The sequence below is a fragment of the Burkholderia cepacia complex sp. TUM26381 genome (assembly GCF_057439935.1).
The window spans coordinates 2936874-3163111 of sequence record NZ_CM172006.1; the positions used below are offsets into that span (position 1 = coordinate 2936874).

210 protein-coding genes, 1 tRNA gene, 1 pseudogene and 1 riboswitch (2 of these 213 cut by a window edge) are annotated in these 226238 nt (G+C 67.4%); of the genes and pseudogenes, 95 read left to right on the forward strand and 117 right to left on the reverse strand.

Annotated elements, in window-relative coordinates; translation table 11 throughout:
• On the forward strand, nt 1–763 hold the 3' portion of the coding sequence (locus ACWMMN_RS13810) for an ABC transporter ATP-binding protein (RefSeq protein WP_486422761.1). 128 nt of this gene lie to the left of the window's left edge; 763 of the gene's 891 nt are visible here — the last part of the coding sequence; its start codon lies off the left edge, out of view; it ends in the stop codon at nt 761–763.
• Nucleotides 756–1538, forward strand: coding sequence for a metal ABC transporter permease (locus tag ACWMMN_RS13815; protein WP_027810962.1), 783 nt, complete (start codon nt 756–758; stop codon nt 1536–1538). The genes ACWMMN_RS13810 and ACWMMN_RS13815 overlap by 8 nt, the downstream gene beginning before the upstream one ends.
• Before the next feature lie 144 nt (nt 1539–1682).
• Here ACWMMN_RS13815 and fghA read toward each other — a convergent pair whose 3' ends face one another.
• The 3 genes from fghA to ACWMMN_RS13830 all read right to left on the reverse strand — a co-directional run bounded on the left by fghA (nt 1683) and on the right by ACWMMN_RS13830 (nt 5316).
• On the reverse strand, nt 1683–2531 hold the full coding sequence (gene fghA, locus ACWMMN_RS13820; protein ID WP_340624414.1) for an S-formylglutathione hydrolase: 849 nt from the start codon (nt 2529–2531) through the stop codon (nt 1683–1685).
• Between the two features lie 16 nt (nt 2532–2547).
• On the reverse strand, nt 2548–3654 hold the full coding sequence (locus ACWMMN_RS13825) for an S-(hydroxymethyl)glutathione dehydrogenase/class III alcohol dehydrogenase (RefSeq protein WP_011353045.1): 1107 nt from the start codon (nt 3652–3654) through the stop codon (nt 2548–2550).
• 225 nt (nt 3655–3879) lie between these two features.
• Nucleotides 3880–5316, reverse strand: coding sequence for a xylulokinase (locus ACWMMN_RS13830; protein ID WP_486422762.1), 1437 nt, complete (start codon nt 5314–5316; stop codon nt 3880–3882).
• Between the two features lie 439 nt (nt 5317–5755).
• On the opposite strand from ACWMMN_RS13830, the gene ACWMMN_RS13835 reads away from it, so the two are divergent.
• Nucleotides 5756–7132 carry a nucleobase:cation symporter-2 family protein gene (locus ACWMMN_RS13835; protein ID WP_044844484.1) on the forward strand — a complete coding sequence of 459 codons (1377 nt, stop codon included), beginning with the start codon at nt 5756–5758 and terminating at the stop codon, nt 7130–7132.
• A gap of 387 nt (nt 7133–7519) precedes the next feature.
• Here the strand turns inward: ACWMMN_RS13835 and ACWMMN_RS13840 are convergent, their stop codons facing one another.
• From ACWMMN_RS13840 to ACWMMN_RS13850, 3 genes are read right to left on the reverse strand one after another with little or no spacing between them, the layout of a single operon-like run.
• The gene (locus ACWMMN_RS13840) at nt 7520–9055 is read right to left on the reverse strand and encodes an efflux transporter outer membrane subunit (RefSeq protein ID WP_486422763.1); all 1536 of its coding nucleotides are present in this window, start codon (nt 9053–9055) and stop codon (nt 7520–7522) included.
• Nucleotides 9055–12255 carry an efflux RND transporter permease subunit gene (locus tag ACWMMN_RS13845; protein WP_059233323.1) on the reverse strand — a complete coding sequence of 1067 codons (3201 nt, stop codon included), beginning with the start codon at nt 12253–12255 and terminating at the stop codon, nt 9055–9057. The genes ACWMMN_RS13840 and ACWMMN_RS13845 overlap by 1 nt, the downstream gene beginning before the upstream one ends.
• A gap of 15 nt (nt 12256–12270) precedes the next feature.
• Complete coding sequence (locus ACWMMN_RS13850; protein WP_059233322.1) at nt 12271–13548, reverse strand: efflux RND transporter periplasmic adaptor subunit; 1278 nt, start codon at nt 13546–13548, stop codon at nt 12271–12273.
• Nucleotides 13549–13947: 399 nt separating this feature from the next.
• On the opposite strand from ACWMMN_RS13850, the gene ACWMMN_RS13855 reads away from it, so the two are divergent.
• Nucleotides 13948–14589 carry a TetR family transcriptional regulator gene (locus ACWMMN_RS13855; RefSeq protein ID WP_059233321.1) on the forward strand — a complete coding sequence of 214 codons (642 nt, stop codon included), beginning with the start codon at nt 13948–13950 and terminating at the stop codon, nt 14587–14589.
• Between the two features lie 31 nt (nt 14590–14620).
• On the opposite strand, the gene ACWMMN_RS13860 is transcribed toward ACWMMN_RS13855, so the two are convergent.
• Nucleotides 14621–15286 (reverse strand): cysteine hydrolase family protein, encoded by a 666-nt coding sequence (locus ACWMMN_RS13860; protein ID WP_486422764.1) that lies wholly within the window; start codon nt 15284–15286, stop codon nt 14621–14623.
• A 152-nt stretch (nt 15287–15438) separates the two neighbouring features.
• Here ACWMMN_RS13860 and ACWMMN_RS13865 point away from each other — a divergent pair, with 152 nt between their 5' ends.
• Nucleotides 15439–16464: a helix-turn-helix domain-containing protein gene (locus ACWMMN_RS13865; RefSeq protein ID WP_486422765.1), complete on the forward strand. Its 1026-nt coding sequence runs from the start codon at nt 15439–15441 to the stop codon at nt 16462–16464.
• 60 nt (nt 16465–16524) lie between these two features.
• Here ACWMMN_RS13865 and ACWMMN_RS13870 read toward each other — a convergent pair whose 3' ends face one another.
• The 6 genes from ACWMMN_RS13870 to ACWMMN_RS13895 all read right to left on the reverse strand — a co-directional run bounded on the left by ACWMMN_RS13870 (nt 16525) and on the right by ACWMMN_RS13895 (nt 21902).
• Nucleotides 16525–17232 (reverse strand): SRPBCC family protein, encoded by a 708-nt coding sequence (locus ACWMMN_RS13870; protein WP_059233319.1) that lies wholly within the window; start codon nt 17230–17232, stop codon nt 16525–16527.
• A gap of 28 nt (nt 17233–17260) precedes the next feature.
• Nucleotides 17261–17620, reverse strand: coding sequence for a DUF427 domain-containing protein (locus ACWMMN_RS13875; protein WP_174993144.1), 360 nt, complete (start codon nt 17618–17620; stop codon nt 17261–17263).
• A 131-nt stretch (nt 17621–17751) separates the two neighbouring features.
• Nucleotides 17752–18189 carry a carboxypeptidase-like regulatory domain-containing protein gene (locus tag ACWMMN_RS13880; RefSeq protein ID WP_059233317.1) on the reverse strand — a complete coding sequence of 146 codons (438 nt, stop codon included), beginning with the start codon at nt 18187–18189 and terminating at the stop codon, nt 17752–17754.
• Nucleotides 18190–18292: 103 nt separating this feature from the next.
• On the reverse strand, nt 18293–19777 hold the full coding sequence (locus ACWMMN_RS13885; RefSeq protein ID WP_059233316.1) for a DegQ family serine endoprotease: 1485 nt from the start codon (nt 19775–19777) through the stop codon (nt 18293–18295).
• A gap of 112 nt (nt 19778–19889) precedes the next feature.
• Nucleotides 19890–21236 carry an ATP-binding protein gene (locus ACWMMN_RS13890; protein WP_059233315.1) on the reverse strand — a complete coding sequence of 449 codons (1347 nt, stop codon included), beginning with the start codon at nt 21234–21236 and terminating at the stop codon, nt 19890–19892.
• A gap of 3 nt (nt 21237–21239) precedes the next feature.
• Nucleotides 21240–21902, reverse strand: a complete 663-nt coding sequence (locus tag ACWMMN_RS13895; RefSeq protein ID WP_059233314.1) for a response regulator — start codon at nt 21900–21902, stop codon at nt 21240–21242.
• Between the two features lie 186 nt (nt 21903–22088).
• On the opposite strand from ACWMMN_RS13895, the gene dacB reads away from it, so the two are divergent.
• The 3 genes from dacB to ACWMMN_RS13910 all read left to right on the forward strand — a co-directional run bounded on the left by dacB (nt 22089) and on the right by ACWMMN_RS13910 (nt 26092).
• Nucleotides 22089–23621: a D-alanyl-D-alanine carboxypeptidase/D-alanyl-D-alanine endopeptidase gene (gene dacB, locus ACWMMN_RS13900; RefSeq protein ID WP_059233313.1), complete on the forward strand. Its 1533-nt coding sequence runs from the start codon at nt 22089–22091 to the stop codon at nt 23619–23621.
• Between the two features lie 330 nt (nt 23622–23951).
• Entirely contained in the window at nt 23952–24866 is a 915-nt protein-coding gene (locus ACWMMN_RS13905) for a sterol desaturase family protein (protein ID WP_059233312.1), read from the forward strand.
• Nucleotides 24867–24961: 95 nt separating this feature from the next.
• Complete coding sequence (locus tag ACWMMN_RS13910) at nt 24962–26092, forward strand: SGNH/GDSL hydrolase family protein (protein ID WP_059233311.1); 1131 nt, start codon at nt 24962–24964, stop codon at nt 26090–26092.
• An 80-nt stretch (nt 26093–26172) separates the two neighbouring features.
• On the opposite strand, the gene ACWMMN_RS13915 is transcribed toward ACWMMN_RS13910, so the two are convergent.
• From ACWMMN_RS13915 to pyk, 6 genes are all read right to left on the reverse strand, one after another.
• Nucleotides 26173–27201, reverse strand: a complete 1029-nt coding sequence (locus ACWMMN_RS13915; protein ID WP_486422766.1) for an L-threonylcarbamoyladenylate synthase — start codon at nt 27199–27201, stop codon at nt 26173–26175.
• Between the two features lie 11 nt (nt 27202–27212).
• Nucleotides 27213–28409 (reverse strand): 5-(carboxyamino)imidazole ribonucleotide synthase, encoded by a 1197-nt coding sequence (locus ACWMMN_RS13920; protein WP_059233309.1) that lies wholly within the window; start codon nt 28407–28409, stop codon nt 27213–27215.
• A gap of 80 nt (nt 28410–28489) precedes the next feature.
• On the reverse strand, nt 28490–29011 hold the full coding sequence (gene purE / locus ACWMMN_RS13925; RefSeq protein WP_486422767.1) for a 5-(carboxyamino)imidazole ribonucleotide mutase: 522 nt from the start codon (nt 29009–29011) through the stop codon (nt 28490–28492).
• A gap of 16 nt (nt 29012–29027) precedes the next feature.
• Nucleotides 29028–29918, reverse strand: a complete 891-nt coding sequence (locus ACWMMN_RS13930) for a phosphoribosylaminoimidazolesuccinocarboxamide synthase (RefSeq protein WP_039360621.1) — start codon at nt 29916–29918, stop codon at nt 29028–29030.
• A 222-nt stretch (nt 29919–30140) separates the two neighbouring features.
• Nucleotides 30141–31205 carry a class II fructose-bisphosphate aldolase gene (gene fba / locus ACWMMN_RS13935; RefSeq protein ID WP_047898922.1) on the reverse strand — a complete coding sequence of 355 codons (1065 nt, stop codon included), beginning with the start codon at nt 31203–31205 and terminating at the stop codon, nt 30141–30143.
• 315 nt (nt 31206–31520) lie between these two features.
• Nucleotides 31521–32957 (reverse strand): pyruvate kinase, encoded by a 1437-nt coding sequence (gene pyk / locus ACWMMN_RS13940; protein ID WP_174993146.1) that lies wholly within the window; start codon nt 32955–32957, stop codon nt 31521–31523.
• Here pyk and ACWMMN_RS13945 point away from each other — a divergent pair.
• On the forward strand, nt 32956–33084 hold the full coding sequence (locus ACWMMN_RS13945) for a hypothetical protein (protein ID WP_021164118.1): 129 nt from the start codon (nt 32956–32958) through the stop codon (nt 33082–33084). The two genes, pyk and ACWMMN_RS13945, sit on opposite strands and share 2 nt — an antisense overlap.
• A 157-nt stretch (nt 33085–33241) precedes the next feature.
• Here ACWMMN_RS13945 and ACWMMN_RS13950 read toward each other — a convergent pair whose 3' ends face one another.
• The 3 genes from ACWMMN_RS13950 to ACWMMN_RS13960 all read right to left on the reverse strand — a co-directional run bounded on the left by ACWMMN_RS13950 (nt 33242) and on the right by ACWMMN_RS13960 (nt 35793).
• A complete protein-coding gene (locus tag ACWMMN_RS13950; protein ID WP_174993147.1) occupies nt 33242–34438 on the reverse strand; it encodes a phosphoglycerate kinase in 1197 nt (398 codons plus the stop codon).
• Between the two features lie 279 nt (nt 34439–34717).
• Nucleotides 34718–35041 carry an AzlD domain-containing protein gene (locus tag ACWMMN_RS13955; RefSeq protein ID WP_059233306.1) on the reverse strand — a complete coding sequence of 108 codons (324 nt, stop codon included), beginning with the start codon at nt 35039–35041 and terminating at the stop codon, nt 34718–34720.
• Nucleotides 35038–35793 (reverse strand): AzlC family ABC transporter permease, encoded by a 756-nt coding sequence (locus tag ACWMMN_RS13960; RefSeq protein ID WP_059233305.1) that lies wholly within the window; start codon nt 35791–35793, stop codon nt 35038–35040. Before ACWMMN_RS13960 ends, ACWMMN_RS13955 begins: the two co-directional genes overlap by 4 nt.
• A 194-nt stretch (nt 35794–35987) precedes the next feature.
• On the opposite strand from ACWMMN_RS13960, the gene ACWMMN_RS13965 reads away from it, so the two are divergent.
• The 6 genes from ACWMMN_RS13965 to ACWMMN_RS13990 all read left to right on the forward strand — a co-directional run bounded on the left by ACWMMN_RS13965 (nt 35988) and on the right by ACWMMN_RS13990 (nt 40547).
• A complete protein-coding gene (locus ACWMMN_RS13965) occupies nt 35988–36911 on the forward strand; it encodes a branched-chain amino acid transaminase (protein WP_059233304.1) in 924 nt (307 codons plus the stop codon).
• A 49-nt stretch (nt 36912–36960) separates the two neighbouring features.
• Entirely contained in the window at nt 36961–37155 is a 195-nt protein-coding gene (locus ACWMMN_RS13970; RefSeq protein ID WP_006749970.1) for a zinc-finger domain-containing protein, read from the forward strand.
• 140 nt (nt 37156–37295) lie between these two features.
• Nucleotides 37296–38333 (forward strand): lipopolysaccharide heptosyltransferase II, encoded by a 1038-nt coding sequence (gene waaF / locus ACWMMN_RS13975; protein WP_059233303.1) that lies wholly within the window; start codon nt 37296–37298, stop codon nt 38331–38333.
• 115 nt (nt 38334–38448) lie between these two features.
• Nucleotides 38449–38895, forward strand: a complete 447-nt coding sequence (locus ACWMMN_RS13980; protein WP_034178922.1) for a nuclear transport factor 2 family protein — start codon at nt 38449–38451, stop codon at nt 38893–38895.
• 34 nt (nt 38896–38929) lie between these two features.
• Nucleotides 38930–39967: a hydrolase gene (locus tag ACWMMN_RS13985; RefSeq protein WP_059233302.1), complete on the forward strand. Its 1038-nt coding sequence runs from the start codon at nt 38930–38932 to the stop codon at nt 39965–39967.
• Entirely contained in the window at nt 39960–40547 is a 588-nt protein-coding gene (locus ACWMMN_RS13990) for a DUF2946 family protein (protein ID WP_486422768.1), read from the forward strand. The genes ACWMMN_RS13985 and ACWMMN_RS13990 overlap by 8 nt, the downstream gene beginning before the upstream one ends.
• Before the next feature lie 39 nt (nt 40548–40586).
• Here ACWMMN_RS13990 and ACWMMN_RS13995 read toward each other — a convergent pair whose 3' ends face one another.
• Nucleotides 40587–42281 (reverse strand): M48 family metalloprotease, encoded by a 1695-nt coding sequence (locus tag ACWMMN_RS13995; RefSeq protein WP_486422769.1) that lies wholly within the window; start codon nt 42279–42281, stop codon nt 40587–40589.
• A 270-nt stretch (nt 42282–42551) separates the two neighbouring features.
• Here ACWMMN_RS13995 and moaC point away from each other — a divergent pair, with 270 nt between their 5' ends.
• The 4 genes from moaC to ACWMMN_RS14015 all read left to right on the forward strand — a co-directional run bounded on the left by moaC (nt 42552) and on the right by ACWMMN_RS14015 (nt 46057).
• Entirely contained in the window at nt 42552–43028 is a 477-nt protein-coding gene (gene moaC / locus ACWMMN_RS14000) for a cyclic pyranopterin monophosphate synthase MoaC (RefSeq protein ID WP_486422770.1), read from the forward strand.
• A 145-nt stretch (nt 43029–43173) separates the two neighbouring features.
• A complete protein-coding gene (locus ACWMMN_RS14005) occupies nt 43174–44157 on the forward strand; it encodes a tyrosine-type recombinase/integrase (protein WP_486422771.1) in 984 nt (327 codons plus the stop codon).
• Between the two features lie 138 nt (nt 44158–44295).
• Nucleotides 44296–44994, forward strand: a complete 699-nt coding sequence (locus tag ACWMMN_RS14010; RefSeq protein WP_486422772.1) for an endonuclease NucS domain-containing protein — start codon at nt 44296–44298, stop codon at nt 44992–44994.
• Nucleotides 44995–45088: 94 nt separating this feature from the next.
• Complete coding sequence (locus ACWMMN_RS14015; protein ID WP_486422773.1) at nt 45089–46057, forward strand: hypothetical protein; 969 nt, start codon at nt 45089–45091, stop codon at nt 46055–46057.
• A gap of 46 nt (nt 46058–46103) precedes the next feature.
• On the opposite strand, the gene ACWMMN_RS14020 is transcribed toward ACWMMN_RS14015, so the two are convergent.
• Complete coding sequence (locus ACWMMN_RS14020; protein ID WP_486422774.1) at nt 46104–46421, reverse strand: ADP-ribosylglycohydrolase family protein; 318 nt, start codon at nt 46419–46421, stop codon at nt 46104–46106.
• Between the two features lie 94 nt (nt 46422–46515).
• Between ACWMMN_RS14020 and istA the strand changes: the two genes are divergently transcribed.
• Nucleotides 46516–47994 (forward strand): IS21 family transposase, encoded by a 1479-nt coding sequence (gene istA, locus ACWMMN_RS14025; RefSeq protein ID WP_233621336.1) that lies wholly within the window; start codon nt 46516–46518, stop codon nt 47992–47994.
• Nucleotides 47987–48784 (forward strand): IS21-like element helper ATPase IstB, encoded by a 798-nt coding sequence (gene istB, locus ACWMMN_RS14030; protein WP_175223704.1) that lies wholly within the window; start codon nt 47987–47989, stop codon nt 48782–48784. The genes istA and istB overlap by 8 nt, the downstream gene beginning before the upstream one ends.
• Nucleotides 48785–48850: 66 nt before the next feature.
• Here istB and ACWMMN_RS14035 read toward each other — a convergent pair whose 3' ends face one another.
• Nucleotides 48851–49843, reverse strand: coding sequence for a restriction endonuclease (locus tag ACWMMN_RS14035; protein WP_486422775.1), 993 nt, complete (start codon nt 49841–49843; stop codon nt 48851–48853).
• Between the two features lie 436 nt (nt 49844–50279).
• Here ACWMMN_RS14035 and ACWMMN_RS14040 point away from each other — a divergent pair.
• A pseudogene (locus ACWMMN_RS14040) lies at nt 50280–50384 on the forward strand (cyclic pyranopterin monophosphate synthase MoaC); the annotation flags it as partial.
• Nucleotides 50385–50494: 110 nt separating this feature from the next.
• Here ACWMMN_RS14040 and ACWMMN_RS14045 read toward each other — a convergent pair.
• From ACWMMN_RS14045 to recA, 9 genes are all read right to left on the reverse strand, one after another.
• Nucleotides 50495–50845 (reverse strand): TonB family protein, encoded by a 351-nt coding sequence (locus tag ACWMMN_RS14045; RefSeq protein ID WP_059233298.1) that lies wholly within the window; start codon nt 50843–50845, stop codon nt 50495–50497.
• Between the two features lie 455 nt (nt 50846–51300).
• On the reverse strand, nt 51301–53079 hold the full coding sequence (locus ACWMMN_RS14050; RefSeq protein ID WP_059233297.1) for a PglL family O-oligosaccharyltransferase: 1779 nt from the start codon (nt 53077–53079) through the stop codon (nt 51301–51303).
• A 152-nt stretch (nt 53080–53231) separates the two neighbouring features.
• Nucleotides 53232–53828, reverse strand: a complete 597-nt coding sequence (locus ACWMMN_RS14055) for a pilin (RefSeq protein WP_059233296.1) — start codon at nt 53826–53828, stop codon at nt 53232–53234.
• A 95-nt stretch (nt 53829–53923) separates the two neighbouring features.
• The gene (locus ACWMMN_RS14060) at nt 53924–54628 is read right to left on the reverse strand and encodes a TerC family protein (protein WP_059236632.1); all 705 of its coding nucleotides are present in this window, start codon (nt 54626–54628) and stop codon (nt 53924–53926) included.
• A 156-nt stretch (nt 54629–54784) separates the two neighbouring features.
• Nucleotides 54785–55666: a succinate--CoA ligase subunit alpha gene (gene sucD / locus ACWMMN_RS14065; protein ID WP_006477916.1), complete on the reverse strand. Its 882-nt coding sequence runs from the start codon at nt 55664–55666 to the stop codon at nt 54785–54787.
• A 69-nt stretch (nt 55667–55735) separates the two neighbouring features.
• Nucleotides 55736–56902 carry an ADP-forming succinate--CoA ligase subunit beta gene (gene sucC, locus ACWMMN_RS14070; protein WP_059233295.1) on the reverse strand — a complete coding sequence of 389 codons (1167 nt, stop codon included), beginning with the start codon at nt 56900–56902 and terminating at the stop codon, nt 55736–55738.
• Nucleotides 56903–56970: 68 nt separating this feature from the next.
• Complete coding sequence (locus ACWMMN_RS14075; protein ID WP_059233294.1) at nt 56971–57579, reverse strand: DUF2889 domain-containing protein; 609 nt, start codon at nt 57577–57579, stop codon at nt 56971–56973.
• 145 nt (nt 57580–57724) lie between these two features.
• Nucleotides 57725–58594, reverse strand: a complete 870-nt coding sequence (gene recX, locus ACWMMN_RS14080; RefSeq protein WP_059233293.1) for a recombination regulator RecX — start codon at nt 58592–58594, stop codon at nt 57725–57727.
• Complete coding sequence (recA, locus tag ACWMMN_RS14085; RefSeq protein WP_059233292.1) at nt 58594–59664, reverse strand: recombinase RecA; 1071 nt, start codon at nt 59662–59664, stop codon at nt 58594–58596. Before recA ends, recX begins: the two co-directional genes overlap by 1 nt.
• 185 nt (nt 59665–59849) lie before the next feature.
• Here recA and ACWMMN_RS14090 point away from each other — a divergent pair, with 185 nt between their 5' ends.
• The 4 genes from ACWMMN_RS14090 to ACWMMN_RS14105 all read left to right on the forward strand — a co-directional run bounded on the left by ACWMMN_RS14090 (nt 59850) and on the right by ACWMMN_RS14105 (nt 64268).
• Nucleotides 59850–60578 (forward strand): response regulator transcription factor, encoded by a 729-nt coding sequence (locus ACWMMN_RS14090; protein ID WP_059233291.1) that lies wholly within the window; start codon nt 59850–59852, stop codon nt 60576–60578.
• Between the two features lie 17 nt (nt 60579–60595).
• Nucleotides 60596–62143, forward strand: a complete 1548-nt coding sequence (locus tag ACWMMN_RS14095; protein WP_174993150.1) for a sensor histidine kinase — start codon at nt 60596–60598, stop codon at nt 62141–62143.
• A gap of 226 nt (nt 62144–62369) precedes the next feature.
• Nucleotides 62370–64028: an MFS transporter gene (locus ACWMMN_RS14100; protein WP_059233289.1), complete on the forward strand. Its 1659-nt coding sequence runs from the start codon at nt 62370–62372 to the stop codon at nt 64026–64028.
• A gap of 163 nt (nt 64029–64191) precedes the next feature.
• Nucleotides 64192–64268 (forward strand) — tRNA-Met (locus ACWMMN_RS14105).
• A 126-nt stretch (nt 64269–64394) separates the two neighbouring features.
• Here the strand turns inward: ACWMMN_RS14105 and ACWMMN_RS14110 are convergent.
• Together ACWMMN_RS14110 and ACWMMN_RS14115 are read right to left on the reverse strand one after the other, a co-directional pair.
• On the reverse strand, nt 64395–65351 hold the full coding sequence (locus ACWMMN_RS14110; RefSeq protein ID WP_059233288.1) for a LysR family transcriptional regulator: 957 nt from the start codon (nt 65349–65351) through the stop codon (nt 64395–64397).
• A gap of 185 nt (nt 65352–65536) precedes the next feature.
• Nucleotides 65537–66508: a GlxA family transcriptional regulator gene (locus tag ACWMMN_RS14115; protein ID WP_174993156.1), complete on the reverse strand. Its 972-nt coding sequence runs from the start codon at nt 66506–66508 to the stop codon at nt 65537–65539.
• A gap of 117 nt (nt 66509–66625) precedes the next feature.
• Between ACWMMN_RS14115 and ACWMMN_RS14120 the strand changes: the two genes are divergently transcribed.
• Nucleotides 66626–67309: a DJ-1/PfpI family protein gene (locus tag ACWMMN_RS14120; RefSeq protein WP_256085243.1), complete on the forward strand. Its 684-nt coding sequence runs from the start codon at nt 66626–66628 to the stop codon at nt 67307–67309.
• 24 nt (nt 67310–67333) lie between these two features.
• The gene (locus ACWMMN_RS14125) at nt 67334–67645 is read left to right on the forward strand and encodes a cupin domain-containing protein (RefSeq protein WP_174993158.1); all 312 of its coding nucleotides are present in this window, start codon (nt 67334–67336) and stop codon (nt 67643–67645) included.
• 58 nt (nt 67646–67703) lie between these two features.
• Here the strand turns inward: ACWMMN_RS14125 and ACWMMN_RS14130 are convergent, their stop codons facing one another.
• The 4 genes from ACWMMN_RS14130 to ACWMMN_RS14145 all read right to left on the reverse strand — a co-directional run bounded on the left by ACWMMN_RS14130 (nt 67704) and on the right by ACWMMN_RS14145 (nt 72261).
• Complete coding sequence (locus tag ACWMMN_RS14130; RefSeq protein WP_174993159.1) at nt 67704–67988, reverse strand: PAAR domain-containing protein; 285 nt, start codon at nt 67986–67988, stop codon at nt 67704–67706.
• 125 nt (nt 67989–68113) lie between these two features.
• Entirely contained in the window at nt 68114–69316 is a 1203-nt protein-coding gene (locus ACWMMN_RS14135) for a porin (RefSeq protein WP_486422776.1), read from the reverse strand.
• Nucleotides 69317–69432: 116 nt separating this feature from the next.
• Entirely contained in the window at nt 69433–70905 is a 1473-nt protein-coding gene (locus tag ACWMMN_RS14140; RefSeq protein ID WP_486422777.1) for an amidase, read from the reverse strand.
• A 39-nt stretch (nt 70906–70944) separates the two neighbouring features.
• Nucleotides 70945–72261 carry an MFS transporter gene (locus ACWMMN_RS14145; RefSeq protein ID WP_059233282.1) on the reverse strand — a complete coding sequence of 439 codons (1317 nt, stop codon included), beginning with the start codon at nt 72259–72261 and terminating at the stop codon, nt 70945–70947.
• Nucleotides 72262–72460: 199 nt separating this feature from the next.
• Between ACWMMN_RS14145 and ACWMMN_RS14150 the strand changes: the two genes are divergently transcribed.
• Entirely contained in the window at nt 72461–73378 is a 918-nt protein-coding gene (locus tag ACWMMN_RS14150; protein WP_174993163.1) for a LysR substrate-binding domain-containing protein, read from the forward strand.
• A 9-nt stretch (nt 73379–73387) separates the two neighbouring features.
• Here ACWMMN_RS14150 and ACWMMN_RS14155 read toward each other — a convergent pair whose 3' ends face one another.
• Complete coding sequence (locus ACWMMN_RS14155) at nt 73388–73780, reverse strand: MAPEG family protein (protein WP_486422778.1); 393 nt, start codon at nt 73778–73780, stop codon at nt 73388–73390.
• 423 nt (nt 73781–74203) lie between these two features.
• Here ACWMMN_RS14155 and ACWMMN_RS14160 point away from each other — a divergent pair, with 423 nt between their 5' ends.
• Nucleotides 74204–77311, forward strand: a complete 3108-nt coding sequence (locus ACWMMN_RS14160; protein ID WP_174993165.1) for a transglycosylase domain-containing protein — start codon at nt 74204–74206, stop codon at nt 77309–77311.
• Nucleotides 77312–77345: 34 nt separating this feature from the next.
• Here ACWMMN_RS14160 and ACWMMN_RS14165 read toward each other — a convergent pair whose 3' ends face one another.
• Nucleotides 77346–77693, reverse strand: a complete 348-nt coding sequence (locus ACWMMN_RS14165) for a GFA family protein (protein ID WP_059233278.1) — start codon at nt 77691–77693, stop codon at nt 77346–77348.
• Between the two features lie 154 nt (nt 77694–77847).
• Between ACWMMN_RS14165 and ACWMMN_RS14170 the strand changes: the two genes are divergently transcribed.
• Entirely contained in the window at nt 77848–78093 is a 246-nt protein-coding gene (locus ACWMMN_RS14170) for a DUF1272 domain-containing protein (RefSeq protein WP_059233277.1), read from the forward strand.
• 27 nt (nt 78094–78120) lie between these two features.
• On the opposite strand, the gene ACWMMN_RS14175 is transcribed toward ACWMMN_RS14170, so the two are convergent.
• Nucleotides 78121–78825, reverse strand: coding sequence for a FadR/GntR family transcriptional regulator (locus ACWMMN_RS14175; RefSeq protein ID WP_059233276.1), 705 nt, complete (start codon nt 78823–78825; stop codon nt 78121–78123).
• Between the two features lie 134 nt (nt 78826–78959).
• On the opposite strand from ACWMMN_RS14175, the gene dgoD reads away from it, so the two are divergent.
• Entirely contained in the window at nt 78960–80108 is a 1149-nt protein-coding gene (dgoD, locus tag ACWMMN_RS14180) for a galactonate dehydratase (RefSeq protein WP_059233275.1), read from the forward strand.
• A gap of 147 nt (nt 80109–80255) precedes the next feature.
• Here dgoD and ACWMMN_RS14185 read toward each other — a convergent pair whose 3' ends face one another.
• A complete protein-coding gene (locus ACWMMN_RS14185) occupies nt 80256–81188 on the reverse strand; it encodes a copper resistance D family protein (RefSeq protein ID WP_059233274.1) in 933 nt (310 codons plus the stop codon).
• A 378-nt stretch (nt 81189–81566) separates the two neighbouring features.
• Here ACWMMN_RS14185 and ACWMMN_RS14190 point away from each other — a divergent pair, with 378 nt between their 5' ends.
• From ACWMMN_RS14190 to ACWMMN_RS14200, 3 genes are all read left to right on the forward strand, one after another.
• Nucleotides 81567–82331 carry a c-type cytochrome gene (locus tag ACWMMN_RS14190; RefSeq protein ID WP_034189042.1) on the forward strand — a complete coding sequence of 255 codons (765 nt, stop codon included), beginning with the start codon at nt 81567–81569 and terminating at the stop codon, nt 82329–82331.
• 19 nt (nt 82332–82350) lie between these two features.
• Complete coding sequence (locus tag ACWMMN_RS14195) at nt 82351–83649, forward strand: c-type cytochrome (protein ID WP_059233273.1); 1299 nt, start codon at nt 82351–82353, stop codon at nt 83647–83649.
• A 127-nt stretch (nt 83650–83776) separates the two neighbouring features.
• Nucleotides 83777–85237 carry a DEAD/DEAH box helicase gene (locus ACWMMN_RS14200; protein ID WP_486422779.1) on the forward strand — a complete coding sequence of 487 codons (1461 nt, stop codon included), beginning with the start codon at nt 83777–83779 and terminating at the stop codon, nt 85235–85237.
• Here the strand turns inward: ACWMMN_RS14200 and ACWMMN_RS14205 are convergent.
• From ACWMMN_RS14205 to ACWMMN_RS14215, 3 genes are all read right to left on the reverse strand, one after another.
• Nucleotides 85231–85737 carry a hypothetical protein gene (locus ACWMMN_RS14205; RefSeq protein WP_059233271.1) on the reverse strand — a complete coding sequence of 169 codons (507 nt, stop codon included), beginning with the start codon at nt 85735–85737 and terminating at the stop codon, nt 85231–85233. The genes ACWMMN_RS14200 and ACWMMN_RS14205 overlap by 7 nt on opposite strands.
• Before the next feature lie 70 nt (nt 85738–85807).
• Nucleotides 85808–86635 (reverse strand): ferritin-like domain-containing protein, encoded by an 828-nt coding sequence (locus tag ACWMMN_RS14210; RefSeq protein ID WP_059233270.1) that lies wholly within the window; start codon nt 86633–86635, stop codon nt 85808–85810.
• 312 nt (nt 86636–86947) lie between these two features.
• On the reverse strand, nt 86948–88588 hold the full coding sequence (locus ACWMMN_RS14215) for a gamma-glutamyltransferase family protein (protein WP_174993166.1): 1641 nt from the start codon (nt 88586–88588) through the stop codon (nt 86948–86950).
• Between the two features lie 211 nt (nt 88589–88799).
• Between ACWMMN_RS14215 and ACWMMN_RS14220 the strand changes: the two genes are divergently transcribed.
• Together ACWMMN_RS14220 and ACWMMN_RS14225 are read left to right on the forward strand one after the other, a co-directional pair.
• Nucleotides 88800–89579, forward strand: a complete 780-nt coding sequence (locus ACWMMN_RS14220) for a DeoR/GlpR family DNA-binding transcription regulator (RefSeq protein ID WP_014896128.1) — start codon at nt 88800–88802, stop codon at nt 89577–89579.
• 302 nt (nt 89580–89881) lie between these two features.
• On the forward strand, nt 89882–90079 hold the full coding sequence (locus tag ACWMMN_RS14225; RefSeq protein WP_006477892.1) for a hypothetical protein: 198 nt from the start codon (nt 89882–89884) through the stop codon (nt 90077–90079).
• 88 nt (nt 90080–90167) lie between these two features.
• Here ACWMMN_RS14225 and ACWMMN_RS14230 read toward each other — a convergent pair whose 3' ends face one another.
• On the reverse strand, nt 90168–90536 hold the full coding sequence (locus tag ACWMMN_RS14230; RefSeq protein ID WP_486422780.1) for a hypothetical protein: 369 nt from the start codon (nt 90534–90536) through the stop codon (nt 90168–90170).
• Nucleotides 90537–90698: 162 nt separating this feature from the next.
• On the opposite strand from ACWMMN_RS14230, the gene glpD reads away from it, so the two are divergent.
• The 3 genes from glpD to ACWMMN_RS14245 all read left to right on the forward strand — a co-directional run bounded on the left by glpD (nt 90699) and on the right by ACWMMN_RS14245 (nt 94628).
• Nucleotides 90699–92222 (forward strand): glycerol-3-phosphate dehydrogenase, encoded by a 1524-nt coding sequence (gene glpD / locus ACWMMN_RS14235; RefSeq protein WP_059233268.1) that lies wholly within the window; start codon nt 90699–90701, stop codon nt 92220–92222.
• A 105-nt stretch (nt 92223–92327) separates the two neighbouring features.
• Nucleotides 92328–93830: a glycerol kinase GlpK gene (gene glpK / locus ACWMMN_RS14240; RefSeq protein ID WP_342702856.1), complete on the forward strand. Its 1503-nt coding sequence runs from the start codon at nt 92328–92330 to the stop codon at nt 93828–93830.
• A gap of 81 nt (nt 93831–93911) precedes the next feature.
• A complete protein-coding gene (locus ACWMMN_RS14245; RefSeq protein WP_059233266.1) occupies nt 93912–94628 on the forward strand; it encodes an MIP/aquaporin family protein in 717 nt (238 codons plus the stop codon).
• Nucleotides 94629–94697: 69 nt separating this feature from the next.
• Here the strand turns inward: ACWMMN_RS14245 and ACWMMN_RS14250 are convergent, their stop codons facing one another.
• Genes ACWMMN_RS14250 through ACWMMN_RS14260 form a run of 3 tightly spaced genes read right to left on the reverse strand, consistent with a single transcriptional unit; the run spans nt 94698 to nt 97380 of the window.
• The gene (locus tag ACWMMN_RS14250; protein WP_486422781.1) at nt 94698–95948 is read right to left on the reverse strand and encodes an NAD(P)/FAD-dependent oxidoreductase; all 1251 of its coding nucleotides are present in this window, start codon (nt 95946–95948) and stop codon (nt 94698–94700) included.
• A gap of 4 nt (nt 95949–95952) precedes the next feature.
• Nucleotides 95953–96261: a non-heme iron oxygenase ferredoxin subunit gene (locus ACWMMN_RS14255; RefSeq protein ID WP_059233264.1), complete on the reverse strand. Its 309-nt coding sequence runs from the start codon at nt 96259–96261 to the stop codon at nt 95953–95955.
• Nucleotides 96262–96297: 36 nt separating this feature from the next.
• Entirely contained in the window at nt 96298–97380 is a 1083-nt protein-coding gene (locus ACWMMN_RS14260) for a fatty acid desaturase family protein (RefSeq protein WP_486422782.1), read from the reverse strand.
• A 174-nt stretch (nt 97381–97554) separates the two neighbouring features.
• Here ACWMMN_RS14260 and ACWMMN_RS14265 point away from each other — a divergent pair, with 174 nt between their 5' ends.
• The 5 genes from ACWMMN_RS14265 to ACWMMN_RS14285 all read left to right on the forward strand — a co-directional run bounded on the left by ACWMMN_RS14265 (nt 97555) and on the right by ACWMMN_RS14285 (nt 102564).
• Nucleotides 97555–98619: a LacI family DNA-binding transcriptional regulator gene (locus ACWMMN_RS14265; RefSeq protein ID WP_174993170.1), complete on the forward strand. Its 1065-nt coding sequence runs from the start codon at nt 97555–97557 to the stop codon at nt 98617–98619.
• A gap of 144 nt (nt 98620–98763) precedes the next feature.
• Complete coding sequence (locus ACWMMN_RS14270) at nt 98764–99765, forward strand: xylose isomerase (RefSeq protein WP_486422783.1); 1002 nt, start codon at nt 98764–98766, stop codon at nt 99763–99765.
• A 39-nt stretch (nt 99766–99804) separates the two neighbouring features.
• Entirely contained in the window at nt 99805–100632 is an 828-nt protein-coding gene (locus ACWMMN_RS14275; RefSeq protein ID WP_486422784.1) for a TIM barrel protein, read from the forward strand.
• A 70-nt stretch (nt 100633–100702) separates the two neighbouring features.
• Nucleotides 100703–101689 (forward strand): inositol 2-dehydrogenase, encoded by a 987-nt coding sequence (iolG, locus tag ACWMMN_RS14280; RefSeq protein WP_486422785.1) that lies wholly within the window; start codon nt 100703–100705, stop codon nt 101687–101689.
• Between the two features lie 188 nt (nt 101690–101877).
• The gene (locus ACWMMN_RS14285) at nt 101878–102564 is read left to right on the forward strand and encodes an HAD family hydrolase (RefSeq protein ID WP_059233259.1); all 687 of its coding nucleotides are present in this window, start codon (nt 101878–101880) and stop codon (nt 102562–102564) included.
• 70 nt (nt 102565–102634) lie between these two features.
• On the opposite strand, the gene ribB is transcribed toward ACWMMN_RS14285, so the two are convergent.
• The 3 genes from ribB to ACWMMN_RS14300 form a co-directional block, all read right to left on the reverse strand.
• Nucleotides 102635–103345, reverse strand: a complete 711-nt coding sequence (ribB, locus tag ACWMMN_RS14290; protein ID WP_059233258.1) for a 3,4-dihydroxy-2-butanone-4-phosphate synthase — start codon at nt 103343–103345, stop codon at nt 102635–102637.
• A gap of 118 nt (nt 103346–103463) precedes the next feature.
• Nucleotides 103464–103612, reverse strand: a riboswitch (FMN riboswitch).
• A 192-nt stretch (nt 103613–103804) separates the two neighbouring features.
• Nucleotides 103805–104488, reverse strand: a complete 684-nt coding sequence (locus ACWMMN_RS14295; RefSeq protein ID WP_059233257.1) for a helix-turn-helix domain-containing protein — start codon at nt 104486–104488, stop codon at nt 103805–103807.
• 217 nt (nt 104489–104705) lie between these two features.
• Nucleotides 104706–105881, reverse strand: a complete 1176-nt coding sequence (locus ACWMMN_RS14300) for an MFS transporter (RefSeq protein ID WP_174993174.1) — start codon at nt 105879–105881, stop codon at nt 104706–104708.
• 146 nt (nt 105882–106027) lie between these two features.
• Here ACWMMN_RS14300 and ACWMMN_RS14305 point away from each other — a divergent pair, with 146 nt between their 5' ends.
• From ACWMMN_RS14305 to lnt, 8 genes are all read left to right on the forward strand, one after another.
• Entirely contained in the window at nt 106028–106960 is a 933-nt protein-coding gene (locus ACWMMN_RS14305; RefSeq protein ID WP_059233255.1) for a LysR family transcriptional regulator, read from the forward strand.
• Between the two features lie 213 nt (nt 106961–107173).
• Nucleotides 107174–108547 carry a tRNA (N6-isopentenyl adenosine(37)-C2)-methylthiotransferase MiaB gene (gene miaB / locus ACWMMN_RS14310; RefSeq protein WP_256085256.1) on the forward strand — a complete coding sequence of 458 codons (1374 nt, stop codon included), beginning with the start codon at nt 107174–107176 and terminating at the stop codon, nt 108545–108547.
• Between the two features lie 29 nt (nt 108548–108576).
• Nucleotides 108577–109623 carry a PhoH family protein gene (locus ACWMMN_RS14315; protein WP_059233253.1) on the forward strand — a complete coding sequence of 349 codons (1047 nt, stop codon included), beginning with the start codon at nt 108577–108579 and terminating at the stop codon, nt 109621–109623.
• A gap of 138 nt (nt 109624–109761) precedes the next feature.
• Nucleotides 109762–110538, forward strand: a complete 777-nt coding sequence (ybeY, locus tag ACWMMN_RS14320) for an rRNA maturation RNase YbeY (protein WP_059233252.1) — start codon at nt 109762–109764, stop codon at nt 110536–110538.
• 12 nt (nt 110539–110550) lie between these two features.
• The gene (locus tag ACWMMN_RS14325) at nt 110551–111183 is read left to right on the forward strand and encodes a gamma-glutamylcyclotransferase (protein WP_059233251.1); all 633 of its coding nucleotides are present in this window, start codon (nt 110551–110553) and stop codon (nt 111181–111183) included.
• A gap of 40 nt (nt 111184–111223) precedes the next feature.
• A complete protein-coding gene (locus ACWMMN_RS14330) occupies nt 111224–111373 on the forward strand; it encodes a hypothetical protein (RefSeq protein ID WP_174993177.1) in 150 nt (49 codons plus the stop codon).
• Between the two features lie 295 nt (nt 111374–111668).
• The gene (locus ACWMMN_RS14335; RefSeq protein WP_059233250.1) at nt 111669–112556 is read left to right on the forward strand and encodes a CorC family transporter; all 888 of its coding nucleotides are present in this window, start codon (nt 111669–111671) and stop codon (nt 112554–112556) included.
• Nucleotides 112557–112608: 52 nt separating this feature from the next.
• On the forward strand, nt 112609–114309 hold the full coding sequence (gene lnt, locus ACWMMN_RS14340; RefSeq protein ID WP_486422786.1) for an apolipoprotein N-acyltransferase: 1701 nt from the start codon (nt 112609–112611) through the stop codon (nt 114307–114309).
• Between the two features lie 54 nt (nt 114310–114363).
• Here the strand turns inward: lnt and ACWMMN_RS14345 are convergent, their stop codons facing one another.
• Nucleotides 114364–116010, reverse strand: a complete 1647-nt coding sequence (locus tag ACWMMN_RS14345; protein WP_486422787.1) for a glycosyltransferase family 9 protein — start codon at nt 116008–116010, stop codon at nt 114364–114366.
• 322 nt (nt 116011–116332) lie between these two features.
• Here ACWMMN_RS14345 and glyQ point away from each other — a divergent pair, with 322 nt between their 5' ends.
• The 5 genes from glyQ to ACWMMN_RS14370 are packed head-to-tail and all read left to right on the forward strand — an operon-like array spanning nt 116333 to nt 121774.
• Nucleotides 116333–117337 carry a glycine--tRNA ligase subunit alpha gene (gene glyQ / locus ACWMMN_RS14350; protein ID WP_081051793.1) on the forward strand — a complete coding sequence of 335 codons (1005 nt, stop codon included), beginning with the start codon at nt 116333–116335 and terminating at the stop codon, nt 117335–117337.
• Between the two features lie 22 nt (nt 117338–117359).
• Nucleotides 117360–119459, forward strand: coding sequence for a glycine--tRNA ligase subunit beta (glyS, locus tag ACWMMN_RS14355; protein ID WP_486422788.1), 2100 nt, complete (start codon nt 117360–117362; stop codon nt 119457–119459).
• Nucleotides 119460–119469: 10 nt separating this feature from the next.
• Complete coding sequence (gene gmhB, locus ACWMMN_RS14360; RefSeq protein ID WP_059233246.1) at nt 119470–120033, forward strand: D-glycero-beta-D-manno-heptose 1,7-bisphosphate 7-phosphatase; 564 nt, start codon at nt 119470–119472, stop codon at nt 120031–120033.
• Between the two features lie 43 nt (nt 120034–120076).
• Complete coding sequence (locus tag ACWMMN_RS14365) at nt 120077–120841, forward strand: lysophospholipid acyltransferase family protein (RefSeq protein WP_059233245.1); 765 nt, start codon at nt 120077–120079, stop codon at nt 120839–120841.
• A gap of 45 nt (nt 120842–120886) precedes the next feature.
• Nucleotides 120887–121774, forward strand: coding sequence for a M48 family metallopeptidase (locus ACWMMN_RS14370; protein ID WP_486422789.1), 888 nt, complete (start codon nt 120887–120889; stop codon nt 121772–121774).
• Nucleotides 121775–121887: 113 nt separating this feature from the next.
• Here ACWMMN_RS14370 and gloA read toward each other — a convergent pair whose 3' ends face one another.
• Nucleotides 121888–122271, reverse strand: a complete 384-nt coding sequence (gloA, locus tag ACWMMN_RS14375; protein WP_059233243.1) for a lactoylglutathione lyase — start codon at nt 122269–122271, stop codon at nt 121888–121890.
• Between the two features lie 384 nt (nt 122272–122655).
• On the opposite strand from gloA, the gene ACWMMN_RS14380 reads away from it, so the two are divergent.
• Nucleotides 122656–123591 carry a DMT family transporter gene (locus ACWMMN_RS14380; protein WP_059233242.1) on the forward strand — a complete coding sequence of 312 codons (936 nt, stop codon included), beginning with the start codon at nt 122656–122658 and terminating at the stop codon, nt 123589–123591.
• Between the two features lie 89 nt (nt 123592–123680).
• On the opposite strand, the gene rsmA is transcribed toward ACWMMN_RS14380, so the two are convergent.
• The 4 genes from rsmA to ACWMMN_RS14400 are packed head-to-tail and all read right to left on the reverse strand — an operon-like array spanning nt 123681 to nt 129329.
• Nucleotides 123681–124508 (reverse strand): 16S rRNA (adenine(1518)-N(6)/adenine(1519)-N(6))-dimethyltransferase RsmA, encoded by an 828-nt coding sequence (gene rsmA / locus ACWMMN_RS14385; RefSeq protein WP_174993181.1) that lies wholly within the window; start codon nt 124506–124508, stop codon nt 123681–123683.
• A gap of 49 nt (nt 124509–124557) precedes the next feature.
• Complete coding sequence (gene pdxA / locus ACWMMN_RS14390; protein WP_486422790.1) at nt 124558–125547, reverse strand: 4-hydroxythreonine-4-phosphate dehydrogenase PdxA; 990 nt, start codon at nt 125545–125547, stop codon at nt 124558–124560.
• 11 nt (nt 125548–125558) lie between these two features.
• Nucleotides 125559–126917 carry a peptidylprolyl isomerase gene (locus ACWMMN_RS14395; protein WP_059233239.1) on the reverse strand — a complete coding sequence of 453 codons (1359 nt, stop codon included), beginning with the start codon at nt 126915–126917 and terminating at the stop codon, nt 125559–125561.
• Nucleotides 126918–126968: 51 nt separating this feature from the next.
• Nucleotides 126969–129329, reverse strand: coding sequence for an LPS-assembly protein LptD (locus ACWMMN_RS14400; protein ID WP_059233238.1), 2361 nt, complete (start codon nt 129327–129329; stop codon nt 126969–126971).
• Between the two features lie 223 nt (nt 129330–129552).
• Here ACWMMN_RS14400 and ACWMMN_RS14405 point away from each other — a divergent pair, with 223 nt between their 5' ends.
• Nucleotides 129553–130602, forward strand: a complete 1050-nt coding sequence (locus tag ACWMMN_RS14405) for an aminoglycoside phosphotransferase family protein (protein WP_486422791.1) — start codon at nt 129553–129555, stop codon at nt 130600–130602.
• Nucleotides 130603–130634: 32 nt separating this feature from the next.
• Nucleotides 130635–131354, forward strand: a complete 720-nt coding sequence (murU, locus tag ACWMMN_RS14410) for an N-acetylmuramate alpha-1-phosphate uridylyltransferase MurU (protein WP_059233236.1) — start codon at nt 130635–130637, stop codon at nt 131352–131354.
• Nucleotides 131355–131433: 79 nt separating this feature from the next.
• Here the strand turns inward: murU and ACWMMN_RS14415 are convergent, their stop codons facing one another.
• Nucleotides 131434–133305, reverse strand: a complete 1872-nt coding sequence (locus ACWMMN_RS14415) for an ABCB family ABC transporter ATP-binding protein/permease (protein WP_059233235.1) — start codon at nt 133303–133305, stop codon at nt 131434–131436.
• Between the two features lie 175 nt (nt 133306–133480).
• Between ACWMMN_RS14415 and ACWMMN_RS14420 the strand changes: the two genes are divergently transcribed.
• Nucleotides 133481–133876, forward strand: coding sequence for an acyl-CoA thioesterase (locus tag ACWMMN_RS14420; protein ID WP_034208354.1), 396 nt, complete (start codon nt 133481–133483; stop codon nt 133874–133876).
• A gap of 43 nt (nt 133877–133919) precedes the next feature.
• Here ACWMMN_RS14420 and ACWMMN_RS14425 read toward each other — a convergent pair whose 3' ends face one another.
• A complete protein-coding gene (locus ACWMMN_RS14425; protein WP_059233234.1) occupies nt 133920–134402 on the reverse strand; it encodes a nitrate reductase associated protein in 483 nt (160 codons plus the stop codon).
• A gap of 114 nt (nt 134403–134516) precedes the next feature.
• Between ACWMMN_RS14425 and fdhD the strand changes: the two genes are divergently transcribed.
• Nucleotides 134517–135359: a formate dehydrogenase accessory sulfurtransferase FdhD gene (gene fdhD, locus ACWMMN_RS14430; RefSeq protein WP_420874358.1), complete on the forward strand. Its 843-nt coding sequence runs from the start codon at nt 134517–134519 to the stop codon at nt 135357–135359.
• 37 nt (nt 135360–135396) lie between these two features.
• Here fdhD and ACWMMN_RS14435 read toward each other — a convergent pair whose 3' ends face one another.
• From ACWMMN_RS14435 to ACWMMN_RS14520, 18 genes are all read right to left on the reverse strand, one after another.
• A complete protein-coding gene (locus tag ACWMMN_RS14435) occupies nt 135397–136164 on the reverse strand; it encodes an enoyl-CoA hydratase (protein ID WP_059233233.1) in 768 nt (255 codons plus the stop codon).
• A 91-nt stretch (nt 136165–136255) separates the two neighbouring features.
• Nucleotides 136256–137455 (reverse strand): acetyl-CoA C-acyltransferase, encoded by a 1200-nt coding sequence (locus ACWMMN_RS14440; RefSeq protein ID WP_043190603.1) that lies wholly within the window; start codon nt 137453–137455, stop codon nt 136256–136258.
• 27 nt (nt 137456–137482) lie between these two features.
• Entirely contained in the window at nt 137483–139918 is a 2436-nt protein-coding gene (locus ACWMMN_RS14445) for a 3-hydroxyacyl-CoA dehydrogenase/enoyl-CoA hydratase family protein (protein WP_174993184.1), read from the reverse strand.
• A 112-nt stretch (nt 139919–140030) separates the two neighbouring features.
• Nucleotides 140031–141818, reverse strand: a complete 1788-nt coding sequence (locus ACWMMN_RS14450) for an acyl-CoA dehydrogenase C-terminal domain-containing protein (protein ID WP_059233231.1) — start codon at nt 141816–141818, stop codon at nt 140031–140033.
• A 58-nt stretch (nt 141819–141876) separates the two neighbouring features.
• Nucleotides 141877–142476 carry a TetR/AcrR family transcriptional regulator gene (locus ACWMMN_RS14455; protein ID WP_006751498.1) on the reverse strand — a complete coding sequence of 200 codons (600 nt, stop codon included), beginning with the start codon at nt 142474–142476 and terminating at the stop codon, nt 141877–141879.
• 200 nt (nt 142477–142676) lie between these two features.
• The gene (gene clsB, locus ACWMMN_RS14460; RefSeq protein WP_059233230.1) at nt 142677–143951 is read right to left on the reverse strand and encodes a cardiolipin synthase ClsB; all 1275 of its coding nucleotides are present in this window, start codon (nt 143949–143951) and stop codon (nt 142677–142679) included.
• Nucleotides 143948–144442, reverse strand: a complete 495-nt coding sequence (nudB, locus tag ACWMMN_RS14465) for a dihydroneopterin triphosphate diphosphatase (protein WP_059233229.1) — start codon at nt 144440–144442, stop codon at nt 143948–143950. Before nudB ends, clsB begins: the two co-directional genes overlap by 4 nt.
• A 160-nt stretch (nt 144443–144602) precedes the next feature.
• Complete coding sequence (gene aspS / locus ACWMMN_RS14470) at nt 144603–146405, reverse strand: aspartate--tRNA ligase (RefSeq protein WP_486422792.1); 1803 nt, start codon at nt 146403–146405, stop codon at nt 144603–144605.
• A 67-nt stretch (nt 146406–146472) separates the two neighbouring features.
• Nucleotides 146473–147123 carry a DUF502 domain-containing protein gene (locus tag ACWMMN_RS14475; protein ID WP_014896080.1) on the reverse strand — a complete coding sequence of 217 codons (651 nt, stop codon included), beginning with the start codon at nt 147121–147123 and terminating at the stop codon, nt 146473–146475.
• Between the two features lie 61 nt (nt 147124–147184).
• On the reverse strand, nt 147185–147532 hold the full coding sequence (locus ACWMMN_RS14480) for an FmdB family zinc ribbon protein (protein ID WP_059233227.1): 348 nt from the start codon (nt 147530–147532) through the stop codon (nt 147185–147187).
• 95 nt (nt 147533–147627) lie between these two features.
• Entirely contained in the window at nt 147628–148254 is a 627-nt protein-coding gene (locus ACWMMN_RS14485; protein WP_486422793.1) for a class I SAM-dependent methyltransferase, read from the reverse strand.
• Nucleotides 148255–148271: 17 nt separating this feature from the next.
• A complete protein-coding gene (gene ubiB / locus ACWMMN_RS14490) occupies nt 148272–149849 on the reverse strand; it encodes a ubiquinone biosynthesis regulatory protein kinase UbiB (RefSeq protein WP_059233225.1) in 1578 nt (525 codons plus the stop codon).
• 12 nt (nt 149850–149861) lie between these two features.
• The gene (locus tag ACWMMN_RS14495; RefSeq protein WP_175847519.1) at nt 149862–150488 is read right to left on the reverse strand and encodes a ubiquinone biosynthesis accessory factor UbiJ; all 627 of its coding nucleotides are present in this window, start codon (nt 150486–150488) and stop codon (nt 149862–149864) included.
• A 164-nt stretch (nt 150489–150652) separates the two neighbouring features.
• The gene (locus ACWMMN_RS14500) at nt 150653–151684 is read right to left on the reverse strand and encodes a Tim44 domain-containing protein (RefSeq protein ID WP_059236622.1); all 1032 of its coding nucleotides are present in this window, start codon (nt 151682–151684) and stop codon (nt 150653–150655) included.
• Between the two features lie 41 nt (nt 151685–151725).
• A complete protein-coding gene (gene ubiE / locus ACWMMN_RS14505) occupies nt 151726–152457 on the reverse strand; it encodes a bifunctional demethylmenaquinone methyltransferase/2-methoxy-6-polyprenyl-1,4-benzoquinol methylase UbiE (protein ID WP_059233223.1) in 732 nt (243 codons plus the stop codon).
• Between the two features lie 52 nt (nt 152458–152509).
• Nucleotides 152510–152923: a gamma-butyrobetaine hydroxylase family protein gene (locus tag ACWMMN_RS14510; protein WP_069747065.1), complete on the reverse strand. Its 414-nt coding sequence runs from the start codon at nt 152921–152923 to the stop codon at nt 152510–152512.
• Nucleotides 152920–153363, reverse strand: coding sequence for an HIT family protein (locus ACWMMN_RS14515; RefSeq protein WP_486422794.1), 444 nt, complete (start codon nt 153361–153363; stop codon nt 152920–152922). The genes ACWMMN_RS14510 and ACWMMN_RS14515 overlap by 4 nt, the downstream gene beginning before the upstream one ends.
• An 85-nt stretch (nt 153364–153448) precedes the next feature.
• Nucleotides 153449–157474, reverse strand: a complete 4026-nt coding sequence (locus ACWMMN_RS14520; protein ID WP_174993187.1) for a DUF3683 domain-containing protein — start codon at nt 157472–157474, stop codon at nt 153449–153451.
• 576 nt (nt 157475–158050) lie between these two features.
• Between ACWMMN_RS14520 and ilvA the strand changes: the two genes are divergently transcribed.
• Together ilvA and queF are read left to right on the forward strand one after the other, a co-directional pair.
• On the forward strand, nt 158051–159574 hold the full coding sequence (ilvA, locus tag ACWMMN_RS14525) for a threonine ammonia-lyase, biosynthetic (protein WP_059233219.1): 1524 nt from the start codon (nt 158051–158053) through the stop codon (nt 159572–159574).
• A gap of 12 nt (nt 159575–159586) precedes the next feature.
• On the forward strand, nt 159587–160411 hold the full coding sequence (gene queF / locus ACWMMN_RS14530; protein WP_059233218.1) for an NADPH-dependent 7-cyano-7-deazaguanine reductase QueF: 825 nt from the start codon (nt 159587–159589) through the stop codon (nt 160409–160411).
• A gap of 66 nt (nt 160412–160477) precedes the next feature.
• Here queF and ACWMMN_RS14535 read toward each other — a convergent pair whose 3' ends face one another.
• The 9 genes from ACWMMN_RS14535 to ACWMMN_RS14575 form a co-directional block, all read right to left on the reverse strand.
• On the reverse strand, nt 160478–160915 hold the full coding sequence (locus ACWMMN_RS14535; protein WP_155627114.1) for a hypothetical protein: 438 nt from the start codon (nt 160913–160915) through the stop codon (nt 160478–160480).
• Nucleotides 160909–161538, reverse strand: coding sequence for a peptidoglycan recognition protein family protein (locus tag ACWMMN_RS14540; RefSeq protein ID WP_486422795.1), 630 nt, complete (start codon nt 161536–161538; stop codon nt 160909–160911). Before ACWMMN_RS14540 ends, ACWMMN_RS14535 begins: the two co-directional genes overlap by 7 nt.
• A protein-coding gene (locus tag ACWMMN_RS14545; RefSeq protein WP_342702881.1) for an IS5 family transposase occupies nt 161490–162307 on the reverse strand; the annotation gives its coding sequence in 2 pieces (ribosomal slippage) (nt 161490–161959 and nt 161959–162307; 819 coding nt in all). Before ACWMMN_RS14545 ends, ACWMMN_RS14540 begins: the two co-directional genes overlap by 49 nt.
• A 197-nt stretch (nt 162308–162504) precedes the next feature.
• Nucleotides 162505–162867: a DUF1493 family protein gene (locus ACWMMN_RS14550; RefSeq protein ID WP_059233217.1), complete on the reverse strand. Its 363-nt coding sequence runs from the start codon at nt 162865–162867 to the stop codon at nt 162505–162507.
• A 97-nt stretch (nt 162868–162964) separates the two neighbouring features.
• Complete coding sequence (locus ACWMMN_RS14555; protein ID WP_155627113.1) at nt 162965–163213, reverse strand: hypothetical protein; 249 nt, start codon at nt 163211–163213, stop codon at nt 162965–162967.
• Nucleotides 163214–163466: 253 nt separating this feature from the next.
• Nucleotides 163467–163886, reverse strand: coding sequence for a bleomycin resistance protein (locus ACWMMN_RS14560; protein WP_059236620.1), 420 nt, complete (start codon nt 163884–163886; stop codon nt 163467–163469).
• Between the two features lie 175 nt (nt 163887–164061).
• Nucleotides 164062–164448, reverse strand: coding sequence for a RidA family protein (locus tag ACWMMN_RS14565; RefSeq protein ID WP_006751946.1), 387 nt, complete (start codon nt 164446–164448; stop codon nt 164062–164064).
• Nucleotides 164449–164526: 78 nt separating this feature from the next.
• Nucleotides 164527–166008 carry an N-acyl-D-amino-acid deacylase family protein gene (locus ACWMMN_RS14570; RefSeq protein ID WP_059233216.1) on the reverse strand — a complete coding sequence of 494 codons (1482 nt, stop codon included), beginning with the start codon at nt 166006–166008 and terminating at the stop codon, nt 164527–164529.
• Nucleotides 166009–166010: 2 nt separating this feature from the next.
• On the reverse strand, nt 166011–166949 hold the full coding sequence (locus ACWMMN_RS14575) for a MurR/RpiR family transcriptional regulator (RefSeq protein ID WP_059233215.1): 939 nt from the start codon (nt 166947–166949) through the stop codon (nt 166011–166013).
• A 119-nt stretch (nt 166950–167068) separates the two neighbouring features.
• On the opposite strand from ACWMMN_RS14575, the gene ACWMMN_RS14580 reads away from it, so the two are divergent.
• Both ACWMMN_RS14580 and ACWMMN_RS14585 read left to right on the forward strand, forming a co-directional pair.
• Nucleotides 167069–168349, forward strand: a complete 1281-nt coding sequence (locus ACWMMN_RS14580; RefSeq protein WP_486422796.1) for an amino acid deaminase — start codon at nt 167069–167071, stop codon at nt 168347–168349.
• 155 nt (nt 168350–168504) lie between these two features.
• Nucleotides 168505–169086 (forward strand): DJ-1/PfpI family protein, encoded by a 582-nt coding sequence (locus tag ACWMMN_RS14585; RefSeq protein ID WP_039360134.1) that lies wholly within the window; start codon nt 168505–168507, stop codon nt 169084–169086.
• A 67-nt stretch (nt 169087–169153) separates the two neighbouring features.
• On the opposite strand, the gene ACWMMN_RS14590 is transcribed toward ACWMMN_RS14585, so the two are convergent.
• Together ACWMMN_RS14590 and ACWMMN_RS14595 are read right to left on the reverse strand one after the other, a co-directional pair.
• Complete coding sequence (locus tag ACWMMN_RS14590) at nt 169154–169600, reverse strand: MarR family winged helix-turn-helix transcriptional regulator (RefSeq protein ID WP_059233213.1); 447 nt, start codon at nt 169598–169600, stop codon at nt 169154–169156.
• Between the two features lie 51 nt (nt 169601–169651).
• The gene (locus tag ACWMMN_RS14595; RefSeq protein WP_059233212.1) at nt 169652–171247 is read right to left on the reverse strand and encodes an MDR family MFS transporter; all 1596 of its coding nucleotides are present in this window, start codon (nt 171245–171247) and stop codon (nt 169652–169654) included.
• Between the two features lie 106 nt (nt 171248–171353).
• Here ACWMMN_RS14595 and ACWMMN_RS14600 point away from each other — a divergent pair, with 106 nt between their 5' ends.
• On the forward strand, nt 171354–172196 hold the full coding sequence (locus ACWMMN_RS14600; RefSeq protein WP_059233211.1) for an EcsC family protein: 843 nt from the start codon (nt 171354–171356) through the stop codon (nt 172194–172196).
• Here the strand turns inward: ACWMMN_RS14600 and ACWMMN_RS14605 are convergent.
• From ACWMMN_RS14605 to ACWMMN_RS14625, 5 genes are all read right to left on the reverse strand, one after another.
• Nucleotides 172166–173128 carry an alpha/beta hydrolase gene (locus tag ACWMMN_RS14605; protein ID WP_174993191.1) on the reverse strand — a complete coding sequence of 321 codons (963 nt, stop codon included), beginning with the start codon at nt 173126–173128 and terminating at the stop codon, nt 172166–172168. The two genes, ACWMMN_RS14600 and ACWMMN_RS14605, sit on opposite strands and share 31 nt — an antisense overlap.
• Nucleotides 173129–173217: 89 nt before the next feature.
• Nucleotides 173218–173652, reverse strand: a complete 435-nt coding sequence (locus ACWMMN_RS14610; protein ID WP_059233209.1) for a CHRD domain-containing protein — start codon at nt 173650–173652, stop codon at nt 173218–173220.
• A gap of 316 nt (nt 173653–173968) precedes the next feature.
• The gene (locus ACWMMN_RS14615; RefSeq protein ID WP_486422797.1) at nt 173969–174742 is read right to left on the reverse strand and encodes a class II aldolase/adducin family protein; all 774 of its coding nucleotides are present in this window, start codon (nt 174740–174742) and stop codon (nt 173969–173971) included.
• 137 nt (nt 174743–174879) lie between these two features.
• Nucleotides 174880–176505 carry a phospholipase D-like domain-containing protein gene (locus ACWMMN_RS14620; protein ID WP_486422798.1) on the reverse strand — a complete coding sequence of 542 codons (1626 nt, stop codon included), beginning with the start codon at nt 176503–176505 and terminating at the stop codon, nt 174880–174882.
• Nucleotides 176506–176719: 214 nt separating this feature from the next.
• Nucleotides 176720–177436, reverse strand: coding sequence for a FadR/GntR family transcriptional regulator (locus ACWMMN_RS14625; RefSeq protein WP_340624447.1), 717 nt, complete (start codon nt 177434–177436; stop codon nt 176720–176722).
• Nucleotides 177437–177564: 128 nt separating this feature from the next.
• Between ACWMMN_RS14625 and ACWMMN_RS14630 the strand changes: the two genes are divergently transcribed.
• From ACWMMN_RS14630 to ACWMMN_RS14645, 4 genes are read left to right on the forward strand one after another with little or no spacing between them, the layout of a single operon-like run.
• Nucleotides 177565–178365 (forward strand): (Fe-S)-binding protein, encoded by an 801-nt coding sequence (locus tag ACWMMN_RS14630; protein ID WP_340624448.1) that lies wholly within the window; start codon nt 177565–177567, stop codon nt 178363–178365.
• Entirely contained in the window at nt 178362–179087 is a 726-nt protein-coding gene (locus tag ACWMMN_RS14635) for a LutC/YkgG family protein (protein WP_486422799.1), read from the forward strand. Before ACWMMN_RS14630 ends, ACWMMN_RS14635 begins: the two co-directional genes overlap by 4 nt.
• Complete coding sequence (locus tag ACWMMN_RS14640) at nt 179084–180529, forward strand: LutB/LldF family L-lactate oxidation iron-sulfur protein (protein WP_340624450.1); 1446 nt, start codon at nt 179084–179086, stop codon at nt 180527–180529. The genes ACWMMN_RS14635 and ACWMMN_RS14640 overlap by 4 nt, the downstream gene beginning before the upstream one ends.
• 50 nt (nt 180530–180579) lie before the next feature.
• Nucleotides 180580–182280: a lactate permease LctP family transporter gene (locus tag ACWMMN_RS14645; RefSeq protein ID WP_486422800.1), complete on the forward strand. Its 1701-nt coding sequence runs from the start codon at nt 180580–180582 to the stop codon at nt 182278–182280.
• 115 nt (nt 182281–182395) lie between these two features.
• Here the strand turns inward: ACWMMN_RS14645 and loiP are convergent, their stop codons facing one another.
• From loiP to ACWMMN_RS14670, 5 genes are all read right to left on the reverse strand, one after another.
• The gene (loiP, locus tag ACWMMN_RS14650; RefSeq protein ID WP_059233202.1) at nt 182396–183157 is read right to left on the reverse strand and encodes a metalloprotease LoiP; all 762 of its coding nucleotides are present in this window, start codon (nt 183155–183157) and stop codon (nt 182396–182398) included.
• Nucleotides 183158–183359: 202 nt separating this feature from the next.
• The gene (locus ACWMMN_RS14655) at nt 183360–184142 is read right to left on the reverse strand and encodes a glycosyltransferase family 2 protein (RefSeq protein WP_486422801.1); all 783 of its coding nucleotides are present in this window, start codon (nt 184140–184142) and stop codon (nt 183360–183362) included.
• Nucleotides 184143–184267: 125 nt separating this feature from the next.
• Nucleotides 184268–185470 (reverse strand): chorismate transformation FkbO/Hyg5 family protein, encoded by a 1203-nt coding sequence (locus ACWMMN_RS14660; RefSeq protein ID WP_174993196.1) that lies wholly within the window; start codon nt 185468–185470, stop codon nt 184268–184270.
• 64 nt (nt 185471–185534) lie between these two features.
• Complete coding sequence (fabG, locus tag ACWMMN_RS14665; RefSeq protein WP_059236612.1) at nt 185535–186251, reverse strand: 3-oxoacyl-ACP reductase FabG; 717 nt, start codon at nt 186249–186251, stop codon at nt 185535–185537.
• A gap of 93 nt (nt 186252–186344) precedes the next feature.
• Nucleotides 186345–186629, reverse strand: a complete 285-nt coding sequence (locus ACWMMN_RS14670) for a phosphopantetheine-binding protein (protein ID WP_124453521.1) — start codon at nt 186627–186629, stop codon at nt 186345–186347.
• 547 nt (nt 186630–187176) lie between these two features.
• Between ACWMMN_RS14670 and ACWMMN_RS14675 the strand changes: the two genes are divergently transcribed.
• The 10 genes from ACWMMN_RS14675 (at nt 187177) to ACWMMN_RS14720 (ending at nt 197498) form a co-directional block, all read left to right on the forward strand.
• Entirely contained in the window at nt 187177–187818 is a 642-nt protein-coding gene (locus tag ACWMMN_RS14675) for a COG4648 family protein (RefSeq protein ID WP_174993197.1), read from the forward strand.
• A 59-nt stretch (nt 187819–187877) separates the two neighbouring features.
• Nucleotides 187878–189620 carry an AMP-binding protein gene (locus tag ACWMMN_RS14680; RefSeq protein ID WP_486422802.1) on the forward strand — a complete coding sequence of 581 codons (1743 nt, stop codon included), beginning with the start codon at nt 187878–187880 and terminating at the stop codon, nt 189618–189620.
• Nucleotides 189617–190594, forward strand: a complete 978-nt coding sequence (locus ACWMMN_RS14685; RefSeq protein ID WP_059233198.1) for a lysophospholipid acyltransferase family protein — start codon at nt 189617–189619, stop codon at nt 190592–190594. Before ACWMMN_RS14680 ends, ACWMMN_RS14685 begins: the two co-directional genes overlap by 4 nt.
• A complete protein-coding gene (locus ACWMMN_RS14690; protein ID WP_486422803.1) occupies nt 190591–191223 on the forward strand; it encodes an outer membrane lipoprotein carrier protein LolA in 633 nt (210 codons plus the stop codon). Before ACWMMN_RS14685 ends, ACWMMN_RS14690 begins: the two co-directional genes overlap by 4 nt.
• Entirely contained in the window at nt 191223–193688 is a 2466-nt protein-coding gene (locus ACWMMN_RS14695) for an MMPL family transporter (RefSeq protein WP_486422804.1), read from the forward strand. The genes ACWMMN_RS14690 and ACWMMN_RS14695 overlap by 1 nt, the downstream gene beginning before the upstream one ends.
• Nucleotides 193685–194569: a polysaccharide deacetylase family protein gene (locus ACWMMN_RS14700; RefSeq protein WP_340624455.1), complete on the forward strand. Its 885-nt coding sequence runs from the start codon at nt 193685–193687 to the stop codon at nt 194567–194569. Before ACWMMN_RS14695 ends, ACWMMN_RS14700 begins: the two co-directional genes overlap by 4 nt.
• 63 nt (nt 194570–194632) lie before the next feature.
• Nucleotides 194633–195844, forward strand: coding sequence for a beta-ketoacyl-[acyl-carrier-protein] synthase family protein (locus ACWMMN_RS14705; RefSeq protein WP_342702901.1), 1212 nt, complete (start codon nt 194633–194635; stop codon nt 195842–195844).
• Between the two features lie 8 nt (nt 195845–195852).
• The gene (locus ACWMMN_RS14710) at nt 195853–196668 is read left to right on the forward strand and encodes a beta-ketoacyl synthase chain length factor (protein WP_486422805.1); all 816 of its coding nucleotides are present in this window, start codon (nt 195853–195855) and stop codon (nt 196666–196668) included.
• Nucleotides 196668–197171, forward strand: coding sequence for a hotdog family protein (locus ACWMMN_RS14715; RefSeq protein ID WP_486422806.1), 504 nt, complete (start codon nt 196668–196670; stop codon nt 197169–197171). Before ACWMMN_RS14710 ends, ACWMMN_RS14715 begins: the two co-directional genes overlap by 1 nt.
• Before the next feature lie 27 nt (nt 197172–197198).
• Nucleotides 197199–197498: a hypothetical protein gene (locus ACWMMN_RS14720; protein WP_059233191.1), complete on the forward strand. Its 300-nt coding sequence runs from the start codon at nt 197199–197201 to the stop codon at nt 197496–197498.
• A 78-nt stretch (nt 197499–197576) separates the two neighbouring features.
• On the opposite strand, the gene ACWMMN_RS14725 is transcribed toward ACWMMN_RS14720, so the two are convergent.
• The 9 genes from ACWMMN_RS14725 to ACWMMN_RS14765 all read right to left on the reverse strand — a co-directional run bounded on the left by ACWMMN_RS14725 (nt 197577) and on the right by ACWMMN_RS14765 (nt 205398).
• Nucleotides 197577–197783 (reverse strand): hypothetical protein, encoded by a 207-nt coding sequence (locus ACWMMN_RS14725; RefSeq protein WP_059233190.1) that lies wholly within the window; start codon nt 197781–197783, stop codon nt 197577–197579.
• 109 nt (nt 197784–197892) lie between these two features.
• Nucleotides 197893–198636 (reverse strand): acetoacetyl-CoA reductase, encoded by a 744-nt coding sequence (phbB, locus tag ACWMMN_RS14730; protein ID WP_059233189.1) that lies wholly within the window; start codon nt 198634–198636, stop codon nt 197893–197895.
• A gap of 215 nt (nt 198637–198851) precedes the next feature.
• Nucleotides 198852–200033 carry an acetyl-CoA C-acetyltransferase gene (locus ACWMMN_RS14735; protein WP_059236605.1) on the reverse strand — a complete coding sequence of 394 codons (1182 nt, stop codon included), beginning with the start codon at nt 200031–200033 and terminating at the stop codon, nt 198852–198854.
• 298 nt (nt 200034–200331) lie between these two features.
• The gene (gene phaP, locus ACWMMN_RS14740; RefSeq protein WP_059233188.1) at nt 200332–200916 is read right to left on the reverse strand and encodes a TIGR01841 family phasin; all 585 of its coding nucleotides are present in this window, start codon (nt 200914–200916) and stop codon (nt 200332–200334) included.
• A gap of 503 nt (nt 200917–201419) precedes the next feature.
• Nucleotides 201420–202184 carry a ParA family protein gene (locus ACWMMN_RS14745; protein WP_486422807.1) on the reverse strand — a complete coding sequence of 255 codons (765 nt, stop codon included), beginning with the start codon at nt 202182–202184 and terminating at the stop codon, nt 201420–201422.
• Between the two features lie 101 nt (nt 202185–202285).
• Complete coding sequence (locus ACWMMN_RS14750; RefSeq protein WP_059233186.1) at nt 202286–202909, reverse strand: DNA-3-methyladenine glycosylase; 624 nt, start codon at nt 202907–202909, stop codon at nt 202286–202288.
• Nucleotides 202896–203426 (reverse strand): G/U mismatch-specific DNA glycosylase, encoded by a 531-nt coding sequence (gene mug, locus ACWMMN_RS14755; RefSeq protein WP_486422808.1) that lies wholly within the window; start codon nt 203424–203426, stop codon nt 202896–202898. The genes ACWMMN_RS14750 and mug overlap by 14 nt, the downstream gene beginning before the upstream one ends.
• A 129-nt stretch (nt 203427–203555) precedes the next feature.
• Nucleotides 203556–204110: a single-stranded DNA-binding protein gene (locus ACWMMN_RS14760; protein ID WP_011353211.1), complete on the reverse strand. Its 555-nt coding sequence runs from the start codon at nt 204108–204110 to the stop codon at nt 203556–203558.
• Nucleotides 204111–204210: 100 nt separating this feature from the next.
• Nucleotides 204211–205398 (reverse strand): MFS transporter, encoded by a 1188-nt coding sequence (locus tag ACWMMN_RS14765; RefSeq protein WP_174994106.1) that lies wholly within the window; start codon nt 205396–205398, stop codon nt 204211–204213.
• Between the two features lie 265 nt (nt 205399–205663).
• On the opposite strand from ACWMMN_RS14765, the gene uvrA reads away from it, so the two are divergent.
• Entirely contained in the window at nt 205664–208549 is a 2886-nt protein-coding gene (gene uvrA, locus ACWMMN_RS14770; RefSeq protein ID WP_256085281.1) for an excinuclease ABC subunit UvrA, read from the forward strand.
• A gap of 244 nt (nt 208550–208793) precedes the next feature.
• A complete protein-coding gene (locus ACWMMN_RS14775) occupies nt 208794–209879 on the forward strand; it encodes an AI-2E family transporter (protein ID WP_059233181.1) in 1086 nt (361 codons plus the stop codon).
• Nucleotides 209880–209977: 98 nt separating this feature from the next.
• On the opposite strand, the gene purU is transcribed toward ACWMMN_RS14775, so the two are convergent.
• The 5 genes from purU to ACWMMN_RS14800 form a co-directional block, all read right to left on the reverse strand.
• Complete coding sequence (gene purU / locus ACWMMN_RS14780) at nt 209978–210862, reverse strand: formyltetrahydrofolate deformylase (RefSeq protein WP_059233180.1); 885 nt, start codon at nt 210860–210862, stop codon at nt 209978–209980.
• A 74-nt stretch (nt 210863–210936) separates the two neighbouring features.
• The gene (locus tag ACWMMN_RS14785) at nt 210937–211803 is read right to left on the reverse strand and encodes an NUDIX hydrolase (RefSeq protein WP_059233179.1); all 867 of its coding nucleotides are present in this window, start codon (nt 211801–211803) and stop codon (nt 210937–210939) included.
• Between the two features lie 5 nt (nt 211804–211808).
• Nucleotides 211809–212423 (reverse strand): LysE family translocator, encoded by a 615-nt coding sequence (locus tag ACWMMN_RS14790; protein ID WP_059233178.1) that lies wholly within the window; start codon nt 212421–212423, stop codon nt 211809–211811.
• A gap of 67 nt (nt 212424–212490) precedes the next feature.
• On the reverse strand, nt 212491–213057 hold the full coding sequence (locus tag ACWMMN_RS14795; protein WP_059233177.1) for an adenine phosphoribosyltransferase: 567 nt from the start codon (nt 213055–213057) through the stop codon (nt 212491–212493).
• 77 nt (nt 213058–213134) lie between these two features.
• Nucleotides 213135–215141, reverse strand: coding sequence for a monovalent cation:proton antiporter family protein (locus tag ACWMMN_RS14800; protein WP_059233176.1), 2007 nt, complete (start codon nt 215139–215141; stop codon nt 213135–213137).
• Between the two features lie 125 nt (nt 215142–215266).
• Between ACWMMN_RS14800 and kdsD the strand changes: the two genes are divergently transcribed.
• From kdsD to ACWMMN_RS14855, 11 genes are all read left to right on the forward strand, one after another.
• Entirely contained in the window at nt 215267–216250 is a 984-nt protein-coding gene (kdsD, locus tag ACWMMN_RS14805; RefSeq protein ID WP_059233175.1) for an arabinose 5-phosphate isomerase KdsD, read from the forward strand.
• Nucleotides 216250–216786, forward strand: coding sequence for a KdsC family phosphatase (locus ACWMMN_RS14810; protein ID WP_174994104.1), 537 nt, complete (start codon nt 216250–216252; stop codon nt 216784–216786). The genes kdsD and ACWMMN_RS14810 overlap by 1 nt, the downstream gene beginning before the upstream one ends.
• A gap of 3 nt (nt 216787–216789) precedes the next feature.
• Nucleotides 216790–217404, forward strand: a complete 615-nt coding sequence (lptC, locus tag ACWMMN_RS14815) for an LPS export ABC transporter periplasmic protein LptC (protein ID WP_059233174.1) — start codon at nt 216790–216792, stop codon at nt 217402–217404.
• Between the two features lie 20 nt (nt 217405–217424).
• Nucleotides 217425–218090, forward strand: coding sequence for a lipopolysaccharide transport periplasmic protein LptA (gene lptA, locus ACWMMN_RS14820; protein WP_059233173.1), 666 nt, complete (start codon nt 217425–217427; stop codon nt 218088–218090).
• Nucleotides 218087–218863: an LPS export ABC transporter ATP-binding protein gene (lptB, locus tag ACWMMN_RS14825; protein WP_059233172.1), complete on the forward strand. Its 777-nt coding sequence runs from the start codon at nt 218087–218089 to the stop codon at nt 218861–218863. Before lptA ends, lptB begins: the two co-directional genes overlap by 4 nt.
• A 159-nt stretch (nt 218864–219022) precedes the next feature.
• A complete protein-coding gene (locus tag ACWMMN_RS14830) occupies nt 219023–220528 on the forward strand; it encodes an RNA polymerase factor sigma-54 (protein ID WP_059233171.1) in 1506 nt (501 codons plus the stop codon).
• A gap of 157 nt (nt 220529–220685) precedes the next feature.
• Nucleotides 220686–221045 (forward strand): ribosome hibernation-promoting factor, HPF/YfiA family, encoded by a 360-nt coding sequence (gene hpf / locus ACWMMN_RS14835; protein WP_006477786.1) that lies wholly within the window; start codon nt 220686–220688, stop codon nt 221043–221045.
• 195 nt (nt 221046–221240) lie between these two features.
• Entirely contained in the window at nt 221241–221753 is a 513-nt protein-coding gene (locus ACWMMN_RS14840) for a PTS sugar transporter subunit IIA (RefSeq protein ID WP_034195643.1), read from the forward strand.
• Nucleotides 221754–221870: 117 nt separating this feature from the next.
• The gene (hprK, locus tag ACWMMN_RS14845; RefSeq protein ID WP_011353227.1) at nt 221871–222839 is read left to right on the forward strand and encodes an HPr(Ser) kinase/phosphatase; all 969 of its coding nucleotides are present in this window, start codon (nt 221871–221873) and stop codon (nt 222837–222839) included.
• 75 nt (nt 222840–222914) lie between these two features.
• Nucleotides 222915–223823 (forward strand): RNase adapter RapZ, encoded by a 909-nt coding sequence (gene rapZ / locus ACWMMN_RS14850; RefSeq protein ID WP_059233170.1) that lies wholly within the window; start codon nt 222915–222917, stop codon nt 223821–223823.
• Nucleotides 223824–223850: 27 nt separating this feature from the next.
• The gene (locus ACWMMN_RS14855; RefSeq protein ID WP_059233169.1) at nt 223851–224486 is read left to right on the forward strand and encodes an LON peptidase substrate-binding domain-containing protein; all 636 of its coding nucleotides are present in this window, start codon (nt 223851–223853) and stop codon (nt 224484–224486) included.
• A gap of 118 nt (nt 224487–224604) precedes the next feature.
• Here the strand turns inward: ACWMMN_RS14855 and mutY are convergent, their stop codons facing one another.
• A complete protein-coding gene (mutY, locus tag ACWMMN_RS14860; protein WP_174994103.1) occupies nt 224605–225711 on the reverse strand; it encodes an A/G-specific adenine glycosylase in 1107 nt (368 codons plus the stop codon).
• 24 nt (nt 225712–225735) lie between these two features.
• Nucleotides 225736–226238: the 3' portion of a bifunctional DNA-formamidopyrimidine glycosylase/DNA-(apurinic or apyrimidinic site) lyase gene (mutM, locus tag ACWMMN_RS14865; RefSeq protein ID WP_174994102.1), read on the reverse strand. It continues 325 nt past the right edge of the window; only the last 503 of its 828 coding nucleotides appear in the window; its start codon lies beyond the right edge, outside the window; the stop codon is at nt 225736–225738.

The window sequence follows — 226238 nt, forward strand, 5'->3', positions numbered from 1 at the left end:
CGCGGGCAAGACGACGCTGATGCGCGCGGTGCTCGGCCTCGTGCCCGTGTCGGCCGGCACGCTGTCCGTCGGCGGCGTGCCGGTCGTGCGCGGCAACCCGTCGATCGGCTACATGCCGCAGATCAGGAGCGGCCTCGCGAACCGCCGGATGCGCGGCTACGACTTCGTCGCGATGGCCGCCGACGGCCACCGCTGGGGGCTGCCGCACACGAACGCGGCCACGCGCCGCGACGTCGATCGCGTGCTCGATCTCGTCGGCGGCCCGTCGCTCGCGCGCCGGCCGCTGTCGGAACTGTCGGGCGGCGAGCGCCAGCGCCTGCTGCTCGCGCAGTGCCTGCTCGGCGATCCGAAGCTGCTGCTGCTCGACGAGCCGCTGATCAGCCTCGACCCGAACCACCAGCGCGGCGTCGTCGAACTCGTGCGCAACGTGCAGCGCGAGCTCGGCATCACCGTGCTGTTCTCCGCGCACGAACTGAATCCGCTGCTGAACGCGCTCGACCGCGTGCTGTATCTCGGCAACGGCGTTGCGGCGCTCGGCACCGTCGACGAGGTGATCACGAAGCCCGTGCTGTCGCGGCTCTACGGGTCGCCGATCGACGTGATGCGCGTGAACGGCAAGATCTTCGTGATGTCGGGCGACGTCGAGATCGAGAAGCACGACCACGAACACGAGGACGACGACGGTCACTCGCACGGCGGTGGCGGCCACCACGGCCATCACCACCACGGACACGCTCATCCCGGGCATTCGCACGATGTTTGAATACGACTTCATGATCAACGCCTTCGCGGCGTCGGGCATCGTCGCGGTGCTCGCGGGCATCGTCGGCTACTTCCTGGTGCTGCGCGGGCAGACCTTCGCGGGCCATGCGCTGTCGCACGTCGGCTTCACGGGCGCGACGGGCGCGGTGCTGCTCGGCATCTCGCCGATCTGGGGGATGGTCGGCTTCACGCTCGCGGCCGGGATCGGGATGGGTGCGCTCGGCGAAAAGCTCGCGGGCCGCGACGTCGCGATCGGCGTGATCCTGTCGGGCGCGCTCGGCTTCGGCCTGCTGTTCCTGCATTTCTACACGTCGTTCGCAACGCAGGTCACCGCGCTGCTGTTCGGCAACGTGCTCGCGGTCAGCCACGACACGCTCGCGGTGCTCGCGGGCATCGGCGCGGTGAGCCTCGCGGCGCTCGCGCTGATCGCACGGCCGCTCTTGTTTGCATCGCTGCAGCCGGAACTGGCCGAAGCCAAGGGCGTGTCGCTGCGCACGGTGTCGATGCTGTTCCTCGCGGTGTGCGCCCTCGCGGTGGCCGCGGCGACGCAGATCGTCGGCGTGCTGCTCGTGTTCACGCTGCTGGTCGGGCCGGCTGCGGCCGCGCAGAACGTGTCGACGCGGCTGTCGACGGGCGTGCTGCTCGCCGCGCTGTTCGCGCTGTTCGAGGCGTGGGCCGGCATCGTGCTCGCCTATCACACCGACTGGCCGACCAGCTTCTGGATCACCGCGCTGTCGGCGCTCGTGTACGGCGCGAGCCTGTTGCGGCGCAACTGATCGCCGCCCGACGGATCGCTGCCCGACGGATCGCCGCCCGACGCAAATGAAAACGCCGGCGTGCCCGAGGGCAGCGCCGGCGTTTTTTCATGCGTCCGCGAGTTCGCGCAGAACGCCGTATGCGTTATCTGCTTCCCTTCCCGCTCACCGGGCCAGCACCCGCGCGTGATGCGCGAGGTGATCGGCGATGAACGTCGAGATGAAGTAGTAACCGTGGTCGTAGCCCGGATGACGGCGCAGCGTCAGCGGCTGGCCGGCCTTCGTGCACGCGGCCTCGAACACGTCGGGATTCAGCTGGTTCGCGAGGAATTGATCGGCCAGCCCCTGGTCGACGAGGATGCCGTCCGCGAACTTCGGCGCATCGGCGCGCGCGACGAGCTCGCTCGCGTCGTGCGCCTTCCATGCGTCGCGATCGTCGCCGAGGTAACCCGAGAACGCCTTCTCGCCCCACGGGCAGCGCGTCGGCGCGGCGATCGGCGCGAACGCCGACACCGACCGGTACAGGCCCGGATGACGCAGCGCGAGGGTCAGCGCGCCATGCCCGCCCATCGAGTGACCGAAGATGCCGAGCCGCGCACCGTCGATCGGCAACTCGGCCGCAACAAGCTCGCGCAGTTCGCCCGTCACGTACGATTCCATCCGGTAATGCGTGGACCACGGTGCCTCGGTCGCATCGACGTAGAAGCCCGCGCCGACGCCGAAATCCCATGCCTCGGTCTCGCCCGGCACGCCCGCACCGCGCGGGCTCGTGTCGGGCATCACGAGTGCGATGCCGTGCTGCGCCGCGTATTGCTGCGCGCCGCCCTTGATCGCGAACGTCTCGTCGGTGCACGTGAGCCCCGCGAGATAGAACAGCGCCGGCACGCGGCCGTGCGCCGCCTGCGGCGGCAGGTACACCGAGAACTTCATCGGCAGGCCGATGGCCGCCGAATCGTGACGGTAGAAGCGCTGCTCGCCGCCGTGGCACGCATGCGAGGAAACGAGTTCGAGCATGGCGATGCGCTCCCGGTCAGTACAGCACGACCGAACGGATCGACTCGCCGGCCTTCATCAGGTCGAAGCCTTCGTTGATTCGCTCGAGCGGCAGCGTATGCGTGATCAGGTCGTCGATGTTGATCTTGCCTTCCATGTACCAGTCGACGATCTTCGGCACGTCGGTACGGCCGCGCGCGCCGCCGAACGCCGAGCCCTTCCACTCGCGGCCCGTCACCAGCTGGAACGGACGCGTGCTGATTTCCTCGCCCGCTGCCGCCACGCCGATGATGAACGACTGGCCCCAGCCCTTGTGCGTGCACTCGAGCGCCTGGCGCATCAGCTTCACGTTGCCGACGCACTCGAACGAGTAGTCGGCGCCGCCGTCGGTCAGTTGCACGATGTGGTCGACGACGTTCTCGACTTCGTTCGGGTTGATGAAGTGCGTCATCCCGAACTTCTTCGCGAGCTCGACGCGCTTCGGATTGATGTCGACGCCGATGATCTTGTCCGCACCGACCATCTTCGCGCCCTGGATCACGTTCAGGCCGATCCCGCCGAGGCCGAACACGACGACGTTCGCGCCCGCCTCGACCTTCGCCGAATACACGACCGCGCCGACGCCCGTCGTCACGCCGCAGCCGATGTAGCAGATCTTGTCGAACGGCGCGTCCTCGCGCACCTTCGCGACCGCGATTTCCGGCACCACGATGTAGTTCGAGAACGTCGACGTGCCCATGTAGTGGAACAGCGGCTTGCCGTCGAGCGAGAAGCGCGACGTCGCGTCGGGCATCAGGCCCTTGCCCTGCGTCGCGCGGATCTTCTGGCACAGGTTGGTCTTGCGCGACAGGCAGAACTTGCACTCGCGGCATTCGGGCGTGTAGAGCGGAATCACGTGATCGCCCTTGCGCAAGGTGCCGACGCCGGGGCCGACGTCGACCACCACGCCCGCGCCTTCATGGCCGAGGATCGCCGGGAAGATCCCTTCCGGATCGGCGCCCGACAGCGTGTAGTAGTCGGTGTGGCAGATGCCCGTCGCCTTCACTTCGATCAGCACTTCGCCTGCGCGCGGCCCTTCGAGATCGACTTCCTCGATCGTCAGCGGCGCACCCGCCTTCCATGCAATCGCGGCTTTCGTTTTCATCGTGTCACTCCTGTGTGTCTGTGAGGTCGGCCCGCACGCGCGTTTCGGCGCCCGCCGGGTTCCATGCAAAGCTGTCGAAGCCGTGCCGCGCGGCATCGCGCGCGACACGAAGAAAGCATCCCGTGCTCGCCATGATGGCCGGTCCCGCCACGCACCGCGTGCGGGAAACGGCCGCCGGCTTGCCACGATGCGTCATCGCTGACGCAAAAGAACAAGTGTTCGAGTTTAAACGCCCGCCGTGAACCATGCATCCGTGCGCGCGTACAGATCGATGAAGCGCGCGTGGCGCGCGGCCAGCAGGCGGTCGTCGCGCGGCGCGGCGACCGGCGACGCGGCCGGCGCCAGCGCGCGCAACGCGTCTTCGCGCCAGTGCCCGATCGCGACGCCCGCGAGCAACGCTGCGCCGCGCGTCGCGGCATTCGGGCAATCGATCGCGTACAGCGACGCGCCGAGCGCGTCGGCGAGCAACTGGCGCCAGCGCGGATCGACCGAGCCGCCGCCCGCGAGACGCAGCGTCGCCACCGGGTCGCCGCGCTCGGCATCGCGGATCGCATCGAGCCCCGCGCGCAACGCGAACGCGACGCCTTCGAACGCGGCGCGCATCATCGCGCCGCGCGTATCGCCGAGCCCGAGGCCGAGCCAGCCGCCGCGCGCATCGGGGTTCATCCACGGCGAACGCTCGCCCGTCAGGTACGGCAGGAAGCACAGCCGTTCCGACGCCGGCTGCGCAAATGCATCGTCATACGCGTCGGCCCATCCCGCATAGCCGAGCCAGCCGCGCACGGCTTCGAGCGCAAGCCCGACGTTCTGCATCGCGGCCATCGTGTAATAGCCGCCGCCGGCCGCGGTGCGATAGCGATGCAGTCCGCGCCGCGCGGGCGGCAGCGCATCCGCGAGCACGACGATCTGGCCGCCGCTGCCGGTTGTCAGCAGTGCGTCGCCTGCGGCGAGCAGCCCGCTGCCGAGCGCCGCGCAGGCGGTGTCGGCCGCGCCCGTCGCAAGCGGCACGCCGGCAGGCAGCCCGAGCGCGGCGGCAGCCTGCGCGCCGAGCGTGCCGCAGCGCGCAGTCGACGCCATCATCGGCGCGAAGCGGTCGGCCGGCAGGCCGAGCGCGTCGATCAACGCGAAATCCCACGCGCCATCGGGTGTCGCAAGCGCGGTCGCGCACGCGTCGCTCGGATCGGCCGCAACGTCGCCGCCGAGCGCGATGCGCAGCCAGTCCTTCGGCTGCACGGCCCAGCGCGCGGTGCGCAGCGCATCGGGTTCGTGCGCGGCCAGCCAGCGCAACAGCGGGCCAGCCATGCCGGGCGCGACGGGATTCGGTGCGACGGGCCAGGCGGCCGTGTCCGCTTCGCGCACCGCGCGCGTGTCGGGCCACAGCAGCGCGGGCCGCACCGGCTGCCCGGCCGCGTCGATCAGCACGACGCCGTGCATCTGGCCCGAGAAACCGATCGCCGCGACCTGCGCGCGCTCACCGGCCGGCAGCCGCGCGGCTGCGCGCACGAGCGCCTGCCACCACGCGTCGGGCGCGATCTCGGCCCAGCCGGGCTGCGGTGCCGACAGCGCATAAGGTTCGCTCGCGACTGCCCGCTCGACACCATCGGCATCGAGCGTGACGAGTTTGACGGAGCCGGTGCCGAGGTCGATTCCGAGCAGGCGCATGACGGATAGGCAAATTCGTATGAACGGATCTCGATGATAACGGGATCGCGATGTGCGCCCCGGTTTTTGCCACCACGCGGACGCGTCGAAAGTACGGCCGGCCGCCGGGTTTCACCGGGCTGCACCTTGCGAGCAAAAGCGGCCGTTCGCGGGTTAACCCGGCGCGATTTTTCGACACCCCTTTTTGCCACTATGCGCATCGCCCGATACACACCATAAAGCGGCCTATATTTGACATGGGGGCCGGCGCTATTTTGAAGGGCTATAAAACCGGGGAACCTCACTCCTGCGGCTGTTTCCCGATGATCGACACCCTGTTCCATGCCGAATTGGCATATCGAACCAGCAAAGAACGGAATAGTACCCAGCGCTCTTGTTGCGTGGATTCATTCCGCATAACTTCGTATCACCCCGAAAACAAGATCATGGAGTGAGACAGATGCAATCGAACACGGTCCATCCGTGCGATGAAGTGCTGCCGACCGGCAAGCTGGTTACGCTTGGCCTGCAACACGTCCTCGTCATGTACGCCGGCGCTGTCGCCGTGCCGCTTATCGTTGGCGCGGCGCTCAAGCTGCCGAAAGACCAGATCGCGTTCCTGATCAGCGCCGATCTGTTTTCGTGCGGCATCGCCACGCTGATCCAGACGCTGGGCCTGTGGATCTTCGGGATCCGCCTGCCCGTCATCATGGGCTGCACGTTCGCGGCAGTCGGCCCGATGATCGCGATCGGCACGAACCCCGGCCTCGGCATTCTCGACATCTTCGGTTCAACGATCGCGGCCGGCATCATCGGCATCGTGCTCGCGCCGATGATCGGCAAGCTGTTGCGGTTCTTCCCGCCAGTGGTCGTCGGCACCGTGATCGCGGTGATCGGGTTGTCGCTGATGGAAGTCGGCATCAACTGGGCGGCCGGCGGCGTCGGCAACCCCGAGTACGGTAGCCCCGTCTATCTCGGCCTGTCGCTGCTCGTGCTGACGCTGATCCTGATGATCAACAAGTTCGGCCGCGGATTCATCGCGAACATCTCGGTGCTGCTCGGCATCGTCGCCGGCTTCGCGATCGCGTTCGCGATCGGCCGCGTCAATACCGACGGCGTCGCGCACGCACCGTGGGTCGGCATCGTGATGCCGTTCCACTTCGGCATGCCGCACTTCGACCCGCTGTCGATCGTGACGATGGTCACGGTGATGTTCGTCACGTTCATCGAATCGACCGGCATGTTCCTCGCGGTCGGCGACATGGTCGATCGCCCGGTCAACCAGGAACGCCTGGTGCGCGGCCTGCGCGTCGACGGCCTCGGCACGCTGATCGGCGGCATCTTCAACTCGTTCCCGCATACGTCGTTCTCGCAGAACGTCGGCCTGATCGGCGTGACGGGCGTGAAGAGCCGGTTCGTGTGTGCAACGGGCGGGGTGATCCTCGTGCTGCTCGGGCTGTTCCCGAAGATGGCGCAGGTCGTCGCATCGGTGCCGCCGTTCGTGCTCGGCGGCGCAGGCATCGTGATGTTCGGGATGGTGGCCGCGAACGGCATCAAGGTGCTGTCGAAGGTCGACTTCGTGAACAACTCGCACAACCTGTTCATCGTCGCCGTGAGCGTCGGCATGGGCCTCGTGCCGGTCGTGTCGCCGCACTTCTTCTCGAAGCTGCCGCCCGCGCTCGCCCCGATCCTGCACAGCGGCATCCTGCTGGCATCGGCCACGGCGGTGATCCTGAACATCGTGTTCAACGGCGTGAAAGGAGAAAAGGATGCGCGCTGCGACATCCGCCGCGCCGGACACGACTTCGACGGGCGTCCCGCCGACGTGCACCACTGATCGCCCCGCGCCGGACGACGGCGCGAAGCGGTAACGCAAAACGCCACGGCATGCCGTGGCGTTTTTGCTTGGCGGGTGCCGGACAGGACCGGCGCACGGGCGATCGCGCCTTGCCCGTGAATACTGGTCGCAGCACGCTGCGCTGGATACCGATGGTCGCGCGGACTGGCGTGATTGGCGTGATTGGCGTGATTGGCATGTACGGCCCGAACGGCATGTACGGCGCAAGCAGGACGCGACGCACCCATCGTCACGACAACGATCCTCTCCCGCACGATTCGACAGTACAAAAGAAAACGCCACGGATTTGCATCCGTGGCGTTTCGCTTACGCGTACAGCCGGTTCGAAGAACAAGCGCGGTTTCCCGCGCCTGCCCTTCCTTGCGCTTACCCGTTCGTCGCTGCCGCCGACGCCGCCGCCGGAGCGGCCGCCTTGTCGTAGTCGACCGGTGCATCCGGCGCGCGCGGCGTCTCGCCGGCGCGCTGGACCCACCCGCCGCCCAGGGCGCGGTACAGGTCGACCAGGTTCGTCCAGCGCGCCAGACGCGCGCTGATCAGCGTCTGCTGCGCCGAGTACAGGTCCGTCTGCGCGGTCAGCACCGACAGGTAGCTGTCGACGCCGTTCTTGTAACGCAGGTCCGACAGATCGAAGCGGCGCTGCTGCGCGTGCTCGTTGCGCTCCAGCGCCGCGATCTGCTGGTCGTACGTGCCGCGTGCGGCCAGGCCATCCGACACTTCGCGGAACGCCGACTGGATCGCCTTCTCGTAGTTCGCGATCTCGATGCGCTTCTGCACGTGCGCAAGATCGAGGTTCGCGATGTTCGCGCCGCCCTCGAAGATCGGCAATGCGATGTTCGGCGCAAACGACCATGCCGCCGTGCCGGCCTTGAACAGGCCGCCCAGCGTCGGGCTCGCGGTGCCGAACGCCGCCGTCAGCGAGATCTTCGGGAAGAACGCCGCGCGCGCCGCGCCGATGTTCGCGTTCGCGGCCAGCAGCGTCTGCTCGGCCTGCATCACGTCCGGACGGCGCGTGAGCAGATCCGACGGCAACCCGGACGGCACGTCCGTCAGCAGGTTCTGCGCGTCGAGCGGCATGCCCGCCGGCAGGTCGTCCGGCAGCGGCTCGCCGATCAGCAGCACCAGCGCGTTCAGCGCCTGTGCGCGGGCACGCGCCTGCGCCTGCTGGTTTGCGAGCGCCGTCTCGACCACCGTCTGCGCCTGACGCAGCTCGAGCTCGGAGCCCGTGCCGTTGTCGAACTGCAGCTTGGTCAGGTCGTACTGCGCCTGAGCGGACTTCAGCGTGTTCTCCGTGACCTGCAGCAGGTCGTCGGTCGACAGCAGCGTCAGGTATTGATCCGCCACCTGCGACACCAGCGAGATCTCCGACGCCTGCCGCGCATACGCGGTCGACAGGTACTGCGCGAGCGCCTGGTCCTTCAGGCTCTGCACGCGACCGAACAGGTCGAGTTCCCACGATGCGGACAGCCCGACGTTGTAGCTGCGCGTGATCAGCGGCTGCTGCGTCGTCGACACACCGGCCGGCAGGCGCTGGATATTGCCCGTGCCCGTACCGTTCAGCGTCGGGAACAGGCCCGCGCGCGTGATCTGGTACTGCGCGCGCGCCGCCTCGATGTTCAGCACCGACACGCGCAGGTCGCGGTTGTTCTTCAGCGCGATCTCGATCAGCCGCTGCAGGCGCGGATCGACGAAGAATTCGCGCCAGCCGATGGCGGTCGCCGCCTGGCCGTTCGCGCTGCGCGCGCCGGCCGCACCCGGCTGCGTCGCATAGACGCCGCCGGCCGGGTACGCCTGCGCGACAGGTGCGTCGGGCCGCTTGTAATGCGGCGCCATCGTGCAGCCCGTGGCAAGGAGCGCGGCGGCCAGTGCGACCGCGGTTGCAGTCAAAGCGTGTTTTTGCATCATCACTGTCCCTTGTTGCCTTCGTCGCCGTTGCCCGGCGTCTCTTCGTGCTTCGCATGCTCCTGAGCCAGACGCAATGCCTCGTCGGCATCTTCCCGCTCGCCGCTGAAAATCGCACGGATCTTCACGAAGAACATCGGGATCAGGAAGATTGCGAGGAACGTTGCCGTGAGCATCCCGCCGATCACGCCCGTGCCGATCGCATGCTGGCTCGCCGAGCCCGCACCGTTGCTGATCGCGAGCGGCATCACGCCGAGAATGAACGCGAGCGACGTCATCAGGATCGGACGCAGCCGCTGGCGCGCCGCTTCCAGCGCGGCTTCGACCGGCCCCATCTTCTCGGTCACCTGCAACTCGCGCGCGAATTCCACGATCAGGATCGCGTTCTTCGCTGACAAGCCCACCGTGGTCAACAGGCCGACCTGGAAGTACACGTCGTTTTCGAGGCCGCGCATCGTCGCCGCGAGCAGTGCGCCGATCACGCCGAGCGGCACCACCATGATCACCGAGAACGGGATCGACCAGCTTTCATACAGTGCCGCGAGACACAGGAACACGACGAGGATCGAGATCGCGTACAGGATCGGCGCCTGCGAACCGGACTGGATTTCCTGGAACGACAGGCCCGTCCACGAATAGCCGATACCGACCGGCAGCTTCTTCGCGAGCCCTTCCATCGCGGTCATCGCCTGACCGGTCGACTTGCCCGGTGCGGCCTGACCCTGGATTTCCATCGCCGACACGCCGTTGTAACGCTCGAGCTTCGGCGAACCGTACGTCCAGTGACCGGTTGAGAACGCGCTGAACGGCACCATCCCGCCCGACCCGTTGCGCACGTACCAGATGTTCATGTCTTCCGGCGTCATCCGGAACGGCGCGTCTGCCTGCACGTAGACCTTCTTGATCCGGCCGTCGGTGTCGAGGAAGTTGTTCACGTACTTCGACGCCCACGCGATCGAGAACGTCTGGTCGATCGCATCCGCCGTCACGCCCAGCGCATTCGCCTTCTCGCGGTCGATGTCGACCTTGTACTGCGGCGTATCGTTCAGGCCGTTCGGACGGACACCCTGCAGCGTCGGATCCTTCGAGGCCATCCCGAGCAGCTGGTTACGCGCGGCCATCAGCGCATCGTGGCCGAGACCGGCATTGTCCGTCAGCTCGAAGTCGAAGCCCGCAGCCGTGCCGAGTTCAGGAATCGACGGCGGGTTGAACGGGATCACGATCGCGTCCTTGTAGCCCGCGTAACGCCCGAACATCCGGCCGATCAGCGCCTGCACCTTCTGGTTCGCATGCTGACGCTGCGAGTAGTCCTTCAGGCGCACGAACACGAGACCGGAGTTCTGGCCGCGGCCCGCGAAGCTGAAGCCGTTGACCGTGAACGCCGACTCGACGATTTCCTTCTCGTCCTTCAGCAGGTAGTCGGAAATGTTCGCGAGCGTCTTCGCGGTCGTTTCCTGCGTCGAACCCGACGGCGTCTGCACGATCACGAACATCAGGCCCTGGTCTTCATCAGGCAGGAACGACTTCGGCAGGCGCACGAACAGCAGCCCGACCGCGACGATCACGACCAGATAGATGATGAGCCAGCGGCCCGAGCGCTTGATCACGTGGTGCACGCCGACGTGGTACTTGTCGCGGCTGTTGTTGAACGTGCGGTTGAACCAGCCGAAGAAACCCTTCTTCTCTTCGTGATGGCCCTGCGGGATCGGCTTGAGGATCGTCGCGCACAAGGCCGGCGTCAGGATCAACGCAACCAGCACCGACAAGATCATCGCCGTCACGATCGTCAGCGAGAACTGCCGATAGATCGCACCGACCGAGCCGCCGGAGAACGCGACCGGCACGAACACGGCCGACAGCACGAGCGCGATACCGACCAGCGCGCCGGTGATCTGGCCCATCGCCTTGCGGGTCGCCTCCTTCGGTGACAAGCCCTCTTCCGCCATCACCCGCTCGACGTTCTCCACCACCACGATCGCATCGTCCACCAGCAGGCCGATCGCGAGCACGAGGCCGAACATCGACAGCGTGTTGATCGAGAAGCCCACCATCGACATGACCGCGAACGTACCGAGCAGCACGACCGGCACCGCGATCGTCGGGATGATCGTCGCCCGCAGGTTCTGCAGAAACAGATACATCACGAGGAACACGAGCACGATACCTTCGAGCAGCGTCTTGACCACTTCCTCGATCGACAGCTTCACGAACGGCGTCGTGTCGTACGGGTACTTCACGACGAGACCGTGCGGGAAGAACGGCGCCAGTTCGTCGATCTTCGCGCGCACGGCCTTCGCAGTGGCGAGGGCGTTCGCGTTGGTCGCGAGCTGGATACCGAGTGCCGCGGTCGGCTGACCGTTGTACTTCGTGTCGAAGTTGTAGTTTTCGCCGCCGAGCTCGATCTTCGCGACGTCCTTCAGGCGAACCTGCGAGCCGTCCTGGTTGACCTTCAGCAGGATGTTGCCGAACTGCGCAGGGGTCTGCAGCAGCGTCGATTCGGTGATCGTCGCCTGCAGCATCGTGCCCGGCGTGGACGGCGTGCCGCCGATCTGGCCGCCCGCGATCTGCACGTTCTGCGCGGCAATCGCGGTCGACACGTCGACCGGCGTGAGGCCGTAGTTGGTCAGGCGGTTCGGGTCGAGCCAGATCCGCATCGCGTACTGCGAGCCGAACAGCGTGACGGTACCGACGCCGTTCAACCGGCTGATCGGATCCTTCACGTGCGACGCCACGAAGTTCGCGAGGTCGTACTTGTTCATGCTGCCGTCTTCGGAGTTGAAGGCGAGCACCAGCAGGAAGCTGCTGCTCGACTTCGTCACCGACAGGCCGAGCTGCTGCACGACCTGCGGCAGAACCGGCGTCGCGAGCGACAGCTTGTTCTGCACCTGGACCTGTGCGATGTCGGCGTTGGTGCCCGGCGCGAAGGTCAGCGTGATCGTCGCGTTGCCCGAGTCGTCACTCGTCGACGACATGTACAGGAAGTTGTCGAGACCGCTCATCTGCTGCTCGATCACCTGCGTCACCGTGTCTTCCACCGTCTTCGCGGAAGCGCCCGGGTAGTTCGCGGTGATCTGGATCGATGGCGGCGCGATCGTCGGATACTGCGAGATCGGCAGCGTGAAGATCGACGCGACCCCGGCCAGCATCAGGATGATGGCGATCACCCACGCGAAGATCGGGCGATCGATAAAAAACTTTGCCATGAAACAGGCTCCCTGTTATTGCGCGCTCGAAGCAGCGGCAGCACTCGCCGGCGCGGCGCCCGATGCAGCGGCACCGGAAGCAGCAGCGGCGCCGGAACCGGCGGCAGCCGGTGCGGCGGAGGCGGCAGCAGCGCCCGGTGCGGCATCGGCCGCCGGCGCGAGCTGGGCGGCAACCGTCTTCACGGTCGCACCCGGGCGCACCTTGTCGACGCCCTGCACGATCACGTGATCGCCCGCTTGCAGACCGCCTTCGACGACCCAGTTCGGGCCCTGCATGCCGGTCGTCTTCAGCGGACGCGGCTCGACCTTGTTGCTGGCGTTCACCACCATCGCGACCGCCTGGCCCTTCTGGTCATGCGTGACGCCGATCTGCGGCACCAGGAACGCGTTCTCGTTCACGCCTTCCTCGATCCGTGCGCGCACGAACATCCCCGGCAGCAGCACGCGGCCCGGGTTCGGGAAGACCGCGCGGATCGTCACCGAGCCGGTGGTCTGGTCGACCGTCACGTCCGAGAACTGCAGCTTGCCCGCTTCCGAGTAGGTCTTGCCGTCTTCCAGGATCAGCGACACCTTCGCCGCGCCCGGGCCGCTCGTCTTCAGGCGGCCGCTCTGCACGTCCTGGCGCAGCTTCAGGCCGTCGAGGCTCGACTGCGTGAGGTCGACGTACACCGGATCGAGCTGCTGCACGGTCGACATCAGCGTGGCCTGGCTCGCCTGCACGTACGCGCCCGGCGTCACTTGCGAAATGCCGACGCGGCCGGTGATCGGCGACACGACATCCGTATAGCCGAGGTTGATCTGCGCGGTGTCGACCGCCGCCTTGCCGGCTGCGACGTCGGCAGCGGCCTGCCCTTGCGTGGCCACCGCGTTGTCGTAGTCCTGCTTGCTGACCGCGTTCGCGGCGACCAGCACCTTGTAGCGCGCGACCAGCGCGTTCTGCGTGACGAGGTTCGCCTGCGCCTTCGCGAGCGTCGCCTTCGCGCTGTTCAGCGCGGCGACGTACGGCGCCGGGTCGATCTTGTAGAGGCGCTGGCCGGCCTTGACGTCGGTGCCTTCGGTGAATTCACGGCGCAGCACGATGCCGTCGACCCGTGCGCGCACCTGCGCGACAAGGAATGCACTGGTGCGGCCCGGCAGGTCGGTGAAGACCGGAACGGCTTGCGGCTGGACGGTGACGACGCCGACTTCCGGCGTTTGCGGCGGCGGTGCCGATTCTTTTTTTCCGCATGCAGCCAGGAAAACCGCGGCTGCCGCGACAGTGATCAAGCGGTATGGAACCCGTTCGACGCGCATGGAGCGACCTCTGTGTATAGCCAATGGAATAAGTGCAGCACCCGGCGGGAGCGCAACACGGATGCGCCTCGCGGCGCAGATCGAACACCTGAATTACTGGACTACTAGATACAGCACGTCGGCACGAGACCTCCGTGCCGACGGGGATGCCGCGAACTGCGGACAGGTACTTTGGCGGGAATCAGCAGAGTGGGATATTAACTGATTGCCACTTGGGTCATTCGATCGTAGGGTGGTATTGTATATACATTCACGAATGTATGTAAAAAGCCCGTTTGTGCCCTGCCGACGGTCCAGTCTTACGGATTGTTACCAGTGGCAAGCATAGCCCGTCTCCATGACGGCTGCGAGGGTTGCAGACCCTATATTCACCTACGACCGATCCATTCAGGCCTGCACATGGTCAGACGTACCAAGGAGGAGGCGCTCGAGACGCGCAACCGCATTCTCGACGCCGCCGAGCACGTGTTCTTCGAGAAGGGTGTGTCGCACACGTCGCTCGCGGACATCGCGCAGCACGCCGGCGTGACGCGCGGCGCGATCTACTGGCACTTCGCGAACAAGAGCGAACTGTTCGACGCGATGTTCGACCGCGTATTTCTGCCGATCGACGAACTGAAGCGGATGCCGCTCGACGCGCCGGGCGGCAATCCGCTCGAGAAGGTCCGGCAGATCCTGATCTGGTGCCTGCTCGGCGTGCAGCGCGACTCGCAGCTGCGGCGCGTGTTCAGCATCCTGTTCATGAAGTGCGAGTACGTCGCGGACATGGAGCCGCTGCTGCAGCGCAACCGCGCGGGGATGAGCGAGGCGCTGCACACGATCGACGCCGATCTCGCAGTGGCCGTGCGGCTCAAGCTGCTGCCCGAGCGGCTCGATACGTGGCGGGCGACCCTGATGCTGCACACGCTCGTCAGCGGCTTCGTGCGGGACATGCTGATGCTGCCCGACGAGATCGACGCCGAGCAGCATGCGGAAAAGCTCGTCGACGGCTGTTTCGACATGCTGCGCTACAGCCCGGCGATGCTGAAGGACGGCGACTGACGGCGCGGCCGCCCCCGCCCCTCCGGCCGGGTCAGGCCGCCTTCGCGCGATGCGCGCGGGCCCGCCGGTTCGACGCAGCCACCGAATCGCGCGCCGGCACCGGTGCGCCGGCCAGTCCCGCGATCCACGCGTCGGTCGACATCACCGCCGCGAAATTCGACTGGAACACCACCGTGTACGCGCGGTGAATCTCTTCGGCACTCGCCGCCCCCGCTTCGTTCTCGTAAGGCAGCGCACCCGTCGCGTCGTCCAGGTATTCGACCTTCAGCCCCGCATGCGCCGCGTGATAGACCGTTGCGGCATTGCAGTTGTGCGTCATGTAGCCGGCCACCACGAGCGTGTCGATCCCGTGCGCGTCGAGCCACGCAGCGAGACCGGTGCCGGCGAACGAACTCGCCTGCGCTTTCTCGATCAGGTGCGCGTACGGCCGGCTGGCGACCACCGTGTGCAGCGCGACGCCGTCGCTGCCGGGCGCGAAGATCGGCGCGCCGGCCGGTGCAACGTGCTGGACCGCGATCACCGGCACGCCGGCCGCATGCGCGGCGTCAATCGCGCGGCCGATGTTCGCGAGCGACACATCGAGCGGCGGATACTCGATCGGCAAACTGCCCGTCACGTATTCGTTCTGGACGTCGATCACGATCAGCGCACGGCGGGCAGCAGGCTGGGAAACGGAAGACGGGACGGCGTTCGACATGGCGGGCTCCTGGTCCGGAGGCGCTGTCCCGCCCCGGAACGGGACAGCCAGCAGCGCGATGCGATGCATTGTCGAGCCGCGTCGCCGGTGCGGACAGTGGCCCGATAGCCATTCTTCGATAGAATCGGGCCATCGCCCATCCGGAGCCCGCCATGACCGCCGCTGCATCACCCGCGTCGCCCGCTTCGCCCGTTCCGACCGCACCGACCGTCGTCGCCGTAATCGCATACGACGGCATCAGCCCGTTCCACCTGTCGGTGCCGTCCGTCGTGTTCGGCAAGGAACGCGACGCAGCCGCGTCGCCCGTGTTCGAGTTCCGCGTCTGCTCGGCCGAGCGCGGCCCGCTGTCCACGACGGGCGGCTTCACGATCACCGCGCCGTACGGGCTCGACGCACTCGACGATGCGGACATCGTCATCGTGCCGGCATGGCGCGACCCGGACGAAGCGCCGCCCGACGCGATGCTCGATGCCGTCCGCGCGGTCGCCGCCCGTGGCGCGCAACTCGTCGGGCTGTGCCTCGGCGCGTACGTGCTCGCCGCGGCAGGCCTCCTCGACGGCCGCCCGGCCACCACGCACTGGGCGTGGGCCGACGATTTCGCGCAACGCTTTCCGCGCGTGAAACTCGATCCCGACGTGCTGTACGTGGACGACGGCAACCTGATGACGTCGGCCGGCACGGCCGCGGGGCTCGACTGCTGCCTGCACGTCGTGCGGCGCCGCTTCGGCTCGGACGCCGCGAACCAGATCGCGCGCCGCCTCGTGATCCCGCCGCACCGCCAGGGCGGGCAGGCCCAGTACGTGCCGCAGCCGGTCGCCGCCCACCCGCGCGATGCGCGGCTCGCGGGCCTGCTCGACTGGGTGCGGGCGCACCTCGACGCCGCGCACAGCGTCGATTCGCTCGCCGAACGCGTGCTGATGAGCCGCCGTACGTTCACGCGCCACTTCCGCCAGGCGACGGGCACGACCGTCACCGCGTGGCTGCAGGCCGAGCGGCTCGCGCGTGCGCAGCATCTGCTCGAAACCACCGGGCAATCGATCGACGCGATCGCGCAGGCGGCCGGCTACGGCTCTAGCGTGTCGCTGCGCCAGCATTTCGCGGGCGCGCTCGGCACGTCGCCATCTGCCTATCGAAGGGATTTTCGCGGCGCCGCGGCCTATGCCGATGCGGGACGGTAACGCCCGCCTCGCGGTCGGCGCGCAGGCCGTGAAGTGGAACCGGGGGAACCGGCCGGCCGCTCAGGCGCCGTTGATCCAGCGCGCCGCATAAAGCAGCAGCGCGACGAACACGATCATCGCCGCCCATGCCCAGACGGGCACCGTGCCGGAACCGCGATGCGGGAGCGCACTGGCGGCACGACCGGTCAGCGCGCCGCCGAGATGCGGCGGCAGCGAACGCTTCGTCGCGGCCACCAGCGATGCCGGCCGCAGGAACACGTGCTGGCGCCGCTGCGCGTGCGAGCGCGCGCGATTCGGCGCGAGGCCGTGCTTCGCCTGCACGACTGCGCAAAACTCGCGGAAGAAGGTGTCGGTCCACTCGCGCAGCGCATTGTCGATCTGTCGCCCCGGCAGCTCGGCCAGCGGCCCGCTCGCCGTCGCCCAGACGACATATTCGATGCGCGTGGCGCTCGCGTCGTCGTCCGGCATCAGCACGAGTTCGACCTGGCCGCGCAGCGCGCCGAGGCCGTCGGCCCGCGCCTTGAAGTTGAGCACGCGGCGCGGCTGCCCCTCCGCATCGCCGTGCTCGGCGGCCGCGTGCGCGCGCACGTCGTAGCGGGCGCGCAGCGGCCCGAGCGGCACCGTGATCGTCAACGCGAACTCGCCGTGTGCGAGTTTCACGAACGATTCGCAATGGTCGAAGCTCGCCCGCAGCAATGCGAGATCTTCAAGCGCATCCCGCACGACAGGCGGCGCGAGCGGTACGCGTAACGTGTCGTTCAGTTCCATGACGCCTCCCCGATGAACGCGCGCCGCATCAGGACGTCTCGACGAGACTGTCGATCCGTGCGGCATCGAAGGCGACGTAGTGCGCAAGCACGGACGCCGCCTCCTTCGGTTCTTCGTAACTCCATGCGGCGTTCTCGATCACGCCGTCTTCGGTCTGCAAATCGAAGTGCACGGCTTGCCCCCTGTACGGGCAGGCCGTCGTGGTGCCGGATTTCACGAGCCGGCGCATGTTGACGTCGCTGCGCGGCAGGTAATGGATGTCCGGGAGCCCCGTTTCGCGCACGGTCAGCGCGCCATGCGAATCGGCATACGTGATGCCGCGATGAATCACGCGCACGCGATGACGGTTCGGCACGATTTCGAGTCGAGGGTCGGCTGCATCGGACATCGTTTCTCCTTCGGGCGGCCGGCGGGCCGGGGGCAGGAAACGAAAAAAGCCACGGCACGGGTGCCGTGGCTTTCATTATGGGCGAAACTTCGTCCGATTGCGCGACCCGCGCCCGGGCCGCGCGCGGCGTGCTACTGCGCGCTCCACTGGAACGCGGTTTTCGCGCCGCCCTTCGCGCCGACGGTGACGGCGCGCGACTCGTCGTTGCCCTGGTACGACGCATGCACCGTATAGCGCCCGGGCGGCACCTGCACGAGCATGTACGGCCCGCGCGCGTCGGTCTTCAGCACCTCGGCACCCTTGCCGTCGACGATCCGCACATGGACGTCGGCCAGGAACTCGCCGCCCTTGCCGGTGAAGCGCAGCGCCAGCGGCCACTTCGCTTCGTTGCGCTGGAACGCCGTCGATTCGTCCTGCCCGACGCCGCCGGACACGAAGGTGACGTCGCCCTGCTGGCGCGCGGCGGGCAAGCCGTCCGACTGCGCGTACGCGCCGGTCGCACCGGCTGCGAGGCCGGCGGCCAGCGCCGCCGCGACGGCAAATCGGGACACGTTGCGTAGATATTGCATGGCTCTCTCCTTGGGGTCGGAACACATACGGGGCGCTGCGTCACGCGACCGAGCGGCGGCGGCGCCCGCCGCGGCCGGCCTGGCCGGCCGTCGGCCATACCGGTCAGCTCAGGTCGACCGGCACGAAGATCTGTGCATTATCGCGCTGGATCAGCAGAGCAAGACTGTTGCCCGCTCCCTTGACCGCGTCGCGCAACTGCTCGGGGCTCGTGACCGGGCGGCCGTTGACCGCGAGGATCACGTCGCCGGGCTGGATGCCCGCGTTGGCGGCCGGCCCGCCGGCCTGCTGCACGATCAGCCCGTGCGACAGGTTGTCGGCACTGCGCTCCTGCGGCGACAGCGGCCGCACCGCGACGCCCAGGCGGCCCTGCTCGACCGGCCCGCCGTCGTTCGACGCGAGCTTCGCATCGGCCATCGCGCCGAGCGTCACGCTGAGCGACTTCTTCGACTTGTCGCGCCAGATCTGCAGGTCGGCCTTCGAACCGGGCTTCAGGTTCGCGATCTGCGCGGGCAGCGACGTCGAATCGGCGACCGGCGAACCGTTGACCGACAGGATCACGTCGCCCGGCTGCAGGCCGGCCTTCGCGGCCGGACCGTTCGGGTCGACCGAGCTGACGAGCGCGCCGTCCGGCTTCGGCAGCCCGAACGAACTCGCGAGCGTCTGGTTCAGCCCCTGCACGGCGACGCCGAGGCGGCCGCGGCTCACGTGGCCCGTCTTCACGAGCTCGTCCTTCACCTTGATCGCCTCGTTGATCGGGATCGCGAACGACAGGCCCTGGAAGCCGCCCGTCTGCGAGTAGATCATCGAGTTGATGCCGATCACCTCGCCCTGCAGGTTGAACAGCGGGCCGCCCGAGTTGCCGGGATTCACCGGCACGTCGGTCTGGATGAACGGCGTGTAGTTCTCGTCCGGCAGCGCGCGCGACTTCGCGCTGATGATGCCCGACGTGACCGTGTTGTCGAAGCCGTACGGCGAGCCGATCGCGACGACCCACTGGCCGACCTTGCTCTGCGCCGGATCGCCGATCTTCACGGTCGGCAGGCCGCTCGCGTCGATCTTCAGCACCGCGACGTCGGACTGCTTGTCGGCGCCGACGACCTTCGCCTTGTATTCGCGCTTGTCGGTCAGCTTGACCGTGACGACGTTCGCGCCGTCGATCACGTGCGCATTGGTGAGGATGTACCCGTCGGAGCTGATGACGAACCCGGAGCCGAGGCTCGCGCTCGGCTGGTCGTCCGGCTGCGCGTCGCCGCCCATGCCCGGCACCTGGCCGTAGAAGTGCTTGAAGAACTGGTAGAACGGGTCGCTCGGGTCGATCGGCAGCTGCGGCTGCTGCACGCGCCGCGACACCTGCTTCACGACGTGCTTCGCGCTGATGTTCACGACCGCCGGGCCGTAGGTCTCGACGAGCCCGGAGAAATCGGGGATGCCGGTCTTGGCGGCCGCTTCGGCCGGCATCAGTGCGGCAGCCTGCGCGGGCGTGATGATCTGCGGATCGGCGCGACGGGTGCCGGCGAAATAGCCGGCCGACAGGGCGGCCGCCACGGCGACCGCGACGGCGCCGCGCGCAAGGAATCGGGTGTTCATCGTAGGACCTCCTCTTTGTTAGGACGCAGCGTAACGACCCTGACTTAAAGGAGGCTTAATCAGCCTTAAGCGGGGCTTAAGCGGCCGCCGGCGCCCGCCCCGGCGGCACGCTTCACACGGATTCGGACGGCTGCGGCGCCTGGGCCGGCATCTCGGCATCGCGGAACACGACGCTGACGAGCAGGCCGCCCGCGGCCGCATCGCCGAGTGACACCGTCGCGCCCTGCTGCGCCGCCACGCGCTTGACGATCGCAAGCCCGAGGCCGCTGCCCGACACGTCGGTGCGTGCACGTGCCGTGCTGTCGCGATAGAAGCGGTCGAACACGCGCTCGCGCTCGTCCGCCGGAATGCCGGGCCCGCTGTCGCCGATCTGCACGCACGCGCGGCCGGCCGCGTCGCTCGTCAACGACACGTCGATGCGGCCGCCGTCCGGCGTGTACTTCACCGCGTTGTCGAGCAGGTTGCCGAACATCACGCGCAGCGCGCCGACGTCCGCAACGACGCTCGCCGCACGCGTTTCCTCGAAGCCGAGATCGATGTTGTGCCGCTGTGCGAGCGGCGCATGCGCGGCCACGCATTCGGCGAGCAGCGCCTGCAGGTCGACCGGCTCGCGCATCGTCGCGCCGTCCGGCTCGGCGCGTGCGAGCGCGAGCAACTGCTCGGTGAGGCGCGTCGCGCGCGACACGCCGTCCTGGAGATCCGCGACCGCCTCGCGGCGCGATGCATCGTCCTTCGCGCGGGCGACCAGCTGCGCCTGGATCTGCACGGCCGCGAGCGGCGTGCGCAGCTCGTGCGCGGCGTCGGCGACGAACGCCTTCTGCGTATCGAGCGCGGCCGACAGCCGCGCAAGCAGCCCGTTCAGCGCGCGGACGAGCGGCTGCACCTCGAGCGGCAGGCGCGCGTCGGGCAACGGATCGAGCGCTTCCGGCCGACGCGCCTCGACCGCGCGCGTCACGCGACCGAGCGGCGCGAGCCCGCGACCGACGATCACCCACACGGCAGCACCGAGGAACGGCAGCAGCACGATCAGCGGCCACAGCGTGCGCAGCGCGACGTTCGCCGCCAGCCGGTTGCGCACCGACAGCGGCTGCGCGAGCTGCACGACGTTGTCGCCGACGATCGCACCGTACACGCGCCACTCGCCGCGATCGGTGCGCTCGGTCGAGAAGCCGAGTTCCGCCCGCGGCGCGATCGGCGCACGCGGATGCGAGAAGTACATCAGCACGCCGTTGCGGTTCCAGATCTGGATCACGATGCCTTCGTCGCCGTTGGTGCGCGAGCCGAACACCTGCGAGAACGGCTCCGACGGCAGCGCCGCGGCGATTTCCTGCAGCTGGTAGTCGAACAGTTCGTTCGCTTCCGCGAGCGCCTGCCGGTAGATGAGCCAGCCCGCGATGCCCACGCCCGCGACGACGATCGCGAGCAGCCAGATCAGCAATTGATGACGAATCGACCTCACGCGTCAGCTTTCCTTGACGACCATGTAGCCGAGCCCGCGTACGTTGCGGATCAAGTCCGAACCGAGCTTCTTGCGCAGCGCGTGGATGTAGACCTCGACCGTGTTGCTGCCGATCTCCTCGCCCCAGCCGTACATCTTTTCCTCGAGCTGGCTCTTCGACAGCACCGCGCCCGGCCGCGCGAGCAGCGCCTCGAGCAGCGCGAACTCGCGCGCGGACAGCGCGACGGGCACGCCGTCGAGCGTCACCTGGTGCGAAGCGGGATCGAGCGTCAGCGCGCCGTGGCGGATCAGCGACTCGCTGCGCCCGGCCTGGCGGCGGATCAGCGCGCGCATCCGCGCGCCCAGTTCGTCGAGGTCGAACGGCTTGACGAGGTAGTCGTCGGCGCCCGCGTCGAGCCCCTTCACGCGGTCGGCGACGGCATCGCGCGCGGTGACGATCAGCACCGGCAGCGACAGCCCGCGTGCGCGCAGCGTGCGCAGCACGTCGATGCCGTCGCGCTTCGGCAGGCCGAGATCGAGCAGCAGCAGATCGTACGTCTCGCCGCCGAGCGCCGTGAGCGCCGCGTCGCCGTCCTGCACCCAGTCGACCGCAAAGCCGTCCGAGCGCAGCGCCTTGCGCACGCCCTCGGCAATCATTCGATCATCTTCGACAAGCAGTATCCGCATCGGGACAGGCATCCATGGAGCGAGTCAAACACGCCGACCATTGTAGCGCCGCGAATCGCGTGCGCGGCACCCTGCAATGCAACAGTAAGGCGGACTGCAAGGGGGTTGCGCGGACTTGTCTCTACAATGTGCGCTTCGGCGCCGCCGCGCGCCCTGCCCGAACCCCTGCTTTTCCCGTATTCGCCCATGCCGATTTCCGATCTTTCCACCCGGTTCGCCCCCCGCGCCCGCGTCTGCCTGCGCGCAGCAGCCGTCGTCGCCACCTGCACGGCCCTCGCGTTCGCGCCGTCCGCGCAGGCCCGCAAGAAGTCCCACAAGGAAGCGCGCAAGGCCGTCGTCGTGTCGCCGGCCGCGCGCGCGGCCGGCCTGCCGGCGTCCGTGCTCGTCGCGCTGCAACGCGCGAAGGTGCCGGCCTCGGCGATGAGCGTCGTCGTCGAGCGCGTCGGCGATCCCGAACCGCTGATCGCGTGGAATGCGAGCCGGCCGATGCTGCCGGCCTCGACGATGAAGCTGGTGACGACCTTCTCGGGCCTGTCGATCCTCGGCCCCGACTACCGCTGGCGCACGACCGCGTACGCCGACGGCACGATCGACCCCGACGGCACGCTGCAGGGCAACCTGTACATCAAGGGCACCGGCGATCCGAAGCTCGTGCCCGAAGAGCTGATCGACCTCGTCGACAAGCTCCGCAAGGCCGGCGTCAAGCGCGTGGCCGGCGGCCTCGTGCTCGACAAGAGCTATTTCGCGGCGTCGACGCGCGACCTGCCGTCGTTCGACGACGACGCCAGCGCACCGTACAACGTCGGCCCCGATCCGCTGCTGTACGCGTTCAAGGCGGTGTCGTTCACGGTCACGCCGGGCGACGACGGCAAGGTGGCCGTCGACGTGCTGCCGCCGCTCGCGGACCTGTCGATCGACAACCAGCTCGTGGAAGGCTCGGGCTCGTGCAGCGCGGCTGCCGCGGCCGCGCGCCCGACGCTGACGGCCGGCGGCGGCATCATGACCGCGTCGTTCGCCGGCGACTACCCGCTGCGCTGCGGCGCGCACACGACCAACCTCGCGATCCTCGATCACACGACGTTCTTCGCGCGCGGCTTCCTCGCGCTGTGGCAGCAGGACGGCGGCACGATCGCGGGGCCCGTGAGCGAAGGCAAGGTGCCGACCACTGCGCGGCCGCTCGCCGTGCATCACAGCCCGGTGCTCGGCAGCATCGTCTACGACATCAACAAGTTCAGCAACAACGTGATGGCGCGCAACCTGTTCCTGACGATCGGCGCGGTCAGCGGCAAGCCGCCCGCGACGCCCGAGCAGTCGAGCCGCGCGATCCAGGCGTTCCTGCAGAAGAGCGGCATCGCGATGCCCGACCTCGTGCTCGAGAACGGCTCGGGCCTGTCGCGCGAAGAGCACGTGAGCGCGCTGTCGCTCGCCGCCCTGCTGCAGGCCGCGAACGCGAGTCCCGTCGCGCAGACGTTCGTCGATTCGCTGCCGATCGCCGGCATCGACGGCACGATGAAGAACCGCCTCACCAACGCCGGCGTGCTCGGCAACGCGCACATCAAGACCGGCACGCTGCGCGACGTGCGCGCGATCGCCGGCTATGTCGGCGGGGCCGACGGCAACAGCTACATCGTCGTCAGCTTCATCAACAACGATCACGCGGAAGGCGCGCGCGCCGCGCACGACACGCTGCTCGAGTGGATCTACGCGGGCGCGCACTGAAGCGCAACGCCGCCCGCAGCGGGTCGCCCTGACGGGCGACCCGCGCAGCCCCGCACCACCTCGCAAGCGGAATTCGGCGCTGCGCGGTTTGAAACGCCCCCCGCCGCCCACGCACGACGCCCCGCCCAAAAACCGCCCCCACAAAACAGGGCCACACCGCCCGGCCCCGTGCCGCGCGGCTTCCGTAGAAACCCTGTCCTCAGAGGGAACCCTCTACGCTGCCCCCTCGCCTTGCGCGTGGCGATTGCGTAGGCTGTTGGCCTGACCGATATCTACAACGGGCCACACGCCCGGCCTCATGGCTTGCAGGGGAAAGAAGGAGACACGCCCATGCGATTCGACGTCGAATTGCTTCTGCTCGCGCTGGCGCCCGTCTTCCTGCTCTGCATCGCGTGGGAGGCCTGGCACCTCGCCCGCACACGTGCGCAGGACCATGTCTACGCATGGCGCGACACGCTGTGCAACGCGGCGCTCGCCCTGATGCACCAGGGCGCCGACAAGATCGCGTGGCTGTTCGTGATCCCCGTCTATGCGTACTGCTACCAGCACTATCGCCTGTTCACGTGGCACGACAGCTGGCTGTCGTTCGCGGTGCTGTTCGTCGCACAGGATTTCCTCTACTACGTATTCCATCGCGCGAGCCATCGCGTGCGCTGGCTGTGGGCCGCGCACGTCGTGCACCACTCGTCCGAGCGGATGAATTTCTCGACCGCGTTCCGCCAGAGCCTGATGTACCCCGTCGCGGGCATGTGGGTGTTCTGGCTGCCGCTCGCGTTCGCCGGCTTCCCGCCGCAACAGGTGGTCGGCATCGTGCTGATCAACCTCGCGTTCCAGTTCTTCGTGCACACGCAGGCGATCGGCAAGCTCGGCTGGCTCGAGTACGTGCTGAACACGCCGTCGATCCACCGCGCACACCATGCACGCAACGCGCGCTACATCGACCGCAATTACGCAGGCGTCCTGGTGATCTGGGATCGCCTGTTCGGCAGCTATGTCGAGGAGACGCCCGACGATCCGCCGCAGTACGGGATCGTCGAGCGGCTCGGCTCGAACAACCCGCTCGTCGCGACGTTCCACGAGTGGGGTTCGCTGGCGGCCGACGCGTTGCACGTCGACGGATGGCGCAACAAGCTGCGCGCGATTTTCGGCCCGCCCGAATGGGCGAGCGCTTATCATGCGCAGATCGCCGAGGCCGCGAACCAGGATCCGCGCACCGTCCCGCTGGCAGCTGCGCGTGACCAATAAACCGTTTTAGCCAACGGCCGCCGCGCAGCCCGGAACCGAGCAGGCACGCGGCAGATGAGAAACACATCAGGCCATATCTACGAGGAGATCGAACGATGCAGACACAACAACACGCACCTTCCCGCACCCGTCAGCGCATGCTGCGCACCGCGCAGGTCGCGATCGCCGGCGCCGCGCTCGCGCTGCTCGCCGCGTGCGGCGGCGGTGACGACAACAACAGCAGCAGCGCATCGAACACGCCGCCGTCGGGCGTGAAGATGCAGGTCGTGTCGTTCGGCGACAGCCTGTCCGATGCGGGCACCTACTCGCAGATCAAGCTCGGCTTCGGCGGCGGCCGCTTCACGACCAACCCGGGCCAGGTGTGGACGCAGAACGTCGCGCAGTACTACGGCGACACGCTGCAGCCCGCGAACCAGGGCGGCTTCGGCATCCCGCTGCAGGCCACCGGCGGCCTCGGCTACGCGCAGGGCGGCTCGCGCGTGACGCAGCAGCCGGGCATCGGCCACGCGGACGCCAGCGTGCCGAACGCCGACTTCGCGCAGGCAACCACGACGCCGATCGCCGACCAGGTCAAGCAATACGTGTCGCAGCACGGCAGCTTCAACGGCGGCCAGATCGTGCTGCTGAACGGCGGCGCGAACGACATCTTCTACCAGGTCGCGGCGCTGCAGGCCGGCGCGATCACGCCGACGCAACTGCAGCAGAACATCGGCGCTGCCGCGCAACAGCTCGCGGGTCTCGTGCAGCAAATCGTCGCCGCCGGCGCGACGCACGTGTTCGTGTCGAACGTGCCGGATATCGGCGGCACGCCGCTCGCGCTGCAAGGCGGCACGCAGACGACCCTCACGCAACTGTCGATGCTGTTCAACGGCACGCTCGCCGCGACGCTGCAGGCACTCAAGGTCGACACGACCAAGTACGTGCTGCTCGACACGTTCACGTGGCAGGACGGCATCCTCGCGAACTACAAGGCGAACGGCTTCGCCGTGTCGAACACCGACACCGCCTGTAACCTGAAGGCGATGGTGCAGGCCGCCACGCAGTACGGTGTCGCGAATGCAACCGCATTCGGCTCGTCGCTGTTCTGCTCGCAGCAGACCTACACGGTCGCGAACGCGGACCAGACCTACATGTTCGCCGACACGGTCCACCCGACGACGCGCCTGCATGCACTGTTCGCGCAGTTCGTCGAACAGCAGATCGCGAAATCCGGCGTCGGCAAGTAAGCCGCCGGCCACGCGCCCAAACGAAAACGCCCGACCGGTTTGCCGGTCGGGCGTTTTTTATTCGTCAAGCGAAACGGGTGTCAGTCGCGTGCTTCGAACGCGGCCGCCGCGCGGCCGAGGCGATCGTTGACCGCGATCCATTCGACCGTTTCGGGCAGCTTCTCGACGAGAATGCGCGCAACCTGTGCACGATCGAGCGCACGCAGCATCCCGTACAGGTCGCGCGCATAGGCTTGCGGATCTTCCGGCGCCGCGACGAAATGCACGCCGTCGGCCTGCGCCCAGCGCCCCGCGCGCGACGCACGGGCGACGAGCGCGACGCGTTCGCCGTCGGTTTGCGCAGCCGCGAGCAGCGGCTCGAGCGCGTCGAACGGCAGCAGCGCGAGCGGCGTGCGCGGCGCGTAATGCGCTTTCAGCGTGCCCGACGCGCGCGGTGCGGTCGCATCGCTGCCATCCGGCAGCTGCGGCGCACGGCCGAGCACGTCGGCGAGCTGTTGCGGCGTCACGTGGCCCGGGCGCAGCAGCGCCGGGAAACCGCGCGACAGATCGAGGATCGTCGATTCGATGCCGACTTCGGATGCGCCGCCGTCGAGCACGTGCACGGTGTCGCCGAATTCGTCGCGCACGTGCTGTGCGGTCGTCGGACTCACGTGGCCGAACCGGTTCGCGGACGGTGCCGCGACACCGCCGTGGCCGCCGCGCCGCGCGCTGAACGCGGCCAGCAGCGCCTGCGCGACCGGATGCGACGGGCAGCGCAGCCCGACCGAATCCTGCCCGCCGCTCACGGCGTCCGGAATGCGCGCATGGCGTTTCAGGATCAGCGTCAGCGGGCCCGGCCAGAATGCATCGATCAGCGCGTGCGCATCGGCCGGCAGTTCGTCGGCCCAGTAGCCGGGATCGCCGCCCGGCGGCAGATGCACGATCACCGGATGGTTCGCGGGCCGCCCTTTCGCCGCGTAGATGCGCGCGACGGCTTCGGGATTCGCCGCGTCGCCGCCGAGCCCGTAGACGGTCTCGGTCGGGAACGCGACGAGCTGCCCCGCGTCGAGCAGCGCAGCGGCCGCGTCGATCTGGGCGAGCGTCACGGACTTCGGGAGATCGATGGACATCGGCCGGCGCCTCAGTCGAGCGGCACGCGCAGCAGCTGCGCGCATGCGGTGGCGGCGGCAACGGCTTCGTCGCGCGTCTGCGCAGTGAAGTTCACGTGGCCCATCTTGCGGCCGACGCGCGCGTCCTCCTTGCCGTACAGGTGCAGGTGCGCAGTCGGCATCGCCGCGACCGTGTCCCACGGCGGCGTGACGGCATCGGCCGCCGCACCGTTCGGGAACCACACGTCGCCGAGGATGTTCAGCATCGCGGCCGGCGAATGCTGGCGCGGGTTGCCGAGCGGCATGCGCGTCATCGCGCGCACCTGCTGCTCGAACTGGCTCGTTGCGCACGCATCGACCGTGTAGTGGCCGGAGTTGTGCGGGCGCGGCGCCATTTCGTTCGCGACGAACGAGCCGTCTTCCAGCACGAAGAATTCGACGCACAGCACGCCGACGTAGCCGAGCGTATCGGCAATCCGCACGGCGGCCTGCTGCGCCTCTGCGACACGCGCGGCATCGGCGGCCGGCGCCGGCACGACCGTCAGCGCGAGGATGCCGTTGTGGTGCGCGTTCTGCGCGAGCGGGAAGGCGGCCGAGCGGCCGTCCGCACCGCGCGCGATCAGCGCCGACACTTCGTATTTCAGCGGCAGGCGCTTCTCGAGCACGCACGGCACGCCGCCGAGCGCGGCATGCGCATCGCGCGCTTCCTGCACGGTGCTCACACGCACCTGGCCCTTGCCGTCGTAGCCGAGACGCGCCGTCTTCAGGATGCCCGGCAGCACCGCGTCGAGCGCGGCATCGTCGAGCGCGGCAAGTGCCGCCGACGATTCGATCACGACGTGCGGCGCAACGGGCACGCCCGACGCCTCGATGAAGCGCTTCTCCGCGATCCGGTCCTGCGCGACCGCGACGCAGCGGCCGGCCGGCGCGACGAACGTCGTGCGCGCGAGGAAATCGAGGCTCGCGGCCGGCACGTTCTCGAACTCCGTCGACACGGCGTCGCACAGGTCGGCCAGTTCCGCGAGCGCGGCCTCGTCGTCGTACGCGGCGCGCAGGTGGCGGTCGGCAACCGCGCCGGCGGGGCTCGTCGGATCGGGATCGAGCACGGCGACGCGATAGCCCATCGACTGGGCGGCAAAGCAGAACATGCGGCCGAGCTGGCCACCGCCGACCATGCCCAGCCACGCGCCGGGCAGGATCGGGGAAACGGAATCAGGAGTTGCGGTCATGTCAGTGGTCGGTCGCGGCGGGCGCTGCCCGCCGCAGTGGGGAGGTCAGGCAGCCGCGACGCGCGGCCGCCGGTGCGCCGTCATTCCAGCGGCGGCAGCACCATCGCGTGCGCGGCTTCGTTCTGGCACACGCGGAACGCGGCGAGCCGGTTCGCATAGTCGACCGAGTTGCCGGACAGGATCGACACGGCGAACAGCGCGGCATTGGCCGCGCCGGCCTCACCGATCGCGAACGTCGCGACGGGCACGCCCTTCGGCATCTGCACGATCGAGTGCAGCGAATCGACGCCCTTCAGATACTTGCTCGCGACCGGCACACCGAGCACCGGCACCGTGGTCTTCGCGGCCAGCATGCCGGGCAGGTGCGCGGCGCCGCCGGCGCCCGCGATGATCGCGCGCAGCCCGCGCTCGCGCGCCTTCTCCGCATAGTCGAACATCTCGTCGGGCATCCGGTGTGCGGACACGACTTTCGCTTCGTACGGTACGCCGAATTCCTGCAGGATCGCGACCGCGTGCTTCATCACGTCCCAGTCGGAACTCGAACCCATCAGCACGCCGATGAGCGGCGCGCTGTGCGTGTGGGCAGTCTGGACTTCGCTCATGTCTTCCTTTCCTCGATCAGGCGAGCGACTGGCCCGTGATGCGCTCGAGCGCTTCCTGGTACTTCGCGGCCGTCTTCTCGACGACGTCGGCCGGCAGCGCCGGCGCCGGCGCCGTCTTGCCCCACGGCTGCGCCTCGAGCCAGTCGCGCACGAACTGCTTGTCGAACGACGGCGGGTTCGTGCCGACTTCGTACTGGTCGGCCGGCCAGAAGCGCGACGAATCGGCCGTCAGCACTTCGTCCATCAGGTACAGCTTGCCGTGGTTGTCGAGGCCGAATTCGAACTTCGTGTCGGCGATGATGATGCCGCGCGTCGCCGCATAATCGGCCGCTTCCTTGTACAGCTTGATCGAGATGTCGCGGATCGTCGCGGCCAGCTCGGTGCCGATGCGACGCTCGGTTTCCTCGAACGTGATGTTCTCGTCGTGCTCGCCCATCTCGGCCTTCGCGGCCGGCGTGAAGATCGGCTCGGGCAGCTTCTGCGCGTTCTGCAGGCCTTCCGGCAGCTGCACGCCGCATACGGCGCCCGACGCCTGGTATTCCTTCCAGCCGCTGCCGGCCAGGTAGCCGCGCACGACCGCTTCGATCATGATCGGCTCGAGGCGCTTGACGACCACGCCGCGGCCCTTCACCTGCTCGACCTCGTCGGCCGCGACGACTGCTTCCGGCGCGTCGCCCGTCAGGTGGTTCGGCACGATGTGCGCGAGCTTGTCGAACCAGAAGTTCGCCATCTGGTTCAGCACGCGGCCCTTGTTCGGAATCGGCTCGCCCATCACCACGTCGAATGCCGACAGACGGTCGGTCGTGACGATCAGGAGCTTGTCGTTGCCGACCGCGTAGTTATCGCGGACCTTGCCGCGACCGAGGAGCGGCAGCGAGCGGAGCGTGGATTCGTAAAGGGTAGACATCGTCTTTTCGCAGATAAGGAGCCAAACAAAAAGGGAAACGCCGTTCCCCGCGGCAGGCGGGAACGGCGGTCTTGCAATACGTCGGCGAACCGGCGGGCGACAACGCCCGGCGGTTGCCGGCCGGCCCTCGTTCGGCCGGACGGAACGGCTGCCGGGGCCGGATCAGATCCGGCAACCGGGCGGCCAGCCCCGGCCTTGCGGCGGGGCAATCGTACTACAGTCTCAGCGCACGACCTGCGCAAGCGCGCCCGACTTGTACTGCTCGGCGATCTTGTCGAGCGACACCGGCTTGATCTTGCCGGCCTGGCCTTCGCAGCCGAACGCGAGGTAGCGGTCGACGCAAACCTGCTTCGCCGCTTCGCGCGCGGGCTTCAGGTAGTCGCGCGGATCGAACTTGCCCGGGTTCTCGAACAGGTAGCGGCGGATCGCACCGGTGATCGCGAGACGCAGGTCGGTGTCGATGTTGATCTTGCGCACGCCGTGCTTGATGCCTTCCTGGATTTCCTCGACCGGCACGCCGTAGGTTTCCTTCATGTCGCCGCCGAATTCGCGGATCTCGGCCAGCAGCTCCTGCGGCACCGACGACGAGCCGTGCATCACCAGGTGCGTGTTCGGGATGCGCGCGTGGATTTCCTTGATGCGCTGGATCGACAGGATGTCGCCCGTCGGCTTCTTCGAGAACTTGTACGCGCCGTGCGACGTGCCGATCGCGATCGCGAGCGCGTCGCACTGCGTGAGCTTCACGAAGTCGGCGGCCTGCTCCGGATCGGTCAGCAGCTGCTCGCGGGTCATCGTGCCTTCCGCGCCGTGGCCGTCTTCCTTGTCGCCCTTCATCGTCTCGAGCGAGCCGAGCACGCCGAGTTCGGCTTCGACCGTCACGCCGATCGAGTGCGCCATCTCGACGACCTTGCGCGACACGTCGACGTTGTACTCGTACGACGCGACCGTCTTGCCGTCGGCTTCGAGCGAACCGTCCATCATCACGCTCGTGAAGCCGCTGCGGATCGCGCCCATGCAGACTGCCGGCGACTGGCCGTGATCCTGGTGCATCACGACCGGGATGTGCGGGTACGACTCGACTGCTGCTTCGATCAGGTGGCGCAGGAACGGCTCGCCCGCGTACTTACGCGCGCCGGCCGATGCCTGCATGATCACGGGCGCGCCGACCTGGTCCGCCGCCGCCATGATCGCCTGGACCTGCTCCAGGTTGTTCACGTTGAAGGCCGGCAGGCCATAACCGTGCTCTGCCGCGTGGTCCAGCAATTGACGCATTGATACGAGAGGCATTGTGGAACTCCTTGGAATGAAAACCGGTGCGCCCTGACGCCGGCGCGGCATCCGCCCCCGTTTGGACCGGGGTGGCGCGGCGCGGCTGAGCGTCGAATAGCCGCATTTTATCGCGAAGCGCCTCCGATTCCGACCGCCTGGTGGCGCCGACTCGCAATTTGTTACGTTCGCACGGCACAATGCGGGCAAAAAGAAGAAAAAAAGCCGCGCGGGGCTTCGGACCCCACGCGGCTTTTGCGTGAAAAACGGTGCCGGATCCATTTTCAGCCGATCCGGACGGCCGGCCCGCAGGCCGGCCCGATGCTCAGTCGGCGCTCAATAGTGCTCGCCGACCCGCACGATCTTCAGCGTGTTGGTGCCGCCCGCCTGCCCCATCGGCTCGCCGACCGTCAGCACGACCATGTCGCCGTGCTGCACGTAGCCCTGCTTGACGACGATCTCGAGCGCGGCCTGCAGCGCCGAATCGCGGTCGCTGTTGAAGTCGACGTGCAGCGGCGTCACGTTGCGGTACAGCGCCATCGTACGCTCGCTGCCGACGCGCGGCGTCAGTGCGAAGATCGGCACGTGCGTGTAGTGACGCGACATCCACAGCGCGGTCGCGCCCGATTCGGTCAGCGCGATGATGGCCTTCGCGCCGAGGTGGTACGCGGTGAACAGCGCGCCCATCGCGATCGACTGGTCGATCCGCGTGAACGTGCGGTCGAGGAAATCCTTGTCGAGCTCGACGTGTTCCGACTTTTCCGCTTCGACGCAGACGGCCGCCATCGTCTCGATCGTGACGACCGGGTACTTGCCGGCGGCCGTCTCGGCCGACAGCATCACCGCGTCGGTGCCGTCGAGCACCGCGTTCGCGACGTCCGACACTTCCGCGCGGGTCGGCACGGGAGCATGGATCATCGATTCCATCATCTGCGTCGCGGTGATCACGAGCTTGTTCGACTCGCGCGCCATCCGGATCATCCGCTTCTGCAGCGCCGGCACGGCCGCGTTGCCCACTTCCACCGCGAGGTCGCCGCGCGCGACCATGATGCCGTCGGACGCGTCGAGGATGCTTTGCAGCGCCGGGATCGCTTCCGCGCGCTCGATCTTCGCGATCATCTTCGGCTTGATGCCGTAAGGCGCGCCCGCGATGTTCGCGAGCTGACGCGCCATTTCCATGTCGGTCGCGTTCTTCGGGAACGACACCGCGACGAGGTCCGCGCCGAGCGACATCGCGGTGCGGATGTCTTCCATGTCCTTCGCGGTCAGCGCCGGCGCCGACAGGCCGCCGCCCTGGCGGTTGATCCCCTTGTTGTTCGACAGCTCGCCGCCCACCTTGACGGTCGTGTGGATCTCGTCGCCGAGCACGCGCTCGACGGTCAGCACGATCAGGCCGTCGTTCAGCAACAGCAGGTCGCCCGGGCGCAGGTCGCGCGGCAGTTCCTTGTAGTCGAGGCCGACACGCTCGTCGTTGCCGAGTTCGCAGGCGGCGTCGAGGATGAACGGCTGCCCCGGCACGAGCGTGGTCTTGCCGTTCTCGAACTTGCCGACGCGGATCTTCGGGCCCTGGAGGTCGGCCATGATCGCGATCTCGCGGCCAACCTTGCGGGCGGCCTCGCGCACCATCTCGGCGCGCTGGCGGTGATCGTCGGCCGTGCCGTGCGAAAAATTGAGCCGCACGACGTCGAGGCCCGCCTGCATCATCTGCAGCAGAATCTCCGGCGAACTGGAAGCCGGGCCGATCGTGGCGACTATCTTGGTGGCGCGCTGCATGAAACTCCTCATCTGGATCAAGGTGGATGCGCTGGGTGAAACGCTGCGAGAGCCGGAAGCGGCAGGCCCAGCGGCGGCCGTTCCGGGGGGCGTGCCGGTGCTTGCGCCCGGCATCGCTTTGTTCTGAATCTCGTGGTGCTGTGCGGCCGCGTCGCCGGCAGCCGCCGGTGCGCGCGGGGCGGTGTTCGCCCGCGCGGGCGCGCGTTTGCGCTTGCCCGCGCCGGCCGGCTGCTCCGCTTTCGCGGAGCGCACGGCCTTCGTCACCCCTGCGCGCGCCGCCACGCTCAGGCCGCCCGCGTTTCGAGCACTTCCACCGCCGGCAGCTTCTTCCCCTCGAGGAACTCGAGGAAGGCGCCGCCGCCCGTCGAGATGTAGCTGACCTGATCGTGGATGCCGTACTTCGCGATGGCCGCGAGCGTGTCGCCGCCGCCTGCGATCGAGAACGCGGACGATTTGGCGATCGCTTCGGCGAGCGTCTTGGTGCCGTTGCCGAACTGGTCGAACTCGAACACGCCGACCGGGCCGTTCCACACGATCGTGCCGGCCTTCTCGAGCTGGCTCGCGAGCGCCTTGGCGGTATCCGGGCCGATGTCGAGGATCATGTCGTCCGCTTCGATGTCGGCGACCTGCTTCACCGTGGCCACGGCCGTCGGCGAGAATTCCTTCGCGGTGACGACGTCGGTCGGGATCGGCACCGACGCGCCGCGCTCGCGCGCTTCGTCGATGATCGCCTTCGCCTCGTTGACGAGGTCGGCTTCCGCGAGCGACTTGCCGATCCGCAGGCCGGCCGCGAGCATGAACGTGTTGGCGATGCCGCCGCCGACGATCAGCTGGTCGACCTTGCCGGCCAGCGACTTCAGGATGGTCAGCTTGGTCGACACCTTCGAACCGGCGACGATCGCCACCAGCGGGCGCGCCGGGTTGCCGAGCGCCTTGCCGAGCGCATCGAGTTCGGCGGCCAGCAGCGGGCCCGCGCACGCGACCGGCGCGTACTTCGCGATCCCGTGGGTGGTCGCTTCCGCGCGGTGTGCGGTGCCGAATGCGTCGTTCACGTACACGTCGCAGAGCTTCGCCATCTTCTGGGCGAGCTCGTCCGAATTCTTCTTCTCGCCCTTGTTGACGCGGCAGTTCTCGAGCAGCACGACCTGGCCCGGCGCGACGTTCACGCCGTTCTCGACCCAGTTCGACACCAGCGGCACGTCACGGCCGAGCAGCTCGGCGAGGCGCTTCGCGACCGGCGCGAGCGAGTCTTCCGGCTTGAATTCGCCTTCGGTCGGACGGCCGAGGTGCGACGTGACCATCACGGCCGCGCCGGCGTCGAGCGCGGCCTGGATGGCCGGCACGGACGCGCGCACGCGCGTGTCTTCGGTGATGTTGCCCTGGTCGTCCTGCGGGACGTTCAGGTCGGCGCGGATGAACACCCGCTTGCCGGCGAGCTGGCCGGCGGCGATCAGGTCGGTAAGACGCTTGACTTGGCTCATGTTGGACAAATTGAAGTAGTGGATGGGGAAAGGGGATTCACGCTGGATGTGCGCGGGCTGCCGCGAAAGGGCGCCGGATGCGGCCGTGGCTGGCGGTTCGCATGACGCGCACGGGTAAAAAATCTCGAACGGGCATTCTAGCCGATCCACCCGGCAGACTGACCCGCGGGCGGCGAATTCCGCCTATTTGGGATCGCGCGCGGCAACGGACACATTGCCGCAACGCAGCAATGCAGGTGCGCGGACGGCCGGCGCCCGGCGGGCCGGAGCGGCAGCCCATCAGAAGACCAGGCGCAGCGCGGTGAACACGAGCATCCCGACGACGATCGTGCCGAGCATGCTGCGCCGCCACAGGAACCAGCCGAGGCCGGCGAGCGCCGCGTAGAACGGATGGTTGGTCAGCGCGAACGACAGCCCGGCCGGCGTTTCGAGCACGTCGGGCAGCACGACGGCGACCAGCGCGGCGGCCGGCGCGTAGCGCAGCGCGCGCTGCGCACGTTCGGGCAGCACGGTGCGCTCGCCGCCGATCAGGAACAGCGCGCGCGTGACGGCCGTGACGACCGTCATCCCGATGATGACGATCCAGATCTCCGTCGCGCTCATTCGATTTCCTTTTCGTGCACGGTTTCGGTACGGATGCGCCGCCAGTCGGCCCGTTCGACGAAGAAGTCGGCCGTGCAGCCGGCCGCGAGCGCGGCGAGCACCGCGAGCGGCAGCGCGAGCCGGTACGGCAGGTCGAAAGCAACGAGCGACACGATGCCCGCGACCGCGACGGCCGCGAGCGTCGAGCGGTTCGCGACCGCCGACACCATGATCGGGATCAGCGCGAGCGTGCCGGCCAGTTCCAGCCCCCAGCTTGCCGGGAAGAAGCTCGCGAGCAGGATGCCGGCGAGCGACGACACCTGCCACGACACCCAGCTCGCGAGCGCCATCCCCCAGAAATACGCTTCCTTGCCCGGCACGTGGCCGTAGGCGAAGCCCTGTTTCTGAAACAGCAGGTAGATCACGTCGCCGTTGAAATAGCCGATCGCGAGGCGCCGCCACAGCGGCAGGTAGGAAAAATGGGGGGCAAGCCCGGCGCTGAAGATCACGAAGCGCATGTTGACCATCGCGGCCGTGAGCAGCACGGTCCAGATCGGCAGCTTCGCCGCGAGGAGCGGCAGCACCGCGAGCTGCGACGAGCCCGCGTAGACGAAGATCGACATCGCGCTCGCCTGCCCGAGCGTCATGACCGACTTGCTCATCGCGATGCCGGTGACGAGGCCCCAGGACAGGATCGCCATCAATGTCGGGGAATAGTCGCGCGCGCCCTGGATCAGCGCAAAGCGGTCGGTGGCGGACAATCGAGCGAGCATGGGAGAGCGGGCCGCAGCGGGCGGTTCGTCGGGGCGCCGGCGCCTCCTGCCGGTACGTCCCATCGTTATTGGAATCGGTACCGGACGATTATAGCGCCGGCCCCGCGCCGACCGACCGGATCGCCGCCAAATGACGCTAAAATAAGCGTCTTTCCGGCTCAACGCTGCATACAACCGCATCCCAGGAGAAATCTATGTCAATGGCCGACCGCGACGGCAAGATCTGGATGGACGGCAAGCTGATCGACTGGCGCGACGCCAAGATCCACGTCCTGACCCATACGCTGCACTACGGCATGGGCGTCTTCGAGGGCGTGCGCGCGTACAAGGCGGCCGACGGCAGCACCTCGATCTTCCGCCTGCCCGAGCACACCAAACGTCTGCTGAATTCGGCGAAGATCTTCCAGATGGACGTGCCGTTCGACCGCGAGACGCTCGAAGCCGCGCAACTCGAAGTCGTGCGCGAGAACAAGCTCGAGTCGGGCTACCTGCGCCCGATCATCTGGGTCGGCTCGGAAAAGCTCGGCGTGGCCGCGAAGGGCAACACGATCCACGTCGCGATCGCCGCATGGCCGTGGGGCGCGTACCTCGGCGAAGACGGCCTCGCGAAGGGCATCCGCGTGAAGACGTCGTCGTTCACGCGCCACCACGTGAACGTGTCGATGGTGCGCGCGAAGGCGTCGGGCTGGTACGTGAACTCGATCCTGGCGAACCAGGAAGCGACCGCCGACGGCTACGACGAAGCGCTGCTGCTCGACGTCGACGGCTACGTGTCGGAAGGCTCGGGCGAGAACTTCTTCCTCGTGAACAACGGCAAGCTGTACACGCCCGACCTGTCGTCGTGCCTCGACGGCATCACGCGCGACACGATCATCACGCTCGCGAAGGACGCCGGCATCGAAGTGATCGAGAAGCGCATCACGCGCGACGAGGTCTACACGGCCGACGAGGCGTTCTTCACCGGCACCGCCGCCGAAGTCACGCCGATCCGCGAACTCGACAACCGCACGATCGGCAGCGGTGCGCGCGGCCCCGTCACGGAAAAGCTCCAGTCGGCGTTTTTCGATATCGTGTCGGGCAAGAACGCGAAGTACGCGCACTGGCTGACGAAGGTCTGAGCGCGCCGCGCCCCGACCGCCCCACAAAAGAGTGATAAGAGAAAGTCTCATGAGTGAAATCAAGGAAATGCCGCTGGTCGAGCTGACGGCCAAGGATCTTCCCGCCTACTGCCCGAACCCGGCCATGGCACGCTGGAGCGCGCACCCGCGCGTCTTCATCGACGTGTCGCACGGCGAAGCGCGCTGCCCGTACTGCGGCACGCGCTACAAGCTGCGCGACGGCGAGGTCGTCAAGGGCCACTGAGCCCGGGCGGCCGGGCCCGCGGGCCCGCCGACTCGCAAGGCGGCGCAGCCGGAAATCCGGCGCGCCGCCCTTCCCCATTCTGGCAACCCGAACGCGGCGCCCATGCGCCGCGCTTCATTACGACATCGGAAGTCGACCTGATGCGTCGAGCGCTGGTTATCGCACCGAATTGGATCGGTGACGCATTGATGGCGCAGCCGCTTTTTGCGCTGCTGAAAAAGCTCCATCCCCGCATCGCAATCGATGCCGTCGCGCCCTCGTGGGTCGCGCCCGTGCTCGAGCGGATGCCTGAGATCCACGATGTCTACGCGACCGATCTCGCGCATGGCAAGCTGCAGCTGCTGCGCCGCTGGCAGCTCGCGAGCGACCTGCGCGACGTCGGCTACGACGCGGCGTACGTGCTGCCGAATTCGCTGAAGTCCGCGGTGATCCCGTGGCTCGCGAACATCCCGCTGAGGATCGGCTACACGGGCGAGCACCGCTACGGGCTGCTGAACGTGCGGCACGCGAATCCGACCAAGTCGGGCGAGCGGCCGCCGATGACGACCCACTACGCGGCACTTGCCTACGCGCCGGGCGCGAAGCTGCCCGAGTCGATGAAGACGCTGCCCGCGCCGCGCCTCGACGCCGACCTGAACGAGACGGCGCGCGTGTCCGCACGTTTCAATCTCGATACGCGCAAGCCGCTCGTCGTGTTCTGCCCGGGCGCCGAATACGGCCCGGCCAAGCGCTGGCCGCCCGAGCACTTTGCGGCGCTCGCGACGATCGTTCATCAGTCGTTCCCGTATACGCAGATCGTCGCGCTCGGCTCGCAGAAGGACGCGGCAGCCGCGCAGGCGATCGCCGACCACGCGCCGAACGTGCGCAACCTGTGCGGACAGACGTCGCTGTCCGAGGCGTGTGCGCTGATCGCGCGCGCGAACGCGGTCGTCACCAACGATTCGGGGCTGATGCACGTCGCCGCCGCGCTGCGCCGGCCGCTCGTCGCGCTGTACGGATCGACCGATCCGCGCCACACCCCTCCGCTGTCGGACCTGGCGAAGGTACAATGGCTGCATCTCGAATGCAGTCCCTGCTTCGAACGCGAGTGCCCGCTCGGCCACCTGAAGTGCCTGCGCGAACTCGGTCCCGAGCAGGTATTCGGCGATTTGCGCGGCATGCTCGTCGGGCAGCGCTGACCCTGACCGGCAGCGTCGCACGGCGCGCCGGGCAATCCGATTCACCGGTGTGCGGCGGCTCCTTGCGGGCCGCCGTGCTGAATACGGCGCGCGACGCGCGCGAGAGACAACCCCGATGCCACGTTTTGCCCGCCTTTTCGAAGCCGCTGCCGATACGCTGAACGCCTACTACCAGGCCGTCGCGGATGCCAATCTCGACGCGCTGCTGGCGTTGTGGATCGACGAGGATTTCGCCAGCTGCGTATGGGCGGACGGCGAGCATCTGCACGGCCTCGACCAGATTCGCAGCGGGCTCGCGAACCGGCTCGCCACGCGCCCCGTGACGATCGAGCCGCTCGACATCCGCGTGTACGACAGCCTCGGCACGGTCGTCTATACGATCGCCGAAGCGCATCAGCAGGCCGACCTGACGGCCGAACCCGACATGGTTTTCGCGACGTACGTGATGATTCACGAACGCGGCGAATGGCGCATCGCGCACATCCACGCGAGCCCGATTCCCGAACAGGCGGCCGGGCAGTTCGCCGCCAAAATCCGTCATGGTCAGGGCCCGCTGCACTGACGAAAAGACGAAGCAACGCATACGCGGGGCGATCATGAGTACGGCTTCTCCGCCCACCTCGCCGCTGACCGGGGCCCCGGCCCCAGACGACGACACACTGCGCTATCGCGCACCGCGCTGGCTACCGAACAGCCATGCGCAAACCATCGTGCCCGCGCTGTTCGCGCGGCGTCCGGTAGTCGCCTACCGGCGAGAGCGATGGGAAACCCCCGACCACGACTTCATCGATCTCGACTGGGTCGCGCATCTCGACAGCGCGGCGCCGGCGCCCGATGCGCCGCTGTTCGTGCTATTCCACGGCCTCGAAGGCAGTTCCGGCTCGCACTACGCGCTCGAGATGATGGCCGCCGCGCGCGCGAAGGGCTGGCACGCCGTCGTACCGCACTTTCGCAGTTGCAGCGGCGAAATCAACCGCCAGCCGCGCTTCTACCATCTCGCCGACAGCGCCGAAGTCGACTGGATCCTGCGCCGGCTCGCCGCGCAGCATCGCGGGCCGCTCGTCGCGGCCGGCGTGTCGCTTGGCGGCAACGTGCTGCTGCGCTGGCTCGGCGAGCATCGCAGCGACACGTCGATCGTGCACGCCGCCGCCGCGATCTCGACGCCGATCGACGTCCATGCGGGCGGCCGCGCGCTGTCGCAGGGGTTCGCGATGGTCTACACGCGCAGCTTCCTGAAGACGCTCAAGCGCAAGGCGCTCGCGAAGCTCGACCAGTACCCGGGGCTGTTCGACCGCGAAGCGATGCTGCAGGCCGTGACGATGCGCGACTTCGACGAAGTCGTGACCGCGCCGCTGCATGGCTTCGCGGACGCCGACGACTACTGGACGAAGGCGACGACACGGCCGCTGCTGCCCGCAATCGACGTGCCGACGCTGATCCTCAACGCCCGCAACGACCCGTTCCTGCCCGAATCGGCGCTGCCCGGCCCGGCCGACGTGTCGCCGGCCGTCGAGCTTGACCAGCCGGCAGCCGGCGGGCACGCGGGATTCATGACCGGGCCGTTCCCCGGCCGCCTCGACTGGTTGTCGGCGCGGGTGTTCGGCTATTGCTCGAAATTCGTCGACCATGGATGACATCGTCAGGCAGGCGCTCGCCAAATGGCCGAACGTGCCGCATTGCACCGGCTGGCTGCTGCTCGACCGGCGCGGCGAATGGCGGCTGCGCGACGACGCGGCGCAGGCGGCCGGCGAACTCGGCTCGCCGATCCGGCATGCGGCGCTGAACGCGTTCATCGGCCGCAACTACGAATGCGACGCGCAAGGCCAGTGGTTCTTCCAGAACGGGCCGCAGCGCGTGTACGTCGAGCTCGCGTATACGCCGTGGGTCGTGCGGCTCGCCGAACGCGACGGACTGCTCACGCTCACCGACCAGACGGGCGCGTCGTTCGAACCGGACGAAGCCTGGCTCGACGATGGGGGTGGCGTGCTGTTTCGTGCGGCCGGCACGCCGCCGCGCGTCGCGGCGCTGCACGATCACGATCTCGGGTTGTTCGCCGATCACGCGGATTTCGAGGCCGAGCCGCCCGTGCTGCGCTGGCGCGACGGCCACGTGTTGCCGCTCGGCCATATCGCGTGCGCCGACGTGCCCGCACGGTTCGGCTACATCGCCAGCCCGGCGCGCCACGCACGCGACGCGGCAGACAGCGGCAACTGACCCGCCGCGGCACCGTCCGCGTGCGCCGCGCGACGGCCGCTACCCGCGGTCGTTCTTCTCGTCGTCGCGCTCTTCCTTGTAGCGCGCCTCGAATTCCAGCAGCCGTGCGCCGATGATCGACTGGTCGTAGAACGACACGTCCTTCGCGTCGCGCGCTTCCTTCAGTTGCCGGATCGCCGACGGCCACGCGCCGTCAAGCGCGAGTTTCTCCGCGAGCGCACGGCGCCGTGCAAGCACGTCGCCCTTGCCGTCGCTCGACTTCGCGAGGTAATCCCACCAGTCCGGCTGCTCGGGATCGGCCTTCGCCTGCGCGCGGGCAAGCGTCTGCGCTTCGGCGAAGCGGCGCGCGGCAATCAGTGCCTGCAGATGCGCGACGATCGCCGCGTGCGACGCCGGCCAGCGCCGCTGCGCGAGCGCCGAGAGCCTGACTGCGTCGTCGGTCCGGCCCGCGCGGCGCGCCATGTCGGCGGCCAGCACGTCGAGGCTCGGCGAACTCGTTTCCGGATCGTCCTCGCGCCGCTCACGCGCATCGAACGCGGCGCGGGCCGACGTGAGCGCCTTGCCGGCCGCGTCGTATTCGGCGAGCAGCACGTTCGCGAGCGCGATGCCGTACCAGTTCGCCGCGACGTTCGGCGCCGTGCGATCGTCGATCTCGAGCTGCATCCGGCGCGCCTCGGCCGAGATGTCGGTCGGCGCCCGGTTCTGCAGGATGCGCAGCCGTGCCCGCACGAACCCGTATTCGGCCGACTGGCGCGGCTGCCGGTACGGCGCGCGGCGCGCGCGATCCTCCATGTCGGCGATCCGCTCGCCGGTCAGCGGATGCGTGCGCGCATAGGCCGGGACGCCCGCATCGCCCATCGACGCGCGGTCGAGCCGCTCGAAGAAGCCCGGCATCCCGTACGGATCGTAGCCCGCCCCCGCGAGCAGCTGGAAGCCGACGCGATCGGCTTCGCGCTCGGCCGAACGCGAGAAGCGCAGCTGGTTGTCGACCGCGTATGCCTGTCCGCCCACCGCAATGGCACTGCCGAGATCGCCGCTGCGCGCGAGCACACCGGCCAGCACGCCGAGCAGCATCGTCGCGAGCGCCGTGTAGCCGGTCTTCTCGCTCGCGCCGATCATCCGCGCGATATGCCGCTGCAGCACGTGGCCCATCTCGTGGCCGACCACCGACGCAAGCTCCGACTCCGTCTGCGTCGTGACGACGAGCCCGCTGTTGATCCCGATGAAGCCGCCCGGCATCGAGAACGCGTTGATCTGCGGATCGCGCACCGGAAACAGGTCGAAATCCGGCGCGTAGCCGCCGATGAAGCGCGCCGCCGCCGCGGCCGCGAGCCGCGCCGCCATCGCGTTCAGGTAGTCGCGCACGAGCCAGTCGTCGAGATAATCGGGATCGCGCCGCACTTCGCGCATCACGCGCTCGCCGAGCCGGCGCTCGGCCCGCGGCGTCAGCGAACCACCGGAGCCGTCGCCGAGGTCGGGCAGTTCCAGCGCACGCAGCGGCGCGCGCAGGCTCGCGACCGGCGCCGATGCGCCAACGGCGCCCGAGAACCGGCTCTCCGCGCCGCCGTACGTACCGAACACGCCAGTCGCGATGCCGGACGGCACGGTGGAAATCGACGTCGAGCCGCCGGCCGCCGGCTCGAGCGGTGGCGCGGACGCGCTCTGCGCATGGCCGCCCGGCGGCAGCGCGAGCGCCGCCGACAGCGACACGGCAAGCAACTGTTTCACACGCATGGCAGGATGAAAACGACGCCGTCCCGCGCGAGCGGCGCGCATCGCGGCGTTTGGTCTGAATATTCGGGCCATTGTACCGGCGCCGCGGCGTCTGTCCCGTGCCGCGCGCGCGTCATCTGCGCCCCCGGGGACGCGAATGCCGCTGCTATGATAGGCGCCCGTTGAGACGCTGGATCGGTTCGTGGCGCCGGTATGGGACTCCGCACCCCGGCCGATCGCGACGCAGGATCGAGGGACGTGCGCGCGCACTCCGCTCCACTAGAGGAAGACATGTCAGGACTTACCCATTTCGATGCCGCCGGCCATGCGCACATGGTCGACGTCGGCGACAAGCAGGAAACCCGTCGCATCGCGATCGCGCGCGGCACGATCCGGATGCTGCCGGCCACGTTCGCATTGATCCGCGACGGCAAGGCCAAGAAAGGCGACGTGCTCGGCGTCGCGCGCATCGCGGCGATCCAGGGCGCCAAGCGCACGGCCGATCTCATTCCGCTGTGCCACCCGCTCGCGCTGACGCGCGTGGCCGTCGAGTTCGAACTCGACGACGCGTTGCCGGGCGTCCACTGCGTCGTGCAGGTCGAGACGTTCGGCCGGACCGGTGTCGAGATGGAAGCGCTGACGGCCGTGCAGGTCGGGTTGCTGACCGTCTACGACATGTGCAAGGCCGTCGATCGCGGGATGGTGATCACCGACGTGAGCGTGCGGGAAAAGCGCGGCGGGAAGTCGGGAGACTGGAAGGCGGAGTGAGTTAAGAGTTTGATTTAATGTAGATTTCCAAATCAAACTAACGCCTCTCCTGCATTGACGGCTGGCCGGTGCCCCATCGCCCCGGTCACCGCGACAAGGTGAAAAATTCGATCTTGCTCCAATCCTGCTCCACTTAGAGACAGGAATGGCAGCGATACAGCGTAGAAACGACAAATGGCAGGCACGGGTTCGCCGTAAGGGGTTCCCGGTCGAAGTTAAGACCTTCAACACCCGCGCCGATGCCGAACAGTGGGCGCGATCCATCGAAACGGAGATGGATCGCGGAAGCTTCGTCAGTCGCAGCGAGGCCGAAGCGAATACGCTCGAAGACATCATCAACCGCTACATCGACGATGTGTGTCCGACGCAACGGAGCGGCGCTGACGCAGTCATCCGGCTTCGCGCCACCTGTCGCACGACACTGGCAAAACTCAGCATGGCAGTGTTGACGCCGAAGACTGTCGCAGCTTACCGGGATGAACGACTGAAACAGGTGAAACCGGCGACCGTGATTCGTGAACTGGCGTTCCTGTCGGCCATCATCAACCACGCTCGTCGCGAATGGGACATCAACATCACGAATCCGGTTGCGTTGATCCGCAAGCCAACCACCCCGCAAGGCAGAGACCGGGTACTGTCCCCAGAAGAAGAAACACGGCTTCTTGCCGAACTGGTTCCGGTCGGTCGCATTAACGTTTGGCTGCTTCCGGCAACGATCCTGAGCTTAGAAACCGGCATGCGACGCGGCGAACTGGTCGAACTTCGGTGGTCGAACGTCAATCTCGAAGCCCAGACCGCGCATTTGCCGATGACCAAGAACGGGACAGCACGAACCGTCCCACTGTCTAAGAAGGCTATCGCCACGTTGACGGCGCTGCCACGATCCATCGATGGCCGGGTCATTCCGGTCAAGGGACTCACATTGCATGCAGCGTTACGGAAAGCTTGCATACGAGCAAGGATCACCGACTTTCACTGGCACGACCTAAGGCATACGGCCATCACGCGAATGGCCCAGAAACTGCCGAATGTCATCGAGCTGGCGGCAGTCTCCGGACATCGCAGCTTGACCATGTTGAAGCGGTATTACCACCCATCAGCGACCGAATTGGCCCGAAAACTAGGGTGAAGAACAAGGCACCGCCCGATAGCCACTTTCTCGTCCGGAACAAGGTACGATCAACGCTCTGGCACGGCTGACAACGACATGCCGCACCGTCGGTCGCTTACTCTTGGGAAACCCACATCACAAGAACAACGCACAAACATGTCACGACAATTCCTTGTAGTCCAAGCCAAACCGGGTGGCGGTGTCGAACTGTTTCCCATGAGAGAGTGGTGTCTCAATCACCCAGACGAGATGCCGGCCGGTTTAAACATCAAGCAGGTCAATTCGCATCGAGTCAGGGACGAACTTCGACGCATTGGCTGGAAGGTAGAGGAAAGTGACACCCAAGTCCTCATGTTCCCACCGGGTTTCGTCGATGATGGACGTGTTCAAGAGATGCTTGGTACCGGTGATACCCTCGACAACGACGAAGACATCCGAGAAACAGCGTTCGAATTGGAAGCTCAACTACAGGACTTCATCGCGTATAACATCCAATCTGTACCAATCAACGGCAAACGTCTGACGCTCTACGTCGATCCGACCAGCGGTTCCAAAGGCATTGAATTCCAGACGCCCGTCGGACGCATCGACGTGCTTGCAACTGACGCTGACGGTGGATTTGTCGTCTTCGAATTGAAACGGGGACGAGCGCCAGATCAAGCAATCGGGCAGCTTGCGCGATACATGGGCTGGCTGAAGAAAACCATCGCGCGGGACCGCGAAGTGCATGGAGTGATCGTCGCGCGGGGAATCAACGAAACGCTGCGGTACTCAGTAGCAGCGGTCCCGAATGTGTCCTTGTACGAGTATAAAGTGCGGTTCGACCTGTTCAAGATACCTGAAGCGACTGAATGACTGGCGGATCGGCGGGATGCTGCGAGATGAATGTTTATCGCCAGCCCCCCCTTGCGCCACAATAAGCCGAACGACGCGAAGTCCAGACATATCAATGACAACCATTCCCTGCAAGCGATCTGCCTTCGGCCCGGCTTGGGGTAGAAGTTTCAATGGTAGCCACCCACTTTCGGCACCATGGCCCACCTTGGTTTGGGCCGCGATAACAGTGGGCAAACCGGGCTTTCCATTCCTCACCAATCACGGTTGGCACTCCGTCAGCGACATTATCGTGCGGAGCCACATGGTGTACGCGAACCTTCGTGAAGGCACTGGCCGCTACTACAAATCCAGCTATTACGAATCGTTAGACCCTACCGAGAAGGGGTTTGTCTCTTACTTTCTCGGGATGATGGCGGCAAAAATTGTCGCCGCTGATGTGCTGGATGTACCGTGGCTCTTTCACTTGTCGATGTTGCAGTCTTTAGGCGGCACGGCAACGCTCATTGGCCGGTCGGCACCGGACTTGATCGGTCTCAATCGAAGAATGGAGTGGGCCGTAGTGGAAGCAAAAGGCCGGACAAATCGCCATAGCCCTGATGCAGCCACCGCCGCAAAATTACAAACCAGACAGCTTCGGAAGATCAATGGTCACTTCCCGTTTGTTCGCGTTGCGGTTCAAGCGTTCTTCTCACCTGAGCTTGAATTTTCGGTAGACGATCCCGATGACTACGACGACGACGCGCCCGATTTTCAGGGCAATATCGATCTCGCCTTCGAGCGGTACTACGCGTACACAGTACGCGCGATCCACTCCAACCCAAAGCAGATGTCAATAGCTGGCGATGAGTTCCGATTTGGCGTGATTGAGGAACTCGGGATATCGGTTGGCCTGCCAACTAAGGTATTGACGATGCTCGAAAATCGTCAGTTCACCTCTGTCGCGAGATATTTGTCGGAACGCCGATTTGCTGAAGGGTCCGGTGTTTTGCCCGATGGAATCGCGATTTTGCTGGACAATCGATGGGCCACCGAGCAAATGCGGCTCGATCTACCGAGCAGAGACCGGTCGGGCACAACCTGACTCTACGATCCAATATCGTGCGAGTCCCACTCTCGAACCGCGTTCGTTACCTGTGCGCGAGACAGTCTCGAAGCAGCGGTTCGACGAGATCAAAGCCCCGAAGCAGTCTTAGCCATCGATTCGGGATTCCATCAACGCCGAAGCGGATTCCTGCCAGTCCGCACGCGACCGCCGCCGTCGTATCGGTGTCGTGCCCGAACAGGATCGCGGTTCGGGCAACGTCTTCGAACGATTCCTCTTCGAGCGCCTTCCTGACTGACCAGATCGTGTCCAGCACGTAGCCGGTGCCACGGGGCAGATCAGTTTTCGGGAAACGCTGTTGATGTCCACGCAGAACTGACCCACCTGAGGCAGTAATTTTCATCGAATTTTGACCCACGTGATTGAATGCCCTGCTCAATCTTTGAGCAGGGGATACAGAGGTGATCACGGTGGGCATATTGGCCAAGATCAGGCGGATGTATTTCCGCGAGAAGGTCCCGCTGCGCGAGATTGCTAGGCGCACGGGCCTGTCCCGGAACACGGTGCGCAGCTGGCTTCGGCAAACGGATGCCGTTGAGCCGAAGTACCCGAAGCGCGTCAGCCCGAGCGTCGTCGACGAGTGGGCCGCGCAGCTGACGGGCTGGCTGCGGGCGGACAGCCATCGCCCGAAGCGTGACCGGCGCACGGCGCGGTTCATGTTCGAGGCCATCCGCGGCGAGGGCTACGCCGGCAGCTACGGCCGCGTCAGCGCCTTCGTGAGACGCTGGCACGAGGAGCAGGCTGAAGCCCCGCGCAGGAAGGCCTATGTACCGTTGGCCTTCGAACCCGGCGAAGCATTCCAGTTTGACTGGAGCTGCGAATACGCCTTCATCGGCGGGTTGCGGCGACGCCTGGAGGTCGCCCACGTCAAGCTCAATGCCAGCCGGGCGTTCTGGCTGGTCGCCTATCCGACCCAGAGTCACGAGATGCTGTTCGATGCGCACGCCCGCGCATTCGCCGCGTTTGGCGGCGTTCCGCGCCGCGGCATCTACGACAACATGAAGACCGCCGTGGACAAGGTCGGCCGCGGCAAGGAGCGCGCGGTCAACGCCCGCTTCGAGGCAATGTGCGGCCATTACCTGTTCGAGCCGGAATTCTGCAACCGTGCCGCCGGCTGGGAGAAGGGCATCGTTGAGAAGAACGTGCAGGACCGGCGCCGCCAGATCTGGCACGAGGCCGCGCTACGACGCTGGGAAACGCTGGAGCTTCTGAACGAATGGGTCGCGGGCCAGTGTCGTCAGGCCTGGCAGATGCGGCACCCGCAGTGGCCCGAGCTGACGGTCGAGGACGTGCTGCAGGACGAGCGCACCAGGCTGATGCCCAATCCACGCCCGTTCGACGGCTATGTCGAGCAGACGCTGCGGGTGTCGTCGACCAGCCTCATCCACTTCCAGCGCAACCGCTACAGCGTGCCCACCGAGTACACGAACCAGCTGGTGAGCGTGCGCTGCTATCCGGCATATCTCAGCGTCGTCGCCGACGCCCAGGAGATCGCACGCCACGAACGCAGCTTCGAGCGGCACATGACCTTCTACGACTGGCGCCATTACATCACGCTGGTCGAACGCAAACCCGGCGCGTTGCGCAACGGTGCTCCGTTCGTCACGATGCCACAGCCGCTGCAGCAGTTGCAGCGGCACCTACTGAAGCACCCGGGAGGTGATCGCATCATGACGCAGGTGCTCGCCGCGGTGCGCGAACACGGACTCGATGCCGTGCTGCTTGCTGTGCAGGCAGCGCTGGACTCGGGACGCCCTAGTGGGGAGCACGTTCTGAACGTGCTGAGCCGGTTGAAGGCACCCACCACGAGCACCAACCTCGCGACGACGAAACTCCAGCTTACCGAAGAGCCGGCCGCCGACGTGAGCCGCTACGAAACCCTGCGTGCCAACCCACCGGAGGACCGTCATGTCTAACGACATCGCCGCCCAGCTCAAGGGGCTCAAACTGCATGGCATGGCGAGCACCTGGCCAGAGTTGCTGGCGCAGTCGCGTCACACGGAGTTCGACCCGGAGCGCTTCATGAAGCAGTTGCTGATGGCTGAGACGGCGGAGCGACAGGTGCGCTCGATCGCCTATCAGATGACCGCCGCTCGCTTCCCAGCTCACCGCGACCTGAAGGGCTTCGACTTCGCGCAGGCGCACGTCGACGAAGCGCTGGTTCGAGAACTCAGTGACCTGTCGTTCCTCGCAAGCGCACACAACGTCGTGTTCATCGGTGGCCCCGGCACTGGCAAAACGCACCTCGCCTCAGCGATCGGAATTGAGGCCGTGCAGCGCCATGGCAAGCGCGTGCGCTACTTCTCGACCGTCGAGCTGACCAACGCACTGGAGCAGGAGAAGTCCATCGGCAAACAAGGCCAGATCGCCCATAAGCTAATGTACGTCGACCTGGTGATCCTCGACGAACTGGGCTACCTGCCGTTCAGCCAGACCGGTGGCGCATTGCTGTTCCACTTGCTCTCGAAGCTGTATGAACACACGAGTGTCGCGATCACCACCAACCTCAGCTTCGGTGAGTGGGCGACCGTGTTCGGGGACGCAAAGATGACGACGGCGCTGCTGGACCGCGTCACCCATCACTGCCACATCGTCGAAACGGGCAATGAATCCTGGCGCTTCAAGTCCAGTTCTGCCAAGGCGAAGGCAACCAGAAAAAGAGCAGCAAAAGCAGCAGGCAGTGAGGAGTTATCCACACCGGAATAGATGTACTACGCTGTCTCGGGGTGGGTCAGATTTAGATGAAAACGGTGGGTCAAGATTCGGTGGAAATCAACAGCGGTGTGCTTCATCGCAGACGATCAGGTCGAAATCGGCCAACCCGAACTGCTTCTGCGCACGGCTGATGACATCTATCGAGTGGTAGGTCGAGAAAACAACGCTCATGTGCGATGCGTCGTGCCTCTTCGCCATCTCTTCCGCCAATCTGACCGAATTGGTGGTGGCCGGATAGCGCAGTTCATGGACGAAGGTTTGCACCATGTCATCTTCTTTCTTGCGCTTCTTGCCAACATCGCTGTCGGAACACACGGCGAAGCTATGCAGCGGCGTCTCGCTTTCCTGCGTCCATTCCGTCAGGGTCTGAGACAACAGCGATAGGCTCGGAACAAGGAACAGCACCCGCTTGCCCGCACCGGCCAGCGTCTCGGCAGTCTTCAGGCTGGTAAACGTCTTCCCGGTACCGCAGGCCATGATCAGCTTTCCCCGGTCGGCATCTGCCAGACCGTGAACAACAGCGTTCAATGCGCTCTTCTGGTGATCCCGTAGTTGCTTCTTGGCCTTGATGACCGGTGCCGCCTTCGGCTGGTACTTCGACCAATCGATCTGGCTTTCTTCGAGGGCGGTCAGGTCGATCTTGCTGACTGGCGGCTGCTGGTCCAGCAAGGCGTCTTCGGCGTGTTCACTCCAATGGTTCGTCGTGGCAACGATGATCCGGCGTGTAAATGGCTTCTTGCCGGATGCGGTGAAGAAGCTGTCGATGTCGCTCTTCTGCACCTTGTAATCCGGCGCATACAGCTTGCACTGGATCGCATGAATTTCATCTGTGCCGCGCGTCTTCGCCACAAGGTCGATACCGGCGTCCCGCTTGTCCAGCCCTTGCAAGTGCGCCCATTCCGCGTAGGTCCACACATCACTGTACAGGTCGCGGTACGTGGCTTCGTTCCGCAAATAGGTGACGATCAACTCTTCGAAGTAGGTTCCCTTCTCCCGTTCAGTAACGGAGGTTTGGCGGAAGGTGTCGAGAAGCATTTCGAGTGCGGTCATAGTGCTGAGTTGCTTGTTATTGTGACGATTAAGCCACGAAGCCGACATTATGCCTTTCAGCCAATCCACCGACACCTGACGAAATCACGAAGCACGTGCCAGCACCACCGCCTGAAACTCTTCCAGCGGACCGGCGACATCGCGGGCATCGAGACTGACGTAATGCCGGTGCAGCACGTCGCCGCGCTTCGGCGCATGTTCGAGGATGCTGCGCCGGATCGCATCAGAGATGCCCTGTCGTGCCGCGACACTGGCGTGTCACGTAACCCATCGAGTAAACTCGGGAGCGGCGTTCGAACAGGGGGATTTTCTTGTTCCAAATCTGCTCCAACGCCGCTCCACCCAACCAACTGGATTGGTCGAGATCGAATGGATCGAACGCAGTAAGTCATTGATTTAAAAGACTACCACCCAAGGCCGCGAGCCGTATCCACACATGTGCAAGGCCGTCGATCGCGGGATGGTGATCACCGACGTGAGCGTGCGGGAAAAGCGCGGCGGGAAGTCGGGAGACTGGAAGGCGGAAGACGTCGCAGGATGATCGCGCGCTTCACCGGGAATCATCGGACGTAACGACGCCGCGTTCGAACGACGGACGCCCCGAAAAGCCCATCCATACAACGAATGAATCGCTGACCTGCGCCGCGCGCGTCACTGGCTGCGTTGCGGTTCGAATACGAACGGCTGGGTCAGCAGGAACGGATTCGCGGTCGCGCCCGTCTGCACGCAGCTTGCGTGCGTCATCGCTTCGACGGCCGCACGGTCGGCTGCCGCATTGCGGCTGCTGGTCGTCACGGTGACGTTCTGCGCTTCGCCGGAGGTCGTCATCAGCGCGCGCACAAGCACGGTCGCCGGCCGCGTGAGCGGCTTCGCGGTGTCCGGATAGACGGCGCGCGGAATGTGGCAGGTGAGCTTGCTTTCCTGCGACGACGACAGCATCGCGCAGCCGGAAAACAGCATCGCGACGGCGGGCAGGATCAGGTAGGTCGAGCGAATGGCCATGGTCGAATATCGTTCTTCAGCACTGTTCTGGACGCACGCGCCACGCACCGGAAGCCCTCCCCCGGCCGCATGGCATGTGTCGCACTGCGCCGCGGCCATCGGACCGGCGCCCCGTTACGGCCGCACGGCCGATCAATGTTCGGCCGCGATCCTGCCCGGTGGACTTCCCGGATAGCCAGGAAGCCTTCCCTGTTCGCGCCGGCTACGCCCCCGCGCAGTCTGGCACGCGAGCGCTTTCGCGCATTGTGCACGCGCCGCCCGGTCAGCGGCGGCGATTTGACAATGATTGACGCGAATCACCGCCCATTCGGCCGGAATCCTTCAATCCGCGAGGTAATCGATACCCGACCGGATTCGCACGGTGCGCGCCGGGCCGCCCTGCCCGGCGTCGGCTTCCCGTTCACCGCGGCGCGACGACCGCCGGCATTCCCCGTTCCGGCGAGCGCCATCGCACATCAATCCGAATCGTCGTCGTCAGAGTCGTCGGCGGCCTCGGCCGGCACTTCCCCGTACTTCGCGACGACGGCCGCCCTGAACGTCTTCAGCGCCGGTTGCTGGTCGCACAGCTTGTACAGCAGCGCCAGTTGTTGCGGCCAGTCCTTCAATTCCTTCGCAAACACATGCAGGCGCGCGACGGTATCGAGCGCATCGGCTTCGCGTCCGGCCAGCGCCTGCAGCACCGCATAGCGGCGCAGCACCGTCTCGCCGGGCAGCAGCGCAATCGCGCGCTCATGCGCGGCGAGCTTGGCCGGCAAATCGTCCGGCGAAATCGTGAGCAGCGTCGCCGCACCGTACTCGCCCCACGCGCCGAACAGCAGCGACGGCGCATCGCGGTACTGCGCGGCCGGATCGCTGCCGTAATAGAGCACTTCCGCGCGCTGGTAGTCGCGCAGCACGGGCACGGCCGCCAGCACGCCGCCGAACGACAGCACCGCGAACAGCCCGAATGCCGCGCGGCCCGGCAGGATGCGCAGCGGCTTCACGTCGAGCAGCCCGATCACGAACATCGCGGGCAGCAGGAAGAACATGTACTGCTGCGGATACTCGACCAGCGCATGCATCAGCAGGATGCCGATCAGCGCGAAGCCGAACACGCGCATGCTCGACTGCGGCGCGCGCACCGCGCGCACGAACCACGTCACGAGCGTGACGACGAGCACACCAAGACCGACGAGACCGGATTTCGCGAGCAGGTCGATGAAGATGTCGTGCGAGTTGTTCGCGATCTCGACGCCGCCGAGCGCGCGCACGAGCGCAAACTGGTGCGACGGGAATTCACCCCAGCCGACCCCGAGCAGCGGATGCTCGCGGAACATCGCGAGCCCGTACTTCCACAGCGCGAGGCGCGGCGCGATCTGCCCCGCGTCGCGCATCCGGTCGGCCGCCGACTCGGCGAGATTCAGGTGATAGTGCACGTTGGCCCAGCGCACCGCGACGTTCACCGCGATGAATGCGACCGCGAGCACGACCGGTATCAGCCATGCACGTGCATTGCCCTGCGCGCGACGCGATTCGACCCACGCCATCCAGAAGCCCGCGACGACCATCACCGCAACTTGCAGCCACGGCCCGCGCGACACCGTCAGCGCGAGACCGACCGACAGCACGAGCGACAGCACGAACCACGCCCATACCGCGAGCCGGCGCGTCTGCACCAGGTACAGCGCGCCCGCGAGCGCGAACGCGATATAGCTGGCCAGATGGTTCGCCTGCGCCATGTTGCCGTATGGACGGCGGTCGACCGCGACGTTGTACACCACGACGAACGGCGAGACGGCCGACTCGAGGTGGAACAGCTGCACGAACTGGGTGCCGACTGCGAACACGCCGCCGACGAGCAGCGCACCGGCCATCATCCGCGACACGGCTTCCGCCATCCCGTCGCGCGCGAGCGCATAGCCGGCCTGCATCGCGACCAGCGCGGCCGCGAGGTAGCCGACCGCCAGCCAGTTCATCGACGGCACCTTGAGCGGGATCAGCACGGTCTGCGCGATCAGCACCGCGGCAAACCCGAGCGGCACGACGAACGCGGCCGGCGCAGCGAACGGCTGGGCCTGGCGGTTGCTGCGGGTAAGCAGCACAACCGACAACCCCACCAGCAAATACAGCACCAGCGCGGAAAACTCGGAATAGAAGGTCGGGATCGGATACGTGTGATTCGTGATCGCGTACGGCACGATCAGGGCGACAGCCAGCGCAACGAGCGACAACGAACGGGAAAAAGTAGAAGGCATGAGCGAACCGGATGTCAGCAACCGGCGCACTATACAAAACTTTCCCCCTCTGTGCGGGGCCATCGCGCCACGACCCGGCGCGGGGTGGCGCCCCCCGTCGGCCGAAGCGGCGGCCGGCACGTCGCACGCACCGCCGCCGCCTCCTTCCCGCGCTACGCGCGGCACTCCGCAGGCGCATATTTCGCGGGCAGCGTCGCGGCATCGCCCGGCAACGGCCCGGCTCCCGGCGCCGGCAGCGACGACGCGTCCTTGCCGGCCGCGAAGCACTCCCACGCGATCGCGCCGGCCTGTATCGCCCCCTTTTTAAGCGGCACACGCGCGGTAGGCGCGTCGACCTTGTCGGGCGCGGACGGCACGAGCACCAGCGTATTCGTGCCGGCCGCGGCGACGCGGGTGGTGAACGCGACGGTGATCTGGCCGGTAGCGGCGTCGATCGCAACGGATTCGACGTTGCGGGTCGCGGCAGGCGGGCTGTAGCCGCCGTCGAGGCTCGCACCGCTCGCCGCGTTGTCGGCGACCGCGAGCCGCGCAGACGACGCGAGCGCGAGCCCCTCGCCGACGCGCGAACGCGCGAGGTAATCCTGGTACGCGGGAATCGCATAGGCGGCGACAACGCCGACGATCGCCAGCACGATCATCAATTCGATCAGCGTGAAGCCGGCCAACCGCCAGCGCGGCACGGGCCGGTTCGCGCGCCGCAGATCGGCGGCAACGCGACGGAACAGGGAAACGGAAAAGGCTTCGAACATGGCAGGCTCCGGAAACGAAAAACGCCTGCCGATCAAGGCAGGCGTTTCGATCGTAGCCAGCGGGCCGCGAAACCGGCAGTCGGCCGGACGGCCAGTCAGTGTGTGCGCGGCGCGCCGTGGCGCTTCTTGAGTGCGAAGCCGATCGCCACGACGAACAGCGCGCCGGCGATGCTCGCACCGTAGAGCACCTGCGGCGTATCGAGCACCGGCCAGCGGTCGCCGACCGGGTCGTTCACGATCAACCCGCCCGCGATCCAGCCGAGCAGCCCGGCGCCGAACGCCACGACGATCGGGAAGCGGTCGAGCAGCTTCAGCACCAGCGTGCTGCCCCACACGATGATCGGCACGCTGACGACGAGCCCGAATATCACGAGCGCGATCCGGTGCGACGGATCGGCCTGTTCGGCCGCGCCGGCGATCGCGATCACGTTGTCGAGGCTCATCACCGCATCGGCGATCACGATCGTCTTCACGGCATCCCACAGCCGGCTGGCTGGCTTGATGTCGTCGTGCGCGTCGCCGGCCGGCGCCATCAGCTTGATGCCGATCCACAACAGCAGCAGCCCGCCGCCGAGCTTCAGGAACGGTACGTCGAGCAGCGCGACCGCGAACGCGATCAGCGCGACACGCAGCAGGATCGCCCCCGCGGTGCCCCAGATGACGCCGCGCAACCGCTGGTTCGCCGGCAGGTTGCGGCAGGCGAGCGCGATCACGACCGCGTTGTCGCCGCCGAGCAGGATATCGATGACGACGATCTGGAGAACGGCGCCCCAATGCAGCGATGTCAGGAATTCGAGCATGGCGGTGAGGACAGGACAGCGGCCGCCTCGCAGGCGGCCCGGTTCATCGCCGGCACATGCGCGATGCATGCCCGGTGCTTACGAATTCATTGCGCGAGCATAACAAAAAACGCCGGCAAAGCCGGCGTTTTCTGCAGGACGAACCCAAGGGAAATATTACAGCGCCTTCTTCAGCAGACGGCCCATTTCCGACGGGTTGCGCGTGACGGTGATGCCGCACGCTTCCATGATTTCCAGCTTCGCTTCGGCCGTATCCGCACCGCCCGAGATCAGCGCGCCGGCGTGGCCCATGCGCTTGCCCGGAGGCGCCGTGACGCCCGCGATGAAGCCGACGACCGGCTTCTTCATGTTGTCCTTGATCCACTCTGCCGCATTGGCTTCGTCCGGACCACCGATTTCGCCGATCATCACGACCGCATCCGTATCCGGATCGTCGTTGAACATCTTCATCACGTCGATGTGCTTCAGACCGTTGATCGGGTCGCCGCCGATACCGACTGCCGACGACTGGCCGAGGCCGAGTGCCGTCAGCTGCGCAACGGCTTCATACGTCAGCGTGCCCGAACGCGACACGACGCCGATGCGGCCCTTGCGGTGGATGTGACCCGGCATGATGCCGATCTTCAGTTCGTCCGGCGTGATCGTGCCCGGGCAGTTCGGCCCGAGCAGCAGCGTCTTGCGGCCTTCGCGACGCATGCGGTCCTTTACTTCGATCATGTCGCGGACGGGGATGCCTTCCGTGATACAGATCGCGAGATCCAGATCGGCTTCGACCGCTTCCCAGATCGCAGCCGCTGCGCCTGCCGGCGGAACGTAGATGACCGACACGGTCGCGCCGGTTTCTGCCTTCGCTTCCTTGACGCTTGCGTAGATCGGAATGCCTTCGAAATCTTCGCCGGCCTTCTTCGGGTTCACGCCCGCGACGAATGCTTCGCGGCCGTTTGCATATTCACGGCAGGCGCGCGTATGGAACTGACCGGTTTTGCCGGTAATGCCCTGCGTGATGACCTTCGTGTCCTTGTTGATCAGAATCGACATGTATTTTGACCTCTGTTCGATTGGCGTCGCGTGCAAACCGCGCCGCCATGCGTGTTCATTAGCGCGCGCTTACTTGCCTGCGGCAGCCGCGACGACCTTCTGCGCAGCTTCTTCCATGCTGTCCGCCGAGATGATCGGCAGGCCCGAATCGGCCAGCATCTTCTTGCCGAGGTCCTCGTTCGTGCCCTTCATGCGCACGACGAGCGGCACGTTCAGGTTCACGGCCTTCGAACCGGCGATCACGCCTTCCGCGATCACGTCGCAGCGCATGATGCCGCCGAAGATGTTCACGAGGATCGCCTTCAGATCCGGGTTCTTCAGCATCAGCTTGAACGCTTCCGTGACCTTCTCGGTCGTCGCGCCACCGCCGACGTCCAGGAAGTTCGCCGGCTCGCCGCCGAACAGCTTGATCGTGTCCATCGTTGCCATCGCGAGGCCTGCGCCGTTCACGAGGCAGCCGATGTTGCCGTCGAGCGAGATGTACGCGAGGTCGAACTTCGACGCTTCGATTTCAGCCGGATCTTCTTCGTCCAGATCGCGGTACGCAACGATTTCCGGATGGCGGAACAGCGCGTTCGAGTCGAAGTTGAACTTTGCGTCGAGTGCGGTGACCTTGCCGTCGCCGGAGACGTTCAGCGGGTTGATTTCAGCCAGCGATGCGTCGGTTTCCCAGAATGCCTTGTACAGGCCTTGCAGGATCGCGCGCGCTTGCGGAATCGAAGCAGCCGGCACGCCGATCTTCGCGGCGAGGTCGTCGGCCTGAGCGTCGAGCAGGCCCGTCGACGGCTCGACGATGACCTTGTGGATCAGTTCCGGGTGCTTTTCGGCGACTTCTTCGATGTCCATGCCGCCTTCGCTCGAACCCATCAGAACGATCTTTTGCGACACGCGATCGACGACGAGGCTGACATACAGTTCCTGCTTGATGTCGGCGCCTTCTTCGATCATCAGACGGTTGACCTTCTGGCCTTCCGGACCGGTCTGGTGCGTGACGAGCTGCATGCCGAGGATCTGGTTCGCGTATTCGCGGACCTGCTCGATCGACTTCGCCACCTTCACGCCGCCGCCCTTGCCACGGCCACCGGCGTGGATCTGAGCCTTCACGACCCATACCGGGCCGCCGAGCTCTTCTGCCACCTTGACGGCTTCTTCAACCGAGAACGCCGGCTTGCCGCGCGGTACCGCGACTCCGAATTTCCGCAGGATTTCCTTACCCTGGTACTCGTGAATCTTCATGCGTGATTCCCTTCAGTCTGAGAGTTGGATGAAAAGTCGCTTAAGACGCTTCTTCGAATGATTTCCGTTCATTCCTTCGTGCTGCCTTCACCGGGCATATCCGGCCGAATCGGGCCATACCAGCGCGGGTAGTACTGCCGCACGACCTCGCCGTCGAACCGCAGCGCACGGCAGCGGCCGAGCTGGAAAGGCGGTTCGGCGTGCGCGCCGTCGTGATCCGGTCCTTCGCCGCCCTCTTCGCGCACGTTCCACACGTCACCGGCGAACGCCTGGATCGCTGCCGTCGGCAGCACGGCGCACAGTTCGGTGAGATGGGAGCAGCCTGCGACGCCGGCGAGCAGCCGGTTCGCGTTGCGGCGGAAATTGCGGAAGAGATTGAGCCCGATGAGGGCCCGATAGGCAGGAGGGGCGGATTGACAGTGACCGGGATAGGGCACCCATTCCGAAGACGCTTCGGCGTCGACGACATTGAGGTCACGATCGATGGTCACGCGCAGCCAGAGTTCGTGGATCGGCAGGCCTTGGGGCCGGATGCCCGACGCAAGCGCGACATCCCGCGGCTTGTGGTCGGTCAGGCAGGCTTCGATGTCCCACAAGCCGTCGCCGCGCTCGTAGGCTTCCGCTCGGATTGCGCGTCGATGTCGCAACTGACGGGGCACGGGCTCGGATAGCGGCATGCTGGAGGTTGAGGCCGAAGAGGAAAACCCACGGATTTTAGCATATTGGGTATTTGAGACAGTTTGACGCGACGGCGGGTATTCCCGCCTGTCCGGAAACGGTTGCATTGCAGCAATATCGCGCGTCACGCGCGCGACCGGCCGCTCAATCGTCGATCGGGAAATCGTCGCCCACTTTCAGCAACTTCACGATGGTCGCGCTCGAGAAGCCGCGCGCGGCGAGAAAGCGTGCCTGCTTCGCACGCTCGGCCGGCGTTTGCGGCAGTGCACCGAATTTCTTGCGCCAGACCGCCTGCGCACGCACCCATTCGGTCTCGCGCAGCTGCGCGTTCACTTCCTCGACGAGCGTGTCGCCGACTGCATGACGCTTCAGCTCGCTGACGATCCGCGCGACGCCGACACGCGATGCGCGGCGATGCACGAGGCTCTCGGCAAAGCGCGCGTCGGACAGCCAGCCTTCCTTTTCCAGCGCATCGAGCACCGGTTCGACGGATTCGTCTTCGCCGACGTAAGGCGCGAGCTTGCGCGCGAGTTCCGCACGACTGTATTCACGCCTCGACAGATAGCCGAGCGCGCGGCCCTTCAACGAGCGTTGCGGTTTTGACGACTTGCGTTCGGTGGCGCCCGGCGTGTCGCCTGATGACGCACTGGAAGAAGCGCCGGACGCACGGCGCGTGCGGCGTGGATGCTGGCTGCTGCGTGTGTAGACGTCTTCCCTTGCCGGCGCCGACGCGTCGGCGGCGCGATCGCCCGGGAAGCGGACACCGGACACGCGACGGCGGGAGCGGTCGTGTGCGTCGAACGATTCGCCGTCGTCGAACGGGTCGTCCGGCGCGGCAATCTCAAACGAAACGAGGGCATCATCGGATGCCCTCGTCGCGGTGCGGTTCGCGGCATGGCTGCCTGCAACCCGCCGGCCGGCGCCCGAGGATCCGGCTCGCCGGCCAGAGCGACCCGCCGCTTCGGGCGCGTCGCTCTCTTCCGGCTCGCCAGCCTGACCTCGGCGCGCAACCATCACTCTTCTTCGTCCATCGCCTCGGCTTCGTGGCTCACGCCATCGGGCATGCTGACGACACCGAGCGATTCGCGGATGCGGTTCTCGATCTCGCGTGCGATTTCCGGATTTTCGCGCAGGAATTCACGCGCGTTGTCCTTGCCCTGGCCGATCTTCTCGCCGTTATAGCTGTACCAGGCGCCCGCCTTGTCGACGATCTTCGCCTGCACGCCGAGATCGATGATCTCGCCCTGGCGCGAAATGCCTTCGCCATACAGGATGTCGAAGATCGCTTCGCGGAACGGCGGCGATACCTTGTTCTTGACGACCTTCACACGGGTTTCGTTGCCGATCACCTCGTCGTTCTTCTTGATCGAGCCGATCCGGCGGATGTCGAGACGCACCGACGAGTAGAACTTCAGCGCGTTGCCGCCCGTCGTGGTTTCCGGGTTGCCGAACATCACGCCGATCTTCATCCGGATCTGGTTGATGAAGATCACGAGGCAGTTCGTGCGCTTGATCGTGCCGGTCAGCTTGCGCAGCGCCTGCGACATCAGGCGGGCCTGCAGACCCGGCAGCGAATCGCCCATCTCGCCTTCGATTTCGGCCTTCGGCACGAGCGCCGCGACCGAGTCGATGACAATCATGTCGATCGAGCCCGAGCGCACCAGCGCGTCGGTGATTTCAAGCGCCTGCTCGCCGGTGTCCGGCTGCGAGATCAGCAGCTCCGGCACGTTCACGCCGAGCTTCGCGGCATATTGAACGTCGAGCGCGTGCTCGGCGTCGATGAACGCTGCGGTGCCGCCCAGCTTCTGCAGTTCGGCGATGACCTGCAGCGTGAGCGTGGTTTTACCCGACGATTCCGGACCGTAGATCTCGACGACCCGGCCACGCGGCAGGCCGCCGACGCCTAGTGCGATATCAAGACCCAGCGAGCCCGTGGAGACGACCTGGATATTCTCGGCCGCCTCGCCGTCGCCCATGCGCATGATCGACCCTTTGCCGAACTGCTTCTCGATCTGCGCGAGTGCGGCCGCCAGCGCCTTGCTCTTCTCGGCGGTCATCCCGGAGCCCTTCTTGCTATCTTCCATGAATCGTCCTTTGCTATGATGAGCAGCGTCTGTTAGAGGCGCGCCCGCTTTCAAGCGCCGCCGAATGCAGACACTGTATAAAAAAACAGTAGTTTATGCAAGCCCGCAATTCAGGGCGTTGTACACGAATAACTCCGGAGACAGCCGCGTCGGCGCGAATGCCCCGCCGGCCATCGGTCAGCAACATGCGAATCCTCATCGCCGAAGATGACAGCATACTCGCGGACGGACTCACCCGGTCACTCCGCCAATCGGGCTATGCGGTCGACCACGTGAAGAGCGGCGTCGATGCCGATACGGCGCTGTCGATGCAGACTTTCGACCTGCTGATCCTCGATCTCGGGCTGCCGAAAATGTCCGGGCTCGACGTGCTCAAGCGCCTGCGCGCGCGCAATTCCAACCTCCCCGTGCTGATCCTGACCGCCGCCGACAGCGTCGACGAACGCGTGAAGGGGCTCGACCTCGGCGCCGACGACTACATGGCCAAGCCGTTCGCGCTCAACGAGCTCGAGGCGCGCGTGCGCGCGCTGACCCGGCGCGGCGCGGGCGGCGGCCCGACCGTCGTGCGGCACGGCTCGCTCGCATTCGACCAGGTCGGCCGCATCGCGTATGCGAACGATCACGTGCTCGATCTCTCCGCGCGCGAACTCGGCCTGCTCGAAGTGCTGCTGCAGCGGATCGGCCGGCTCGTGTCGAAGGAGCAGCTCGTCGATCACCTGTGCGAATGGGGCGAGGAAGTCAGCAACAACGCGATCGAAGTCTACGTGCACCGGCTGCGCAAGAAGATCGAGCCGAGCGGTGTGCGGATCTCGACCGTGCGCGGCCTCGGCTATTGCCTCGAGAAGGTCGCGCCCGCCGCGCCGGCCGACGCGACAGCGCCCCAGCCCGCGGTGGCCGGCACGCCGCTGCGCTGACACCGGGCGTCGCCGCGATGGCCACGCCGGCCCACTCCCGCCCCCCGACCGGCGCACCGTCGTCGGCCGCCGACGAAGCGCGCGACGCGCGCTACGAGAACCCGTTCGCGCCGCCCGACGAAACCGAATCGCCCGAGGCACCGCGCCCGCGCTCGCTGTTCGGCGAAATCCTCGACTGGATGCTCGCGCCGCTGCTGCTGCTGTGGCCGATGAGCATCGCCGTCACCTACCTCGTCGCGAAGACGATCGCGAACAGCCCGTTCGACCGCGCGCTCGAAACCAACGCGTACGTGCTCGCCCGGCAGATCCATCCGGTGAACGGCGTCGCCGAGCTGACGCTGCCGGAGCAGACGCGCGACTTCCTGCGCGCGGACAACGTCGACAGCGTTTACTTCCAGGTGCTCGGCACGCGCGGCGAACTGGTCGCGGGCGAAGCCGACATGCCGCTGCCGCGCGACGAGGACCGCCCGCCGCCGGGCGTCGTCGTGTTCCGCGACGACCTGCTGCGCGGCAACGACGTGCGCGTCGCGTATACGACGGTCGCACTGCCGCAATCGGGCGGCACGCAGCCCGTGCTCGTGCAAGTCGGCGAAACGCTCGACAAGCGCAACGCGCTCGCGAACGACATCATCAAGGGCGTGATCCTGCCGCAGTTCGTGATCCTGCCGCTCGCGATCCTGCTCGTGTGGTTCGGGCTGTCGCGCGGGCTCGCGCCGCTCAACGCGCTGCAGGCGCACATCCGCGCGCGGCGGCCCGACGACCTGTCGCCCGTCGAGGCGCAGCGCGCGCCGCCCGAGATCGAGCCGCTCGTCACGTCGTTCAACGACCTGCTCGCGCGTCTCGAACAGAACATGGCGCTGCAGAAGCGCTTCATCGCCGACGCCGCGCACCAGATGAAAACGCCGCTCGCGGGCCTGCGCACGCAGGCCGAGTTCGCGCTGCGCCACCCGGTCCCGCCGGACGTGCAGCGCTCGCTCGAACAGATCGCGACCAGTTCCGAGCAGGCCGCGCGGCTCGTCACGCAATTGCTGGCGCTCGCGCGTGCCGAGAACCGCGCGAGCGGGCTCACGTTCGAACCGGTCGAGATCGCCGCGCTTGCACGGCGCGCGGTGCGCGACTGGGTGCAGGCCGCGCTCGCGAAGCGGATGGATCTCGGCTACGAGGGGCCGCCCGACGACGCACCGCTCGACGTCGACGGCAATCCGGTGATGCTGCGCGAAATGCTCGGCAACCTGATCGACAACGCGATCCGCTACACGCCCGAAGGCGGCCGCATCACCGTGCGCGTGCATGCCGACCCGGCGGCGCGGTTCGTGCATCTCGAAGTCGAGGATACGGGCCCCGGCATCCCGGCCGCCGAACGCGAGCGCGTCGTCGAGCGCTTCTACCGGATCCTCGGCCGCGAAGGCGACGGCAGCGGCCTCGGGCTCGCGATCGTGCGCGAGATCGCCACACAGCACGGCGGCACGCTGACGCTCGACGATCACGTCTACCAGCGCACGCCGCGCCTTGCCGGCACGCTCGTGCGCGTCAGCCTGCCGCTGACCGGTACGGCCCCGGATTAACCCTGACTCACGTGTCCGCGGCCCGGCGCAATTGCGTCGAAACCGGCAATTTACCGGGTGTTCACGGCATGATCGACACCAGAAGCAGCCGATTCGGCGCGGGTTAACGCGCAGTCGTTTTGTACGCGCGAGTCAGTCCGCCGTAAGTTTCCATGCCAATAATCGTCGACAGGCCCGCCCACCCAAGGCGGCCGCACATCTATATCAAGGGACTTGGAGACGATTCATGGCAACGTTAGGCGGGCAAATTTCGCACTCGCCGATGACGGGCGAAGAGAAGAAGGTGATCTTCGCGTCGTCGCTCGGCACCGTGTTCGAGTGGTACGACTTTTACCTGGCCGGTTCACTCGCGGCCTACATCAGCAAGAGTTTCTTTTCCGGCGTCAATCCGACCGCCGCGTTCATCTTCACGCTGCTCGGTTTTGCCGCCGGCTTCGCGGTGCGGCCGTTCGGCGCGATCGTGTTCGGCCGGCTCGGCGACATGGTCGGCCGCAAGCACACATTCCTCGTGACGATCGTGATCATGGGCGTCTCGACGTTCGTGGTCGGCTTCCTGCCCGGCTACGCGTCGATCGGCATCGCCGCGCCGGTGATCTTCATCGCGATGCGGCTGCTGCAGGGCCTCGCGCTCGGCGGCGAGTACGGCGGCGCGGCGACCTACGTCGCCGAACATGCGCCGGCGAACCGTCGCGGCTTCTATACCGCATGGATCCAGACGACCGCCACGCTCGGCCTGTTCCTGTCGCTGCTCGTGATCCTCGGCGTGCGTACGTTCATCGGCGAGGAAGCATTCGGCAGCTGGGGCTGGCGCGTGCCGTTCGTCGCGTCGATCCTGCTGCTCGCGGTGTCGGTGTGGATCCGGATGCAGCTGAACGAATCGCCGGTGTTCCTGCGCATCAAGGCGGAAGGCAAGACGTCGAAGGCGCCGCTGACCGAAGCGTTCGGCCAGTGGAAGAACCTGAAGATCGTGATCCTCGCGCTCGTCGGCCTGACGGCCGGCCAGGCCGTCGTGTGGTACACGGGCCAGTTCTACGCGCTGTTCTTCCTCACGCAGACGCTGAAGGTCGACGGTGCCAGCGCGAACATCCTGATCGCGATCGCCCTGCTGATCGGCACGCCGTTCTTCCTGTTCTTCGGTTCGCTGTCGGACAAGATCGGCCGCAAGCCGATCATCCTCGCGGGCTGCCTGATCGCGGCGCTGACGTACTTTCCGCTGTTCAAGGCGCTCACGCACTACGCGAACCCGCAGCTCGAGCTCGCGACGCAGAAGGCGCCGATCACGGTCGTCGCCGACCCGGCCACCTGCTCGTTCCAGTTCAACCCGGTGGGCACGTCGAAGTTCACCAGCTCGTGCGACATCGCGAAGAGCGCGCTCTCGAAGGCCGGCCTGAACTACGAGAACGTCGCGGCGCCGGCCGGCACGCAGGCCGAGATCAAGGTCGGCGACACGGTGATCCAGACCTACGACGGCAAGGCGACCGACGCGAAGGCGCAGGGCGCGGCGTTCGACAAGACGCTCGCGTCGACGCTGAAGGGAGCCGGCTACCCGGCGAAGGCTGATCCGGCGCAACTCAACTGGCCAATGACGATCGTGATCCTGACGATCCTCGTGATCTACGTGACGATGGTCTACGGCCCGATCGCGGCGATGCTGGTCGAGATGTTCCCGACACGGATCCGCTACACGTCGATGTCGCTGCCCTATCACATCGGCAACGGCTGGTTCGGCGGCTTCCTGCCGGCGACCGCGTTCGCGATCGTCGCGGCGAAGGGCGACATCTATTCGGGGCTCTGGTATCCGATCGTGATCGCGCTGGCCACGTTCGTGATCGGCCTGCTGTTCGTCAAGGAGACGAAGGACTCGAACATCTACGCGCAGGATTGAGGTTGTACGGGCGGGCGGGAAGCGGTTGCCGGACGGTCGTTCCGGCGGCCGGCAACCCGCCCCCACCTCCAGGTCGCCGTGGACCCACTGGCAACTTTTTTCACGGAAGATGGAAAAAGCTGTTGACAGCCCGGCGGTATGTCTACATAATTTGATTCTTCACGGCGAATTAGCTCAGTCGGTTAGAGCGACGGAATCATAATCCGCAGGTCCGGGGTTCGAATCCCTGATTCGCCACCAAATGCGAAAAGCCGCTGTTTCGAAAGAAACAGCGGCTTTTTTCATTGCTCCTCAAAATCACCCGTGCTCCGCGAGCGGCATGCGGCGTCAGCACCCGTTACTTCCGCCCGGCCTCGTCGCGCAGCCCTACGCCGCCACCGCCGCCTTTTCCTGCACCTTCCCGCGCCAGTTCTCCCCGCCCTCCAGCGACGGCGTCGACTCGAACACCTCGGCAATCCAGTCGGCAAACACGCGCACCTTCTGCGACAAATGGCGGTTGTGCGGATAAACGATCGAGATCGGCTTCGGCTTCGGATTGCAGTCCGGCAGCACCTCGACCAGCGAGCCGTCGAGCAGGTTCGGCAGCACCATGAACAGCGTCGGCTGGATCATCCCGAATCCTTCGAGCCCGCACGTCACATAGGCATCCGAATCGTTGACCGTGACGCCGCCGTTCATCCGTACCTCGAACGGCTTGCCGTCGATCATGAACACCCACGGGATCGCCCGCGCGCCGTGGCTCGACCGAAAATTCACCGCATGGTGTTCGGCGAGATCGGCAATCTCGTGCGGCTCGCCGTGAAGGGCGAGGTAATCGGGCGACGCGCAGGTCACGCGCTTCAGCATCCCGATCCGCCGCGCGACCATCGACGAATCCTCGAGCGGCCCGACGCGGATCATGCAGTCGATGCCCTCCTCGACCGGATCCACATAGCGGTCGGACAGCCCCAGCTCGAGCGTGATGTCCGGATAGCGCTGCCGGAAAATCGACAGCGACGGCAGCACGATGCGGCGCCCGAGCGAGCTCGGCATGTGGACGCGCAGCACGCCGCTCGGCTTGCGGTTGCCGGTCTGGAAACTCGCGTCGGCTTCGGCGATTTCCGAGATGATCTTCATGCAATGCTCGTAGTACGCGGCGCCCTCCGGCGTCAGCGACAGCCGGCGCGTCGTCCGGTGCATCAGGCGCACGCCGAGCAGCGCTTCGAGATTCTGGATGATGGTCGTCACCGACGCGCGCGGCATCGCGAGCGTATCGGCTGCCCGCGTGAAGCTGTTCGCGTCGACCACACGAGTAAAAACTTCCATTGCCTGGATTCGGTCCATGCTGCATCCCCCATCGGATCGCCAACGGAACAGAATAAAGCGCGCGGCAGGCCCGGCACAAGCCCCCGCCTATTGTTCTTCGATCCTGAATAGTTTCGGCATTTCGGACTGGAAACCGACCGGTTTCCGTTCAGTCCCGGACAGGCCGGATAGCAACCGCGCCGGCCCCGGTCACGCGCCGTGCGTCACCGCACGAACCGCTCGCGATAACCCTGCGGCGACACGCCCAGCACGCGCACGAAACTGCGCCGCAGCGTCTCCTCCGAACCGAAGCCGCAACGCGCGGCGATCCGCTTGACGGGCCATGCCGTTTCGCCGAGCAGGCGCTGCGCAGCCTCGACACGGATCTGCTCGACCGCTCGCGCGGGCGTACGGCCGGTTCCCGCGCGATAGTGGCGCACGAAGCTGCGCTCGCTCATGCTTACGCGCCCGGCCAGCGCGGGCACCGACAGGTCGGCCGTCAGGTGCTCGGCCATCCATGCGTGCAGTTCGCCGAACCGGTCGTCGGTGCGTTGCATCGACAGCATCGCGCTGAACTGCGCCTGTCCGCCGGGGCGCTTCAGGAACACGACGAGTTCGCGTGCGACGTCGAGCGCGGTCGCGCGCCCGAGATCCTCCTCGACCAGCGCGAGCGCGAGATCGATGCCGGCCGTCACGCCGGCCGACGTCCACAGCGCGCCTTCGCGGATGAAGATCGGGTCGGATTCGACGCGCACGTTCGGGTAACGCGCCGCGAATTCGTCGCAGCGCGCCCAGTGCGTGACCGCGCGCCGCCCGTCGAGCAGGCCGGCCTCGGCGAGCAGGAACGCGCCGGTGCAGACCGACGCCACGCGCCGCGCGCGCCCGGCCTGCTGCCGCACCCAGCGCACCACCCGCGCATCCTTCGACGCCGCATGCACGCCCTTGCCGCCGGCAACGATCAGCGTATCGGGATGGCGCGCGGCCGAGCGCAGCGACTCGGCCATCACGACGAGGCCCGACGACGTTTCGACGGGCCCCGCTTCGACAGCGACGACGCGCGGCGCATACGGCGCCGGCTGCCCGCGCTCCAGCGCGAGTTCGTTGACGGAGGCGAACACCTGCAGCGGCCCCGTCACGTCGAGCAGTTGTGCACGCGGGAACGCGAGGACCAGGATCGAGCGCGGGGCGGCAGGCATGGCGATTGGCTGAAAACGTGGGTGATATGGCAATTTCGCCAAACACTACGCGCCTAGAATCGATCTGTCCATCCCGTGCCGGCGACGGCGCATGTCACTTCCACACGGAGTTTTCGCATGACCCTGCACATCGGCCTGCTCGTGTTTCCGGGCGTCCAGCAACTCGACCTCACCGGCCCGCACGACGTGCTCGCGTCGCTGCCCGACGCGGCCGTCCATCTGGTCTGGAAATCGCGCGACGCGGTCGCGTCGAGCAGCGGCCTCGCGCTCGCGCCGACCTGCACGTTCGACGACTGCCCGCCGCTCGACGTGATCTGCATTCCGGGCGGGATCGGAATCAACGAGCTGCTGCTCGATGCCGACACGATCGCGTTCGTGCAGCAACGCGCGGCCACCGCGCGCTACGTGACGTCGGTCTGCACGGGCGCGCTGCTGCTCGGCGTGGCCGGCCTGCTGCGCGGTCGGCGCGCGACGACGCACTGGGCGTTCCACGCGCTGCTCGAACCGTTGGGCGCGGTGCCCGTGCGTGCGCGCGTCGTGCGCGACGGCAACCTGATCACCGGCGGCGGCGTGACGGCCGGCATCGACTTCGCGCTGACGATCGCCGCGGAACTGGCCGGCGACGAAGAAGCGCAGGCGATTCAGCTGCAGCTCGAATATGCGCCCGCACCGCCGTTCGACGCCGGTTCGCCCGACACCGCGCCGGCCTCGGTCGTGAAGCGCGTCACCGAACGCTCGGCGGCCGGCTTCGCGAAGCGCAAGGCGATCGTCGAGCAGGCACTGCGCGCGATGTCGCGCTGAATGCGGACCCCGGGGAACCCATCGATGAACATCATCCGGAGTGCGAAATTCACGGCGGAGCGCGCGTGGGGCGCGCTCGACATCGCGAACCTGAACGGCATCACGGTCCGGCTGCACTGGACCGACACACCCTATCGATGGCACGTGAACGATGGCGAGGAGGTATTCGCGGTGCTCGACGGCCGTGTCGAGATGCGCTACCGCGAAGCCGGCGTCGAGCACGCGACGGTGCTCGAGACAGGTGACGTGTTCCACGCGACGGCCGGTACCGAGCATGTCGCGCATCCGCTCGGCGTGGCACGCATCCTCGTGATCGAAACCGAAGGCAGCGTCTGACGGCTGGCGGCGGCACATCGAGAACGCGTGGATGGGCACCGCATCCGCGCGCCGGGTTTCAGCCCGAAATCGTCCCCGTTCCCTGCGACGGAATCAGTTTCGGCAGCGGCGTGCAGGCGCACTGACACAGGTCGTGTTCGAGCGCGACGACCTTGCCCATCACGGTCATCGTCCGCTCGCCGCCGTCCGACACGATCACGCCCGTCGTCTTGCATGCGGCGCAGAACACCGGTGCGCCGAGATAGGCGAGTTCGCGTCCGTCGAACGACGCATTGGCGATCCCTTCGAGCACCACGCCGCCATGGTCGGTCGTGTCGCCCTTCAGAATGAATTTGCGGCTCATGATGTCGGTTCTTCCCTCGGAAACGCGCCGCAACGCGACAGCGCGGCCGCGCACGGGCAATCGGAATCCGCCCGTCGGTCGCGGGCGTCCCGCGAGCTTATCACCGCCAGCGGCACGCGCGCCCGTCAGAATTTGTGCCGCATGCCGATCCGCGCCTCGAACTGGCGGTCGTTCGCGGACGCGCCGGGGCCGTTGATCGCGGCGACCGCCGCCCGCCCCGTCGAATCGGTGCCCGACGCGCGCTGATAGACGGCGGTCAGGTACACGTCGGTGCGCTTCGACAGGAAGTAGTCGAGTCCCGCCGCGACCTGGTGATAGGTCGCGCCGTCGCGGCCGTTCACGCCACCGCCGCGCGTGTAGTCGTACGCGACACCGCCGAACAGGTAGGGCGTGAACTGGTAGCGCACGCTCGCCTCGACATTGTTGAACACCGCATTGCCGGACACGCCGCCCGGGTTCGGCCCGGACGACAGGTCGCCGAGCTGGCGGAACGACGTGTTCGTGTACATCGCGCCGAACGTCACCGCGCCGATCGCGTACGTGCCGCCCGCCGCCGCGACCTGCAGCGTGCGCGCCGACGCATAGCCGGAATACACGGGCGACAGCATGTTGTTGCCCGGCACGCCGCCCGTGACCGGCGCGGGGCTGCCGGTCGTGCCGAAGAACGACACGTTCGGGTTGCGCGCATTCAGGTAGCCGGCCGCGACCGCGAGCGGCCCGCGCGTGTAGCCGGTCGTCATCGACCACACCTGGTTGCGCGTCGCCGCGCCCGCGATGCCGCCCACGCCGTACATGGCCGCGAAGCGGAATCCGCCGTAGTCGTTGCTCGTGAACTTGATCGCGTTGTTGGTCGAGTTCGCGTTGTTCACGTTGTCGAGGTCGCCGGGGTGCGCAACCATGTAGCCGCCGAACAGCGCGGCGGCCTCGAGCGGCCCGAGGAAGTCGACGTTGGTGTCGTACTGCCGCCCGAGCGTGACGGTGCCGAACGGCCCCGACAGCCCGACGAACGCCTTCTTGCCGAAGATCAGCCCGCCCTGCCCGAGCTTGCCGGTGCTCGGATCGAAGCCGTTCTCGAGCGTGAAGACCGCCGCCAGCCCGCCGCCGAGATCCTCGACGCCGCGCAGCCCCCAGCGGCTCGCCTGCTGCACGCCACCGAGCATCCGCCACGCCGGCTTGCCGCTCACGGTACCGTTCGGGCCGGCGACGGCGAGGTTGCTGGTGTAGGTCAGCCCCTCGTCGATAATGCCGTACAGCGTCACGCTGCTCTGTGCGTGCGCCGCACCCGCGATCAGCGCGACACCCGCGCCTGCCAACAGCCGTTTTTTCATCGGAAGATCTCCATTGCGCGGGTCGAATGGCAAAACGCAGGCGTGCGCGTCCCCCGCAGGCGCGCGGCCTGCTCCGGTGCGAACCGGAACGGTCAGGGGTGCATCGGGGAAGACGGCTAGCGCATCGCGTCGGCGACGACCGCGGGCGGGGTCCAGCGGCGGCCAGCGGCGACTTCGTACGCGTGGCCGAACTGCAGCACGCCCCAGTCGTCGCGGTAGCGACCGACGATCTGCATGCCGATCGGCAAACCGGCCGCGCCGAAGCCGCACGGCACCGACAGGATCGGCGCCTCGGTGGACGACAGGTACCAGCACACCCGCATCCAGTCGATGTACGACGTACTCGCGGCGCCCTGCACGTGCGCGGGCGCGCGCAGGTCGACGTCGAACGGCATCACCTGCGTGGTCGGCAGCACGTAGAACGCGTGGCGCTGCATGAACGTACGCATCCGCTCGAACAGCCGCGTCTTGCGCACGAACATGCGGCCGAGATCGGCGGCCGTCAGCGAGCGATGCAGCCGGTATTCGTCGTGAATCTCGGGTTTCAGCGCCGCGCGCTGCACATCGTCGAATCCGTCGACCAGCGTGCCGATCATCCATGCGCGCTCGATGCGGAACACGTCCTCCGCATCCGACAGATCGGGATCGTCGAACTCGACTTCACAGCCGAGCGCCGCGAACACGCGCGCCTGCGCGTTGACCGCCTGCTCGATCTCGGGATCGACCGGCACGCCAGGCAAGCCGCGTGACATCGCGATGCGCGTGCCGCGGAAGTCGCGTTCGAGCGGCTGAGCGAAGCGCGCGCCCGGTTCCGCGAGCTCGGTCGCGGTCTCGCCGCTCGGCCCGGCGATCGCCGAAAGCAACAGCGCGGTATCGGCCACGTCGCGCGCCATCGGCCCGTCGACGCCGAGCGTCGTCCAGCCGTTCAGGTCCGGCGCGCGCGGCACCCGGCCCGGCGACGGCCGCAATCCGACGACGCTGTTCCAGGCCGCCGGATTGCGCAGCGAGCCGCCCATGTCGCTGCCGCAGGCGAGCGCGTTCATCCCGCACGCTAGCGCGGCCGCCGCGCCGCCGCTGCTGCCGCCCGCGGAACGCGTCAGGTCCCACGGGTTGCGCGTCGCGCCGAACACGTCGTTGAACGTATGCGACCCGGCGCCGAATTCGGGCGTGTTCGACTTGCCGATCGTCAACGCGCCGGCGCTTGCGCAACGGCGCACGACGAGCGCGTCATGCTGCGGCACGTGATCGGCGAACAACGGCGAACCGTAGGTCGTGCGCACGCCGCGCGTCGCGGTGAGATCCTTCTGCGACACCGGCAGCCCGTGCAGCGGCCCCTGCCATTCGCCGCGCATCCAGCGGGCGTCGATGTCACGCGCACGGGCACGCAGCACGTCGGGATCGACGACGGTCACGAGCGCGTTCACGCGCGGGTTGACCGTTGCGATCCGTGCGAGATGCGCGTCGAGCAGGTCGCACGCGCTGATCCGGCGCGTCTTCAGCAGGTCGAGCATCGTGCGGGCGGACAGGTCGCACAGGTCGCCGGCCGTGACGTCGGCGGGCGGGGACGAAAGCGAAACGGTGGCGGTCATACGGTTCGGAGCGAAGAGGAAAGAAGGAAGCGGCGGCGATCACGCATCGTGTTCGCTGCGATCCGACGCGAACGCGAGCGCGACGAGCGACAGCACGCCGCAGACGATCACGTACCACGCGGGCGCCGCGGGATTGCCGGTCGCGCCGATCATCCACGTGACGATGAATTGCGCGAAGCCGCCGAAGATCGACACGCCGCCCGCATACGCAATCGACAGCGCGGTGGCGCGCGTGCTCTTCGGGAACAGCTCGGCGAGGATCACGCCGTTCGCGCCGGCGTTGACCGAATGCAGCGCGGCCAGCAGCATCACGACCGCATACATCGTCGCGATCGACGGCACCGCGCGGATCAGCCAGAAGCCCGGCAGGATCAGCACGGTCAGCGCGATGCGCGACCACAGTGCGACGCGCTTGCTGCCGATGCGGTCCGACAGCCGCCCGCCGACGGGCGCCGCGACGAACATCACCGCGCCGGACAGGATCCCGCACCACAGCGCGGTATCCATCGGCAGGTGCAGCACCTTGATCGCGTACGTCGACATGTAATACAGCACGATGAAGTGCGCGGCCGTGCCGCCGACCACGAGGCCGAGCGCGGTCAACACCGCGCCGCCGTCGCGCCGCAGCACGGTGCCGAGCACCGCCGACGAGCGCCGCGCGGCGGCGGCCGGCGCGTGCTGCTCGATCGCGCTGAAGCGTGCGCGCAGGTAGAGGCCGATCGGCGCGATCAGCACACCCAGCAGGAACGGCACGCGCCAGCCCCACGATTCGAGCGAGGCGGTATCGAGGCAATACGACAGCAGGAAGCCGACGAACGAGCCGGCCAGCGCCGCGGCGCCCTGGCTCGCGAACTGCCAGCTCGTGTAGTAGCCGCGCTCGCCGGCTGGCGCGCGCTCGGCGAGCAGCGACGTCGATACGCCGACCTCGCCACCGGCCGAAAAACCCTGCAGCAGCCGCGCGACGACGACCAGCACGGGCGCCGCGACGCCGATCTGCGCATAGGTCGGCAGCACGCCGATCATCCCGGTGCCGATCGCCATCGTGACGAGCGTGAGGTTCATCGCGGGCACGCGGCCGAAGCGGTCGGCGACGAGCCCGATCGCGACGCCGCCGACCGGCCGCGCGATGAAGCCGACGCCGAAGGTCGCGACCGACATCAGCAACTGCTGCTGCGCGGAGACCGCCGGGAAAAACAGTTTGCCGAGCAGCACCGCGAAGAAGCTGAACACGGTGAGGTCGAAAAATTCGAGGCCGTTGCCGATCGTGATGGCGACGATCAACTGACGATTGGACGGGGATGCGGCAACGTCGCCGACATGCCCGCCGAACATGCTGTCCGCTCGGGGCGCCTTCATGAAGGTGTGTCTCCGTACTGGTTGTGCGTATCGTGTGCGCGGCCCGTTCGACGGCCTGCGCATGCAGTCTAGGCATTCAAAATACGCAGCCCGGAGCGACATTTTTCGATCGTGATAACGCACGGTTATCACGTGCTTTCCACGCGGCGGCGCGGTGTAGGATACGAACGTCGCCACTGCCGCCGCGCCCCGCCACGCCGTGAAACACCACCAGCTCCGGGCACTTGCCGCCATCGCCGAACACGGCAGCCTGCGCGCGGCCGCGCGCGCGATCCACCTGTCGCAGCCCGCTTTGACGAAGGCGATCCGCGAACTCGAACTCGATCTCGGCGTGCCGCTCGTCACGCGCAACGCGCGCGGCGCGCAGCTCACGCGTTTCGGGCAGGCCGTCTACGCACGCGCGCGGCTGATCCTCGCGGAGATGCAGCACGCGCGCGACGATGTGATCCAGTTGTCGGGCGGCAAGGAAGGTGCGCTCGCATGCGCGCTGACGCCGCTGATGTCGCTCGGCTTCCTGCCCGCCGCGCTCGACGCATTCCGCCAGCGGATGCCGACGATCCGCCTCGACGTGCGCGAAGGGTTTCTCGACACCGCGCTGCCGCGGCTGCGCGACGGCTCGCTCGACTTCGTGATTGCGATCGTCGACGCGACACGGCTGTCGCCGGAATTCACGTTCCGGCCGCTGCTCGAATCCGAACTGATCCTGATGACGCGCGCAAGCAATCCGCTGCGTCACTGCACGTCGCTCGCGCAGCTGCAGGATGCGCAGTGGATCCTCAATACGTCACCGGAAAGCATCGGCCGGCTGCTGCAGGACGTGTTCGTCGCGCACGGCTATCCGGCGCCGCAGCCGATCGTCGAATGCACGTCGTTCAGCGCGGCGTTTTCGCTGTCGGTGCATACCGACACCGTGTCGTGCGTGCCGAAGCGCTTCATGGAAGTCGACTGGATTCGCGAGCGGATGGTCGCGATCGACGTGGAAGAAACGATTCCGGCCGTGTCGGTCGGCGTGCTCACGCGCCGTGACGCGCTGAACACGATTGCCTGCGACTACCTGATCCACTGCTTCGTCGAGGCCGTGCGCCGGCACGATCGCGCGAAGCTGCTGTGGCGGTAGCGCCGTCGCTCAGACGAACAGCGCGATGCACAGCGCGGCGCCGCACAGATACGTGCCGAGCGCGCCGATGAAACGCACGGGATTCGGGTTGGCCATCGTCGGCCACGCGAGCAATCCGATCACCAGCAGGCAGCGGCACACGGTTGCCGCGACGATCAGCGCGAGGATTCCGCGCGACGGATCGTGCGCGCCGGAATAGAGAAACAGCACCGCGAGAAACGGCGCGTATTCGGCCGTGTTGCCGTGCGCACGCACGATCTTGTGCAGCCCGTTCTCCGGATCGGGCGCACACCCGCTTCCGGTGGTGTGCCGAAAGCGCGTGACGGACACGACGAGCCCGAGCCCGAACAGCAGCAGCCCGAGGATGGCCGTGCACACGAGCGCGACGGGATGGATCGTCATGAGACTCCGGGCGTCAGCGGAAATGCGCCGCACATCCGGCGATCCTACTCGCCGCCGGCGCGCGCGGCTATCGCGGAAACCCGTAGCGCCGCCATGCGGCGACGACCATTTCCTGAACGGGTTCCGGCCCGATTTGCAGCGGTGCCGCAGCGCACGAAACCGGTGCGTCGTCCGCCAGCCCGGCTGCGCGAGCCTGCCCGCCGGCATCCCTGCCGCGCGGACGCCTCCGCGCCAGACGCGCAAACGTTACGCCACGACGGCGTGCGCCACCGCACCGCAGCGCAGGCTGCCGTGCATCGCAGGCACGCGCGTTGCATCCACGCATCTCGGTAGTCAACCGCCCTTGGCAGCCCGCTGCGGAGGACTACACTAATCCTTAATGGGGTGCGGCCGGACAACCCGCGCCCTCAGGGAGACGCCGCCATGAATCGGCCGCTGAATCGTATCCTGCCGCGTGTGACCGGCCTTGCATCGGTCTGGACGTGGGTCAAGTGGTCTTTGCTCGCCGCACTGCTGATCGCGGTGGCGATCGTTGCGCGGCTCGTGCAGACCGAGATCGAAACGTCCCGGATGCAGGCGCACTACCTGTCCGAGCTCACCCGCGACGTCGGCTACACGGTCGAAACGGGCCCGAGCGATCACATCCGCTTCCCCGCGAACGGCCCGTACGACCAGCGCTTCGGTTACGCGCTGATTCCGGCGTTCCAGCAGCGGCTGCTCGCACGCGGCTTCGTCGTCAGCAAGCAGGCGCGCGATTCGCAGCGGATGCTGTCGCTCGGCGATCGCGGGTTGTTCCTCCCTTACGAAGAGAAAGACCAGACGGGCCTGATGCTGTTCGATTCGACCGGCTCGCCGCTGTTCGCGACCGTGTTCCCGCAGCGCGTCTATGCCGACTTCGACACGGTGCCGCACGTGATCACCGACTCGCTGCTGTTCATCGAGGATCGCTACCTGCTCGACGCGAACGAGCCGAACCGCAACCCGGCGATCGACTGGGGGCGCTTCAGCCGCGCGCTCGCCGACCAGGCGCTGCACGTCGTCAACCGCCATCAGGCGCGCCCGGGCGGCAGCACGCTCGCGACGCAGATCGAGAAGTTCCGCCATTCGCCCGAGGGCCGCACCGCGACGCCGCCGGAGAAGCTGCGGCAGATCGCGTCCGCGTCGGTGCGCGCGTACCTGAACGGCCCGCAGACGATGCTCGCGCGCCGCACGATCGTCGTGCGCTACCTGAACTCGGTGCCGCTCGCCGCGCGGCCGCACATCGGCGAAATCACCGGCATCGGCGACGGTCTCGCCGCGTGGTACGGCCGCGACCTCAACGACGTGAACCGGATCCTGTCGGCGCCGACCACCGGCGACAACGTCGACGAACAGGGCAAGACGTTCCGCGAGGTGCTGTCGCTGATCATCGCGCAACGCGCGCCGTCGTACTTCCTCAATCGCGGCTACCCGGCGCTGCAGAAGCTGACCGACAGCTACCTGCGGCTGCTGTCGACCGGCGGCGTGATCTCGCCGGCGCTGCGCGATGCCGCGCTCGCCGCGCAGATCGAACGCAGCGCGCCGCCGGCCGCCGCGCACGTGCAGTCGTTCGTGTCGCGCAAGGCGGTGACGTCCGCGCGCGCGTCGCTGCTGTCGGCGCTCGGCATCAGCGACCTGTACCAGCTCGACCAGCTCGACCTGCAGGCGACGAGCACGCTCGACAACGGCGTGCAGCAGGCCGTCGCCGCACGGCTCGCGCTGGCGTCGACGCGCGACGGCGCGCAGGCCGCCGGGCTGTACGGATTCGAAATGCTCGCGCCGAAGGACGACCCGTCGCACCTCACGTACAGCTTCACGCTGTACGAGCGCCGCAACGGCGCGAACATGCTGCGCGTGCAGACCGACAGCGTGAACGAGCCGTTCGACGTGAACCGCGGCGGCCGCATCAACCTCGGCTCGACCGCGAAGCTGCGCACGCTGATCACGTACCTGCAGATCGTGTCGGACCTGCATGCGCGTTACGCGAACCTGTCGAACGCGGAGCTTGCGCGCGTGAAGCCCGATCCGATCGACGGGCTGTCGCACTGGGCGCTCGACTACCTGTCGCATACGCGCGACCGCTCGCTGCAGGCGATGCTCGACGCGGCCGTCGAACGCAAGTACTCGGCGAGCCCCGACGTGTTCTACACGGGCGGCGGCGCGCAGGTGTTCTCGAACTTCGAAAAGTCGGACAACGGCCGCATCCTGACGCTGCACGCGGCGTTCGAGCACTCGGTCAACCTGGTGTTCGTGCGGCTGATGCGCGACATCGTCCACTACGAGACGCTGCAGGCGGCCGGCCCGTCGTCGTCGTGGCTCAACGATCCCGTGCAGCGCCAGCACTACCTGCAGCAGTTCGTCGACGGCGAAAGCCAGGTCTACGTGAAGCGCTACTACACGCGCTATGCGGGCAAGGCGCCCGACGAAGCGCTCGCGCTGATGCTGAAGGACGTGCGCAAGTCGCCGCCGAAGATCGCGACGGTGCTGCGCAGCGTCGCGCCGAACGAATCGCTCGCGTGGTTCGATGCGCAGATGCGCGCGCAGCTGAAGGGCACGCCTGCCGCGTCGCTGTCCGACGACGATCTCGCCGCGCTCTACGCGAAGTACGCGATCGACCGCTTCAACCTCAACGACCGCGGTTATATCGCGAGCGTGCATCCGCTCGCGCTGTGGACGCTCAACTACCTGCGCGCGCACCCGGCCGCGCCGCTCGCCGACGTCCAGCGCGACAGCCGCGACGCGCGCTTCTACACGTATTCGTGGCTGTACAAGACGCGATACCACGCGACGCAGGACCGGCGCATCCGCCGCATGGTCGAGCTGCGCGCGTATGCGGAGATCACGAAGTCGTGGCGCGCGCTCGGCTACCCGTTCGCGGAAGTCACGCCGTCCTATGCGGCCGCGATCGGCGCATCGGGCGACCAGCCCGATGCGCTCGCGAAACTGATCGGCCTGATCGCAAACGGCGGCCAGAAGGCGCCGACCGAAACGATCACGCGGCTCGATTTCGCGCAGGGCACGCCGTACGAAACGCGCTTCGTGCGCGCGGCTGCCCAGCCGCAGCCGATGCTGTCGCCGGAAATCGTCAACGTCGCGCACACGCTGCTGCGCGACGTCGTGCTCAACGGCACCGCGCGCCGCCTCGCGGGCGGGCTCACGCTGCCGGACGGCAAGACGCTCGATGTATACGGCAAGACGGGCACGGGCGACCAGCGCTTCAACGTCTATGCGCGTGGCGCGCGCCTGATCGAGTCGCGCAAGGTCAACCGCAGCGGCACCTTCGTGTTCGTGATCGGCGACCGGTTCTTCGGCGTGCTGACGGCGACCGCGCACGAGCCGTACGCAGCCCGCTACGACTTCACGAGCGCGATGGCCGTGCAGTTGCTGAAGTCGATGGCGCCGGCACTCGCGCCGCTGATCGAACGTCCGGCCAACGCCGGCACGCGCACCGCCGGCCCCGCGCCGCAAGCGGAAACGCCTGCGCCGGGCACGGCGGCCGTGCAACCGTCCTGATCGCGGCGCGTGTGCGCACGCGCCGGCGCGCCGCTCAGTGCGAGCGGCCGTCGTAGTGCGTGACGGGCAGCGCGTCGAGGTCGACGCCCTCGAGGCAGCGCACGTTGATCGCGGCCATCGCGGTGCCGTTCGGATGGACACCCTCGCCGAACGTGTGAATCCCGCAGCGCTTGCAGAAGCGATGCTGGATCACGTGCTTGTTGAACATGTAGGTCGCGAGATTTTCGTCGGGCGTGAGCACCGTCATGTGATCGCGCGGCACGAACCACATCAGCGCGCCCTTGCGCTGGCAGATCGAGCAGTTGCAGGCCATCACGCCCTGCAGGTCGCCTTCCGCCTCGAACTTCACGTCTCCGCAGTGACAGCTGCCACGATAAAGCATGGTCGTCTCCCGGTGCGGCCCGTGCGCATCGACGGCACCCGGGGCGGAACACCGTTGGCCAGGCCGATCCAAACGCGTACAGTAGCGCTCGCATGCGCCGCACGCAATCTCCGGCGGCGCGCGTCCCGACCCTATCCAACCAAGGAAAACCGTCATGCTCGAACTGCGCCCCGGCTGCGAATGCTGCGACAAGGACCTGCCGCCCGATTCGACGGAAGCACGCATCTGCACGTTCGAATGCACGTTCTGCGCGACCTGCGCCGACGACGTGCTGAAGGGCCGTTGCCCGAACTGCGGCGGCGACCTGGTCGCACGCCCGCGGCGCTCGGCGAGCCTGCTCGCGAAGTACCCGGCGTCGACGGAACGCATCGTCAAGCCGGGCGGCTGCGCGAACGCCTGACGGCGCCTCGCCGCCCGCCCCTTTCCGTCACGACATCTCGATTCGCGCGCGCGTCACCGCGAGCAGCGTCGCCATCGCGCGGCGCGCGCCGTCCTCGTCGCGCACGCGGATCGCGTCGCTGACGGCCACGTGCTCGGCGAGCGACGCGTTGTAGACGTCGGCCCGGCGCGCGTTCAGGTGCAGCTGCGCCTCGAGCGTGCGGTCGATCAGCGCGCCGAGCGGCACCAGCAGCTCGTTGCCGCCGGCCTCGAGCACGCTCAGGTGAAAGCGCAGGTCGGCGCGCACCCATTCGTCGACGTTGCGCGCGGCGGCCATCGCGCGCGCCGCGTCGTCGATCGCGACGAATGCTTCGGGCGTATGCGTACGCGCGGCCAGCGCGGCCGCGTACGGCTCGATCATCTCGCGCATCTCCTGCAGCTTCAGCGCGAACGCGAGCGGCGGCGCGACGCGTGCGTACCAGTCGAGCAGATCGGCATCGAGCAGGTTCCACGCGCGGCGCGGCCGCACGCGCGTGCCGACCTTCGGCCGCGATTCGACCAGCCCCTTCGACGTCAGCGTGCGCAGCGCCTCGCGCATCACCGTGCGGCTCACGCCGTACATCTCCATCAGGTCGGGCTCCCTCGGCAGCAGCGATTCGGGCGGATAGTCGCCGCGCAGGATCGCCGTCGCGAGCCGGAAGGCCGTCTGTCCATGCAGGTCGCGTTGAATGATCGTTCTCCGGTGAGCCGGCAGGCCGGCTGCCCACTATCTGCACAATAATGCTATTAATACTATTTTTTATCGGGCTACGCTAGGATAACCGTGAAAGCACGCGACCGTGCGCCGCGCCCGAGCGGCCGCGCCGGTCAACCATGGAGACTCGCGTCATGAAAATCACCCGCCTCGAAACCTTCGTCGTCCCGCCGCGCTGGCTGTTCCTCAAGATCGAAACCGACGAAGGCATCGTCGGCTGGGGCGAGCCGATCGTCGAAGGCCGCGCGCATACGGTCGAGGCCGCCGTGCAGGAGCTGGCCGATTACCTCGTCGGCCGCGACCCGCTGCTGATCGAGGACCACTGGCAGGTGATGTACCGCGCGGGCTTCTACCGCGGCGGCCCGATCATGATGAGCGCGATCGCCGGCGTCGACCAGGCGCTGTGGGACATCAAGGGCAAGCATCACGGCGTGCCGGTGCACGCGCTGCTGGGCGGCCAGGTGCGCGATCGCATCAAGGTGTATTCGTGGATCGGCGGCGACCGGCCGAGCGACGTCGCGAACAATGCGCGCGCGGTCGTCGAGCGCGGCTTCAAGGCCGTGAAGATGAACGGCTCCGAGGAGCTGCAGATCGTCGATACCTACGACAAGGTCGAACAGGTGATCGCGAACGTCTCGGCCGTGCGCGACGCGGTCGGCCCGCACGTCGGGATCGGTGTCGACTTCCACGGCCGCGTGCACAAGCCGATGGCGAAGGTGCTCGCGAAGGAGCTCGACCCGTACAAGCTGATGTTCATCGAGGAACCGGTGCTGTCGGAGAACGCCGAGGCGCTGCGCGACATCGTCAACCAGACCAACACGCCGATCGCGCTCGGCGAGCGGCTGTACTCGCGCTGGGACTTCAAGCACATCCTCGCGGGCGGCTACGTGGACATCATCCAGCCCGACGCGTCGCACGCCGGCGGCATCACCGAGTGCCGCAAGATCGCGACGCTCGCGGAAAGCTACGACGTCGCGCTCGCGCTGCATTGCCCGCTCGGACCGATCGCGCTCGCCGCGTGCCTGCAGCTCGACGCGGTCAGCTACAACGCGTTCATCCAGGAACAGAGCCTCGGCATCCACTACAACCAGGGCAACGACCTGCTCGACTACCTGCGCAACCCCGAAGTGTTCCGCTACGAGGATGGCTTCGTCGCGATCCCGCAAGGCCCGGGGCTCGGCATCGACGTCAACGAGGAGAAGGTGCGCGAGATGGCGAAGACGGGCCACCGCTGGCGCAACCCGGTGTGGCGCCATGCGGACGGCAGCGTCGCCGAGTGGTGATGAAGGAATCGGATGAGCCGGCATGCGCGACGATCACGCCGCGCACCGGCTTCGACACGGCCGCCCGACAGGCGGCCGTTTTTGCTTCTGCGATCCGCGGGGCGTCGACAACGAGCATCGCTACGCTGCCCCGCACGGAACCCGCGGTCAGCCGAGCGCCGCGAACCCCGGCACGCTGAACGACAGCACGGCCGCCGCGATGAACACGCCGATCATCGTCATCCCTTCGAGATGCAGGATGTTGCGGAACGTGTGTGCATCCTCGGTCGACGCGGTGCGGCGCAGGCGCGGCAGCGCCGAGAAGCGGTTCAGGCCGCCGAGCACGAGCGCGAGCGCGACGAGCAGCAGCTTCAGCAGCAACACGCGACCCCATGTACTGCCATCGAGCGGCGCAAGCGAACCGCCAAGCCCGCGGATCGCGTTGAGCACGCCCGTGCCGAGCACGAACACGACCGCGATGATCGACGTGCGCGACAGGTGCTGGCCGATGCGGATCAGCGCGCCGCGCGCGACCGACGAACCCAGCGTCGGCAGCACCGCGAGCCCGCCCGCGAGCACGAGGCCGCCCCACACGGCCGTCGCGAGCAGGTGCAGCGTGTGCACGCCGACCGCCGCGGACAGCGCGCCCGTATCGGCCGCGTGGCCGAGCGACGCCTTGCCCGCCGCGACCACGATCACCGCGAGCCACAGCACCGCGTGTGCGACCCGGCCGTCCGGCTTCGCGAGCGCGACGATCGCGAGCAGCACGGCACCGGCGAACGCGACGCTCCACGCGAAGCCCGTGTGCGTCTGCATCAGCATGGTCGGAATCGCGGCGAACGCACCGCCGAGCCCCGAGCCGCTCATCGTCGCGGCCTCGTAGACGAGCCAGCCGAGATCGGCGAGCACCAGCGCCAGCGCCGCCGCGACCAGCGAATGTTGCGCGCGCAGCCACGCCGGATGCGACGGCGCGATGACCGGCCGTGCGCCGTCCTTGCCGAGCCACGCCTTGAGCAGCGCCGAGCCGACCGCCATCGCGAACGCGGCGTCCATCAGCGCCGCGAGCGCGACCTGACCGATCCACAAGCTGTCGAACTTCATCGCGCGCCCCCTCCCGACAGCGACGGGCCGGCAAGGCGGCGGCAACGGGACGGACAGCGTGAGGCAAGCAACGGCACGGTAGAAAACGTCATCGATGAATCCGGAAACGGGAGAAATGACTGGACCAGCGGCGGAGGCGGCGCCGCGCGACCCGCGAGTGTACGGTCTTCGATGGTGAAAACGCACGCCGGTTCACACAGCGGCGCAGCAATGCGCGTCAAATTGTCGCAAGTCGCAAACAGACAGGAACCGATGTCCTTTTGCCAAATAGCCGTCATTACCCATCGATGATAGAATGCCGCGTCGCAGCAGCCCGGCTGTCCTGCCGTCCATGCGCCGAGCCGATCGTAGCCCGGACAAGGTCCCCGACGAATAAACATGGAGTCTCGTGTGTCTTCAAGACGCCTCTTCCGTCCGCTGCTCGCCGTTCTGATGATCGGCGGCGCGGGCCTTATGAGCGCTGCCCAAGCGCAGACCAAGCCCACGGAGCAAGCGCACGCCCAGCAGGCGCCGCTCAAGGCACCCGATACCATGGCCGAGCGCGTGCGCGGCTGTACCGCATGCCACGGCGTTCACGGCCAGGGCACGGACAACGATTATTTCCCGCGTCTTGCCGGCAAGCCGGCCGAGTACCTGTACAACCAGCTCGTCAACTTCCGTGACGGCCGGCGCAAGTACCCGCCGATGAACTACCTGCTGACGTACCTGAACGACGACTACCTGCGCGAAATCGCCGAGCACTTCTCGGCCGAACGTCCGCCGTACCCGACGCCGGCGAAGCCGACGCTGCCGGCCGCGACGCTCGCACGCGGCAAGCAGCTCGTCACGCAGGGCGATCCGTCCCGCAAGCTGCCGGCCTGCGTGGCCTGCCACGGCGCAGGGCTGACCGGCATGCAGCCGGCGATCCCGGGCCTCGTCGGCCTGCACGCCGATTACCTGAGCGCGCAGCTCGGCGCCTGGCGCTCGGGCAACCGCCACGCGAAGGCACCGGATTGCATGCACGACATCGCGTCGAAGCTGTCCGACGAAGACGTGACGGCCGTGACCGCATGGCTCGCCGCACAACCGGCGCCCGCCAACCCCGTGCCGGCCCCGGCGCGTTCGATGAAGACTCCGCTCGCCTGCGGCAGCGAACCGCAATAAGGCAAGGGAGACAGACACAATGAAACGCAAGTCCCTGTTTGCACTCTCGGCCGTCGCGATCGTCGCGGCCGCCGCCCTCGTGCCGGTCCTGTGGCCGGGCAACGACACGCTGCACGGCGCTGCCGCCGTCGCGGCCACGCCGGCCGACCAGGCCGCGCTGATCAAGAAGGGCGAATACCTCGCGCGCGTCGGCGACTGTATCGCGTGCCACACCGTGCGCGGCGGCAAGTCGTTCGCGGGCGGCCTGCCGATGGCGACGCCGTTCGGCACGATGTACACGCCGAACATCACGCCGGACGACCAGAACGGTATCGGCAAGTGGACGTCGGACGACTTCTACCGCGCGATGCACACCGGTCGTTCGAAGGACGGCAGCCTGCTGTATCCTGGCTTCCCGTTCGCGAGCTACACGAAGGTCACGCGCTCGGATTCGGACGCGATCTACGCGTACCTGCGCTCGGTCGCACCGGTATCGGTGCCGAGCCGTCCGCACGAACTGAAGTTCCCGTTCAACAACCGCAACCTGCTGATCGGCTGGCGCACGCTGTTCTTCAAGGAAGGCGAGTACAAGCCGGATCCGACGAAGTCGGTCGAATGGAACCGCGGCGCCTACCTCGTCGAAGGCCTCGGCCACTGCTCGATGTGCCACACGTCGATCAACATGATGGGCGGCCCGGTGAGCTCGTCGGCGTTCGCCGGCGGCCTGATCCCGCTGCAGAACTGGTATGCGCCGTCGCTGACGAACGACAAGGAACTCGGCCTCGGCGACTGGCACGTGCAGGAGCTGTCCGACCTGCTGCAGGCCGGCGTGTCGAACAAGGGCGCGGTGTTCGGCCCGATGGCGGACGTGGTCCACAACAGCCTGCAGTACATGACCGACGAAGATACGCGCGCAATGTCGACGTACCTGAAGTCGATCCCGCAGAAGGCTGAAGCGCCGAAGAACATGCAATACGAGCCGTCGAAGCAATTCGGCAACGCGCTGTTCGACCAGGGCAAGAAGATCTACGCGGACAACTGCGCGACCTGCCACGCCGAAACCGGCGCGGGCAAGCCGCCTGCTTATCCGCCGCTCGCGGGCAACCACTCGATCATGATGGAATCGGCAGTCAACCCGATCCGCATGGTGCTGAATGGCGGCTATCCGCCGAGCACGTTCAAGAACCCGCGTCCGTACGGCATGCCGCCGTTCGCGCAGTCGCTGTCGAACCAGGAAGTCGCAGCAGTAGTAACGTACATCCGGATGTCGTGGGGCAACAACGGTACGCCGATCTCGCCACAACAGGTGAGTGACCTGCGTTCCGCGCCGCTTGACTAAATAACGCGTGACGCAAACGGGGCGCGGCTGCGGGAAACCGCAGCCGCGCCCCTTTGCTTTTTGCGACGCCAGTCCCCGCGCGGGCCGCGCGAGGTGTCGCCGATCATAAAACTCAAGAGTGGTATCTATGTCTTTCGAATCTCTCGGCCTGGCCGAACCGCTGGTCAAGGCGGTCAACGAGCTCGGCTACACGTCGCCGACTCCGATCCAGCAGCAGGCGATCCCTGCCGTCCTCGGCGGCGGCGACCTGCTCGCCGGCGCGCAAACCGGCACCGGCAAGACCGCCGGCTTCACGCTGCCGATCCTGCAACGCCTGCACACGTTCTACGCGGACAATCGCGGCGCGAAGCGCGCGGTGCGCGCACTGATCCTCACGCCTACGCGCGAACTCGCCGCGCAGGTCGAGGAAAGCGTCCGGGCATACAGCAAGTACCTGAAGCTGCGCTCGACCGTGATGTTCGGCGGCGTCAGCATCAATCCGCAGATCGATGCGCTCAAGCGCGGCGTCGACATCGTCGTCGCGACGCCGGGCCGCCTGCTCGACCACATGCAGCAGAAGACCATCGACCTGTCGGATCTCGACATCCTCGTGCTCGACGAAGCCGACCGGATGCTCGACATGGGCTTCATCCACGACATCAAGCGCGTGCTCGCGAAGCTGCCGCCGGAGCGCCAGAACCTGCTGTTCTCGGCCACCTTCTCCGATGAAATCAAGGCGCTCGCGGACAGCCTGCTCGATTCGCCCGCGCTGATCGAAGTCGCGCGCCGCAACACGACCGCCGAAAGCGTCGCGCAGAAGATCCACCCGGTCGACCGCGATCGCAAGCGCGAGCTGCTCACGCACCTGATCCGCGAACACAACTGGTTCCAGGTGCTCGTGTTCACGCGTACCAAGCACGGCGCGAACCGGCTCGCCGAACAGCTGACGAAGGACGGCATCAGCGCGATGGCGATCCACGGCAACAAGAGCCAGTCGGCCCGTACGCGCGCGCTGGCCGAGTTCAAGAACAGCACGCTGCAGGTGCTCGTCGCGACCGATATCGCCGCGCGCGGGATCGACATCGACCAGCTGCCGCACGTCGTCAACTTCGACCTGCCGAACGTGCCCGAGGATTACGTGCACCGGATCGGCCGCACGGGCCGCGCAGGCGCGACCGGTGAAGCCGTGTCGCTCGTGTGTGTCGACGAAAAGCAGCTGCTGCGCGACATCGAGCGGCTGATCAAGCGCGAGATTCCGCAGGAAGTGATCGCGGGCTTCGAACCCGATCCGCACGCGAAGCCGGAGCCGATCCAGCAGCGCCGCGGCCAGCAGCAACCGCGCGGCGGTGGCGGCGGCGGCGGCGGCGGCGGCAATCGCCAGCCGCGTGCAGGCGGCTCAGGCCAGCCGGCCGCGAAACGCGAAGGCAACGCGCAACCGAAAACGTCGCAGCAGAAGGCCGCGAAGCCGCGCACGCAAGGCGGTGCCGGCGCCGGCGGGAATAGCGGCGGACGTCCGGCGGGTGGCGGCAACGGCGCACGCCCGGCGAACGGCAATGCCGCGCACCCGAACCGCAACCGCTCGTCGCGCAGCGGCCAGCGCGGTCACTGAAGCCGCGCGGCTGCGCGCCGCAGGTGCTCGACCTGGCGTTGCCAGCGTGCGAGCACCGCCGCGCGCTCCCCTTCCAGCGTGAACGTGACGCCTGTCGCGAGGCGCGCATAGCCGACCCGCTGCGCATCGCCGTGCGCGATCGTCGCAGCGAATCCGGCCAGCCCGCCGAAGTCGCCTTCGAGCGGCATCATCTCCAGTTGCGCCTGAAAGAACGCGCCGTCCGCGACGAGCGTCAACGCGGCCGTGCGCCGTTGCGCGATCGCACGCGCCGCCCGCGACTGCGGCCATAGCGCGATCAGCAGCGTGCGCGCATCGCGCGCATAGATCTCGCCGACACCGAGCAGCGTCGTGCGCAACTGGCCGTCGTCGGTCGCGACGATCAGCGATGCGGCGATGTCGGCATGACGCTCGAGCGCGGTGCCGTCGAACAGCGAAACGACGGCCGGCGGCCACGCGTCGAACGTCCATTGTTCGAGTGCGTGGCGATGGGTATCGGTCATGATGGCGTGGCTCTGGTGCGGATCGGATGCGAAGGCACCAGCATACGCGCGGCAGGCCGCGCCGAGGCGATCAGCGCAGGAAAACGTGCCGCGTGATCTTCGTGAGCGGATAGTGGACGCCCGGCTGGATCTTCGCGGGCAGGTCGAGCGGCTTGAGCAGCATCTTCACGCACATGTCGGCCGACAGGTTGCGCCGGACGAGCGAATTGATGCGCGCGGCACGCTCGCGGTTGTATTGATTGTCGCCGATGCGATCCGGGTAGCGGATCGCGAACACGTGGCGCAGCGCGATCTCGGAATCCTCGTTCTTGATTTCCATCACGCGGCGCATCAGCGCGCCGAGCACCGCGAGCCGGCCGTTGCCTTCGACCTGGTTGTACTTCTTGAAGAACTTGAAGAAGTGCTTGTAGTGGCGCACTTCGTCGGTGCGGATGTTGTCGGTGATTTCCTTCAGCACCGGCTCGTCCGAGCACTCGTTGATCGCGCGATAGAGCGTGGCCGTGCCGGTCTCGACGACGCAGCGCGCGACCATCTCGAGTGCACGGGTCTTCTCGAACGCCTCGACCGAGCAGGTCTTCGAGTACTCGGCGAAGAAATTCGCGAAGGCGGTATCCCAGTCGAACTCGGGCCATACGTGCGCGATGTACGCCTTCAACGCGCGGCCGTGCTGCAATTCTTCGTGCTCCCATGCATTGTTGAGCCATGCGGAGACTTCCGGATCGTCATTGAAGAATGTGCTCAGATTGCTCGTGTAGAGATCCGAGCCGCTTTCGATGAACGACGACGCGCACAGCAGCAGCAGCAGATCCTCGTTCGCGGCCGCACGCTGACGATCGATCCGGTTCAGGTCGATGTCCTCGATACGCCACGGCATCACATGCGTCGTTTTGGTGTCCATGGTGGTGCGCTCCCAGTCGTCGCGCGGGGGCCGGCCCATGCCTTCGGCACAGGCGCCGACCTTCCCGCAGGCGGCGTTTTACGTCGTTTATAGTGAATTGGTCCGGCCGAACCATCCAGGCATCTTAGCCGGACTTTGATGTTCGTGCTCCAGAGCACTGACCATACCGGACAAGCGCAGTTCCACAGCGTCTGTTGCCGTTCGTTAGACGAGTCCTTCAAACCGCTTGCGCACGTTCGATGGTATGGCCGCGCCAAACGAAACGGGCGGCCATTCGGCCGCCCGTCGAGCACGCAAAACGGAAGCGATCCGTCAGAAACCGGCTGCCAGGCCGTCGCGCCGGCTGTCGCTCGCGGCCACGTAGCCGCGCTCGCGATCGTCGCGGTCGAGACGCCAGATGAACTGCCCCGAGCCGAAATCCATGTAAGGATCGTCGATCGACTTGATCGTATGACCGCGTGCGGCCAGCGCGTCGACGGTCGCGCGATTCATCGTGGATTCGACGTCGAGCGTGAAGTCGCGGTTGACCTTCCAGCGCGGCGCATCGCATGCGGCCTGCGGCTGCTGGCCGTAGCCGAGCATCCGCACGACGGTCTGCAGGTGGCCTTGCGGCTGCATGTCGCCGCCCATCACGCCGAAGCTCATCACGGCCTCGGTGCGGCCGTCGACTTCCTCGGTGACGAACGCGGGGATGATCGTGTGGAACGGCCGCTTGCCGCCCGCGACGACGTTCGGCGAAGCCGGGTCCATCGAGAAGCCGTGCCCGCGGTTCTGCAGCGCGATGCCGGTGCCCGGCACGACGAGCCCCGAACCGAAGCCCATGTAGTTCGACTGGATGAAGCTCACCATCATCCCGCGCTCGTCGGCGGCCGACAGGTAGATCGTGCCGCCCGAATGCGGCCGGCCGGCGCCGAAGTGCGTCGCACGCGCGGGGTCGATCAGCTTCGCGCGCCCGGCGAGATACGCATCGTCGAGCATCTGCTCCGGCGTGACGTCCATCGCGCGCGGATCGGCGACGTAACGATAGACGTCCGCGAACGCGAGCTTCATCGCCTCGATCTGCAGATGCTGCGAGTCGACCGAATCGAGCGGCCAATCGGTCACGCCCGCATGTTCGGCAATCCCCAGCGCGATCAGCGCGGCGATGCCCTGCCCGTTCGGCGGGATCTCGTGAATCGTGTGGCGGCCGAAGCGCTTGCCGATCGGCTCGACCCATTCCGGCCGGTACGCACGCAGGTCGGCTTCGGTCATCGCGCCGCCGCCTTCGCGCGAGAACGCCGCGATGCGCTCGGCGAGCGCGCCTTCGTAGAACGAACGGGCACCGTCCTTCGCGAGCGCGCGCAGCGTCCGTGCATGACCGGGCAGGCACATGCGTTCGCCGACGAGCGGCGCACGGCCGCGCGGCATGAAGGTGTCCGCGAAACCCGGCAGGCCCTGTAGTTCGGGAACGGCCGCCGCCCACTTGTGCGCGACGATCGGCGGCACCGCATAGCCGCGCTCCGCGATCTCGATCGCCGGCTCGAGCAGGTCCGCGAACGGCAGCGAACCGAACTTCGCATGCAGCGCTTCCCAGCCCGCGATCACGCCCGGCACGGTGACGGTGTCCCAGCCGCGCGTCGGCTTGTTCGCGAAGCCGCGCGCATCCTCGCCGTGGCGCTTGCGGAAGTAGTCGACGTTCCACGCGGCCGGCGCGACCCCCGACGCATTCAGCCCGGACAGCCGCTCACCGTCCCACACGAGCGCGAACGCATCGCCGCCGAGCCCGCACGACACGGGCTCGACGACGGTGATCGCAGCCGCGGCGGCCAGCGCCGCGTCGACCGCATTGCCGCCCTTCCACAGCATCCGCAGCCCGGCCTGCGCGGCCAGCGGGTGCGACGTCGACACGACGTTGCGCGCGAATACCGGAATGCGGGTCGTCGGATACGGGTTGTGCCAGTTGAAGCCAGTCATCGATGCCACCTCGTCGAAAGCTGAATGAACGCGCCCGCATGCGCGGGCAATCCGCCATTGCAGCGCGATCGACGGAATCGCACAAATTCATTTGTCACATGAATCCATGCGATTTCCGCATGAATCGAGCATCGCCGTGCGGGCCAGGCCGGCCGAACGGCGTTGCCGCCCTTACAATACCTGCTCCGTCTCACGACACGACCATCGAGCCATGACCCGAGATCCCCGCCTCACCCTCAACGCGCGCCAGCAGGAATTGCTCGAATGGGTGCAGCGCGACGGCTTCGTGACCGTCGACGATCTCGCCGCGCACTTCGCGGTGACGCCGCAGACGATCCGCCGCGACGTGAACTGGCTCGCCGACCTGAACCTGCTGCGCCGCTACCACGGCGGCGCGAGCCTGCCGACCAGCTCGGAGAACGTGTCGTACACCGCGCGCCAGCGGATGTTCCACGACGAGAAGCGGCGCATCGCGGCGCTCGCGGCGTCGCACATCCCCGACCAGGCATCGCTGTTCATCAACCTCGGCACGACGACCGAGGAAGTCGCGCGCGCGCTGAACCGCCATCACGGGCTGCACGTGATCACGAACAACCTGAACGTCGCGTCGATGATGAGCGGCTACCCCGACTGCGAGGTGCTGATCACGGGCGGCATCGTGCGGCCGTGGGACAAGGGGATCGTCGGCGAGCTCGCGATCGACTTCATCCGGCAGTTCAAGGTCGACTACGCGATCATCGGCACGTCGGCGATCGAGGCCGACGGCACGCTGCGCGACTTCGACACGCGCGAGGTGCGCGTGGCCGAGGCGATCATGCAGCACGCGCGCACGGTCTACCTCGTGGCCGACCATTCGAAGGTCGGCCGCCCGGCGCTGGTGCGCCAGGGCCATCTGAGCCAGGTGCACGCGCTTTTCACCGACAAGCCGCTGCCGCCGGAGATGGCCGATACGGTGGCCGCCGCCGGCACCCAGGTGTACATCGCGGAATGACGGCTGCGATGCTGCACCGCACCTGAAACTTCAAGTGAAATCAAGAAGTTGGCGCCGCGCGCGAACCGCTTGCGGTGCCCGCTCCTGTCAAACGGAAAATTAACGGGGCACGATTTGTCGTTGCCTGCGTGCTCGACTAGACTCCAGTTCCCCGGCCCGTTCGCCCGATCCGCCTGTGCCAGGGCGAGTGCGAACCGCAGGGCCGGCGAATACAGCTTTCCCCCCAAGCCATACCCCGCGGGGTATCGCGCGTCGGCGTGTGCGCCGGCCGCGCGGGCAGTCCGATTGCCATGGAGAGAACGATGCTGAGTCCGCATGAATTCGCCACGCTATTGCTTGTGAAGGACGCGCCTGATCAGCGCGACATGGATCGGGATGAACTGGACATCCTGCTCGAACAGCAGCTCGTTCGCCTGGAAGGGCTCGGTTCGGGGCGCAAATACTGCGTGACCGAGACCGGCGACGCCGCGCTGCGATCCATCAAGTACCGCTATTCGTGAAATTCCGCCGTTCCTGACCTGACCGCGTAGCCGGATCCCCGGCCACGCGGTCGCTTCCGCTTGTCCCGCCCGTTCTCCGCAGCCCGCTTCAACCGCCACGCAGCGTCGGATCGACCGCCGCCCGCCAGCTGATGGCCTGTGCGCGCGCCCCGTTGAAATACGCGATCCAGCCGGCGCGCGCCGCCGCGTCAGGCGCCACATAGTGGATCGAAAGTTCGTTTACGAACGCACAATAGTTCGCTTCGGTCAGCCCGCGATACCGTTTCGCCACATACGCGTCGTACAGCGTCGAGTAGACCGGCTGCGCGTCCGCGCCCCAGTCGCGCGCCGTGCCGCCGCACGATGTCTGCAGGTCGACGAACGACGGCGCCCGCCAGTTGCCGGTGAGCGGCGGCATGCCCGCGCTGCACCCCGCCAGAAAGACGGCGCACACGCCGGCCCACATCCCAATACGCATGATTCACCTCGCGAAACGGTCGATTCCGCCAGTATCGTCCGGGATCGCGCCGGACGCTACTGGCCCCGCTTTTTCGAACTTTACTTTTTCGATTTCGTTCGTTAAATTTCGAATTCGAACATTCCGTGTTCACCCCATTTCAACAGACGATAAGGACAGCAGGTGACCCAACCGAATCGCTACGATCTGCTCGTCGTCGGCGGCGGCATCAACGGCGCGGGCATCGCGCGCGATGCGGCCGGCCGCGGCCTGTCGGTCATGCTCTGCGAGCAGGACGACCTCGCGTCGCACACGTCGTCGTCCAGCACGAAGCTGATTCACGGCGGCCTGCGTTACCTCGAATACAACGAGTTCGGGCTGGTGCGCAAGGCGCTGCAGGAGCGCGAGACACTGCTGCGCGCGGCACCGCACATCATGTGGCCGCTGCGCTTCGTGATGCCGCACATGCCGAACCTGCGTCCGGCCTGGCTGATCCGCATCGGCCTGTTCCTCTACGATCACCTCGCGAAACGCGAACTGCTGCCCGGCTCGCGCGGCATCGACATGCGCCGCCATGCGGCCGGCGCACCGCTGATCGATTCGATCAAGCGCGGCTTCGTGTATTCCGACGGCTGGGTCGACGACGCACGCCTCGTCGTGCTGAACGCGATGGATGCGAAGGAGCGCGGCGCCGAGATCCTGACGCGCACCAAGCTCGTCTCCGCCGAACGCCGCGGCGACGAATGGGAAGCGCGGCTGCAGCACGCCGACGGTTCGATCCGCGTCGTGCATGCGCGCGCGATCGCGAACGCGGCCGGCCCGTGGGTCGGCGACGTGCTGCACGGCGCGCTCGGCCGCGGCGCGCAGCACAGCGTGCGGCTCGTGAAGGGTAGCCACATCATCACGCGCCGCCTGTTCGATCACGATCACGCGTACATCTTCCAGAACCCGGACAAGCGGATCATCTTCGCGATTCCGTACGAACACGACTTCACGCTGATCGGCACGACCGACGTCGAATACACGAACGATCCCGCGAAGGTCGCGATCGATCGCGACGAGACGCAGTACCTGTGCGATTCGATCAACCGCTACTTCAAGCGCAAGATCTCGCCGGCCGACGTGCACTGGACCTACTCGGGCGTGCGCCCGTTGCTCGAAGACGAGAACGCGGCAAACGCGTCGGCCGTCACGCGCGACTACCGCCTCGAGCTCGACGACGGTGCGGGCGCCCCGCTGCTGTCGGTGTTCGGCGGCAAGATCACGACGTTCCGCAAGCTCGCGGAAGAAGCCGGCGACATGCTGTGCCGCGCGCTCGGCCGCGACGCGAAAACCTGGACGGCCGGCGTCGCACTGCCGGGCGGCGACATCGCGAACGCAAAGTTCGACGTGTTCGCCAGCGCGTTCGCGAAACGCCATCCGTGGCTGCCCGCCGCGCTCGCCCGCCGCTATGCGCGTGCATACGGCACGCGCGCGGAGCGCGTGGTCGACGGCGCGACGTCACTCGCCGATCTCGGCGCCGAAATCGCGCCGGGCATCCACGACGCCGAACTGCGCTACCTGCGCGACGCCGAATGGGCGACCTGCGCGCAGGACGTGCTGTGGCGCCGCTCGAAGCTCGGCCTGCACGTCACGCCGGGCACGCTGGACGCGGTGACGGCCGCGGTCGATGCGTGGTTCGCCGCCGCGCACGCGCCGCACGCGTGATCCGATTGCAGTTGCAGTTGTCTTACCGACGTTGATTCACCGACGCGCCGCCCACCATGCGGCGCGCATCACAACTACGCCAATTCACGGATGGAGATGAGAGACATGCAGGATCAGTACATCCTCGCGCTTGACCAGGGCACCACGAGTTCCCGCGCGATGCTGTTCGACCGCCAGGGCAATATCGTATCGATCGCCCAGAAGGAATTCGAACAGATCTACCCGCAACCCGGCTGGGTCGAGCACGACCCGCAGGAAATCTGGTCGACGCAAGCCGGCGTCGCCGCCGAAGCCGTCACGCGCACGGGCATGAACGGCACGTCGATCGCCGCGATCGGCATCACGAACCAGCGCGAGACGACCATCGTCTGGGATCGCGAAACGGGCCAGCCCGTCTACAACGCCATCGTCTGGCAGGACCGCCGCACGGCCGACTTCTGCGACTCGCTGAAAAAGCAGGGTCTCGAAGCGAAGGTGCGCGCGAAGACCGGCCTGCCGATCGACTCGTACTTCTCCGGAACCAAGATCCGCTGGATCCTCGACAACGTGCCGGGCGCACGCGAGAAGGCCAGGCAGGGCAAGCTCGCGTTCGGCACCGTCGACAGCTGGCTCGTGTGGAATTTCACGAAGCACGAACTGCACGTGACCGACGTGACGAACGCATCGCGCACGATGCTGTTCAACATCCACACGCGCGAATGGGACAACGAGCTGCTCGAACTGCTCGACATCCCGCGCAGCATGCTGCCGGAAGTGAAGGCCTCGTCGGAAATCTACGGCCACACGAAGACCACCGTGTTCGCGTCGAAGATCCCGCTCGCGGGTATCGCCGGCGACCAGCAGGCGGCACTGTTCGGCCAGATGTGCACGACCTCCGGCATGGTGAAGAACACCTACGGCACCGGTTGCTTCCTGATGATGAACACCGGCGACAAGCCGATCGAGTCGAAGAACAACCTCGTCACGACGATCGCCTGGCAGATCGGCAACGACGTGCAGTACGCGCTCGAAGGCAGCATCTTCATCGCGGGCGCGGTCGTGCAATGGCTGCGCGACGGCGTCGGCATCATCAAGACGGCCGCTGAAATCGAAGCGCTCGCCGCGAGCGTGCCGCACACCGACGGCGTCTACCTCGTGCCCGCGTTCGCCGGCCTTGGCGCACCGCACTGGAATGCGCGGGCACGCGGCTCGGTGTTCGGCGTCACGCGCGGCACGACCTCCGCGCACCTCGCCCGTGCGGCGCTCGATGCAATCGCGTACCAGTCGCTCGACGTGCTGGCCGCGATGGAAGCCGATTCGGGCATCAGCATCGGCGAGCTGCGGGTGGACGGCGGCGCGAGCGCGAACAACCTGCTGATGCAGTTCCAGGCCGACCTGCTCGGCGTCGACGCGGTGCGTCCGCAGATCACCGAGACGACCGCGCTCGGTGCGGCCTATCTCGCGGGCCTCGCGATCGGCTACTGGAAGAACCTCGACGAAGTGCGCGACCAGTGGCAGCTCGATCGCCGCTTCTCGCCGTCGATGCCGAAGGAGCAGGTCGAACGCTGCATGTCGGGCTGGCAGCGTGCGGTGCGCGCCGCGAAAGCCTGGGCCGACGACGCCCAGTAATCCCGACACTTCCCAACGAAATACAACAACACCGGCGGACCGCGCCACCCGCGAGTCCGCCGCGACATACGAGAGACAACCATGTCACCTTATATTGCAGAATTCATCGGCACAGCGATCCTCGTGCTGCTCGGCAACGGCGCGGTCGCAAACGTGCTGCTTGCAAAGACCAAGGGCAAAGGCGCGGACCTGATCGTGATCGTGATGGGCTGGGCGATGGCCGTCTTCGTCGCCGTCTACGTGACCGCGTCGTTCAGCGGCGCGCACCTGAACCCGATCGTCACGATCAGCCTCGCGCTCGCGGGCAAGTTCGCGTGGTCGAAAGTCGGCGGCTACATCCTCGCGCAGATGCTCGGCGGGATGGCGGGCGCGCTGCTCGTGTGGCTCGCCTATCGCCAGCACTTCGCGAAGGAAGCCGATGCCGACCTGAAGCTCGCGGTGTTCTGCACGGCGCCGGCGATTCGCAGCGTCACGCACAACGTGCTGACCGAAGCGATCTGCACGTTCGTGCTGATCCTCGGCGTGCTGTACCTCGCATCGCCGCAGGTCGGCCTCGGCGCACTCGACGCGCTGCCCGTCGGCCTGCTCGTGCTCGGCATCGGCATCTCGCTCGGCGGCCCGACCGGCTATGCGATGAGCCCCGCGCGCGACCTGTCGCCGCGCATCATGCACGCGCTGCTGCCGATCCCCGGCAAGCGCGACAGCGACTGGCGCTATGCATGGGTGCCCGTCGTCGGCCCGCTGCTCGGCGGCGCCGCGGCCGCCGGCCTGTATCTGCACCTGCACACCACGATCTGATCGCGGTTTGAACGAAGCGCGCGGCGTTCGGCGTCGCGCGCTTCATTGCCCCGTCTCGCCTCCCGGCCGCTACCGGTCACTCACGGCCTTCACCAGCGATTTCAGCTTCACGTCGACGTCCGCGACGGCTGCCGGCGTCACGTCGATCCCGCGCTCGACCAGCATTCTCGCCACGCGCATTTCCTTGATGAATCCCGATGCACGGCCGAAGCCGCTTGCAGCGACGAGCCGCGTGCCCGCATCGAAATGGAAATGGATTTCAGCATCGTCGTCGAGCACGCGCGCAACCGACCGCTCGCCGAGCGCCGGCTCCCCGGCCACCTGCAACTGCGCGTCGTATTGATCGGACCAGAACCACGGCGTATCGCGATACGGCTCGCCCGCACCGAGCATGTTGCGGGCCGCGATGCGTGCCTGCGTCTCGGCGCCGTGCCACGTCTCCTGCCGAACCGGCCGCCCCGACAGGGCGCTCGGAAACACCGCGACATCGCCAGCCGCGTAAATGCCTTCAGCCGACGTCTCGAGCTGCGCGTTCACGACGATCCCGCGCTCGACCGCGAGGCCCGCGTCGCGCGCCAGTTCGTCGGCCGGTTCGATCCCGACGCCGGCGACGACCGTATCGGCGATCAGCGTGTCGCCATCGTCGAGCACGACCGCCAGCGCACCGCCGGACGTCCGCTCGATCGCAACGGGTTTCCGGTTCACGCGGATCGCCACGCCCTGCGCTTCGTGCAGGGCGTGCACGCGCGCCGCGATCGTCTCCGGCACCGCGCGCCCGAGCAGGCGCGGCGCCGCATCGAGCACGCTCACGCGGCAACCGCGCAATCGTGCCGACGCCGCCACTTCGAGACCGATGAAACCGCCGCCGATCAGCACGATCCGCGCGTCGGGCACGAGCCGCGCGCCGAGTGCCGCCGCATCGTCGAGTGTGCGCAACGCGAATACGCCATCGAGCGCCGCACCCGGAATTGCCAGGCGGCGCGCGCGGCCGCCGGTCGCGAGCAGCAGCGCCTCGTAGCCAAACACCCGCCTGCCCGACACGCGCGCTTCGCGTGCGTGCGGATCGATGCGCTCGACGGTTCCGACCACCGGCTCGATGCCGTCCGCCGCCCATGCGTCCGGATCGCGCAACCGGCATTGCGCCGCACTGCGCTCGCCCGTCAGCACGCCCTTCGACAACGGCGGCCGTTCGTACGGCAGGTGCGCCTCCGCGCCGATCAGCACGATGCGCCCGCGCCAGCCGGACTCGCGCAGCACCTGCGCCGCGCGGCCGCCCGCGTGGCCGGCGCCGACGATCGCCATCACCCGGTCGTCGATCATCGCGTCACACCTCGATCAGGATGCGGCCGTCTTCGATCTTCGCGCGGTACGTGCGCAGCTTCTCGCACGCGGGCGCCGACAGCGGCCGGCCGTCGCGCACGTCGAAGCGCCCGTTGTGCTTCGGGCATTCGATCACGTGATCCATCACGAACCCGTCCGCGAGATGCACCTGCTCGTGCGTGCACAGGCCGTCGCTCGCATAGACCTCGCCGTCGATCCGGTAAATCGCGTAGGTGCGGCCGTCGTGGTCGAAGCGCGCGACGTCTTCATCGTCGATGTCGTCGAGCGCACCGGTGTCGATCCATTGCGTCATGTTGCGTGTCTCCTTGGTGGGCGGGTTCGATGACGGTCATGCACGCACGGCGTCCGGCACGGGCCGCACGACATAGTCGGACGGGTCGCGCGTCTGCCGGACCAGCGCCGGCACGATCTCCGCGTACGCGGCCAGCGTGCTGCGGTACGGCGGCGGCATGTCGGCCTTCACGGCGTCGTGCAGTTCCGGCAGCGCGTGAAACGGCACCATCGGGAACATGTGGTGCTCGACGTGATAGTTCATGTTCCAGTACAGGAAGCGGAACACCGGATTCATCATCACGGTGCGGCAGTTGCGCCGGTGATCGAGCACGTTCTCGGGCATGCCCGCGTGCTGCGTCAGGCCGAAGTACAGGTACAGCCACGCGCCGTACAGGCTCGGCAGGCCGATGTAGAGCAGCGGCAGGATCGTGTGCCAATACAACGACGCACCGGCCACGAGCGCGTACACCGCGAGATGGATGCGCGACTCGCGCACGACCTTGCGCCATTCCGATTCGGGCACATAGGTGCGCTCCTCGTCGTCGAGTCGGCCGGTGAACGACACCGCGAGCATCTTGCGCAGTTCGCCGGCCACATGCTTCAGCGCGACGACGTTCAGCGCGAGCGCAAGCCAGTCGGTCGGCTTCGGCGCGGCGATTTCGGGATCGCGCCCAACGATCAGCGTATCGGTGTGATGCCGCGCATGGCTCCAGCGCCATGCGGTCGCGCGGCGGAACACCTGGAACGATGCGACCTGGTACAGCACGTCGTTCATCCAGCGTGTGCGGAACGCGGTGCCGTGCCCGCATTCGTGCCAGCGCGAGTCGGCCGGGCTGCAGTAAAGCGTGCCGTACACGAAGAACGCGGGGATCGCCCACGCCGAATGCGCGCGCCACGCCAGCCACGCGAGCCCGCCGCTGATCGCGATCGCCGCGTACCAGATCAGTGTGTCGCGGATCGCACGCGCATCGCCGCGCTGCATCAGCCGCTTCATCAGCGGCCGCGGCACCGCGCACCGGTACCATGCGGCGTTGACGAGCCCTGCCGCTTGCGCGCGCTCGCCGGCGCCGCCGGTCATTCTGTATTCCTGACGGCGTGCCGCCGTGCGGTCGCGCGCCGGGTGGTCGGGTTGAGCCACGTCTGTCTCCCTGGTTTCTGGTGCGGGGAAAGCGCAACGAGCGCTTCGCCATGGAATCAAAATTAGGCCCCCGGCCTGCGCTGCTCAATCGAAACGTTGACGAAATTTCGCCATCGCTTTAGCGTGTCCGGCAACGCCACGCGATCGATGGCGACCCCAACGATGGAGACGACCATGGCAGGTGAATCCGGGCCGCGCTGGCGCAAGCGCACCGCGCGCTTCGACGAGATCGCGGCGCTCGCGGGCGTCAGCACGACCACCGTCGACCGCGTGCTGAACGAGCGCGGCAGCGTGTCCGCGCAGGCGCGCGAACGCGTGGTGGCGGCCGCACGGCAGCTCGGCGTGCCGCGGCTGCTGCCCGACACGCGGCACGGGCTGATCCACGTCGACGTGCTGCTGCCGGACACCGACGCGCCGTTCTTCCGGCGGCTCCAGCAGGCGCTGCAGCGCTCGCTGCAGATGCTCGACCGGCGCGTGGTCGTGCACCGGACGATCCTGCCCGCCGCGGACGACGAACGCGCCGCCGCGCTGATCGAACGGCCCGCGTACCGGCGCGCGGCGCTGATCGTCACCGCGCGCGACACGGCCCGCGTGCGCGACGCACTGGCCGGCGCGATCGCGCGCGGCGAGACCGTCGTCACGATGGTCACCGACATCGGCGGCATCGATCGCGCGCACTTCGCCGGCATCGACAACTACCGCGCCGGACGCACGGCCGGCTACTACATCGGCCGCCTCGCGGCGCGCCCCGGCCGCGCGCTGCTGCTCGGCGGGCGCATGGGCTACCGCGCGCACGCCGACCGGATGGCCGGCTGCCGCGACCAGCTCGCCGACGCGTTCGCCGCGATCCGCTGCGACGACGAGCCGGTCGAAACGCTCGACCAGGACGACCGCTGCTACCGCGCGGTGACGAAAGCGCTGCAGGCGCACGACGACGTGGTCGCGATCTACAACAGCGGCGCCGGCTCGGCCGGCATCGAAGCGGCGCTGCGCAAGGCCGGCGCCATCGGGCGCGTCGTGTGGATCGGCCACGAGATGATCGACCAGCACCGCGCCTTCATCGAAGCCGGCGCGATGGATCTCGCGATCGACCAGGATCCGGACGGCCAGGCGATTTCCGCACTGCAGCACGTGCTGCATGCGTGCGGAATCGTCGAACAGCCGCCACCCGGCGACCCGGTCGAATTCCGCGTGTTCTGCCCGGCGAACGTGAGGACGAGCGCGTACCTGCAGCCGTGAATCGCGCCGCGCAACGCGCCGCGTGCGCCTGGCGAAAAAATCGACCGCCGCATTGGCGATTTTTCGTCAACGTCGGTCATGCAGCCCGCGCCGCGCATCCGTACATTGGACAGCCATCCGCAGGACAACAATGGACAGGAGACGATGGCTGAACCGATCCTCATCGGCGTGAACCTCGACGGCGTGCTCGAACACGACGGCCTGCCGTTGCCCGCGCCCGCCGAACGCTTCCGGATGGTCGCCGGCGCCGGCGTGTTCGATTACGTCGAAAAAAACCCGGTGCGCGGTGAAGACCTGTCGCCGTATTTCGCGCGGGTCGACCGCCATGCGCTGCCGATTCGCGTGATCGGCGGCATCTGGCGCGCCGGCCGCGACGAAGCGCACGTCGCCGAGATCGTCGACGCGGGCGCACGCCTCGGCAGCACGGTGCTCAACTGCCAGCTGTTCGCGCATCACGCGGACGGCCATCCGCTGTCGGACCGCGAAGTCGCCGATTTCTACCTGCGTACCTATGAACGCGGCGAGCCGGTTGGCTGCCTGCCGAGCCTCGAAGTGCACGTCGACATGTGGAGCGAGGATTTCGCGCGCGTGGCGCGCGTCGCGCAGCACGTCGAGCAGGCCGGCGCACCGTTCCGGATCACGCTCGATCATTCGCACCTGCTGTTCAAGATCGGCAATCGCCCCGAACTCGATGCATCGGGCCTGCGCGAACCCGCCGACGACGGCCGCGCGCGGCTCGACCCGGCTTCGCCCGCGGCCTTCTACACCGACTGGATCGCGCGCGGCTGGGTCCGGCATGCGCATGCGCGCAGCGTCGCGCCGAACAATCCGGACAACCGCTGGATGCGCCGCGCGGACGGCCGGCCCGGGCGCGGCATCCAGTACCCGTTCGTCGCGCCTGCGCCGGGCGCCTATCACGGCGAATGGCACGCGGCGGCGCTCGACACGTGGAAAGCCGCGCTGCGTCAGTTGCTGCGCGCGCAGATTCACGCGCGGCCGACGCAGCTCGAACAGATCAGTTGCGAGTTCATCCCGTTTCCCGACTACGGCGGCGGCGCCCGCTATTCGATCTTCGACAACAACGTCGCGTGTGCGCACTGGCTGCGCGACACGTGGCACGCCCTCGCCACGCGCACCGGCACCTGATTCGGACCCCGCCCCCACTCAAGCCCCAAGGACAGAACGATGACGCAAGCCTTCCATTTTTCGCTGAACCGGATGAGCGCGCCGCGCTTGCCGCTCGACCGCTACGTCGCACTGTGCCGGCGCCTCGGCGTCGACACGATCGAGATCCGCAACGATCTCGACGGCGTCGAGATCGCCGATGGCACGCCGGCCGCGGCCGTGCGCGCAACCGCCGAAGCCGGCGGCGTGACGATCCTGACGATCAACGCGCTGCAGCGCTTCGAGCAATGGAACGCCGAGCGCGCAGACGAAGCGACCGTGCTGGCCGACTACGCGGCGCAATGCGGCGCGCGTGCGCTGGTGCTGTGCCCGACCAACAGCCGCAACGACACGCGCGACGCGGACGCGCGCCATGCGGATCTCGTGAAGTCGTTGAAGGCGCTGAAGCCGATCCTCGAAGCACGCAACCTGCTCGGCTTCATCGAGCCGCTCGGCTTCGAGGAATGCGCGCTGCGCCGCAAGTCGGATGCGGTGAAAGGCCTCTACGACGCGGCGGGCGAACAGGTGTTCCGGCTCGTGCACGACACGTTCCACCACCACCTGTCCGGCGAGGACATCTTCTTCCCGAACCTGACGGGCCTCGTGCACATCTCCGGTGTCGAGGAAGCCGACCTGCCGGTCGACCGGATGCGCGACGGCCACCGCGTGCTGGTCGGCCACGCCGACCGGCTCGGCAACCTCCGGCAACTGCGCGAACTGCTTGCACGCGGCTACCGCGGCGCGTTCTCGTTCGAGCCGTTCGCGAGCGAGATCGCCGAGGCCGGCGACATCGAAGCGCGGCTGCGGGCGAGCATCGACTACGTGCGCGGTGAACTGGCGGATCGCTGATACAGCATCAGGGCACGCTGCCGACGCATGTCGCGTGCCTGGAAAACAATCGAATCAACAGGAGAACGGAATGATCGAATTCGCTTTGTTCGGCGCGGGCAGGATCGGCAAGATCCACGCGGCGAATCTCGCGCGCCATCCGGGCGCGAAGCTCAGGTACGTGATCGACCGGCATGCGCCGTCGGCCGAAGCGCTCGCGCACGCGCACGGCGCGCAGGTCGCCGACATCGCGCGCGCGCTCGGCGACGCGTCGGTGCAGGCTGTCGTGATCGCGTCGAGCACCGACACGCACGCGGACCTGATCGTCGCGGCCGCGAACGCGGGCAAGGCCGTGTTCTGCGAGAAGCCGGTCGACCTGACCGTCGAACGCGCGCGCGCGTGCGCGGACGTCGTGCGGCGCACCGGCGTGACCTGCATGATCGGCTTCCAGCGCCGCTTCGACCCGACGTTCGCGGCGCTGAAGGCACGTGTCGAGCGCGGCGAGATCGGTGCGCCGGAAATGCTGGTCGTCACGAGCCGCGACCCGGGCGCGCCGCCGGCCGACTACCTCCGCAGCTCGGGCGGCATCTTCAAGGACATGCTGATCCACGACTTCGACGTGTTCCGCTGGATCCTCGGCGACGAAGCGCAGACGCTGCACGCAACCGGCAGTTGCCTGACCGACCCGGCCGTACACGAAGCAGGCGACATCGATTCGACGGCCGTGACGATCCGCACGCGGCGCGGGTTGCTGTGCCAGATCAACACGTCGCGGCGCGCGGCCTACGGCTACGACCAGCGCTTCGAGCTGCTCGGCAGCAACGGGATGCTGCAGGCCGGCAACGTGCGGCCGACCGAGGTGAGCGCCTGGCTCGCCGGCGGCATCGCGGCCGACGTGCCGGAGCCGTTCTTCCTCGAGCGCTACCGGCATGCGTACGCGGCCGAGATCGCGCACTTCGTCGACGCGCTGCGCGACGGCACGCCGGTCCGGACGACGATCGACGACGGATTCGCCGCGCTCGAGCTGGCCGAAGCCGCGATGACGTCGTGGAAAACGAGGCGCGTGATCGAGCTGTAACGCGACAAACAGCGGCGGCCCGGGCACCCGGACTGCCGCCATCGGGCGATCGGCGCGGCGGCGGCACGGAATGCGGCAACCGCACGCCCGCATCGGGCAAATTTGCCGAAACGTCGCGCGGCACGCGCGTGAAAGCACGTATGATGGCGAATTGATCGGCGTCGCCGGTCTACCGCATTTTCATCACCATGCTCGATCACCTCATCTGCGACTGCGACGGCGTGCTCGTCGACAGCGAAGTCATCGCCGACCGCGTGCTGCTCGATACGCTGTCCGCCACGTTCCCGAACCTCGATTTCGAAGCCGCCGCGAAATCGGCATTCGGCCAGCAGACGTCGCGCTTCCTCGCCGGGATCGAATCCCGCTTCGGGATCGAGATGCCCGCGAACTTCATCGAGACCATCGAGCACAACATCGAGGTCGCGCTCGCACAATCGCTCGCGCCGATCTCCGGCGTGCGCGACGCGCTGCTGAAGGTCACGCTGCCGGCGGCCGTCGTATCGAACAGCCGGCTCGTACGCGTGCGCAACTCGCTGAAACGCGCGGCGCTCACCGAGATCTTCGGCGAGCGCGTATTCAGTTCCGAGCAGGTGGCGCGCCCGAAACCCTACCCCGACGTGTACCTGCATGCGGCCCGGACGCTCGGCGTGGCGCCGGCGCGCTGCATCGTCGTCGAGGACAGCGTATCGGGGTTGAATGCCGCGCGCGCGGCCGGGATGAAGACGATCGCGTTCGTCGGCGCGAGCCACATCCCCGACAACTACGCGGACGCGCTGCGTGCGATGGGCATCACGCGGATCATGCGCAAGATGGACGAATTGCCGTCGCTCGTCGAAGCCGGCATGCGCGGCGAATTCGGCGACGTGCAGTCCTGATTGCCAGTCAGGCCGGATCGGGTCGATCCGGCCCGCCACGGGTGCGCGAACGCACCCGCCTTCCCTTCACTCAGGCCGGTTCGCAGCAGCGCTCGCGCGCGGCCGCCAGCGCCTCGCGAAACTCGACGAGTTCCGCGATCGTCAGCATCGGCAACCCGTGCCGTTGCGCGAAAAGCTCGACCTCGTCGCCGCGCGTCATCGTGCCATCCGGATTCATCAGCTCGCACAGCACGCCGGCCGGCTTCAGGCCCGCGAGGATCGACAGGTCGACCGTGCCTTCGGTGTGACCGCGGCGCGCGAGCACGCCACCGGGTTGCGCACGCAACGGAAATACGTGGCCGGGCCGCACGATGTCGTGCGGCTTTGCGCCTTCCGCGATCGCCGCGCGGATCGTCGTCACGCGATCGGCCGCCGACACACCGGTATGCACGCCTTCGCGCGCTTCGATCGACACCGTGAACGCGGTGCCGTTGCGGCTCTCGTTGGTCTGCACCATCGGCGGCAGTTCGAGCGCGCGCACCGTGTCGTCGGTCAGGCACAGGCACACGATGCCGCTGCACTCGCGGATCAGCAGCGCCATCGTCTCGGGCGTGATGCGCTCGGCGGCGACGATCAGGTCGGCTTCGTTCTCGCGGTCGTGGTCATCCTGCAGCACGACCGCACGGCCTGCGCGCATCGCATCGAGCGCAGCGGCGATGCGCGGCGGCACCGGTTCGGAATCCAGCAACGGGAGATCGGCAAAGGCGTCGGCGGGTGCCGACGATACGGACATCAAGGACATGTGAAACGCTCCTCGCAAATACGATTTGGGCGAAAAACGTTTCAGGGCATTGCAAACAGACAGAACGACAACCCGCTTCGCATGCGTCGCGAAGCGGCCCTGACGGACATGACTATCTGCACATCTTCTCTCATCCGGACTATGACCGTCGGCTCTGGCATTCGACCAGATCTGCTGACCCCGCGCGGATGCGCGGGCGCTCGCGGGCTCGCCGGCTTACGCCAGCCTACCGCCGGTGGGGAATTTCGCCCCGCCCTGAAGACGCACTGATTGCCGGACGGGGGTTCCCCGTCACCGGCGGGCCAAGCATACCGCAGCCGCGCGCGAAGCGCAGCGAACCACACCTAAAACCTTACTGACGACTCCGTCTAACGGCATCGTCCGAACGGCCGATCACCTGGCCGCGCTCCCGCGCAACAGCGGCAAAGCGGCCGTTCCGTACTCGTACTGCCCGCCCGGTCAGTGGGCCGCGTGCGCCGCGTCGGGCACGAGCCAGCGCGGCGGCACCTCGGGGCTCACCGTCACGCGGAACGCGCGCGCTTCGCTGTCGCCCGGGTTGCGCAGGCTGTACGGCTGGTCGGCATCGAACACGATCGCGTCGCCGGTCGCGAGCAACTGGCGACGGTCGTGCACGCTGACTTCGAGCGTGCCTTCGCTGACGACGAGGTTGACCGTCGTGCCGGGCGCGCGGCGCGCGCCGGGCTCCGTATGCAGCGGCGCGATCCGCAGCTCGTGGAATTCGGCCGCGGCCGGCTCGCCTTCCGGATACAGCGCGCGTGCCGAGAAACGGCCGTTCGAACTGACGACGCGCGAGGCGCGTTCGGCCGCCAGATGCTCGAAGCCGTTCACCGCATGGCGGCGCAGGAACGCAGCGACCGACACCTTCAATGCCGCTGCGATCTTGCAGAGCACCTTGATCGACGGCACGCTGCGCGCCGATTCGATCTGCGCGAGCATCGCGCGCGACACGCCGGACAGCCGCGCGAGCGCATCGAGCGACAGCTGCCGCTCGGCGCGCAAGCGCGCGAGGTTCACGCCGACGACCTGCTCGAGGAGGTCGAGCGACGCGGACGCGCGCAGGTCGGCAGCATTGCCGGACTCGAAGGAAGACACGTCGCGCACGAGCGCCAGGGATGAAGACATAGCATTGCCTCCGGGCCGCTGCGCGGCCCTGCGTATGGGGTAAGCCGGGATCGGAATCGGGTTGCGCCAGCCTTGGCGCGTATCGAAACGCTATCACCCGGCCTTGCACGGGCAAACGAAGTTATCTTCACACCGTTATCAGCATCGCGGAGGAATGCGTTTCTCGCGAACCTTTTCCTGCCGCTATCGCGTCACCGCCTGCTCGCCGCGGCAACGCTCACTGCGCGGCCGGCGCCGCGCCGCGTGCCGGGCCGCGCGCGTCGAGCCGCATCGCGAACCACGTGACGACCAGCGCCGCGAACGTCACCGCAACCGCGACCCACGGCAGCGCGTCGAGCGCGAAGCCGTGTTCCAGCGCGAGGCCGCCGAGCCACGCGCCGCCCGCATTGCCGACGTTGAACGCGCCGATGTTCAGCGTCGACGCGAGATGCGGTGCGCTCGCGGCCTTCTCGACCACGCGCGCCTGCAGCGGCGGCACCGTCGCGAACGCGGCGATCCCCCAGACGAATACGGTGACGGCGGCCGCGACCGGCAGGTGGCTCGTCTTCGCGAACACGGCCATCACGGCCATCAGCGCGACGAGGATCGCGATCAGCGACGGCATCAGCGCGCGGTCGGCGAGCTTGCCGCCGAGCGTGTTGCCGATCGTCAGCCCGGCGCCGAACAGCACGAGGACCAGCGCGACCGCGCGCGGCGAGTAGCCGGACACGGTTTCCAGAATCGGCGCGATGTACGTGAACACGACGAACACGCCGCCGAAGCCGAGCACCGTCATCAGCAGCGCGAGCCATACCTGCGGCTCCTTCAGCACGCGCACTTCGTGACCGAGGCCGACCGGCCCGCTGTCATGACGGTTCGGCACCAGCGCCGCCACGCCGCCGAGCGCCAGCACGCCGAGCGCTGCGACGATCCAGAACGACGCGCGCCAGCCGAGCAGCTGGCCGACGAACGTGCCGAACGGCACGCCGAGCACGTTCGACAGCGTGAGCCCGGTGAACATCAGCGCGATCGCGCTCGCGCGCTTGTCGGTCGGCACGAGCGACGCGGCGACCACCGCGCCGATCCCGAAGAACGATCCGTGCGCGAACGACGTGACGACGCGCGCGACCATCAGCATCGCGTAGCCGGACGCGGTCGCGCACAGCACGTTGCCGACGATGAAGATCGCCATCAGCAGTTGCAGCGCGGCCTTGCGCGGCATGCGGCTCGTCAGCACCGCGAGCAGCGGCGCGCCGGCCGCGACGCCGAGCGCATAGCCGGTGACGAGCAGGCCGGCCGACGGCAGCGACACGGCCAGGTCGTGCGCGACTTCGGGCAGCAGGCCCATGATGATGAATTCGGTGGTGCCGATGGCGAAGGCGCTGATCGCGAGCGCCAGTAACGGAATGGGCATGACGTTCTCCGGAAGGCGGCGGCCGCGGCGACCGGTCGGTGCCGCACCGCACAAGAAGCGGGATGTGCGCGCATTGTCCCGAAGACGCCTATATTTGATAATTGGCGTGGCATTTGAACCATTTTCAAATATTTCTGGAAAATCGCATGGACCGACTGGGCGATATCCGGCTGTTCGTCGAAGCCGCGGAACTGGGCAGCCTGTCGGCCGCCGGGCGCAAGCTGAACCTCACGCCGGCTGCCGCGAGCGCGCGCCTCGCGAAGCTCGAGGCGGCAGTCGCGACCCGGCTGTTCGACCGTTCGACCCGGCAGTTGCGGCTCACCGACGAGGGCCGCCTGTACCTGAACGGGTGCCGGCAGGGGTTGCAGGCGCTCGACGACGCCAACGCGCTGCTGCAGGCCGGCCGCAACGTCGTCGGCGGCCGGGTGCGGCTGTCGGCGACATCCGATTTCGGCCGCCGCCGCTTGCTCGACTGGCTCGACGAATTCACCGTGCGCTACCCGGACGTCACGTTCTCGCTCACGGCGTCCGACTCGACGGTCAACCTGTGGCAGGACGAGATCGATCTCGCGATCCGCTTCGCCGCCCCGCCCGATGGCGCGCTGATCGCCCGCCGGCTCGCCGCGGACCGGCGCGTGCCGTGCGCGGCGCCGTCGTTCGTCGCCCGTCACGGCGCGCCGCGCGATCCTCACGATCTCGCCCGATTTCCCTGCAACGTGATCACGGTCGCGTCCGGGCCGATGAACACGTGGCACTTCACGCGCGACGGCGACGCGCAAACCTGCACGGTGCCGCTCGCCACCGCGTTCGAGACCAACGACGGCGGCCTCGCCCGCGAGTGGGCGCTACGCGGGCACGGCATCGTGCTGAACTCGATCTGGGATGTCGCCGACGACATACGCGCGGGGCGGCTCACGGTCCTGCTGCCCGACTGGCGGCACCAGGGTGCGCCGCTGCACGCCATCTACCCCGGCAAGCGCTACATGGCGCCGCGCGTGCGCGTGCTGCTCGACTTTCTCGCCGAACGCTTCGCGCGCGAGGAAGCCGCGCTCGACGACCTGCTGAACGCGTGCCGCTGACGCCCGGCGCATCGCCGATCCGGGGTCGGAACCTGACACCCGGCGTCGCGCGGCCGCAACCCGCCGCCCGTCCCGAGCGGCGCGAAAAGCTATAATGGAAGGCTTTCCCGACGGCTTTTCCTGCTCGCTGCGCGCATCTGCGTGCAGCGCACGGCCGTCCCGATTCACCCTTGACGACGCCCCCAGGTCAACCACTGCGAACGGCGAATCCCCATGACCAAGAAAGTTTACGTAAAGACCTTCGGCTGCCAGATGAACGAGTACGACTCGGACAAGATGGTGGACGTGCTCAATGCCTCCGAAGGCCTCGAAAAGACCGACACGCCGGAAGACGCCGACATCATCCTGTTCAACACGTGCTCGGTGCGTGAAAAGGCGCAGGAGAAGGTGTTCTCCGATCTCGGCCGCGTGCGCGAGCTGAAGGCAGCGAAGCCCGGCCTGCTGATCGGCGTCGGCGGCTGCGTCGCGAGCCAGGAAGGCGCGTCGATCGTGTCGCGCGCGCCGTACGTCGACCTCGTGTTCGGCCCGCAAACCCTGCATCGCTTGCCGCAGATGATCGACGCGCGCCGCGAGAGCGGCCGCGCGCAGGTCGACATCTCGTTCCCGGAAATCGAGAAGTTCGACCACCTGCCGCCCGCGCGCGTCGAAGGGCCGAGCGCATTCGTGTCGATCATGGAAGGCTGCTCGAAGTACTGCAGCTACTGCGTGGTGCCGTACACCCGCGGCGATGAGGTGTCGCGCCCGCTCGACGACGTGCTGACCGAAGTGGCCGGCCTCGCCGACCAGGGCGTGCGCGAAGTCACGCTGCTCGGCCAGAACGTGAACGCATACCGCGGCGCGCTGGCGGCCGGCTCGTCGGACATCGCCGATTTCGCGACGCTGATCGAATACGTCGCCGACATCCCCGGCATCGAGCGGATCCGCTATACGACGTCGCACCCGAAGGAATTCACGCAGCGCCTGATCGACACCTACGCGAAGGTGCCGAAGCTCGTGAGCCACCTGCACCTGCCGGTCCAGCACGGCTCCGACCGTATCCTGATGGCGATGAAGCGCGGCTACACGGTGCTCGAATACAAGTCGGTGATCCGCAAGCTGCGCGCGATCCGCCCCGACCTGTCGCTGTCGACCGACATGATCGTCGGCTTCCCCGGCGAGACCGAGGACGATTTCGACAAGATGATGGCGCTGGTGCACGAGATGCGCTACGACACGAGCTTCTCGTTCATCTACAGCCCGCGCCCCGGCACGCCGGCCGCGAACCTGCACGACGACACGCCGCGCGAAGTGAAGCTCAAACGCCTGCAACATCTGCAGGCGACCATCGAGGAAAACGTCGCGCGCATCAGCGAGTCGATGGTCGGGAAGGTCGAGCGGATCCTCGTCGAGGGCCCGTCGCGCAAGGACCCGAACGAACTCGCGGGCCGCACCGAGAACAACCGGGTCGTGAATTTCCCGGCGCCGCTTGCGTCGCACCCGCGCCTGATCGGCCAGATGATCGACGTGAAGATCAACCACGCGTACCCGCACTCGCTGCGCGGCGAGCTCGTGCTCGTCAGCGACGACGCGAGCGCGGCCACCCACTGATTGACGCTCAACAGGAGCCCGACGCTACTTTGAAGACCGTCCAAGCACTGGAATTCACTGCCCCGCGCGACGACAACGCGCGCCTCGCCAACCTCTGCGGCCCGCTCGACGAGAACCTGCGGCAGATCGAACAGGCACTCGACGTCACGCTCGCGCGGCGCGGCCACCGGATCACGATCCGCGGGCGCGGCGCCAAGCTCGCGCTCGCCGCGCTCGAAAACTTCTACAACCGCGCGCGCGATCCGTTGTCGGTCGACGACATCCAGCTCGCGCTGGTCGAAGTGCGCCACACGACCGGCAACGGCCGCCAGGACACGGTCGACGTGCGCTTCCGCGGCGACCCCGACCATCCGTTCGACGAGCCCGTCGTGCAGCTCGACGCCAGCGAGCCGGAAGAAGAGCCCGGGCCGAAGCTGTACACGCGGCGTGCCGACCTGCGCGGCCGCACGCCCGCGCAGCGCGAGTACCTGAAGCAGATCCTGTCGCACGATGTGACGCTCGGCATCGGGCCGGCCGGCACCGGCAAGACCTACCTTGCGGTTGCATGCGCGGTCGACGCGCTCGAGCGCGACCAGGTCAAGCGGATCGTGCTGACGCGCCCGGCCGTCGAGGCCGGCGAACGGCTCGGCTTCCTGCCGGGCGATCTTGCGCAGAAGGTCGACCCGTACCTGCGTCCGCTGTACGACGCGCTGTACGACCTGCTCGGTTTCGACAAGACGGCCAAGATGTTCGAGCGCCAGATGATCGAGATCGCGCCGCTCGCGTACATGCGCGGCCGCACGCTGAACCACGCGTTCATCATCCTCGACGAGGCGCAGAACACGACGCCCGAGCAGATGAAGATGTTCCTCACGCGGATCGGCTTCGGCTCGAAGGCGGTCGTGACCGGCGACACGAGCCAGGTCGACCTGCCGCGCGGCCACAAGAGCGGTCTCGTCGAAGCACAGCAGGTGCTCGGCGGCGTGCGCGGCATCGCACTCACGCGCTTCACGAGCGCCGACGTCGTGCGCCATCCGCTCGTCGCGCGCATCGTCGAGGCATACGACGAGTTCCACGCGCAGCATCAGGACGGCTGAGCGGCCGCGCACGCGTGCTGCCCCGGCCTGCCGGCCCGGCCCGCCACACGGCGCGCCGGGCTTTTTTTCGCCTGGTTGAATTCGGGTGGGATCGGCCGTTTGGTGTATCCTCAACGCGTCCCAATCGCCGCACGCGTCATGAAATCCTCCCGTTCCCGCAAGTCCGGTCGCGCCGAGTCCGCCGCGCCCGAATCTCCCCGCCTTTCGCTGTTCGATGCGAAGGGCAAGGCCCGGACCGTCAACGCACAAGGGCTGCGGATCGACTTCCCGGACGGCCGCAGCCTGATGTTCGACCTGTCGGGCAGCTCGGGCGACGCGGCTGTCGCGATCGTCGCGCAGCACAACGATCCGGCGATGCGCGCGAAGCTCGCGCTGCAGCCCGAGCACTACGACAGCGTGACGCTGCACGTCGGCGCCGAGCTCGCGCCGCGCGAAGACGACCTCGACGATGCGCCGCGCGCGCTGGAACTCGAGCTGTCCGTGCAGTACGGCGACGAGATCACGAGCGACGTGCGCAAGACGCTGCCCAAGCGCAAGCTGATCGCCGAATGGATCGAGCCGGCGCTGTTCGCGAGCGCGCAGCTCACCGTGCGCTTCGTCGGCGAAAACGAAGGCCGCACGCTGAACGCCGGCTACCGCCACAAGGACTACCCGACCAACGTGCTGACCTTCGCATACGACGCGGCGCCCGACGGCACCGTGATCGGCGATCTCGTGCTGTGCTGCCCGGTCGTCGAGAAGGAAGCGCACGAACAGGGCAAGCCGCTCACGGCCCATTACGCGCACCTGCTGGTGCACGGCGCGCTGCACGCGCAGGGTTACGATCACGAAACGAGCGACGAGGACGCGGCCGAAATGGAAGCGCTCGAAGTCGACATCCTCGCGAAGCTGGGTTTCCCGAACCCGTACCAGTAAGCCGTCCGCACGATGCGCAACACCGCGACGCTGCCGCCCGCCTACCCGCCGTCGATCGGCGCGGGCCGGCTGCTGACGGAAGACGAGCTCGCGGCATCGCTCGCGCACACGATGCGCGACTGGGACGGCCGGCAGGATCTCTGGCTGTTCGGCTATGGCTCGCTGATCTGGAACCCCGGTCTGCCGACCGTCGCCGCCGTGCGCGGCAAGGTGCACGGCTACCATCGCGGCCTCTACCTGTGGTCGCGCGTGAACCGCGGCACCCCCGAGCGCCCGGGCCTCGTGCTCGCGCTCGATCGCGGCGGTTCGTGCTCGGGCATCGCATTCCGGCTCTCCGGCCCGACCGCGCAGCCGCATCTCGAGACGTTGTGGAAGCGCGAAATGCCGATGGGTTCGTACCGGCCCGCGTGGCTGCCGTGCTCGCTCGAGACCGGCGAACGCGTGAACGCGCTCGCGTTCGTGATGCGCCGCGACGTACCGACCTATACGGGCAAGCTGACCGACCCCGTCGTGAAGGAAGTGTTCAGCTGCGCGGCCGGCCGCTACGGCACGACGCTCGACTACGTGAGCCGCACGGTCGACGCGCTGCGCGCGAGCGGCATTCCCGACCGTGCGCTGGAAGGGTTGCTCGCGCGATGCCGGTGATGCGGCACGACGCCCGCGCATTCGAACGAGGACACCGCCAATGAAACCGTCACGCTGGTCGCGTTACCGGATCGCCACGCTGATCGTCGCCGCGAGCGTCGCGCTGTCCGGCTGCGGGATCCTCGGCTGCGGCGGCGCCGCGACCAACGGCGCGGCCGGCGGCGGCTGCTCGGCCGGCATGCGGTTCTGAGCCGCGCACCGGCGGCGCGCGCGTGCGGCAGAATGCCGCCGACACGGGCCGCCTGCCGCGCAGCGCCTCGCCGGTCTTTCCGCCCCCGTTTTTTACCGCTGCTGCGCCTTCGCCCTTTTCTGAGATAGGATGGACCCGAGGACGATGTCGCGCCCGGCGCGGCTGTCCGCGAGCGGGGCCCGCGCGAGCCGCCCACCCTGGCCGTGCGGCCGGGGTGACACGGTCGCGTCGTGCCCTTGGTGTATCCTTGCCTACTCCGTGACCGCGCGCCCCGGCATGACCCGGGCGCACCACCATGAACGATTCGTATCCCAGTCGTAAGCCAACCGACAAACCGCAAGAAAAGCGCTCGCTGCTCGAGCGCCTGACCGACTTCATCTCGCCCGAGCCCGAATCCCGCGGCGAGCTGCTGGAAATCCTCCAGGACGCCCACGAACGCAACCTGATCGACGCCGACTCGCTGTCGATGATCGAAGGCGTGTTCCAGGTATCCGATCTGTGCGCCCGCGACATCATGGTGCCGCGCGCGCAGATGGACGCGATCAACATCGCCGACAAGCCCGAGGATTTCATCCCGTTCGTCCTCGAAAAGGCGCACTCGCGCTACCCGGTGTACGAGGAGAACCGCGACAACGTCATCGGCGTGCTGCTCGCGAAGGATCTGCTGCGCTTCTATGCCGAAGACGAGTTCGACGTACGCGGGATGCTGCGCCCGGCCGTGTTCATTCCGGAATCGAAGCGCCTGAACGTGCTGCTGCACGACTTCCGCGTGAACCGCAATCACCTGGCGATCGTCGTCGACGAATACGGCGGTGTCGCGGGCCTGATCACGATCGAGGACGTGCTCGAACAGATCGTCGGCGACATCGAGGACGAATACGACTTCGACGAGGAAGCCGGCAACATCATCTCGGGGCCGGACGGCCGCTATCGCGTGCGCGCACTCACCGAGATCGAGCAGTTCAACGAGGTATTCGGCACCGATTTCCCCGACGACGAGGTCGATACCATCGGCGGGCTGATCACCCATCATTTCGGACGCGTGCCGCACCGCGGCGAGAAGCTGCAGCTCGGCAACCTCGTGTTCGAAATCCAGCGCGGCGATGCGCGCCAGGTTCACGTGCTGCTGGTGCGCCGCAACCCGCTCGCCAGCCGCCGCGCCGAAACCTCGCACGAAGACTGACCGTTCCGCGCCAGCCGCGCTTCCTTCAACCGCTCGCCCACTCCCGCTTCACATGGACGATCCGATCCCGTCCCGCCCGGCTGGCGGCTTTCTCGCGCCGGCGCCCGGCCGCGCGCTGCCGCGCTGGCACTACCCGGCCGCGCTGCTCGCCGGCGCGGCCAATACGCTCAGCTTCGCACCGACGCCGCATGGCGGCTGGCTGCAGCTCGTCGTATTCGTCTGGTTTTTCGCGCAACTGACGCGCACGTCGAGCTGGCGCGGCGCCGCGCTCACCGGCGGCGCATTCGGCTTCGGCAACTTCATCAGCGGCATCTGGTGGCTCTACATCAGCATGCACGTGTACGGCGAGATGGCCGCGCCACTCGCGGGCGGCGCGCTCGTGCTGTTCGCGCTGTACCTGTCGCTGTACCCGGCGTTCTCGGCCGGGCTGTGGTCGTTCTGCGCGGGCCATGCGTGGCATCGCCGCACCCCCGACCCCCGCCCGTTCTCGCCGACCTGGCACGGCGCGTTCGCCTTCGCGAGCGCGTGGGCGCTCGGCGAATGGCTGCGCGGCACCCTGTTCACCGGCTTTCCGTGGCTCGCCAGCGGCTACCCGCAGGTCGACGGCCCGTTCGCGGGCTTCGCGCCGGTGGTCGGCGTGTACGGGATCGCGTGGGTGCTCGCGTTGTTCGCCGCGCTGGTCGTGCAGGCGCTCGTCGCCGCGCGCTCGTCGCCCGTGCGTGACGACGGGGCGGGCAGCGCGAACGGCTACGCACGCGTGCGCATCGCCGCGCCGGCCGGCGTGGCGGTTGCGCTCGTCGCGGCCGGCCTCGGGCTGTCGCAGGTCACGTGGACCGTGCCCGCGAACGCGCCGCTCACGGTGCGGCTGCTGCAGGGCAACGTGAAGCAGGACATCAAGTTCGAGCAGGAAGGCATCGACGCGGCGATCAAGATGTACCAGCAGATGATCGTCGAAAAGCCGGCCGACCTGATCGTCACGCCCGAAACCGCGATCGCGGTGATGATCCAGGAGCTGCCCGAGCCGTTCGCCGTCGCGATCCGCAAATTCAGCGACACGACGGGCTCGGCCGTGCTGTTCGGCGCGGTCGGCGCGTCGGTGACCGAGGACGGCCACTACGTCGACTATACGAACAGCCTGTACGGCGTGACGCCGAACTCGCGCGACATCTATCACTACGACAAGCACCATCTCGTGCCCTTCGGCGAATTCATCCCGTGGGGCTTCCGCTGGTTCGTCAACCTGATGAAGATGCCGCTCGGCGACTTCGCGCGCGGCGCGCCCGTGCAGAAGCCGTTCCTCGTGCACAACCAGCCCGTGATGGCCGACATCTGCTACGAGGACTTGTTCGGCGAGGAAATCGCCGCGACGATCCGCGACAACCCGCAGCCGCCCGGCGTGCTCGTCAACGTGACGAACCTCGCATGGTTCGGCGACACGATCGCGCTCGACCAGCACCTGCAGATCGCGCGGATGCGCTCGCTCGAAACGGGCCGGCCGATGCTGCGCTCGACCAACACGGGCATGACCGCCGCGATCGACGCACACGGGCGCGTGCTCGGCCAGCTGAAGCCGTTCACGATCGGCTCGCTCGACGTGCGGATCGAAGGCACGAGCGGCTTCACGCCGTACGTGACGAGCGGCAACAACATCGTGCTCGCGGTGTCGTTCGTGCTGCTCGCGTTCGGCTTCACGTTCGGGCCGGGGCTGCGCCGGCGCAACGGCCGGAAGAACGGCGACGGCCAGCCCGAATGACGCAGACGGCCGCCGCTGCGTGCGGCAGCCCATGACCGCGAACCGGCCGGCCGCTCAGGCCTGCCGGGCCGGTTGAACCGGCTGCGCGGCCAGGCTTCGCAGGTCGCGACTCACCGCCTCCATCACCGGCGCCCAGGTACCGAACGCCGGCTGCCGGTACAGCGTCGCGGTCGGATACCACGGGCTGTCCGTGCGTTCGAGCAGCCACGGCCAGTGCGGATTCACGTCGAGCAGCACCCACGTGCGCGCGCCGAGCGCGCCCGCCAGGTGCGCGACCGACGTGCACACGGTCATCACGAGATCCAGCGCGCCGATGAACGCGGCCGTATCGTCGAAGCTCGTCAGCTCGGCCGTGAAGTCCTCGATCGCGAAGCCGGTCGCACGGGCCGCCTCGACGTCCGCCTGCGCGCCCGGCTGCAGCGAATAGAACGCGACGCCGTCGATCCCGCGGAACGCATCGGCATAGCGCTCGAGCCCGACGCGCCGGAACGGGTTGCGCTGGTGGCCCGCACTGCCCGTCCACACGAGCCCGACCTTCAGCCGGCGGTCACCCGCGAGCCGCGCCCGCCACGCATCGCGCGCATCCGGGTCGGCCCGCAGGTACGGCACCGACGACGCGAGCGTCGACGCTTCCATCCCGAGCATCAGCGGCAGGCCGATCAGCGGCACCTCGTAATCGAATGCCGGCAGCACGTCGACGCCGCCGCCCGCGCCGAAGCCATCCGCGTGCGCGCCGAGGCTGCGCTGCATCAGCGTGCCGACCTGCGGGAACGTATTCCACACGAGCCGGCCGCCCTCGCGATGCACGCGCTCGGCGAGCGGCGCGACGTAGCGGCAGAACTGCAGCACGTCGCCGAGCCCTTGCTCGCCCCACACCAGCAGCGTCTTGCCCGCGAGCGGCTCGCCCTGCCAGCGCGGGCCCGGCAGCGCCGGCAGGCGGCCGCGCAACTCGCCCGCCCCGTCCCAGCGCGCCTCGTGGCCGCGCCAGCCGGCCGCGTAGTTGCCGCGCACGAGCTGGATGATCGCGAGGTTGAAGCGGTACGACGCATCGTCGGGCGCCAGCTCGCACGCGCGTGCGGCGCAGCGCTCGGCATCGTCCCAGCGCTGCGCCTCCTTCATCGCCATCGCGACGTTGTTCATCGCGAGCGCGTTGTCGGGCGCGAGGGCGGCCAGCCGCGCGGCGCACGCGAGCGCGCCGTCGAGGTCGTGCGTCGCGATCCGCGCGACGACGAGATTGATCCACGCCTGCACGTCTTGCGGATCGTGCGTCACGGCCGCGTCGAGCAGCGCGATCTCCTCCGCGCGGTCGCCGCCCGACAGCCGCAGCGCGATCGCGAGGTTGTTGCGCAGCGACGGCCGGCCGGCATCGATCGCCAGCGCCGCGCGGTACGGCGCGACGGCATCCGCGTGGCGGCCGGCCATCTGCAGCGCATAGCCGTGATTGAAGTACGTGCCCGCGCCCGGCTGCGCGCGCGCCGCGCATCCGGCAAGCGCCAGCGCGTCGGCGGTGCGCTGCCGCGCGACGAGTGTCGTCGTGAGCTGCGCGAGCGCGTCGGCATCGACCGCATGCAGATGGGCGGCGGCGGCGAGCCACAGGTCGTGCGCGGCGCGCTCGCCGCGCGCCTGCGCGTCGGCGGCCTGCCCGAGCAGCGCGAGGAATGGCGGAAGCAGCGGAATGAGGATGTCGGTCGGGGCGTCCATGCAGTCGGCGTCGGCAAGCGGTGACGCGGCACGCGTGGCGCGCGCCGCAATAGGCGCAATCTTAACGCCCGCGCGAAGCGGCGCGGCATGCGCGTCGCGGCGGGCCGCACGCAGCCGCGCGGCGCCCGCGGGTCGTGCGTGCGCAGGCCGCGGGAAGCCGGCCGGATGCGGCCTCGCCTGCGTTCCGGTCGCATCCGGCCGCCGATCCGGTAAAATTACGCGTTTCAGCACACTAACAAGCCGCGCCGCCGCGCGAGCCGACCCTCCGGGCACTGCCCGGAGCGCCGCCCGCAACGGAGCGCCAGCGCCACGAAGGCTCTTCATGCTTACGTTTCAGCAAATCATCCTGACGCTGCAGTCCTACTGGGACAAGCAGGGTTGCGCCCTGCTCCAGCCCATCGACATGGAAGTCGGCGCGGGTACGTCGCACGTCCACACGTTCCTGCGCGCGATCGGCCCCGAGCCGTGGCGCGCCGCGTACGTGCAGCCGTCGCGCCGCCCGAAGGACGGCCGCTACGGCGAGAACCCGAACCGCCTGCAGCACTACTACCAGTACCAGGTCGTGCTCAAGCCGGCGCCGGAAAACATCCTCGACCTGTACCTCGGCTCGCTCGCAGCGCTCGGCTTCGACCTGAAGCAGAACGACGTGCGCTTCGTCGAGGACGACTGGGAAAACCCGACGCTCGGCGCGTGGGGCCTCGGCTGGGAAGTGTGGCTGAACGGGATGGAAGTCACGCAGTTCACGTACTTCCAGGAAGTCGGCGGCCTCGAATGCAAGCCGGTGCTCGGCGAAATCACGTACGGCCTCGAGCGCCTCGCGATGTACCTGCAGAAGGTCGAGAACGTGTACGACCTCGTGTGGACCGAGTGGGAAGAGCAAGGCCCGAACGGCCCCGAGCTGCGGCGCCTGTCGTATGGCGACGTGTACCACCAGAACGAGGTCGAGCAGTCGACCTACAACTTCGAGCACGCGAACGTCGACCTGCTGTTCACGTTCTTCAACAGCTACGAAGCGGAAGCGAAGAAGATGATCGACGCGCAGCTCGCGCTGCCCGCGTACGAGCTCGTGCTGAAGGCCGGCCACACGTTCAACCTGCTCGACGCGCGCGGCGCGATCTCGGTCACCGAGCGTGCAGCGTACATCGGCCGCATCCGCGCTCTGTCGCGTCTCGTCGCGCAGGCTTACTACGACTCGCGCGAGAAGCTCGGCTTCCCGATGCTCGGCAATCCGCCGGGCGTGCCGGGCCTCACCACCGACGCCCAGGACGCCGCGCAGCCGGCATGGGCGCCGCCGCTCAAGGTCGAACGCAAGATCGATCAGGACTGACGAGACGAGATTTATTCCAATCATGACGCACAATCATCCCGCCCCCCTGCTCGTCGAACTGCTGACCGAAGAGCTGCCGCCGAAGGCCCTCGCGCGCCTCGGCGACGCATTCGCCGAAGGTCTCGCGCAACGCCTCGCGGCGCGCGACCTCGTCGAAGGCGAACTCGTGTTCGAACGCTACGCCACGCCGCGCCGCCTCGCCGTCGTCGTGCAGAACGTGCGCGCGGTCGCGCCTGACCGGCAAGTCCGCGAAAAAGTCCTGCCCGTGTCGGTCGCACTCGACGCCGAAGGCAAGCCGACGGCCCCGCTCGCGAAAAAGCTCGCGGCGCTCGGCCACCCGAACCTGTCGATCGCCGATCTCGAGCGCGCGCAGGACGGCAAGGCCGAGGCGTTCTTCATCAACTACTCGGCGGCCGGCGCCACGCTCGCCGACGGCCTGCAGGCCGCGCTCGACGAAGCGCTCGCGAAGCTGCCGATCCCGAAATTCATGACGTACCAGCGCCCGGACGGCTCGGACGTGAAGTTCGTGCGCCCGGTGCATCGGCTGACGGTGCTGCACGACGACCGCGTCGTGCCCGTCACCGCGTTCGGCGTCGATGCCGGCGACACCACGCTCGGCCACCGCTTCCTGTCCGACGGCCTGGTCGCGATCCAGCATGCGCGCGCGTACGCCGACACGCTGCGCGACAAGGGCCGCGTGATCGCGCACTTCGCCGATCGCCGCGAAACGATCCGCACGCAGTTGAACGAGCATGCAAACGGCGACACGGTCGTGATGCCCGAATCGCTGCTCGACGAAGTGACGTCGCTGGTCGAATGGCCGGTCGTCTATCCGTGCCGCTTCGAGGACGAATTCCTGCAGGTTCCGCAGGAATGCCTGATCCTCACGATGCAGACGAACCAGAAGTATTTCGCGCTGACCGACGTCGCCGGCAAGCTGCGCTCGCGCTTCCTGATCGTGTCGAACATCGAGACGAAGACGCCGGGCGAGATCATCGAAGGCAACGAGCGCGTCGTGCGCCCGCGCCTCGCCGATGCGAAGTTCTTCTTCGAGCAGGACAAGAAGAAGCCGCTCGCCGACCGCGTGCCGCAGCTCGCGAACGTCGTCTATCACAACAAGCTCGGTTCGGCGCTCGCGCGCGTCGAACGCCTCGAGGCGCTGGCCGGCGAGATCGCCCCCGCGATCGGCGCCGACGCCACGCAAGCGAAGCGCGCCGCGCGCCTCGCGAAGGCCGACCTGCTGACCGACATGGTCGGCGAGTTTCCGGAACTGCAGGGCACGATGGGCACGTACTACGCGCGCCACGACGGCGAAGCCGACGACGTCGCGCTCGCCTGCGCCGAGCACTATCAGCCGCGCTTCTCCGGCGACGCGCTGCCGACCACGCCCGTGTCGACCGCCGTCGCGCTTGCCGACAAGCTCGAGACGATCGTCGGCATCTGGGGCATCGGCCTTGCGCCGACCGGCGAGAAGGATCCGTTCGCACTGCGCCGCCACGCGCTCGGCGTGCTGCGCCTGCTGGTCGAGAAGCAGCTGCCGCTCGATCTCGTGTCGCTGTTGCGCACGGCCCACGCGCGCTTCGAAGGCGTGCCGGGCGTCGCCGAGTCGACCGATGCCATCTTCGCGTTCTTCATGGATCGCCTGCGCGGCCTGCTGCGCGAGCGCGGCTATTCGGCCGGCGAAATCGATGCCGTGCTGAGCCTGAACCCGACGCGCATCGACGATCTCGTCGCGCGCCTCGACGCGGTGCGCGAATTCACGCGCCTCGCGGAAGCCGAAGCGCTCGCGGCCGCGAACAAGCGGATCTCGAACATCCTGAAGAAGTCGGAAGGCGGCGCGAGCGGTTCGGTGCAGCCGGCGCTGCTCGTCGAGGCCGCCGAGAAGGCGCTGCACGAACAGCTCGCGGCCGTCACGCCGCACGTTCAGTCGCAGCTCGAGGCGCGGGCGTACACGGGCGCGCTGTCGGCGCTCGCCGCGCTGCGCGCACCGGTCGACACGTTCTTCAACGACGTGATGGTCAACGCGGAAGATCCGGCACTGCGCGCGAACCGTCTCGCGCTGCTGTTCGCGCTGCACCAGCAGATGAACTGCGTCGCCGACATCTCGAAGCTCGCCGCATAAGGGCCGCACGATGCCGACCAGCCCCAACCGAAAGCTCGTCGTCCTCGACCGGGACGGCGTGATCAACGTCGATTCGGATGCGTTCATCAAGACGCCCGACGAATGGATCGCGCTGCCCGGCAGCCTCGAGGCGATCGCCCGGCTCAACCACGCGGGCTATCGCGTGGTCGTCGCGACCAACCAGTCCGGCATCGGTCGCGGGCTGTTCGACATGGCCACCCTCAACGAGATGCACCTGAAGATGCATCGCGCGGCGGCCGCGGTCGGCGCGCGCATCGACGCGGTGTTCTTCTGCCCGCACACGGCCGAGGATCATTGCGACTGCCGCAAGCCGAAACCCGGCATGATGCAGATGATCACCGAGCGCTTCGAGATCGATCCCGATCACACGCCGGTCGTCGGCGATTCGCTGCGCGACCTGCAGGCCGGCGTCGCGGTCGGCTTCCAGCCGCACCTCGTGCTGACCGGCAAGGGCAAGAAGACGCTCGCTGCGGGCAATCTGCCGCCCGGCACGAAGGTGCACGACGACCTGCGCGCGTTCGCGCTCGATTTCCTTTCTCACGAACACGAGTGATGCGGCTGCCGCGCGCATGCTCCCTAACGCCAGACTCACGCCGATGCGCTTCGTCCGCTCCCTGCTGCTGCTGATCTACTTCATCCTGTACACGGTGCCGTACGCCACCGCGTGCTTCATTGCGTTCCCGTTCATGCGCCCCGACGCGCGCTACTGGATGGCGGCCGGCTGGTGCAAGTCGACGCTGTTCGTCGTGCGCTGGCTGAACGGCATCCGCTACCGGATCGAAGGGATGGAGAACCTGCCCGACGGTCCGGCCGTGCTGCTGTCGAAGCACCAGTCCGCGTGGGAAACGCTCGCGTTTCCGGCACTGATGCCGAAGCCGCTCTGCTATGTATTCAAGCGCGAGCTGCTGTACGTGCCGTTCTTCGGCTGGGCGCTCGGGTTGCTGCACATGGTCAACATCAACCGCAAGGAAGGCAAGAACGCGTTCACCTCGGTGATCCGCCAGGGCAAGAAGCGCCTGTCCGAAGGCGCATGGATGATCATGTTCCCCGAAGGCACGCGCACGCCGGTCGGCAAGCAGGGCAAGTACAAGACGGGCGGCGCGCGCTTCGCGATCGAAACCGGCACGCCGGTCGTGCCGATCGCGCACAATGCAGGTCGGGTGTGGCCGCGCAACTCGTTCACGAAATTCCCGGGCGTCGTCACCGTGTCGATCGGCAAGCCGATCCCCAGCGACGGGCTGACGCCCGATGTATTGAACTCGCAGGTCGAAGCATGGATCGAAGCGGAAATGCGCCGCATCGATCCCGATTCCTATCGCCAGGCGGGCAATGCCGGCACGCGCGATGCCGCGCGCGCCTGACGCCCCGGATTGCAGCCGTTGCGTACGACAAAAAGAAGCGAACTGATGAAACAGCGTCCGCGGCCACGGCCTGCCGTCGTGGCTCTCGATCATCGCCAGATGGATCTGCCGCTCTTCGACGGGCCGGCCGCTGCCCCGTCGGCGCCCGCCGCGCCGCCGGCGCCGCCTGAAACCTCACCCGCCTCGCCGCCCAAACCGGGCCCGGCACCCGACCGCTCGCGCGTGCGCACGTTCGCGCTCGACAGCCGCATGCTCGAATACCGGCTGAAACGTTCGGCACGCCGTACGATCGGCTTCACGATCGACGGCAGCGGGCTGTCGATCACCGCGCCGCGCTGGGTCACGCTCGCCGACATCGAAGCAGCGATCTCCGAGAAGCAACGCTGGATCTTCGCGAAGCTCGCGGAGTGGAAAACGCGCACCGAGCAACGCGCGCTGCCGCAGATCGACTGGCGCGACGGCGCGCAGCTTCCGTATCTCGGCAAGACGGTGACGATCGCGCTCGGCGCTGGCGCCGTCGCATTCGATGCCGACGCGCTGCGGCTGTCGCTGCCGCTGCCCGTGCAGGCCGACATGCAGCAGATCAAGGATCGCGTGCAGGGCTGGCTGCAGGGCGAAGCGAAACGCATCTTCGGCGAACGCCTGCCGGTCTACGCGGAAAAACTCGGCGTCACGTATTCGATGTATGCGCTGTCGTCGGCCGCGACGCGCTGGGGCAGCTGCTCGAGCGACGGCAAAATCCGCCTGAACTGGCGGCTGATCCATTTCCCGATGTCGATCATCGACTACGTCGTCGCGCACGAACTGTCGCACCTGCGCGAGATGAACCACAGCCCGGCCTTCTGGCAGACCGTCGAATCGATCTTCCCGGAGTTCCGCGAAGCGCGGCACACACTCAAGCATCACCCGCCCGAATTGCTGCCGTCGCTTTGACACGACGCACGCAGCGTGCGCCGCCCAGGAAAAAGGGCGATGCGGGTCACCCCGCATCGCCCTTTTTTGCAGCCGCGGCGCATCTCGCACGCCGCGGCCCGCTCATCCGGCGCTTACTTCTTCTGGATGAACTCGATCTTGTAGCCGTCCGGATCCTCGACGAAGGCGATCACGGTCGTGCCATGCTTCATCGGGCCCGCCTCGCGCGTGACCTTGCCGCCTTGCGCCTTGATCTTCTCGCACGCAGCGTACGCATCCTCGACCGCCACGGCCAGATGGCCGAAACCGTTGCCGAGATCGTAGGACGGCGTATCCCAGTTGTGGGTCAGCTCGATCACGGTACCCGTGCTCTCTTCTTCGTAGCCGACGAACGCGAGCGTGAACTTGCCTTCCGGATAATCCTCGCGACGCAGCAGCTTCATGCCGAGCAATTCGGTGTAGAACTTGATCGAGCGGTCGAGATCGCCGACTCGCAGCATCGTATGCAGCAAACGCATGTTGTGTACTCCTGTGGGGACTTTCCAGAACCGGAAACTTTACCAGAGACGGGTGAAACCCGCCGGGGGCGCCTAGCCGGGGGCGCCCTGGCCGACGGGCCAGCCGAGGACACCCCGCGCGGGCGGCTGACGCGGCCCATCGGGTCGACCGGCGCGCCGATCCCGTTGACGGAAAACGGCACGAACCGGCGCGCCCGGCCACGCCGCCGATCGGGTAACATCCTTCCATCTCGCACCAAATACGGGCATGCGCGTCACCGCCCGAACGCGACCACCCACCCTTCCCGATCGCCACACTGCCGTGCGAAACCGCCGATTCGAGCGCACCGGACGCGCCGCCCGCCCGACCTCGCTTGCGCGTCGCCAACCCGGCGACGCACGTCGATGACCACACTCGCCGCCGCCCCCGTGCGCCGCGCGCTCGACATGCGCGCCGTCGGCCTGATGCTGCTGCTGTGCGCGATCTGGGGCTTCCAGCAGGTCGCGATCAAGAGCACGAACGCCGCGATCGCGCCGATGTTCCAGGCCGGGCTGCGCTCGGTGATCGCCGCGGGTCTGCTGTGGGGCTGGGCCCGCACGCGCGGCACGCCACTGTTCCAGGCCGACGGCACGTTCGGCGCGGGCCTCGCGGCCGGTGCGCTGTTCGCCGGCGAATTCATCTGCGTGTTCTTCGGGCTGACGCTGACGAGCGCGTCGCACATGGCGATCTTCCTGTACACGGCGCCGTGCTTCACCGCGCTCGGCCTGCACCTGTTCGCACCGGGCGAACGGCTGCAGCGCACGCAGTGGGCCGGCGTCGGTCTCGCATTCGCCGGCATCGCGCTCGCGTTCGCGGACGGCTTCCTGAAGCCGCGCGCGCCCGGCGCATCGGTACTGGCCGGGCTGGCCGGCGATGCGCTCGGCATTCTCGGCGGCGCGATGTGGGCCGCGACAACGGTTGTCGTGCGCTCGACGGCGCTCGCGCGGGCCAGTGCGAGCAAGACGCTGTTCTACCAGCTCGCGGTATCGGCGGTCGTGCTGGTCGCGCTCGCTGCGCTGTTCGGCCAGGTGTCGTTCGCGCACGTGACGCCGGTCGCAGTGGCAAGCCTCGCGTACCAGTCGGTGATCGTCGCGTTCGTCAGCTACCTGTCGTGGTTCTGGCTGCTGACGCGCTACAGTGCGTCGCGGCTGTCGGTCTTCACGTTCCTGTCGCCGCTGTTCGGCGTCGCGTTCGGCGTGCTGCTGCTCGGCGAATCGGTCGGCTGGCGCTTCATGTCCGCGGCCGCGCTGGTACTGACCGGCATCGCGCTCGTCAACGCGCCGCCGCGCCGGCGGGTGTAAGCGCCCGGCGCGAAACACGCGCGCAATAAAAAAGGCCGCCCTGTCGGGCAGCCTCTTCGACACATCCGGTCCGGCTCGCGCCGCGCGCGTCAGCCGGCCTTGCGCACCGCCGCGAGCGCCTGCGCGACGCCAACGTATTCAGCCACGCTCACGTCCTCGGCACGACGCGCGAGATCGAACCCGAGCGCATCGAAATCGATCGTCTCGCGATAGTCGCCGAGCGTGTTGCGCAGCATCTTGCGGCGCTGCGAAAACGCGGCGGTGACGATTTCGCCGAGCAGCACGGAATCGACGTCCGGCAGTTCGTGCGGCTCGTACGGAATCATCCGGACAATCGCCGAATCGACCTTCGGCGGCGGCTGGAACGACTCCGGCGGCACGTCGAGCATCTTTTCCATCACGTAGCGGTACTGCAGCATCACCGACAGCCGCGAGAACGCCTTCGTGCCGGGCTCCGCGACCATCCGTTCGACGACTTCGTTCTGCAGCATGAAATGCTGGTCGATGACCGCATCGGCGAATGTCATCAGGTGAAACAGCAGCGGGCTGGAAATGTTGTACGGCAGGTTGCCGACGATCCGCAGCGACGGCTTGTCGCCGGGCGCCGCGAGCGATCGGAAGTCGAACGCGAGCGCGTCGCCCGCGTGCAGTTCGAGCAGCGCGCCGAAGCGCTGCTGCAGGCGGCCGATCAGGTCGCGGTCGAGCTCGACCGCGTGCAGCGGCGACTCGGGCGTCGCGAGGCGCTCGATCAGCGGCCCGGTCAGCGCGCCGAGGCCGGGACCGATCTCGACCATGCGCTGGCCGCGCGCGGGGCCGATCGTCGACACGATCGAATCGATCACGCCATGATCGACGAGGAAGTTCTGCCCGAAGCGCTTGCGCGCGAAGTGGCCTTGGTGCTGTCTGCTGTTCGACATCGACTGAGTAAAACGAAAAATACGACGAATGAGGTGAAACCGGGCCGCGTCAGGCCGCGCGGCGGTGGCGCGCCATCGTGACGGCCGTGTCGAGCGCGGCAATCATGCTGCCCGGATCCGCCCGGCCCGTGCCGGCCAGATCGAGCGCCGTGCCGTGATCGACCGACGTGCGGATGATCGGCAGCCCGAGCGTCACGTTGATGCCCTCGCCGAACGTCGCAAACTTCAGCACGGGCAGGCCCTGGTCATGGAACATCGCGAGCACGCAATCGGCATCGGCCAGATGGCGCGGCTGGAACAGCGTGTCGGCCGGATACGGACCGCGCGCGTCGATGCCCTGCGCATTGGCGCCGGCAAGCGCGGGCGAGATCACGTCGATCTCCTCGCGGCCGAGATAACCGTTCTCGCCCGCATGCGGATTCAGGCCCGTCACGAGGATGCGCGGTGCGGCGAGGCCGAAATCGCGCCGCAGGTCGCGATCGATGATCGCGAGCGTCTCGACGAGCCCGTCGATCGTCAGCGCGGCCGATACGTCCTTCAGCGGCAGGTGCGTCGTCGCGAGCGCAACGCGCAGCGGCCTGTCGCCGGTGCCCGCCAGCATCATCACGACGCGCGGCGTGTGCGTGCGCTCCGCGAGGTATTCGGTGTGGCCGGTGAACGGCACGCCCGCATCGTTGATCGTGCTTTTCTGCAGCGGCGCGGTCACGATCGCGTCGTACCGGCCATCCAGCGCGCCGTCGATCGCCGCATCGAGCAGCCCGAGCACGTAACGGCCGTTCGCCGCGTCGAGCCGGCCCGCCTGTACGGGTACGGCGAGCGCATGGTGCGCGACCGACACTTGCGTGCCGCCGGCCAGCGTGGCCGGGCCGGCGCCGACGGCTGCCGCCCGCGCGTCGAGCAGCGCCGCATCGCCGAGCACGGTGAAATGGGCGTCGGGCCAGCGCTGCGCCGCGTCACGCAGCGCCTGCACGGTCAGCTCCGGGCCGACCCCCGCGGGTTCGCCGGTCGTGATCGCGATCTGCAGCGCAGGCGTGGTCATCTGACGCTCGCTCAGTTCGCCGGGCCGGCGCCGCCGATCTTGTACTGCACGTACGACGAATCGCGCAGCTCGCGCAGCCAGTCGGCATACGCCTGCTCGGCCTTGCGCTGGCCAATCGCCTGGCGGGCGATGTCCATCTGCTGCTGCACCGACCCTTCCGCTTCGCGGCGGTTCAGCACCTGGATCAGGTGATAACCGTACTCGGTACGGATCGGCTGGCTGATCTGGCCGTCCTGCAGGTTGTTCATTGCACGCTCGAATTCCGGCACGGTCTCGCCCGGGCTGATCCAGCCGAGATCGCCGCCCTGCGACGCCGATCCGTCCTGCGAGTAGGTGCGCGCGAACTTCGCGAAATCGCCGCCGGCCTCGACCTGGTTGCGGATGTCGACCAGTTGCTGGCGCGCCTGGCCTTCCGACTTGCCTTCACCGACGCGCAGCAGGATGTGACGCACGTGCGTCTGGACGATCTTCGGTGCGGCGGCCGTTGCACCCTGGCTCTGGCGGCGGTCGACGAGACGCACGATCTCGAAGCCGTCCGGCACGCGGATCAGCGTCGGGTTGACCTGGCCCGGGCGCAGCTTCGAGGCGGCGTCGACGACTTCGGCCGGCAGCGCGCTCGGCGCCTTGAAGCCGAGGTCGCCGCCCTTCTTCGCGTCGTTCGCTTCCGAGTTGTTCTTCGCGAGGCGCTCGAAATCGGCGCCCGACTTCGCCTGCTGCAGCAGCGCGTCGGCCTTCTTCTGCGCGGCTTCGATGTCGGCCTGCGGTGCGTTGGTCGGCGCCTTGATGAAGATGTGCTGGAAGCGCAGGTCCTGCTGCTGCGACGCGTTCGGCCCGCGCTGGCTCGCGATGTAGTTCGCGACCTCGGCGTCGGACACGGTGATCTTGCCGTCGACCTCGCGCTCGCGCAGCTTCGACAGCATCAGCTCGGTCCGTGCATCGCTCGTGAAGATGCTCCAGGGCACGCCTTGCGCCTCGAGACGCCCGCGGTACTGGTCGAGCGTCATCCCGTTCGCCTGCGCAAGGCGCTGCAGCGTGGACTGCACGGTCGCGTCGTCGATGCGGATCCCGTCGTCCTTGGCCTTCTGCACCTGGATACGCTCGAGCACCATCTGGTTCAGCACCTGCGCGCGCAGCTGGTCGGTTGGCGGCACGGGCGCGTTCTGCTGCTGCAGCCGGCGTGCGATCAGGCCGGCGCGCTGGTCGAGTTCGCGGCCCGTGATCACGTCGTTGTTGACGACCGCGACGACTTCGTCGGCGAGCTGCGCACCTTGCGAACCGAGCGCCTGCGCCGCGGCCGGCGCGGCGGCGAGCAGCACGGCGGACGCGGCGAGGCTGGACACGACTGCCGCGAAACGAAGGTTTTTCTTCATTGCCACTGAAACTCCATTGAAATCGTGCTGACCGGTGCAGACAAGCCGGCGTTACTCGTAGTTGCTGAAGCGGGACATCGGCGGCGGCGGCGGCGGCAGCGGCGTGTAGCCCGGCACCCCTGCGCGGAATGCGGACACGAGGCCGTTGTCGACGGTCGACAAGCCCTTGAGCGTCAACTGCATCATGAATCGCGTCGACGAGTTCTGCTGTCCCGACGAATTGATGCCGTTCGCAGCCCGCTGCACCCCGACCCCGAGCGCCCAGCAATCCGCGTCGTATTGTAAGCCGACCAGACCGTCGACCACGCGATCTCCGGCGAGGTCGTAGTTGAAACGGCCGATCGCGTACAGGCGGCGCGTAAGCGGCCATTGCGCGGATACCAGGAACTGGTTGATCGGCTGGTTGTCGAGCGTGGTGTTCGATCGTGTGTAGCGGTAGCCGACGTTGATCACGCGGCGCTCGCCCGGACTGTAACCGAAACCGACGCTCGACTTCACGAGCTGGTTGTTGTTCTGGTTGTACTGGAACGCCGTCTCCGACATGAAGCCCGAGCCGAGCTTCAGCGCGGCGCCAACGATCAGGTCCGAGTGGCGCGCCAGCACGGCGCTCTGGCCGGAATTCAGCGTGACGCGCTGATCGGCGAAGTAGTACTGCTGCGCGATCACGAAGCGCGCGCGTTCGTCGCCGGTGCGCGGATCGATGAAGCGCGACGTCAGGCCGGCCGTGATCCGGTTCGCGTCCGCGATCCGGTCGTTGCCGACGAACGTGTTCGGCTGGTAGATCTCCGCGAGGCCGAAGTCCGATTCCGCGGTATCGAACAGCGGCGCGTTCGACTGGTCGCGATACGGCGTGTACACGTAGTACAGGCGCGGCTCGAGGGTCTGGATGAAATCCTGGCCGAACAGGCGCACGGAGCGGTCGAAGATCAGGCCGGTATCGAAGCTCACGGTCGGGATCGACTCGGTGAAGCGCTTCGGGCTGTTCGGCGTGCTCGACGACAGGTAGTTCAGGTCGTACGACGCGAAGTGGTACTGGACCTTCGGCACGACGAAGTAGCCGGGACCGTACACGCCGTACGAGATGTACGGGTTGAAGACGACCCGGTCGCCTTCGGTCATGTCGGCCGTCGTGATGCGGAACCGCGAATAGTCGGCTTCCGCGCCGAAGTCGAAGCCGCCGACGTTGTACTTCGTGTACTTCACGTTCAACTGCGGCTCGCGGCTGTACGGCGCGATTGACGGCGGCAGCGTCTGCCAGTGCTGGTAGCGCGCGAGCACCGACCACGGGCCATTGTTGTACGTGACTCCGGCCTCCTGCTGGTACAACGTCTGCGTCCCGTTGATGAACTGGTTCATCGAGCCCAGTTGTTCGGGATACAGATTGTCGGAGACCTTGTTGTAGTAGACGTAGCCACCGAAACCGCCGCCGAAGTTCTGCTGGTGCTGCCAGAAGATCGCGTAGCGGTTGCGGTGCTCGAGCCGGTCGTTCGGCAGGTAATTGGCCGTAAACGTGCCCGAATACGACGGCGACAGGTAGCGGAACGTCGCCTCGGTCAACACGCCGCGCCGCGAGATGATGCGCGGCGTGAGCGTCAGGTCGCGGTTCGGCGCGATGTTGAAGTAGTACGGCAGCGTCAGCTCGAAGCCGTTGCTCGAATTCATCGAGAACGTCGGCGGCAGCAGGCCGCTGCGCCGCTCGCCCGACAGCGGGAACGTCATCCACGGGCTCGCGAAGATCGGCACGCCCTGGAAGAACAGCACGCCGTTGCGCGCGGTGCCTTCGTCGGCGCCCGTATCGAAGTCGAAGCGGCTGCCCTTGATGTACCACGCGGGATTCGTCGAGCACTGGCACGCGGTATAGGTGCCGTTGACGAACACCGAGCGCTCGTTGTCGACCATGTCGACGCGCTCCGCGCTGCCTGACCCGCCCGTCACGTTGAAGTGGTACTTCGGCGCCGTCATGAAGCCCTGGTTCGCCTCGATCTTCAGGTGCGCCTCGGGGCCTGCGAACGACGTGCCGGAATTGACCACCTTGACCTGGCCGTACGCATCGGCCATGTCGGTATCCTGATCGTAGTGGAGCGCGTCGGCCTTCACGACGACGTCGCCGCGCCGCAGCTCGGCGGCGCCCTTGGCGGCGAGGTCCTGCTCGGCCGTGCCGCTCGTGTGGTCGGCGATCACGAAGGCGGCCGGCTTCGCGCCGTCCTTCAGCGGATGATCCTCGAGCTGGGGTGCGAGACGCAGATCCCACGGCGAGTCGAGCGGTTGCGGCTGCGCGGCCGCGCCCGACAGCTGCGCGTACGACACGGCCGGCACGAGGCCGGGCACGGCCAGGAGCGCGAGCGCGAGCCGCCGTTTGCGCGGCACCCCGTCACCGGGGAAAACATTCGGGAATAGCGGTTTGGGCGGCATCTATCGTTTGGCGAATCGCCCCTTGTCAACCGCGCCTGCACGGCACATTCGCGCACGGCGGGCCGCGCCGTCGCACCGCGACTGCGGCTGAGCGCAAACCGGGGAGGCGATCGGGCGGACGGCGCGACAGGCGGCGGGCCTGCACGGCGGAAGCTGACGCGGGGCGCGTCAAAAAAGTCGTGGGGTATTATATGGCAAGACGTTCCCCCCTCCTCCGAGTTTCATGACGCCCCCATCCGCCGCATCCCAGCCCGACGCCCGCCTCGAAGCGCTCACCGCGTGGCTGCACCCGCTCGCCGGGCGCTACGCCCTCGACCTGTCGACCCTCGCGCCCGCGTCGTCGGACGCCAGTTTCCGCCGCTATTTCCGTGTCGCGTCGGCCACGAGCCCCGGCGGCACGCTGATCGCCGTCGACGCGCCGCCGCCCGAAAAGTGCCGCGAGTTCGTCCAGGTCGCGCAGCTGCTCGCCGCGGCCGGCGACCACGTGCCGGACGTGCTGGCCCATGATTTCGACGCGGGCTTCATGCTCGTGACGGACCTCGGCCGCACGTCGTACATCTCGGTGCTCGATCCGGCCGACCCGGCCGCCGCACGGCCGCTGATGCGCGATGCGCTCGACGCGCTGATCCGCTTCCAGCTCACGTCGAAGCCCGACGTGCTGCCGCCGTTCGACGAAGCGTTCCTGCGCCGTGAAATGGAGCTGCTGCCGGAATGGTTCGTCGGCCGCCACCTCGGCAAGCCCGTCACCGACGCGATGCGCGGCACGCTCGACCGCACGTTCGCGCTGCTGGTCGCGAGCGCCCATGCGCAGCCGCAGGGTTTCATGCTGCGCGATTTCATGCCGCGCAACCTGATGGTCTGCGAGCCGAACCCGGGCGTGCTCGACTTCCAGGACGCCGTCTACGGGCCGCTGACGTACGACGTCGTGTCGCTGCTGCGCGACGCGTTCGTCAGCTGGGACGAAGAGTTCGAGCTCGACTGCTTCGCGTACTACTGGGAAAAGGCGAAAAAGGCCGGCCTGCCGGTCGATCTCGATTTCGGCGAGTTCTACCGCCAGCTCGAATGGATGGGGCTGCAGCGTCATATCAAGGTCCTCGGCCTGTTCGCGCGCATCAACTACCGCGATGGCAAGCCGCATTACCTGAACGACCTGCCGCGCTTCATCGCGTATGCCCGCAAGGTCGCACTGCGCTACCGCCCGCTCGTGCCGTTCGCGAAGCTGCTCGACGAGCTCGAGGGCAACGCACCGGCCGACGTCGGCTATACGTTCTGACCGTCCTCCAGAGTCCTGATACCCGGCCGACCATGAGCAACACCCTGACCACGGCGATGATCTTCGCCGCCGGACGCGGCGAACGGATGCGCCCGCTGACCGACACCCGCCCGAAACCGCTGCTCGAAGCCGGCGGCAAGCCGCTGATCGTGTGGCAGATCGAGGCGCTCGCGCGCGCGGGCATCGAGACGATCGTGATCAACCACGCGTGGCTCGGCGAGCAGATCGAGGCCGCGCTCGGCGACGGTTCGCGCTGGGGCGTGCGGCTCCTGTATTCGGCCGAGGGCGAGGCGCTGGAAACCGCCGGCGGCATCGCGCAGGCGCTGCCGCTGCTCGAGCGCGACGGGCAGCCGGCCGTGTTCGCGGCCGTCAGCGGCGACGTGTACTGCGCGTTCGACTACCGGACACTCGCGCCGCGCGCCGCACGGATGGCCGCGCTCGACACGCCGGCGATGCACCTCGTGATGGTGCCGAACCCGCCGTTCCACCCGGCCGGCGATTTTGCGCTCGACGACGCTGGCCGCCTCGCGCTCGACGGCGCCGCGCGCGTCACGTTCGGCAACATCGGCCTGTACGACACGCGGATGTTCCGCGATCTCGCGCCCGGCACGCGGCGCGCGCTGACGCCGTACTACCGCGCGGCGATCGAAGCCGGCCGTGCGAGCGGCGAATTGTACGAAGGTATCTGGGAGAACGTCGGCACGCCCGCGCAGCTCGGCGAGCTCGACGCGCGGCTGCGCGCCGCGGGCTGACCGGACGGCGGGCGCCGCGCACGACACCCCGTCGTGTTGCCCGGCGCGCTGCGCCGCCCCCGCCCGCTACGCGGGCCCGTTAAGCGGTCTCGGCCTCTTCCCCGCCGGCCGCCGCGCGCTGCTGCTGCAGCGCCCACATCTGCGCATACAACCCGTCGGCGCGCACGAGTTCGTCGTGCGTGCCGCGTTCGACGATCCTGCCGTGATCCATCACGAGGATCTGCTGCGCATGCACGACCGTCGACAGCCGGTGCGCGATCACGAGGGTCGTCCGATGCCGCGCGATCTGGTCGAGTTCGTGCTGGATCGCACGCTCCGAGCGTGAGTCGAGCGCCGACGTCGCTTCGTCGAACAGCAGCACCGGCGGGTCCTTCAGCAGCGTGCGCGCGATCGCGACGCGCTGTTTTTCGCCGCCCGACAGCTTCAGCCCGCGTTCGCCGACCGGCGTGTCATAGCCCTTCGGCAAGCTTTCGATGAAATCGTGGATGTGCGCGGCGCGCGCGGCCGCGACCACTTCGTCGCGCGTCGCGGTCGGCCGGCCGTATGCGATGTTGTAGTAGATCGAGTCGTTGAACAGCACGGTGTCCTGCGGCACGATCCCGATCGACGCGCGCAGCGAATCCTGCGTGACGTCGCGGATGTCCTGGCCGTCGATCCGGATCGCGCCGCCCGCCTGCCGGTCGAGGTCGTAGAAACGGAACAGCAGGCGCGACAGCGTCGATTTCCCCGAACCGCTGTGGCCGACCACCGCGGTCGTCGTGCCCGCATCGATCGTGAACGTCACGTCATGCAGGATCTGCCGGGCCGGCTCGTACGCGAAGTTCACGTGCTCGAAGCGCACCTGCGCGCCGGCCACCGCGAGCGGCTGCGCATCGGGCCGGTCGGCCACTTCCTTCGCGGCCGACAGCAGCCCGAACATGCGGTCCATGTCGGTCAGGCTCTGCTTCAGCTCGCGGTACACGACGCCGAGGAAGTTCAGCGGAATGTAGAGCTGCAGCATGAACGTGTTGATCAGCACGAGATCGCCGAGCGTCAGCTTGCCCGCGAGCACGCCCTGCGTCGCGCGCCACAGGATGAACACGAGCCCCGTGCCGATGATCGCCTGCTGGCCGAAGTTCAGCACCGACAGCGAGTTCTGCGAGCGGATCGCGGCCTTCCGGTAGCGCTTCAGGTTCTCGTCGTAGCGCTGCGCCTCCCACTCCTCGTTGCCGAAGTACTTCACCGTCTCGTAGTTGATCAGCGAATCGATCGCCCGCGAGTTCGCGCGCGAGTCGAGTTCGTTCATCGTGCGGCGGAAATGCGTGCGCCAGTTGGTGACCTTCACGGTGAACACGATGTACGTGACCAGCGCCGCGAACGTGACGTACGCGTAATAAGCCTCGTACTTGACCACGAAAAAGCCGAGCACGAGCCCGACCTCGACGAGCGTCGGCAGGATGCTGTACAGCGAATACGAGATCAGCTGCTGGATGCCGCGCGTGCCGCGCTCGATGTCGCGCGACATGCCGCCCGTCTGGCGTTCGAGATGGAATCGCAGCGACAGCCCGTGCAGGTGCCTGAACACCTGCAGCGCGAGCTGGCGCACCGCGCTCTCGGTGACCTTCGAGAACAGGATCTCGCGCAGCTCGGTGAACAGCGACGTCGACAGCCGCACGAGCGCATACGCGACGACCAGCAGCCCGACGCCGCCCGCGAGCACGATGCCGGCCGACTGTTCGGCGCGGCCGATCGCGGTGATCTGCTGCACGTAGGACAGGTGGTCGACGATGCGCTTCATCACGACCGGCACGCCGAGGTTCGCGACCTTCGCGCCGATCAGGCAGGCGAGCGCGAGCGCGACGCGCCATTTGTAGGTGGTCAGGTACGGCAGCAGCGACCGGATCGTCTGCCAGTCGTTGCGAGGCCCGGTCGAAGCCGGCGCGGGCTCGCCGGAAGCGGGAAATCGGCGCATGGGGAGTAGTCTCTGTGGCGGTGCACGACGCGTGTATCGACGGCCGGCTCGCGCGCTTTCTCGTACAATTTGCGAACGTTGTATTGTCGCAGAAGCCGCTTCGCGCCGCTGCCGGCGGCCTCGCCGGCCAGCCTGCGCGCGGCGGCCTATTTATTACAGGATGAAAGCCCCCGCCATGACCGATTCGACCCTCGAACTCCCGCAGAAGCAGCCCGCGTTGCGCGTCGTCCCGCAACCGCACGACGCGAACGTCCACGGCGACGTGTTCGGCGGCTGGATCATGTCGCAGGTCGACATCGCCGGCTCGATCCCCGCGAGCCAGCGCGCGAACGGCCGCGTCGCGACGGTCGCGGTCAACTCGTTCGTGTTCAAGCAGCCGGTATTCGTCGGCGACCTGCTGAGCTTCTACGCGACCATCACGCGCACCGGCAACACGTCGATCACGGTCGACGTCGAGGTGTACGCGCAGCGCATGCGCCTGATGGGCGAAATCGTGAAGGTTACCGAAGCGACGCTCACGTACGTCGCGACCGGCCCCGATCGCAAGCCGCGGCAACTGCCGCCGCTCTGACCGGCGAGCGCCGCGACCGCGCGGCGCACGGCACGCGGCCGCGTCAATGCGTGGCCGTCAGCCCGAACTCCCGCATCGCGGGCAGGAAATCGTGATTCAGCTTCGGCTTGCGCGACAGCTTGACCAGCACATAGCGCTGGAACGGCGCGAGCCGCTGCCATTGCGCGAGCGCGGGCGCCGTCAGCCCGGCCAGCGCGCTCTGCTGCACGAGCGTCTCCGGCACCGTGTCGACGGCACGCCAGGTCGGCTGCTCGTCCGGCTGGAACCATGACGGTTCCAGATCCGCGTGCGTGCGCAGCATTTCGAACAGCGCATGATCGAAGTTGGGCTCGATCGCGGTGTCGTCGTCGGCCGGAAAGCGCGCGAGCAGCTTGCGGTCCTCGAGCGGCAGCAGTTGCCACTGTTCGAGCGAAATCCGCAGACCGAAACGGTCGAGATTGAAACGCACGATCATCGGGATGTACGTGAAGTTTTCCGACGAATCGTGTTCGAAGTTGAAGAGCAACGGAGCGTCGCTGAGTCCCATGGTCGTTACCTGATGTGGCGGATGCCGGCGCGGCCGGCCTGCCTGAGGTATTTTAGAACCTCTGCGCGCGGGCGGCGGCACGATTGTCGCCGGCCGTGCTTCGAATCAACGGGAGTGCTCGTGAATCCGACCCAATCCGACGAACTGCGCGACGAACCGCGCGGCGCGATCGAGCTGTCCGTGCGCCGCACGCGCGGCGGCGCTGTCGAAACCGCGCACGACCACGTGGGCCAGGAATGGCCGGTCGCGCTCGTCTTCAATGGCATTTCGCACGCGGTGATGATGTGTACGCCGCGCGACCTCGAAGCGTTCGCGGTCGGCTTCGCGATCTCGGAAGGGATCGTCGCGCGCGGCAGCGACATCAAGGACATCGAGGTGATCCTGCACGCCGACGCGCCGCTGCCGCATGCGGAAGTGCACCTGGAGGTCGTCCAGCAGGCGTTCGCCGCACTGAAGGACCGGCGCCGTGCGCTCGCGGGGCGCACGGGCTGCGGCGTGTGCGGGATCGAAAGCATCGACCTGCTCGACCTCGCCCCCGAGCGCGTGCCCGACACGGGCTTTCTCGCGCGCCTCGCGCCCGACGCGCTGGCGCGTGCGGCGCACGGGCTGCCCGCGCACCAGGCGCTCACGAAACTGACCGGTGGCCTGCACGCGGCCGCGTGGTGCGACGCAACAGGCGCGATCCGGATGGCATTCGAGGATGTCGGCCGCCACAACGCGCTCGACAAGCTGATCGGCTCGCTCGTGCTGTCGCGTGCCGACGCGACCGACGGCTTCGTGTTCCTGTCGAGCCGTGCGAGCTACGAGCTCGTACGCAAGGCCGCACGGGTCGGCATTCCGCTGGTCGCGACGATCTCCGCGCCGTCGTCGCTCGCGATCGAAATCGCGAAGGCGGCCGGCTTGCGGCTTGTCAGCTTCTGCCGCGAAACCGGCCACGTCGACTACGGCACGGCCTGATCGCGAACCAAGGCGCGCGCCGGCGCGCCCTGCTCCGTCAGTCGAACTGACGGAAATCCGGCTTGCGCTTCTCGAAGAACGCCGTCATCGCCTCGCGCGCTTCCGGCGCGCGCAGCATCGCCGCGAAGTGGCCCGCTTCCTCGGCCATCCGCGCGGACGTCGCCACGCCGCCCGTATCCTTCAGCAGCGCCTTCGTCACACGCAGCGATGCCGCGGGCAGCGCCGCGAGCTTCGCCGCCTGCTTCGCCGCGAACGCGTCGAGCTCGGCAGCCGGCAGCACGCGGTTGACGATGCCGATCCGGTGCGCTTCCAGCGCATCGAATGCCTCGCCGAGCAGCAGCTTCTCGGCCGCGACCTGATGGCCGGCCAGACGCGGCAGCAGCACGCTCGACGCGGCTTCCGGGCACAGCCCGAGCTGCGCGAACGGCAGCGAGAACGTCGCGGTGTCGGCCGCGTAGACCAGATCGCAGTGCAGCAGCATCGTCACGCCGACGCCGATCGCGAGGCCCGGCACCGCGGCCACGATCGGCTTGCTCGCGCTGCTGATCCGCGCAAGGAACTGGAACACCGGAGCGGTGTCGTCCTTCGGCGGCGCTTTCAGGAAATCCTCGAGATCGTTCCCCGCGGTGAAATTGCCGTCGCTGCCGCGCAGCAGGATCACGCGGATCGCCTTGTCTTCCTGCGCGTCGGCGAGCGCATCGGCCATCGTCTGGTACATCGCCGCCGTCAGCGCGTTCTTCTTCGCCGGGCGCGCGATCGTGATCGTCATCACGCCTTCGGCGCGTTCCACTTGAATTTCGGACACAACCGTCTCCTTTGACTTTCCTCTACCGGAATGAAAAAACGGTGCGCGAGCTCGTGGCCCGCGCACCGTCGTCGCTCTTGTCCCGCTCCGCTTACAGGCGTTCGATGATGCCCGCGGCGCCCATGCCGGTGCCGACGCACATCGTGACCATCCCGTACTTCAGGTTACGGCGGCGCAGGCCGTGCACGACGGTCGCCGCGCGGATCGCGCCGGTCGCGCCGAGCGGGTGGCCGAGTGCGATCGCGCCGCCCATCGGGTTGACCTTCGACGGGTCGAGGCCGAGGTCGCGCATCACCGCCAGCGATTGCGCGGCGAACGCTTCGTTCAGCTCGATCCAGTCGAGATCGTCCTGCTTCAGGCCGGCCGCCTTCAGCGCGGCCGGAATCGCTTCCTTCGGGCCGATGCCCATGATTTCCGGCGGCACGCCGCGCACCGCGAAGCTCACGAAGCGCGCGAGCGGCGTCAGGTTGAACTCCTTCAGCACCTTTTCCGACACGACGAGCAGCGCGCCCGCGCCGTCCGACGTCTGCGAGCTGTTGCCGGCCGTGACCGAGCCCTTGTTCGCGAACACCGTGCGCAGTTTCGCCAGGCCTTCGATCGACGTATCCGCACGCGGACCTTCGTCGAGCGCGATCTCGCGCGTCTTCACGTCGACTTCACCCGTCGCGAGGTTCGGGAAACGCTCGGTGATCGTGTACGCGGCGATCTCGTCGTTGAACTCGCCGGCCTGCTGCGCGGCCAGTGCCTTGCGGTGCGACTCGACCGAGAACGCGTCCTGGTCTTCGCGACTCACCTTCCACTGCTCCGCGACGCGCTCGGCCGTCAGGCCCATCCCGTACGCGATGCCGAAGTCTTCATTGCGATCGAAGATGTGCGGCGACATCGACGGCTTGTTGCCCATCATCGGCACCATGCTCATCGATTCGCAGCCACCCGCGAAGATCGCGTCCGATTCGCCGACGCGGATGCGGTCGGCCGCCATCGCCAGCGCGGTGATGCCCGACGCGCAGAAGCGGTTGACCGTCACGCCGCCGACCGTCTGCGGCAGGCCCGCCAGCAGCGCGCCCATCCGCGCGACGTTCAGGCCCTGCTCGGCTTCCGGGATCGCGCAACCGATGATCGCGTCTTCGATCAGCTTCGTGTCGAAGCCCGGCACCTGCGCAACCGCCGACTTGATCGCGTGGACCAGCAGCTCGTCCGGGCGCGTGTTCTTGAAGACACCGCGCGGGGCCTTGCCGATCGGCGTGCGGCTGGCGGCGACGATGTATGCGTCTTGCAATTGTTTGCTCATTTGAGACTCCTTGCCTTATCCGCTCGCTCAGTTACGCACCGGCTTGCCGGTTTGCAACATGCCCATGATCCGTTCCTGCGTTTTCTGCGTGCCGAGCAGCTCGACGAACGCGCGGCGCTCCAGCGCGAGCAGCCACTGCTCGTCGACGAGGCTGCCGGCTTCGACGTCGCCGCCGCACACGGCTTCGGCGATACGGCTTGCGATCAGGTAGTCGTGGTCGCTGATGAAGCGGCCGTCACGCATGTTGACGAGCGATGCCTTGATCGTCGCGATGGCCGAGCGGCCTGCAACCGGCACGTCCTTCGCACGCAGCGGGGCACGGTAGCCGGTGGCGGCCAGTGCACGCGCTTCCTTCTTCGCGGTGTCGAGCAGTTCGAACACGTTGAAGATGATCGTGTCGGACGGCTTCACGTAGCCCATCGCACGCGCATCGTGCGCGGACGCCGAGACCTTCGCCATCGCGGCGTTCTCGAACGACTTCGTGACGAACTTCAGGATGTCGGTGGTCGCGTTCGCGGCCGTCGCGGCATCCGCTGCGCGCAGCGCCGCTTCCTTCAAGCCGCCGCCCGCCGGCACGAGGCCGACGCCCACTTCGACCAGACCGACGTAGCTCTCGACGTGCACGACACGCTTCGCGCTGTGCAGCATCAGCTCGCACCCGCCGCCGAGCGCGATGCCCGACACGGCTGCGACGACCGGCACGTTCGCGTACTTCACGCGCAGCATGCCTTCCTGGAACTTCTTCACGAACGGCTCGATGCCCTTCGCGCCGCCCATCATGAACGCGGGCATCGCCTCTTCGAGGTTCGCGCCGGCCGAGAACGGGCCGCCCGGCGTGCCGAGCTTCAGCGACGTCGGCTGCCAGATCACCACGCCCTTGTAGTCCTTCTCCGCGAGCTCGATCGCCTGCACGAGGCCGTCGATCACGCTCGGTCCGATCGTGTTCATCTTCGACTTGAACGACACGATCACGACGTCGTCTTCACCGGCACGGTCGTCGACCCACGCACGCACGGCGTCGGTTTCGAACAGCGTCTTGCCGTACGTCTTCGGATCGGCGCCGGCTTCGCCGAGCAGCGGCGCACGGAACACCTGCTTGTCGTAGACCGCGAGGTCCGAACGCGGCACGAAGCGCTGCGCTGCCGGCGCCCACGAGCCTTCGGCCGTGTGCACGCCGCCCTTCTCGGCGACCGGGCCTTCGAGCACCCACGACGGCAGCGGCACGTTCGCCAGCGCCTTGCCGGCTGCGATGTCTTCCTGCACCCACTCGGCGACCTGCTTCCAGCCGGCAGCCTGCCAGCCTTCGAACGGGCCTTCGTTCCAGCCGAAGCCCCAGCGGATCGCGAGATCGACGTCGCGCGCGTTGTCGGCGATCGACTCGAGATGCACGCCGATGTAGTGGAACACGTCACGGAAGATCGACCACAGGAACTGCGCATGCGGATGGTCGGTCTCGCGCAGCAGCTTCAGGCGTTCCGCCGGCGGGCGCTTCAGGATGCGGGCGACCGTTTCGTCAGCCTTCGCGCCCGAGTCGACGTAGGTGCCCGTCTTCGCGTCGAGCACCTTGATCGCCTTGCCTTCCTTCTTGTAGAAGCCGCCGCCCGTCTTCTGGCCGAGCGCGCCCTGCTTCACCAGCTCGGCGAGCACGGCAGGCGTCTGGTAGACCGGGAAGAACGGATCGTCGGCGAGGTTGTCCTGCATCGTCTTGATCACGTGCGCCATCGTGTCGAGGCCGACCACGTCCGCCGTGCGGAACGTCGCCGATTTCGCGCGGCCGAGGCGGCTGCCGGTCAGGTCGTCGACTTCGTCGAAGCGCAGGCCGAACTTCGCGGCCTCGGTGATCACCGCGAGGATCGAGAAGATGCCGACGCGGTTCGCGATGAAGTTCGGCGTGTCCTTCGCGCGCACGACGCCCTTGCCGACGATGCTCGTCAGGAACGTCTCGAGCTGATCGAGGATCTCCGGGCGCGTATGCGCGGTCGGGATCAGTTCGACGAGGTGCATGTAGCGCGGCGGGTTGAAGAAGTGCACACCGCAGAAGCGCGCCTTCAGCTCGTCCGAGAACCCTTCGGACAGCTTCGTGATCGACAGGCCCGACGTGTTGGTCGCGAAGATCGCGTTCGGCGCGATGTGCGGCGCGACCTTCTTGTACAGGTCGTGCTTCCAGTCCATCCGCTCGGCGATCGCCTCGATCACGACGTCGCATTCGGCCAGCTTCGCGATGTCGTCTTCGTAGTTCGCTGCCTCGAGGTACTTCGCATCGTCCTTCACGCCGAACGGCGCGGGCGACAGCTTCTTCAGGTTCTCGATCGCCTTCAGCGCGATCGCGTTTTTCGGGCCTTCCTTGGCCGGCAGGTCGAACAGCAGCACCGGCACGCGTGCGTTGATGAGGTGCGCGGCGATCTGCGCGCCCATCACGCCGGCGCCCAGCACGGCGACCTTGCGAATCAGGAAATTGCTCACGGGATGTCTCCGGATAGTGTCGTGCAGCGCGGGATGTGGGGCTGCACGGAGAAGTGAGTACCAGGAACCGTTGCGTTCGGGCGGCGCGCGGCGCGCACCGCCCGGACTCGCATCAGAACAGCGATTCGTCGACTTCCATCATCGTCTTCGAACCGGCGCGCGCGGCGCGGATCGTCGATGCCGTTTCGGGCAGCAGGCGCGCGAAGTAGAAGCGCGCCGTCGCGAGCTTCGACTTGTAGAACGGGTCGCCCGACGCTTCGTTGTCGAGGGCGAGGCGTGCCATGCGCGCCCAGAAGTACGAGAACACCAGGTGGCCGACGGTACGCAGGTACGGCACGGCGGCAGCGCCGACTTCGTCGGGGTTCTGCATCGCCTTCATGCCGATTTCCATCGTCAGCTTCTGCACCTTGTCGCCGATGTCGGCGAGCGGGTTGATGAACTCGGCCATTTCCGGCTTCACGCCTTCGGCTTCCGCGAATTCCGTCACGAGCTTGCCGAACTTCTTCAGCTTCGCGCCCATGTCGCCGAGCACCTTGCGGCCCAGCAGGTCGAGCGACTGGATCGAGTTCGTGCCTTCGTAGATCATGTTGATCCGCGCGTCGCGCACGTATTGCTCCATGCCCCACTCGGAGATGAAGCCGTGGCCGCCGTAGATCTGCATCGCGTGGTTCGTGCACTCGAACGCGTTGTCGGTCAGGAACGCCTTGATGATCGGCGTGAGCAGCGCGACGAGGTCGGCGGCTTCCTTGCGCACGGCTTCGTCGGCGTGCGACAGTTCCTTGTCGATCTGCAGCGCCGACCAGTACGTGAACGCGCGCGCGCCTTCCGCGTAGGCCTTTTGCGTGAGCAGCATGCGGCGCACGTCCGGGTGCACGATGATCGGGTCGGCCGGCTTGTCCGGTGCCTTCGGGCCCGTCAGCGAGCGCATCTGCAGGCGATCCTTCGCATACGCGAGCGAGTTCTGGTACGCGACTTCCGTGAGGCCGAGACCTTGCGCGCCCACGCCGAGCCGGGCCGCGTTCATCATCACGAACATCGCGTTCAAGCCCTTGTTCGGCTCGCCGACCATCCAGCCCTTCGCGTTGTCGAGGTTCATCACGCACGTCGAGTTGCCGTGGATGCCCATCTTGTGTTCGATCGAGCCGCACTTGATGCCGTTGCGCTCGCCCGGCTCGCCCGCTGCATCGGGAATGAACTTCGGCACGATGAACAGCGAGATCCCCTTCGTACCCTGCGGTGCGTCCGGCAGGCGCGCGAGCACGAGGTGGATGATGTTCGCGGCCATGTCGTGTTCGCCGCTCGAGATGAAGATCTTCGTGCCGCTGATCGAGTACGAGCCGTCGCCGTTCGGTTCGGCCTTGGTGCGCAGGATGCCGAGGTCGGTGCCGCAATGCGGCTCCGTCAGACACATCGTGCCGGTCCATTCGCCGGTCACGAGCTTCGGCAGATAGGCCTTCTGCAGTTCCGGTGCACCGTGCGCGTGCAGGCATTCGTACGCGCCGTGCGACAGGCCCGGATACATCGTCCAGGCCTGGTTCGCCGAATTCATCATTTCATAGAGCGCGTTGTTCACGAACGCGGGCAGGCCCTGGCCGCCGTAGTCCGGATCGCAGCCGAGCGCCGGCCAGCCGGCCTCGACGTATTGCTGGTAGGCCTCCTTGAAGCCGGTCGGGGTCTTCACGACGCCGTCGCCTTCATACGTGCAGCCTTCGCGGTCGCCGACCTGGTTCAGCGGGAACAGTACCTCGGAGCAGAACTTGCCCGCTTCCTCGAGGACCTGGTTGATCGTGTCGGCGTCGAGGTCCGCATGCTTGGGCATTTGCTTGACTTCGGCTTCGACGTTCAGAAGCTCGTGCAACACGAATTGCATGTCGCGCAGCGGCGCGGCGTACTGTCCCATGACTCTCTCCAAAGGTGGGCAAAACGGCTCGAGCTCCTGGCGGGCGGGTCACGCGCCGCTAACGGCTCTCGCTCTGATACGAAACAATCGTCTTTTCCAGCGCGGCCCACGTGAGGCGCACGGCGTCCGGCGAATGCAGGAAACGTGCGTCGTGATGCAGGCCGAGCGTGAAGCTGTACAACTCGAAGAGCATCAGGTCCGGATCCGTATCCGCACGCAGATGGCCTTCTTCCTTCGCCTGCGAAATGGCACGCAGCATCGCGGCACGCCAGGCCGTCACGCTCGCGATCAACTGCTCGCGCACGGGGCTGTCAGGCCGGTCGTCGTACTCGACGGCACCGCTGATGTAGATGCATCCCGTCGTCACCTCCTGGATGCGCTTCTCCGTCCAGCGGGCCAGCATCGCCCGAAGGCGCGGCAAGCCCCGCGGCTCGCGCAGGCTCGGAAAGAACACCTCGTTTTCGAAACGATGGTGATACTCGCGGACGACCTCGACCTGCAGGTCTTCACGCGATCCGAAGTGCGCGAACACACCGCTCTTGCTCATCTGCATGCGCTCGGCCAGCAGGCCGATCGTCAGCCCCTCCAGCCCGTCACGGCTGGCGAGGTCCAAAGCAGCTTCAAGTATCGCGGCACGCGTCTGTTCGCCTTTTCGCATAGCTATTTCTGTAACCGTTCGGGGGTTCGAATAAAATCGAACGGCCGTACTATTATTGAGTGCGGCCGCTCGCGAAACAAGGAAATTATTAGAAACCGGTGTCTAACCGAGCCGCTATTTTGCGCGATTCCGGCGGGACCGGAGCGGCTTTTCCGCACGAACGTGCGGACAGATATTTTGAAGCGAATGCTTAGTCTGCGTCAGTCGTAACCGCCGACCGTCAGCGCCTTCATCACGAGACGGTACGCGGTGTACGCGAGCCAGTTCAGCAACCGCTCGATGCGCGGGCGCGCGGCGAAACGCGCGGGGTCGATCTCTCGGCCATCGGCGAACGCAGACGCGATTGCGTCGCGCAGTTCGTTCGTGACTGCATCGTAGCGCACCAGCACGACATTCGCTTCATTGTTCAGCATCAGGCTCAGCGCGTCCAGGTTCGACGAGCCGACCGTCGCCCAGTTGTCGTCGATCACGGCGACCTTGCCGTGCAGCATCGTCTTGTCGTATTCGGCGACGCGCACCCCTGCGCGCAGCAGCGCGTGATAGAGGAACGGCACGGCCGTATCGAGCGCCGCGAACTCCTTGCGGCCGATCAGGATCCGCACGTCGACGCCGCGCCGTGCGGCGCCCGTCAGCGCACGCCGCAGCTTGCGGCCCGGCATGAAGTACGGATTCGCGAGCAGGATCCGCTGGCGCGCCTGGCCGATCGCCGCGAGATACGCCTTCTCGATCGCGCGGCGGTTCACGACGTTGTCGCGCGCGACGAACGCGACGCTCGGCTCGGTCACGACCCTGAGCGCACCGGCCTTGATCCACCGGTGGCTGCGCATCCAGCGCCGGAACATGTCGGGGAACGCTTCACCGCCGTGCAGCCCGGCCGCGTACTGCGCATACGGCTTGTGGCCGAACTGGATCCGGTGCCACTGCAACTCGAATGCGGCGCGCACGTCGGACACGGCAGGCCCCGCCATCTCGACCGCGAAATCCCAGCGCGGAAACGGCAGCGTCGCGCCGTTCTGCGCGTAGTCGTCGACGATGTTGATGCCGCCGCAGAACGCGACCGCGTGATCGATCACCGCGAGCTTGCGGTGCGTGCGCGAGAAGCCGAAGCGGCCGAACAGGAAGCGGTTGTAGATGCAGCGCTCGACGCCGGCCTCGGCCCACGTGTCGAACAGCGGCAGGCGCGCGGTGCCGATGCCGTCGGTGATCACGCGCACGCGCACACCGCGCTGCGCCGCGCGGATCAGCGCGTCCGACACCGGGCGCCCTGCCGCGTCGTCGCAGAAAATGTAGGTTTCGAGCATCACCTGCTCGCGGGCCGCATCGATCCGTTCGATCAGGGCCTTGAAGAATGCGCCGCCGCCCTCGCACAGCCGCACGGTGTTGCCCGACGTGAACGCGAGCCGCGATGCGGAACCGCGTTCCTGCAGGAACATCTGCCGCAATTGCGCGAAGCGCTTGCGGGTCTCCGCATTCATGCGGACGAGCCGTGCGGCGCGCGCGACAGGGCCACGCGCGCGGGCAGTTGCAGGATCGCCTCGGCATTCGACGGCGAGAAGCAGCGCGCGGCCGCCTCGCGAAACGGCAGCCACGCATGGTCGACATGCTCGCGCGGCGACAGCGTCACGTCGACGCGCCGCGGCACGCACAGGCCGAACCAGTGCTCGACGTTGCGCGTGACGCCCGGTGCATAGCGGTGCAGGTACTGCGGATAGATCGTGTATTCGATCCGGTGGCGCCAGTCGACGAGCGCGGTGGCCGGCACGTCCGGCGTGCCGACGGCAATGCCGGTTTCCTCGACCACTTCGCGCGCGGCGGTCACCGCGAGCGGCTCGTCGAGCGCGTCCTTCGAGCCGGTGACCGACTGCCAGAAATCGGGCTGGTCGGCACGCTTGATCACGAGCACATCGAGGTCGGGCGTGTAGATCACGACGAGAACGGATTCGGGGATTTTCGGCGGCTTCGTCATCTTTGTTTCATGCGGCACAGGGCCATGCACCGGCCATGTGCTCCGAACGTACGGCAAGTGCTGCGACTGTACCGCAAAAAATGAAAAAGGCGCATCGCGGCGCCTTTTTCATGGGTGTCGTGTGCGCGTGACCGCACACACGACCGGGTGCGAAAACGCGTTACGCCTTCGGCTGTTCCGGCTGGCGCAGACGGATGTGCAGTTCGCGCAGCTGGCGCTCGTCGACCGGGCTCGGCGCTTGCGTGAGCAGATCCTGCGCACGCTGCGTCTTCGGGAACGCGATCACGTCGCGGATCGAATCGGCGCCGGCCATCATCGTGACGATGCGGTCGAGACCGAATGCGATACCGCCGTGCGGCGGCGCGCCGTACTGCAGCGCGTCCAGCAGGAAGCCGAACTTCAGTTGCGCCTCTTCCGCACCGATCTTCAGCGCGCGGAACACCTTGCTCTGCACTTCCTCGCGGTGGATACGCACCGAACCGCCACCGATTTCCCAGCCGTTCAGCACCATGTCGTACGCCTTCGCGAGGCAGCGGCCCGGGTCGGTCTCGAGGTACTCGAGGTGCTCGTCCTTCGGGCTCGTGAACGGGTGGTGCGCAGCCACGTAGCGCGCATCTTCGTCGTCGTATTCGAACATCGGGAAGTCGACGACCCACAGCGGCTTCCAGCCGGCCTGGACGAGGCCGTTCGCCTTGCCGAATTCCGAATGGCCGATCTTCAGGCGCAGTGCGCCGAGGCTGTCGTTGACGACCTTCGCGCGGTCGGCCGCGAAGAAGATGATGTCGCCGTCTTCCGCGCCGGTGCGCTCGAGGATCGCCGCGATCGATGCGTCGTGCAGGTTCTTGACGATCGGGCTCTGCAGGCCGTCGCGGCCCTTCGCCTTCTCGTTGACCTTGATCCAGGCGAGGCCCTTCGCGCCGTAGATGCGCACGAATTCCGTGTAGCCGTCGATGTCGCCGCGCGACAGTTCGCTGCCCTTCGGCACGCGCAGCGCCGCAACACGGCCGTCCTTCGCGTTGGCCGGCGTGCTGAACACCTTGAAGTCGACGTCCTTCATCGCGTCGGTCAGCTCGGTGAATTCGAGCTGCACGCGCAGGTCCGGCTTGTCCGAACCGAAACGCGCCATCGCTTCCGAGTACGGCATCACCGGGAATTTCGCGTCGAGCTCGACGTCGATCGTCGTCTTGAAGATGTGACGGATCATGTCTTCGAACAGGTCACGGATTTCCTGCTCGCCCAGGAACGACGTTTCGCAGTCGATCTGCGTGAATTCCGGCTGACGGTCGGCGCGGAGGTCTTCGTCGCGGAAGCACTTGGTGATCTGGTAGTAACGGTCGAAGTTCGCGACCATCAGCAGCTGCTTGAACAGCTGCGGCGACTGCGGCAGCGCGAAGAACTGGCCCGCGTTCACGCGCGACGGCACGAGGTAGTCGCGCGCGCCTTCCGGCGTGCTCTTCGTCAGCATCGGCGTTTCGATGTCGATGAAGCCCTGCTCGTCGAGGTACTTGCGTGCCTCGATCGCGACGCGGTAGCGCAGGCGCAGGTTGTGCTGCATCTGCGGGCGACGCAGGTCGAGCACGCGGTGCGTGAGGCGCGTCGTTTCCGACAGGTTGTCGTCGTCGAGCTGGAACGGCGGCGTGACCGACGCGTTCAGCACGATCAGTTCGTGGCACAGCACTTCGATCTTGCCGCTCTTCAGGCCGGCGTTGGCCGTGCCTTCCGGACGGTTGCGCACGAGGCCCTTGATCTGCACGCAGAACTCGTTGCGCACGCCTTCGGCGGTCGCGAACATCTCGGCGCGATCCGGGTCGCACACCACCTGCACGAGGCCTTCACGATCGCGCAGGTCGATGAAGATCACACCGCCGTGATCGCGGCGGCGCTGCACCCAGCCGCACAGCGACACGGTTTGGCCCAGCAGGTGTTCGGTCACGAGACCGCAGTATTCAGTACGCATCGACATGATGTTTGCTTTCGTTCGGTTTGATCAACGGGCGCCGCAACGCGCGGCCCGGGCGATGATTCTTTACTTACAGCGGCGGCTCGACGGGGCGGCGGGCGGGCGCCGGAGCCGGCGCCGGAGGCGCCACGACGCCCATCGAGACGATGTACTTGAGCGCGGCATCGACCGACATGTCGAGTTCGATGACTTCGCTCTTCGGCAGCATCAGGAAGAAGCCCGACGTCGGGTTCGGCGTCGTGGGCACGTACACGCTCACGTACTCTTCCGTCAGATGGTTGACCACGTCGCCGCCGGGCGCGCCGGTCAGAAACGCGATCGTATACGAGCCGCGGCGCGGGTATTCGATCAGCAGCGCCTTGCGGAACGCGTTGCCGCTGCTCGACAGCAGCGTGTCCGACACCTGCTTGACGCTCGTGTAGATCGGCCCGACGACCGGGATGTGACGCACGACCGCGTTCCACCACGTGACGAGCTTCTGGCCGATGAAGTTGCGCGTGGCCAGCCCGACGACGAAGATGAACGCGAGCGTCAGCACCGCGCCGATCCCCGGCAGATGGAAGCCGAGCATCCGCTCGGGCTGCCACGATTCGGGCAGCAGGAGCAGCGTCTGGTCCATCGTGCCGATGATGAGGCCGAGCACCCACAGCGTGATCGCGAGCGGGACGAGAACCAGCAGGCCGGTCAGAAACACCGATTTCAGGGTCGTCTTTTTCATCATCTGCCGTCAATGAACCGCGCCGGCGGCGCGGATTGGTCGCGACCCGGCCGGGCCGCGACGGTCAACTGCTGGCGGCGGGCGCTGCGGCCGGTGCAGGCGCGGCGCTCGTCGTCGTGCTGTCGGAAGAGCTTGCGGCAGCCGGCGCGGCTGCTGCGGGCGCGGCTTCCGCCGAAGCGGCCGGCGCCGCGTCACCCGACGCCGTCGCCGGTGCGCTGGTGCCGCCCGAACCGCCGCGGAAATCGGTGACATACCACCCCGAGCCCTTCAGCTGGAAACCGGCGGCAGTCACCTGCTTGCGAAAAGCATCCTTCCCGCATTCAGGGCATTGCGACAGCGGCGCGTCGCTCATCTTCTGGAGCACGTCCTTCGCGAAACCGCACGCTTCGCATCGATAGGCGTAGATCGGCATGATATTTTTCCCGCAGAAACTGGAAACGGCTTGCAAAACCTTGAATTATAGCTGAAACCCTGGCGCGCTCCGGCAATGGCCGTGACACCCGCCCATCAGCGGCGGCGCCACGTGAGCCAGCGCTCGTGCCCTTCGAACACGGCCAGCGAATCGGTCACGGGCAAATCCTCGATCAGCTCGAAGTGCGGCGCGAGCAACGCGTCGAGTTCCGCACGCTCGATTCCGAACGGCGGCCCCTTCGGTTTCGCCATCACGAAAAAATAGCCGGCCAGCAATCCGTCCGCCGGCAACAGCTCGGCCATCCGAGCCGCATAGCCGGCCCGCATGGCCGGCGGCAGCGCACACAGGAACGCGCGCTCGTACACCCACTGCACGTCGAACGGCGGCCGGTACGTGAAGAAATCGGCCTGCTCGACGACGTCCGCATGCGCGCCGAGCTGCGCCTTCGCGGCAGCTACCGCCTGCGCGGCGAAATCGATCGCACGCACCGGCCAACCGGCCTGCGCGAGCCACCCGGCCTCCTGCGCACTGCCGCAACCGGGAATCAGTACCGTGCACGGCTCGAGCCGGTGCGCGAACACGCGAAAGCCGTCGGGCACGCCGCCGAATTCCCACGGCGTCACGCCGCGCGCGAAACGCTCGTCCCAGAACGATGCCTTGGCCGGGTCGCGCGTCGCGAAATCGGCGGACGTCGGTGCGGCCGGTTGCTTAGGATCGGGCATCGTCGTACTCCTTTCGGTCAGGCGCCGTAGGCGAGCGCGAGCAATACGCGCGCGACCAGCGCCCCGACACCGACCGCCAGGCCGAAGATCAGCAGCGCCTGCAACAACCGGTTCGTCCGTTTCTGCTCGACGAGGACCTGGCGCATCAGCTCCTCGCTCGCGGCGCGCGGCGCGTCGTGGCGCGCGGCCATCGCGTGATGGATCAGGCGCGGCAGTTGCGGCAGCGTCTTGCTCCACTGCGGCGCCTCGACCTTGAAGCGCTCGTACCAGCCGCGCAGGCCGATCTGCTCGGTCATCCAGCGCTCGAGGTACGGCTTCGCGGTCTTCCACAGATCGAGTTCGGGATCGAGCGAGCGGCCGAGCCCTTCGACGTTGAGCATCGTCTTTTGCAGCAGCACGAGCTGCGGCTGGATCTCGACGTTGAAGCGGCGCGATGTCGAGAACAGGCGCATCAGCACCTGGCCGAGCGAGATGTCCTTCAGCGCGCGGTCGAAGTACGGCTCGCATACGGCGCGGATTGCGCTTTCGAGTTCCTCGACACGCGTCTCGGGCGGCACCCAGCCCGATTCCAGGTGCAGCGTTGCGACGCGGTGATAGTCACGCTTGAAGAACGCGAGGAAGTTCTGCGCGAGGTAGTTCTTGTCGAAATCGGACAGCGCGCCGACGATCCCGAAATCGAGCGCGATGTAGCGCCCGAACGTGCTCGGGTCGAGGCTCACCTGGATGTTGCCGGGGTGCATGTCCGCATGGAAGAAACCGTCGCGGAACACCTGCGTGAAGAAGATCTCGACGCCTTCGCGCGCGAGCTTCTTGATGTCGACGCCGGCCGAGCGCAGCGTCTCGACCTGGCTGATCGGCACGCCCGTCATGCGCTCCATCACGAGCACCTGCGACGTCGAGAAATCCCAGAACATTTCGGGCACGAGCAGTAGGTCGAGGCCCGCGAAGTTGCGGCGCAGCTGGCTGCCGTTCGCGGCCTCGCGCATCAGGTCGAGCTCGTCGTGCAGGTACTTGTCGAATTCGGCGACGACTTCGCGCGGCTTCAGGCGGCGGCCGTCGGCCCACATGCGCTCGGTCCAGATCGCGATGTCGCGCATCAGCGCAAGATCCGAGTCGATCACGGACAGCATGTTCGGGCGCAGCACCTTCACCGCAACGGCCTTGCCCGCGTGTACGCCCTGCTTCAGCTTCGCGAAATGCACCTGCGCGATCGATGCGCTCGCGATCGGCTCGCGCTCGAATTCGTCGAACAGCTCGTCGACCGGCGCCCCGAGCGACTTCTCGATGATCGCGATCGCGACAGCGGAATCGAACGGCGGCACCTGATCCTGCAGCTTCGCGAGTTCGTTCGCGAAATCGACCGACAGCAGGTCGCGGCGCGTCGACAGCACCTGGCCGAACTTCACGAAGATCGGGCCGAGGCTTTCGAGCGCGTGACGCAGCCGCACGGCGGGCGGATCGGAATAGCGGCGGCCGATCGTCGTGATCCGCAGCAGCAGCTTCACGCGCCGGTCGTCGATCCGGGACAGCATCACTTCGTCGAGACCAAAACGGATGACGGTGTAGACAATCTTGATGAAACGGAAAATGCGCATGCCCTGCGGCCCTCAGTGCGCGCCGCGCGGGCCTGGGCCCGTGCGCGCGCCGATTTTTTGTTCGAGTCGCTCGACCCGCTTTTCGACCCGCGCGAGCGCATCGCGTGCGCGCGCCAGTTCGGCGTCGAAGCCGCCGAGCGACGTGCGCCGGACGACTTGCGGGTTCTCGTCGAGCCAGTATTCGGCGACGGAATCGAGCACGTTGCGGCCGGTGCGTCGCGCGCGTGCACCGGCATCGCGCACGACCGTCGCGATCCGGAATGCCGCCGCGTCGCCGACCAGCTTCGCGAGATCTTCTTCAGGTTCCCAGCGCAGGTGCTCGGCCAGCTTCGCGATCTGCGTCGCGAATTCCGCGTCGCCCTCGATCTTCACGTGCTTCATCACGGCCGCCTGGCCGCCCTGCAGAAACGCGGCGACGGTATCGCCCGCGAGTGCGATCGACACGTCGACCTGTTGCGCATCGTGCGCGTCGACGGCGGTCAGATAGCCGTCGGGCTGCACCAGCAGCGTGAGCGTGACGGGGGGCACGTCGATCCGGGCAGTCTTGCCCGCATAGGGAATCAGGCGGTCGCGCGCCCACGATTCGCGCGCGAGCAGGTGATTGACGGCAGCAGCAAAAGGCTTGGCGGCAAAGGTCATCGGGCTGGGAAAGAAAAAACCCGCGCAGGCCGGGCGCCCACGCGGGTTTCTATTGTAACGTCGGATCGTCGGCAGACCGTGCCTGACCGTACACCCGGGCGGCAAGCAGTCGCAGTGCGGCGGCCGTCGCCCGGGTGCCCGGCGGCGCGGGCCGCCGAACACGCTCAGTGCGTGTTGATCTGCTGGATACCCGCGAGCAGCCAGCCCTGGCTACCCGACTTCGCCAGGTTCCACACCTCGTCGAACGGTGCGGCCGACGCGCTCGCCGATTCGCGGATCAGGCCGTGGAAACGCACGCTCGCCGACTGCTCGATGCCGCGATCCTCGATGGCAACCAGCTCCGCGTCGAGCTGCACGACGTCGGTCTGGTTCGCCTCGTTGCCGCGCGAATCGAGGTCGATCTTGATCTCGGCGAACATTTCGGGCGTCGTGAACTCGCGAATGTCGGCCAGGTTGCCCTGGTCCCACGCCGCCTGCAGGCGCACGAAGTAGACCTTCGCGCTGCGCAGGAACGCTTCGGTGTCGAAGCCGGCCGGCACCTGGAGCGGTGCTGCCGCAGCCGCTGCCGTGCCGGCGGCCGCTGCACCGCCGCCGAACACGCCCTGCGCTTCGTTCGCATAGCTGCTGCCGCTGCCCGCGTAATTGCTGCCGGTATTGCTTTGCTGGAACGACGGGCTTTGCGAGTAGCCACCCGACGACGACGCCGAGCCGCCGACCGAGTACGCCGGCTCCTGCGGGCGACGGCGGTTCATGAACTTGCGGATCAGCCAGATACCGACCATCGCGAGCAGCGCGATCACGATGACGTTCGCCATCATGCTCGCGAATGCGCCGCCGAGGCCGAAGTGCGACAGCAGCGCCGCGATGCCGAGACCGGCCGCGAGACCGGCGATCGGCCCGAGCCAGCGCGAGCGGTTGGGCTGCGCGGCCGGCGTGGGCGTGGCCGGGTTCGCACGCTGCGCCTGCGACGGCGCGGCCTGCTGCATCGGCTGCTGTGCGGGCGGCGTGGCCTGGCGCTGCGTGACGGTGGAATTCTGCCGGCCGATGCTGCGCCCGCCGCCCATGCGCTTGGCTTCAGCGTCGAGCGATGCGAACGTGCCGGCCGTGAGCAGGCCGACCATCAGCAGTGTGCCGACTCGTCGAGCCCACGGCTTCGACGGCTTGCTACGGTTGAACAACGAACGCGTTTCGGACATCAGCTTCTCCAAATGTAAGGCGAATGTATGGAAAGAACCCCTTAGTACTTGGTTCCCATGTGTAAAGCTACCACGCCACCTGACAAATTGTAATATTTGACGGCATCGAGGCCCGCTTGTTCCATCATCGTCTTCAGCGTGTCCTGATCGGGGTGCATCCGGATAGATTCAGCAAGATACCGGTAACTTTCAGCATCTTTCGCGAACTTGTCGCCAAGCCACGGTAATACTTTGAAAGAATACAGATCGTACGCTTTTTTCAGCGGATCCCAGACTTTCGAGAATTCCAGCACCATCACGCGGCCGCCGGGCTTCGTCACGCGGCGCATCTCGGCCAGCGCGGCGTCCTTGTGGGTCATGTTGCGCAGCCCGAACGCGACCGTGACCACATCGAAGTAGTTGTCCGGAAAGGGAATTTTCTCGGCGTCGCACAGCAGCGACGGCGTCACGAACCCCTTGTCGAGCAACCGGTCGCGGCCGACGCGCAGCATCGATTCGTTGATGTCCGTGTGCCACACCTCGCCCGTCGGCCCGGCCGCCTTCTTGAACGATTTCGTCAGGTCGCCGGTGCCGGCCGCGATATCGAGCACCTTGAAACCGGGGCGCACGTTCGCCTGCGCGATCGTGAACGCCTTCCACGCGCGGTGCATGCCCGCCGACATCAGGTCGTTCATCAGATCGTAGTTGCTCGCGACCGAATGGAACACTCCCGCCACTTTCTTCGCTTTTTCGTTTTCCTCGACGCTTTCGAAGCCGAAGTGGGTTTTGCTCATCGCGTTGATCCTCAGTAAATGGCAAGACGGCGCCGAGCGGGCGCCGTCGATTTCAGTGGCAGTGGCCGTGCGGCGCGGAGGCCGCCTGCATCGGTGCGTCGCGCTCGACGCCCGCCGCCTTCAGTTTGTCGAAATAGTCGCGCCACAGCGCGTCCTGCTGCGTCGCCAGCTCGTACAGCAGATCCCATGAGTAGATGCCGGTCGAATGGCCGTCGGAGAAGGTCGGCTGCAGCGCGTAGTTGCCGACGCCCTCGAGCGCCGTGATCGTCACTTCGCGCTTGCCGGTCTGCAGCGTCTCCTGTCCGGGCCCGTGGCCGCGCACCTCGGCCGACGGCGAATAGACGCGCATCAGCTCGAACGGAATCCGGTAGCTGTCGCCGTTCGGGTACTGCAATTCGAGCACGCGCGACACCGCGTGCACGACGACGCCGGACGGAATCGGCGTCGTGGAAGTCAAACCGCTCATGGCTGCCTCGAATCGGTCATGCGTTGAATTTCCTCGCGCACCGCATTGTGCAGCAGCGAGGCCTGCGCAGCGCGCGAGCGCAGCAGCGCCTCGGACACGCCGCGCTGGCGCGGCGCCCAGACGGGCTGCGGGAAGTGGGCGTCGTTGGAAAAGCGCGGGATCACGTGCCAGTGCACGTGCGGCACCATGTTGCCGAGGCTCGCGAGATTCACCTTGTTCGGCTGCATCACACGGCGCACGGCCCGCTCGACCGCGTAGACCACGCGCATCAGGTGTGCCCGCTCGGGTTCGCCGAGATCGGAGAATTCGGCCACGTGCGCGCCCCAGATTACCCGGCAGAAGCCCGGATACTCGTGCTCGCCCGTCGCGAGGACGACGCGCACCGCATCGTCGCGCCAGAGCAGCTCGCCGCCGTCTTCACGGCAAAACACGCATTCCATCGTCGCTCCCATGTGGACGGGCGCCGGCATTGCTGCGCCGGCGCCCGCTCATTCCTGGCCCGGTCGGGCGGTCGTCATGCCCGCATTAGACCAGCACGCGCTCGATCCCGCCATTGTTCGCGCGTGCGACATAATCGGCCATCCAGTTCTCGCCGAGCACCTGACGCGCAATTTCGACCACGATGTAGTCGGCTTCGAGGTTCGCGTCCTCGCTGTAGCGCGACAGGCCCTGCAGGCACGACGGGCAGCTCGTCAGGATCTTCACGTCCGGGCCGTTCGCGGCCGCGGCGGCCGGCGCCGCCGCATCGCCGGCCACGACCGGGATCGCGCGCAGCTTCGCGGCGCCCTTGCGGATCTCCTCTTCCTTGCGGAAGCGGACCTGCGTCGAAATGTCCGGGCGCGTGACCGCGAGCGTGCCCGATTCGCCGCAGCAGCGCTCGTTCTTCTCGATCTTGTAGCCGTCCTTTTCCGAACCCATCAGCTCGTTGACGAGCTTCACCGGATCCATCGTCTTGATCGGCGTGTGGCACGGGTCGTGATACATGTAGCGCGTGCCCGACACGCCGTCGAGCTTCATCCCCTTCTCGAGCAGGAACTCGTGGATGTCGATGATCCGGCAGCCCGGGAAGATCTTGTCGAATTCGTAGCCGGCGAGCTGGTCGTAGCAGGTGCCGCACGACACGACCACCGTCTTGATATCGAGGTAGTTCAGCGTGTTCGCGACACGGTGGAACAGCACGCGGTTATCCGTGACGATCTTCTCGGCCTTGTCGTACTGACCCGAGCCGCGCTGCGGATAGCCGCAGCACAGGTAGCCCGGCGGCAGCACCGTCTGCACGCCGGCTTCCCACAGCATCGCCTGCGTCGCGAGGCCGACCTGCGAGAACAGGCGCTCGGAGCCGCAGCCCGGGAAGTAGAACACCGCTTCCGAATCGACGGTCGTCGACTTCGGGTTGCGGATGATCGGCACGATCTTGTTGTCCTCGATGTCGAGCAGCGCGCGCGCCGTCTTCTTCGGCAGGTTGCCCGGCATCTTCTTGTTGACGAAGTGGATCACCTGCTCGACGACGGGCGGCTTGCCGGTCGTCGCGGGCGGGTGCTGCGTCTGCTTCGTCACGACCTTCTTCAGCATGTCGTTCGCGAAGCGCTGCACCTTGTAGCCGACGCCCATCATCACCGTGCGCGCGGCGTTGATCGTCTGCGGATTGGTCGCGTTCAGGAAGAACATGCCGGCCGCATTGCCGGCGTTGAACTTCTTCTTGCCCATCTTGCGCAACAGGTTGCGCATGTTCATCGTGACGTCGCCGAAGTCGATCTTCACCGGGCACGGCGTCGCGCACTTGTGGCACACCGTGCAGTGGTCGGCCACGTCGTTGAACTCATCCCAATGCTTGATCGACACGCCGCGGCGCGTCTGCTCTTCGTACAGGAACGCCTCGACCAGCAGCGAGGTCGCGAGGATCTTGTTGCGCGGGCTGTACAGCAGGTTCGCGCGCGGCACGTGCGTCGCGCACACCGGCTTGCACTTGCCGCAGCGCAGGCAGTCCTTCACCGAATCGGCGATCGCGCCGATGTCGGACTGCTGCATGATCAGCGACTCGTAGCCCATCAGCCCGAAGCTGGGCGTATAGGCGTTGCGCAGATCGGCGCCGTCGAGCAGCTTGCCCTTGTTGAAGCGTCCGTTCGGGTCGACGCGCTGCTTGTACGCGCGGAACTCGGCGATCTCGTCGTCGGTCAGGAACTCGAGCTTCGTGATGCCGATCCCGTGTTCGCCGGAAATCACGCCGTCGAGCGAGCGCGCGAGCTTCATGATGCGTGCGACCGACGCGTGCGCGTCCTGCAGCATCTCGTAGTTGTCGGAGTTGACCGGGATGTTCGTGTGAACGTTGCCGTCGCCCGCGTGCATGTGCAGCGCGACGAACACGCGGCCGCGCAGCACGCGCTTGTGGATCGCCTGCGCTTCGTCGAGGATCTGCTTGAACGCGCCGCCGTTGAAGATCGCGCGCAGCTCCGCGCGGATCTCCTGCTTCCACGAGATGCGGACCGTGCGGTCCTGCGAGATGTGGAACACGGTCGCGCCCGGCTGTTCGTCCGCGCGATCCGCGAACCTCTCGGCGAGCGCCTCGTAGCCGAGCTGCACGAGGTAGTGCTGCGCCTCGCGCAACGGCTGGTCGAGCCGGTCGCGCACGAATTCCCAGCGTGCGCGCACGCGCTTGAGCAGTTCCAGCGCCTGCTGCACGCGGTCTTCCAGCAGTTCGGCGCTCGGGATTTCGTTCGCATCGTCGGTCTTGCCGAGCGGCAGGTTGCCGCCGCGGAAGAACGCTTCCAGCGCGTCGACGAGTTGCAGCTTGTTCTTCAGCGACAGCTCGATGTTGATCCGCTCGATGCCGTCGGTGTACTCGCCCATCCGGTTCAGCGGGATCACGACGTCTTCGTTGATCTTGAACGCGTTCGTGTGCTTCGCGATCGCGGCCGTGCGGCTGCGGTCGAGCCAGAAGCGCTTGCGCGCCTCCGCGCTGATCGCGACGAAGCCTTCGCCGCTCTTGCCGTTCGCCATCCGGATCACTTCGGACGTCGCGTGCGCCACTGCGTCGGCGTCATCGCCGACGATGTCGCCGATCAGCACCATCTTCGGGAACGCGTTGCGCTTGCTCTTCGTTGCGTAGCCGACCGCGCGCAGGTAGCGCTCGTCGAGGTGCTCGAGACCCGCGAGGATCGCGCCGCCCTGCTTCGACGTCTCGAACAGGTAGTCCTTGATCTCGACGATGCTCGGGATCGCCTCGCGCGCCTGGCCGAAGAACTCGAGGCAGACGGTGCGCGTGTGCGCGGGCATCTTGTGCAGCACCCAGCGCGCGGACGTGATGAGCCCGTCGCAGCCCTCCTTCTGCACGCCCGGCAGGCCGGCGAGGAACTTGTCGGTCACGTCCTTGCCGAGCCCTTCCTTGCGGAACCGGCGGCCTTCGATCTCGAGCATCTCGCTCTTCAGCAGCTTCTCGCCCGGCGCATACGCACCGTCGAACCACTTCAGCTCGAAACGCGCGACCGCGATGTCGTGGATCTTGCCCTGGTTGTGCTCGTGGCGCGTGACTTCGAGCCAGTTGCCGTCCGGGTCGACCATCCGCCACCAGGCCAGGTTGTCGAGCGCGGTGCCCCACAGCACGGCCTTCTTGCCGCCCGCGTTCATCGCGACGTTGCCGCCGATGCACGATGCGTCGAGCGACGTCGGATCGACCGCGAACACGTAACCGGCCGCCTCGGCCGCTTCCGTCACGCGGCGCGTGACGACGCCCGCGCCGGAGAAGATCGTCGGCACCTTGTGCGCGACGCCCGGCAGTTCGGTCAGCTCGACCGCGCCGAGCTGCTCGAGCTTTTCCGTGTTGATCACCGCGGAGAACGGCGTGAGCGGCACCGCGCCGCCCGTGTAGCCGGTGCCGCCGCCGCGCGGGATCACGGTCAGGCCGAGCTCGAAGCAGGCCTTGATCAGCGCCGCGATCTCGGCTTCGGTGTCGGGCGTCAGCACGACGAACGGGTATTCGACGCGCCAGTCGGTCGCGTCGGTCACGTGCGACACGCGCGACAGCCCGTCGAAGCGGATGTTGTCCTTTTCCGTGCAGCGGCCGAGCGCCTTGGTCGCGCGACGGCGCAGGTCGGCCATCTTCTCGAATTCGTCGGCGAAGTCATTGACCGCGCGCTGCGCGGCGGTTTCGAGCATCTCGACACGCAATGCGCGCTCGCGGCCCGCGTCGTCGCGGTGCGCGGTGAGATCGGCGTTGCGGCGCTTGCCGATCTCGGTCAGGCGGTGGTTCAGCGCCTCGATCAGCAACGCGCGGCGCTTCGGGTTGTCGAGCAGGTCGTCCTGCAGGTACGGGTTGCGGCGCACGACCCAGATGTCGCCGAGCACTTCATACAGCATCCGTGCCGAGCGACCCGTGCGGCGCTCGGCGCGCAGTTCGTCGAGCACCGACCACGCCTCTTCGCCGAGCAGGCGGATCACGATCTCGCGATCCGAGAAGGACGTGTAGTTATAGGGAATCTCGCGCAAGCGGGGCGCGGGGTCGGCGGCGACGGCGGCGGCCGCGCCATGCGGATCGAAAACTTGTGGTGCGTTCATGTTCGGACGACTCGGAGGGCCGATACACCGTGCACGGGCGTCGGCAAGCGCGTAGGCGCAATCTTGGGGAAATCTGTTCTGTTACCAGACGCGCGGCTGTCCTTCATGGGGCCGGAGCGGGCGACTTGCCCCTCCTGGCCGGCGACAGGGCCTGGCGGCACTCGGAACGATCAGCACGATCGCGCGCGGCGCGCATGCCGTTCGGCCGCGGGGCTGGCTGCGCGCGGCGTCGGCTTCAACGGTGCGATCCGAGGGTGCCTCTGCATCTTCCGAATCCTTGATTCAAAACGGAATTCTAACCCATGATCGCACCATCCGTGACACGCCGGACAGGTCGTGGGGCTATCGCCGCCAGCCGCGCCGGGCGGGGTTCGGCGCGGTTTCGTGCGATCATTCGCCGCCCGTCCGGTCGGTAACCATTCGGTTAAGCCGGTAAAAAAGGGACGTTCCGTGTCGCGAACGCCCCGTCCGCGCGGCGCCGCGACCACTCGCCCGGCATGCCGCTTGCATGCGGGCGGACCCTTGGCGCTATCATTGACCCTTTACCGTCTGCTTCCGCACTGCACGCGAGCGCCCATGGCATCCCACGATTACCTGAAAAAAATCCTCACCGCGCGCGTCTACGACGTCGCGATCGAGACGGAACTCGAACCCGCCCGCAACCTGTCGGTCCGGCTGCGCAATGCCGTATACCTGAAGCGCGAGGACAACCAGCCGGTGTTCTCGTTCAAGCTGCGCGGCGCGTACAACAAGATGGCGCACATTCCGGCGGACGCGCTCGCGCGCGGCGTGATTACGGCATCGGCCGGCAACCACGCGCAGGGCGTCGCGTTCTCGGCGGCCCGGATGGGCGTGAAGGCCGTGATCGTCGTGCCGGTCACGACGCCGCAGGTGAAGGTCGATGCGGTGCGCGCGCACGGCGGCCCGAGCGTCGAGGTGATCCAGGCGGGCGAATCGTACAGCGATGCGTATGCGCACGCGGTCAAGGTGCAGCAGGAGCGCGACCTCACGTTCGTCCACCCGTTCGACGATCCGTACGTGATCGCCGGCCAGGGCACGATCGCGATGGAGATCCTGCGCCAGCACCAGGGCCCGATCCACGCGATCTTCGTGCCGATCGGCGGCGGCGGGCTCGCGTCCGGCGTCGCGGCATACGTGAAGGCCGTACGCCCGGAGATCAAGGTCATTGGCGTGCAGGCCGAGGATTCGTGCGCGATGGCGCAGTCGCTGGATGCCGGCGAGCGCATCGAGCTGAGCGAAGTCGGCCTGTTCGCGGACGGCACGGCGGTGAAGCTCGTCGGCGAGGAAACTTTCCGGCTGTGCCGCGAATTCCTCGACGGCGTCGTGACGGTCAACACCGACGCGCTGTGCGCGGCGATCAAGGACGTGTTCCAGGACACACGCAGCGTGCTCGAGCCGTCGGGCGCGCTCGCGGTCGCGGGTGCGAAGCTGTACGCGGAACGCGAGGGCATCGAGAACCAGACGCTCGTCGCGGTCACGTCCGGCGCGAACATGAACTTCGACCGGATGCGCTTCGTGGCCGAGCGCGCCGAAGTCGGCGAGGCGCGCGAAGCCGTGTTCGCGGTCACGATCCCCGAGGAACGCGGCAGCTTCAAGCGCTTCTGCTCGCTCGTCGGCGACCGCAACGTCACCGAGTTCAACTACCGGATCGCCGATGCGCAGTCCGCGCACATCTTCGTCGGCGTGCAGATCAAGCGCCGCGGCGAATCGGCGGAGATCGCCGCGAACTTCGAGTCGCACGGGTTCAAGAGCGTCGACCTGACGCACGACGAGCTGTCGAAGGAACACATCCGCTACATGGTCGGCGGCCGCTCGCCGCTCGCGCTCGACGAACGCCTGTTCCGCTTCGAATTCCCTGAGCGGCCGGGTGCGCTGATGAAGTTCCTGTCGTCGATGGCGCCGGACTGGAACATCAGCCTGTTCCACTACCGCAACCAGGGCGCGGACTACAGCTCGATCCTCGTCGGGCTGCAGGTGCCGCAGGCCGATCGCGCCGAATTCGAACGCTTCCTCGCGGCACTCGGCTACCCGTATGTCGAAGAGAGCGCCAACCCGGCTTACCGCCTCTTCCTGTCGTAAAGGCGTCCCACGATGAATCCCGAACATTCCCCGCTCGGCAAGGCCACCGTCTACGCGGCGCAGTACGACGCGTCGCTGCTGTTCCCGATCCCGCGCGCCGGCGCGCGCGAGCAGCTCGGCATCACGTCGGCGCTGCCGTTCTTCGGCACCGACATCTGGAACGCGTACGAGCTGTCGTGGCTCAATGCGCGCGGCAAGCCGCAGGTCGCGGTCGCGACGTTCTACGTGCCGGCCGAATCGCCGGCCATCGTCGAATCGAAGTCGTTCAAGCTGTATCTCGGCTCGTTCGCGCAGTCGAAGTTCGACTCGATCGATGCGGTGCGCGACGTGCTGAAGCGCGACGTGTCGGCCGCGTGCGGCGCGACCGTGTCGGTGCAGCTCGTGTCGGCGCACGATTTCGGCAAGCTCGAGATGGAAGAACTCGACGGGCTGTCGCTCGACCGCCTCGATCTCGATACCGACATCTACGAACCCGATCCGTCGCTGCTGTCGGCAGCCGTTGACGAAGCGCCGGTCGAGGAAACGCTCGTGTCCGACCTGCTGCGCTCGAACTGCCCGGTCACGGGCCAGCCCGACTGGGGCAGCGTGCAGATCCACTACGTCGGGCCGCAGATCGACCACGCGGGCCTGCTGCGCTACATCATCTCGTTCCGCAATCACACGGGCTTTCACGAGCAATGTGTCGAGCGGATCTTCCTCGACATCATGCACGCGTGCAAACCGGTGAAGCTGGCGGTGTATGCGCGCTATACGCGCCGTGGCGGGCTCGACATCAACCCGTTCCGCACGAACTACAACCAGCCGATGCCTGACAACGCGCGGACTGCGCGGCAGTAAATGCAAGGGGACTGGCGGGCATGTGGAAGCCCGCCAGCACCGCCTGCTTGCGAAAAGAATGTCTTTCTAGTTCGGTGCGAACACATCGGCTTGGCACTTCGGGCAATACAGGTAGATCGTTCGACCATCGGGCATCGAAATGAAGCCGCGCCTTGCCTGGTCTATTCTCCATTTCGCCGAACCACCACCCGCGACACGTGCCTTGCCTTCGGCATAGCAATTCGCGGCGTCCAGATCATGGCTGTATGCCCGTTCTGTTACGCGGCTCGCACGCTTGAAAAACGCGCGGACATCCGCCTGCCGAAGAACGAACGTACGACACGTATCTGCCGTTTCGTCCCCGCTGATGTCAGCCGACCACGCGCCGTTCGTGACGATTTCGACTGACTCTGGCACAACCGTGGGTAAAGCCCCTCCAGGCGACGTACCATCGGGCAATGTACCCGCAACCGCGCTGTGGTCGAGCACGAGCGCCAACATCAAAACCGCGAGTCGAATCACCATTGCCCCTTCGCCGCCTCTGTGCGGTTCTTCCGCGATACTGCCGGATGGCGAAAAACCTCTGCCAACGGCACATTGAGTGTTACCGAAAGTCCATGGATGAGCCATCGAAGCGAGTCATTCTGAGCTTCCGGCGCCGCGACGTAGGTTCGTCGGTCAGGGTTCGGTTCATTGAGCGGGAGTGCTTCACCGACCAATTCCACGCCAATGCTGTCTGTATTAGAAGGGTAACGGTCCGGGACCGCCTTGCGCATCTCACGCCGGTTTTCGCCACGCGGGTCAAAACGGCGAAGTTGCTCCAGTTCGACCGGCGTGCAACGCATTTCGGCAACACAGCGCGCCTTGAGACGACCAACATGCCAAGTCTGCTTCTTCAAAGATGCCGTCTGATAAATCGTTCCATCTTTCTCAATCAGAAAATGCGCCCCGCTGGCAGACGCATTCTGATAGCTACTGAGAGCAGAAGCCGCCGTTGAACCGCCAGTTTGATGGACGACTACTCCGCTAATCCTCGGCATCTCACCACGCTCGATCTGAGCTTTTCTGGCCCGCACTACGCGTGGACTAAGAGAGTGTTTCAAAAAGAGTCGTCCGGGCGCTGAAGCGTTCGCCAGCAGATCAGGCAACAGGCGAGTTTGAGGAGCCCTTCATGGATGTCGGCACGACGCTCAAATCGTGTACGAAGACGGCGGAATCCGTGCAGCCAGGCATTGGTACGTTCGACGACCCAACGTACTTTGCCAAGACCGCTGCCGTGAGGTTCACCGCGTCGGGCAATCGATGTGGGAATCCCGGCAGCGTGCAACGGCCGGCGATATTTGTCGTGGTCGTAAGCCCGATCGGCATAGATCCGGCCAGACTTGCGCAAGGGGCGACCACGCAAACCGCGAACCGGTGGGATGGCGTCGACCAGTGGCAGCAGTTGCGTGATGTCGTTGCGGTTCGCGCCCGTCAGGATGATCGCGAGCGGCGTGCCGTTGGCGTCGGTGGCGACGTGATGTTTGGAACCGGGTCGCGCACGATCGGTGGGGTTCGGTCCAGTTTTTCGCCCGCCCCAACTGCTCGAACAGAAGTGGAATCGATGACGACACGAGAAAAGTCGATCCGATCGGCGGCACGCAGCTTCGCGAGCAGGATCTCGTGGAGCCGATCCCAGACGCCGACCTGTTGCCAGTCGCGCAGGCGGCGCCAGCAACTGATGCCCGATCCGCAACCCATCTCGGCAGGTAGTTCGTTCCAGCGAATGCCGCTCTTGAGTACGAAAAGTATTCCGGTCAGCGCAGCCCGATCGGCTACGGGTTTGCGCCCCGGGTACCGGAAGCGTCTCGGCTTTGCTGGTGGCAAAAGTGGTTCGATCAATGCCCACAATTCGTCGTCGATGATCGGCCTGGTCATCTCCTCGCTCCGCATGTCACAACGGTCGAGGTTAACAGCTTTGTGTTCGAGTTAACAGATGGCTAACGCTCTTTTTGAAACACTCTCTAACAACCATTCCATTGAAATCAATCGAGAGCATTCAATACCCGCATCATATCGCCGCAATCTTTCCGCCGATCGCTTACGTTCATGCCTTCACCCGTCATGCACACCGGCTAACTCGGCTTTCGCGATAGCTCGGCCATTCGTCCGGTGTCCCATTTCCGTTCAACCGCTGCGCGATACAGCATCGCCAGCGTGATCGACTCCCGTTTGAGGTCGTGCGGTTGACGAAGCACCCATCGCCGGAACAACGAATAACTTCCCTCGCCTTCCATCAGGAAATACCGGTGAAAATCGAAGTCGCCGGTATCGATGCAAAATCGCTCAAAAAAGTGGCCCATGAAATCGTCGGCTTCATCGACGGTCTGGCCAAGATCCTCCCAAAGCCTCGTGGCCACGGACAGCGGCATCGATTTGCCAAGCCCTGCTTCGGATCTGACGAAGGCCTCGATCTCGTCCCACTGCACGTTTTCCATCAAAACACCTTGCACTCTGGTTCAACAAGACAGTTGTACTCGGTGATCGGGCCACGCACCCGCGCCGATAGCCGCCGCATCCCGCCGGATAGATGTGTCACGTTGAGGCCCGTTGAAAAAAGTTCGTCACACAATGCAAACTCTCGTTGCCGCTCATACCCCGCTTCAACCGCATTGCATTTGAACGTTCCCAGCCCATCTGCTCGCCGAGCGCCCTCATCCATGCATTGCCTCCGTCATGACGAAACAAGGCCGGTGCACGCAAATGCACCGGCCTTGTTGCACAGCTCCTACCCTTGCCGAGTTGCTTCGCCGATGCCTTGTCCGCGATGTGGTCGATGATCATGCTCGACCGCACGCACGCGTGTGCCGACGGGCGACACGAACACCGTGTTGAACTACGCGAAATCGTGCGCGTCGCCGACCCACACGTCGCGGCGCACGACGTGCTCGAGCCTTAACCGGCTTCCTCCAGGATCGCTGCGCATGCGCGGCTACACGTCTCGGCGGGCTCGCCATTAACCCGTTCCGCATCAACTGGAACCAGCCGACGCCGAGACGTCAGGTTGCAGTCATCGCGGGAGCCAGATGGCCCGAAATCAGCCCTGCAGCGGCCGCACAGGGAGGATCTCCACCAGCCGCAACAGGTAGCCATCAGGGTCCTGCACCAGCACCTCGACCTGGCCGTGCTCGATGTCGCCCTCCCGATACCAGGACGTGCGCGGCTCGACGAACAGCGCCACGCCAGCGGCGCGAATCCGGCCGAGGATGGGGTCGAGCGAATCCACCTCGATCTGCAGATTGATCCCCCGCCCGAACGGCGGCGTCAGCGGCCCCGTCAACCAACTCTCGGGGCTCTGCTGTTCGAGCATCAGTTGAGCGCCCCCGATCTCGAGGTACGCGAAGCCGTCTTCCGGACGCTCGAAGCGAATCCGGAATCCCAGCACGTCACGATAGAAGCGCACGCTTCCTGCAAGGTTCGAGCAGATCAGCTCCGGCACCAGCGCAGCCCATTCCATATTCTTCCTCCCGGTAAAGTCGTACGGCACGTTACACGAACGGGTGGAATGCGTTGCGGCGGTTGCGGTCACGCAGCGGAACCCGGTCCTTCAAGCCAGGTGCCGCACATGAAAAAACGGGCCCTGCGCACACGAATGCGCAGGGCCCGTCACATCTCGGTTCGCCGTCGGCGTGTTACTTCGCCGGCGCCTTGTACGCGATGCAGTCGACCTCAACCTTGCAGTCGATGACCATGCTCGATTGCACGCACGCGCGCGCCGGCGGATGCTCGCCGAAGTACGACACGAACACCTTGTTGAACGACGCGAAATCGCGCGCGTCATCGAGCCACACGCCGCAGCGCACGACGTGCTCGAGGCCGTAGCCGGCTTCCTTCAGGATCGCGATCACGTTCTCGATCGTCTGCTTCGACTGCGTGACGATCCCGCCTTCGACGACCTCGCCGTTCACCATCGGCGTCTGGCCCGACACGTACAGCCAGCCGTCAGCCTCGACCGCACGTGCGAACGGCATCACCTGGCCGCCGGTCCCCTTCGCTTCGCCCACGCCATATCGTTTCATCGTTTCACTCCTCATATTTCAGTTACGGATGCGCGCGCCGGCAGCGGCACGCGCGGGAGATCGGAACACCTGCCGCGCTCAGAACGCGGCGTCGGCACTCGCCGCCACGCGCTCGCCGCGCGCGACGAAGCCACCGGCGCGCTCGCCGGTCGGCTGGCCGTTTTCGTAGGTCAGCACGCCGTTCACCCACACCGCGTCGATCCCGTGCGCGGGCTGCTGTGGCTTCTCGAACGTCGCGGCGTCGATCACGCTCGCCGGATCGAACAGCACGAGATCGGCGTGGTAGCCGACATGCACCTCGCCGCGCTTCGCGATCCCGTAGCGGCGCGCGGACAGCGACGTCATCTTGCGAATCGCTTCCTCGAGCGGCAGCAGGTTCGTGTCGCGCACGTAATGGCCGAGCACGCGCGGGAACGCGCCCCACAGCCGCGGATGCGGCAGCGGATCGTTCGGCAGCCCGTCGGAGCCGACCATCGTCGCGGGGTGCGACAGGATCCGGCGCACGTCGTCCTCGGACATGTTGTGGTACACCGCGCCGGCCGGGCGGATGCGTTGCGCGGCTTCCTGCTCGGTCACGCCCCAGTCGGCCGCGATCGCCTTGAGCAGCTTGCCCGCGACTTCCGGATGCGGCTCCGACCACGTGATCGTGATGTCGATGTCGCCCGTTACCTGCTTCAGGTCGAGCGTCGACGAGCTGCGGCTGTACGGATAGCAGTCGCAGCCGACCGGCTGGTAGCGGCGCGCGCCTTCGAGCGACGCGAGCACTTCGGTGCTGCGCCCCCAGTTCGACGGGCCCGCGCATTTCAGGTGCGAAATCACGACCGGCACTTGCGCATGGCGGCCGACGCGATACGCCTCGTCCATCGCATCCAGGATCGCGTCGAATTCGGTGCGCATGTGCGTCGTGTACAGCGCGCCGGCTTTCGCGAGCGGCTCGGCGAGCGCCATCACTTCCTCGGCCGGCGCCGCGAACGCGGAGCCGTACGCGAGGCCCGACGACAGGCCGAGCGCGCCGTTCGCGAGCGCCTCCTCGAGTTGCGCGCGCATCCCGGCGATTTCGCCGTCGGTCGCCGCGCGGTCGAGGCGGTCCATCTGGTTGTTGCGCAGCGCCGTATGGCCGACCAGCGCCGCGACGTTGACGGCCGGGCGCGCGGCGTTGACGGCCGCGACGTAGTCGGCGAAGGTCGGGTACCGGAACGCGCCGCGCTCGCCCAACAGGTTCATCGGGTCGGGCGGATCGCCCGCGAGCGTCACCGGCGACGCGCTGATCCCGCAATTGCCGACGATCACGGTCGTCACGCCCTGCGAGATCTTCGGGATCATCTCCGGCGCGCGGATCACGTGCGTGTCGTCGTGCGTGTGCACGTCGACGAAGCCCGGCGCGAGCGCGCGGCCGTTCGCATCGACGACGTTCTCGGCCAGCCAGTTCGACAGGTTGCCGATCGCAGCGATCACGCCGTTGCGGATCGCGACGTCGCGCGTGACAGGCGGTGCGCCGGTGCCGTCGTACAGCTGCGCGCCGACGATCAGCGTATCGGCGGCTTCGGGATGCGAATGCATGGTCAGTCTCCTACCGGTTGACGGTCTCCGCCGCCGCGGTGCGCATCGAGCGCGTGCTTGATGCGGCGCAGCGATTCTCGGCCCGCATCGCCGAGCCGCATGGCGACTCCGGTGACGAGCACGTCGATCGCCATCATCATCGCGTAACGCGATGTCGAAGGCTTGTAAATGAAATCGGTTTCGAATGCGACGACCGGGATCAGGTGGTCGGCGAGCTTCGCGAGCGGCGACGCCGGCGCCGTGATCGCGATCAGCTTCGCGCCGTAGCGCTTCGCGAGCCGGCAGCTCTCGAGCAACTCGGGCACGCGCCCGCTCACCGACAGCGCGACGACGACGGTGTCGCGCGACAGCGTGGCAGCCACCATCCGCTGCAGCACGCTGTCCTGGTAGCTCGCGACCGGCCGGCCGAAACGCACGAGCCGGAAGCGCAGCTCGTCGGCGAGCGCGGTCGACCCGCCGCCCTGCCCGTACACGTAGGTCATCTTCGCGGCGGCGAGCAGGTCGGCCGCGGCCTCGAACGACGTGTTGCGCAGCAGCTGGTGGTTGTGCGCGAGCGCCACGCGGATCTCGTCATAAACCATCGACGCGGGACTCGCGTCGGCGGCCGGCGCGTCGTCGGACGGCACCAGGAAGCGCTGGCCGACGGCCGCCGCCTGCGCGACGAGCACCTTCAGTTCGCGTACGTCGCGGCAGCCCACGGCCTTCGCGAAACGCGTGACCGTCGCGACGCTGACTTCCGCGTCGCGCGCGAGCGCGCCGATGCTCGCATGCGCGGCGCGCGCCAGATCGGCGAGGATGAACGCGGCAACCTTGCGCTCGGCTTCGCGCAGCTCGGGCGCGCATTCGGCGATCCGCGCGACGATGTCGAGGAGCGGCGGGGCGGCCGGCGCCGGATGAGGCTCGGCCGCGAGCGGAGCGGACGGGGAAGCGGGCGTATTCATCTGCTGATAAGGGTGCGGGGCTTGATGTTACTAAATAACATCACCGCGCCGATGCTACTTTCTGTACCATCTGCGTGTCAACTTCGGTGCAATGCATAGTGATGATGGAGCGGGATGACATGAAAGTTACAAACTATCAGGAAGCGACGATCGACCCGTTCGGCAAGGGTCTGGGCAATCTGCCGAGCGCGAGCGTGCCGCTCGGCGACGCAGGCCGGCTCGAATGGAACCTGCTCGCGGAAGACGTCAGCCTGCCGGCCGCCGTGCTCTACGAAGACCGCGTCGAACACAACCTGAACTGGATGCAGGCGTTTGTCCAGAAATACGGCGTCCAGTTCGCGCCGCACGGCAAGACGACGATGGCGCCGCAACTGTTCCGCCGCCAGCTCGACGCCGGCGCGTGGGGCATCACGCTCGCGACCGCGCACCAGACGCAGGCCGCGTACCACGGCGGCGTGCGCCGCGTGCTGCTCGCGAACCAGCTGATCGGCCGCCAGAACATGACGCTCATCGCCGGGCTGCTGTCCGATCCCGAGTTCGAATTCTTCTGTCTCGTCGATTCCGCCGAGAGCGTCGACCAGCTCGGCCGCTTCTTCGGCGACGCGAAGAAATCGCTGAACGTGCTGATCGAGCTCGGCGTGCCGGGCGGCCGCGCGGGCGTGCGCGACGCCGCGCAGCGCGAAGCCGTGCTGGCCGCGCTCGCGCGCTATCCGGACACGCTGAAGCTGGCCGGCATCGAACTCTATGAAGGCGTGCTGAAAGAGGAAGGCGAGATCCGCACGTTCCTGCAGGAAGCCGTCACGCTCACGCGCGAACTCGCCGAAGCGGGCCGCTTCGCGCGCACGCCGGCGATCCTGTCCGGCGCCGGTTCGGCGTGGTACGACGTGGTCGCGGAAGAATTCAGGAAGGCGTCCGACGCGGGCTTCGCGGAAGTCGTGCTGCGCCCGGGCTGCTACCTGACGCACGACGTCGGTATCTACAAGAAGGCGCAGACCGACGTGTTCGCGCGCAACCCGATCGCCCGCTCGATGGGCGAAGGGTTGCTGCCGGCGCTGCAGCTGTGGGCATACGTGCAATCGGTGCCGGAAGCCGACCGCGCGATCGTCGCACTCGGCAAGCGCGACGCGGCGTTCGACGCGGGCCTGCCGGAGCCGGCGCGCCACTTCCGCCCGGGCCGCGACACCGCGCCGCGCGACGTCGCCGCGACCGAAGGCTGGGCCGTGACCGGGATGATGGACCAGCACGCGTACCTGCAGATCCCGCCGGGCGCGGACGTGAAGGTCGGCGACATGGTCGCGTTCGACATCTCGCACCCGTGCCTGACGTTCGACAAGTGGCGCCAGGTGCTCGTGCTCGATCCGCAGTTCCGCGTGACGGAAGTCGTCGAAACGTTCTTCTGACGCCCCCCCGCGCGCACCGCCCCGCCGCTCGCGCGGGGCGGCCGTCACGCGCGCTTCAATCTGCCGGAGTACACTGCGCTTTCGTCCTCGGGGCCCCTCGCGGCCGTTGCGCACGGCGCGAACGGGCCTTCAACGCTGCATCCCTGGAGAAAGCCATGGCCGCGAAGAAGATCCTGTTCCTGACCGGCGATTTCGCCGAAGACTACGAAACGATGGTGCCGTTCCAGGCGCTGCAGGCCGTCGGCCACCACGTCGATGCAGTCTGCCCGGGCAAGCGCGCGGGCGACAAGATCAAGACCGCGATCCACGATTTCGAAGGCGACCAGACCTACACCGAGAAGCCCGGCCACCAGTTCACGCTGAACGCGGCATTCGACGATGTCGATGCGTCGCGCTACGACGCGCTCGCGATCGCGGGCGGCCGTGCCCCCGAATACCTGCGACTCGATCCGAAGGTGATCTCGCTCGTGCGCGAGTTCGCCGAAGCCGGCAAGCCGATCGCCGCGATCTGCCATGCGGCGCAGCTGCTCGCGGCCGCCGACGTGATCCGCGGCAAGCGCATTTCGGCCTACCCGGCGTGCGCGCCCGAAGTGAAGCTCGCGGGCGGCGAATATGCCGACATTCCGGTCGACGCGGCCGTGACCGACGCGCCGTTCGTCACCGCGCCCGCGTGGCCCGCGCATCCGGCCTGGCTCGCGCAGTTCCTCGTGCTGCTGGGCACGCGCATCGAGCTGTAAGCCAGCACCGAATCGGGATGAGATGAAGCGGCAGCCGGCGGCGCGAACGCGCCGCCCTGCCCGCGCATCAGCGCGCGACCGGTGCCGAACCGGCGTCCGCGATTCGCGTTTCCAGCATCGCGAGCGCACCCGACAGCGCATTCAGCACGTCGTCCGGCAGTTGCGCCATCGTCTGTTCGAGAAACGCCTTGCGGCGCGGCAGGCACGCGTCGAACGCCGCGCGGCCTTCGTCGGTCAGCGTGACGTTGGTCACGCGGTTGTCGCGTGCATCGGATTCGCGCTGGATCCAGCCGAGCGCGTCGAGCGACTTCAACTGGCGCGTGAGCGCGCCCGGATCGATGCGCAGCACTTCGACGAGCTTCTTCTGCGACGAATGCCCGCCCATCGTGTGCAGCGCGACCATGATGCGCCAGCGCGGCATCGGCTGCCCGACGTGCGCTTCGAACGCGGTCATGAACGCGCGATACGTGCGTCCGAATTGCTGCAAGATCGCGACGCGGTCCTGTTCTTCCATGCGCTGATTTCGTTTCCGGTAAATCGTTGAGTCGTTGAATCGCTTGATCCGTCAATCGGCCGCGACGTGCGGTTCGATCTTGCGCCGCAGCGCGATCGGCGGCACGCGGCGGCACTGCCATACCGACACCACGGCGATGACGGCCGCCATCGCGACGCCCAGGTGAATCGCGCCGACGAGCGATTCGCGGGCCGCTTCCAGCAGCAGCGCGCCATTATGCCCGGCACGCGTCAGCTCCGCGACGAGCCCCCCCTGCGCCGCGCGGTCGATCAGGATCTGCGGATCGGCGAGCTGCGCATGCCACTGCATCGCGTGATCGGCCGTCAGCGCATTGCGCACGCCGCCCGAGTACATCTGGTTGACGAGCGTGCCCGTCAGCGCCGTGCCGAGCATCCCGCCGACCATCCGCAGCGACTGCAGCAGCGCCGTCGCGATGCCGAGGTGCTCGCGGCCGGCCGTCTGCTGCGCGAACACGGTAAGGTTCGGCAGCACGAAGCCGAGCCCGATGCCGCCCGCGACCATCAGCGCCATCAGCATCCAGGCGGGCGTCGTGTGGGTCGACACGACGATGCCCGCACACGTGATCGCGAACAGCACGAAGCCGACGTGCAGCATCGCGTTCGGATTGCGGATGCGCGTGACGACGCGGCCGTTCATGATGCTGCCGATCGTGATGAACACGACGAGCGGCGTGATCACGAGTCCGGCTTCCTTCGGCGACATCCCGAAGCCGCCCTGGAACAGCAGCGGCGCGTAGAACAGCAGCGAGAACATCGAGAAGCCGGCGAGGATCGCGAGCACGAACAGCGCCGACAGCGCGCGGTTGCCGAACATGTCGAACGGCAGAATCGGCTGCTCGCAGCGCTTCTCCCAATGCCACAGGCCAATGCCGGCCGCGACCGCGACGACGAGCAGCAGCGACGCCCAGCTCGCGACGCCGTACTTCGGCAGCCATTCGACGAACAGCTGCAGCGCGCCGAGCGACAGCGCGATCAGCAACGCGCCCGGCCAGTCGAGCCGCATCTTGCGATCGTGCGCGACATGGCGCAGGTGCGGCAGGTAGCGCCATACGAAGAACAGCGACAGCAGGCCCACCGGCAGGTTCACGTAGAACACCGAGCGCCAGCCGAACGACTGGGTCAGTATGCCGCCGAGCGACGGGCCGACCGCGTTCGCAATGCCGAACGCGGAGCTCATCAGCACCTGCCAGCGCAGCCGCACGACGGAATCGGGAAACAGGTCGGGAATGCACGCGAACGCGGTGCCGACCAGCATCCCGCCGCCGATCCCCTGCAGCCCGCGCGCGAGCACGAGGAACAGCATGTCGTTGGCCATCCCGCACAGCACGGACGCGGCGGTGAACACGACGATCGACGCGATGACGAACGGCTTGCGGCCGTAATAGTCGCCGAGGCGGCCGAAGATCGGCACCGTGATCACGGAACTGAGCAGGTACGAGGTCGCGACCCACGCGTACAGGTCGAAACCGCGAAGCTCGGCGACGATGGTCGGCAACGCCGTGCCGACGACGGTCTGGTCGAGCGCGACCAGCATGGTGACGAACGAGATCCCGATCATCGCCAGCAGCGATTCGCGGAACGGCAAAACTTGCCCGCTCGAATGGTGGGCGGCAGTGTGGACGGCCATTTTTTGTTGATGCAACTTTTGACGAGTCAAACAATTTCAAAATTCTAGCATGGCGGAGTAATCTAGGCTGGCGACGGTTTAGGGCCCGTTCAAGCCAAGGAGAAAGATGGAACCGATTTCAATCACCCCCGCGACGACGCTCTCGCAGGAGGATCGGGACGCGCTGTGGCGCGCGAAGCAGGTGCTGGAAAGCCCATCGCTGACGATGAAGCTGACCGGCATGCTCGGCGCGCCGGTCGAGAAAATGATCGCGCGGCTGCCGGATTTCGCGACCGGCAAGATCAACGATGCGACGCAGCTCGCGCTGCGCAAGTGCCTGAACATCGCGCTGCGCACGCTCGGCAAGCCGCCCGCGCCGGACGCCGAACCCGACAAGCCGAGCAACCTGCTGCACAAGCTCGCGGTCGCGACGACCGGCGCGGCAGGCGGCGCGTTCGGCTTTCTCGCGCTGCCGGTCGAACTGCCGGTAACGACCACGCTGATCTTCCGCTCGGTGTGCGACATCGCGCGCAGCGAGGGCGAGGACCTGGCGTCGGTCGATACGCAGTTGCAATGCCTGGCCGTGCTCGGCATGGGCGGCAACCCGGACAAGCAGGAAGAGGACGCCGATCTCGGCTATTTCGTGCTGCGCGGCGCGCTTGCCCAGGCGATCTCGAAGGCGTCGTCGGACATCACGACGAAAGGCATCGCCGCGCACAGCTCGGCGGCCGTGTTCAAGCTCGTGCAGACGGTGGCGTCGCGCTTCTCGGTGCAGGTGACCGAGCAGATGGCCGCGAAGTCGATCCCGGCGATCGGCGCCGTGCTCGGCGCGACCGTCAACACGCTGTTCATCGACCACTTTCAGCAAATGGCGCACGGCCACTTCACCGTGCGCCGGCTCGAACGCAAGTACGGCTCGGTGGCCGTCAAGGCCGCCTATCAGGCGATCGACGCCTCGCCGACGCGCTGAACCGCGCGTTCGACCGCGACGCGGCGCAGGAATGCGGCCGCGCGGTCGAGCGCGTCGCGCGCTTCCGGCACCATCGGTGCGTACAGTTGCCACACGTGCGGCATGTCCGGCCACACCTCGATTTCCACCTGCACGCCGGCCGCCTTCGCCTTCTCCGCGACGCGGCGCGAATCGTCGAGCAAGACCTCGGTGCTGCCGACCTGGATATACAGCGGCGGCAGGCCCGTGAAATCCGCGTAGAGCGGCGATGCGTACGGATTCGTCGCCGGTTCGTCGCCGAGATACAGCTTCGCGGCCTTCGGCAGCGCCGCGCCGGCGAACATCGGATCGCGGCCGTCGTTGGTGCGCAGCGTCGCACCGGTGGCCGCGAGGTCGGTCCACGGCGAGAACAGGATCGCACCGGCCGGCAACGGCTCGCCGCGATCGCGCAGCGCGACGAGCGTGGCGAGCGCGAGGCCGCCGCCCGCCGAATCGCCGCCGAGCACGATCGTCTCGGGCGGCGTGCCGAGCGCCAGCAGTTGCCGGTAGGCGGCGAGCGCATCGTCGAGCGCGGCCGGGAAACGGTTTTCGGGCGCGAGCCGGTAGTCGAGCGAGAACGAGCGCACGCCCGCGCGCTTCGTCAGGCCGAACACGAGCGGCCGATGGGTCTTCGTCGAACAGAAGTAATAACCGCCGCCGTGGAAATACAACAGCGTGCGGCCAGGACCACGCTCTGCGCTCGCATCGATGCGCTCGAGCCACTCGCCGCGCAGCGGTGCGTCGCCCGCGCCGTAGCATTGGCGCAGCCGGTAACCCGACGGCGCGCGGCGCGGCACGACCATCCGCAAGTCGGTAAAGCGCCGCGCACGCGCGGGGTCGAGCACCTCGCGCGTGGTCTCCGGACGAAACTGCCAGCGCAGCAGCCAGCAGGCGAACTTGCTTTGCCAACTCATCGGACGCACTCCGTAATCGCAGTGTGACGATGGTACGTGCGAACGTTCCCGCGCCGCTCGACAGGTGCCTCTATATCAAACGCCGGCGCTCAGTTCGCCGGCATCACCTGGCCGCGGATTTCGCCGGCCGGGTGTTCCTTCGTATGGACGTTGAAGTACCACTTGCCGCCCATCAGGTCGGTGACCTGCGCGTCGGTGAGCTCCTTCGAACCCTTGATCGGGCTCGCCAGCTCGTCCTTCGGGATCGGCACCTGCACGCCGGCGTTCTGGCCGACCGGCGCGGGCCCGTGGAAATGCGCGGCGGTGGCCGGCCCCGTGAGGTGTTCGTAGGTTGCGGTCCACTGCAGCGTGTGGGTGACCGTGTCGTAGGTGGCGTCGACGGCGCCCGAGCCCTTGGTTGCCGTCGGCGGCACTTCGCTCGACGGCTGCAGATTGGCGGACAGACGCACCGTTTCGGCGGCGGCGCTGCCGGCGGCCAGCACGCCTGCGAGTAACGCGACCTGGAGCAAACGCAGCTTGAGCATGGACTCTCCTTGCACGACGTTGTGCGCCGCCCGAACGGGGGCGCCAGATAGGATGGTAGTCGATCGCCGCCGTTGCGGGAGTCCGTCGAACGGCCATGCAGCGAATCGCCGCAGCGCGACGCACAGCGCCCCGTGTCAGTCTGCGTCAACCTGGAACGGACCTTTGCAACCCGACGGCTGAATCCGCGCGCGGCCTTTCGCTACACTTCGTTTCACAGTTGCTTGTTTCCTTCGTCCGAAGGAGTCTGCGAGTATTCACGCGGCCACCCGGCCGCGTTTTTTTTGAATGCGCCGCCGGCAGCCGGGTCACGCCAAGTCACGCGCGATAGCCGGGATCGATGCGATCGACGAGGCGCTGCAGCGCGTCGAACGCGTCCTGCCCCGCGCCATGCTTCGGATCGAAATTCAGCGAATCGCGCACGCACCCTTCGAGCACCGGCGGCGCGATCGACAGCGCGTCGCCGATCGCATGGGTCGCGACCTGCACCTCGCAGGCACGGTTGAGGAGCCACATCAGCGAGAACGTCTGCGCGAGCGTCGCGCCGATCGTCACCGGCCCGTGGTTGCGCAGCAGCAGCACGGGCCGCCCGCCCGCGCTCCCGACGATGCGCCGCCCCTCCTCCAGGTGCACGGTGATGCCCTCGAAATCGTGATACGCGATCTTCCCGTACAACTGCGCCGAATAGAAATTGGAAAACGACAGCCCGTCGCGCGAACAGCACACGGCCATCGTGGGCGTCGTGTGCACGTGCATCACGCAGTGCGCATCGGGCAGCGCCGCATGGATCGCGCTGTGGAACGTGAAGCCGGCCGGGTTGATCGGCCAGTCGGAATGTCCGATCACGTTGCCGTCGATGTCGATCTTCACGAGGTTCGACGCGCATACCTCGCTGTAATGGAGCCCGAACGGGTTGATCAGGAAATGTCCGTCCTCGCCCGGCACGCGCAGCGAAATGTGGTTGTAGATCAGCTCGGTCCAGCCGAGGTAATCGAAGATGCGGTAGGCGGCCGCGAGCTGCACGCGCGCCTGCCATTCGGCTTCGGAGAAGCGGGCGGGGCGCGTGAACGGCTGGTTCGGTACACGTTGCATGGGGAGCTCCGGTTGCGGATGGTCGTGGCGCGGGCCGCCGGGCCGCGCCGCCACATTGCCATGATGGTTGCGCGCACAACCATATCACCTTCCCCGCACCTCGTTAACGCGGGTTTAGCCGGAGCGCTTCCGTCCCTTTAAAGCTGGTCGTCGACCGGCAGCAGCATGAAGATGCCCGTCATCAGGTTGCGCATCAGTCCCGCGTGCGGATCGACGTGATAGGTCGTCGGCTTGCCGTTGTCGATACCCGTCCACACGAGTTCGGGCGACCCGCCGGCCGCCGGCGCGACGAGGCTCACGCGATAGCTTTCGTCCGGCTGCGCCGCCCGCGCGAAGATCGTCGCGACCTGTTCGGCGAGCGCCGGGCTATGGATCACGAGCGCCAGTTCGGTATTCAGGTGCGCGGAACGCGGGTCGAGGTTCATCGAGCCGATCACGAGAATCTTCCGGTCGATCACGTACGCCTTCGCGTGCAGGCTCGCGCGCGAACGCGATCCGAACAGGCGCGGGCGCTGGCGGCCCGGCTGCGCCTTGAACTCGTACAACTCGACGCCGTGCTGCAGCAGCGGCACGCGGTACGGCCCGTAGCCGGCCTGCACGGCAACCGCGTCGGTCGCGGCGAGCGAATTCGTCAGGATCGCGACGCGCACGCCGCGCGCGGTCGTGTCGCCGAGGATCTTCACGCCCGCGTCGTGCGGCACGAAGTACGGCGAGAACGCGAGGAATTCCTGCTGCGCGCCGCGCGTCAGCTCGACGAGACGCTGCATCGGCGGGCTCACGTACGCATCGGTCGGCCGTGCGACCTTGTCCGGCGCGTCGGCCTTGAACTCGGCCGGCGCCCACACGAGCTCGAGCTCGTCGCGTGCGATCTGCTGCGCGAGCGGCGTCGCGTTCAGCGGCTTCGCGTTGTACGGCTCGGCGTTCTGGCGCCAGTGGCTGCGCAGCTCGTCGCGCATCGCGTCGAGCTCCTTCGGATCGAACGACTGGTGATTCAGCACGCGCAGCGGATAGCTGCTCGCGCTCGACCAGTACGCGTCGAAGCTCGCCGAGACGTCATTCGCCACGGGGCCGGCGGCGAGCACGTCGAGATCGCGGAACTGCAGCGTCGGGCTCGCGCTGAAATATTCGTCGCCGAGATTGCGGCCGCCGACGATCGCGATCTGGTTGTCCGCGATCATCGCCTTGTTGTGCATCCGGCGCGTGAAGCTGTCGATCCGCGTGAAGAAGTTGGTCGTGCGCTCGACCATCCCCTGCTGCGACGCGCCGAACGGGTTGAACACGCGAATCTCGATGTTCGGGTGCGTGTTCAGCGCGGCCATCACGCGGTCGATGTCGCGGAAGTTCAGGTCGTCGACCAGCATCCGCACGCGCACGCCGCGATCGGCCGCGTACAGCGCCGCGGCGAGCAGCAGCTTGCCCGTCGTGTCCTCGGTCGCGATGTAGTACTGCATGTCGAGCGTCTTCGTCGCGGCGCGGGCGAGCGCGATGCGCATCTGCAGCGCCTGCGCGCCGTCGGCCAGCAGCCGGAAGCCCGACTGGCCCGGATGCGCGGCCTCGGGGGCGGCCAGCGCGTCGCGCAGCGGCGTCGCGGTATCGGGCGGCAACGCATGCGAGACCGGACGATCGAGCGTGGTGGCGGGCGGGTGCGTCGCGCAGGCGGCAACGAGCGACAGCAGTGCGCAGACGGCCAGCGCACGAGCCGGGCGGCATGCGGCACGCCACGACAGCGCGGCCGGCGCGCGCCGGATGAAAGACGTGAGCACGGAAGCTTCCTCGACTGGCGGAACGACGGTCCGCATTCGCCGCAGCGCGCGGCTGGCGCGCGGTTCCGGCCGATTCTAGTGGGCGGCCGATGAACCGGTCAATCGCGCGAGCGGCACACGGCGGCCCGCGCACGGCCGGCCGCCGGCACGCGATGCACGGGCATGCCCGATTCGCCCGCCGGACGGGCCGAGCCTCAAAGCGGTCCAACCAATCTCACTGCGCATCGCCGCTGCGCTCGAAATGGCTGCGCACGTAGTCGATATGCGTCTGCATCGCGGTGCGCGCCTCTTCGGGCCGCTGCGCGCAGATCGCTTCACACACGACGCGGTGCTGCAGCAACAGCAGCTCGGACGCCTGCTCGTCCTCCATCGTCATGCCCGCCACGTTGATCGAGATGTGCTCGCGCAGCATCCCGATCACGCTCGTATGCAGGTGCAGGAACATCGTGTTGTGCGACGCGAGCGCGATCGCCTCGTGCAGCTTCGCGTCGGTCGCGGCTTCGACGGCGGCGTCGTCGTTCGCGTGCGCGGTTTCGAGTTCGCGCAGCAGCGTGCGGATCCGGCGCCGGTCGCTCGCATCGGCTCGCAGCGCGGCGAAATACGCGGTCGCGCCTTCGAGCACGCGGCGGAATTCGAGGATGTCGTCGCGCAGCGCCGGATGATCGGCGACCAGCTGGCCCCACGGCGACGCGATGCCCGCGCGCAACTGGTCCGTCGCGTAGACGCCCGCGCCGCGCCGGCTCTGCAGCAGCCCGCGCGCGACGAGCCGCTGGGTCGCCTCGCGCACCGTATTGCGCGCGACGCCGTACTGCTGCGCGAGCACGCGCTCGGCCGGCAGCCGCGCGCCGGCCGGCCAGGTGCCGTCGAGCAGCGCCGTCTCGATCTTGCGCATCACCACTTCGGTCCGGCCCCGTGCCGTCATCGCTGCCATCGTCGCGTCTCCCTGCGGAATACGTGGCGCGCCGATTGGCCCAACCAATTTGAGCTGCGGCGCCGTCGCGGGAATTATGCAGCGAAATCGTCGACCCGCACGCCGGGCCGTCGCCTCTGGAGCGAGACATGAACGAAAGGCAGTACCCCGCCGCCATCCCCGCACACGCCTACCTGTTCGCGACCTGCCTGGTCGACCTGTTCGTCCCCGAAGCGGGGCTCGACGCGGTCCGCCTGCTGGAGCGCGAAGGCCTGACCGTCCACTATCCGCGCGGCCAGAGCTGCTGCGGGCAGCCGGCCTACAGCAGCGGCAATCCCGACGAAGCGCGCCGCGTCGCGGCCGCGCAACTGGACCTGTTCGCACAACCGTGGCCCGTGATCGTGCCGTCCGGCTCGTGCGCAGGCATGATCCGGCACCATTGGCCGGCGCTGTTCGCCGACGATCCCGTCAACGGCCCGAAGGCGCGTGCGATCGCCGGCCGCACCTACGAACTCGCGGAATTCCTCGTCCATGTGCTCGACGTGCAGCTCGACGCGGCCACGGCCGGCGCCGCGCCCGACGAGCGCGTCGTGCTGCACACGTCGTGCGCGGCACGCCGCGAGATGGGCACGCGCGTGCATGGTGTCGCGCTCGTCGACGCACTGCCCGGCGTGACGCGCATCGAACACGAACGCGAATCCGAGTGCTGCGGCTTCGGCGGCACGTTCTCGCTGAAACATCCGGACATCTCCGGCGCGATGGTGCGCGACAAGGTCGCGTCGGCCTGCGCGACCGGCTGCGACCGGCTCGTGTCCGCGGACTGCGGCTGCCTGCTGAACATCGGCCACGCTGCGACCAAGGCCGGCGCGCCGCTGCCGGTCGAGCATCTCGCGAGCTTCCTGTGGCGCCGGACGTCCGGCGCCGCATCGTTGCGCGGAGACCGGCAATGAGCGCGCGCGCCGCCATTCTCGCGCGCCTGCGCGCCGCCGCGCCGGGCGTCGCCGCGACGGCCGCCCCCGTACTCGATGCGCGCATCGACATGCATTACGACATGCGCCGCGCGTCGACGGAACGCGACCCGCACGCGCTCGCACCGGCAATGCAGGCCGCACTGGCCGCGTCGCACGCCGACGTCTGGTGCGCGAGCGCGGACGCATGGCCTGCGCAGCTTGCCGCGCGCCTCGCCGACGCCGGCGTGCGCCGCCTGCTGCTCGACCCGGCCCGCGCCGAATCCGCGGCGCTCGCCCGCGCATTGCCCGATACCGTCGCACCGGTACCGTTCGACCGGCCGATCGACGCATGGAAAGCCGAGCTGTTCGACACGATCGATGCAGGCTTCACTGTCGCGCGTTCGGGCATCGCGGCCACCGGCACCGTCGTGCTCGCCCCCGACGCCGGCTCGCCGCGCACGGTGTCGCTGGTGCCGCCGCTGCATGTCGCGCTCGTCCATGCGAACACGCTGCATGCCGACCTGCACGCGGCCGTGCATGCGGAGCGCTGGCAAGCCGGCATGCCCACCAACCTCGTGCTGGTATCGGGCCCGTCGAAGACCTCCGACATCCAGCAGACGCTCGCTTACGGCGCACACGGCCCGCGCCGCCTGTGGGTCGTGATCGTCACCGATTCCACCGCCCCGTCGGCCGCACCCGCTTGCGAGGATCTGCCGCAATGAGCGACCACACGCTGCAATTCGTCGCCCCCGGCGACTTCAAGGCCCGCGCGCGAGCCGCACTCGACGATCCCGCGTTGCGCCAGAGCTTTCGCGGCGCGATGGACTTCCTGCAGGGCAAGCGCGCGACGCAATTCCCCGACGACACCGAACTGCAGCAACTGCGCGATCTCGGCGAAGCCGTGCGCCAGCACGCGCTCGCGCAACTGCCCGCGCTGCTCGAACGGCTGGAGACGAAGCTCGCCGAAGCCGGCGTGCACGTGCATTGGGCCGAGACGGCCGCCGACGCGAATGCGATCGTGCTCGGCATCGCGCAGGCGAAGAAGGCGCGCCGCGTGATCAAGGGCAAGTCGATGGCGAGCGAGGAAATCGAGCTGAACCATTACCTCGCCGAACACGGCGTCGACTGCATCGAATCCGACATGGGCGAATTCATCGTGCAGCTCGCCGGCGAAAAGCCGTCGCACATCGTGATGCCGGCGATCCACAAGACGCGCGGCGACATCGCCGAGCTGTTCGAAGCACACCTCCCCGGCACACGCTATACGGAAGACGTCGACGAACTGATCCAGACCGGCCGGCGCGCCCTGCGCCGCGCGTTCGCCGAAGCGGACATCGGCCTGTCGGGCGTCAATTTCGCGGCGGCCGACACGGGTACGTTGTGGCTCGTCGAGAACGAAGGCAACGGCCGCCTGTCGACCACGGTGCCCGACACGCACATCGCGATCATGGGCATCGAGAAGGTCGTCGAGAAGCTCGAGCACATCGTGCCGCTGTCGAGCCTGCTCACGCGCTCGGCCACCGGCCAGGCGATCACGACCTATTTCAACCTGATCTCGGGCCCGCGCCGCGACGGCGAACGCGACGGCCCGCGCGAACTGCATCTCGTACTGCTCGACAACGGCCGCACGCAGGCATACGCGGACGAACAGCTGCGCGCGACGCTGCAGTGCATCCGCTGCGGCGCGTGCATGAACCACTGCCCCGTCTACACGCGCATCGGCGGCCACGCGTACGGCACGACCTACCCGGGCCCGATCGGCAAGATCATCTCGCCGCACCTGCTCGGCCTCGACGCAACGGCCGACCTGCCGACCGCGTCGACGCTGTGCGGCGCGTGCGGCGAGGTGTGCCCGGTGCGCATCCCGATCCCGCAGTTGCTCGTGCGGCTGCGCACCGAGGCGAACCGCAAGCCCGACGAACCCGTCGCCCATCCGCTGCGCGGCCAGGGCGCGAACTACACCCGCGCGGAAGACCTCGTGTGGCGCTTCTGGTCCGGCGCGTTCGCGCATCCGCGCGCGTACCGCGCATTCCGCTGGGCCGCCACGCGCCTGCATGCGCTGACGCCCGCGAAACAGATGGGCTGGACGCAGCACCGCACGCCGCTGGAACCGGCGCCGCGCAGCCTGTCCGACCTGCTGCGCGCACGCGGGCAGCCCGAATAGCGCATCCGCTTTCAAACCCGTACCCCTAAAAATCCATGGAGGAGACACCCATGCAGGTTTGGCATCAGATTTACTCGCCGCTCGGCAGCCTCGGGCTGTCGGCGTTCGTCGCCGCGATTCCGATCATCTTCTTTTTCATCGCGCTGGCCGCGCTGCGGATGAAAGGCCATGTCGCGGCCGCGATCACGCTGCTGCTGTCGCTCGGCGTCGCGATCCTCGCGTACGGGATGCCCGTGCCGCAGGCGCTTGCCGCAGCCGGCTTCGGCTTCGCCTACGGCCTGTGGCCGATCGCGTGGATCATCGTCGCGGCCGTGTTCCTGTACAAGATCGTCGTGAAGACCGGCCAGTTCGACATCATCCGCGCGTCCGTGCTGTCGATTACCGACGACCAGCGCCTGCAGATGCTGCTGATCGGTTTCTCGTTCGGCGCATTCCTCGAAGGCGCGGCCGGCTTCGGCGCCCCCGTCGCGATCACGGCCGCGCTGCTCGTCGGCCTCGGCTTCAAGCCGCTGCACGCGGCCGGGCTGTGCCTGATCGCGAACACCGCGCCGGTCGCGTTCGGCGCGATGGGCATTCCGATCATCGTCGCCGGGCAGGTGACGGGCATCGATCCGTTCCACATCGGCGCGATGGCCGGCCGCCAGTTGCCGCTGCTGTCGCTCGCGGTGCCGTTCTGGCTCGTGTTCATGATGGACGGGCTGCGCGGCGTACGGCAGACCTGGCCGGCTGCACTCGTCGCGGGCGGCAGCTTCGCGGTCACGCAATACTTCACGTCGAACCACATCGGGCCCGAGCTGCCGGACATCACGTCGTCGCTCGTCAGCCTCGTCGCGCTCGCGACGTTCCTGAAGGTGTGGCAGCCGCGCACCGCGAAGCAGCCGGCCGGCGGCCTCGTCGCCTCCGGCGGCGGCGCGGCGCTGGCCGGGTTCGGCGCTAGCGGCAACGGCTTCGGCGCGAGCCGCCAGGCGTCGCCGTACACGCTCGTGCAGACGGTGCGCGCATGGTCGCCGTTCCTGATCCTGACGGCCGTCGTCACGGTCTGGAGCATCGCACCGTTCAAGGCGCTGTTCGCCGCGCACGGCGCACTCGCGTCGACCGTGCTGAAGTTCCATGTGGCCGGGCTCGACCAGCTCGTCGTGAAGACCGCGCCGATCGCCGCGACGCCGAAAGCGCTCGACGCGGTGCTGAAGATCGACCTGATTTCGGCGGTCGGCAGCGCGATCCTTGTGACCGCGCTGATCTCGATGGCGCTGCTGCGGATGAAGCCGCGCGACGCGCTCGTCACGTTCGGCGAAACGCTGAAGGAACTGACGCGCCCGATCCTGTCGATCGGCCTCGTGCTCGCATTTGCGTTCGTCGCGAACTACTCGGGGATGTCGTCGACGCTCGCGCTGATGTTGGCCGCGACCGGCGCCGCCTTCCCGTTCTTCTCGCCGTTCCTCGGCTGGCTCGGCGTGTTCCTGACGGGCTCCGATACGTCGTCGAACGCGCTGTTCTGCTCGCTGCAGCAGGCCACCGCGCATCAGCTCGGCGTGCCCGAAACGCTCGCGGTCGCGGCGAACACGACGGGCGGCGTAACCGCGAAGATGATCTCGCCGCAGTCGATCGCGGTTGCGTGCGCGGCAACGGGTCTCGTCGGCAAGGAGTCCGAGCTGTTCCGCTTCACGGTGCGGCACAGCCTGCTGTTCGCGGTGATCGTCGGGCTGATCACGCTCGTGCAGGCGTACGTGCTGCCGGGGATGGTGCCGTAAGCGACCCGCCGGCTGGCCCCAAAAACAAAACCCCACGCCCGGACGGGCGTGGGGTTGTTCTTTTCGCGTACCGGTCGCCGGCGCGGGCCGGCGATTCGCGATGCGCGTGGCGCGATCAGCTGCCCTTCGCGATGCGATCCTGGATGTGCTGTGCACGGCTCGCCGACGACGGGTGCGAGCTCATCATCGAGCTCTGGCCGCCGTCCATCTGCGCGAGCTTCTGGAAGCCCGTGACGAGGCCCTTCTGGCTCATGCCCTTCTGCTTCATCAGGTCGAACGAGTAGTCGTCCGCTGCGCTTTCCTGCGTCTGCGAGAACTGCGCGTTGATGAACTTCTCGGTGATGTCGCCGAGCTGCGAGCTCGACAGTGCCGCCACGCCCGGCGATGCTGCGCCGGCCGCGCTGCGCGCCGCGCTCACCGCGTACGCGGTCTGCATCGCCTTCTTCGAGTGACCCAGTGCAACGTGGCCCATTTCATGACCGATCACGCCGCGCAGCTCGTCGTCGTTCATCATGTCCATCAGGCCGCTGTACACGCGCACGCAGCCGTTGCCCATCGCCCACGCGTTGACGTCCTTGGTCACGTACACCTTGTAGTTGATCTTCTGGCCGTTCAGCGTCATGTCGCCGAAGCCCTTCATGACCTTCGTCAGGCGCTTCGCGTACGCGCTGTTCGCCGGCGCGATCTTCGATTCGGCGTCGCTGGACTTGCACGATTCGTTCGACAGTGCGGCGATGTCGCTGTCCGACAGCGTTGCCGCCTTGTACAGGTTCGTCCCCGCCGACGTCAGGCTGTTCGCGTCAAGGCTCTGTACCCCGCCGCATGCGCTCAACAGAAACGCCACGCCACACGCCGCCACCGCTTTCTTGAGTTGCATCCCGGAATCCCTCGATAGTTGTATTTGGGAGCGGCGATTTTGCATAATCCGGCAGAAAATTACCAGATGTTTACATCCGATGACACGTTCATTACTCAGCAGATTGAAATGAAGCGGCGATCCGACGCCGGATTGTCGACGAAAAGCAGCGGAATCGCCGTGTCCGGACGAAGATCGGGAGGGAAACCGGGCCGGCCGCCGCTCAGGCGGTCTGGTCGCCGCGCCGCGTCAGCCGCCGCGCGACCAGCATCGGCAGCCGCACCGCGAAGCCGGTGAACAGGCGCAGGTGCATCCACGCGAGCAGCGCGTTGTCGCGACCGTAGTGGAAGTGCGAGACGCCGCCCTCGTGCCGGCCGAAATAGCGCACCGGCGCGTCGATGCGGATCGGGTGCACACCGGCCCAGCACAGCCGCACGGCCGCTTCGGGATCGAAGTCGAAACCGCGCATCCACGGCTGGCGCCGCATGATCGCCGCGAGCGGCGCGACCGGATACACGCGAAACCCGTACAGCGAATCGCCGATGCCGGCCCACAGCGTCTCGAGGTCGGCCCAGGCGTTCGACAGGCGGCGGCCCTGCACGCGCAACTGCGGCGCGCTCGCGTCGAACTTCGGCACGCCGAGCACCATCGCATCGGTGTCGGCCTGCGATGCGGCCATGAAGGCCGGAATCAGGTCGGCCGGATGCTGGCCGTCGGAATCCATCGTCAGCACATGCGTGAAGCCGCTCGCGGCCGCCGCGTCGAGCCCCGCGAGCACCGCGGCGCCCTTGCCGCGATTCTCCGGCAGCACGATCACGCGCAATCCGGGATCGCGCTCGGCCATCGCCTGCAGCCGTTCGGTGCTGCCGTCGGTGCTGCCATCGACGACGACCCACACCGGATTCCACTGCGCGCGCGCATTGCGCACGGTCGTGTCGACCTTGCCCCCCGGGTTGTAGCTCGGGATCAGCACGAGATGAGTGGACGAGGCGTGAAGCTTGGACATGGAAACAGCCGCTTGCGAAGACAGGGATCCTGACAAAAGTTTATGACTTGCCGGCGAACGCCGGCAGGCTTCGTCGACACAGGCCGCATGCGCGACCGGTTGCGGGATCGTGAGGCTCTCGCGCTTCATGGCAGCCACTCCATTGCATGACCCGCGCTGGCCTCGATCTCGACCAGCAGGTCGTCGCGGCACACGTCCGCGTGGACGAACAACGGCCGCACGTGAGGGCCGGCCGCCTCGCGCAGCACGCGCCCGATCCCGGCAATCGCCGCGGCATCGCCGGCGTCGCGCACGTAGACGCGATAGCTCAGGTCGGCGAGCGAGAACGGGCCATGCCCCTGCCGCGCGGCCTGCTCGAGCACGGCCGCGAGGTTCGCGACCGTCTCGCGCGTCTGCGCGACGACGTCGCCGCGATGCACGGTGCGGTGCCCGACGATGCTCGCCGTGCCCGACACGAACAGCACCGGCGCGGCATCGTCATCGGCCCATGCGGCGGCGCGCGCGAACGTCGGCGCACGCGGGCCGTACTGCGCCGGATAGTGATACGCACTGACCTGCCGCGGATTCTCGACCGGATCGGCCGGCGTGCGGCTCGCGAGGAAATGGATCGCCAGCGGCGCGGCCGGCGGCGCATCGCCCGCGACCGGCACGACCGAGCCGAGCGCGCACGCGGCCGGCACGCCGCCCGTCAGCGCACGGCGGCACGCGTCGAACGCATGCTGACGGCCAATATTGAACTGACGATAGCGCTCGATCCCGAACTGCACCGCGTTGATCGCCGGCACGGTGTTCCAGATGCGCAGCGGATGCGGCATGCCGAGCGTATCGAGCAGGTCGAACAGCACGCGGTAGGCATCGAACGTCGCACGCTCGAGCGGCGTGCTGCCATCGTGCTGCGCATCCGTTTCGTGCACGACGATGCTGCCGAACACGAGCCCCGCCGCTTCGCTGTAGCGATAGTGCAGCGCACCGTGCCGTTCGCTGCGCAGGTCGTGCGCATCGCATTGCCAGATTTCGCAGACGGCATCGTCGGGGGCGGCATCCGCGCCGAGCAGCGCCATCTGCACCGGCGCGACCGGCAGGTCGGGCGCGGTATCGGCGAGCATCCGCTCTGCCGCATCGGCATGCGAGCCGGCCGCGCCGATGCACACCGCTCCCAGCGCGCCCGGCAACACGTGGTCGATACGCGCATCGTGCAGCAACGCGACGAGCCGTGCATGGCTCATCTGGACGAGCCGCAATGCGTGGTCGCCGCCGTGCGCGAACGGCGCGGTGGCGGACGACAACGAATGCGGGCGCCGTTCGGCGTCGACTGGATGCACGGACACTTCGATTTCCTCACTATGCGGCGCAGGGCCGCGTTGCGTTACCCGGCGGACGCTGCGCGCTTCGTCACGCGAGCCCGCCGTTGACGGACAACACCTGCCCCGTCACATAGGCCGCGGCGTCGGACACCAGGTACGCGACCATCGCCGCGACTTCGTCGGGCCGGCCCGCGCGCTGCGCGGGCACGAGCTGCTTGATGCGTTCGGCGGGAAACGCCTGTTCGGCCATCGGCGATTCGATGATGCCGGGCGCCACCGCGTTCACGGTGATGCCGCGCGACGCAAGCTCCAGCGACAGCGACTTCGTCGCGCCGATCAGCCCCGCCTTCGCGGCCGCGTAATTGACCTGCCCGCGATTGCCGGTCACGCCGGCCACCGACGCGATGTTGACGATCCGTCCGCGCCGCGTGCGGATCATCGGCAACAGCAGCGGCTGCGTGACGTTGAAGAAACCGTTGAGCGTCACGTCGATCACGCTGTGCCACTGCCGGCGCGACATGCCGGCCATCGGCGCGTCGTCGTGAATGCCCGCGTTGTTGACGAGGATCTGCACCGGCGACGCGTCGATGAAGGGCTTCAGCGCCGCGAGCGTCGCCTCCGCGTCGGTCACGTCGAACGCGATCGCGTGCGCGGTGCCGCCGGCGGCGACGATCTGCTGCGCGACCGCCTCCGCCTGCGCGAGATGGCGGTTCGCATGCACCCATACTTCATGGCCGGCCTGCGCGAGCGCCGTGCAGATCGCCTGCCCGAGTGCGCCGCTGCCGCCCGTTACGAGCGCCCGCATCGAATTGCTCCGTTCATCGCGTTTCACCTCGACCGACGCGCGGCAAATCGTGTCCGATCGCCGTCGCGCACCGTCATTCATTGCGCGCCACCGTCACTTCGTCCGATGCGCGGCGACGTATGCAGCCAGCGCGCCGAGCGTCGCAAAGATCTTCTGGTTGTCCGGATTGTCCGAGCGCAGTTCGAAACCGTACTTCTTCGAAATCAGCAGCGCGATTTCCAGGATGTCGATGGAGTCGAGCCCGAAACCTTCGCCGTACAGCGGGGTGTCGGCCGTCACTGTATCGAGCGGGACGTCTTCGAGATTCAGTTCGCCGATGATCAGCGTGGCGAGCTCTTGTTCCAGTGCGTTCATCATGCGTGCGGGCAGGCGGCCCATGGCAGCGGGAGGCGCCCGGAAACGGCAACTGTCACGCACGCCCGGCGCGTGCAAATCTCCGTCCCTCCGGCGTCTGCCGGCTTCCCCGCCTGCGTTATTTGGGGATCGTTTGTAAAAGTTACGCGGATTCTAGATGAAGGCCATCAGGGCGTATACCGTGAATGGTTACAGACTGGCGAGCCTGCGCCGCGGCCCGTTTCGGCACGCGAATGCACGAGACGCTTGAGCCGCTTTGGATGGAAATGGACCGACCCCGCGAAACCGTTCGTCCGGTGCCATACAATCGGTTACAAAACCCGGTCGCGCCCACCCCGAACAGTCGGTGCCGCGGCCCTAAAATGAGCGTGCCCGACCACCGGCCCGGACCCGCGTCCCGGCCGCCATTCATATGATGTTTGACGGCCCGACCACCGCGTCCGGCCACGATCCGCCCGATGTCTCCAGTCATGCCGCATCCGCCCTTGCGCTCCGTTCCGGTTCGCCCGCCTGTCCGCTGTTGCCGCACGGCCGCCGTCAGGTGCGCGCGCCGCGCGCCCGGAGGCCGCCGATGAGCAGGCTGCTGCCTGTCGCGCGCGGCGTCGTGGCGGTCGGCGCCGTGGCGGCCTACCAGGCCGGCGCGCATTACGCGACCGCGACGCCGGGCGCACACGGCTTCGGCCTCGCGATGGCGCTCGTGCCGCCGCTGCTGCTCGCGCTGGGCGCGGCGCTACGCTCGCCGCATCGCGCATGGTTCGTACCGGCATGGCTGCTCGCCGCCGCCGCGCTGTGGGTGGCACGCACGCCGCTCGCGCAGCACTTCGAATGGGGCCTGTATCTGGAACACGCGAGCTTCAACCTCGCGATGGCGCTGCTGTTCGGCCGCACGCTCGTGGCCGGCGAAGTGCCGTTGTGCACGCGCTTCGCGGCGATGATCCACGGCACGGTCACGCCGGCCGTCGCGCGCTACACGCGGCAGATCACGCTCGCGTGGACGCTGTTCTTCGTCGCGACCGCCGCCGTGTCGACGCTGCTGTTCGCCACCGCGCCGATCGTCACGTGGTCGACGTTCGCGAACTACCTGTCGCTGCCGCTCGTCGCCGTGATGTTCGCCGCCGAGCATGCGTGCCGGCGCTTCGCACTGCCGCACGAACCGCGGCCGCGGATGGTCGACGCGGTGCGCGCGTATCGCGCGTCGCAGGCGTCACGATGAATTCATGACCGGCGCGGCGCCGCAGCCGCGCCGGCCTTCGCTCCCGTTTTGACCGATTTATGCCGACTCACCCGCTGGTATTCCATTCCTCGCCGGACCAGACGATCGCCTGGCGCGACGGTGCGCCCGTCACCGTGCGCGCATTCGTCGCCGACGTCGCGCGCGTGGCCGCCGCGCTGCCGGCCGGCGGCCACGTGTTCAACGTGTGCCGCGACCGCTACCGCTTCGCGGTCAGCCTGTGCGCGGCGCTCGTCGCCGGCAAGATCAGCCTGCTGCCGTCGACGCACACGCCGGAAATGGTCCGCCAGCTCGCGACGTTCGCACCCGACGCGTTCTGCCTGCACGATGCGCCCGACTGCGCGATCGACCTGCCGCGCTTCGCGTATCCCGATGCCGCGCCCGGCGAGCGGGCAGACGATAGGCCGTTCGCCGTCCCGCAGATCGATGCGGCGCGGATCATGGCCTACGTGTTCACGTCCGGCTCGACCGGCGCGCCGGTACCGCACCGCAAGACGTGGGGCTTCCTGGTCGGCTGCGTGCGTGCGGCGGCCGATCGCCTCGGGCTGCTCGACGGCCGCGCGGCCACGCTGATCGGCACGGTGCCCGCGCAGCACATGTACGGCTTCGAGTCGACGGTGCTGCTCGCGCTGATCGGCGGCCTCGCATTCAGCAACCGTCAGCCGTTCTACCCGGTCGACATCCGCGACGAACTCGACGCGATCCCGCAGCCGCGCGTGCTCGTCACGTCGCCGATCCACCTGCGTGCGCTGCTGTCCGCCGGCCATGCGCTGCCGCAAGCGGCGCTCGTGCTGTCGGCCACCGCGCCGCTGTCGGAGAAGCTCGCATGCGAAGCCGAGGTCGCGCTCGACGCGCCGCTCGTCGAAATCTACGGCAGCACCGAGACCGGCCAGATCGCGACCCGGCGCACGTCGCAAGGCGCGACATGGGAACTGTTCCCGGACATCCGCCTCGACGCGCGCGACGAACCGGACCGCGACGACAGCGGGCCGACCGTGTGGGTGTCGGGCGGGCATGTGGAGGTGCCCGTGCCGATGGGCGATGCGCTCGAGCTGCTCGGCGACGGCCGGTTCCTGCTGCACGGCCGCAAGGCCGATCTCGTCAACATCGCCGGCAAGCGCACGTCGCTCGCGTACCTGAACCATCAGCTCAACGCGATTCCGCAGGTGGTCGACGGCGTGTTCTTCATGCCCGACGAAGCCGCACCGGCCCATGACGACACCAGCCTCGAACCGGTCACGCGCCTTGTCGCGCTCGTCGTCGCGCCGGCGCTCGCAGCCACCGATCTGCAGCGCGCGCTGCGCGAGCGGATCGATCCCGCGTTCATGCCGCGCCCGCTCGTGTTCGTCGACGCGCTGCCGCGCAACGAAACGGGCAAGCTGCCGCGCGACGTGCTGGCCGCGCTCGTCGCCCAGCACGCGCGCGCCACGGCCACGGCCGCGCCTGAACGCGACACGGCCGCCGCACCTGCACTCGCCTTCACGATTCCCGTCGACCATCCGGCGCTGCCCGGCCATTTCCCCGGCCATCCGGTCGTACCGGGCGTCGTGCTGCTCGATCACGCGATCCACACGATCGGCGCGGCGCTCAACCGTCCGCTGGATACGTGGCGGCTCGGCTCCGCGAAGTTCCTGAGTCCGGTCGCACCGGGTGAACCGCTCGATCTCGCGTACGACGCCGCGGCCAGCGGCGCGATCCGCTTCACGCTGCGCGCTGGGTCGCGCGAGGTCGCGACCGGCGCGCTGTCCGCGCCGCCGGCCGTGCAGGATGGCGCGCAGCCATGAAGCGCACCGCGTGGGCCGAACGCCAGGAGCGCAGCAACGCCGGCTTGCTGCGCACGATGACGTGGATCTCGCTGCGGTTCGGCCGGCAGCGCGCGCGCCTCGTGCTGCACCTGATCGCGACGTACTTCGTGCTGTTCTCGCCGGTCGCGTGCGCCGCGTCGCGCGACTACCTGCGCCGCGCGCTCGGCCGGCCTGCGCGCTGGCGCGACGTGTACCGGCACGTGTTCACGTTCGCGGCGACGATCCACGACCGCGTCTACCTGATGAACGGGCGCTTCGACCTGTTCGACATCCGGCTGCACGGCGAGACGCTCGTCGACGATGCGCTCGCGGGCGGGCGCGGTGCGTTCCTGATGGGCGCGCACCTCGGCAGCTTCGAGGTCGTGCGCGCGATCGGCCGCACGCATCCGGACCTGCGCGTCGTCGTCACGATGTACGAGAAGAATGCGCGCAAGATCAACGCGACACTCGCCGCGGTGAACCCGGCCGCGAAACCGGAAGTGATTCCGCTCGGGCAGGTCGACTCGATGCTGAAGGTACGCGAGCGCCTCGACGCGAACTGCATGGTCGGCATGCTCGCCGACCGCACGCTGCTCGACGACGCGGCCGCATCGTTGCGGCGGCTGCCGTTGCTCGGCACGCCGGCCGCGTTCCCGCTCGGGCCGCTGTACATGGCCGCGATGCTGAAGCGCCCGGTGATCTTCATGACGGGCCTCTATCGCGACGGCAACCGCTACGATGTGCACTTCGAGACGCTCGCCGATTTCTCCGACGTGCGGCGCGATGCACGTGCGGCGGCGGTCGACGCGGCACTCGCGCGCTATGTCGCGCTGCTCGACAAGTACTGCCGCGCGGCGCCGTACAACTGGTTCAATTACTTCGATTTCTGGCAAGGCGGCGATGCCGCGGCTACGCGCCGCGACGCGACGCACGCCGGTGCCGACCTGCCCGCCACAAGGGATTCCGACGCATGACCGCCGTTCACCGCCTGTTCCCGCTCTCGCTGCACCGCGCCGCCCGCCTGCTCGCCGCCACCGCCGCCGCGCTCGCGCTGGCCGTGCCCGCGCATGCAGCCGACACGGCGCCGGCATGGAGCCTCGACCGGCTGATGTCGACGCTTGCGCAGCACAAGTCGGGACACGCCACCTTCACCGAGACGAAGTACCTGTCGATCGCCACCCAGCCGGTCGAATCGTCGGGCGAACTCGTGTTCGTCGCGCCCGATCATCTGGAAAAGCACACGCTGAGCCCGAAGCCGGAACACCTCGTCGTCGACGGCGACATGCTCACGGTCGAACGCAACAACCGCAAGTTCACACTCGCGCTGGCGCGCTATCCGGAACTCGGTGCGTTCATCGACAGCATCCGCGCGACGCTCGCCGGCAACCGCTTCGCGCTCGAACAGGTGTACAAGGTCGTCCTTTCCGGGCGCGGCGACGACTGGACGCTGACGCTCACGCCGCTCGACTCGCGGATGCTGAAGGTCGTCAGCACGATCACGCTCGACGGCACGCGCGACGTATTGCGCAGCGTCGCGATCCGGCAGGCCGACGGCGATCATTCGGTGATGCGCCTGCAACCCGTTGCGGCGACCGCGAACTGATGGACGAGCGCGCGCGCCCCTCCCCCGTCGCCCGCCGCCTGCACGCGTGGCGGCAGCGCGCGGTGCTCGTGTGGCTGCTCGCGCTCGCCGCCTGTGGCGTCGCGATCGGGCGCGCGCACTTCACGGCCGACCTGTCCGCGTTCCTGCCGAGCTCGCCGAGCGCCGGGCAGCGCGTGCTCGTCGACCAGTTGCGCGACGGCATCGTGTCGCGGCTGATCCTCGTCGCGATCGACGGCGGCGATGCCGTCACGCGCGCCGCACTGTCACGGCGCGTCGCCAGCGCACTGCGCACCGACCCGCAATTCGCGGCCGTGCACAACGGCGAAGCCGCGAACGACGCGCGCGACCGGCAGTTCGTCTTCGATCACCGCTACCTGCTGAGCCCGGCCGTCACGCCGCAGCGCTTCAGCGCCGACGGCCTGCACCAGGCGCTCGGCGACAGCCTCGACCTGCTGAGCTCGTCAGCCGGCCTCGTCGCCAAGGCGATGCTGCCGCGCGACCCGACCGGCGAAGTCACCGCGCTCGTCGACCAGCTCGACAGCGCGGCCGAACCCGCGAGCCGCGACGGCGTGTGGGCGTCGCGCGACGGCACGCGCGCGGTGCTCGTCGTGCAGACGGCCGCCGCCGGCTCCGATACCGACGCGCAGGCGCGCGCGATCGACACGGTGCGCCGCGCATTCGCCACGGCGAAGCAGGCCGTGCCGAATGCGGCCGCGACCACGCTCGCGATGACGGGCCCCGGCGTGTTCTCGGTCGACACGCGAGACACGATCCGGCATGACGTCGAGCGCCTGTCGACGGCGAGCGTCGTGCTGATCGTCGCGCTGCTGCTCACGCTGTACCGTTCGCCGCGCACGCTCGCGCTCGGGCTGTTGCCGGTGCTGACGGGCGTCGCGGCCGGGATCGCGGCGGTCAGCGTCGCGTTCGGCACGGTCCACGGGCTGACGCTCGGTTTCGGCACGACGCTGATCGGTGAAGCCGTCGACTATTCGATCTACCTGTTCGTGCAATCGGCGCAGGCCGGCACGCGCGTCGCCGCGCGCCCGGGCGACGCGACACGCGCGTGGGTCGCCGCTTACTGGCCGACGATCCGGCTCGGCGTGCTGACGTCCGTGTGCGGTTTCGCGTCGATGCTGTTCTCCGGGTTCCCGGGCCTCGTGCAGCTCGGGCTGTATTCAATCGTCGGACTGACGGCCGCCGCACTCGTCACGCGCTTCGTGCTGCCGCACCTGCGCGGCGAGCATGTCGCGATCCGCGACGTGTCGCGCGTCGGCGCGGTACTCGCACGGGCGGCCGACGCCGCGCCGCGGCTGCGCTGGCCGCTCGCGGCGCTCGTGGTCGCCGCGAGCGCGACGCTCGTGCTGCATCGCGACGGGCTGTGGAGCCGCGAGCTCGCCGCGCTCAGCCCCGTACCGGCGCAGGCGCAGGCGCTTGACGCGCGGCTGCGCGCCGATGTCGGCGCACCCGACGTGCGCTACCTCGTGGTGATTTCCGCATCGACCGAACAGGCCGCGCTCGAAGGCGCCGAAAAAGTGGCCGCGCAATTGCAGCCGCTCATCGACCGGGGCGTGCTCGCCGGCTTCGAAAGCCCCGCCCGCTACCTGCCGAGCGATGCTGCGCAGCGCGCGCGCCAGGCGAGCCTGCCAGATGCGCACGCGCTCGCCGCCCGGATGCGCGACGCCGCCGCGAACCAGCCGATCGCGGTGAAGCCCGACCTGTTCGCACCGTTCCTCGCCGACGTCGACGCCGCGCGCCATGCGCCGCTGCTGACGCGCGCGGACCTGCGCGGCACGTCGCTGGCGCTCGCCGTCGACGCGCTGCTGACCGAACGCGACGGGCGTTGGAGCGCGATGCTGCCGCTGCGCGCACCGGACGCCGCGCGCGCCACGCTTCCGGCGTCGGGACTCGATGCAACGCCGATTCGCGCGGCCGTCGCCCGTGCGGGCGTGCCCGATGCGTTGTTCGTCGACATGAAGGCCGAAGCCGATCGCCTGTACGTGAGCTACGTGCACGAGGACATCCGGCTGTCGCTCGCGGGTTTTGCCGCGATCGCCATGCTGCTGCTGATCGCGCTGCGCTCGCCTCGTCGCGTCGTGCGCGCACTGGCACCGCTCGTCGCGGCCGTGCTGGTCGTAACGGCCGGCTTCGCGCTGGCCAGCGTGCAACTGACGATCCTGCACCTCGTCGGGATGCTGCTGATCGTCGCGGTCGGCTCGAATTACGCGCTGTTCTTCTGCAAGCGCGACGACGCGCAGCCCGTGACGCCCAACACGCTCGTGTCGCTGCTGATCGCAAACCTCGCGACCGTCGCGGGCTTCGGGCTGCTCGCGCTGTCGCGCGTCCCGCTGCTCGAAACCTTCGGGCTGACCGTCGGCCCCGGCGCAATGCTCGCGCTCGCGTTCGCGGCGATTCTCGCGCCGCGCGCCACGGCAGCCGGCGATCGTCAGCGACGGAGTCCTGCATGACCGCGCCGTCGTCCATTCCATCGCATCAGGCCGGCGAAACGCGCCGCTGGAAGCCGACGCCGCTGATCGCGGGGACGGCCGCACTGCACGTGGGTGCCGCCGCCGCCGTCATCGCGCAACCGGCCACGTGGCCGTGGGCCGCCGGTGGTGTGGTCGCGTCGCATCTCGCGCTGACGGCAGCCGGCCTGTGGCCGCGCAGTGCGCTGCTCGGCCCGAACTGGACGCGCCTGCCGGCCACCGCGGGCCGCCGCATCGCACTGACGATCGACGACGGCCCGGACCCGGACGTCACGCCGCGCGTACTCGACCTGCTCGACGGTTACGACGCGCGCGCGACGTTCTTCTGCATCGGCGATCTCGCGCGCCGCCATCCTCGGTGGATCGAGGCTATCGTCGCGCGCGGCCACGCAGTCGAGAACCACAGCCAGCGGCACCGGCATACGTTCTCGCTGTCGGGGCCCGCCGCGCTGCGGCGCGAGATCGCGGCCGCGCAGCGGACGCTGACCGAGATCGCCGGCACGCGCCCGCTGTTCTTCCGCGCGCCGGCCGGCCTGCGCAATCCGTTTCTCGAACCGGTGCTGTGCGAATTCGGCCTGCAGCTCGCCAGCTGGACGCGGCGCGGCTTCGACACGCGTGCGCGCGATGCGGCGACCGTCACGCGCCGCCTGTTGCACGGCCTCGATGCGCGCGACATCCTGCTGGTACACGACGGCCACGCGGCGCGCGATGCGCGCGGCGAACCGGTCGTGCTCGACGTGCTGCAGGCGGTGCTGCGTGCGGCCGCCGATGCGCAGTTGCACTGGACGACGCTGCGCGCGGCGCTCGCGCCCGAACCGCCCGGCCCGCCGGGCATTCCGGCCCCCCCGTTTGATAAAATCTGACCTCGAACGGCGCGCCTGCCAGCCCTGCTGCGGCGCCCGTTCCGGCCACCGGATGCGACCCTCGTGAAACCTCTCCTGCTCTCGCACTTCACCGCCACCAGCTGCATCGGCCGCGGCCTCGACGCGACCCTCGATGCGCTGCGCGACGCACGCGGCGGGCTCGTGCCGTGCAACTTCGAACGCGCGGCGCTCGATACGTGGATCGGCGCGGTGGACGGCGTCGATGCGCACCCCGTGCGCGCCGACCTCGCCGACTTCGAATGCCGCAACAACCGCCTCGCGCAACTCGGCCTCACGCAGGACGGCTTCGACGCAAGCGTCGCGGCGGCCGTCGCACGCTACGGCGCCGCACGCGTCGGCGTGTTCGTCGGCACCAGCACGGCCGGCATCCTCGCAACCGAACGCGCGTACCAGCAGCGCGATCCGGCGAACGGCGCGCTGCCGGCCGACTTCCACTATGCGCACACGCACAACCCGTATTCGCCGGCTGCGTTCGTCCGTGCGTATTTCGCGCTGCGCGGGCCGGCGACGGCGATCTCGTCTGCGTGTTCGTCGGGCGCGAAAGTGTTCGGTTCCGCGCGCCGCATGATCGAGGCCGGTCTGATCGACGCGGCCGTCGTCGGCGGCGTCGATTCGCTGTGCCTGACGACGCTGTACGGCTTCAATTCGCTCGAACTGTTGTCGCGCCAGCCGTGCCGGCCGTTCGACGTCGCGCGCGACGGCATCTCGATCGGCGAGGCCGCCGCGTTCGCGCTCGTCGAGCGCGTGCCCGATCCGCCCGCGGCACTCGACGGCAACGCGATCCTGCTGCTTGGCCTCGGCGAATCGAGCGACGCGCATCACATGTCGTCGCCGCATCCGGAAGGTCTCGGTGCGCGCGCCGCGATCGAGCAGGCGCTCGCGTCCGCCGGCCTCGGTGCGCACGACATCGACTACGTGAACCTGCACGGCACCGCGACGCCGAGCAACGACGCGGCCGAAAGCCGCGCGGTCGGCGCGCTGTTCGCCGGCACGCCGTGCAGCTCGACGAAGGGCGCAACCGGCCACACGCTCGGCGCGGCCGGCGCGCTCGAAGCAGTCGTCGCCGCGCTCGCGCTGCGCGAGCAGTTCGTGCCGGCCGGCGTCAACACGACGCAGCCCGACCCGGCGCTCGTCGCCGACTACGTGCTCGCGAGCCGCGACACGCGCGTGCGCGCCGTCCTGTCCAATTCGTTCGGCTTCGGCGGCACGAATTGCAGCCTGATCCTCGGCCGCGCCGACCACGCACGCCGTTGAGGCCCGTCATGACACTCACCGCCTTCATCGAAAGCATCGGCCTCGTCGGGCCCGGATTGAACGACTGGCCGCACGCGGCCGACGTGCTCGCGGGCCGTATGCCCTATACCCCTGCCCGCACCGAACTGCCGCCGCCGGCCGGACTGCCGTCGGCCGAGCGGCGCCGCACGGGCCCCGTCGTGCGCGTCGCGCTCGCGGTCGGCCACGAGGCCGTGGCCGCGAGTGGCCGCGACGCCACGACGCTCGCGACCGTGTTCAGCGCATCCGGCGGCGACGGCCAGAACTGCCACGCGATCTGCGAAACCCTGGCGGGCGACGACCGCCAGCTGTCGCCGACGCGTTTCCACAATTCCGTGCACAACGCGCCGGCCGGGTACTGGAGCATCGCGACCCGCGCGATGGCGACGTCGAACGTGCTGTGCGCGCACGACGGCAGCTTTGCCGCGGGCCTGCTCGAAAGCCTGTGCCAGGTCGTCGTCGATCGCGTGCCGAGCCTGCTGATCGCGTACGACACCGACTATCCGGAACCGCTGCGCACGGTGCGGCCGATCGGTGACGCGTTCGGCGTTGCACTTTTGCTCGCGCCGGAGGCAAGCGAATACGCGCTCGCCCGCCTCGACGTGCAGCTCACCGAAGCGCCCGCCACGACGCTCGCGAATGCCGAACTCGACGCGTTGCGTACCGGCAATCCGGCCGCACGCGTGCTGCCGCTGCTCGACGCCCTCGCCGCGCGGCGTTCGACGCGTGTCGTGCTCGATTACCTGGACGATACGCGCGTGCAGATCGACGTCGCGATGCCCAAATCCTTCGCGGAGCGTGCGTGATGACCGCGACGCCCCCGCTTGCACCACCGCTCGGCCACGCGTGGATCGCCGCGCACATTCCGCACGACGGCGCGATGTGCGTGCTCGATACGGTCGATGCATGGGACGCCGAACGGATTCGCTGCACCGCGACGAGTCACCGCGATCCGCGCAACCCGCTGCGTTCGCACGGCCGGCTCGCGTCGGTCTGCGGCGTCGAATACGCAGCGCAGGCGATGGCCGTGCACGGCGCGCTGCTCGGTGCACACGAAGCGCGCCCGCGCGTCGGTTATCTCGCGAGCGTGCGCAACGTCGACGCGTTCGTCGACCGGCTCGACACGTTCGAGCAGCCGCTCACCATCGAAGCGGAACGCATGAGCGGCGACGCCGGCTCGGTGCTGTACGGCTTCGCGCTGCGCTGCGGCGATCGCGTGCTGCTGTCCGGCCGCGCCGCGGTGATGCTCGACGCCCCGGTAGCCGGCACGTTTCAACCGGCACCTGCCGGCAACACGAATCCTCGCTGAAGAGGTCAACCCCAAGGAAACCAGGTCGTGAAAGTTCGTCAGTTCATTGGCACCGCGCTCGTTCTCGCGCTGATCAGCCCGATCGCGCACGCGGACATGTCGGAAGTGAAGCAGGACATCAAGCGCGATTCGAAGGAAGCCGCGCACAAGACCGGCGAGGCGGCCCGCAGCTTCGGCCACGCGACCGCGAGCGCCGCGAAGGCGGTCGGGCACGGTGTCGCGCATGCGTCGCGCGAAGGCTGGGATGCCACCAAGCGCACGACGAAGCGGATCTTCCACAAGAACGACTCGGGCGAGTCGGCCGGCAAGAGCGACAAGAGCGATTGATCACGCATCCCGTGCGCATTGCCGGCGGCATGCGCACGGGGCGTGACCGTTCATCGATCGTGCGCGTCGGGGCTGCCGTCAACGTGCCCCGCGCATGCGGCGTGCCGGCTTTGTCGGCCTGCGCGCGAAGCACTTGCCGTACGCAACGAGCCAGCAATCGCGATGATCGAAGTTCCGCAGCAGCCGCGCACGGCGCCGCTCGAGCCAGTAGAGCGAGATCGCCATCGTCAGCGCGACGGCCAGTGCCGAACCGCCGATCACGAGTCCCATCCAGGTGTCGCCCATGCGTTCTCCGGAATGCGAGGCCGAAGCGGCGCGCGTGCCGCCGCTCCGGGTCTGGATAGTGCCGAATGCGGCCCGGCACGTGCGCGAACGCCGTGCGGGCCGCCGCGCATCAGTGCATGTGCTGGCCGCCGTTGATCGCGATGTTGGAGCCCGTCACGAAACCGGCCTCCTCCGAGCACAGGTAGGCCACCAGCGCCGCGACTTCCTCAGGCTTACCGAGCCGGCCCGCCGGAATCTGCGGGAGGATCTTCGAGTCGAGGATGTCCTGCGGGATCGCCGTCACCATCTTCGTCGCGAGGTAGCCCGGCGACACCGTGTTCACCGTCACGCCCTTGCGCGCAATCTCGAGCGCGAGCGATTTCGTGAAGCCGTGCATGCCAGCCTTTGCGGCCGCATAGTTGGTCTGGCCGACCGAACCCTTCGAGCCGTTCACCGACGAGATGTTGACGATACGGCCCCAGCCGCGTTCGACCATGCTTTCGCAGACGGGCTTCGTCATGTTGAACACGGAGTCGAGGTTCGTGCGAATCACCGCATCCCAGTTGACCTTGTCGAGCTTGCGCAGCGTCATGTCGCGCGTGATGCCGGCGTTGTTCACGAGAATGTCGACCGGGCCGACGTCCCGCACGATCTTCTCGATGCATTGCTGGCACGAATCGTGATCGGCCACGTCCACCGGGTACGCATGGAACTCACGGCCGGCCGCATGCATCTCGGTCAGCCAGCGGTCCGCGCCGGCGTTGTTCGGCGAATACGTGACGACTACCCGGTGGCCCGCGTCGTTCAACCTGATGCTGACCGCTTCGCCAAGACCGCCCATTCCACCTGTCACAACTGCAATTCGCTTAGTCATCCTATAAATTACCGACAAAAAAGTAATCGATGAATGCGGGGCGGCGGCGTCGCTTCTGCTGCCGCCCCACCGCTTCGATGCGCAACCGCCCACGTCGCGGGCGCGGCACGCACCGGAACTTCGCGCGTGTTGTTGACTGCTTGTCGTGCGCGAAACCCGCCTGGTTCGCTGCGGCGCCGGCCGGCGCCGCAGCGAACCGAGTCGTCAGACCCGCTTCAGACGCGCTCGACCGCGAGCGCGACCCCCATCCCGCCGCCGATGCACAGCGACGCCAGCCCGCGCTTCGCATCGCGCTTGACCATCTCGTGCAGCAGCGTCACCAGGATCCGGCAGCCCGACGCACCGATCGGGTGACCGATCGCGATTGCGCCGCCGTTCACGTTCACCTTCGACGTGTCCCAGCCCATCTGCTTGTGCACCGCCAGCGCCTGCGCAGCAAACGCTTCGTTGATCTCCATCAGGTCCAGGTCGCCCGGCGTCCAGCCCGCGCGCTCCAGGCACCGGCGCGATGCCGGCACCGGGCCCATGCCCATCACGCTCGGATCGACGCCCGCGTTCGCGTACGCCTTGATCCGTGCGAGCGGCGTCAGGCCGAGCGCCGCCGCCTTCTGCGCCGACATCACCAGCACCGCCGCCGCGCCGTCGTTCAGCCCCGACGCGTTCGCCGCCGTCACCGAGCCGTCCTTCGAGAACGCCGGCTTCAGCCCGGACAGCGATTCCGCCGTCACGCCGTGGCGCACGAATTCGTCGGTGGCGAACTGCAGCGGCTCGCCCTTGCGTTGCGGGATCGACACCGGCACGATCTCGTCGTCGAAGCGGCCGGCCTTCTGCGCGGCTTCCGCCTTGTTCTGCGACAGCGCCGCGAATGCGTCCTGCTCTTCGCGCGTGATCCCGTATTCCTTCGCGACGTTCTCCGCCGTGATGCCCATGTGGTACTGGTTGTACACGTCCCACAGGCCGTCGACGATCATCGTGTCGACCAGCTTCGCGTCGCCCATCCGGAACCCGTCGCGCGAGCCCGGCAGCACGTGCGGCGACGCGCTCATGTTCTCCTGGCCGCCCGCGATCACGATGTCCGCGTCGCCCGCGACGATCGCGTTCGCCGCCAGCATCACGGCCTTCAGGCCCGAGCCGCACACCTTGTTGATCGTCATCCCCGGCACTGCCGTCGGCAGCCCGGCCTTGATCAGCGACTGCCGCGCCGGGTTCTGCCCCGATCCGGCCGTCAGCACCTGGCCCATGATCACTTCGCTGACCTGATCGGGCTTCACGCCCGCACGCTCCAGCACCGCGCGGATCACCGTCGCGCCCAGCTCGGGCGCCGCAATCTTCGCAAGCGAGCCGCCGAATTTGCCGACCGCGGTCCGCGCGGCCGATACGATCACTACGTCCGTCATGTTCAATTCCTGCATCGAAATCAGTTCGTCGTTCTGACGCCGGCGCGAGCGGGCTGCAACGGTCGGCGGCGCGCGCCGGACCGACCGGCGCGATCGCGGCCGCGCGCCGCCAGACGGCAGGCAGCGCCGGTCGCACCCACGGCACGTCGCACCGGTATGCACATCCGTGCACCGGCGTCGTGCGGCGAACCGGACATGCGCCGGACCCCGCGTGGCACACACGGCGTCCAGCGCCATCCGGCGCCGATCAATTGTGTCGCGCTTGCACGCGACACGCGGTCATGCCCGCGGTCAGCCGTTACGCAGCCGATTCGCGCGTAGCCGCTGCGTCCTTGCGTGCGGCGGCAGCCGTCTGCTTGGCGCCGCGCGTGGCCGTTTCGCTGACCGCATCGAAACCGCTCTGCGCGGCTTCGATCGCCTGCCCCGTCGCTGCACGCACCGAATCGGCCGCAGCCGTCGCCGCGGACAGCGCCGAATTCAGCGCAGCCACCACCGGTGCCGAGCCGGCCGGCGCATGCTTCGACAGTTCGCCGAGCGCGTCCTTCAGGCGCTTGTCATTCTGTTCGTACTGCGACTGCGCGACCTTCGCCCATTCGGATTGCGTCGACACCGCGATATCGAACAGATGGCGGCCGTACGACACGACCTTGCCGGCCGCTTCCTGCGGTGCGGCGATCTGCTGCGCGAAGCCCGCGGCCGGATTGTTGCTGTTGAACGCGTTCTTCAGCTTGTCTTCGTATTCCTCGAGCGCCGTCCGGGCCGCCTGCAGGTTGAGTTCGACGACAGCCTCGAAACCGTGGATCGCCGGACGGGCAATTGCAAACCACGCGGCGATACCGGATTGATAATCGGCGGCGAGTTTTTCGGGGGCAAATACGGACATCGGGCACGCTCCTGTTAGCAATACGAGAGACGACGTAAAGAAAAATGGAAGCTGGATCGACAGCCACTTCCTTATTGGCTACCCGTCACTTATTAGAACACGGGAAGATGAAGGAGGCCATTCTAGATCGATTAATTGTCAATTAAATGGCATTAATGATAGGTGTAAACCCTTATTATCGTTCCGGGCAGCCGCTGAAACCCGCGACACGCCGACATCGCAGAGAGGGAAATTGCAGGGTTCCGGCCCGCAATGCCTTTTTACCTTTTTACAGGATAGCGCATCATGAGGATGCGCAACATTTACCAATTCATTATTCCGTTTATTAGAAAACCGACGCTCATTGAAAATGGAGCGGTCGCTTATGTAATCGTTTTTTCTGGATTTATTATGAAATCGTTTCCGGGATTATTAATGCCGAAATCAATGATCTGACGAATTGCGGGTCGCAATGAAAATACGGCCGCATGAAGCGGACGCGATCGACACGGGAAAGCGCGGAATCAGCCGGCCAGTTCGCGATGCAATGCGCGGAATTCCTGCGCGAGCTTGTGCCCCGGCTCGAGATGGATCACCGGCGTCGACTGCTGATGCGATTCGCGGATCTTCACCGACGCCGACAGCCTCGACGCGAGCACCGGCAGCCCTTCGTCGACGAGCTCGTCGACCAGCCGTTGCGGCAGGCTCGCGCGCGGCTGGAACTGGTTGATGACGATCCCTTCCACCTCGAGCGCCGCGTTGTGGTCCTGCTGGATTTCCTTCACGTTCTCGAGCAGCGTATACAGCGCGCGGCGCGAGAAGTCGTCGCAGTCGAACGGGATCAGGCAACGCTCGACCGCGATCAGCGCCGAGCGCGTATAGAAATTCAGTGCGGGCGGCGTGTCGATGTACACGGCGTCGTAGGTGCCGAGCTCGTTCAGTGCGTCGCGCAGCTTGTAGATCTTGTAGCGCGATTCGAGCTTGCCGTGCAGCGTGTCGAGATCCGGATGCGCGGGCATCACGTCGAGCCCTTCGAACGGGGTCGGATGGATGAACGACGCGACGTCGACCGGGCGGAAGTTGAAGGTCAGCGCGGTTTCGAAGAAACCGGCGACGCCCGGTTGCGCGTCGGCCGCGGCGTCACGCAGCAGGTAGCGCGTGGAGTTCGCCTGCGCATCGAGGTCGATGACGAGCGTGCGCAGCCCTTCGCTTGCGCTGATCGCCGCCAGGTTGCAGACGATCGTCGATTTGCCCACGCCGCCCTTCTGGTTGAATACGACCCGCCGCATGGTGTCCCCTCGATCGAACGTCGAAAGGATCAGCTTAGCCGGTCAATCATGGCGGCCGCGTGACGCAGGTCGAATTGCGTGCAACATGTGTACGACGCACATCAGGTGCGCGGCAGCCCCCCCGACACGTACCGGTTGCCGGGCACGCACCACCGCCACGGGAGATCCCGGCCGGCACGAATGCCGATGCGCGGGCCGCCCGCCAGATTCGAAGGCGGCGCCCTACCGTCGTCGACGATCGCGAACCCTTCGCGTGCATCGACCAAATCGATGCCGTCCTGCGCGCCGCCGATCCCCATCGACTGGGTCAGCCGCGCCGGCCCGCGGCACAGATCGCGATCGCGCGTCTGCGGCGGCCGTGCCGCACGCATCTGCTCGAGCCCGTGCAGCGGTTCCAGCGCACGGATCAGCACACCGGTGCCCGTGCCGTCCGGCCCGCACACGCAGTTGCAGCACCAGTGCATGCCGTACGTGAAGTAGACGTACAGATGCCCGGGCGGCCCGAACATCGTCGCGTTGCGCGGCGTCCTGCCGCGATAGGTGTGCGCGGCCGGGTCGATCGCGCCCGCATAGGCTTCCACTTCGACGATGCGGCCGGCCCGGCCGTCCGCCGCCGCGAGGATCTTGTTGAGCAGCTGCGGCGCGACGTCGGTGGCCGTGCGGTCGAAGAACGCGCGCGGCAGCACGGTGCCGGGCCAGAGGGACGCGGTCTTATTGCGCCGCATGCTGCCTCGCCGTCGTCGCGGCCAGATGAAGCTGGCGGTACGCCTCGACCAGATCGCCGAGACCGAATGCCAGATTTCGTCCGCTCGGATTGGGGAGCACCCAGACACTCGCCCCCTGCATGCGGGCCGGTTGCAACCCCCATGCGACTTCGCGTTGCCCCGACAGCGCCGAGTACGCGGCCTTGCCGAGAAAGGCGACGAAGCGCGGCCCGTAACGCAGGATCTTCTGCTCGAACGCCGCGGCCGCGGCGGCGAATTCGGCGCGCGACAGCTGATCGGCGCTCGCAGTCGGCCGCTTCACGACCGCCGTCAGGCCGCAACCGTACCGGAGGATCGCGCGATCGTCCTGCGGCAAGATTTCCGCCGGCGTGAAGCCCGCGAGATGGATCACGCGCCAGAAGCGGTTGTTTCTCCCCGCGAAGTGATGCCCGGTCGCGGCCGCGGTCAGGCCGGGATTGATCCCGCAGAACAGCACGTCGAGATGGTCGGCGATGAGGTCGGGAAGTTCGTCAGCCACGCTTTGCCCGGGATGCGACGTACAGGAACAGGAACGACGTAAATGAAGAAAGGCCCGAAGACCCGTGCCAAGCAAGCAGCTTGACTCGGACATTCGGGCCCATCGTGATGCGGGATGCCGGCTTGTCGATCAGAACGGGATATCGTCGTCCATCTCGTCGAAGCCGCCGCCGGCCGGTGCGCTCGGACGGCTTTGCGCGCCGCCGCCTGCACCGCCACGCGCCGCGCCGCCGGCACGACCGCCGCCGCCACCGCCGCGCTCCATCTGCTCGCCGCGACCGCCGCCACCGCCACCACCGTAGCCGCCGCCGTAACCGCCTTCGTCACCGCCACCGCCGCCGCCGCCCGCACCGCGGCCGCCGAGCATCTGCATCTGATCTGCAACGATTTCGGTCGAGTAACGGTCCTGGCCGTCCTGGCCCTGCCACTTGCGCGTGCGGATGCGGCCTTCGATATAGACCGACGAACCCTTCTTCAGGTATTCGCTGACGATTTCCGCCAGACGGCCGAAGAACGCGACGCGATGCCACTCGGTCATTTCCTTGAAATCGCCGCTTGCCTTGTCCTTGTAGCGGTCGGTCGTCGCGAGACGAATGTTCGCAACCGCGTCGCCGCTCGGCAGGTAACGGACTTCAGGATCGGCGCCGAGATTGCCGACGAGGATGACCTTGTTGACGGATGCCATGTGTTTCTCCAGTAAATTCGATGCCGGGCCGCCCGCGCATGTTGCCGGGACGGCCCGCCGGGCAAGCCGGCGCGCGGCCGGGGCCTGCCCGAAATAAGGTTCAGGCCTTGCGCGGCGGCGCTTTCATGTTGGCCGCGATTATAAGCCACGCGGCCACGAGCCCCGAACACGTGTAGAACACCGTGTTCGCGCCGCCGTGCTTCAGCAGCCAGCCGCCCACGATGCCGCCGAGCGCGAGCCCGATCGACTGCGTGGTGTTGTAAACCCCCGTGGCCGCGCCCTTGCGCGAACCCGGCGCGAGCTTCGACACGAGCGACGGCTGCGACGCTTCCAGGATGTTGAACCCGAGAAAGTAGACGAACAGAATCGCCGCCACAATCAGGATGGTATGCGGTGCGCTGCCGAGCAACAATTGACCGATCAGGATAGCCAGAATGCCGCCGAGCAGCACCGGCTTCATCTTGCCCCGTTTTTCCGCGACGATGATCGCCGGGACCATCATCACGAACGCGAGCCCCATCACCGGCAGGTAGACCTTCCAGTGCGAGGCGACCGGCAGCCCGCCGTCGACCAGCAGGCGCGGCACGACGAGGAACAGCGCCGTCTGCGTCGCGTGCAGCACCAGCACGCCGAAGTTCAGGCGCAGCAGCTCGACGTTGTGCAGCACCTCGGCGAACGGCGCCGGCACGTGCACGGGCTTCGCCGCATCGGGCACGATCCACAGCACGACGCCGATCGCGAGGATCGACAGCACGCCGACGATCGCGAACAGCCCGCTCATCCCGACCCAGTGGAACACGATCGGCGCGCCGACGATCGCGACCGCGAACGACACGCCGATCGATCCGCCGACCATCGCCATCGCCTTCGTGCGGTTCTGCTCGGAGGTCAGGTCGGCGATGAACGCGAGCACCGCGGACGACACCGCGCCCATCCCCTGGATCACGCGGCCGACGATGATCCACGTGATGTCGTGCGCGGATGCGGCGACGAAGCTGCCGATCGCGAAGATCACGAGGCCCGTGGCGATCACCGGCTTGCGGCCGAACTTGTCGGACGCCCAGCCGTAGAAGATGTAGAACAGCGACTGCGTGACGCCGTAGGCCCCGAGCGCGAGACCGACGAGCAGCACGTTGTCGCCGCCCGGGATGGTTTTCGCGTAGACCGAGAACACCGGCATGATCATGAACAGGCCGAGCATGCGCAGCGCGAAGATCGCCGCGAGCGACGTGGTCGCGCGCAGTTCGGGCGCAGTCATGCGGGAAGACGTGGCAGACGGATTGGACATCGGGAATGAATTTCGAATGATCGGAGTGTCCGCCCGGTGGCGGGCGGCGGAAGATCAGGACCGGCGGCCCGGGAGGCCTGGCGGGCGACACGCCGGGGCAGGATGCTGGCGGCCTGCGGGCCGCCCGGAACCATGCGGCGCGGCCGCTTTCCCCGGTGCGGGTGTCGCCTTGCTGCCACCTGCTGCAAAGGCCGGGGGCCGTAAACGACGGTCTCGAAAAGCCGTTATAGTAGCAGGTTTGGTTCCCTCCATTTTCGCCAGGTTCATGGAACAGATCCGTATCCGTGGGGCACGCACCCACAACCTGAAAAACGTCAATCTCGACCTGCCGCGCCACAAGCTGGTCGTGATTACCGGGTTGTCCGGGTCGGGCAAGTCGTCGCTCGCGTTCGACACCCTTTATGCCGAAGGCCAGCGCCGCTACGTCGAAAGCCTGTCCGCGTATGCCCGCCAGTTCCTGCAACTGATGGAGAAACCCGACGTCGACCTGATCGAGGGCCTGTCGCCCGCGATCTCGATCGAGCAGAAGGCGACGTCCCACAACCCGCGTTCGACCGTCGGCACGGTCACCGAAATCCACGACTACCTGCGACTTTTGTACGCACGTGTCGGCACGCCGTACTGTCCCGACCACGACATCCCGCTCGAGGCGCAGAGCGTGTCGCAGATGGTCGACGCGGCGCTCGCGCTGCCCGAGGAAACCAAGCTGATGATCCTCGCGCCCGTCGTCGCGGACCGCAAGGGCGAGCACGCCGAACTGTTCGAGGACATGCAGGCGCAGGGCTTCGTGCGCTTTCGCGTACGCTCGGGCGGCGGCGCCGCGAACGAAGGCGTCGCGAAGATCTACGAGGTCGAGTCGCTGCCGAAGCTGAAAAAGAACGACAAGCACACGATCGACGTCGTCGTCGACCGCCTGAAGGTGCGCCCGGACATGAAGCAGCGGCTCGCCGAATCGTTCGAGACGGCGCTGCGCCTCGCCGACGGCCGCGCGATCGCGCTCGAGATGGATACCGACAAGGAGTACCTGTTCAGTTCGAAGTTCGCGTGCCCGATCTGCTCGTACTCGCTGCAGGAGCTCGAGCCGCGGCTGTTCTCGTTCAACAACCCGATGGGCGCGTGCCCGGAATGCGACGGCCTCGGCCAGATCACGTTCTTCGACCCGAAGCGGGTCGTCGCGCACCCGTCGCTGTCGCTCGCCGCGGGCGCCGTGAAAGGCTGGGACCGCCGCAACCAGTTCTACTTCCAGATGCTGCAGAGTCTCGCGGCGTTCTACGAATTCGACATCGACGCCGCATTCGAGGACCTGCCGGAAAAGATCCGGAAGGTGCTGCTGTTCGGCTCGGGCAAGCAGACGATCCCGTTCTCGTACATCAACGAGCGCGGCCGCACGACGATCCGCGAACACGTGTTCGAGGGGATCATCCCGAACCTCGAGCGCCGCTACCGCGAGACCGATTCGGTCGCGGTGCGCGAAGAACTGTCGAAGTACCAGAACAACCAGCCGTGCCCGTCCTGCGACGGCACGCGCCTGCGCCGCGAGGCGCGCCACGTGCGGATCGGCACCGGCGACTACGCGCGCGGCATCTATGAAATCAGCGGCTGGCCGCTGCGCGACGCGCTCGGCTATTTCGACGGCCTGACGCTCGAAGGCGCGAAGCGCGAGATCGCCGACAAGGTGATCAAGGAAATCGTCGCGCGCCTGACGTTCCTGAACAACGTCGGCCTCGACTACCTGTCGCTCGAGCGCAGCGCCGAGACCCTGTCGGGCGGCGAGGCGCAGCGCATCCGGCTCGCGTCGCAGATCGGCTCCGGCCTGACGGGCGTGATGTACGTGCTCGACGAGCCGTCGATCGGCCTGCACCAGCGCGACAACGACCGCCTGATCTCGACGCTCAAGCACCTGCGCGACCTCGGCAACTCGGTGATCGTCGTCGAGCACGACGAGGACATGATCCGTACGGCCGACTACGTCGTCGACATGGGCCCCGGCGCGGGCGAGCACGGCGGCGTGATCGTGGCCGAAGGCACGCCGAAGCAGGTGCAGTCGAACCCGCAGTCGCTGACGGGCCAGTACCTGGTCGGCAAACGCACGATCGAATACCCGGACGAGCGGCTCGCGCCCGATCCCGAGCGGATGCTGCGCATCGTCGACGCGCACGGCAACAACCTGAAGCACGTCGATCTCGAGCTGCCGGTCGGCCTGCTGACCTGCATCACCGGCGTGTCGGGCTCCGGCAAGTCGACGCTGATCAACGACACGCTGTATCACGCGGTCGCGCGCCATCTGTACGGCTCGTCGGCCGAGCCGGCACCGCACGAGGCGATCGAGGGCCTCGAGCACTTCGACAAGGTGATCAACGTCGACCAGTCGCCGATCGGCCGCACGCCGCGCTCGAACCCGGCCACGTACACGGGCCTGTTCACGCCGATCCGCGAGCTGTTCTCGGGCGTGCCGACCTCGAAGGAGCGCGGCTACGATCCGGGCCGCTTCTCGTTCAACGTGAAGGGCGGCCGCTGCGAATCGTGCCAGGGCGACGGCGTGCTGAAGGTCGAGATGCACTTCCTGCCGGACGTCTACGTGCCGTGCGACGTGTGCCACGGCAAGCGCTACAACCGCGAAACGCTCGAAGTGCATTACAAGGGCAAGAACATCAGCGAAGTGCTCGAGATGACGGTCGAGCACGCGTACGAGTTCTTCAGCGCGGTGCCGGTCATCGCGCGCAAGCTGAAGACGCTGCTCGACGTCGGCCTCGGCTATATCCGCCTCGGCCAGTCGGCCACGACGCTGTCGGGCGGCGAGGCGCAGCGCGTGAAGCTGTCGCTGGAGCTGTCGAAGCGCGACACCGGCCGCACGCTGTACATCCTCGACGAGCCGACCACGGGCCTGCACTTCCACGACATCGCGCTGCTGCTGGAAGTGATCCACCGGCTGCGCGACCAGGGCAACACGGTCGTGATCATCGAGCACAACCTCGACGTGATCAAGACGGCCGACTGGGTGATCGACCTCGGCCCCGAAGGCGGTGCCGGCGGCGGCCAGATCATCGCGCAGGGCACGCCCGAGCAGGTCGCGAAGACGAAGGCGAGCTTCACCGGCAAGTACCTCGCGCCGCTGCTCAAGCGCACGACCCGCAAGGTCGCGGCCGGCTGACGGCCACTGCCTTCCCGCGCGCGGCCGCCCGGCCGCGCGCGTCCCTCCGCGGCGTACCGCCCGCCTCCCCGCGTTTTCCCTTCTGCGTTTACACCACGCGCCAAACGGCCCCGTTGCGGACCATAATGACAGCTATACTTTACGGTCGTAAGGTTCGCCGTACGCACCAATCCGGTGCGACGCCGGGCGAACACGGCTCTGCCGCGCATTCCGCGGCATGACACACGAACGACAGGAATCCACGATGGAGAAGCAACCAGACTCGTCGCGCGATGCGCAGAATCGCGAACCGCACCTGCGCAGCGTGCGGCTGACGAGCGACTTCAGCCTGCCGAAGCTGTCCGCGCTCGAGATCGGCAGCTACGTGTTCGCGATCCTCGCCATGTGGCTCGTGATCGAGCTCAAGCTGCTCGGCGGGCTGCTGGCCGGCCTGCTCGTCTACCAGCTGATCCACACGATCGCGCCCGTGATCGAACGCCACACCACGAGCATGCGCGCACGCTGGGTCGCCGTCGTGCTGCTGTCGATCGTGATCGTCGGCGCGCTGACGAGCCTGACGATCGGCATCATCGAACACTTCGAGCGCACGGTGCCGAACCTGCAGAGCCTGCTCGACCAGCTGATGCAGATCGTCGAGCAGACCCGCGCGCGCACGCCGGCCTGGATCGCCAACCTGCTGCCCGTCGACGTCGAGCAGATGAAGACCAAGGCCGCCGTGCTGATGCACTCGCACATGGACCAGCTCCAGCAGAGCGGCAAGAGCGTCGCCCGCGGCTTCGGCCACGTGCTGTTCGGGATGATCATCGGCGCGATGATCGCGATCGGTGTCGAGCACGGCAAGGCGCGCCGGCCGCTGTCGACCGCGCTCGTCACGCGCGTGTCGCGCTTCGCCGATGCATTCCGCCGGATCGTGTTCGCGCAGATCAAGATCTCGGCGATCAACGCGGTGTTCACCGGCATCTACCTGCTCGTCGCGCTGCCGATCTTCCACCAGCGGCTGCCGCTGTCGAAAACCCTCGTGCTCGTCACGTTCATCGTCGGCCTGCTGCCGGTGATCGGCAACCTGATCTCGAACACGCTGATCGTCGCCGTGTCGCTGTCGGTCAGCATGGGCACCGCGATCGCATCGCTCGCGTTCCTCGTCGTCATCCACAAGCTCGAATACTTCCTGAACGCGAAGATCATCGGCGGCCAGATCGAGTCGCGTGCGTGGGAGCTGCTGCTCGCGATGCTGATCATGGAAGCCGCGTTCGGGCTGCCGGGCGTGATCGCCGCGCCGATCTTCTATGCGTACCTGAAGCGCGAGCTGTACCTGCTGCGGCTGATCTGAAGCAGCCTGCTGCGCCCACGCGATAAAAAAACGCCGCACCCCGTAAAGGGTGCGGCGTTTTTGTCGGTCCGGGCCGAGCGCCCGGCCCCGCCGACGGATCAGCGGAACACGACCGTCTTCGTCCCGTTCAGCACGATCCGGTGCTCGACGTGCCACTTCACCGCGCGCGCGAGCGTCACGCACTCGACGTCGCGGCCGATCGCGGTCAGCTGGTCGGGCGTCATGCTGTGGTCGACACGCTCGACTTCCTGCTCGATGATCGGGCCCTCGTCGAGATCGGTCGTCACGTAATGCGCGGTCGCGCCGATCAGCTTCACGCCGCGGTCGAACGCCTGGTAGTACGGCTTCGCGCCCTTGAAGCTCGGCAGGAACGAATGGTGGATGTTGATCGCGCGCCCGGCGAGCTGCTGGCACATGTTCGGCGACAGGATCTGCATGTAGCGCGCGAGCACGACGAGATCGGCCTGGTGCTCGTCGATCACTTCCAGCACGCGCGCTTCCTGCGCGGCCTTTGCGGCATCGGACGAACCGCCGATCAGCGGGAAGTGATGGAACGGAATGTTGTAGCTCGCGGCGAGCTGGTAGAACTCCTTGTGGTTCGACACGATCGCCGGGATCTCGATCGGCAGCTGGCCGGTGCGATAGCGGAACAGCAGGTCGTTCAGGCAATGGCCGATCTTCGACACCATGATCACGACGCGCGGCTTCACGGCCGCGTCGTGCAGCTCCCAGCGCATCGAGAACTGCTCGGCGAGCGGAGCGAACTCCTTGCGCAGCGTGTCGAGCGCCGTCGCGGCATCCGCGCCGTTGCCGTCCTGCTCGAAGTGCACGCGCATGAAGAACTCGCTGGTGCGGCTGTCGCCGAACTGCGCCGAATCGAGGATGTTGTTGCTGCGCTCGAACAGGAAGCCCGAGACCGCATGGACGATGCCGTGCCGGTCGGGGCACGACAGTTTCAAGATAAAGCTGTGATCGGTCGGCATGACCGCGACTCCCTTTGTTTCCGTATTCGTCAAATTGCCCGTTCGCCGCGCCTGACCGCGCGCTGCGGCGTGTGTCACGCGGCCGGCGCGAACAGCGCGTCGATGCCGGCCGCGTCGGCCGCCGGAATCCAGCGGTGACGCAGCAGCGTGTCGAGCGTCGCGAGGCTCGCGTCCATCGTCGCACGGCCTTCGCGCAGCCAGCCGATCACCTCGGGCACGCCGGCCAGCAGGTGCTCGGCCACTTCGCCGTCCTGATTGCGCGGCGCGAAGTCGTGCGGCAGCGGCAGGTCGTACACGAAGATCAGCTCGGACTGCGTGCCTTCCGGCAGCGAGTTCAGCACCTGCACCGCGCGGCCCGCGATCGCGCGCGCGGCCAGTTCGGGCGGAATGCCGGCTTCTTCCCAGCATTCCTTCGCGAGCGTCTCGTGAACACCCAGGCCCCAGCCGATGCCGCCCGCAACCACGTTGTCGAGCATACCGGGGTCGGTGGCCTTGGTCTCGCTTCGGCGGCCGAGCCACATCTGCGGCACGGCCGCGGCAAGCGGCTCGCCCGGCGTAACCGCATATTCTACGATGCCGTTCAGATGCACTGCATAGGTCTGCGTGCCGAAGAAGCGCGACGCGGCGCGCTCGATGAACGCGAGCGGCGGATCGTCGAAGCGGTTGCGGATCGCGTAGATCTCGTCGCGCCAGCCGGGAATCGCGCCTTCGGCCGCCAGTGCGCCGATCGCGCTCGCGAGCGCCATGCTGCGCGCGTCGACCGAGTCATAGCGCGCCGACAACACGACGCGCTCGCCGGTCAGCTCGAACACGTCGGGCCAGCGCGCGAGCTTCGCGACGTCCTGGCGGCGCACCCAGCCGACCGCCTGCCCGGCGATCTCGAAACGCAGGTGCGCGGCCGGATCGAAGCGGCGGGCGGCCGCGATGCACGGAAACGTCATCGCGGTCAGTCCTTCAGCGCGACGCGGATGCCGATCGCGATGAACGTCGCACCGGCGATCCGGTCGAGCCACACGCCGGCCTTCGGACGGCGCTTCAGCCATGCGCCGATCATGCCCGCGCCGACGCCGAACAGCGAGAAGACCGCGGCCGTCTGCAGCATGAACAACGCGCCGAGCTCGAACATTTGCAGCGTCACGCTTTGCGCGCCGTGCGGATCGACGAACTGCGGCAGGAACACGACGAAGAACAGCGTGACCTTCGGGTTCATCAGGTTCCCGATCACGCTCTGCCGGAAGATCGTGCCGAGCGGCTGCGGCGGGCGCGCATGCGCATTCGAGAGCCCCTGGCTGCGCAGCGCCTTGATGCCGATCCACACGAGGTAGGCCGCGCCCGCGAGCTTCAGGATCTGGAACGCAACCGGCGACGAACGCAGCACGGCCGCGACACCGAGCGCCGCGAGCGTCGTGTGGAACAGGATCCCCGCCGTGAAGCCGAGCGCGGCGACGAAGCCCGCCGCACGGCCCTGCGAGATGCCGCGTGCGAGCACCTGCAGGTTGTCGGGACCGGGCGCGAACGTAATCGCGATCGACGTGGCGAGAAACAGCATGAAGTTGGGCATCGTGACCTCGCTGCAGAACGTGAACCAATACGGTGAACCCGGGCGGCAAGCCCGGGCGGGCCGGCGCTCAGTGGCCGCCGAATTCGGTAACGGTATAGACGGGCAGTCCGGCATTGCGCAACAGCGCCGAGCCGCCGAGATCGGGCAGGTCGATGATCGCCGCGCCTTCGACGACCACCGCGCCGAGCCGCTGCAGCAGGTTGCGCCCCGCCATCATCGTGCCGCCGGTCGCGATCAGGTCGTCCATGATGATCACGCGGTCGCCGGGGCGGCACGCGTCTTCGTGGATCTCGACCGTCGCGCTGCCGTATTCGAGGTCGTACGATTCCGAGCACGTCTTGTACGGCAGCTTGCCGACCTTGCGGATCGGCACGAAGCCGACGCTCAGCTCGTACGCGACGATCGGCGCGATGATGAAGCCGCGCGCGTCGAGACCCGCGACGTAGTCGAGCTTCGCATCGACATAGCGTTCGACGAACAGGTCGACGAGGATGCGCAGCGCCTTCGGGCTCTGCAGCAGCGTCGTAATGTCGCGGAACTGCACGCCCGGCTGCGGCCAGTCGGGCACCGTGCGGATCTGGCTGTGGATGAAGGCGACCGGATCGAGCGGTGCGCCCGACGACGAATGCGGCATGAAACTCTCCGAAAAAAACGGTGCGCGAAGATCGGGCACCGTTTCTGAAAAATACGGGTCAGGTTGTGAGTCGCAACTCAAGCGGCCGCGGCCGGCGGATCGCGCCGATGGCGCGACAACCGCTCCTCCGCGAGCGCGAGCGCCTCGGGCAGCCCGCGCAGCACGACGATGTCGCTCGCGCGCAGCTTGGTCTGCGGGTCCGGTTCGACGCCGCGGATGCCGTGCCGGCGGATCGCCGTGACTTCCAGCCCGAGCGCATACAACCCGAGTTCTTCCAGCGAACGCCCGACCGCGTCCGCGCGCGCATCGACCGGCACCGATTGTAGCCGCACCTGCTCGTGGTCGTCGTCGTCCGCGTCGTCCGCGCCGCGGAAATAGCCGCGCAGCAGGCTGTAGCGCTCGTCGCGCATTTCCTCGACGCGCCGCACGACCTTGCGCATCGGCACGCCGACCAGCACCAGCGTATGCGACGCGAGCATCAAGCTGCCCTCGACGATCTCCGGAATCACTTCGGTCGCACCGGCCGCGAGCAGTTTCTCGAGATCGGCGTCGTCGACGGTGCGCACGATCGCCGGCAGCGTCGGCTCGAGCTCGTGCACGTGGTGCAGCACGCGCAGCGCCGACGGCGTGTTCGCATAGGTGATCGCGACGGCCGCCGCGCGGTGGATACCGGCCGCGAGCAGCGATTCGCGGCGCGCCGCGTCGCCGAATACCACCGACTCGCCGGCCGCGGCGGCCGCGCTCACGCGATCGGGGTCGAGGTCGAGCGCGACGTACGAAATGCCTTCCTGCTCGAGCATCCGCGCCAGGTTCTGCCCGGCGCGGCCGTAGCCGCAGATGATCACGTGGCCGCGCTGCTTCAGGCTTTGCGTCGCGATCCGCGTCATCTGCAGCGACTGCTGCATCCATTCGGTCGACGACAGCCGCATCACGATCCGGTCGGCGTTCTGGATCAGGAACGGCGCGGCGAGCATCGACAGCAGCATCGACGCGAGGATCGCCTGCAGCAGCGTCGAATCGACGAGATGCCGGTCGAGGATCAGGTTCAGCAGCACGAAGCCGAATTCGCCGGCCTGCGCGAGGCCGATGCCGGTGCGCATCGCGACGCCCGGCGTCGCGCCGAACAGCCGCGCAAGCCCTGCGATCATCGTCCCCTTGAACAGGATCTGGCCGAAGAAGAAACCGAGCACGAGGAACGGGTGCTCCCAGATCACGCGCGGATCGAGCAGCATCCCCGTCGTCACGAAGAACAGGCCGAGCAGCACGTCGCGGAACGGCTTGATGTCCTCTTCCACCTGATGGCGGAACGGCGTCTCGGAGATGAGCATCCCCGCGATGAACGCGCCGAGCGCGAGCGACAGGCCGAAGCGGTCGGTGATGAACGCGGCGCCGAGCGTGACGAGCAGCAGGTTCAGCACGAACAGTTCCTGCGAGCGGCGCCGCGCGACGACGTTGAGCCAGCGCGTCATGAAGCGCTGGCCGACGATCAGCAGCAGCGCGAGCGCGATCACGATCTTGACCGCCGCGAAGCCGAGCGTGATCGCGAGGTCCTTCGACGATTCGGCGCCGAACGCGGCGATCACGATCAGCAGCGGCACGACCGCGAGATCCTGGAACAGCAGCACGCCGAAGATGTTGCGGCCATGCTCGGTCTCGATCTCGAGCCGCTCGGCAAGCATCTTCGACACGATCGCCGTCGACGACATCGCGAGCGCGCCGCCGAGCGCGATGCTGCCCTGCCACGTGATGTGCACCCAGTGCTCGAACAGCGCGCCGAGCACGAGCGCGAGCACGAGGGTCGCGACGACCTGCAGCAACCCGAGCCCGAACACGAGCCGCTGCATCGCCCTCAGCTTCGCGAGCGAGAATTCGAGGCCGATCGAAAACATCAGGAACACCACGCCGAATTCCGCGAGGTGCTCGGCCCGTTCGAGATCCGCGGCAATGCCGAACGAATGCGGGCCGACCAGGATGCCGACGGTCAGATAGCCGAGCATCGGCGGCAGGTTCAACGAACGGAATACGACGACGCCCACCACCGAGGCCAGCAGCAGCAGCAGGGTCATTTCGAGCGGGGAAATCACAGGCGAAGCGTCCTCGTTCGTCGGGGCCACGGCAATGCGGGCGCGGGTGGTGGCGATGGACAGGCGACCTCGGACGTGTCCGAAGGCCCGGCGCGGCGAACAAACGCCTTTGCTATACTCCGCGCATGATAGCGAAAATCAATGATGATCGGGCGCTCGCGCTCGCCCGCGACGTGCTCGACATCGAGGCGGACGCCGTGCGCGCGCTGCGCGACCAGCTCGACGGCGGCTTCGTCCAGGCCGTCGCGCTGCTGCTCGGCTGCCGCGGCCGCGTGGTGGTGTCCGGGATCGGCAAATCGGGGCATATCGCCCGCAAAATTGCAGCCACGCTGGCCAGCACCGGCACGCCGGCCTTCTTCGTCCACCCCGCCGAGGCCAGCCACGGCGACCTCGGGATGGTCACCTCCGACGACGTCTTCATCGGCATCTCCTATTCCGGCGAATCGGAAGAGCTCGTCGCCATCCTCCCGCTCGTGAAGCGAATCGGCGCGAAGCTGATCGCGATCACGGGCCGCGCGGAGTCGAGCCTCGGCACGCTCGCCGACGTGAACCTGAACGCCGCGGTGTCGAAGGAAGCCTGCCCGCTGAACCTCGCGCCCACCGCAAGCACGACCGCCGCGCTCGCGCTCGGCGACGCGCTCGCCGTTGCCGTGCTCGACGCGCGCGGCTTCGGTTCGGAAGATTTCGCGCGCTCGCACCCGGGCGGCGCACTCGGCCGGCGCCTGCTCACCTATGTGCGCGACGTGATGCGCTCGGGCGACGACGTCCCGTCCATCGGGCTCGACGCGACGCTGTCGGACGCACTGTTCCAGATCACCGCGAAGCGCCTCGGCATGACGGCCGTGGTCGACGCCGACGGCAAGGTCGCCGGCATCTTCACGGACGGCGACTTGCGCCGCGTGCTCGCGCGCGACGGCGATTTCCGCGCGCTGCCGATCACCGAAGTGATGACGCGCGATCCGCGCACGATCGCGCCGGATCACCTCGCGGTCGAAGCCGTGGAACTGATGGAGCGCCACCGGATCAACCAGATGCTGGTAGTCGATGCCGACGGCGCGCTGATCGGCGCGCTGAACATGCACGACCTGTTTTCGAAGAAGGTGATCTGATGAGCGCAGCGCTGACTGCAGCCGAACGCGCGAGCCGCGTGAAGCTGATGATTTTCGACGTCGACGGCGTGCTGACCGACGGCGGCCTGCTGTTTACCGCGGCCGGCGACACGATGAAGTCGTTCAATTCGCTCGACGGCCACGGCGTGAAGCTGCTCGGCGAAGCCGGCATCGCGACCGCGATCATCACGGGCCGCCGCTCGGACATCGTCGCGGCGCGCGCGAAGGAAATGAAGATCGCGCACCTGTTCCAGGGCGTCGAGAACAAGCTCACCGTGTTCGCCGACCTGATCGCGTCGCTCGGCCTGACCGCCGACGCGTGCGGCTACATGGGCGACGACTGGCCCGACCTGCCCGTGATGCTGCGTTGCGGCTTCGCGACGGCCCCCGCGAACGCGCACCCCGAAGTGATCGCCCGCGCGCACTGGGTCGCCGAGGCCCGCGGCGGCCACGGCGCCGTGCGCGAAGTCTGCGATGCGATCCTGCGCGCGCAGCGCCGCTATGATGCGCTGCTCGCGGCCGCCTGCGGAGCCTGACGGATGAGCACGCATTTCCGCTGGACCCAGCTGCTGCCGCTCGCCGCGGTCGCCGCGCTCGCGGGCATCACCTGGTGGCTGCTGCAGGCCACGCTGCCGCCGCCCGGCGAAGGCACCGTGCAGCCCAAGCGCCACACGCCCGACTATTTCGCGGACAACTTCTCGGTCACTGAGCTCGACCAGTCGGGCTCGACCCAGTACCGGCTGACGGCCGCGAAGCTGATTCACTACGAAGACACCGAAAGCAGCGACCTGACCGATCCGGCCATGCGCGCGTTCCAGCCCGGCAAGCCGGTCGTGACGACCACCGCGAAGCGCGGCACCGTCAACGGCGACGTGTCGATCGTCGATTTGTACGACAATGCGCGCATCCTGCGCGCCGCCGGCGGCGGCGATCCGCAGATGCAGGCCGATTCCCAGCATTTCCGGATCTTCGTCAATGACGATGTGATCCAGACCGAAAAGCCGGTTAAACTTCAGCGCGGCCTGTCGCTCGTCAACGCGACCGACGGCATGAAGTACAACAACGTCACCCGGGTCATCGAGCTTTACGGCAACGTGCGCGGCACGATCGCCGCGGCGGACACGTCCGGCGGCTCGAAAGGTCAACCCAAGTGACGCATCCCTCACGTGACTGCATGAACGAACCGTTCCCTCGACAGATTTCCGGCGGCGCTGCGCGCGCCGTCCGCGCCGCGCTTGCCGCGACGCTCGTGGCGCTCCCGCTGGTCGGGCTGGCGCCGCTCGCCCATGCCGAGAAGGCCGACCAGGGCAAGCCGATCAACGTCGAGTCCGACAACCTGACCTATGACGATCTGAAGCAGGTCACGGTCGCGACCGGCAACGTCGTGATCACGAAGGGCACGATCATCATCAAGGGCGATCGCGTCGAAGTGCGCCAGGACCCGGAAGGCTATCAGTACGCGACCTCGTACGGCAGCGGCAAGAAGCACGCGACGTTCCGCCAGAAGCGCGAAGGCCTCGACGAATACATCGACGGCGACGCCGAGCGCATCGACTACGACGGCAAGCAGGACCTGACCACGCTGACAACCGCCGCGACCGTACGCCGCCTGCAGGGCACGTCGACCGTCGCCGATACCGTGCACGGCAGCGTGATCACGTACGACGGCCAGCGCGACTTCTACACCGCGAAGGGCGGCAAGGACGTCGCCGCGCCGGGCAACCCGAACGGCCGCGTGCGCGCGATGCTGTCGCCGAAGAACGGCGGCCCCGCGCCGCTGAACGGTGCGCCGGCGAAGCTGTCGCCGTCGACCACGATCCAGGGAGCGCCGGGCCAATGAACGCGCTACCGAACCGCCAGCCGGCCGGCACCACGAGCTCGCTCGTCGTCCGCAACCTGAAGAAGCGCTACGGCTCGCGCACGGTCGTCAAGGACGTGTCGCTCGACGTGAAGAGCGGCGAAGTCGTCGGCCTGCTCGGCCCGAACGGCGCCGGCAAGACCACGTCGTTCTACATGATCGTCGGCCTCGTGCCGCTCGACGCGGGCGAGATCTCGCTGAACGGCAGCTCGATCAGCCTGCTGCCGATCCACAAGCGCGCGTCGCTCGGCCTGTCGTACCTGCCGCAGGAAGCGTCCGTGTTCCGCAAGCTGACCGTCGAGGAAAACATCCGCGCGGTGCTCGAGCTGCAGTACGGCGAAGACGGCAAGCGGCTGTCGAAGGACGCGATCTCGTCGCGCACCGAAGCGCTGCTCGACGAACTGCAGATCGGCCACCTGCGCGAGAACCCCGCGCTGTCGCTGTCGGGCGGTGAACGGCGCCGCGTCGAAATCGCGCGCGCGCTCGCCACCAACCCGAACTTCATCCTGCTCGACGAACCGTTCGCCGGCGTCGATCCGATCGCGGTGCTCGAGATCCAGAAGATCGTCAAGTTCCTGAAGCAGCGCAACATCGGCGTGCTGATCACCGATCACAACGTCCGCGAAACGCTCGGCATCTGCGACCACGCGTACATCATCAGCGACGGTTCGGTGCTCGCCGCCGGCGCCCCCAGCGAAATCATCGAAAACGAAAGCGTGCGCCGCGTGTACCTCGGCGAACACTTCCGGATGTAACTCTCCCTCGTGGCTGGCTGCACCCCGCCCGGCATCGCCGCGCGGGGCCGCGCCCTGCTTCGCGGCCATGCCCGCGGCCGGGCGGCGCGCCGCGCGTAATCGCGGATGGCTCAACGCGCCTGGGTCGTGGCACACTGCCGGTATGACTCCCTCCTTGCCATGAAAGCCAGCCTTCAACTCCGCCTGTCGCAACATCTGGCGCTGACGCCGCAGCTGCAGCAGTCGATCCGGCTCCTGCAGTTGTCGACGCTCGAATTGCAGCAGGAAGTCGCGATGGCCGTCGCGCAAAACCCGTTGCTCGAGAACGACGACGAATGGATCGCGAGCCCGCTGCGCGTCGCGGCGGACGGATCGTTGATCGCGCAGACGCCCCCCGGGCAGCATAACGAGCCGGCCTCGACGAACGGCAGCAGCACGTCCGGCGATCGCGCGGAGCGCGACGAGCCGGCTGGCGCCGACGAATACGACAGTTACGGGTCCGGCGACGGCAACGACGGCCCGCAATGGAATCTCGATGAATTCGGCCGCGCGAGCGGCGCGTCCGACGACGACGACCTCCCGCCGCTGCAGGTGCAGGAAGCCGCGACGTCGCTGCGCGACCACCTGTCCGCGCAATTGCGCGTCACGCAGGCCAGCCCGCGCGATCGCGCGCTCGTGATGTTCCTGATCGAGTCGCTCGACGACGACGGCTACCTGACCGCGACGCTCGACGAAGTGCTCGCCGACCTGCCGCCCGAGCTGGAGATCGACTGCGACGAGCTGAACGCGGCGCTCGCGCTGCTGCACAGCTTCGACCCGCCCGGCGTCGGCGCACGCTCGGCGTCGGAATGCCTGAAGCTGCAGTTGCTGCGCCTCGATCCGTCCCCGACGCGCACGCTCGCGCTCGAGATCGTGTCGCAGCACCTCGAACTGCTCGCGGCCCGCGATTTCACGCGGTTGCGCAAGCACCTGAAGGCAAGCGACGACGCGCTGCGCGACGCGCATGCGCTGATCCGCTCGCTGGAGCCGTTCCCCGGCGCCGCGTACGGCAAGGCCGAGGCCGACTACGTCGTGCCCGACATCATCGTGAAGAAGGCCGGCCAGGGATGGCTCGCGGAGCTCAATCCGGAGGTCATGCCGCGCCTGCGGATCAACAACCTGTACGCGAACATCCTGCGCAACAGCCGCGGCGATCCGTCGGCCGGTTCGCTGAAGCAGCAGCTCCAGGAAGCACGGTGGCTGATCAAGAATATCCAGCAGCGTTTCGACACGATCCTGCGTGTCGCGCAGGCTATTGTCGAGCGTCAGAAGAATTTCTTTGCGCACGGTGAAATTGCCATGCGCCCCTTGGTTTTGCGGGAAATAGCTGATACGCTGGGCCTACACGAGTCGACTGTCAGCCGTGTGACAACCGGGAAGTACATGCTGACCCCGTTCGGGACGCTTGAATTTAAGTACTTCTTCGGATCTCACGTTTCGACCGACACCGGTGGCGCCGCCTCGTCGACCGCCATCCGAGCCCTCATCAAGCAACTGATAGGAGCTGAAGACCCAAAATCGCCACTTTCGGACAGCCGCATTGCCGAGCTGCTGGCAGAACAGGGTTTCGTGGTCGCACGCCGCACGGTTGCGAAATATCGCGAAGCCCTCAAAATCCCGGCAGTGAATCTGCGCAAGTCTCTTTAGCCTGCTGCCTGCCCGGCGGCAGGCGTGTTCCGGCCACCGCGCACACGGGGAACAGGCCGGGCGACCTGTCCGCGATACGCCGCCTCGTGCGGCAGGGGCAAGTCGACCGGAGCGCCGCCTCGATGCGGCCGGGTGGTCACTCGCTTGGAGAAGCACTATGAACCTGAAGATCAGTGGACATCATCTCGAAGTCACGCCTGCAATTCGCGAATACGTGATCACCAAGCTGGACCGGGTGCTACGGCATAGCGATCAGGTGATCGATGGCACTGTGATCCTCTCGGTCGACAACCACAAGGAAAAGGACAAGCAGCAGCGCGCGGAAATCAATCTGCACCTGAAGGGCAAGGACATCTTCGTCGAAAGCGCGAACGGCAACCTGTACGCCGCGATCGATTTGCTGATCGACAAGCTGGATCGCCAGGTCGTCAAGCACATGGAGCGCCTGCAAACGCACGCGCACGACCCGATCAAGCTTCAACCGTCGATCGACCAGATCGAACTGCCGCCGCAATAACCTTTACCGCAACACGCACGCCGCCCGGTTCGCCGGGCGTTTTTTTTGCGACTCCGCGCAGCGGTGCAACCGGTCAGTCCGGGCCGCGCCACGCACGCGGCTGTGCTCTATAATGTTTCGGTTATCGCCGGGGGGCGTTGGGTGCGGTAGCTGCGTTGCAGGTTGCCGATGCCACATGCCTTGATATCGCCGAACATGGAAAATCAGTCTGCCGCAGCAAGGAGACCCCAGGCCGCCCAATCGCCTGCCAACATGAATCGCCTAGCCAAAATCCTGCCCATAGAGAACGTCGTCATCGACCTCTCAGTCACCAGCAAGAAACGCGTCTTCGAACAAGCCGGGCTGATGTTCGAGAATCAGAACGGCATCGCCCGCAGCACCGTCACGGACAACCTGTTCGCGCGCGAGCGCCTCGGTTCGACCGGGCTCGGCGAAGGTGTCGCGATTCCGCACGGCCGCATCAAGGGGCTCAAGCACCCGCTCGCCGCGTTCGTCCGCCTCGCCGATGCGATCCCGTTCGAAGCGCCCGACGGCCAGCCGGTCGGCCTTCTGATCTTCCTGCTCGTTCCCGAGCAAGCCACCCAGCAACACCTCGAGATCCTGTCGGAAATCGCGCAACTGCTGTCCGATCGCGACGCGCGCGAGCGTCTGCACAACGAAACGGATATCGCCGAGTTGCATCGCCTGCTCACTCAGTGGCAACCTTGAGTTGATCCGGGCGGAATTTTTCCGGTACGAGGCGGCCTGTGCCGCCGTCCAGGGCCGCCCGGCATGGCGACGTCCGTCGCCGCGCGCCTGCACCGGCCCATTGGAGTGACGAGAGTCATGGATACGTCCAGCATCAACGCCCAGAGCATCTTCGACGACAACGCAGCCACGCTGAAACTGAGCTGGCTGACGGGGCATGAAGGCTGGGAACGCGGCTTTTCCGCCGACACGGTCGGCAACGCAACGTCGAGCGCCGACCTCGTCGGCCACCTGAACCTGATCCACCCGAACCGGATCCAGGTGCTCGGCGAAGCCGAAATCGACTACTACCAGCGCCAGACCGACGAAGACCGCTCGCGCCACATGGCCGAGCTGATCGCACTCGAACCGCCGTTCCTCGTCGTCGCCGGCGGCGCCGCGGCCCCGCCCGAACTCGTGCTGCGCTGCACCCGCTCGTCCACACCGCTGTTCACGACGCCGATGTCGGCCGCCGCGGTGATCGACAGCCTGCGGCTCTACATGTCGCGTATCCTCGCGCCGCGCGCGACGCTGCACGGCGTATTCATCGACATTCTCGGGATGGGCGTGCTGCTGACCGGAGATTCGGGCCTCGGCAAGAGCGAGCTCGGTCTCGAGCTGATCAGCCGCGGCCACGGCCTCGTCGCCGACGACGCAGTCGATTTCGTCCGACTTGGCCCCGATTTCGTCGAAGGGCGCTGCCCGCCGCTGCTGCAGAACCTGCTCGAAGTGCGCGGCCTCGGCCTGCTCGACATCAAGACGATCTTCGGCGAAACCGCCGTGCGGCGGAAGATGAAGCTGAAACTGATCGTCCAGCTCGTGCGGCGCCCCGACGGCGAATTCCAGCGCCTGCCGCTCGAAAGCCAGACCGTCGACGTGCTCGGCTTGCCGATCAGCAAGGTCACCATCCAGGTTGCGGCTGGCCGCAACCTCGCGGTGCTGGTCGAGGCGGCCGTCCGGAACACGATCCTGCAGTTGCGCGGAATCGACACGTTGCGCGATTTCATGGATCGGCAACGACTCGCGATGCAAGATCCCGACAGTCAGTTCCCCGGCAAACTGGTGTAACCCGCACGCGCCGGCCGCGCAACGCCGACGCGTCGAGCCGGTGCTATGATGAAACGTCAGGATTCTCTGCTTCCCATGCGCATCGTCCTTATCACCGGCATCTCCGGCTCAGGCAAGTCCGTCGCGTTGAACGCGCTCGAAGACGCAGGCTATTACTGCGTCGACAACCTGCCGCCGCACGTGCTCCCCGAACTCGCCCGCTACCTCGCCCAGGACGGCCAGCGCCGGCTCGCGGTCGCGATCGACGCGCGCTCGAGCGCGTCGCTCGACGAAATGCCCGGCCTGATCCGCGAGCTGTCCCGCGAGCACGACGTACGCGTGCTGTTCCTGAACGCGAGCACCCAGTCGCTGATCCAGCGCTTCTCGGAAACGCGCCGCCGCCATCCGCTGTCCGGCTCGCTGTCGCACGATGCGGACGTCGGCCTGCTGTCGTCGCTCGAGGAAGCGATCGAGCGCGAGCGCGACCTCGTCGCGCCGCTCGCCGAATTCGGCCACCAGATCGATACCAGCACGCTGCGCGCGAACGCGCTGCGCACCTGGGTCAAGCGCTTCATCGAGCAGAAGAACAACGACCTGATGGTGATGTTCGAGTCGTTCGGCTTCAAGCGCGGCGTGCCGCTCGACGCCGACCTGATGTTCGACGTGCGCGCGCTGCCGAATCCGTACTACGACCACGAGTTGCGCCCGCTCACCGGGCTCGACCAGCCGGTCATCGCCTTTCTCGACGCACTGCCGATCGTCCACCAGATGATCGACGACATCCATGCGTTCCTGATGAAATGGCTGCCGCACTTCCGCGATGACAACCGCAGCTACCTGACCGTCGCCATCGGCTGCACGGGCGGCCAGCATCGCTCGGTGTTCATCGCGGAAACGCTCGCCGCGCGCCTGGCGCGCGAAGCGAACGTGATCGTGCGGCATCGTGACGCGCCAGTGGATGTCGACGCGTCGTCGCGGCTCGTCTCCGCGGTCGACCGACCCTAGCGACGCCCGCTCCTTCATCAGCGCGCCATGTCCTCCCTATCGACCACCCTGATCGACCTGCCGCTGTTTCCGCTGCACACGGTGCTCTTTCCGGGAGGGCTGCTCCCGCTCAAGGTGTTCGAGGCGCGCTATCTCGACATGTCCCGCGCGTGCCTGCGCGACAACGCGCCGTTCGGCGTGTGCCTGCTGAAGAGCGGGCCCGAAGTCGCGCAGGACGGCGCCGTATCGGTACCCGAAACCATCGGCTGCATGGCGCGCATCACCGAGTGCGATACCGGCGAATTCGGGATGCTGTATCTGCAGGCGGTCGGCACGCAGCGTTTCGAGCTGCTGTCGTATCGCGTCGAAGGCAACGGGCTCCTGGTCGGCATCGCGGAGCCGCTGCCCGACGACATCCCGCTCGAGGGCGAGCAGACGCTCGCGCAGTTCGGCTCGTGCGCCGAAGTGCTCGAGCGCATCATCAACGCGCTGAAGAAGTCCGATCCGGAGAAAATGCCGTTCGGCGAACCGTTCCGCCTCGACGATCCGAGCTGGGTGTCGAACCGCCTCGCGGAACTGCTGCCGCTCGACCTGCGCGCACGGCAGAAGCTGATGGAGTTTCCGGACGTCGGCGCACGCATCGACGCCGTCCATCACGTGCTCGACCGGCACGGCTGGCTTTAAGCCGCGCCTGCTCGTCGCGTCGCGCCTGCCCGACCGAAGGGCCCGCCCGCGCGACGGAAGCCCTGTAGCCATCCGCAGTTTCCGAGCGCACGACCGGCGCCGCGCCCTTCCCCGTTCGTTACAGCAGCGGCCCGCTCAGCGCATCGAGCAGCTTGCGCACCGGCGCCGGCACGCCGTACGCGTCGAGCCGGCTCAGCGGCACCCAGGCGGTGTCCGCGTCCCGCGCATGTGAAGGCAATCCGCCGCCGTCCGCCATGTCGCTCAGCCGCGGCTCGATCTCCAGCCGGAAATGCGTGAACGTGTGCGTGAGCGGCGCGAGCGGCACCGTGCCGCCACCGCCGAAGCCGCGCGCGAGTTCCGCGAGTGCGGCATCACCGTCCGCCTGCGGCAGGCTCCACAGCCCGCCCCAGATGCCGGTCGGCGGCCGCCGCTCCAGTAGCACCGCGTCGCCGTCGCGCAGCACGAGCATCCAGGTCTTGCGCGTCGGCACGGCCTTCTTCGGCCGCGCGGCCGGCAGTTCGCGCTGGCGGCCCGTCGATTGCGCGACGCAGTCGCCCGCGAACGGGCAGCGCACGCAATCGGGCTTGCCGCGCATGCACAGCGTCGCGCCGAGATCCATCAGTCCCTGCGTATAGGCGCTCACGTCGGCCGCGTTCGCGGCATCGGGCAGCAGCGATTCGGCAAGCGCCCACATGTCGTTCTCGACGCGCTTCTCGCCCGGAAACCCCTCGACGCCGAACACGCGCGCAAGCACGCGCTTCACGTTGCCGTCGAGGATCGTCGCGCGCGCGCCATAGGCAAACGATGCGATCGCCGCGGCCGTCGAGCGGCCGATGCCCGGCAGTTCGGCCAGCGCGTCGGGCGTCGCCGGAAACGCGCCGCCATGCTCGGCGACGACAACCTGCGCGCAGCGGTGCAGGTTACGGGCGCGCGAGTAATAGCCGAGCCCGGCCCACAGCGCCATTACGTCGTCGGTCGGCGCGGCCGCGAGCGCGGCGACGTCGGGGTAGCGTTCGAGAAAGCGCGTGTAGTACGGAATGACGGTCGACACCTGCGTCTGCTGCAGCATGATTTCCGACAGCCAGATCCGGTACGGATCGCGGGTGTTCTGCCACGGCAAGTCGTGGCGGCCGTGCTCGCGCTGCCACGCGACCAGGCGCGTGGCGAACGTGCGATGCAACGGCGTGACGGGGAACGGAGCGGGGGCGATGCGGGGCGGCTTCAAGTTGTCTAATTGTGGAAAAGGGTTTCAACGCTGGCAGGTCGGACAGAAATAGGTCGACCGCTGGCCCTGCACGATCTGGCGGATCGGCGTGCCGCACACGCGGCACGGCTGGCCCGCCCGGTCGTAGACGAAGCAGTCGAGCTGGAAATAGCCGCTTTCGCCGTTGCTGCCGACAAAATCGCGCAACGTGCTGCCGCCGCGCTCGATCGCGTCGGCAAGTGTCGCGCGCACCGCGTCGGCCAGCCGCTCGTAGCGCGGCAGCGAGACCTTGCCGGCGGCCGTCGTCGGCCGGATGCCGGCGCGAAACAGGCTCTCCGACGCATAGATGTTGCCGACGCCGACGACCATGTCGCCCGAGAGCAGCGCTTGCTTGACGGACACCGTGCGACCGCGCGTGCGCGCGTGCAGCAGCGCGCCGGTAAAGGCCGGCGAGAACGGCTCGACGCCGAGGCTCGCGAGGAGCGGGTGCGCATGCACGTCGCCCGCTTCGCGCGGGTGCCACAGCACCGCGCCGAAACGGCGCGGAT

Excerpts from the sequence above, each read along its gene's own strand:
- ACWMMN_RS14215 (WP_174993166.1), bottom strand. The coding sequence starts at position 88,588 with ATGACTGGCTTCAACTGGCACAACCCGTATCCGACGACCCGCATTCCG.
- ACWMMN_RS14185 (WP_059233274.1), bottom strand. The coding sequence starts at position 81,188 with ATGAAGTTCGACAGCTTGTGGATCGGTCAGGTCGCGCTCGCGGCGCTG.
- ACWMMN_RS14700 (WP_340624455.1), top strand. The coding sequence starts at position 193,685 with ATGACCGCGCCGTCGTCCATTCCATCGCATCAGGCCGGCGAAACGCGC.
- ACWMMN_RS13905 (WP_059233312.1), top strand. The coding sequence starts at position 23,952 with ATGCGATTCGACGTCGAATTGCTTCTGCTCGCGCTGGCGCCCGTCTTC.
- glyQ (WP_081051793.1), top strand. The coding sequence starts at position 116,333 with ATGCTTACGTTTCAGCAAATCATCCTGACGCTGCAGTCCTACTGGGAC.
- ybeY (WP_059233252.1), top strand. The coding sequence starts at position 109,762 with ATGAAATCCTCCCGTTCCCGCAAGTCCGGTCGCGCCGAGTCCGCCGCG.
- ACWMMN_RS14005 (WP_486422771.1), top strand. The coding sequence starts at position 43,174 with ATGGCAGCGATACAGCGTAGAAACGACAAATGGCAGGCACGGGTTCGC.
- ACWMMN_RS14605 (WP_174993191.1), bottom strand. The coding sequence starts at position 173,128 with ATGAGTTGGCAAAGCAAGTTCGCCTGCTGGCTGCTGCGCTGGCAGTTT.
- ACWMMN_RS13870 (WP_059233319.1), bottom strand. The coding sequence starts at position 17,232 with ATGGAACTGAACGACACGTTACGCGTACCGCTCGCGCCGCCTGTCGTG.
- ACWMMN_RS14060 (WP_059236632.1), bottom strand. The coding sequence starts at position 54,628 with ATGCTCGAATTCCTGACATCGCTGCATTGGGGCGCCGTTCTCCAGATC.
- ACWMMN_RS13955 (WP_059233306.1), bottom strand. The coding sequence starts at position 35,041 with ATGAGCGCGACGGAGATCTGGATCGTCATCATCGGGATGACGGTCGTC.
- ACWMMN_RS14265 (WP_174993170.1), top strand. The coding sequence starts at position 97,555 with ATGGCAGGTGAATCCGGGCCGCGCTGGCGCAAGCGCACCGCGCGCTTC.
- ACWMMN_RS14495 (WP_175847519.1), bottom strand. The coding sequence starts at position 150,488 with ATGACCTTTGCCGCCAAGCCTTTTGCTGCTGCCGTCAATCACCTGCTC.
- ACWMMN_RS14535 (WP_155627114.1), bottom strand. The coding sequence starts at position 160,915 with ATGGTGATTCGACTCGCGGTTTTGATGTTGGCGCTCGTGCTCGACCAC.
- ACWMMN_RS14645 (WP_486422800.1), top strand. The coding sequence starts at position 180,580 with ATGCAGGTTTGGCATCAGATTTACTCGCCGCTCGGCAGCCTCGGGCTG.
- ACWMMN_RS13915 (WP_486422766.1), bottom strand. The coding sequence starts at position 27,201 with ATGTCCATCGATCTCCCGAAGTCCGTGACGCTCGCCCAGATCGACGCG.
- ACWMMN_RS14690 (WP_486422803.1), top strand. The coding sequence starts at position 190,591 with ATGACCGCCGTTCACCGCCTGTTCCCGCTCTCGCTGCACCGCGCCGCC.
- clsB (WP_059233230.1), bottom strand. The coding sequence starts at position 143,951 with ATGAATGCGGAGACCCGCAAGCGCTTCGCGCAATTGCGGCAGATGTTC.
- ACWMMN_RS14595 (WP_059233212.1), bottom strand. The coding sequence starts at position 171,247 with ATGGCCGTCCACACTGCCGCCCACCATTCGAGCGGGCAAGTTTTGCCG.
- lptB (WP_059233172.1), top strand. The coding sequence starts at position 218,087 with ATGAACGCGCTACCGAACCGCCAGCCGGCCGGCACCACGAGCTCGCTC.
- lnt (WP_486422786.1), top strand. The coding sequence starts at position 112,609 with ATGGACGATCCGATCCCGTCCCGCCCGGCTGGCGGCTTTCTCGCGCCG.
- ACWMMN_RS14395 (WP_059233239.1), bottom strand. The coding sequence starts at position 126,917 with ATGAAGAAAAACCTTCGTTTCGCGGCAGTCGTGTCCAGCCTCGCCGCG.
- ACWMMN_RS14045 (WP_059233298.1), bottom strand. The coding sequence starts at position 50,845 with ATGGCCATTCGCTCGACCTACCTGATCCTGCCCGCCGTCGCGATGCTG.
- ACWMMN_RS13965 (WP_059233304.1), top strand. The coding sequence starts at position 35,988 with ATGTCAATGGCCGACCGCGACGGCAAGATCTGGATGGACGGCAAGCTG.
- ACWMMN_RS14555 (WP_155627113.1), bottom strand. The coding sequence starts at position 163,213 with ATGATCATCGACCACATCGCGGACAAGGCATCGGCGAAGCAACTCGGC.
- ACWMMN_RS13880 (WP_059233317.1), bottom strand. The coding sequence starts at position 18,189 with ATGCAATATCTACGCAACGTGTCCCGATTTGCCGTCGCGGCGGCGCTG.
- ACWMMN_RS14500 (WP_059236622.1), bottom strand. The coding sequence starts at position 151,684 with ATGTCCGAAACGCGTTCGTTGTTCAACCGTAGCAAGCCGTCGAAGCCG.
- ACWMMN_RS13960 (WP_059233305.1), bottom strand. The coding sequence starts at position 35,793 with ATGCTCGCTCGATTGTCCGCCACCGACCGCTTTGCGCTGATCCAGGGC.
- ACWMMN_RS14675 (WP_174993197.1), top strand. The coding sequence starts at position 187,177 with ATGAGCAGGCTGCTGCCTGTCGCGCGCGGCGTCGTGGCGGTCGGCGCC.
- sucC (WP_059233295.1), bottom strand. The coding sequence starts at position 56,902 with ATGAAGATTCACGAGTACCAGGGTAAGGAAATCCTGCGGAAATTCGGA.
- purU (WP_059233180.1), bottom strand. The coding sequence starts at position 210,862 with ATGCCGACCGATCACAGCTTTATCTTGAAACTGTCGTGCCCCGACCGG.
- ACWMMN_RS14285 (WP_059233259.1), top strand. The coding sequence starts at position 101,878 with ATGCTCGATCACCTCATCTGCGACTGCGACGGCGTGCTCGTCGACAGC.
- ACWMMN_RS13990 (WP_486422768.1), top strand. The coding sequence starts at position 39,960 with ATGGATGACATCGTCAGGCAGGCGCTCGCCAAATGGCCGAACGTGCCG.
- ACWMMN_RS14695 (WP_486422804.1), top strand. The coding sequence starts at position 191,223 with ATGGACGAGCGCGCGCGCCCCTCCCCCGTCGCCCGCCGCCTGCACGCG.
- ACWMMN_RS14190 (WP_034189042.1), top strand. The coding sequence starts at position 81,567 with ATGGAGTCTCGTGTGTCTTCAAGACGCCTCTTCCGTCCGCTGCTCGCC.
- sucD (WP_006477916.1), bottom strand. The coding sequence starts at position 55,666 with ATGTCGATTCTGATCAACAAGGACACGAAGGTCATCACGCAGGGCATT.
- ACWMMN_RS14745 (WP_486422807.1), bottom strand. The coding sequence starts at position 202,184 with ATGCGGCGGGTCGTATTCAACCAGAAGGGCGGCGTGGGCAAATCGACG.
- ACWMMN_RS14415 (WP_059233235.1), bottom strand. The coding sequence starts at position 133,305 with ATGCGCCGATTTCCCGCTTCCGGCGAGCCCGCGCCGGCTTCGACCGGG.
- ACWMMN_RS14095 (WP_174993150.1), top strand. The coding sequence starts at position 60,596 with ATGGCCACGCCGGCCCACTCCCGCCCCCCGACCGGCGCACCGTCGTCG.
- ACWMMN_RS14480 (WP_059233227.1), bottom strand. The coding sequence starts at position 147,532 with ATGCCGATCTACGCCTATCGATGCGAAGCGTGCGGTTTCGCGAAGGAC.
- ACWMMN_RS13875 (WP_174993144.1), bottom strand. The coding sequence starts at position 17,620 with ATGTCCGATGCAGCCGACCCTCGACTCGAAATCGTGCCGAACCGTCAT.
- ACWMMN_RS14600 (WP_059233211.1), top strand. The coding sequence starts at position 171,354 with ATGGAACCGATTTCAATCACCCCCGCGACGACGCTCTCGCAGGAGGAT.
- ACWMMN_RS14220 (WP_014896128.1), top strand. The coding sequence starts at position 88,800 with ATGACCCGAGATCCCCGCCTCACCCTCAACGCGCGCCAGCAGGAATTG.
- ACWMMN_RS13840 (WP_486422763.1), bottom strand. The coding sequence starts at position 9,055 with ATGATGCAAAAACACGCTTTGACTGCAACCGCGGTCGCACTGGCCGCC.
- ACWMMN_RS14625 (WP_340624447.1), bottom strand. The coding sequence starts at position 177,436 with ATGGCAGCGATGACGGCACGGGGCCGGACCGAAGTGGTGATGCGCAAG.
- glyS (WP_486422788.1), top strand. The coding sequence starts at position 117,360 with ATGACGCACAATCATCCCGCCCCCCTGCTCGTCGAACTGCTGACCGAA.
- ACWMMN_RS14050 (WP_059233297.1), bottom strand. The coding sequence starts at position 53,079 with ATGCCTTCTACTTTTTCCCGTTCGTTGTCGCTCGTTGCGCTGGCTGTC.
- ACWMMN_RS14715 (WP_486422806.1), top strand. The coding sequence starts at position 196,668 with ATGACCGCGACGCCCCCGCTTGCACCACCGCTCGGCCACGCGTGGATC.
- ACWMMN_RS14130 (WP_174993159.1), bottom strand. The coding sequence starts at position 67,988 with ATGAGCCGCAAATTCATTCTGAAGGGCGACACGACCGACCATGGCGGC.
- ACWMMN_RS14205 (WP_059233271.1), bottom strand. The coding sequence starts at position 85,737 with ATGACCGATACCCATCGCCACGCACTCGAACAATGGACGTTCGACGCG.
- nudB (WP_059233229.1), bottom strand. The coding sequence starts at position 144,442 with ATGACGAAGCCGCCGAAAATCCCCGAATCCGTTCTCGTCGTGATCTAC.
- ACWMMN_RS14475 (WP_014896080.1), bottom strand. The coding sequence starts at position 147,123 with ATGATGAAAAAGACGACCCTGAAATCGGTGTTTCTGACCGGCCTGCTG.
- ACWMMN_RS14365 (WP_059233245.1), top strand. The coding sequence starts at position 120,077 with ATGCGCTTCGTCCGCTCCCTGCTGCTGCTGATCTACTTCATCCTGTAC.
- hprK (WP_011353227.1), top strand. The coding sequence starts at position 221,871 with ATGGATACGTCCAGCATCAACGCCCAGAGCATCTTCGACGACAACGCA.
- ACWMMN_RS14790 (WP_059233178.1), bottom strand. The coding sequence starts at position 212,423 with ATGCCCAACTTCATGCTGTTTCTCGCCACGTCGATCGCGATTACGTTC.
- ACWMMN_RS14580 (WP_486422796.1), top strand. The coding sequence starts at position 167,069 with ATGAAAGTTACAAACTATCAGGAAGCGACGATCGACCCGTTCGGCAAG.
- ACWMMN_RS14710 (WP_486422805.1), top strand. The coding sequence starts at position 195,853 with ATGACACTCACCGCCTTCATCGAAAGCATCGGCCTCGTCGGGCCCGGA.
- glpK (WP_342702856.1), top strand. The coding sequence starts at position 92,328 with ATGCAGGATCAGTACATCCTCGCGCTTGACCAGGGCACCACGAGTTCC.
- ACWMMN_RS14680 (WP_486422802.1), top strand. The coding sequence starts at position 187,878 with ATGCCGACTCACCCGCTGGTATTCCATTCCTCGCCGGACCAGACGATC.
- ACWMMN_RS14255 (WP_059233264.1), bottom strand. The coding sequence starts at position 96,261 with ATGACGCAATGGATCGACACCGGTGCGCTCGACGACATCGACGATGAA.
- ACWMMN_RS14405 (WP_486422791.1), top strand. The coding sequence starts at position 129,553 with ATGACGCCCCCATCCGCCGCATCCCAGCCCGACGCCCGCCTCGAAGCG.
- murU (WP_059233236.1), top strand. The coding sequence starts at position 130,635 with ATGAGCAACACCCTGACCACGGCGATGATCTTCGCCGCCGGACGCGGC.
- phbB (WP_059233189.1), bottom strand. The coding sequence starts at position 198,636 with ATGACTAAGCGAATTGCAGTTGTGACAGGTGGAATGGGCGGTCTTGGC.
- ACWMMN_RS14855 (WP_059233169.1), top strand. The coding sequence starts at position 223,851 with ATGTCCTCCCTATCGACCACCCTGATCGACCTGCCGCTGTTTCCGCTG.
- ACWMMN_RS14170 (WP_059233277.1), top strand. The coding sequence starts at position 77,848 with ATGCTCGAACTGCGCCCCGGCTGCGAATGCTGCGACAAGGACCTGCCG.
- ACWMMN_RS13945 (WP_021164118.1), top strand. The coding sequence starts at position 32,956 with ATGAAACTCCTCATCTGGATCAAGGTGGATGCGCTGGGTGAAACGCTG.
- ribB (WP_059233258.1), bottom strand. The coding sequence starts at position 103,345 with ATGTCCTTGATGTCCGTATCGTCGGCACCCGCCGACGCCTTTGCCGAT.
- ACWMMN_RS13855 (WP_059233321.1), top strand. The coding sequence starts at position 13,948 with ATGGTCAGACGTACCAAGGAGGAGGCGCTCGAGACGCGCAACCGCATT.
- ACWMMN_RS14635 (WP_486422799.1), top strand. The coding sequence starts at position 178,362 with ATGAGCGCGCGCGCCGCCATTCTCGCGCGCCTGCGCGCCGCCGCGCCG.
- ACWMMN_RS14165 (WP_059233278.1), bottom strand. The coding sequence starts at position 77,693 with ATGCTTTATCGTGGCAGCTGTCACTGCGGAGACGTGAAGTTCGAGGCG.
- ACWMMN_RS14015 (WP_486422773.1), top strand. The coding sequence starts at position 45,089 with ATGACAACCATTCCCTGCAAGCGATCTGCCTTCGGCCCGGCTTGGGGT.
- ACWMMN_RS14840 (WP_034195643.1), top strand. The coding sequence starts at position 221,241 with ATGGAAAATCAGTCTGCCGCAGCAAGGAGACCCCAGGCCGCCCAATCG.
- ACWMMN_RS14250 (WP_486422781.1), bottom strand. The coding sequence starts at position 95,948 with ATGATCGACGACCGGGTGATGGCGATCGTCGGCGCCGGCCACGCGGGC.
- ACWMMN_RS13825 (WP_011353045.1), bottom strand. The coding sequence starts at position 3,654 with ATGAAAACGAAAGCCGCGATTGCATGGAAGGCGGGTGCGCCGCTGACG.
- ACWMMN_RS14575 (WP_059233215.1), bottom strand. The coding sequence starts at position 166,949 with ATGAATACGCCCGCTTCCCCGTCCGCTCCGCTCGCGGCCGAGCCTCAT.
- ACWMMN_RS14775 (WP_059233181.1), top strand. The coding sequence starts at position 208,794 with ATGGAGAAGCAACCAGACTCGTCGCGCGATGCGCAGAATCGCGAACCG.
- ACWMMN_RS14425 (WP_059233234.1), bottom strand. The coding sequence starts at position 134,402 with ATGGGACTCAGCGACGCTCCGTTGCTCTTCAACTTCGAACACGATTCG.
- ACWMMN_RS14140 (WP_486422777.1), bottom strand. The coding sequence starts at position 70,905 with ATGACCGCCACCGTTTCGCTTTCGTCCCCGCCCGCCGACGTCACGGCC.
- lptA (WP_059233173.1), top strand. The coding sequence starts at position 217,425 with ATGAACGAACCGTTCCCTCGACAGATTTCCGGCGGCGCTGCGCGCGCC.
- lptC (WP_059233174.1), top strand. The coding sequence starts at position 216,790 with ATGAGCACGCATTTCCGCTGGACCCAGCTGCTGCCGCTCGCCGCGGTC.
- ACWMMN_RS14245 (WP_059233266.1), top strand. The coding sequence starts at position 93,912 with ATGTCACCTTATATTGCAGAATTCATCGGCACAGCGATCCTCGTGCTG.
- ACWMMN_RS14330 (WP_174993177.1), top strand. The coding sequence starts at position 111,224 with ATGAAACCGTCACGCTGGTCGCGTTACCGGATCGCCACGCTGATCGTC.
- aspS (WP_486422792.1), bottom strand. The coding sequence starts at position 146,405 with ATGTCGATGCGTACTGAATACTGCGGTCTCGTGACCGAACACCTGCTG.
- ACWMMN_RS13885 (WP_059233316.1), bottom strand. The coding sequence starts at position 19,777 with ATGAACACCCGATTCCTTGCGCGCGGCGCCGTCGCGGTCGCCGTGGCG.
- ACWMMN_RS14640 (WP_340624450.1), top strand. The coding sequence starts at position 179,084 with ATGAGCGACCACACGCTGCAATTCGTCGCCCCCGGCGACTTCAAGGCC.
- ACWMMN_RS14810 (WP_174994104.1), top strand. The coding sequence starts at position 216,250 with ATGAGCGCAGCGCTGACTGCAGCCGAACGCGCGAGCCGCGTGAAGCTG.
- ACWMMN_RS14195 (WP_059233273.1), top strand. The coding sequence starts at position 82,351 with ATGAAACGCAAGTCCCTGTTTGCACTCTCGGCCGTCGCGATCGTCGCG.
- uvrA (WP_256085281.1), top strand. The coding sequence starts at position 205,664 with ATGGAACAGATCCGTATCCGTGGGGCACGCACCCACAACCTGAAAAAC.
- istB (WP_175223704.1), top strand. The coding sequence starts at position 47,987 with ATGTCTAACGACATCGCCGCCCAGCTCAAGGGGCTCAAACTGCATGGC.
- ACWMMN_RS14515 (WP_486422794.1), bottom strand. The coding sequence starts at position 153,363 with ATGGAATGCGTGTTTTGCCGTGAAGACGGCGGCGAGCTGCTCTGGCGC.
- ACWMMN_RS14485 (WP_486422793.1), bottom strand. The coding sequence starts at position 148,254 with ATGCCCGATCCTAAGCAACCGGCCGCACCGACGTCCGCCGATTTCGCG.
- ACWMMN_RS13920 (WP_059233309.1), bottom strand. The coding sequence starts at position 28,409 with ATGACCGCAACTCCTGATTCCGTTTCCCCGATCCTGCCCGGCGCGTGG.
- rapZ (WP_059233170.1), top strand. The coding sequence starts at position 222,915 with ATGCGCATCGTCCTTATCACCGGCATCTCCGGCTCAGGCAAGTCCGTC.
- ACWMMN_RS14295 (WP_059233257.1), bottom strand. The coding sequence starts at position 104,488 with ATGTCTTCATCCCTGGCGCTCGTGCGCGACGTGTCTTCCTTCGAGTCC.
- pdxA (WP_486422790.1), bottom strand. The coding sequence starts at position 125,547 with ATGACCACGCCTGCGCTGCAGATCGCGATCACGACCGGCGAACCCGCG.
- ACWMMN_RS14830 (WP_059233171.1), top strand. The coding sequence starts at position 219,023 with ATGAAAGCCAGCCTTCAACTCCGCCTGTCGCAACATCTGGCGCTGACG.
- ACWMMN_RS14120 (WP_256085243.1), top strand. The coding sequence starts at position 66,626 with ATGACCCTGCACATCGGCCTGCTCGTGTTTCCGGGCGTCCAGCAACTC.
- kdsD (WP_059233175.1), top strand. The coding sequence starts at position 215,267 with ATGATAGCGAAAATCAATGATGATCGGGCGCTCGCGCTCGCCCGCGAC.
- waaF (WP_059233303.1), top strand. The coding sequence starts at position 37,296 with ATGCGTCGAGCGCTGGTTATCGCACCGAATTGGATCGGTGACGCATTG.
- ACWMMN_RS14550 (WP_059233217.1), bottom strand. The coding sequence starts at position 162,867 with ATGGAAAACGTGCAGTGGGACGAGATCGAGGCCTTCGTCAGATCCGAA.
- ACWMMN_RS14440 (WP_043190603.1), bottom strand. The coding sequence starts at position 137,455 with ATGAGCAAACAATTGCAAGACGCATACATCGTCGCCGCCAGCCGCACG.
- ACWMMN_RS14765 (WP_174994106.1), bottom strand. The coding sequence starts at position 205,398 with ATGTCCAATCCGTCTGCCACGTCTTCCCGCATGACTGCGCCCGAACTG.
- ilvA (WP_059233219.1), top strand. The coding sequence starts at position 158,051 with ATGGCATCCCACGATTACCTGAAAAAAATCCTCACCGCGCGCGTCTAC.
- queF (WP_059233218.1), top strand. The coding sequence starts at position 159,587 with ATGAATCCCGAACATTCCCCGCTCGGCAAGGCCACCGTCTACGCGGCG.
- ACWMMN_RS14155 (WP_486422778.1), bottom strand. The coding sequence starts at position 73,780 with ATGACGATCCATCCCGTCGCGCTCGTGTGCACGGCCATCCTCGGGCTG.
- ACWMMN_RS14145 (WP_059233282.1), bottom strand. The coding sequence starts at position 72,261 with ATGAAGGCGCCCCGAGCGGACAGCATGTTCGGCGGGCATGTCGGCGAC.
- ACWMMN_RS13830 (WP_486422762.1), bottom strand. The coding sequence starts at position 5,316 with ATGCGCCTGCTCGGAATCGACCTCGGCACCGGCTCCGTCAAACTCGTC.
- ACWMMN_RS14035 (WP_486422775.1), bottom strand. The coding sequence starts at position 49,843 with ATGACCGCACTCGAAATGCTTCTCGACACCTTCCGCCAAACCTCCGTT.
- ACWMMN_RS14520 (WP_174993187.1), bottom strand. The coding sequence starts at position 157,474 with ATGAACGCACCACAAGTTTTCGATCCGCATGGCGCGGCCGCCGCCGTC.
- phaP (WP_059233188.1), bottom strand. The coding sequence starts at position 200,916 with ATGTCCGTATTTGCCCCCGAAAAACTCGCCGCCGATTATCAATCCGGT.
- ACWMMN_RS14670 (WP_124453521.1), bottom strand. The coding sequence starts at position 186,629 with ATGGGCCGCCTGCCCGCACGCATGATGAACGCACTGGAACAAGAGCTC.
- ACWMMN_RS14100 (WP_059233289.1), top strand. The coding sequence starts at position 62,370 with ATGGCAACGTTAGGCGGGCAAATTTCGCACTCGCCGATGACGGGCGAA.
- gmhB (WP_059233246.1), top strand. The coding sequence starts at position 119,470 with ATGCCGACCAGCCCCAACCGAAAGCTCGTCGTCCTCGACCGGGACGGC.
- gloA (WP_059233243.1), bottom strand. The coding sequence starts at position 122,271 with ATGCGTTTGCTGCATACGATGCTGCGAGTCGGCGATCTCGACCGCTCG.
- ACWMMN_RS13930 (WP_039360621.1), bottom strand. The coding sequence starts at position 29,918 with ATGTCTACCCTTTACGAATCCACGCTCCGCTCGCTGCCGCTCCTCGGT.
- ACWMMN_RS14585 (WP_039360134.1), top strand. The coding sequence starts at position 168,505 with ATGGCCGCGAAGAAGATCCTGTTCCTGACCGGCGATTTCGCCGAAGAC.
- fabG (WP_059236612.1), bottom strand. The coding sequence starts at position 186,251 with ATGCGGGCGCTCGTAACGGGCGGCAGCGGCGCACTCGGGCAGGCGATC.
- ACWMMN_RS14300 (WP_174993174.1), bottom strand. The coding sequence starts at position 105,881 with ATGCCCATTCCGTTACTGGCGCTCGCGATCAGCGCCTTCGCCATCGGC.
- ACWMMN_RS14590 (WP_059233213.1), bottom strand. The coding sequence starts at position 169,600 with ATGGAAGAACAGGACCGCGTCGCGATCTTGCAGCAATTCGGACGCACG.
- ACWMMN_RS13985 (WP_059233302.1), top strand. The coding sequence starts at position 38,930 with ATGAGTACGGCTTCTCCGCCCACCTCGCCGCTGACCGGGGCCCCGGCC.
- purE (WP_486422767.1), bottom strand. The coding sequence starts at position 29,011 with ATGAGCGAAGTCCAGACTGCCCACACGCACAGCGCGCCGCTCATCGGC.
- ubiE (WP_059233223.1), bottom strand. The coding sequence starts at position 152,457 with ATGAGCAAAACCCACTTCGGCTTCGAAAGCGTCGAGGAAAACGAAAAA.
- ACWMMN_RS14325 (WP_059233251.1), top strand. The coding sequence starts at position 110,551 with ATGCGCAACACCGCGACGCTGCCGCCCGCCTACCCGCCGTCGATCGGC.
- ACWMMN_RS14610 (WP_059233209.1), bottom strand. The coding sequence starts at position 173,652 with ATGCTCAAGCTGCGTTTGCTCCAGGTCGCGTTACTCGCAGGCGTGCTG.
- ACWMMN_RS13850 (WP_059233322.1), bottom strand. The coding sequence starts at position 13,548 with ATGCGCGTCGAACGGGTTCCATACCGCTTGATCACTGTCGCGGCAGCC.
- ACWMMN_RS14655 (WP_486422801.1), bottom strand. The coding sequence starts at position 184,142 with ATGTCCAAGCTTCACGCCTCGTCCACTCATCTCGTGCTGATCCCGAGC.
- ACWMMN_RS14020 (WP_486422774.1), bottom strand. The coding sequence starts at position 46,421 with ATGAAAATTACTGCCTCAGGTGGGTCAGTTCTGCGTGGACATCAACAG.
- hpf (WP_006477786.1), top strand. The coding sequence starts at position 220,686 with ATGAACCTGAAGATCAGTGGACATCATCTCGAAGTCACGCCTGCAATT.
- ACWMMN_RS14160 (WP_174993165.1), top strand. The coding sequence starts at position 74,204 with ATGAATCGGCCGCTGAATCGTATCCTGCCGCGTGTGACCGGCCTTGCA.
- loiP (WP_059233202.1), bottom strand. The coding sequence starts at position 183,157 with ATGCAACTCAAGAAAGCGGTGGCGGCGTGTGGCGTGGCGTTTCTGTTG.
- recA (WP_059233292.1), bottom strand. The coding sequence starts at position 59,664 with ATGGAAGATAGCAAGAAGGGCTCCGGGATGACCGCCGAGAAGAGCAAG.
- pyk (WP_174993146.1), bottom strand. The coding sequence starts at position 32,957 with ATGCAGCGCGCCACCAAGATAGTCGCCACGATCGGCCCGGCTTCCAGT.
- ACWMMN_RS14400 (WP_059233238.1), bottom strand. The coding sequence starts at position 129,329 with ATGCCGCCCAAACCGCTATTCCCGAATGTTTTCCCCGGTGACGGGGTG.
- istA (WP_233621336.1), top strand. The coding sequence starts at position 46,516 with ATGTATTTCCGCGAGAAGGTCCCGCTGCGCGAGATTGCTAGGCGCACG.
- ACWMMN_RS13970 (WP_006749970.1), top strand. The coding sequence starts at position 36,961 with ATGAGTGAAATCAAGGAAATGCCGCTGGTCGAGCTGACGGCCAAGGAT.
- ACWMMN_RS14760 (WP_011353211.1), bottom strand. The coding sequence starts at position 204,110 with ATGGCATCCGTCAACAAGGTCATCCTCGTCGGCAATCTCGGCGCCGAT.
- ACWMMN_RS13845 (WP_059233323.1), bottom strand. The coding sequence starts at position 12,255 with ATGGCAAAGTTTTTTATCGATCGCCCGATCTTCGCGTGGGTGATCGCC.
- iolG (WP_486422785.1), top strand. The coding sequence starts at position 100,703 with ATGATCGAATTCGCTTTGTTCGGCGCGGGCAGGATCGGCAAGATCCAC.
- dacB (WP_059233313.1), top strand. The coding sequence starts at position 22,089 with ATGCCGATTTCCGATCTTTCCACCCGGTTCGCCCCCCGCGCCCGCGTC.
- ACWMMN_RS14335 (WP_059233250.1), top strand. The coding sequence starts at position 111,669 with ATGAACGATTCGTATCCCAGTCGTAAGCCAACCGACAAACCGCAAGAA.
- dgoD (WP_059233275.1), top strand. The coding sequence starts at position 78,960 with ATGAAAATCACCCGCCTCGAAACCTTCGTCGTCCCGCCGCGCTGGCTG.
- ACWMMN_RS13910 (WP_059233311.1), top strand. The coding sequence starts at position 24,962 with ATGCAGACACAACAACACGCACCTTCCCGCACCCGTCAGCGCATGCTG.
- ACWMMN_RS13835 (WP_044844484.1), top strand. The coding sequence starts at position 5,756 with ATGCAATCGAACACGGTCCATCCGTGCGATGAAGTGCTGCCGACCGGC.
- ACWMMN_RS14795 (WP_059233177.1), bottom strand. The coding sequence starts at position 213,057 with ATGCCGCATTCGTCGTCGGGCGCACCGCTCGATCCGGTCGCCTTCATC.
- ACWMMN_RS14565 (WP_006751946.1), bottom strand. The coding sequence starts at position 164,448 with ATGAAACGATATGGCGTGGGCGAAGCGAAGGGGACCGGCGGCCAGGTG.
- ACWMMN_RS14345 (WP_486422787.1), bottom strand. The coding sequence starts at position 116,010 with ATGGACGCCCCGACCGACATCCTCATTCCGCTGCTTCCGCCATTCCTC.
- moaC (WP_486422770.1), top strand. The coding sequence starts at position 42,552 with ATGTCAGGACTTACCCATTTCGATGCCGCCGGCCATGCGCACATGGTC.
- ACWMMN_RS14380 (WP_059233242.1), top strand. The coding sequence starts at position 122,656 with ATGACCACACTCGCCGCCGCCCCCGTGCGCCGCGCGCTCGACATGCGC.
- ACWMMN_RS14115 (WP_174993156.1), bottom strand. The coding sequence starts at position 66,508 with ATGCCTGCCGCCCCGCGCTCGATCCTGGTCCTCGCGTTCCCGCGTGCA.
- fghA (WP_340624414.1), bottom strand. The coding sequence starts at position 2,531 with ATGCTCGAACTCGTTTCCTCGCATGCGTGCCACGGCGGCGAGCAGCGC.
- ACWMMN_RS14075 (WP_059233294.1), bottom strand. The coding sequence starts at position 57,579 with ATGCCGCTATCCGAGCCCGTGCCCCGTCAGTTGCGACATCGACGCGCA.
- ACWMMN_RS14615 (WP_486422797.1), bottom strand. The coding sequence starts at position 174,742 with ATGCAACGTGTACCGAACCAGCCGTTCACGCGCCCCGCCCGCTTCTCC.
- ACWMMN_RS14510 (WP_069747065.1), bottom strand. The coding sequence starts at position 152,923 with ATGAGCGGTTTGACTTCCACGACGCCGATTCCGTCCGGCGTCGTCGTG.
- ACWMMN_RS14455 (WP_006751498.1), bottom strand. The coding sequence starts at position 142,476 with ATGCGAAAAGGCGAACAGACGCGTGCCGCGATACTTGAAGCTGCTTTG.
- fba (WP_047898922.1), bottom strand. The coding sequence starts at position 31,205 with ATGCCTCTCGTATCAATGCGTCAATTGCTGGACCACGCGGCAGAGCAC.
- recX (WP_059233293.1), bottom strand. The coding sequence starts at position 58,594 with ATGGTTGCGCGCCGAGGTCAGGCTGGCGAGCCGGAAGAGAGCGACGCG.
- ACWMMN_RS14230 (WP_486422780.1), bottom strand. The coding sequence starts at position 90,536 with ATGCGTATTGGGATGTGGGCCGGCGTGTGCGCCGTCTTTCTGGCGGGG.
- ACWMMN_RS13980 (WP_034178922.1), top strand. The coding sequence starts at position 38,449 with ATGCCACGTTTTGCCCGCCTTTTCGAAGCCGCTGCCGATACGCTGAAC.
- ACWMMN_RS14200 (WP_486422779.1), top strand. The coding sequence starts at position 83,777 with ATGTCTTTCGAATCTCTCGGCCTGGCCGAACCGCTGGTCAAGGCGGTC.
- ACWMMN_RS13865 (WP_486422765.1), top strand. The coding sequence starts at position 15,439 with ATGACCGCCGCTGCATCACCCGCGTCGCCCGCTTCGCCCGTTCCGACC.
- ACWMMN_RS14210 (WP_059233270.1), bottom strand. The coding sequence starts at position 86,635 with ATGGACACCAAAACGACGCATGTGATGCCGTGGCGTATCGAGGACATC.
- ACWMMN_RS14010 (WP_486422772.1), top strand. The coding sequence starts at position 44,296 with ATGTCACGACAATTCCTTGTAGTCCAAGCCAAACCGGGTGGCGGTGTC.
- ACWMMN_RS14135 (WP_486422776.1), bottom strand. The coding sequence starts at position 69,316 with ATGAAAAAACGGCTGTTGGCAGGCGCGGGTGTCGCGCTGATCGCGGGT.
- ubiB (WP_059233225.1), bottom strand. The coding sequence starts at position 149,849 with ATGCGCATTTTCCGTTTCATCAAGATTGTCTACACCGTCATCCGTTTT.
- ACWMMN_RS14785 (WP_059233179.1), bottom strand. The coding sequence starts at position 211,803 with ATGACGTTTCCGTGCATCGCGGCCGCCCGCCGCTTCGATCCGGCCGCG.
- ACWMMN_RS14450 (WP_059233231.1), bottom strand. The coding sequence starts at position 141,818 with ATGGGACAGTACGCCGCGCCGCTGCGCGACATGCAATTCGTGTTGCAC.
- ACWMMN_RS14420 (WP_034208354.1), top strand. The coding sequence starts at position 133,481 with ATGACCGATTCGACCCTCGAACTCCCGCAGAAGCAGCCCGCGTTGCGC.
- ACWMMN_RS14305 (WP_059233255.1), top strand. The coding sequence starts at position 106,028 with ATGGACCGACTGGGCGATATCCGGCTGTTCGTCGAAGCCGCGGAACTG.
- ACWMMN_RS14735 (WP_059236605.1), bottom strand. The coding sequence starts at position 200,033 with ATGACGGACGTAGTGATCGTATCGGCCGCGCGGACCGCGGTCGGCAAA.
- ACWMMN_RS13950 (WP_174993147.1), bottom strand. The coding sequence starts at position 34,438 with ATGAGCCAAGTCAAGCGTCTTACCGACCTGATCGCCGCCGGCCAGCTC.
- ACWMMN_RS14750 (WP_059233186.1), bottom strand. The coding sequence starts at position 202,909 with ATGCGGCGCAATAAGACCGCGTCCCTCTGGCCCGGCACCGTGCTGCCG.
- ACWMMN_RS14630 (WP_340624448.1), top strand. The coding sequence starts at position 177,565 with ATGAACGAAAGGCAGTACCCCGCCGCCATCCCCGCACACGCCTACCTG.
- ACWMMN_RS13815 (WP_027810962.1), top strand. The coding sequence starts at position 756 with ATGTTTGAATACGACTTCATGATCAACGCCTTCGCGGCGTCGGGCATC.
- ACWMMN_RS14370 (WP_486422789.1), top strand. The coding sequence starts at position 120,887 with ATGAAACAGCGTCCGCGGCCACGGCCTGCCGTCGTGGCTCTCGATCAT.
- ACWMMN_RS14055 (WP_059233296.1), bottom strand. The coding sequence starts at position 53,828 with ATGTTCGAAGCCTTTTCCGTTTCCCTGTTCCGTCGCGTTGCCGCCGAT.
- ACWMMN_RS14090 (WP_059233291.1), top strand. The coding sequence starts at position 59,850 with ATGCGAATCCTCATCGCCGAAGATGACAGCATACTCGCGGACGGACTC.
- ACWMMN_RS14275 (WP_486422784.1), top strand. The coding sequence starts at position 99,805 with ATGACGCAAGCCTTCCATTTTTCGCTGAACCGGATGAGCGCGCCGCGC.
- miaB (WP_256085256.1), top strand. The coding sequence starts at position 107,174 with ATGACCAAGAAAGTTTACGTAAAGACCTTCGGCTGCCAGATGAACGAG.
- rsmA (WP_174993181.1), bottom strand. The coding sequence starts at position 124,508 with ATGTCGAACAGCAGACAGCACCAAGGCCACTTCGCGCGCAAGCGCTTC.
- ACWMMN_RS14560 (WP_059236620.1), bottom strand. The coding sequence starts at position 163,886 with ATGGAATGGGCTGCGCTGGTGCCGGAGCTGATCTGCTCGAACCTTGCA.
- ACWMMN_RS13995 (WP_486422769.1), bottom strand. The coding sequence starts at position 42,281 with ATGCGTGTGAAACAGTTGCTTGCCGTGTCGCTGTCGGCGGCGCTCGCG.
- ACWMMN_RS14685 (WP_059233198.1), top strand. The coding sequence starts at position 189,617 with ATGAAGCGCACCGCGTGGGCCGAACGCCAGGAGCGCAGCAACGCCGGC.
- ACWMMN_RS14225 (WP_006477892.1), top strand. The coding sequence starts at position 89,882 with ATGCTGAGTCCGCATGAATTCGCCACGCTATTGCTTGTGAAGGACGCG.
- ACWMMN_RS13860 (WP_486422764.1), bottom strand. The coding sequence starts at position 15,286 with ATGTCGAACGCCGTCCCGTCTTCCGTTTCCCAGCCTGCTGCCCGCCGT.
- ACWMMN_RS14125 (WP_174993158.1), top strand. The coding sequence starts at position 67,334 with ATGAACATCATCCGGAGTGCGAAATTCACGGCGGAGCGCGCGTGGGGC.
- ACWMMN_RS14110 (WP_059233288.1), bottom strand. The coding sequence starts at position 65,351 with ATGGACCGAATCCAGGCAATGGAAGTTTTTACTCGTGTGGTCGACGCG.
- ACWMMN_RS13895 (WP_059233314.1), bottom strand. The coding sequence starts at position 21,902 with ATGCGGATACTGCTTGTCGAAGATGATCGAATGATTGCCGAGGGCGTG.
- ACWMMN_RS14270 (WP_486422783.1), top strand. The coding sequence starts at position 98,764 with ATGGCTGAACCGATCCTCATCGGCGTGAACCTCGACGGCGTGCTCGAA.
- ACWMMN_RS14570 (WP_059233216.1), bottom strand. The coding sequence starts at position 166,008 with ATGCATTCGCATCCCGAAGCCGCCGATACGCTGATCGTCGGCGCGCAG.
- ACWMMN_RS14725 (WP_059233190.1), bottom strand. The coding sequence starts at position 197,783 with ATGGGCGACACCTGGATGGGACTCGTGATCGGCGGTTCGGCACTGGCC.